201 protein-coding genes, 2 pseudogenes and 2 riboswitches (1 of these 205 running past the window's edge) are annotated in these 227982 nt (G+C 71.1%); of the genes and pseudogenes, 115 read left to right on the forward strand and 88 right to left on the reverse strand.

The features are described 5' to 3' along the window. The first annotated feature begins 177 nt into the window (after positions 1-177). On the forward strand, positions 178-1077 hold the full coding sequence (locus ACLVWQ_RS18610) for a Bax inhibitor-1/YccA family membrane protein (protein WP_414109969.1): 900 nt from the start codon (positions 178-180) through the stop codon (positions 1075-1077). A 122-nt stretch (positions 1078-1199) separates the two neighbouring features. Here ACLVWQ_RS18610 and ACLVWQ_RS18615 read toward each other — a convergent pair whose 3' ends face one another. Continuing rightward, the gene (locus tag ACLVWQ_RS18615; RefSeq protein WP_414109970.1) at positions 1200-1430 is read right to left on the reverse strand and encodes a DUF4287 domain-containing protein; all 231 of its coding nucleotides are present in this window, start codon (positions 1428-1430) and stop codon (positions 1200-1202) included. A gap of 104 nt (positions 1431-1534) precedes the next feature. Here ACLVWQ_RS18615 and ACLVWQ_RS18620 point away from each other — a divergent pair, with 104 nt between their 5' ends. Further along, positions 1535-1846: a hypothetical protein gene (locus ACLVWQ_RS18620; protein ID WP_414109971.1), complete on the forward strand. Its 312-nt coding sequence runs from the start codon at positions 1535-1537 to the stop codon at positions 1844-1846. Between the two features lie 131 nt (positions 1847-1977). Here the strand turns inward: ACLVWQ_RS18620 and ACLVWQ_RS18625 are convergent, their stop codons facing one another. The 3 genes from ACLVWQ_RS18625 to ACLVWQ_RS18635 all read right to left on the reverse strand — a co-directional run bounded on the left by ACLVWQ_RS18625 (position 1978) and on the right by ACLVWQ_RS18635 (position 5536). Next, on the reverse strand, positions 1978-2769 hold the full coding sequence (locus tag ACLVWQ_RS18625; RefSeq protein ID WP_414109972.1) for a hypothetical protein: 792 nt from the start codon (positions 2767-2769) through the stop codon (positions 1978-1980). Between the two features lie 319 nt (positions 2770-3088). Further along, on the reverse strand, positions 3089-4309 hold the full coding sequence (locus tag ACLVWQ_RS18630; protein WP_414109973.1) for an acetyl-CoA C-acetyltransferase: 1221 nt from the start codon (positions 4307-4309) through the stop codon (positions 3089-3091). A 210-nt stretch (positions 4310-4519) separates the two neighbouring features. After that, positions 4520-5536, reverse strand: a complete 1017-nt coding sequence (locus tag ACLVWQ_RS18635; protein ID WP_414109975.1) for an SGNH/GDSL hydrolase family protein — start codon at positions 5534-5536, stop codon at positions 4520-4522. Positions 5537-5682: 146 nt separating this feature from the next. Here ACLVWQ_RS18635 and ACLVWQ_RS18640 point away from each other — a divergent pair, with 146 nt between their 5' ends. Then, positions 5683-7074, forward strand: coding sequence for a cystathionine beta-synthase (locus ACLVWQ_RS18640; protein WP_414109976.1), 1392 nt, complete (start codon positions 5683-5685; stop codon positions 7072-7074). A gap of 452 nt (positions 7075-7526) precedes the next feature. Here the strand turns inward: ACLVWQ_RS18640 and ACLVWQ_RS18645 are convergent, their stop codons facing one another. The 3 genes and pseudogenes from ACLVWQ_RS18645 to ACLVWQ_RS18655 form a co-directional block, all read right to left on the reverse strand. Beyond that, on the reverse strand, positions 7527-7952 hold the full coding sequence (locus ACLVWQ_RS18645) for a hypothetical protein (protein WP_414110382.1): 426 nt from the start codon (positions 7950-7952) through the stop codon (positions 7527-7529). A gap of 116 nt (positions 7953-8068) precedes the next feature. Continuing rightward, on the reverse strand, positions 8069-8269 hold the full coding sequence (locus tag ACLVWQ_RS18650; protein WP_414109977.1) for a ferredoxin: 201 nt from the start codon (positions 8267-8269) through the stop codon (positions 8069-8071). A gap of 94 nt (positions 8270-8363) precedes the next feature. Then, positions 8364-8774, reverse strand: a pseudogene (locus ACLVWQ_RS18655) (cytochrome P450); the annotation flags it as partial. A 24-nt stretch (positions 8775-8798) separates the two neighbouring features. On the opposite strand from ACLVWQ_RS18655, the gene ACLVWQ_RS18660 reads away from it, so the two are divergent. Next, on the forward strand, positions 8799-8987 hold the full coding sequence (locus tag ACLVWQ_RS18660; RefSeq protein ID WP_414109978.1) for a hypothetical protein: 189 nt from the start codon (positions 8799-8801) through the stop codon (positions 8985-8987). A 114-nt stretch (positions 8988-9101) separates the two neighbouring features. Here ACLVWQ_RS18660 and ACLVWQ_RS18665 read toward each other — a convergent pair whose 3' ends face one another. Further along, entirely contained in the window at positions 9102-9953 is an 852-nt protein-coding gene (locus ACLVWQ_RS18665; RefSeq protein ID WP_414109980.1) for an enoyl-CoA hydratase/isomerase family protein, read from the reverse strand. Between the two features lie 42 nt (positions 9954-9995). Between ACLVWQ_RS18665 and ACLVWQ_RS18670 the strand changes: the two genes are divergently transcribed. From ACLVWQ_RS18670 to ACLVWQ_RS18680, 3 genes are all read left to right on the forward strand, one after another. Next, positions 9996-10397, forward strand: a complete 402-nt coding sequence (locus tag ACLVWQ_RS18670; protein WP_414109982.1) for a winged helix-turn-helix transcriptional regulator — start codon at positions 9996-9998, stop codon at positions 10395-10397. Between the two features lie 304 nt (positions 10398-10701). Then, complete coding sequence (locus tag ACLVWQ_RS18675; RefSeq protein ID WP_414109983.1) at positions 10702-12204, forward strand: aromatic amino acid ammonia-lyase; 1503 nt, start codon at positions 10702-10704, stop codon at positions 12202-12204. A 44-nt stretch (positions 12205-12248) separates the two neighbouring features. Next, entirely contained in the window at positions 12249-13208 is a 960-nt protein-coding gene (locus tag ACLVWQ_RS18680; protein WP_414109984.1) for a MurR/RpiR family transcriptional regulator, read from the forward strand. 19 nt (positions 13209-13227) lie between these two features. Here the strand turns inward: ACLVWQ_RS18680 and ACLVWQ_RS18685 are convergent, their stop codons facing one another. Then, positions 13228-14184 (reverse strand): NmrA/HSCARG family protein, encoded by a 957-nt coding sequence (locus ACLVWQ_RS18685; RefSeq protein WP_414109985.1) that lies wholly within the window; start codon positions 14182-14184, stop codon positions 13228-13230. Between the two features lie 185 nt (positions 14185-14369). Here ACLVWQ_RS18685 and ACLVWQ_RS18690 point away from each other — a divergent pair, with 185 nt between their 5' ends. Then, complete coding sequence (locus ACLVWQ_RS18690; RefSeq protein ID WP_414109986.1) at positions 14370-14954, forward strand: hypothetical protein; 585 nt, start codon at positions 14370-14372, stop codon at positions 14952-14954. A 51-nt stretch (positions 14955-15005) separates the two neighbouring features. On the opposite strand, the gene ACLVWQ_RS18695 is transcribed toward ACLVWQ_RS18690, so the two are convergent. From ACLVWQ_RS18695 to ACLVWQ_RS18715, 5 genes are all read right to left on the reverse strand, one after another. Then, positions 15006-15380: a hypothetical protein gene (locus ACLVWQ_RS18695; RefSeq protein ID WP_414109988.1), complete on the reverse strand. Its 375-nt coding sequence runs from the start codon at positions 15378-15380 to the stop codon at positions 15006-15008. 61 nt (positions 15381-15441) lie between these two features. Further along, positions 15442-15915 (reverse strand): roadblock/LC7 domain-containing protein, encoded by a 474-nt coding sequence (locus ACLVWQ_RS18700; RefSeq protein ID WP_414109989.1) that lies wholly within the window; start codon positions 15913-15915, stop codon positions 15442-15444. A gap of 38 nt (positions 15916-15953) precedes the next feature. After that, positions 15954-16721: a transcriptional regulator gene (locus ACLVWQ_RS18705; protein ID WP_414109991.1), complete on the reverse strand. Its 768-nt coding sequence runs from the start codon at positions 16719-16721 to the stop codon at positions 15954-15956. A gap of 173 nt (positions 16722-16894) precedes the next feature. After that, positions 16895-17293 carry a hypothetical protein gene (locus ACLVWQ_RS18710; protein WP_307131876.1) on the reverse strand — a complete coding sequence of 133 codons (399 nt, stop codon included), beginning with the start codon at positions 17291-17293 and terminating at the stop codon, positions 16895-16897. A 191-nt stretch (positions 17294-17484) separates the two neighbouring features. Then, a complete protein-coding gene (locus tag ACLVWQ_RS18715) occupies positions 17485-19041 on the reverse strand; it encodes a diaminopimelate decarboxylase (protein WP_414109993.1) in 1557 nt (518 codons plus the stop codon). A gap of 155 nt (positions 19042-19196) precedes the next feature. On the opposite strand from ACLVWQ_RS18715, the gene hutU reads away from it, so the two are divergent. From hutU to hutI, 4 genes are all read left to right on the forward strand, one after another. Next, positions 19197-20870 carry a urocanate hydratase gene (gene hutU, locus ACLVWQ_RS18720; protein WP_414109994.1) on the forward strand — a complete coding sequence of 558 codons (1674 nt, stop codon included), beginning with the start codon at positions 19197-19199 and terminating at the stop codon, positions 20868-20870. 176 nt (positions 20871-21046) lie between these two features. Further along, positions 21047-22291 carry an allantoate amidohydrolase gene (locus tag ACLVWQ_RS18725; protein WP_414109996.1) on the forward strand — a complete coding sequence of 415 codons (1245 nt, stop codon included), beginning with the start codon at positions 21047-21049 and terminating at the stop codon, positions 22289-22291. Continuing rightward, entirely contained in the window at positions 22288-23649 is a 1362-nt protein-coding gene (locus tag ACLVWQ_RS18730) for a formimidoylglutamate deiminase (RefSeq protein ID WP_414109997.1), read from the forward strand. Before ACLVWQ_RS18725 ends, ACLVWQ_RS18730 begins: the two co-directional genes overlap by 4 nt. Before the next feature lie 101 nt (positions 23650-23750). Then, entirely contained in the window at positions 23751-24926 is a 1176-nt protein-coding gene (hutI, locus tag ACLVWQ_RS18735; RefSeq protein WP_414109998.1) for an imidazolonepropionase, read from the forward strand. Here hutI and ACLVWQ_RS18740 read toward each other — a convergent pair whose 3' ends face one another. Genes ACLVWQ_RS18740 through ACLVWQ_RS18750 form a run of 3 tightly spaced genes read right to left on the reverse strand, consistent with a single transcriptional unit; the run spans position 24927 to position 26209 of the window. Beyond that, positions 24927-25127: a DUF397 domain-containing protein gene (locus tag ACLVWQ_RS18740; protein ID WP_414109999.1), complete on the reverse strand. Its 201-nt coding sequence runs from the start codon at positions 25125-25127 to the stop codon at positions 24927-24929. Positions 25128-25149: 22 nt separating this feature from the next. Further along, positions 25150-25350, reverse strand: coding sequence for a DUF397 domain-containing protein (locus ACLVWQ_RS18745; protein ID WP_414110000.1), 201 nt, complete (start codon positions 25348-25350; stop codon positions 25150-25152). Between the two features lie 7 nt (positions 25351-25357). After that, positions 25358-26209, reverse strand: a complete 852-nt coding sequence (locus ACLVWQ_RS18750) for a helix-turn-helix domain-containing protein (protein ID WP_414110001.1) — start codon at positions 26207-26209, stop codon at positions 25358-25360. A 212-nt stretch (positions 26210-26421) separates the two neighbouring features. Between ACLVWQ_RS18750 and ACLVWQ_RS18755 the strand changes: the two genes are divergently transcribed. After that, a complete protein-coding gene (locus ACLVWQ_RS18755) occupies positions 26422-26835 on the forward strand; it encodes an ATP-binding protein (RefSeq protein WP_414110003.1) in 414 nt (137 codons plus the stop codon). 33 nt (positions 26836-26868) lie between these two features. Further along, a complete protein-coding gene (locus ACLVWQ_RS18760; protein WP_414110005.1) occupies positions 26869-27756 on the forward strand; it encodes a hypothetical protein in 888 nt (295 codons plus the stop codon). Positions 27757-27856: 100 nt separating this feature from the next. On the opposite strand, the gene ACLVWQ_RS18765 is transcribed toward ACLVWQ_RS18760, so the two are convergent. Further along, positions 27857-28771 (reverse strand): RNA polymerase sigma factor SigF, encoded by a 915-nt coding sequence (locus tag ACLVWQ_RS18765; RefSeq protein ID WP_414110006.1) that lies wholly within the window; start codon positions 28769-28771, stop codon positions 27857-27859. A gap of 239 nt (positions 28772-29010) precedes the next feature. Here ACLVWQ_RS18765 and ACLVWQ_RS18770 point away from each other — a divergent pair. From ACLVWQ_RS18770 to ACLVWQ_RS18795, 6 genes and pseudogenes are all read left to right on the forward strand, one after another. Further along, positions 29011-29379, forward strand: a pseudogene (locus ACLVWQ_RS18770) (STAS domain-containing protein); the annotation flags it as partial. Positions 29380-29803: 424 nt separating this feature from the next. Beyond that, positions 29804-30307 carry an ATP-binding protein gene (locus tag ACLVWQ_RS18775; RefSeq protein ID WP_414110007.1) on the forward strand — a complete coding sequence of 168 codons (504 nt, stop codon included), beginning with the start codon at positions 29804-29806 and terminating at the stop codon, positions 30305-30307. 413 nt (positions 30308-30720) lie between these two features. Next, complete coding sequence (locus ACLVWQ_RS18780; RefSeq protein ID WP_414110008.1) at positions 30721-31428, forward strand: LPXTG cell wall anchor domain-containing protein; 708 nt, start codon at positions 30721-30723, stop codon at positions 31426-31428. A 64-nt stretch (positions 31429-31492) separates the two neighbouring features. Further along, the gene (locus tag ACLVWQ_RS18785; protein ID WP_414110009.1) at positions 31493-32461 is read left to right on the forward strand and encodes a hypothetical protein; all 969 of its coding nucleotides are present in this window, start codon (positions 31493-31495) and stop codon (positions 32459-32461) included. 53 nt (positions 32462-32514) lie between these two features. Then, a complete protein-coding gene (locus tag ACLVWQ_RS18790; protein WP_414110383.1) occupies positions 32515-33750 on the forward strand; it encodes a neocarzinostatin apoprotein domain-containing protein in 1236 nt (411 codons plus the stop codon). A gap of 80 nt (positions 33751-33830) precedes the next feature. Further along, positions 33831-35126, forward strand: a complete 1296-nt coding sequence (locus ACLVWQ_RS18795) for a hypothetical protein (RefSeq protein ID WP_414110385.1) — start codon at positions 33831-33833, stop codon at positions 35124-35126. 258 nt (positions 35127-35384) lie between these two features. On the opposite strand, the gene ACLVWQ_RS18800 is transcribed toward ACLVWQ_RS18795, so the two are convergent. Further along, positions 35385-36887: an oligopeptide:H+ symporter gene (locus ACLVWQ_RS18800; protein ID WP_414110011.1), complete on the reverse strand. Its 1503-nt coding sequence runs from the start codon at positions 36885-36887 to the stop codon at positions 35385-35387. Between the two features lie 302 nt (positions 36888-37189). Between ACLVWQ_RS18800 and ACLVWQ_RS18805 the strand changes: the two genes are divergently transcribed. Next, positions 37190-37867: a response regulator transcription factor gene (locus ACLVWQ_RS18805; protein WP_414110012.1), complete on the forward strand. Its 678-nt coding sequence runs from the start codon at positions 37190-37192 to the stop codon at positions 37865-37867. Between the two features lie 145 nt (positions 37868-38012). Continuing rightward, complete coding sequence (locus ACLVWQ_RS18810; protein WP_414110013.1) at positions 38013-39281, forward strand: ATP-binding protein; 1269 nt, start codon at positions 38013-38015, stop codon at positions 39279-39281. A 141-nt stretch (positions 39282-39422) separates the two neighbouring features. Here the strand turns inward: ACLVWQ_RS18810 and ACLVWQ_RS18815 are convergent, their stop codons facing one another. Beyond that, complete coding sequence (locus ACLVWQ_RS18815) at positions 39423-39962, reverse strand: GtrA family protein (RefSeq protein ID WP_414110386.1); 540 nt, start codon at positions 39960-39962, stop codon at positions 39423-39425. A gap of 197 nt (positions 39963-40159) precedes the next feature. On the opposite strand from ACLVWQ_RS18815, the gene ACLVWQ_RS18820 reads away from it, so the two are divergent. The 3 genes from ACLVWQ_RS18820 to ACLVWQ_RS18830 are packed head-to-tail and all read left to right on the forward strand — an operon-like array spanning position 40160 to position 43091. After that, on the forward strand, positions 40160-41335 hold the full coding sequence (locus ACLVWQ_RS18820; RefSeq protein WP_414110014.1) for a 5-(carboxyamino)imidazole ribonucleotide synthase: 1176 nt from the start codon (positions 40160-40162) through the stop codon (positions 41333-41335). Continuing rightward, positions 41332-41859 (forward strand): 5-(carboxyamino)imidazole ribonucleotide mutase, encoded by a 528-nt coding sequence (gene purE, locus ACLVWQ_RS18825; protein WP_414110015.1) that lies wholly within the window; start codon positions 41332-41334, stop codon positions 41857-41859. Before ACLVWQ_RS18820 ends, purE begins: the two co-directional genes overlap by 4 nt. A gap of 5 nt (positions 41860-41864) precedes the next feature. Further along, positions 41865-43091: a dipeptidase gene (locus ACLVWQ_RS18830; protein WP_414110016.1), complete on the forward strand. Its 1227-nt coding sequence runs from the start codon at positions 41865-41867 to the stop codon at positions 43089-43091. A gap of 25 nt (positions 43092-43116) precedes the next feature. Here ACLVWQ_RS18830 and ACLVWQ_RS18835 read toward each other — a convergent pair whose 3' ends face one another. After that, positions 43117-44313 carry a THUMP-like domain-containing protein gene (locus ACLVWQ_RS18835; protein ID WP_414110017.1) on the reverse strand — a complete coding sequence of 399 codons (1197 nt, stop codon included), beginning with the start codon at positions 44311-44313 and terminating at the stop codon, positions 43117-43119. Between the two features lie 90 nt (positions 44314-44403). Here ACLVWQ_RS18835 and ACLVWQ_RS18840 point away from each other — a divergent pair, with 90 nt between their 5' ends. The 4 genes from ACLVWQ_RS18840 to groL all read left to right on the forward strand — a co-directional run bounded on the left by ACLVWQ_RS18840 (position 44404) and on the right by groL (position 48754). Further along, complete coding sequence (locus ACLVWQ_RS18840; RefSeq protein ID WP_414110018.1) at positions 44404-45423, forward strand: polysaccharide deacetylase family protein; 1020 nt, start codon at positions 44404-44406, stop codon at positions 45421-45423. Continuing rightward, positions 45420-46223 carry a polysaccharide deacetylase family protein gene (locus ACLVWQ_RS18845; RefSeq protein WP_414110019.1) on the forward strand — a complete coding sequence of 268 codons (804 nt, stop codon included), beginning with the start codon at positions 45420-45422 and terminating at the stop codon, positions 46221-46223. Before ACLVWQ_RS18840 ends, ACLVWQ_RS18845 begins: the two co-directional genes overlap by 4 nt. A gap of 480 nt (positions 46224-46703) precedes the next feature. After that, complete coding sequence (groES, locus tag ACLVWQ_RS18850) at positions 46704-47012, forward strand: co-chaperone GroES (protein ID WP_003998759.1); 309 nt, start codon at positions 46704-46706, stop codon at positions 47010-47012. Positions 47013-47128: 116 nt separating this feature from the next. After that, positions 47129-48754, forward strand: coding sequence for a chaperonin GroEL (gene groL / locus ACLVWQ_RS18855; RefSeq protein ID WP_414110022.1), 1626 nt, complete (start codon positions 47129-47131; stop codon positions 48752-48754). Between the two features lie 101 nt (positions 48755-48855). On the opposite strand, the gene ACLVWQ_RS18860 is transcribed toward groL, so the two are convergent. Together ACLVWQ_RS18860 and ACLVWQ_RS18865 are read right to left on the reverse strand one after the other, a co-directional pair. After that, positions 48856-49629, reverse strand: coding sequence for an SDR family NAD(P)-dependent oxidoreductase (locus ACLVWQ_RS18860; protein ID WP_414110024.1), 774 nt, complete (start codon positions 49627-49629; stop codon positions 48856-48858). An 87-nt stretch (positions 49630-49716) separates the two neighbouring features. Next, the gene (locus ACLVWQ_RS18865) at positions 49717-50394 is read right to left on the reverse strand and encodes an MOSC domain-containing protein (RefSeq protein ID WP_414110025.1); all 678 of its coding nucleotides are present in this window, start codon (positions 50392-50394) and stop codon (positions 49717-49719) included. 109 nt (positions 50395-50503) lie between these two features. Between ACLVWQ_RS18865 and ACLVWQ_RS18870 the strand changes: the two genes are divergently transcribed. Then, positions 50504-51409 carry a LysR family transcriptional regulator gene (locus ACLVWQ_RS18870; protein WP_414110027.1) on the forward strand — a complete coding sequence of 302 codons (906 nt, stop codon included), beginning with the start codon at positions 50504-50506 and terminating at the stop codon, positions 51407-51409. Between the two features lie 41 nt (positions 51410-51450). Here the strand turns inward: ACLVWQ_RS18870 and ACLVWQ_RS18875 are convergent, their stop codons facing one another. Continuing rightward, on the reverse strand, positions 51451-51774 hold the full coding sequence (locus ACLVWQ_RS18875; RefSeq protein WP_414110028.1) for a WhiB family transcriptional regulator: 324 nt from the start codon (positions 51772-51774) through the stop codon (positions 51451-51453). Between the two features lie 379 nt (positions 51775-52153). Here ACLVWQ_RS18875 and ACLVWQ_RS18880 point away from each other — a divergent pair, with 379 nt between their 5' ends. From ACLVWQ_RS18880 to ACLVWQ_RS18895, 4 genes are all read left to right on the forward strand, one after another. Continuing rightward, positions 52154-52765, forward strand: a complete 612-nt coding sequence (locus tag ACLVWQ_RS18880) for a response regulator transcription factor (protein WP_003948568.1) — start codon at positions 52154-52156, stop codon at positions 52763-52765. Between the two features lie 381 nt (positions 52766-53146). After that, entirely contained in the window at positions 53147-53734 is a 588-nt protein-coding gene (locus tag ACLVWQ_RS18885) for a sigma-70 family RNA polymerase sigma factor (protein WP_414110029.1), read from the forward strand. A 243-nt stretch (positions 53735-53977) separates the two neighbouring features. After that, positions 53978-55483, forward strand: a complete 1506-nt coding sequence (guaB, locus tag ACLVWQ_RS18890; protein WP_414110030.1) for an IMP dehydrogenase — start codon at positions 53978-53980, stop codon at positions 55481-55483. 102 nt (positions 55484-55585) lie between these two features. Then, positions 55586-56710, forward strand: a complete 1125-nt coding sequence (locus ACLVWQ_RS18895) for a GuaB3 family IMP dehydrogenase-related protein (RefSeq protein ID WP_414110031.1) — start codon at positions 55586-55588, stop codon at positions 56708-56710. A gap of 732 nt (positions 56711-57442) precedes the next feature. Here the strand turns inward: ACLVWQ_RS18895 and ACLVWQ_RS18900 are convergent. Next, positions 57443-58648, reverse strand: coding sequence for a nucleotide sugar dehydrogenase (locus ACLVWQ_RS18900; protein ID WP_414110032.1), 1206 nt, complete (start codon positions 58646-58648; stop codon positions 57443-57445). A 272-nt stretch (positions 58649-58920) separates the two neighbouring features. Here ACLVWQ_RS18900 and ACLVWQ_RS18905 point away from each other — a divergent pair, with 272 nt between their 5' ends. From ACLVWQ_RS18905 to ACLVWQ_RS18945, 9 genes are all read left to right on the forward strand, one after another. Next, the gene (locus ACLVWQ_RS18905; protein ID WP_414110034.1) at positions 58921-60627 is read left to right on the forward strand and encodes a glycerol-3-phosphate dehydrogenase/oxidase; all 1707 of its coding nucleotides are present in this window, start codon (positions 58921-58923) and stop codon (positions 60625-60627) included. A 342-nt stretch (positions 60628-60969) separates the two neighbouring features. Further along, positions 60970-63138 (forward strand): serine/threonine-protein kinase, encoded by a 2169-nt coding sequence (locus ACLVWQ_RS18910; RefSeq protein ID WP_414110387.1) that lies wholly within the window; start codon positions 60970-60972, stop codon positions 63136-63138. A gap of 154 nt (positions 63139-63292) precedes the next feature. Then, entirely contained in the window at positions 63293-66034 is a 2742-nt protein-coding gene (locus ACLVWQ_RS18915; protein WP_414110035.1) for a protein kinase, read from the forward strand. 262 nt (positions 66035-66296) lie between these two features. After that, on the forward strand, positions 66297-68096 hold the full coding sequence (locus ACLVWQ_RS18920; RefSeq protein WP_414110037.1) for a serine/threonine-protein kinase: 1800 nt from the start codon (positions 66297-66299) through the stop codon (positions 68094-68096). 216 nt (positions 68097-68312) lie between these two features. Then, positions 68313-69977: a protein kinase domain-containing protein gene (locus tag ACLVWQ_RS18925; RefSeq protein ID WP_414110038.1), complete on the forward strand. Its 1665-nt coding sequence runs from the start codon at positions 68313-68315 to the stop codon at positions 69975-69977. A gap of 207 nt (positions 69978-70184) precedes the next feature. Next, positions 70185-71810, forward strand: a complete 1626-nt coding sequence (locus ACLVWQ_RS18930) for a serine/threonine-protein kinase (protein ID WP_414110039.1) — start codon at positions 70185-70187, stop codon at positions 71808-71810. Positions 71811-71950: 140 nt separating this feature from the next. Then, positions 71951-73375, forward strand: a complete 1425-nt coding sequence (locus ACLVWQ_RS18935) for a diacylglycerol/lipid kinase family protein (RefSeq protein WP_414110040.1) — start codon at positions 71951-71953, stop codon at positions 73373-73375. Positions 73376-73540: 165 nt separating this feature from the next. Then, positions 73541-75178 (forward strand): succinic semialdehyde dehydrogenase, encoded by a 1638-nt coding sequence (locus ACLVWQ_RS18940; RefSeq protein ID WP_414110041.1) that lies wholly within the window; start codon positions 73541-73543, stop codon positions 75176-75178. A gap of 76 nt (positions 75179-75254) precedes the next feature. Continuing rightward, a complete protein-coding gene (locus ACLVWQ_RS18945) occupies positions 75255-77051 on the forward strand; it encodes a GMC oxidoreductase (RefSeq protein ID WP_414110042.1) in 1797 nt (598 codons plus the stop codon). A 96-nt stretch (positions 77052-77147) separates the two neighbouring features. Here ACLVWQ_RS18945 and ACLVWQ_RS18950 read toward each other — a convergent pair whose 3' ends face one another. Then, positions 77148-78167 carry an LAETG motif-containing sortase-dependent surface protein gene (locus tag ACLVWQ_RS18950; RefSeq protein WP_414110044.1) on the reverse strand — a complete coding sequence of 340 codons (1020 nt, stop codon included), beginning with the start codon at positions 78165-78167 and terminating at the stop codon, positions 77148-77150. A gap of 295 nt (positions 78168-78462) precedes the next feature. On the opposite strand from ACLVWQ_RS18950, the gene ACLVWQ_RS18955 reads away from it, so the two are divergent. Then, positions 78463-79659, forward strand: a complete 1197-nt coding sequence (locus ACLVWQ_RS18955) for a hypothetical protein (protein ID WP_414110045.1) — start codon at positions 78463-78465, stop codon at positions 79657-79659. Beyond that, positions 79656-80501 (forward strand): hypothetical protein, encoded by an 846-nt coding sequence (locus ACLVWQ_RS18960; RefSeq protein WP_414110046.1) that lies wholly within the window; start codon positions 79656-79658, stop codon positions 80499-80501. Before ACLVWQ_RS18955 ends, ACLVWQ_RS18960 begins: the two co-directional genes overlap by 4 nt. Before the next feature lie 615 nt (positions 80502-81116). Here the strand turns inward: ACLVWQ_RS18960 and ACLVWQ_RS18965 are convergent. After that, positions 81117-81404 (reverse strand): chorismate mutase, encoded by a 288-nt coding sequence (locus tag ACLVWQ_RS18965; protein WP_414110047.1) that lies wholly within the window; start codon positions 81402-81404, stop codon positions 81117-81119. Positions 81405-82066: 662 nt separating this feature from the next. Between ACLVWQ_RS18965 and guaA the strand changes: the two genes are divergently transcribed. Then, positions 82067-83641, forward strand: coding sequence for a glutamine-hydrolyzing GMP synthase (gene guaA, locus ACLVWQ_RS18970; protein ID WP_414110048.1), 1575 nt, complete (start codon positions 82067-82069; stop codon positions 83639-83641). 23 nt (positions 83642-83664) lie between these two features. On the opposite strand, the gene ACLVWQ_RS18975 is transcribed toward guaA, so the two are convergent. Next, a complete protein-coding gene (locus ACLVWQ_RS18975; RefSeq protein WP_414110050.1) occupies positions 83665-84147 on the reverse strand; it encodes a pyridoxamine 5'-phosphate oxidase family protein in 483 nt (160 codons plus the stop codon). Positions 84148-84176: 29 nt separating this feature from the next. Beyond that, positions 84177-84770 (reverse strand): hypothetical protein, encoded by a 594-nt coding sequence (locus ACLVWQ_RS18980; RefSeq protein WP_414110051.1) that lies wholly within the window; start codon positions 84768-84770, stop codon positions 84177-84179. Between the two features lie 282 nt (positions 84771-85052). Here ACLVWQ_RS18980 and ACLVWQ_RS18985 point away from each other — a divergent pair, with 282 nt between their 5' ends. Further along, entirely contained in the window at positions 85053-85847 is a 795-nt protein-coding gene (locus tag ACLVWQ_RS18985) for a class II aldolase/adducin family protein (protein ID WP_414110052.1), read from the forward strand. Positions 85848-85938: 91 nt separating this feature from the next. Here ACLVWQ_RS18985 and ACLVWQ_RS18990 read toward each other — a convergent pair whose 3' ends face one another. From ACLVWQ_RS18990 to ACLVWQ_RS19005, 4 genes are all read right to left on the reverse strand, one after another. Next, positions 85939-87444 (reverse strand): MmgE/PrpD family protein, encoded by a 1506-nt coding sequence (locus tag ACLVWQ_RS18990; RefSeq protein WP_414110053.1) that lies wholly within the window; start codon positions 87442-87444, stop codon positions 85939-85941. Beyond that, the gene (locus ACLVWQ_RS18995) at positions 87441-88604 is read right to left on the reverse strand and encodes an acyl-CoA dehydrogenase family protein (protein WP_414110054.1); all 1164 of its coding nucleotides are present in this window, start codon (positions 88602-88604) and stop codon (positions 87441-87443) included. Before ACLVWQ_RS18995 ends, ACLVWQ_RS18990 begins: the two co-directional genes overlap by 4 nt. A 129-nt stretch (positions 88605-88733) precedes the next feature. Next, the gene (locus ACLVWQ_RS19000; RefSeq protein WP_414110056.1) at positions 88734-90014 is read right to left on the reverse strand and encodes a CaiB/BaiF CoA transferase family protein; all 1281 of its coding nucleotides are present in this window, start codon (positions 90012-90014) and stop codon (positions 88734-88736) included. After that, positions 90011-90568, reverse strand: a complete 558-nt coding sequence (locus ACLVWQ_RS19005; protein ID WP_414110057.1) for a MaoC family dehydratase — start codon at positions 90566-90568, stop codon at positions 90011-90013. Before ACLVWQ_RS19005 ends, ACLVWQ_RS19000 begins: the two co-directional genes overlap by 4 nt. 190 nt (positions 90569-90758) lie before the next feature. Between ACLVWQ_RS19005 and ACLVWQ_RS19010 the strand changes: the two genes are divergently transcribed. From ACLVWQ_RS19010 to ACLVWQ_RS19020, 3 genes are all read left to right on the forward strand, one after another. Beyond that, entirely contained in the window at positions 90759-91547 is a 789-nt protein-coding gene (locus ACLVWQ_RS19010; RefSeq protein ID WP_414110058.1) for a FadR/GntR family transcriptional regulator, read from the forward strand. Between the two features lie 266 nt (positions 91548-91813). Continuing rightward, positions 91814-93226 carry an MFS transporter gene (locus tag ACLVWQ_RS19015; RefSeq protein WP_414110059.1) on the forward strand — a complete coding sequence of 471 codons (1413 nt, stop codon included), beginning with the start codon at positions 91814-91816 and terminating at the stop codon, positions 93224-93226. After that, positions 93223-94053 carry an HpcH/HpaI aldolase/citrate lyase family protein gene (locus ACLVWQ_RS19020; RefSeq protein ID WP_414110060.1) on the forward strand — a complete coding sequence of 277 codons (831 nt, stop codon included), beginning with the start codon at positions 93223-93225 and terminating at the stop codon, positions 94051-94053. The genes ACLVWQ_RS19015 and ACLVWQ_RS19020 overlap by 4 nt, the downstream gene beginning before the upstream one ends. Positions 94054-94060: 7 nt before the next feature. On the opposite strand, the gene ACLVWQ_RS19025 is transcribed toward ACLVWQ_RS19020, so the two are convergent. Then, on the reverse strand, positions 94061-95035 hold the full coding sequence (locus tag ACLVWQ_RS19025) for a DUF4429 domain-containing protein (protein ID WP_414110061.1): 975 nt from the start codon (positions 95033-95035) through the stop codon (positions 94061-94063). 197 nt (positions 95036-95232) lie between these two features. Between ACLVWQ_RS19025 and ACLVWQ_RS19030 the strand changes: the two genes are divergently transcribed. Then, positions 95233-96546 (forward strand): hypothetical protein, encoded by a 1314-nt coding sequence (locus ACLVWQ_RS19030; protein ID WP_414110063.1) that lies wholly within the window; start codon positions 95233-95235, stop codon positions 96544-96546. A gap of 217 nt (positions 96547-96763) precedes the next feature. After that, positions 96764-97300: a DoxX family protein gene (locus tag ACLVWQ_RS19035; RefSeq protein WP_414110064.1), complete on the forward strand. Its 537-nt coding sequence runs from the start codon at positions 96764-96766 to the stop codon at positions 97298-97300. Positions 97301-97430: 130 nt separating this feature from the next. Here the strand turns inward: ACLVWQ_RS19035 and ACLVWQ_RS19040 are convergent, their stop codons facing one another. After that, positions 97431-97655 carry a hypothetical protein gene (locus ACLVWQ_RS19040; protein WP_414110065.1) on the reverse strand — a complete coding sequence of 75 codons (225 nt, stop codon included), beginning with the start codon at positions 97653-97655 and terminating at the stop codon, positions 97431-97433. After that, positions 97642-99135: a PspC domain-containing protein gene (locus tag ACLVWQ_RS19045; RefSeq protein ID WP_414110067.1), complete on the reverse strand. Its 1494-nt coding sequence runs from the start codon at positions 99133-99135 to the stop codon at positions 97642-97644. Before ACLVWQ_RS19045 ends, ACLVWQ_RS19040 begins: the two co-directional genes overlap by 14 nt. 528 nt (positions 99136-99663) lie before the next feature. Between ACLVWQ_RS19045 and ACLVWQ_RS19050 the strand changes: the two genes are divergently transcribed. Continuing rightward, positions 99664-100947 carry a PspC domain-containing protein gene (locus ACLVWQ_RS19050; protein ID WP_414110068.1) on the forward strand — a complete coding sequence of 428 codons (1284 nt, stop codon included), beginning with the start codon at positions 99664-99666 and terminating at the stop codon, positions 100945-100947. Beyond that, positions 100944-101702, forward strand: coding sequence for a LuxR C-terminal-related transcriptional regulator (locus ACLVWQ_RS19055; protein ID WP_414110069.1), 759 nt, complete (start codon positions 100944-100946; stop codon positions 101700-101702). The genes ACLVWQ_RS19050 and ACLVWQ_RS19055 overlap by 4 nt, the downstream gene beginning before the upstream one ends. Positions 101703-101910: 208 nt before the next feature. On the opposite strand, the gene ACLVWQ_RS19060 is transcribed toward ACLVWQ_RS19055, so the two are convergent. The 3 genes from ACLVWQ_RS19060 to ACLVWQ_RS19070 all read right to left on the reverse strand — a co-directional run bounded on the left by ACLVWQ_RS19060 (position 101911) and on the right by ACLVWQ_RS19070 (position 105585). Beyond that, positions 101911-102726: an alpha/beta fold hydrolase gene (locus ACLVWQ_RS19060; RefSeq protein ID WP_414110070.1), complete on the reverse strand. Its 816-nt coding sequence runs from the start codon at positions 102724-102726 to the stop codon at positions 101911-101913. Positions 102727-102954: 228 nt separating this feature from the next. After that, positions 102955-103608 carry a GOLPH3/VPS74 family protein gene (locus ACLVWQ_RS19065; protein WP_414110071.1) on the reverse strand — a complete coding sequence of 218 codons (654 nt, stop codon included), beginning with the start codon at positions 103606-103608 and terminating at the stop codon, positions 102955-102957. Between the two features lie 81 nt (positions 103609-103689). Continuing rightward, on the reverse strand, positions 103690-105585 hold the full coding sequence (locus tag ACLVWQ_RS19070; protein ID WP_414110073.1) for a S9 family peptidase: 1896 nt from the start codon (positions 105583-105585) through the stop codon (positions 103690-103692). A 256-nt stretch (positions 105586-105841) separates the two neighbouring features. Between ACLVWQ_RS19070 and ACLVWQ_RS19075 the strand changes: the two genes are divergently transcribed. Further along, positions 105842-106522 carry a DUF3159 domain-containing protein gene (locus ACLVWQ_RS19075; protein WP_414110074.1) on the forward strand — a complete coding sequence of 227 codons (681 nt, stop codon included), beginning with the start codon at positions 105842-105844 and terminating at the stop codon, positions 106520-106522. Positions 106523-107029: 507 nt separating this feature from the next. Here the strand turns inward: ACLVWQ_RS19075 and ACLVWQ_RS19080 are convergent. After that, the gene (locus tag ACLVWQ_RS19080; protein ID WP_414110076.1) at positions 107030-108088 is read right to left on the reverse strand and encodes an NlpC/P60 family protein; all 1059 of its coding nucleotides are present in this window, start codon (positions 108086-108088) and stop codon (positions 107030-107032) included. A 425-nt stretch (positions 108089-108513) separates the two neighbouring features. Here ACLVWQ_RS19080 and ACLVWQ_RS19085 point away from each other — a divergent pair, with 425 nt between their 5' ends. Then, positions 108514-108867 carry a hypothetical protein gene (locus ACLVWQ_RS19085; RefSeq protein WP_414110077.1) on the forward strand — a complete coding sequence of 118 codons (354 nt, stop codon included), beginning with the start codon at positions 108514-108516 and terminating at the stop codon, positions 108865-108867. Between the two features lie 325 nt (positions 108868-109192). Here the strand turns inward: ACLVWQ_RS19085 and ACLVWQ_RS19090 are convergent, their stop codons facing one another. Next, entirely contained in the window at positions 109193-110356 is a 1164-nt protein-coding gene (locus tag ACLVWQ_RS19090) for an NlpC/P60 family protein (RefSeq protein ID WP_414110078.1), read from the reverse strand. Between the two features lie 6 nt (positions 110357-110362). Further along, positions 110363-110535, reverse strand: a riboswitch (cyclic di-AMP (ydaO/yuaA leader). Positions 110536-110917: 382 nt separating this feature from the next. Between ACLVWQ_RS19090 and pcrA the strand changes: the two genes are divergently transcribed. After that, the gene (gene pcrA / locus ACLVWQ_RS19095) at positions 110918-113434 is read left to right on the forward strand and encodes a DNA helicase PcrA (protein WP_414110079.1); all 2517 of its coding nucleotides are present in this window, start codon (positions 110918-110920) and stop codon (positions 113432-113434) included. Between the two features lie 41 nt (positions 113435-113475). Here pcrA and ACLVWQ_RS19100 read toward each other — a convergent pair whose 3' ends face one another. Further along, the gene (locus ACLVWQ_RS19100; RefSeq protein ID WP_414110080.1) at positions 113476-115176 is read right to left on the reverse strand and encodes a M23 family metallopeptidase; all 1701 of its coding nucleotides are present in this window, start codon (positions 115174-115176) and stop codon (positions 113476-113478) included. A gap of 388 nt (positions 115177-115564) precedes the next feature. Then, the gene (locus ACLVWQ_RS19105; RefSeq protein ID WP_414110081.1) at positions 115565-116482 is read right to left on the reverse strand and encodes an esterase/lipase family protein; all 918 of its coding nucleotides are present in this window, start codon (positions 116480-116482) and stop codon (positions 115565-115567) included. A 405-nt stretch (positions 116483-116887) separates the two neighbouring features. Between ACLVWQ_RS19105 and ACLVWQ_RS19110 the strand changes: the two genes are divergently transcribed. Then, entirely contained in the window at positions 116888-117322 is a 435-nt protein-coding gene (locus tag ACLVWQ_RS19110; RefSeq protein WP_414110083.1) for a cobalamin B12-binding domain-containing protein, read from the forward strand. Between the two features lie 172 nt (positions 117323-117494). Here ACLVWQ_RS19110 and ACLVWQ_RS19115 read toward each other — a convergent pair whose 3' ends face one another. Together ACLVWQ_RS19115 and ACLVWQ_RS19120 are read right to left on the reverse strand one after the other, a co-directional pair. Beyond that, positions 117495-119141: a DUF5691 domain-containing protein gene (locus tag ACLVWQ_RS19115; RefSeq protein ID WP_414110084.1), complete on the reverse strand. Its 1647-nt coding sequence runs from the start codon at positions 119139-119141 to the stop codon at positions 117495-117497. Positions 119142-119173: 32 nt separating this feature from the next. Beyond that, a complete protein-coding gene (locus ACLVWQ_RS19120; RefSeq protein ID WP_414110085.1) occupies positions 119174-120526 on the reverse strand; it encodes an SWIM zinc finger family protein in 1353 nt (450 codons plus the stop codon). A 134-nt stretch (positions 120527-120660) separates the two neighbouring features. On the opposite strand from ACLVWQ_RS19120, the gene ACLVWQ_RS19125 reads away from it, so the two are divergent. From ACLVWQ_RS19125 to sucD, 6 genes are all read left to right on the forward strand, one after another. After that, positions 120661-121851, forward strand: a complete 1191-nt coding sequence (locus ACLVWQ_RS19125) for an ATP-binding protein (RefSeq protein ID WP_414110086.1) — start codon at positions 120661-120663, stop codon at positions 121849-121851. Further along, positions 121848-124307: a DUF5682 family protein gene (locus ACLVWQ_RS19130; RefSeq protein ID WP_414110087.1), complete on the forward strand. Its 2460-nt coding sequence runs from the start codon at positions 121848-121850 to the stop codon at positions 124305-124307. Before ACLVWQ_RS19125 ends, ACLVWQ_RS19130 begins: the two co-directional genes overlap by 4 nt. Then, positions 124304-125530 (forward strand): VWA domain-containing protein, encoded by a 1227-nt coding sequence (locus ACLVWQ_RS19135; RefSeq protein WP_414110088.1) that lies wholly within the window; start codon positions 124304-124306, stop codon positions 125528-125530. The genes ACLVWQ_RS19130 and ACLVWQ_RS19135 overlap by 4 nt, the downstream gene beginning before the upstream one ends. 211 nt (positions 125531-125741) lie before the next feature. After that, entirely contained in the window at positions 125742-126611 is an 870-nt protein-coding gene (locus ACLVWQ_RS19140) for a hypothetical protein (RefSeq protein WP_414110089.1), read from the forward strand. A 579-nt stretch (positions 126612-127190) separates the two neighbouring features. Continuing rightward, positions 127191-128369, forward strand: coding sequence for an ADP-forming succinate--CoA ligase subunit beta (gene sucC / locus ACLVWQ_RS19145; RefSeq protein ID WP_414110090.1), 1179 nt, complete (start codon positions 127191-127193; stop codon positions 128367-128369). A gap of 21 nt (positions 128370-128390) precedes the next feature. Beyond that, the gene (gene sucD, locus ACLVWQ_RS19150; RefSeq protein ID WP_414110091.1) at positions 128391-129275 is read left to right on the forward strand and encodes a succinate--CoA ligase subunit alpha; all 885 of its coding nucleotides are present in this window, start codon (positions 128391-128393) and stop codon (positions 129273-129275) included. Positions 129276-129381: 106 nt separating this feature from the next. Here the strand turns inward: sucD and ACLVWQ_RS19155 are convergent, their stop codons facing one another. Further along, positions 129382-130206, reverse strand: coding sequence for an RNA polymerase subunit sigma-70 (locus ACLVWQ_RS19155; protein ID WP_414110092.1), 825 nt, complete (start codon positions 130204-130206; stop codon positions 129382-129384). Positions 130207-130303: 97 nt separating this feature from the next. Here ACLVWQ_RS19155 and ACLVWQ_RS19160 point away from each other — a divergent pair, with 97 nt between their 5' ends. Beyond that, on the forward strand, positions 130304-132058 hold the full coding sequence (locus ACLVWQ_RS19160) for a DUF6350 family protein (protein ID WP_414110093.1): 1755 nt from the start codon (positions 130304-130306) through the stop codon (positions 132056-132058). A 36-nt stretch (positions 132059-132094) separates the two neighbouring features. Here the strand turns inward: ACLVWQ_RS19160 and ACLVWQ_RS19165 are convergent, their stop codons facing one another. After that, positions 132095-132889: a hypothetical protein gene (locus ACLVWQ_RS19165; RefSeq protein WP_414110094.1), complete on the reverse strand. Its 795-nt coding sequence runs from the start codon at positions 132887-132889 to the stop codon at positions 132095-132097. A gap of 341 nt (positions 132890-133230) precedes the next feature. Between ACLVWQ_RS19165 and purN the strand changes: the two genes are divergently transcribed. Both purN and purH read left to right on the forward strand, forming a co-directional pair. Next, on the forward strand, positions 133231-133860 hold the full coding sequence (purN, locus tag ACLVWQ_RS19170; RefSeq protein ID WP_414110095.1) for a phosphoribosylglycinamide formyltransferase: 630 nt from the start codon (positions 133231-133233) through the stop codon (positions 133858-133860). An 89-nt stretch (positions 133861-133949) separates the two neighbouring features. Further along, on the forward strand, positions 133950-135494 hold the full coding sequence (gene purH / locus ACLVWQ_RS19175; protein ID WP_414110388.1) for a bifunctional phosphoribosylaminoimidazolecarboxamide formyltransferase/IMP cyclohydrolase: 1545 nt from the start codon (positions 133950-133952) through the stop codon (positions 135492-135494). An 87-nt stretch (positions 135495-135581) separates the two neighbouring features. Here the strand turns inward: purH and ACLVWQ_RS19180 are convergent, their stop codons facing one another. From ACLVWQ_RS19180 to ACLVWQ_RS19195, 4 genes are all read right to left on the reverse strand, one after another. Beyond that, positions 135582-135995: a hypothetical protein gene (locus ACLVWQ_RS19180; RefSeq protein WP_414110096.1), complete on the reverse strand. Its 414-nt coding sequence runs from the start codon at positions 135993-135995 to the stop codon at positions 135582-135584. Between the two features lie 94 nt (positions 135996-136089). Next, the gene (locus tag ACLVWQ_RS19185) at positions 136090-137676 is read right to left on the reverse strand and encodes a serine/threonine protein kinase (RefSeq protein ID WP_414110097.1); all 1587 of its coding nucleotides are present in this window, start codon (positions 137674-137676) and stop codon (positions 136090-136092) included. Further along, a complete protein-coding gene (locus tag ACLVWQ_RS19190) occupies positions 137673-138428 on the reverse strand; it encodes an FHA domain-containing protein (RefSeq protein ID WP_414110098.1) in 756 nt (251 codons plus the stop codon). The genes ACLVWQ_RS19185 and ACLVWQ_RS19190 overlap by 4 nt, the downstream gene beginning before the upstream one ends. Positions 138429-138584: 156 nt before the next feature. Further along, positions 138585-139208, reverse strand: coding sequence for an RDD family protein (locus ACLVWQ_RS19195; protein WP_414110099.1), 624 nt, complete (start codon positions 139206-139208; stop codon positions 138585-138587). A gap of 232 nt (positions 139209-139440) precedes the next feature. On the opposite strand from ACLVWQ_RS19195, the gene ACLVWQ_RS19200 reads away from it, so the two are divergent. From ACLVWQ_RS19200 to ACLVWQ_RS19245, 10 genes are all read left to right on the forward strand, one after another. Next, a complete protein-coding gene (locus tag ACLVWQ_RS19200; protein WP_414110101.1) occupies positions 139441-140295 on the forward strand; it encodes a bifunctional methylenetetrahydrofolate dehydrogenase/methenyltetrahydrofolate cyclohydrolase in 855 nt (284 codons plus the stop codon). Between the two features lie 484 nt (positions 140296-140779). Beyond that, on the forward strand, positions 140780-141436 hold the full coding sequence (locus ACLVWQ_RS19205) for a DUF3017 domain-containing protein (protein ID WP_414110103.1): 657 nt from the start codon (positions 140780-140782) through the stop codon (positions 141434-141436). Positions 141437-141511: 75 nt separating this feature from the next. Further along, positions 141512-142066 (forward strand): helix-turn-helix domain-containing protein, encoded by a 555-nt coding sequence (locus tag ACLVWQ_RS19210; protein WP_414110104.1) that lies wholly within the window; start codon positions 141512-141514, stop codon positions 142064-142066. Positions 142067-142507: 441 nt separating this feature from the next. Next, positions 142508-143797 carry a DUF2690 domain-containing protein gene (locus ACLVWQ_RS19215; protein WP_414110106.1) on the forward strand — a complete coding sequence of 430 codons (1290 nt, stop codon included), beginning with the start codon at positions 142508-142510 and terminating at the stop codon, positions 143795-143797. A gap of 547 nt (positions 143798-144344) precedes the next feature. After that, a complete protein-coding gene (locus tag ACLVWQ_RS19220) occupies positions 144345-145334 on the forward strand; it encodes a malate dehydrogenase (RefSeq protein WP_414110107.1) in 990 nt (329 codons plus the stop codon). Between the two features lie 312 nt (positions 145335-145646). After that, the gene (locus ACLVWQ_RS19225; protein ID WP_414110108.1) at positions 145647-147161 is read left to right on the forward strand and encodes an aldehyde dehydrogenase family protein; all 1515 of its coding nucleotides are present in this window, start codon (positions 145647-145649) and stop codon (positions 147159-147161) included. A 73-nt stretch (positions 147162-147234) separates the two neighbouring features. After that, positions 147235-148794 (forward strand): GMC family oxidoreductase, encoded by a 1560-nt coding sequence (locus ACLVWQ_RS19230; protein ID WP_414110109.1) that lies wholly within the window; start codon positions 147235-147237, stop codon positions 148792-148794. Next, positions 148794-149981 carry a quaternary amine ABC transporter ATP-binding protein gene (locus ACLVWQ_RS19235; RefSeq protein ID WP_414110111.1) on the forward strand — a complete coding sequence of 396 codons (1188 nt, stop codon included), beginning with the start codon at positions 148794-148796 and terminating at the stop codon, positions 149979-149981. The genes ACLVWQ_RS19230 and ACLVWQ_RS19235 overlap by 1 nt, the downstream gene beginning before the upstream one ends. Further along, a complete protein-coding gene (locus ACLVWQ_RS19240) occupies positions 149981-152005 on the forward strand; it encodes an ABC transporter permease (protein WP_414110112.1) in 2025 nt (674 codons plus the stop codon). Before ACLVWQ_RS19235 ends, ACLVWQ_RS19240 begins: the two co-directional genes overlap by 1 nt. Before the next feature lies 1 nt (position 152006). Further along, complete coding sequence (locus ACLVWQ_RS19245; RefSeq protein ID WP_414110113.1) at positions 152007-153002, forward strand: ABC transporter substrate-binding protein; 996 nt, start codon at positions 152007-152009, stop codon at positions 153000-153002. Positions 153003-153546: 544 nt separating this feature from the next. Here the strand turns inward: ACLVWQ_RS19245 and ACLVWQ_RS19250 are convergent. Next, positions 153547-154068, reverse strand: coding sequence for a carboxymuconolactone decarboxylase family protein (locus ACLVWQ_RS19250; protein ID WP_414110114.1), 522 nt, complete (start codon positions 154066-154068; stop codon positions 153547-153549). Positions 154069-154114: 46 nt separating this feature from the next. On the opposite strand from ACLVWQ_RS19250, the gene ACLVWQ_RS19255 reads away from it, so the two are divergent. The 4 genes from ACLVWQ_RS19255 to ACLVWQ_RS19270 all read left to right on the forward strand — a co-directional run bounded on the left by ACLVWQ_RS19255 (position 154115) and on the right by ACLVWQ_RS19270 (position 159171). Then, positions 154115-155602 (forward strand): PLP-dependent aminotransferase family protein, encoded by a 1488-nt coding sequence (locus ACLVWQ_RS19255; protein WP_414110115.1) that lies wholly within the window; start codon positions 154115-154117, stop codon positions 155600-155602. Beyond that, positions 155589-155674, forward strand: a riboswitch (ZMP/ZTP riboswitch). (Overlaps the previous gene by 14 nt.) A 36-nt stretch (positions 155675-155710) precedes the next feature. Then, complete coding sequence (locus tag ACLVWQ_RS19260) at positions 155711-157180, forward strand: glycine hydroxymethyltransferase (protein ID WP_414110116.1); 1470 nt, start codon at positions 155711-155713, stop codon at positions 157178-157180. A gap of 270 nt (positions 157181-157450) precedes the next feature. Continuing rightward, positions 157451-158443: a tryptophan--tRNA ligase gene (gene trpS / locus ACLVWQ_RS19265; protein ID WP_414110117.1), complete on the forward strand. Its 993-nt coding sequence runs from the start codon at positions 157451-157453 to the stop codon at positions 158441-158443. Between the two features lie 149 nt (positions 158444-158592). Continuing rightward, the gene (locus ACLVWQ_RS19270; protein WP_414110118.1) at positions 158593-159171 is read left to right on the forward strand and encodes a 2'-5' RNA ligase family protein; all 579 of its coding nucleotides are present in this window, start codon (positions 158593-158595) and stop codon (positions 159169-159171) included. 159 nt (positions 159172-159330) lie between these two features. Here ACLVWQ_RS19270 and ACLVWQ_RS19275 read toward each other — a convergent pair whose 3' ends face one another. Beyond that, entirely contained in the window at positions 159331-160086 is a 756-nt protein-coding gene (locus tag ACLVWQ_RS19275; RefSeq protein WP_414110119.1) for a decaprenylphospho-beta-D-erythro-pentofuranosid-2-ulose 2-reductase, read from the reverse strand. A 53-nt stretch (positions 160087-160139) separates the two neighbouring features. Beyond that, on the reverse strand, positions 160140-161504 hold the full coding sequence (locus tag ACLVWQ_RS19280; RefSeq protein WP_414110120.1) for an FAD-binding protein: 1365 nt from the start codon (positions 161502-161504) through the stop codon (positions 160140-160142). Positions 161505-161647: 143 nt separating this feature from the next. Between ACLVWQ_RS19280 and ACLVWQ_RS19285 the strand changes: the two genes are divergently transcribed. From ACLVWQ_RS19285 to ACLVWQ_RS19300, 4 genes are read left to right on the forward strand one after another with little or no spacing between them, the layout of a single operon-like run. Then, positions 161648-162169: a phosphatase PAP2 family protein gene (locus ACLVWQ_RS19285; RefSeq protein ID WP_414110121.1), complete on the forward strand. Its 522-nt coding sequence runs from the start codon at positions 161648-161650 to the stop codon at positions 162167-162169. Then, on the forward strand, positions 162162-163109 hold the full coding sequence (locus ACLVWQ_RS19290; protein ID WP_414110122.1) for a decaprenyl-phosphate phosphoribosyltransferase: 948 nt from the start codon (positions 162162-162164) through the stop codon (positions 163107-163109). The genes ACLVWQ_RS19285 and ACLVWQ_RS19290 overlap by 8 nt, the downstream gene beginning before the upstream one ends. Continuing rightward, a complete protein-coding gene (locus tag ACLVWQ_RS19295; protein WP_414110123.1) occupies positions 163106-163546 on the forward strand; it encodes a GtrA family protein in 441 nt (146 codons plus the stop codon). Before ACLVWQ_RS19290 ends, ACLVWQ_RS19295 begins: the two co-directional genes overlap by 4 nt. Next, positions 163534-164538, forward strand: coding sequence for a YihY/virulence factor BrkB family protein (locus ACLVWQ_RS19300; RefSeq protein ID WP_414110124.1), 1005 nt, complete (start codon positions 163534-163536; stop codon positions 164536-164538). The genes ACLVWQ_RS19295 and ACLVWQ_RS19300 overlap by 13 nt, the downstream gene beginning before the upstream one ends. Here ACLVWQ_RS19300 and ACLVWQ_RS19305 read toward each other — a convergent pair. Next, on the reverse strand, positions 164492-165835 hold the full coding sequence (locus tag ACLVWQ_RS19305) for a D-alanyl-D-alanine carboxypeptidase family protein (RefSeq protein ID WP_414110125.1): 1344 nt from the start codon (positions 165833-165835) through the stop codon (positions 164492-164494). The two genes, ACLVWQ_RS19300 and ACLVWQ_RS19305, sit on opposite strands and share 47 nt — an antisense overlap. A 160-nt stretch (positions 165836-165995) precedes the next feature. On the opposite strand from ACLVWQ_RS19305, the gene ACLVWQ_RS19310 reads away from it, so the two are divergent. The 3 genes from ACLVWQ_RS19310 to ACLVWQ_RS19320 all read left to right on the forward strand — a co-directional run bounded on the left by ACLVWQ_RS19310 (position 165996) and on the right by ACLVWQ_RS19320 (position 168307). Then, positions 165996-166250, forward strand: a complete 255-nt coding sequence (locus ACLVWQ_RS19310; RefSeq protein WP_414110126.1) for an SCO4848 family membrane protein — start codon at positions 165996-165998, stop codon at positions 166248-166250. A 15-nt stretch (positions 166251-166265) separates the two neighbouring features. Beyond that, the gene (locus ACLVWQ_RS19315; RefSeq protein WP_414110127.1) at positions 166266-167606 is read left to right on the forward strand and encodes a metallophosphoesterase; all 1341 of its coding nucleotides are present in this window, start codon (positions 166266-166268) and stop codon (positions 167604-167606) included. 281 nt (positions 167607-167887) lie between these two features. Continuing rightward, positions 167888-168307, forward strand: a complete 420-nt coding sequence (locus ACLVWQ_RS19320) for an ATP-binding protein (RefSeq protein WP_414110128.1) — start codon at positions 167888-167890, stop codon at positions 168305-168307. 157 nt (positions 168308-168464) lie between these two features. Here ACLVWQ_RS19320 and ACLVWQ_RS19325 read toward each other — a convergent pair whose 3' ends face one another. After that, complete coding sequence (locus tag ACLVWQ_RS19325) at positions 168465-170618, reverse strand: DUF4157 domain-containing protein (protein WP_414110129.1); 2154 nt, start codon at positions 170616-170618, stop codon at positions 168465-168467. 297 nt (positions 170619-170915) lie between these two features. Between ACLVWQ_RS19325 and ACLVWQ_RS19330 the strand changes: the two genes are divergently transcribed. Further along, positions 170916-171401, forward strand: a complete 486-nt coding sequence (locus ACLVWQ_RS19330; protein ID WP_414110130.1) for a TetR/AcrR family transcriptional regulator — start codon at positions 170916-170918, stop codon at positions 171399-171401. Between the two features lies 1 nt (position 171402). Next, a complete protein-coding gene (locus ACLVWQ_RS19335) occupies positions 171403-171768 on the forward strand; it encodes a hypothetical protein (protein WP_414110131.1) in 366 nt (121 codons plus the stop codon). A gap of 81 nt (positions 171769-171849) precedes the next feature. Here ACLVWQ_RS19335 and ACLVWQ_RS19340 read toward each other — a convergent pair whose 3' ends face one another. Continuing rightward, the gene (locus tag ACLVWQ_RS19340) at positions 171850-173289 is read right to left on the reverse strand and encodes an ATP-binding protein (protein WP_414110132.1); all 1440 of its coding nucleotides are present in this window, start codon (positions 173287-173289) and stop codon (positions 171850-171852) included. Next, entirely contained in the window at positions 173286-173975 is a 690-nt protein-coding gene (locus ACLVWQ_RS19345; RefSeq protein ID WP_414110134.1) for a response regulator transcription factor, read from the reverse strand. The genes ACLVWQ_RS19340 and ACLVWQ_RS19345 overlap by 4 nt, the downstream gene beginning before the upstream one ends. A gap of 184 nt (positions 173976-174159) precedes the next feature. Here ACLVWQ_RS19345 and ACLVWQ_RS19350 point away from each other — a divergent pair, with 184 nt between their 5' ends. Then, positions 174160-176589 (forward strand): MMPL family transporter, encoded by a 2430-nt coding sequence (locus ACLVWQ_RS19350; RefSeq protein ID WP_414110389.1) that lies wholly within the window; start codon positions 174160-174162, stop codon positions 176587-176589. 96 nt (positions 176590-176685) lie between these two features. Here ACLVWQ_RS19350 and ACLVWQ_RS19355 read toward each other — a convergent pair whose 3' ends face one another. The 4 genes from ACLVWQ_RS19355 to ACLVWQ_RS19370 form a co-directional block, all read right to left on the reverse strand. Continuing rightward, positions 176686-177450, reverse strand: a complete 765-nt coding sequence (locus tag ACLVWQ_RS19355; protein ID WP_414110390.1) for a TetR/AcrR family transcriptional regulator — start codon at positions 177448-177450, stop codon at positions 176686-176688. Positions 177451-177541: 91 nt separating this feature from the next. After that, complete coding sequence (locus ACLVWQ_RS19360; protein WP_414110391.1) at positions 177542-178054, reverse strand: thiol-disulfide oxidoreductase DCC family protein; 513 nt, start codon at positions 178052-178054, stop codon at positions 177542-177544. Between the two features lie 5 nt (positions 178055-178059). After that, positions 178060-178467, reverse strand: coding sequence for a hypothetical protein (locus ACLVWQ_RS19365; RefSeq protein WP_414110135.1), 408 nt, complete (start codon positions 178465-178467; stop codon positions 178060-178062). Between the two features lie 158 nt (positions 178468-178625). Further along, positions 178626-179036 (reverse strand): VOC family protein, encoded by a 411-nt coding sequence (locus ACLVWQ_RS19370; RefSeq protein WP_414110137.1) that lies wholly within the window; start codon positions 179034-179036, stop codon positions 178626-178628. Positions 179037-179207: 171 nt separating this feature from the next. Between ACLVWQ_RS19370 and ACLVWQ_RS19375 the strand changes: the two genes are divergently transcribed. From ACLVWQ_RS19375 to ACLVWQ_RS19390, 4 genes are all read left to right on the forward strand, one after another. Beyond that, the gene (locus tag ACLVWQ_RS19375) at positions 179208-179846 is read left to right on the forward strand and encodes a Uma2 family endonuclease (RefSeq protein ID WP_414110393.1); all 639 of its coding nucleotides are present in this window, start codon (positions 179208-179210) and stop codon (positions 179844-179846) included. Positions 179847-180320: 474 nt separating this feature from the next. Then, on the forward strand, positions 180321-182861 hold the full coding sequence (locus ACLVWQ_RS19380) for a carbohydrate-binding protein (protein WP_414110138.1): 2541 nt from the start codon (positions 180321-180323) through the stop codon (positions 182859-182861). A 67-nt stretch (positions 182862-182928) separates the two neighbouring features. Next, on the forward strand, positions 182929-184062 hold the full coding sequence (locus ACLVWQ_RS19385; protein WP_414110139.1) for a ricin-type beta-trefoil lectin domain protein: 1134 nt from the start codon (positions 182929-182931) through the stop codon (positions 184060-184062). Positions 184063-184915: 853 nt separating this feature from the next. After that, complete coding sequence (locus tag ACLVWQ_RS19390; RefSeq protein WP_414110140.1) at positions 184916-185674, forward strand: hypothetical protein; 759 nt, start codon at positions 184916-184918, stop codon at positions 185672-185674. 142 nt (positions 185675-185816) lie between these two features. On the opposite strand, the gene ACLVWQ_RS19395 is transcribed toward ACLVWQ_RS19390, so the two are convergent. From ACLVWQ_RS19395 to ACLVWQ_RS19405, 3 genes are all read right to left on the reverse strand, one after another. Next, entirely contained in the window at positions 185817-187091 is a 1275-nt protein-coding gene (locus ACLVWQ_RS19395; RefSeq protein ID WP_414110141.1) for a tyrosine-type recombinase/integrase, read from the reverse strand. Continuing rightward, positions 187091-187291 carry a DNA-binding protein gene (locus ACLVWQ_RS19400; protein ID WP_414110143.1) on the reverse strand — a complete coding sequence of 67 codons (201 nt, stop codon included), beginning with the start codon at positions 187289-187291 and terminating at the stop codon, positions 187091-187093. The genes ACLVWQ_RS19395 and ACLVWQ_RS19400 overlap by 1 nt, the downstream gene beginning before the upstream one ends. 654 nt (positions 187292-187945) lie before the next feature. Then, positions 187946-189286 carry a tetratricopeptide repeat protein gene (locus ACLVWQ_RS19405; RefSeq protein WP_414110144.1) on the reverse strand — a complete coding sequence of 447 codons (1341 nt, stop codon included), beginning with the start codon at positions 189284-189286 and terminating at the stop codon, positions 187946-187948. A 149-nt stretch (positions 189287-189435) separates the two neighbouring features. Here ACLVWQ_RS19405 and ACLVWQ_RS19410 point away from each other — a divergent pair, with 149 nt between their 5' ends. The 3 genes from ACLVWQ_RS19410 (at position 189436) to ACLVWQ_RS19420 (ending at position 192350) form a co-directional block, all read left to right on the forward strand. Further along, the gene (locus ACLVWQ_RS19410; protein WP_414110145.1) at positions 189436-189663 is read left to right on the forward strand and encodes a hypothetical protein; all 228 of its coding nucleotides are present in this window, start codon (positions 189436-189438) and stop codon (positions 189661-189663) included. 471 nt (positions 189664-190134) lie between these two features. Next, positions 190135-191607 carry an asparagine synthase-related protein gene (locus tag ACLVWQ_RS19415; RefSeq protein ID WP_414110146.1) on the forward strand — a complete coding sequence of 491 codons (1473 nt, stop codon included), beginning with the start codon at positions 190135-190137 and terminating at the stop codon, positions 191605-191607. Then, positions 191604-192350: a class I SAM-dependent methyltransferase gene (locus ACLVWQ_RS19420; RefSeq protein WP_414110147.1), complete on the forward strand. Its 747-nt coding sequence runs from the start codon at positions 191604-191606 to the stop codon at positions 192348-192350. The genes ACLVWQ_RS19415 and ACLVWQ_RS19420 overlap by 4 nt, the downstream gene beginning before the upstream one ends. Positions 192351-192438: 88 nt before the next feature. Here ACLVWQ_RS19420 and ACLVWQ_RS19425 read toward each other — a convergent pair whose 3' ends face one another. The 4 genes from ACLVWQ_RS19425 to ACLVWQ_RS19440 all read right to left on the reverse strand — a co-directional run bounded on the left by ACLVWQ_RS19425 (position 192439) and on the right by ACLVWQ_RS19440 (position 194260). After that, the gene (locus ACLVWQ_RS19425; RefSeq protein ID WP_414110148.1) at positions 192439-192603 is read right to left on the reverse strand and encodes a hypothetical protein; all 165 of its coding nucleotides are present in this window, start codon (positions 192601-192603) and stop codon (positions 192439-192441) included. Positions 192604-192834: 231 nt separating this feature from the next. After that, positions 192835-193044 (reverse strand): DUF397 domain-containing protein, encoded by a 210-nt coding sequence (locus ACLVWQ_RS19430; RefSeq protein WP_414110149.1) that lies wholly within the window; start codon positions 193042-193044, stop codon positions 192835-192837. A 104-nt stretch (positions 193045-193148) separates the two neighbouring features. Then, on the reverse strand, positions 193149-193355 hold the full coding sequence (locus tag ACLVWQ_RS19435; protein ID WP_414110150.1) for a DUF397 domain-containing protein: 207 nt from the start codon (positions 193353-193355) through the stop codon (positions 193149-193151). Positions 193356-193366: 11 nt separating this feature from the next. Beyond that, positions 193367-194260, reverse strand: a complete 894-nt coding sequence (locus ACLVWQ_RS19440) for a Scr1 family TA system antitoxin-like transcriptional regulator (protein WP_414110395.1) — start codon at positions 194258-194260, stop codon at positions 193367-193369. 50 nt (positions 194261-194310) lie between these two features. Here ACLVWQ_RS19440 and ACLVWQ_RS19445 point away from each other — a divergent pair, with 50 nt between their 5' ends. Together ACLVWQ_RS19445 and ACLVWQ_RS19450 are read left to right on the forward strand one after the other, a co-directional pair. Further along, positions 194311-194772 (forward strand): ATP-binding protein, encoded by a 462-nt coding sequence (locus ACLVWQ_RS19445; RefSeq protein WP_414110152.1) that lies wholly within the window; start codon positions 194311-194313, stop codon positions 194770-194772. A gap of 124 nt (positions 194773-194896) precedes the next feature. After that, positions 194897-195343: a helix-turn-helix transcriptional regulator gene (locus tag ACLVWQ_RS19450; protein WP_414110153.1), complete on the forward strand. Its 447-nt coding sequence runs from the start codon at positions 194897-194899 to the stop codon at positions 195341-195343. A gap of 231 nt (positions 195344-195574) precedes the next feature. Here the strand turns inward: ACLVWQ_RS19450 and ACLVWQ_RS19455 are convergent, their stop codons facing one another. The 3 genes from ACLVWQ_RS19455 to ACLVWQ_RS19465 are packed head-to-tail and all read right to left on the reverse strand — an operon-like array spanning position 195575 to position 197167. Then, on the reverse strand, positions 195575-196036 hold the full coding sequence (locus tag ACLVWQ_RS19455; RefSeq protein WP_414110154.1) for a cupin domain-containing protein: 462 nt from the start codon (positions 196034-196036) through the stop codon (positions 195575-195577). After that, positions 196024-197004, reverse strand: coding sequence for a helix-turn-helix domain-containing protein (locus tag ACLVWQ_RS19460; protein WP_414110155.1), 981 nt, complete (start codon positions 197002-197004; stop codon positions 196024-196026). Before ACLVWQ_RS19460 ends, ACLVWQ_RS19455 begins: the two co-directional genes overlap by 13 nt. Continuing rightward, positions 196988-197167 (reverse strand): hypothetical protein, encoded by a 180-nt coding sequence (locus ACLVWQ_RS19465; protein WP_414110156.1) that lies wholly within the window; start codon positions 197165-197167, stop codon positions 196988-196990. Before ACLVWQ_RS19465 ends, ACLVWQ_RS19460 begins: the two co-directional genes overlap by 17 nt. Positions 197168-197824: 657 nt before the next feature. Between ACLVWQ_RS19465 and ACLVWQ_RS19470 the strand changes: the two genes are divergently transcribed. Then, positions 197825-198730 (forward strand): hypothetical protein, encoded by a 906-nt coding sequence (locus ACLVWQ_RS19470; protein WP_414110158.1) that lies wholly within the window; start codon positions 197825-197827, stop codon positions 198728-198730. A 1-nt stretch (position 198731) separates the two neighbouring features. Here ACLVWQ_RS19470 and ACLVWQ_RS19475 read toward each other — a convergent pair whose 3' ends face one another. Next, positions 198732-199067, reverse strand: coding sequence for a hypothetical protein (locus ACLVWQ_RS19475; protein ID WP_414110159.1), 336 nt, complete (start codon positions 199065-199067; stop codon positions 198732-198734). A gap of 29 nt (positions 199068-199096) precedes the next feature. Continuing rightward, the gene (locus tag ACLVWQ_RS19480; RefSeq protein ID WP_414110160.1) at positions 199097-199630 is read right to left on the reverse strand and encodes a hypothetical protein; all 534 of its coding nucleotides are present in this window, start codon (positions 199628-199630) and stop codon (positions 199097-199099) included. Between the two features lie 553 nt (positions 199631-200183). Here ACLVWQ_RS19480 and ACLVWQ_RS19485 point away from each other — a divergent pair. Together ACLVWQ_RS19485 and ACLVWQ_RS19490 are read left to right on the forward strand one after the other, a co-directional pair. Further along, positions 200184-201314, forward strand: a complete 1131-nt coding sequence (locus ACLVWQ_RS19485; RefSeq protein WP_414110161.1) for an NADH:flavin oxidoreductase — start codon at positions 200184-200186, stop codon at positions 201312-201314. A 184-nt stretch (positions 201315-201498) separates the two neighbouring features. Then, positions 201499-201849: a winged helix-turn-helix transcriptional regulator gene (locus tag ACLVWQ_RS19490; protein WP_414110162.1), complete on the forward strand. Its 351-nt coding sequence runs from the start codon at positions 201499-201501 to the stop codon at positions 201847-201849. A gap of 52 nt (positions 201850-201901) precedes the next feature. On the opposite strand, the gene ACLVWQ_RS19495 is transcribed toward ACLVWQ_RS19490, so the two are convergent. The 3 genes from ACLVWQ_RS19495 to ACLVWQ_RS19505 form a co-directional block, all read right to left on the reverse strand. Continuing rightward, positions 201902-203173, reverse strand: coding sequence for an erythromycin esterase family protein (locus ACLVWQ_RS19495; RefSeq protein WP_414110164.1), 1272 nt, complete (start codon positions 203171-203173; stop codon positions 201902-201904). A 284-nt stretch (positions 203174-203457) separates the two neighbouring features. Further along, positions 203458-203826 carry a darcynin family protein gene (locus tag ACLVWQ_RS19500; protein WP_414110397.1) on the reverse strand — a complete coding sequence of 123 codons (369 nt, stop codon included), beginning with the start codon at positions 203824-203826 and terminating at the stop codon, positions 203458-203460. A 113-nt stretch (positions 203827-203939) separates the two neighbouring features. Further along, complete coding sequence (locus tag ACLVWQ_RS19505) at positions 203940-204833, reverse strand: NAD(P)H-binding protein (protein WP_414110165.1); 894 nt, start codon at positions 204831-204833, stop codon at positions 203940-203942. 112 nt (positions 204834-204945) lie between these two features. Here ACLVWQ_RS19505 and ACLVWQ_RS19510 point away from each other — a divergent pair, with 112 nt between their 5' ends. The 4 genes from ACLVWQ_RS19510 to ACLVWQ_RS19525 all read left to right on the forward strand — a co-directional run bounded on the left by ACLVWQ_RS19510 (position 204946) and on the right by ACLVWQ_RS19525 (position 207587). Continuing rightward, positions 204946-205974, forward strand: coding sequence for a LysR family transcriptional regulator (locus ACLVWQ_RS19510; RefSeq protein ID WP_414110166.1), 1029 nt, complete (start codon positions 204946-204948; stop codon positions 205972-205974). A gap of 120 nt (positions 205975-206094) precedes the next feature. After that, positions 206095-206703: a TM2 domain-containing protein gene (locus ACLVWQ_RS19515; RefSeq protein ID WP_414110167.1), complete on the forward strand. Its 609-nt coding sequence runs from the start codon at positions 206095-206097 to the stop codon at positions 206701-206703. 10 nt (positions 206704-206713) lie between these two features. Then, a complete protein-coding gene (locus ACLVWQ_RS19520) occupies positions 206714-207106 on the forward strand; it encodes a DUF2752 domain-containing protein (RefSeq protein ID WP_414110168.1) in 393 nt (130 codons plus the stop codon). Positions 207107-207323: 217 nt separating this feature from the next. Then, positions 207324-207587 (forward strand): TM2 domain-containing protein, encoded by a 264-nt coding sequence (locus ACLVWQ_RS19525; RefSeq protein ID WP_414110169.1) that lies wholly within the window; start codon positions 207324-207326, stop codon positions 207585-207587. 154 nt (positions 207588-207741) lie between these two features. On the opposite strand, the gene ACLVWQ_RS19530 is transcribed toward ACLVWQ_RS19525, so the two are convergent. The 5 genes from ACLVWQ_RS19530 to ACLVWQ_RS19550 form a co-directional block, all read right to left on the reverse strand. Beyond that, a complete protein-coding gene (locus tag ACLVWQ_RS19530; RefSeq protein ID WP_414110170.1) occupies positions 207742-208521 on the reverse strand; it encodes a succinate dehydrogenase iron-sulfur subunit in 780 nt (259 codons plus the stop codon). Beyond that, complete coding sequence (gene sdhA / locus ACLVWQ_RS19535; RefSeq protein WP_414110171.1) at positions 208521-210275, reverse strand: succinate dehydrogenase flavoprotein subunit; 1755 nt, start codon at positions 210273-210275, stop codon at positions 208521-208523. Before sdhA ends, ACLVWQ_RS19530 begins: the two co-directional genes overlap by 1 nt. A gap of 19 nt (positions 210276-210294) precedes the next feature. Further along, positions 210295-210789 (reverse strand): succinate dehydrogenase hydrophobic membrane anchor subunit, encoded by a 495-nt coding sequence (locus ACLVWQ_RS19540; protein ID WP_414110172.1) that lies wholly within the window; start codon positions 210787-210789, stop codon positions 210295-210297. A gap of 9 nt (positions 210790-210798) precedes the next feature. After that, positions 210799-211179 carry a succinate dehydrogenase, cytochrome b556 subunit gene (gene sdhC, locus ACLVWQ_RS19545; protein WP_414110173.1) on the reverse strand — a complete coding sequence of 127 codons (381 nt, stop codon included), beginning with the start codon at positions 211177-211179 and terminating at the stop codon, positions 210799-210801. Between the two features lie 260 nt (positions 211180-211439). Continuing rightward, the gene (locus ACLVWQ_RS19550; RefSeq protein WP_414110174.1) at positions 211440-211892 is read right to left on the reverse strand and encodes a 2-oxo-4-hydroxy-4-carboxy-5-ureidoimidazoline decarboxylase; all 453 of its coding nucleotides are present in this window, start codon (positions 211890-211892) and stop codon (positions 211440-211442) included. A 400-nt stretch (positions 211893-212292) separates the two neighbouring features. Between ACLVWQ_RS19550 and ACLVWQ_RS19555 the strand changes: the two genes are divergently transcribed. The 3 genes from ACLVWQ_RS19555 to ACLVWQ_RS19565 all read left to right on the forward strand — a co-directional run bounded on the left by ACLVWQ_RS19555 (position 212293) and on the right by ACLVWQ_RS19565 (position 215265). Next, positions 212293-213924, forward strand: a complete 1632-nt coding sequence (locus ACLVWQ_RS19555; protein WP_414110175.1) for a beta-N-acetylhexosaminidase — start codon at positions 212293-212295, stop codon at positions 213922-213924. Positions 213925-214009: 85 nt separating this feature from the next. Then, positions 214010-214525: a hypothetical protein gene (locus ACLVWQ_RS19560; RefSeq protein ID WP_414110398.1), complete on the forward strand. Its 516-nt coding sequence runs from the start codon at positions 214010-214012 to the stop codon at positions 214523-214525. A 119-nt stretch (positions 214526-214644) separates the two neighbouring features. Continuing rightward, on the forward strand, positions 214645-215265 hold the full coding sequence (locus tag ACLVWQ_RS19565; RefSeq protein ID WP_414110176.1) for a hypothetical protein: 621 nt from the start codon (positions 214645-214647) through the stop codon (positions 215263-215265). Positions 215266-215382: 117 nt separating this feature from the next. On the opposite strand, the gene ACLVWQ_RS19570 is transcribed toward ACLVWQ_RS19565, so the two are convergent. Then, a complete protein-coding gene (locus ACLVWQ_RS19570; protein ID WP_414110399.1) occupies positions 215383-217956 on the reverse strand; it encodes an FG-GAP-like repeat-containing protein in 2574 nt (857 codons plus the stop codon). A 503-nt stretch (positions 217957-218459) separates the two neighbouring features. Here ACLVWQ_RS19570 and ACLVWQ_RS19575 point away from each other — a divergent pair. The 3 genes from ACLVWQ_RS19575 to ACLVWQ_RS19585 all read left to right on the forward strand — a co-directional run bounded on the left by ACLVWQ_RS19575 (position 218460) and on the right by ACLVWQ_RS19585 (position 220655). Next, on the forward strand, positions 218460-218954 hold the full coding sequence (locus tag ACLVWQ_RS19575; RefSeq protein WP_414110177.1) for a hypothetical protein: 495 nt from the start codon (positions 218460-218462) through the stop codon (positions 218952-218954). A gap of 96 nt (positions 218955-219050) precedes the next feature. Next, positions 219051-219698, forward strand: coding sequence for an RNA polymerase sigma factor (locus ACLVWQ_RS19580; RefSeq protein ID WP_414110401.1), 648 nt, complete (start codon positions 219051-219053; stop codon positions 219696-219698). A 51-nt stretch (positions 219699-219749) separates the two neighbouring features. After that, complete coding sequence (locus tag ACLVWQ_RS19585) at positions 219750-220655, forward strand: hypothetical protein (RefSeq protein ID WP_414110178.1); 906 nt, start codon at positions 219750-219752, stop codon at positions 220653-220655. A 27-nt stretch (positions 220656-220682) separates the two neighbouring features. Here the strand turns inward: ACLVWQ_RS19585 and ACLVWQ_RS19590 are convergent, their stop codons facing one another. After that, on the reverse strand, positions 220683-221333 hold the full coding sequence (locus tag ACLVWQ_RS19590; protein WP_414110179.1) for a TetR/AcrR family transcriptional regulator C-terminal domain-containing protein: 651 nt from the start codon (positions 221331-221333) through the stop codon (positions 220683-220685). Positions 221334-221405: 72 nt separating this feature from the next. Between ACLVWQ_RS19590 and ACLVWQ_RS19595 the strand changes: the two genes are divergently transcribed. Next, on the forward strand, positions 221406-222923 hold the full coding sequence (locus ACLVWQ_RS19595) for an FAD-dependent oxidoreductase (protein ID WP_414110180.1): 1518 nt from the start codon (positions 221406-221408) through the stop codon (positions 222921-222923). Positions 222924-222991: 68 nt separating this feature from the next. Further along, on the forward strand, positions 222992-223906 hold the full coding sequence (locus tag ACLVWQ_RS19600; protein ID WP_414110181.1) for a L,D-transpeptidase family protein: 915 nt from the start codon (positions 222992-222994) through the stop codon (positions 223904-223906). Positions 223907-224145: 239 nt separating this feature from the next. On the opposite strand, the gene ACLVWQ_RS19605 is transcribed toward ACLVWQ_RS19600, so the two are convergent. The 4 genes from ACLVWQ_RS19605 to ACLVWQ_RS19620 all read right to left on the reverse strand — a co-directional run. Then, positions 224146-225354 carry a hypothetical protein gene (locus ACLVWQ_RS19605; protein ID WP_414110182.1) on the reverse strand — a complete coding sequence of 403 codons (1209 nt, stop codon included), beginning with the start codon at positions 225352-225354 and terminating at the stop codon, positions 224146-224148. After that, positions 225354-226028, reverse strand: a complete 675-nt coding sequence (locus tag ACLVWQ_RS19610; RefSeq protein WP_414110183.1) for an RNA polymerase sigma factor — start codon at positions 226026-226028, stop codon at positions 225354-225356. The genes ACLVWQ_RS19605 and ACLVWQ_RS19610 overlap by 1 nt, the downstream gene beginning before the upstream one ends. A gap of 566 nt (positions 226029-226594) precedes the next feature. Next, positions 226595-227506 (reverse strand): class I SAM-dependent methyltransferase, encoded by a 912-nt coding sequence (locus ACLVWQ_RS19615; protein ID WP_414110184.1) that lies wholly within the window; start codon positions 227504-227506, stop codon positions 226595-226597. A 346-nt stretch (positions 227507-227852) separates the two neighbouring features. After that, a protein-coding gene (locus tag ACLVWQ_RS19620; RefSeq protein ID WP_414110185.1) for an acyltransferase family protein crosses the window boundary here: on the reverse strand, positions 227853-227982 show its 3' end. It continues 1043 nt past the right edge of the window; the window shows 130 of its 1173 coding nt (coding positions 1044-1173); the start codon falls outside the window, past its right edge — the gene reads right to left on this strand; it ends in the stop codon at positions 227853-227855.

Genomic DNA, 227982 nt, shown 5'->3' on the forward strand with positions numbered 1-227982 from the left:
ACGGGTGGGGGAACCCGGACGGCGTGGGGCGCGTTGTGACTGTGCGGGGAATGCCGGGGTGAGAGCTGGTGTTCCCGGTCACAAGAGGGGAAAGATCCCTCCAGGTACTAGAGGCTTTCTTTTGCCTACCCATTACTCTAGAGCCAAGGCCGCGCAGGGTGGCCATGGAGGAGTGAAATGAGGAGCAGCAACCCGGTCTTCTCGCGACGGGGGTTCAGCCGCGACAACGGCTACGCGGGCTTCAACGCTGCGCCGCAGGCCGGGGGCCCCGCTGTCGGAACGCAGGGGAACCCGTACGCACAGGGCACCCCCAACGCCCCGCAGGGCGGCAACCCGTACGCGCAGAATCCTTACGCTCAGCAGGGCCTTCAGCACGGCGCACCGCCGCAGGCCCCGCCCGCCGCCGGCCGCATGACGATGGACGACGTCGTCGCGCGTACGGCCTTGACGCTCGGTACCGTCACCGTCGGCGCCGTCCTCGCCTGGGTCCTGCTGCCGGTCACGTCGACCAGCTTCGGCCTGGCCATCGGCTCGGCTCTCATCGCGATGGTCTTCGCGCTGGTCCAGGCGTTCAAGCGCAAGGCCTCGCCCCCGCTGATCCTGGCGTACGCCGCCTTCGAGGGCGTGTTCCTCGGCGTGATCAGCGAGATGTACAACAGCAGGTGGTCCGGCGCGCCCTTCCAGGCCGTGCTCGGCACCCTGGCCGTCTCCGGTGCCACCCTGCTGATCTACAGGGCGGGCTGGATCCGCGTCACCGCGCGGTACGCGCGCATCGGTATGGCCATCGCGATCGCCTTCGTGCTGGTCATGGCGGTCAACCTGCTGCTGGTCGTCTTCGGTGTCGCCGATGACGGCGGCCTGCGCAGCATGGGCCCGCTGGGTGCGATCGTCGGCATCCTGGCGATCGTCCTGGGCGCGTTCTTCCTGACGCTCGACTTCAAGCAGATCGAGGACGGCATCGCCTACGGCGCGCCGCGCGACGAGTCCTGGCTGGCCGCGTTCGGCCTGACCATGAGCCTCGTGTGGATCTACCTGGAGATGCTGCGTCTGGTGGCCATTTTCAGCGGCAACGACTAACCGGCCTGATCGCTGGTTCGGCCGGTCTCACGTCGACCGGCCGGCAGAAGACGAAGGGCCCCGCGAACCTCGGTTCGCGGGGCCCTTCGTCCTTGGTGCCCGAGCGGGGGCGAAGGCGTGGCTCAGCGCAGGTTGCGCGCAGCCCTTCTGAGGTCGTACTCGTGGATGATCGCCTTGGCGTGGCCGTACGCGAGGTCGTGCTCGGCGCGGAGCCAGCTGACCTTCTCCTCGAAGCGGAAGAGCGCGGGGCCTTCTTCGACGGTGCGCAGCCAGTCGGAGATCTCACGACCGGTGCAGTGGGGGATGCGGGCGAGCAGATTGCGATGGGTCTCCGCGGAGAAGACTTGGGACATCGGCGCCTCCGGACGCAAAGGGGATGTAAGCCGGTCCTTCACGCCACCGTGCCTGAGGGTTCGGTCGTTGGCAACAGTCCTGGTACGACGCGTAGTCTCGCGGCGTGCTTGATACGACGCCGTTGACCCGTGCAGTGGATCATTTCGCCGACCGGTTGAGGGCCGCGCCGCAGAGCCGGTTGCAGCGGGGTGCCGCCGCCGAGGCGCTGGGTCTGGCCAGGGAGTTGGCACTGCGTGCCCAGCGGCTGGAGGACCCCGAGCAGGCTCCCCGGGAGATGCCGGACGCGGGCATGTTCGCGTCGGCGGACCAGATCACGGTGGCCGCGCACGACCTGGCGCTCGTACTGACGACCGAGGCGGAGCTGGCGGAGGCGCTGGTGCTCGTGCGGGAGGCGCAGAAGCGGGCGGGTGTCTGAGTGCGCCGGCGACCGGGTGCTCCGATGACCGGGTGCGCCGACGTCCGGGCGCACCGGTGGCTGGGTGAATCAGCGGCGGCTGAGCGGACGTACGGCCCTCGGTCGCGTCCGCGGTGGCGCCGGTGTGCTGGCTACAGCGACGCTATGACCCGGTCCGCCAGGACGTAGACGCTCTCCTGGCCGCACTCGAAGGTGAGGGCGTAGGCGCCCGAGACCCCCGAGCCGCCGAGCAGGACCGGCGGGTGGCCGGTGCGCAGGGACTCGGCGAGGCGTTCGGCGGTCTCGCGGTGGCCCGGGGTCATGCAGAGGGTGGTGCCGTCGGTGAAGACGTAGACGTCGAGCGTGCCGAGCGGTCCCGGGCGGACGTCTGCCAACTCCGTGCGCGTGTCGGCCAGTTCCTCCAGGCAGGCGACCGTGCGTTCGTGGTCGTTCACCATGGGGGACTGGACCGGGACGAAGTCCGGGTGCGAGGGGTGACGGCGGCGGGCCGCGGCGAGTTCGGGGGAGTCCCCGGGGAAGTCGTCGGTGTCGGCGGGCGGTTCGGTCACCGGTTCGAGGTGCTCGATGCCCGCGAAGTCCGACTGGCGCGGCAGGTACAGCTCGCTGTCGGGCAGGCCGAGCAGGGTCGGTGCGTCACCGGCGTCGCGCGCTTCCTGGGCGGCCCAGAACGCGCGGGCCTCGGCGAGTTCGCGCTCGCGCTCCTCGGCGAGGGCCTCGGCCACGGCGGTGCGTATCTCGTCGGTGTCCGTGGCTCCGCGGGCGGCCGGTACGAGGCCGTGCGGGGCCGCGGCGCGGCTCTCGGTGAGTTCGGTGTGCAGGGCCGCCACCTGTCGGCGCAGCGCAAACAGGGTGCGCAGAACGGCGACGCCCACGGCCGTGGTGGTGGCTGTGGCGAGCAGCAGAGCGAGAAACGTGGTGCTCACTGACGTACTCCCGGTTCAAAGTCGACCCCCGACTTCCTACATCAGCTTGAAGGGTGGACTAACCAGCCGGCAGTGCGTAACGTCACGAAACGGACAGGACTTTAGCCCCGAAGTGTCCCTGCGTGGTGGTGCTGACCTGCGCGAATCCCGCTCCGGAGGGACTTAGGTCACATCCTGGGGGAGATTCGATCACAAAACGACCCAGAGCCTCGCCGAGGGGGAGGCTCCGGGTCGTTTCGCTCACGCTGTGTTCAAGTCCGGTTACGGGGGCCGCGCTTCGGGTCGACGGCTCGGGCCGGGCCGGGCCGGACGGAAGGCCCTAGCTCAGGCGCTCGATGACCATGGCCATGCCCTGGCCGCCGCCCACGCACATCGTCTCCAGGCCGAACTGCTTGTCGTGGAACTGGAGCGAGTTGATCAGGGTGCCGGTGATGCGGGCGCCGGTCATGCCGAAGGGGTGGCCGACGGCGATCGCGCCGCCGTTCACGTTCAGCTTGTCCAGCGGGATGTCCAGGTCGCGGTAGGAGGGGATCACCTGGGCGGCGAACGCCTCGTTGATCTCGAACAGGTCGATGTCGCCGACGCCCAGACCGGCGCGGGAGAGGGCCTGCTTCGACGCCTCCACCGGGCCGAGGCCCATGATCTCGGGGGAGAGGCCGGTGACACCGGTCGAGACGATCCGCGCCAGCGGGGTCAGACCCAGCTCGCGGGCCTTCGTGTCGGACGTGATCACGAGGGCGGCGGCGCCGTCGTTGAGCGGGCAGCAGTTGGCCGCCGTGACCATGCCGTCGGGGCGGAAGACGGGCTTGAGGCCCTGGACGCCGTCCAGCGTGACGCCGGCGCGCGGGCCGTCGTCCTTGCTGACGACCGTGCCGTCCGGAGTGGTGACCGGGGTGATCTCGCGCTCCCAGAAGCCGTTCTTGATGGCTTCCTCGGCGAGATTCTGCGAGCGGACGCCGAACTCGTCCATGTCCTGGCGGGTGACGCCCTTGATCCGGGCGAGGTTCTCCGCGGTCTGGCCCATCGCGATGTACGCGTCCGGTACGAGGCCGTCCTCGCGCGGGTCGTGCCAGGACGCGCCCTCGCTCGCGGCGACCTCGGCGGTGCGGGCCTCCGCCTCGGCGAAGAGCGGGTTGCGGGTGTCCGGGAGGCTGTCGGAGTTGCCCTTGGTGAAGCGGGAGACCAGCTCGACGCCGGCCGAGATGAAGACGTCGCCCTCACCGGCCTTGATGGCGTGCAGCGCCATGCGGGTCGTCTGGAGCGAGGAGGAACAGTAGCGGGTGATCGTGCAGCCGGGGAGGTGGTCCATCCCCATCTGTACGGCCACGATGCGGCCGAGGTTGTTGCCCTGCTCGCCGCCGGGGAGGCCGCAGCCGAGCATCAGGTCCTCGATGTCCTTCGGGTCGAGCTCCGGGACCTTGGCGAGGGCCGCCTGGATGATCGTGGCGGTGAGGTCGTCGGGGCGCAGGTCCTTGAGAGAGCCCTTGAACGCGCGGCCGATGGGGGAGCGGGCGGTCGAGACGATCACGGCTTCGGGCATCTTCGGCTCCATTGGCGTCGCGGGCGATGTAGGCGGACCGGGCGGACCTGCTTGGGAAGCTACCCGTAGGTAGGGGCGAGGTCACGGGTGAGGGCGTGTGACGCGGGCCGCACTTTCCAAGCGCTTGCTTTTTTGGGATACCCCGGGGCGCGGGGAATTGCGCAACGGGGGTTCGGGAGCGGAGCCCCCGAGGCGGTGACGGGAGCCGGGTCAGGTGGTCGTCGGGGTCGGGTCCGTCGCCGGGACCCGCTGGCGGCGGCGCCGCTTCAGGAGCGCCCACGGCCCCCGCGGCCCCGTGGGCATCGCCGCGGTGACCTCCGTACCCGGCTCCGACGCCGCCTCCGCCGCGGCCCGCGCCACCGGCAGGAACCCCTCCCGGCGGGAGACGTCCGGCCGCTCCTCGTCGGTGGGCCACAGCGCCAGCGCGGCACAGACCGTGGGCAGTATCGCCATCGCCGCCGTCGCGTACCCCTCCGCCGAGGGGTGGTAGCTGTCGGGGCCGAACAGTTCCCGCGGATTCTGCTCGAACTCGGGCCCCAGCAGGTCGCCCAGCGACACCGTCCGTCCGCCCTGCTCGACCGTGCCGATCGTCTGCGCGGCCGCCAGCTGCCGTGAGGCGCGCCGCGCGATCCACCGCAGCGGCCGGTGGACGGGCTCGATGGTGCCCAGGTCGGGACAGGTGCCGACGACCACCTCCGCACCCGCGGTACGCAGCCGGCGTACCGCTGCCGACAGGTGCCGGACCGACCGGGTCGCCGGCATCCGGTGCGTCACGTCGTTCGCGCCGATCATGATCACGCATACCTCGGGCACCCCGTCCGGGTTCCCGAGCGCCAGGACGACCTGGCGGTCCAGATCGTCCGACTGGGCGCCGGGCAGCGCCACGTTCCGCAACCGCACCGGCCGCTCCGACACCGCCGCGAGCCCGGACGCGAGCAGCGCCCCCGGGGTCTGCCTGGCCCGGTGCACGCCCTGCCCCGCCGCCGTCGAGTCGCCGAGCATCGTCAGGCGCAGCGGTTCCCCCGGACCGGCGTACGCGTAGCCGTACAGTCCGTCCGCGCTCGGTGGATGAGGGCTCTGCCCGTGGCCCACCTGCCGTTTCGCCAGCTGCACCTCGGCCAGCACCACACCGACCGCCGCCGCGCCCAGCAGCCCGATCCCGCCGCCGCCGTACGCCGCGCCCGCCGCGATCCGCCGTGCCACCCTCGCCCTCGACAAGCTCGACATGCGAAGCCGCCACCTCCTTCTAGCCCGTACACCCACTGCATGCCCCGTACAGACCGTCGGTCAATCTCAACGCAGTGTGAACGCCCAGGCGGGGCTTAGGCTGACGGAACCACCCCGACCATTTCTTTTCAGCTCCGGAGACAACGGTGCAATTCCACGACTCGATGATCAGTCTCGTCGGCAACACCCCGCTGGTGAGGCTCAACAGCGTGACCGCCGACATCCAGGCGACCGTCCTCGCGAAGGTCGAGTACTTCAACCCCGGCGGCTCCGTGAAGGACCGCATCGCCCTGCGCATGATCGAGGCCGCCGAGAAGAGCGGCGAGCTCCGGCCGGGCGGCACGATTGTCGAGCCGACCAGCGGCAACACCGGTGTGGGCCTGGCCATCGTGGCCCAGACCAAGGGATACAAGTGCATCTTCGTGTGCCCCGACAAGGTGAGCACCGACAAGATCAACGTGCTGCGCGCGTACGGCGCCGAGGTCGTCGTCTGCCCGACCGCGGTCGACCCCGGGCACCCCGACTCGTACTACAACGTGTCCGACCGGCTGGTCCGCGAGACGCCCGGAGCCTGGAAGCCCGACCAGTACTCCAACCCCGACAATCCCGCCTCGCACTATCACTCCACCGGCCCTGAGCTGTGGGAGCAGACGGAGGGGCGCATCACCCACTTCGTGACGGGGGTGGGGACCGGCGGCACCATCTCCGGGACCGGGCGGTACCTCAAGGACGCCAGCGACGGGAAGGTGCGGGTCGTCGGCGCCGACCCCGAGGGGTCCGTCTACTCGGGCGGCTCCGGGCGCCCGTACCTCGTCGAGGGCGTCGGTGAGGACTTCTGGCCGACCGCGTACGACCGGACCGTCGCCGACGAGATCGTCGCCGTGTCCGACAAGGACTCCTTCCAGATGACGCGGCGGCTGGCCAAGGAGGAGGGCCTGCTCGTCGGCGGTTCCTGCGGCATGGCCGTCGTGGCCGCGCTGCGGGTCGCCGCGCGGCTGGGCCCGGACGACGTGGTCGTCGTCCTGCTGCCGGACAGCGGCCGCGGTTACCTCAGCAAGATCTTCAACGACGAGTGGATGGCGGACTACGGGTTCCTGGAGGACGAGGGGCCCAGCGCCCGGGTCGGCGACGTCCTGAGTGACAAGGTCCACGGGGCCATCCCCTCCCTCGTCCACATGCACCCGGACGAGACGGTCGGCGAGGCGATCGAGGTGCTGCGCGAGTACGGCGTCTCGCAGATGCCCATCGTGAAGCCGGGCGCCGGACACCCGGACGTGATGGCCGCCGAGGTCGTGGGCTCCGTGGCCGAGCGGGAACTGCTCGACGCGCTGTTCACCCAGCGTGCCTCGCTGACCGACCCGCTGGAGAAGCACATGTCGGCGCCGCTGCCGCAGGTCGGCTCCGGTGAGCCGGTGGGCGACCTGATGACGGTGCTCGGTGCCGCCGACGCCGCGATCGTCCTCGTCGAGGGCAAGCCGGTCGGGGTCGTCAGCCGGCAGGACCTGCTGTCCTTCCTCGCCAAGGGCGGACGGCAGTAGGAGGACGGCAGCAGGCGCACGGCTGACAGCGCACGGCTGACAGCGGGCGGCGGACAGTGGGACGTCCGGTGAACCGCTCGCGCCGGAGAGGAACTTGCGGCGGGAGCGCCCGCGGCGGCGGAACTTCGTGGAAGTGGTACGAGCGCGTCACGTCCGCGCAGCACACGCTTAACACGCGTCGGGCACATTGGTGGATGTCGGCAAGGGCGGGAGCGGCTCCCCGCCCCGGCCGGCACCCAAACGGCGCCAAGGACCTCCGGAGCGGCTCCCGGACCTCCATGGACGCCAATGGACGCGCAGCCCGGCCCTGACCCGGCTCGCGTCCCTCGCGGGGACCGCCGTCGTCCCGCCCCCCGGCAACGGGGGTGCGGCGGTCCCCGCGCAAGCTTCACGAAGGGCCCGGTACCGATCAGGCGATCAGGTACCGGGCCCTTCGGTGTTCCTGCTCCCCGTCACCCTTCCCAGTCCGAGTCCCGCTTGCCCCTGCGTCCGCCGAAGAAGTTCGGCGAGAGGCGCGCGGCCTGGACCACGTTGACCCCCACGATGCCCGCCCAGGCGGTCAGCAGGCCGGGCAGGTGGGCGACTCCGCCGCCGATGGCGGACAGCGGGATCGCGAGGACGAGGGAGACGATTCCGAAGCCGAAACGTTCCCCCCAGGAGTCCGGGGACCCCTGCGGGGAGCGCGCGTCCCGGGCCACCACCATCTGCTGTTCCGCGAACTGCCGACGCACCCGGCGGTCGACGGCACCGTCCAGGCGCTGCTCGACCTTCTCCAGGAACGAGTCGATCAGCGCGGACTCGTACTCCTCGCCCAGTTCCTTGCGCGCGTGCAAGGTGGCGTCGAGTTCCTTCTTGAGTTCGGCGTCGCGAGCTTCCATACCCGTCATGGCATCCACGGTAGGGAGCCGGAGGCGGCTTGGCACGGGGGTTAGCCCCCCTGTCCGGGCCGGTCGGTCGGTCGGTGGGTGGGTCGGTGGGCCGGCCGGCCCGCGGGCTACCGGGGAGGCGTGAGCCTGATGGCGGCGGCCGGGCAGACCGCGGCGGCCTCACCGACCGCGGTGTGCTGTTCCTCCGGGGGCGCCGCGTCCAGCAGGACCACGATGCCGTCCTCGTCCCGCTGGTCGAACACCTCCGGGGCGATCAGGACGCACTGGCCCGCGCCGCAGCACTTGTCTTCGTCGACGGTGACGTTCATGCGCGTTCTCCCTCGGTGGGGGCGGGGGTCGGCCGAAGTGACCGATGGGGCCGATGTGGCCGACGGGTGGTCGCGGTGGGGCGCCGGAGCGGGGTCACCACCGGACGGGGACGGTACGCAGACCGCCGACGAGGAGTCCTTCCACCCGGCTCAGCTCCGCCACGGGCACGGCCAGTTCGAGGCCGGGCAGCCTGCGCAGCAGCACCTCCAGCACGACCTGGAGTTCGGTACGGGCCAGGGCCTGGCCGAGGCAGGAGTGGGGTCCGGCGCCGAAGACGAGATGCGGATTGGGGCTGCGGCCCAGATCCATCTCCTCGGCGTCGGCGAAGACGTCCTCGTCGCGGTTGCCCGCGGGCATGCTGCAGATCACGGTGGTGCCGCCCGGCACGGTCCGGCCGCCGATCTCGGCGTCCTCGGTGAGAAAGCGGCGCAGCCCGAACCCGAGGTTGGTGTCGAAGCGGAGCGCCTCTTCGACGGCGGTACGCACCAGGGAGGGGTCGGCGAGCGGACCCTCGACCCCGACGGCGGCGTGGCCAGGAAGTTCCGCATCACCCGGAAGGGCACCGACGCGCTCGGGGCGGATCGCGTGAGGGTCGTCGACGGTCTGGCCGAAGTGGTCACCGACTGGTCGCCGGAGCGCCTGGAGCGCTTCATCGCGGACCTTCAGCAGTTCAACAAGGACATCGAACGACTCACCGGGCGCCCCTGGCCGCGCTGACCACGGGCCAGGCCTGGTCGCGCCCGGCCTTCTCGTGTTCGATCGCCGGATCGACGTACTTCGGTGCGGGCGGTGCAGAGCCGCTTTCTCAGTCCACCCGTGCAGGGTGACTCGTTACGAATGTCGGACGAGGTTCGCGCGCAGCACCTCTTCGAGGTTCAACTCCACCTCGCGCGTCTGGACCCCGGCTGCGAGTGCTGCCCGGGCAAGTTCTCCGGACGCGGGCGTGAACGTTTCGCCGAGCAGGCGGTCTTCCGCGCGCAGTGCGTCCTCGAGCGTGCTGTCGGCCGCGTCGATTGCTTCGGTGGCCGCGGCGCGGACACCGTCGGGCAGCGTCGCGATGGTCCGTGCGACCCACTCGACATATTCGTCCAGTTCCGCGGCGGGCAGAGCTCGGTTCACCCATCCCCACCGCTCGGCGGTCGCCGCGTCGACGAGCCCGCCTGTCAGCACGATCTCGAGAGCGCGAGCGCGACCCACGAGGCGGGGCAGGTGGGCCGTCGCACCGGCTCCGGGCACGATGCCCATCAGCGTCTCGAACTGGCCGAACGCCGCGGTCTCGAGGGCCGCGAAGCGCAGATCCAGGCTGGAGACCAGCTCGGATCCACCGCCGCGGGTGAGTCCCGCGACTTTGGCGATGGTGGTCTGAGGCAGACGCCGCCAGCGTTCATGGAGCCGCATCATCGGGCCCGTCCCGACAAGCGTCCCCTCCGCGATCGGGAGAGCGGCGTAGGTCGCGGGGTCTTCCACGAATGACAGATCGCCGTGTGCCAGGAAGAACTCCGGATTGGCGCTCTGGACCACGATGACGTGCAGATCGGGATCATTCTCGGCCGATGCGGCGACGGCGTCCAGGTCGAGCATGAGCTGCGCCGTCATCAGGTTGACGGGCGGAACGTCGATCGAGACCCAGAGCACTCCGTCCTGGCGCTTGACGTCGAGGCTGGGCAGGGGCTGTTCGGTCATGAGATTCCTTTGGGCTGAAGGTATCTCTGGTATACCTGGTGCGTGAAAGGTACTTCAACGAAACCTGGTATCCGCGAGGATCCGGCCGGTCACGAGACCATCGTCGGCCCGCAGCGTGAGCTCCTGGATCAGCTGCTGGACAAGTGGGGTCAACTGCTGCTGGCCGCGTTGTGCCATCAGCCGCGACGCTTCAACGAGCTCAAGAGAGAGCTCGACGGGGTCACTCAGAAATCGCTGACGCAGGCACTGCGACGGTTGGAGCGCAACGGCCTCGTCGAGCGCCGGGTGCTGACGCAACGCCCCGTTGCTGTGGAGTACCGGATCACGCCGCTGGGTCGCACGCTTGAGGAGCCCTTCTCGATCCTGCGCGACTGGACCGCCGACCATCTCGCCGAAGTCGAACGACACAGGGCTGCATTTGACGAAGGCGCGGACACCCCTTAACCGGCGGCTCGCGTCAGCAGTCGAAGCGATCGGCGTCTTGGCCGCCGCGGCACGCCTCGCGCGGGCGGGCCGCGAACTTCGGTGGGGTCGAGACGATCCTCGCCGGCCGGTCCGGTTCCTGGCCGACCGCACCCGATCACGAGCACCCCTTGCCGTGGCTGCATATTGTCATGCAGAGTTCTCTGTACTTGAATAGCTCACCTACGGCGTGGTGCTGATCGCGGGATTCCGCGCGGCTGTCGGGCGGGTCCCGGTGCCCTGATCGAGGGGAGTTCTGGCTGTGTCACCTCTGTCGTCCTGGGAAGTGGACACGTCGAATGCCGTGACGGGCGGCCTCGTGGTGCTGGACGGTTACAGCACCGGCGTCGCCGACGTCGTACGCCTGGCCGACGGGTCCGCGCGGCCCGTCCCCGGCAGCGAGGCGATGAAGCGGGTCGAGGAGTCCTGGGACGCGGCCCGGCGGATCGCCGCCACCGGCCGGGTGTACGGCCGCTCCACCGGAGTCGGCGCCAACAGGAACGAGGACGTGCCCACCGAGGCGGCCGCCGAACACGGGCTGCGCCTGCTGCGCAGCCACGCCGGGGCCATCGGCGCGGAGCTGCCCGCACGGGAGGTCCGGGCGATGCTCGCCGTGCGCGCCAACCAGCTTCTCGCGGGCGGCGCGGGCCTGCGCCCCACCGTCGTCACGGCGCTGTGCGAGGCGCTGGAGAGCGGCGCGTACCCCGTCGTGAACGAGTTCGGCTCGGTCGGGACCGGCGACATCGCGGCCCTGGCACAGGTGGGCCTGGCGCTGGCGGGGGAGCACCCCTGGCGAGGCGCGGGCACGGAGGGCGCGCCCGAGCCCCAGCCGCTCGACAACAACGACGCCCTCGCGCTCATCAGCAGCAACGCCCTCACCCTCGGCCAGTCGGCCCTCGCGCTGCACGAACTGCGGGGCCTCATCGGGGCCACGCAGGTCGTCGCCGCCCTCTCGCTGGTCGCGGTGGACGGCTCGCACGAGGCGTACGCGGCGCCCGTGCACGCCGCCCGGCCGCACCGCGGATCGACCGAGGTGGCCCGGCGGATGCGGCAGCTCGTCGGCGCCGCCGACCATCCGACACCGCCCCTCGGACGGCTCCAGGACCCGTACGGCTTCCGGTGCCTGCCCCAGATCCACGGCCCCGCCCACGACGCGGCCGACGCGCTGGAGGAGGTCATCGCCGTCGAGATCAACGCGGCCGCCGAGAACCCGCTGATCTGCGCCGCCGACATGGCCGCCTACCACCACGGCGGCTTCTACCAGGCCCAGCTCGCCCTGGCCCTCGACCACTTCAGGCTCGCCCTCACCCAGGTGGCACGCCTGTCGACGTCACGTCTGTCGACCCTCAACGAACCCTCCTACACCCGGCTGCGCCCCTTCCTCGCCGACCACGAGCCCGCCTCGTCCGGCGTGATGATCCTGGAGTACGCCGCCGGTGCCGCCCTCGGTGATCTGCGCGCCTTCTCCGCGCCCGCCTCGCTCGGCCACGCCGTACTCTCCCGGGGAGTCGAGGAGCAGGCGAGCTTCGCCTCGCTCGCCGCACGCCAGACCCTGCGCGCGTGCGACGCGTACCGCCTCGTGATCGGCTGCGAACTTGTCGCCGCCGTACGGGCGTTGCGTCAGCGCGAGCTGCGTCCCGACCCGGAGCTGCCGGTCGGCAGGGCGCTGGAGATCGCCGAGACGGTGCTCGACGCGGACCCGACCGACCGTCCGCTCACCGACGACGTGACGGCGGCGGCCGCACTGCTCGACCGGTTCACGGACATCTGGGGAGAGACCACGGCATGAGCGTGGACGGGCACACGAGCGTGAATATGGGCATGGACAGGGACATGGACGTGAACAGGGGCGTGGGCAGCGGCGTGGACGTGGATGGGAACGGGAACGGGGCCGGGACCGTGGGTGCGGAGGAGGAGGCGGACGCGGTGGACACGGTGGGCACGGTGGGCTCCGGAGTGGGTGAGGCGCCCGCCGGGCGTCTGCAGTCGCTCTTCGAGGGGCACCGGCTGACCCCCACCCAGCGGCGCATCGCCCACTGCATGGTGCGCAGGGCCGCCGACGTGCCGTTCCTGTCGAGCGTGGAGCTCGCCGAACTCGCCGGTGTCAGCCAGCCCTCCGTCACCCGCTTCGCCGTCGCCCTCGGCTTCGACGGCTACCCTGCGCTGCGCAAGCACCTGCGTGAGGTCGCACCGGCCGAACCCACGGCGGACACCGGCTCGTACAACGAGTACCAGCAGGCCGTCGAGGCCGAGATCGAGAACCTGCGCCATCTCGCCTCCGTACTGGCCGACCCGCGTCCCGTCGAGCGGGCGGGCCGGCTCCTCGCCGCCTCGCGCCCCCTGCCGGTGCTCGGGCTGCGCGCGGCCGCGGCCCAGGCGTACGGCTTCGCGTACTTCGCGGCCAAGGTCCATCCGGACGTACGCCTGCTGGACGAGGGCGGCACGATGGCGTACGACCGGATCGACGCGGCGGTACGGGCCGGGGCGAGCACCCTGCTGTGCTTCGCGCTGCCCCGCCACCCGCGGGAGGTCGTGGACACCCTCGCCCACGCGAAGGAGGCCGGGCTGACCGTCGTCACCGTCGCGGACTCCGCGTTCGCGCCGGTCGCCAAGGTGTCCGACCTGCTGCTGCCCGCCGCGGTCGGGACGGGGCTCGCCTTCGACACCGCCTGCGCGCCGATGCTGCTGGGGCGGGTGCTGCTGGAGGCGATGTGCGACGGACTGCCGGACGCCCAGGCGCGCCTGGAGGAGTTCGACGCGCGGGCCGCCGCACGCGGGCTGTTCGTGGACTGACGGTGTGGCCGGGACTCGTTCAGCGCCGAGCGGTGTCCGGGTCCGCGGAACGCAGCGCCTCGGCGAGGGGGTCCGCGCCGGGGCCCGCCAGCCACTGGTCGAGGCGCAGCAGGAAGGGGAACTCCGCGCGCACCGCGTCGAGGTCGGCGTTCTCTCCCATCCTGCCGTCGTCGACGAGTGCCGCCAGCTTGCCGAGGACCTCGTCCTGGCCCGGCAGCGTCGTCGGCAGGCGGCTGTAACCGATCGGCCGGCCGGCGGCCCGGGGCAGCCGCTCGGCCAGGGCCTCGCCGGTCAGCGCGTCACCGGCCACGGCCAAGGTGCGGCCGACGTGACGGTCGGGTGAGCCGAGGACCGCGGCGACGACACGGCCGATGTCGCGTACCGCGATGAACTGCATGGTCTGGTCGGGGCGCATCAGGAAGGACAGGTGCCCCTGGGCGAGGCTCCGGGCGAGGCCCATCTCGGGGGTCACCAGGAGCTCCATGAACGCGGCCGGCCGAACGACGGTGGCGGCGATGTCCAGATTCCGTAGGTGGGCCTCGATATGGCTCTTGGTGTCGAGATGGGCGACGCCCGTCGTCGAGCCCGCGGTGCCCGCCGAGCTGTAGACGAGGTGGGCGACGCCGGACTGCTCGGCGATGTCGGCAACCGCCGTGCCGAAGCGGACCTCGTCCTCATCGGTCACCTCGGCGCCGGCCTGGCCGGAGTTCGGCTGGACGCTGAAGACACCGTGGGCGCCGGAGAAGGCGGCGCGCAGCGACTCGGGATCCCCGAGGTCACCGCGGACGGTCTCGACGCCGGTGGCGGAGAGGGACCGGGCCCGGTGGCCGGACGGATCGCGCACGACCGCCCCCGCCCTCCAGCCGTCGGCCCGCAGCGCGGCGGCGACCGACCCTCCCTGCTGTCCGGTGGCGCCCAGGACGACGACGGTCCTGTCGGCGGTGTCGGTCCTGTCGGTCCTGTCGGTGGTGGTCATGCCGCTCCAGAGTTCGTGAGGGGTGGCTCGCGCCGGTGTCCGCCACGCTAAAACCTCACGCCGACGTCAGGTGCAAGTGCACGGTGGGGTCGGGTCTTTGGAAATTTCTCAGATTTGTCTCACCTTCGGCCGCTAATCTGCCCGCCACAACAGGCGTCTGGACAGGACTGGACAGGAGGCGGATCGTGGCGCGCGGAGGGCAGGGACTGGCTCGGGTGGCCGTCGTCGTACGGGCCGGAGCGGCACCGCTGGGATGGCTCGGGGTCGTCGCGGCGGGCGTGGGCGTACTGGTACCCGGGCTCACGGGACGGCGGATCGGGGTGCTCGCGGGAGCCGCGCTCTTCCTGATCACGGTGGCGGCCGTTCCGCTGGTACGCCGGAAGCGGTACGTGGCGCTCGCCCGGGGCGCCGCCCGCGCGGGCAAGCACGACGTGCTCCAGGACCGGGCCGTGTCCGTACGGAACTGGCGCCGGGGGCACCGGTGGTGGGTGCTGCTCGCCTTCGCCGCGGCACTGGGGTCGGCGTTCGCCGTGCCGGCCGCCGGCGGGATGCTGCTCGTCGGTGCCGGAGTGGGGCTCCGTCTCAAAGCGGCCTGGATCGGACGGCTCGAACGGGCCGCCGAGTCGCTGCTGTGGGTCCGTGTCGACTGGCTCGGCCGTGGCGCGGGCGTTCCGGCGGGCAAGCGCGTCAAGGGCTACCGCGCCACCGGTATCGCCGCGGGCGACGCCGCGCCCGGTGGGGCGCGGCGTCGGGGCGGGGTCCTGGTCTGAGTCCCCCTCGGACCGATGCGGACCGGTGCGGACCGGTGCGGCCGCTGTCTCTCAGACCTCCAGGTCGCCCTCGATCCTCTTCAACTGGTGGCGCGCCATCGCCAGGTTGGCGCGCTTGGAGTCGAGCACGAGGTAGAGGAAGAGCCCGTTGCCGCCGCGGCCCTTGATCAGCCGCAGCAGGTGGTACTGGTCGGACAGCGTGATCAGGATGTCCTCGATCTCCGCCTTCAGGCCCAGGTGCTCCATCGTGCGGATCTTGGCGCGGACGACGTCGGTGTTGCCGGCCGCCGCCACCGTGAGGTCGAAGTTCTTGCTGCCGCCGATGGTGCCCAGCGCCATACCGCTGGTGTAGTCGACGAGAGCGGCTCCGGTCGCACCCTCGATGGCGGCCAGGGCCTCTTTCAGTGCGGTTTCGGTGTTGGCCATGGTGGTGTGCCTGTCCTTTCGGTTCGGTGGATTCGTGCCGGTCCGGGTGAGGTCGGCGTGCTCAACGGGGCTCGCCGGCCGGTCCGGTGGTGGTGCGTGCGGTTCTGGTGCGGGGGGCGGTGGGCTTCGGGGCGGGCCGCGTCGCCGGGGTCGGCTGGGCCTCGGCGGCCGCCTCGACGAGTTCGCCGATCCGGCTGCCGGAACGGCGCCCTTCGAGGTGCAGCCGGCCGACGTTCGTCCGGTCACCGGCCAGCAGCGTCAGCACGACGGAGGGTCCCGCCGCGTAGGTCGCCACATAGCCGTGCTCGCCGCGCATCAGCAGCTCACGGAAGTCGCCCCGGCCGGTCGCGTCCGCCATGCGCAGGGCGACCCCCAGTGCGGCGGCGGTGAGGGCGGCCAGCCCCTCCGGTTCCACGCCCGGCGTGTCCTGGGCCAGCACCAGCCCGTCGACGCTGGCCGCGAGCGCACCCGTCAACTGGGGTATCCGGGCCCGCAACCGGTGCAGTTCGTCGAGGACCTCGGCCTCCGCCGCCATCAGTTGTCTCCTCTCGGCACGCTGTCGGAGCGCGCGGATCACAAGTCCTCCAATGCGTCTCTGAGCCGGCGCAGCAGGGCCACGTCGGGATCCGCCGACGCCCGCGCGGCCTGCGCCGCCTGCGCGGTCACCGTGCGGACGGCTGTCTCCGGTGCCCGGGATCCGGCCGTCCGCGCGTGGGTCGTCACGAAGCCGGCAGCCGCCAGCCTGCGGACGTCGACCAGGGTGTGGAACCCCGGCCGGCCCAGGACCTGCGAGATGTCCGAGGCCGTCCGCTCCCCGTCCACCTGGTCGAGCACGGTGCGCTGCCGTGGGGGAAGAGCCGCGTCGACGGCGTGGCCGACGGTCCGGACGATCTCCGCGGTGTCCGTGTCCTGGTCCGGCCAGATGCGTTGCAGCAGCGCGCGACGCCGCAGCGTCTCGCGCTCCACCGCGTCCACCGTCACCGGCCGTACGGGGCCGATCCAGTGCGCGACCCCGTAGCGGAACCGCGCCGGGCCGCTGCTCGCGCCGAGTGTGAAGAACGCGGCGTCGTACAGCGCCCCCAGATGGCACAGCTCCAGGGCGCCGGCGGTCAGTCGACCGCTGTCGACCAGGAACCGTCCGACGCGGCGCTCGGCCCCCGCCTCCGAGACCGCCTCCCACCAGCCCTCGAAACCCAGGGCGCCACGGCTGGTGAGCAGCACGTCGAGCCCGGGTGTCGCGGGGCTCTCGGCGTGCACCACCTGGCCCTCGACCAGATACAGGACCCCCCGGTCCCGCGTCAGGACGCCGGTGGCGCGCTCCTCCGCGAGCCGGCTGAGCATGGGGCTGAGTACGGGCGCGGAAGGCACCCCGGTCCGCGGGTCACCGGACCCGGACCCGGACCCGGACCCGGCCCCGGCCCCGGCCCCGGGCGAGCCGCGGCCTGGTGGCTCGTGGCCTGGCGGCTCGTGGTCCGGTCTTCCCAGCCCCGGCAGAGGACGCGCCTCCATCGTGGTCACCCCACCACCAGCCGCTCGGCCATCTCGCCCAGGCGGATACGGGCCAGTGCGAGATTGCCCTCCGAACGCCCCAGCCACAGATGCAGGAACACACTGCTGTCGAAGGTCGTCCGGACGAACCGCAGGACGTGATAGCTGTCCCTGTTGCTGACGATGAGGTCTTCCACCGGCGGTTGCCCGCCGGACCAGTCGGCTCCTTCCTCGGGTGCGAACGCCTTGTGTTCCGCGGCGAGCCGGGCGAGTTCCGCCGCCTCGGCCGCGGTGGCCTCGTGATCGCCGTTCGGTGAGTCGCCGACCGTGCCCAGAGCCAGTCCGCTGGTCCAGTCGACCACCGAGGCTCCCCGGGCTCCGGGCAGCCGCATGGCCTCCAGCAGGCACTCGTCGATTCCGGGCACGGTGCTCCCCCTCCCGCCCGTCGGTTCAGCTGAGTGACGCCGAAGCTACGCACCGTGTGCGGTGCGGGTGAGGGATCTGGCATTTTCCTGTGGAACATGCCAGCGGCTGGCTAGTGTGGGTCGATTGTCGTGCCGATAATCAGACCTTCCACTCTAAAGGTGCGGGTGGGTGCGCGTAGGGGCGTATGCGCTCAGAGTGTGTCGGTCAGCGCATCCGCGTGCGCCCCTCCCGACTCCGCCACGATCTCGTCGAGCGTCTGCGCCGTGCGGACCACCGCGAACCGCACGCCGCCCGCCCCGTCCGGCCCGAAGCCGTGCACGGCGGGCCGCGCGAGCGAGTTGTACCCGTAGTGGTGCGCGAAGTAGTACGCCCCGGTGTCCAGCGCGGCCGCGTAGTCGCCCTGTTCCAGCAGCGGCATCGACCGGCCCTCCGCGAGCAGGTCGCCCGCGAAGCAGGCGGGCCCCGCCACGTCCTGCACCACCTCCGGCCCCGCCTTCGGCCGCCCCTCGGCGTCGTACGCGGCCACCCTCAACGGCCAGGACTGCGGCGCGTACACCGTGCGGGCCGCCACCTGCACACCCGCGTGCGTCACCGCGATCGCCCGGCCGCCCGCCGACTTCGCGTACTCGACCCGCGCCAGTACGACCCCGTGCTTGGCGAGCAGCGACCGCCCGAACTCCGTGACGATCCCGTACCGCCCGTCGAGGAGCCCCGGCACGGTCGACGCCAGCAGGCGCGCGTACCGCGCGTACGTGGGGGTGTGGGCGTCCGAGCCGAAGTTCACCGGCAGGCCGCCGCCGATGTCGAGCGTGTCGATCTGGCGCCGCCCGGCCCGCGCGTTGATCTCCTCCGCCAGTTCGTACACCTCGGCCACCCCGCGCGCCATCAGCTCCAGCGGCACCCCCTGCGAACCGGAGTGCGTGTGCAGCCTGGTGAGCCACGGCCGGTCCAGGTACGCCCGCACGACCCACTCGCGCGCCCCCTCGTCCCGCAGCGCGACCCCGAACTTCGAGGTCGCCGTCGCCGTGGACAGCGCGCCGATCGAACCCCCGCCGACCTGTGGGTTCACCCGCAGGCCCAGGGGCGAGCGGGTCGACGCCGACCGGACCAGGGCGTCGACGCGGGCCAGCTCCTGGGGGTTGTCCGCGTTGACCGCGATGCCCAGCGCGAGCGCCTCGCGCAGCTCCGAGGGGGTCTTCGCGGGCGAGTCGAGGACCGTACGGGCCGGCGGCACCCCGGCCGCGCGGGTGAGGGCCAGCTCGCCCGGACTCGCGACCTCCATGCCGATCCCCGCCCGGTGCAGCAGCCGCAGCACCGGTACGAGCGGGGCCGCCTTCACCGCGAACGCGTGCAGCACGGGCGTACCCGGCGCCGTCACCGCGTCGAACGCCGCCCGCAGGGCCGCCGCGGAGGCCCGTATGCCGGTGACGTCGAGGAGTCCGACGATGGGGGTGGCGGGCCCCACGAGCCCCTGCTCCACGGCCGCGCGCACGGCGGCGTCGCGCCGAGCGGCCCCGTCCACGCCCGGGTCCGAGCTCAGGTCCGAACCCGTGTCCGCGTCCGTCCCGGGGCCCGCCCCGCGGTCCGTCGCCGCCGCGAAGACCCTCGTCTCCGCTTCCCCGGCCGCCCGCCGGCCCGGCCCCGTCCCTGTCTCCGTGCCCGGTGTCCCGACGGTGATCCCCTCCGGATCTTCGCCCGGCCGGTCGCCTGTCGCGTCCATGTCCCCTGCGCCTGTGTATGCAGCCATACATCCAGCCAAACACCCGTGCCGCGCGCGCGGTCACCCGAGGGGGTATTGACTAGGTCTATTCAGGAGATCAGGATGTGAATACCCGCTGCATGAACGGCATCGCCCGGAGTACTCACCGCAGTGCTCGCCCGCCAGTCGCCAGGAGGCAGACCATGTCAGGACCCCGCCCCGTCCGAGCACCGCGCGGTACGGAACTGAGCGCCCTGGGATGGCAGCAGGAAGCCGCTCTGCGGATGCTGCAGAACAACCTCGACCCCGAGGTCGCCGAGCACCCCGACCAGCTCGTCGTCTACGGCGGCACCGGCAAGGCCGCCCGCGACTGGCGCTCCTTCGACGCCATGGTCCGTACGCTGCGGACGCTGAAGCAGGACGAGACGATGCTGGTCCAGTCCGGCCGGCCCGTCGGTGTCATGCAGACCCACGAGTGGGCGCCGCGCGTCCTCATCGCCAACTCCAACCTGGTGGGGGACTGGGCGAACTGGGAGGAGTTCCGGCGCCTCGAAGCCCTCGGCCTGACCATGTACGGGCAGATGACGGCCGGTTCGTGGATCTACATCGGCACGCAGGGCATCCTCCAGGGCACCTACGAGACCTTCTCCGCCGTCGCCGCGAAGAAGTTCGGCGGGACGCTCGCCGGGACCATCACCCTGACGGCCGGGCTCGGCGGCATGGGCGGCGCCCAGCCGCTCGCCGTGACGATGAACGACGGCGTCGTGATCTGTATCGACGTCGACCCGCGCGCCATCGAGCGCCGCATCGAACACCGGTACCTGGACGTACGCGCCGCCTCCCTGGAGCACGCCCTCCAGCTCGCCGTCGAGGCCCGTGACGCCCGCCGCCCGCTCTCCATCGGCCTGCTCGGCAACGCCGCCGAGCTGCTGCCCCGGATGCTCGCCGAGGGCGCGCCCATCGACATCGTGACCGACCAGACCTCGGCCCACGACCCGCTGGCCTACCTGCCCGTGGGCGTCGACCTCGACGACATGGCCTCGTACGCCGCCAAGGACCCGGCCGGTTTCACCACCCGGGCCCGTGAGTCCATGGCACGGCACGTGGAGGCCATGGTGGGCTTCATGGACGCCGGCGCCGAGGTCTTCGACTACGGCAACTCCATCCGGGGCGAGGCTCAACTCGCCGGATACGAGCGGGCGTTCGCCTTCCCCGGCTTCGTGCCCGCCTACATCAGGCCGCTGTTCTCCGAGGGCAGGGGGCCCTTCCGCTGGGCCGCGCTGTCCGGTGAGGCGTCCGACATCGCCAAGACCGACAAGGCGATCCTCGACCTCTTCCCCGAAGGCGACTCCGTCCAGAACGCGTCCCTCCACCGCTGGATCAAGCTGGCCGGTGAGCGGGTGCACTTCCAGGGGCTGCCCGCGCGGATCTGCTGGCTCGGCTACGGAGAGCGGGACAAGGCGGGCGAGCGCTTCAACGACATGGTCGCCTCGGGCGAGCTGGCGGCGCCCCTGGCCATCGGCCGTGACCACCTCGACTGCGGCTCCGTCGCCTCCCCGTACCGCGAGACCGAGGCCATGCTCGACGGCTCGGACGCGATCGCCGACTGGCCTTTGCTGAACGCGATGGTGAACGTGGCCTCCGGTGCGTCCTGGGTGTCCATCCACCACGGCGGCGGTGTGGGCATGGGGCGCTCCATCCATGCCGGGCAGGTGACGGTGGCCGACGGTACGGAGCTGGCGGGCGAGAAGATCCGGCGGGTGCTGACGAACGACCCCGGGATGGGCGTCATCCGGCATGTCGACGCCGGGTACGACATCGCGGAGTCCGTCGCCGACGAGCGTGGTGTGCGCATTCCCATGCGGGAGGGCGAGTGAGCCTGCCGGCCGGTGGGCGCCGGGATTCTTCCCCCACCCCGCCCCTTCCCGAAACCGGGGGCGCTGCCCCCGGACCCCGCTGGGGGCTCCGCCCCCAGACCCCCGATCGGCCTGAACGGCCTCGTCCTCAAACGCCGGACGGGCTGAAACCTTCAGAGGCTCCCTCCTTTCTTGAGATGTGGGGGCAGTTGGAGGCCATCGGGCGGCACCCCGGCTCCGGTGGCTACCGGCGGTTCGCCTGGACCGGGGCCGACACCGACTGCCGGGAGTGGTTCCGCGAGCAGGCCGAGGCGCGCGGGCTCGTCCACGAGCTGGACCGGAACGGGAACCAGTGGGCCTGGCTCGGCGACCCCGGTGCGGGGGACGCCGTCGTCACCGGGTCGCACCTCGACTCCGTGCCCGACGGCGGCGCCTTCGACGGACCCCTCGGCGTCGTCTCGTCCTTCGCCGCGCTGGACGAACTGCGCGGCAGGAACGCGCGGTTCACCAAACCCTTCGCCATCGTGAACTTCGGTGACGAGGAGGGTGCCCGCTTCGGGCTGGCCTGTGTGGGCTCACGGCTCACCGCCGGGGAACTCACCGTCGAACAGGCACACCGGCTCACCGACGCCGACGGGATCACCCTCCCGCAGGCCATGGAGGCCGCGGGACACGACCCGGACGCCATCGGGGCCGACCCCGAGCGCCTGGCCCGGATCGGCGCGTTCGTCGAACTGCACGTCGAGCAGGGCCGGGCCCTCGACCTGACCGGTGACCCGGTCGGCGTCGCCAGCGCCATCTGGCCGCACGGGCGGTGGCGGTTCGACTTCCAGGGCGAGGCCAACCACGCCGGCACCACCCGCCTGGTGGACCGCCGCGACCCGATGCTGTCGTACGCGGAGACCGTGCTCGCGGCCCGGCGCGAGGCACAGCTCGCGGGCGCCGTGGCCACCTTCGGCAAGATCTCGGTCGAACCGAACGGCGTCAACGCCATCCCCTCCCTCGTACGCGGCTGGCTCGACTCCCGCGCCGCCGACCAGGCGACCCTCGACACGGTGGTCCTCGGCATCGAGAAGGCCGCCCGTGAGTACGCCGAGGCGCACGGCGTCCACCTCGACGTCGTCCGGGAGTCGTTCACCCCGGTCGTCGAGTTCGAGCACGCGCTGCGGGACGAGATCGTCCGCGTCCTCGGGGAGCGGAACGGCGCCGAGGGGAAGGGCACGGGCACGGAGGGGAAGCGCACGGATCTGCGGGTGCCCGTCCTGGGGACCGGGGCGGGACACGACGCCGGGATCCTCTCCGGTTCGATCCCGACCGCCATGCTGTTCGTACGCAACCCCACGGGCGTCTCGCACTCGCCGGCCGAGGACGCCGCCGAGGACGACTGCGTGGCCGGGGTGACCGCACTCGCCGACGTACTGGAAGGGCTGGCCTGCAAGTGAACGCCCGCGGCACGACGTACTGGCTGGAGCACGCCTGGCTCGACTCCTACGTGGAGCCGGGCGTGGCGCTCGACGTGGGCGCGGACGGACGGATCGCCGCCGTCCGCACGGGCGTCGAGGGCCCGCCGCCCGGAGCGGAGATCCTGCGCGGCCTGACCGTCCCCGGCCTCGCCAACACCCACAGCCACGCCTTCCACCGGGCCCTGCGCGGCACCGTCCAGGTCGGCTCCGGCACCTTCTGGACCTGGCGCGAGATCATGTACTCCGTCGCGGACCGGCTGACCCCGGAGACGTACCACGCGCTGGCCCGCGCGGTGTACGCCGAGATGGCGCTCGCCGGTGTCACGGCCGTCGGGGAGTTCCACTACGTGCACCACGCGCCGGGCGGCGTCCCGTACGCCGACCCGAACGCCATGGGTGAGGCGCTCGTCGAGGCCGCCGCGGCGGCCGGCATCCGCATCACGCTCCTCGACACCGCCTACCTGGCCGCCGGGCTGCTCGACGCGCGCAGGGGGCAGCCCCCGAACCGGCACCAGCTCCGCTTCTCCGACGGCACCGCGGAGGCCTGGGCCACACGCTGTTCAGTTCTCAAGGACCGGGATCACGCGCGGATCGGGGCCGCCGTCCACTCCGTACGGGCCGTGCCCGCGGGGCAGTTGGCGACGGTGGCGCGGTGGGCCGACGAGCGGCGGGCCCCGCTCCATGTGCACCTGTCCGAGCAGCCGGCGGAGAACGACGCCTGCCTGGCGGTCCACGGCCGTACGCCCACGCGGCTGCTCGCCGACCACGGGGTGCTGGGCCCGCGCACCACGGGCGTGCACAACACCCACCTCACCGACGAGGACGTCGCGCTGCTGGGCGGCTCCGGGACCGGCACCTGTATGTGCCCGACCACCGAGCGCGACCTCGCCGACGGCATCGGACCGGCCGTCGCCCTCCAGAAGGCCGGCTCCCCGCTGTCGCTCGGCTCCGACAGCCACGCCGTCGTCGACCTGCTCGGCGAAGCGCGCGCGATGGAGCTGAACGAGCGCCTGCGCAGTCGCACCCGGGGCCACTGGACGGCGGCGGCGCTCCTGCGAGCCGTCTCCACGGACGGCCACGCGGCCCTCGGGTGGGCCGACGCGGGCAGCCTCGAAGCGGGCGCGCTCGCCGACTTCACGACGGTCGCGCTCGACTCGGTCAGAACAGCGGGGACGCTGCCGCGGCTCGGCGCCGAGACGGCGGTATTCGCCGCGACAGCGGCGGACGTGCGCCACACGGTCGTGGGTGGCCGGCACATCGTGCGGGACGGGGCGCACACGCTCGTCCCGGACGTGCCACGGGCCCTCGCGGACGCGATCGAAGCGCTGCGCGCCTGAAACCGGGCCTTGGCGCCGACTCCGGCCCAGCCCCGGCCCCAGGCCCGGTTCCGGGCCAAGCCCCTGTGACCCCCGTCGCCCAGATCCCTCCCGAGGACGCCATGAGCAGTACGACCACCCTCATCACCAACATCGCCAGTCTGGTCACCAACGACCCCTCCCTCGGTGACACGTCGCCTCTCGGTCTGATCCAGGACGCGGCCGTCGTCATCGACGGCGACCGCATCGCGTGGACCGGTGATTCAAGAAAAGCACCCGCCACTGACAATCGGGTCGACGCCGGTGGCCGCGCGGTGATCCCCGGCTTCGTCGACTCCCACTCGCACCTCGTCTTCGCGGGCGACCGCACGCAGGAGTTCAACGCCCGGATGTCCGGCCGGGCCTACAGCGCAGGCGGCATCCGGACGACCGTCGCGGCCACCCGGGCGGCGAGCGACGAGGAGCTGGAACGCAACCTCACCCACTACCTCGCCGAGGCCCTGCGCCAGGGCACGACCACGTTCGAGACCAAGTCGGGCTACGGGTTGACGGTGGAGGACGAGGCACGGGCGCTGCGCATCGCCGCCGCGCACACCGACGAGGTCACCTACCTCGGCGCGCACATCGTCTCGCCGGACCACGCGGACGACCCCGCCGCGTACGTCGCGCTCGTCACCGGCGAGATGCTGGACGCGTGTGCCCCGTACGCCCGTTGGATCGACGTCTTCTGCGAGAAGGGCGCCTTCGACGGGGACCAGGCCCGCGCGATCCTCGCGGCGGGCAAGGCGAAGGGCCTGCACCCGCGCATCCACGCCAACCAGCTCTCCTACGGCCCCGGCGTGCGGCTCGCGGTGGAGCTGGACGCGGCCAGCGCGGACCACTGCACGCACCTGACGGACGCGGACGTGGACGCGCTCGCGAGCGGTGCGACGGTGGCGACGCTGCTGCCGGGGGCGGAGTTCTCCACGCGTGCCGAGTGGCCGGACGCGCGCCGGCTCCTCGACGCGGGCGTCACGGTCGCCCTGTCGACGGACTGCAACCCGGGCTCGTCCTTCACGTCGTCCGTGCCGTTCTGCATCGCGTTGGCGGTACGGGACATGGGGATGACCCCGGACGAGGCGGTGTGGTCGGCCACGGCGGGCGGGGCGGCGGCCCTGCGCCGCGAGGACGTGGGCCGCGTGGCGCCTGGCGCGTACGCCGACCTGGCGTTCCTGGACGCCCCGAGCCACGTGCACCTGGCGTACCGGCCGGGGGTGCCGCTGGTGCGGGAGGTGTGGCGGCGGGGCGTGCGCGTGTGATCAGGCGGTTGAGCGGACCACGCCGGCCTTGACTCCGCGTATGAGGTGGGCCAGCGGGGTGGGGGTGGTGGTGAGTTCGGTGGTGGGGGTGTCGCTCTCGCGGAGGTGGAGGGTGGTGGGGGTGGCGGCGAGTTCGACGCAGGTGTTGCCTTCGCCGCCGTCGGAGAACGTGGACTTCTGCCAGTGCAGGGTGTGGCTCATGGGGTGCCTCACCGCTTCCTTGTCAGACGGTTGCACGGAACAGGCCCGACTTCACCCCGCGTATGAGATGAGCCAACGGGGCGGCAGCCATCGTGAGTTCAGTAGACGGGGCGTCACTCTCGCGGAGGCGGAAGTGGTCTGCGTGGGTGGCGAGTTCGACGCAGGTGTTGCCGTCGCCACCGCCCGAGAACGTGGACTTTTGCCAGCGCAGTGCATGCTTCATGTGCGGCTCACAACTCCTTGGTCATACGGTGGATGAAGTCCCGTGACGCCATGGGTTCCAGCGACATCTCCTCAACTTTACGGAAGAGCGTACGGAGCTGTTTCAGCTGTGCTTCTGCATCAATGAACATGGTGCCGGTGGGGAAATCTCGGAGGGCGGTGTCCAGCTGGGGCAGCGGACCGCCCAGATGCATCATTGAGGCGTCGGCCCCGGCGAAACCGTCCTGGTCGGTCGGGATGACGCGGACGGTGACATGGCCCTGCTCGATCTTGTCGAGGATCTGCTGGAGTTGTGCGCGGGACGCCTGGCGGTCGGCCACACGGATGCGCAGGGCGAACTCGTGTATCAGCGTCTCGTACGGCGTGGGGCTGTCGCCCTCGATGGCGACGCGCCGTCTCATCCGGTGTTCCACCCGGGGGGTCAGCTTGTTTTCGGGCAGACCTGGGACCATGTACGTGTAGACCGCGCGAGCGTAGTCGGCTGTCTGTAGAAGTCCCGGTACATGCGTGATCACCACCTCGCGGAGGAACGTCGCGTGGTGCTCGACCTCGGCGACGTCTGCGAACACCGGAGGCAGCAAGCCTCGGTATTCCTCCCACCAACCTCGTGTGCGGTCGGTCGCCATCGTGGTGAGGGCTTCGATCAACGCCTCGTCCGTACAGGCGTAGTGGGCTGCCAGCCGCCGTACGCGTTCGGCGCTCACGCCTGCGACGCCGGACTCGATCTGGCTCATCTGGACCGCGTCGGCCCCCAGCAGCGCGGCGGCCTCCCGGGCCTTCATGCCCGTCGCCTCGCGTAGTTTGCGCAGTTCAGCGCCCAGTCGCAGCCTGCGGGCCGTGAGATGCCTCTTCGGCGGCAACCGGTACCTCCTCGGTTCAACTTCCCTGCGTACGTACCTCTTTCGAGGGCAGAATACGCCAGCCGCTTGCGAGTTCCTAATGTTAGGAAATACCGTCGGTGACGCAATGAACACGCTGCGGAAGCGCGCCGCTCCGTCCTGCCATGACGGCTCAGTCAATGCCACCGCCAGTTGCTCACCGACCAACCCCCTCACACCGCTGGAGCTGCCGCATGCCCGAAAACGAAGCCGAACCCTGGGAGTACTCCCTCTCCATCCCCAACGACCCCCGCGCCGTCACGGTCTGCCGCCGCACCATCCGGCTGATCCTCACCATGCACGGCCTGATCCACCTCGCGGACACCGCCGAACTCCTCGCCGCCGAGCTGGTCGCCAACGCCGTACTGCACACCAAGGGGCCCGCGACCCTCCGGGTCCGTTGGGCGGCGGGCGTTCTGCAGGTCGGCGCGTGGGACGCGGACCCTGAACCGCCCGAGCCGCCGGGGGAGTTGGACGCCCTCGCCGACGCCGAGGGCGGCAGAGGTCTCGCCCTGGTCCGCGCGTGCTCCGACGCCTGGGGCTGGCAGCCGCTGTTCAGATCCGGCAACCGAGGCAAGTACGTGTGGTGTGACCTGGCCGCCGTCTGACTCGTTGATCACACCGCACAGAAAGGAGAGCCGATGGTCGGCTCGTCACACGAGGCCCTGCACCGGATCTTCCAGAAGGATCCCGCACTACTGACCCGAGCCCTGCAGAGCGTCTTACGCATCCCCTTCCCCGAGCCCCACGACTTCGCCGCGATGAACGTGGACCTCACCGAGATCGAACCGATCGAGCGACGCGTGGACACGCTGCTGCGGGCGGAGACCGACGAGGGGGCCTACCTCCTGGTCGTCGAGTCGCAGGGAAAGCCGGACGAGAGGAAGCGCGGCAGCTGGCCGTACTACCTCAGCTACCTGTACGAGAAGTACCGCTGTGAACCGGTGCTCATCGTCACCACCCAGAGCAGCGCCACGGCTCGCTGGGCGTCGCAGCCGATCCATCTGGGGGTACGGGGCTGCCCTTCGCTGACGGTGCGGCCGTTCGTCCTGGGGCCGGACAACGTGCCGGTGATCACGGACGCGCAGGAGGCCGCAGAGGACGTACCCCTTGCGGTGCTCTCGGCGATGACACATGGCAAGGGGCCCCGGACCGCGCCCATACTGGAGTCGCTGGCTACCGCCCTGCGGACCATCGACGCGGACAGTGCCGCGGTCTTCGTGCAGTTCGTCGACTCGTGCCTGGAAGACCCCCAGGCCCGGCAGATGTGGAGGGACCTGATGACGGCGATCCAGTACTTCTGGCGTCACCCGCTTGCCGAGCAGGTGCGTGAGGAAGGCCGTGAGGAGGGTCGGGCCCAAGAGAGGGCGGAGAGCGTTCTGCGTAATTTGCGGTGGCGGGGCATTGATGTGCCGGATGCCGTTCGCGAGCGCGTTCTTTCCTCGACTGACATGGACGAGCTCGGCGCCTTGCTGGAGCGCTCCTACCAGGTCAGTGACGCGGGGGAGCTGTTCGTCGAGGGGGCTTGAGGCGTGCGGCCCCGCGTGGGGTGGGCAAACGCGTGGGGCCGAACCGGAGTGTCCGGCTCGGCCCCACGTGGGTGATCGCGTACGTCGTGCGGTGGAGGTGTCACTCCTCGACCGTCAGCCCCCTGCGCAGACGCACCAGCGTTCGCGACAGCAGGCGGGACACGTGCATCTGGGAGATGCCCAGCTCGTCGCCGATCTCCGACTGGGTCAGGTTCGCGACGAAGCGCAGCGACAGGATCTGCCGGTCGCGCTGCGGAAGTTCAGCGATCAGCGGCTTCAACGACTCGATGTACTCGATGCCTTCGAGTCCATGGTCCTCGTAGCCGATACGGTCCGCCAGCGCGCCCTCGGAGTCGTCCTCCTCGGGCTGGGCGTCCAGCGAACTGGCCGTGTAGGCGTTGGACGCGGCCATCCCCTCGACGACCTCGTCGTTTGACAGCCCCAGACGCTCCGCCAGCTCTCCCACCGTCGGAGCGCGGTCCAGCTGCTGTGCGAGTTCGTCGCCGGCCTTGGCCAGGTCGAGGCGGAGTTCCTGGAGCCTGCGCGGTACACGCACCGACCATGACGTGTCACGGAAGAAGCGCTTGATCTCGCCGACGATGGTCGGCATCGCGAAGGTCGGGAACTCGACGCCACGGCTGAGCTCGAAGCGGTCGATCGCCTTGATCAGGCCGATCGTGCCGACCTGGATGATGTCCTCCATCGGCTCACTGCGCGAGCGGAACCGGGATGCGGCGAACTTCACCAGGGCGAGGTTGAGCTCGACCAGGGTGTTGCGGACGTACGAGTACTCGGTGGTCCCTTCCTCCAGGGACTCGAGCCGCTCGAAGAGGGTCTTGGACAGCGCCCGTGCGTCCATCGGACCCACCTCGGCGAAGGGCGGGATCTCCGGAAGCCCGGCGAGGCCGGCATTTTCGTCGGCGGACTCGTCTTCTTCCAGTCGCTCCAGAGGGCGTGTCGACGTCGCCCTCTGGGCCTGCGATTCGTCGAGCCGGGGTGACATGATGTCCTCCATCGTTCTCGGCATATGGCTGCCGATGCCAATACGTGCACTGCGGTGTGCGGCGCCTCCAAAGCCGGCCGTGTCGAAAACTGTCCCTACTAGCCCTACCCGCTTTTGTGACTCCCTTGCAAGTGAGCTTTGCGGTGAAATGTCCAATTCTTGGGGGTTGTTCGGGTGTCAGAGTGTGCAGAGAAGGCGTAGGGTTCGAGGGCGTCAATCAGCTATCACAACGGTCGGAAGAGAGAGACTTCATGGACCGCGGGACGGTCGGCAGCGCACAGTCGGGCCGGCTTCTGGTCGAGGTGCGTGAAGAGGGCACCAGTGCCGTCGTCACCCCGGCGGGTGAGTTGGATCACCACACGGCAGATCTGCTGCGCGAACCGGTCGAGGACTGCCTCGACCGCGGGTTCGCGCGTCTCGTCGTGGACTGTTCACAACTGGAGTTCTGCGACTCCACCGGACTGAACGTCCTGCTCGGAGCCCGATTGAGGGCCGAGGCGGCGGGTGGCGGCGTCCATCTGGCGGGAATGCTGCCGGTGGTGGCCAGGGTGTTCGAGATCACCGGCGCGGAGGCCGTCTTCACCGTGCACGAGTCGCTCGAGGCGGCCCTGCGTGACGAGGGCGACCAGGGTGGCAGTGGGAGTGGCGGCACGGGCGGCGGCGCGAGTGCGGCCGACGACTCCGCGGCCGCGGAGGGCGAAGGCGGCGTGCCCGGCGCGGGCCGGTCCGCGGTCGATCCGGGGTGACCGGGTGCCCCGTGAGGCGGTCCTGCGGCAAAGTTATGATCAGGTTGCCTCTGTGTGATCTGTGCGTTACCAGGGTCACAGCATTCGTACCGAACAAGTGAGTGTTCCGACGGTTCGGTCGGGCAGAAGACATCCTGAATATGTCAATCGACCGAGCGGCGGGCACGCGGCGGTACGGACGGCTCCTTGATCCCGAGCGTCCCGGACTTTCCGGTGTGCCGAGGGCGCTGAGCGTGCCGAGTGTGCTGGGAACTGAGTCTTGAATCGTGAACTGGTGAATCGGTGAGGTGAAGCGCTGATGAGCACCACCCGGCCTTACCCGCCGGGCGACCGCGGCCCGGAACCGGGCGACGGCGGCGCTTCCGGGGCGTCTCCAGGCGGTACGCCCGTCGGGCGTCGGGCCCGTCGGCTGAACTTCGACGGGGCGAGCGGCGTCGTCCCCCTCGCCCGTGACTTCGCCCGGCAGGCGCTGTACGAGTGGGGCTGGCTGCCCGCGGACACCGCCGACCGGCGGGCCGCCGCGGAGGATGTCCTGCTCGTCGTCTCCGAGCTCGTCACCAATGCCTGTCTGCATGCCGAGGGCCCGGACGAGCTCTTGATCTCCAGTGACAAGAAGGTGCTCCGGGTCGAGGTCTCCGACCGGGGTACGGGGGAGCCGGCGCCGCGGACTCCGCACCGGGCCGGGCGGCCCGGTGGGCATGGGATGTTCATCGTGCAGCGGTTGTGCCTGGACTGGGGTGTGACGCGTACGGCGGGGGTTGCGGGGAAGACGGTGTGGGCTGAGCTGGGAGCCCCCGCGTAGGCGCTCCGCTGGGTTTGGCGGGGTTTTGGGTGTCCGGTGTCGTCTTGTCGTGCCCCGCCTGGCGCCCTGGGGTGGTGGCGGGTTGTTCGTCGCTGCGGGTGCGTCGTGGCTTGGTGCGCAGTTCCCCGCGCCCCTGGGCGGTTTGGCTCGTGCCTGGTTGTTCCCCTTCGGGGGCGGCTGCGCGAGGTTGTGGTCTGGGCGCGGGTGTGTTGTGGCTTGGCGCGCAGTTCCTCGCGCCCCTGGGCGGTTTGGCTCGTGCCTGGTTGTTCCCCTTTGGGGGTGGGCGGTTTCTTGTCTCCCCGATTGCTTTCCTTTCCGGTTGTCCGAGGTTGGCGTGTGTTTTGTCTTCCCTCGTTGAGGTCCCGGGCGTACCTTGACGGCCGATCTGATGTGCCGTCAGGAATGAGGGGACCGTGTCATACCGGACGTACCAGAAACGAACCGCCGCGCTCGCGTCCGTCGCGGCCCTGGCCGGCTCGGCGGTGCTGATGGCCGCCCCCGCAGCCCGGGCCGATGTGGTGGACGTCAACTACCAGTGCAAGACCCCGATCGGGGACAAGTCGGCCGTCTCGCCCATCGACATCAAGGGCGTCAAGAGCGGCAGTGGCTACAAGCTCACGATGACCTTCGAGAAGGGCGTCTCGTCCAGCCCGGTGGAACTGGGCAAGGGCGCGATGAACCCGAGCGCGGTCATCAAGCTCGGCGGTGCCGACAGCGGCACCGTGTCCGTCAAGGGTCCCTCCAACCCGGAGGCGATCCCCGCCAACACCCCCATCAAAATCACCGACCTGACCGGGACGTACACCCCGAAGAAGACCGGCAAGGTCACCTTCACCGCGGGCGTGCTGACCATCGGTGCCCTCGGTACGACGACCACGTGCACCCCCGGCAACAGCCCGAAGCCCTCGCTGACCCTGGACGTCACGGCGGCGGCCGGCGGCGGTGCCACCGGGTCCGGTGCCGGATCCTCCTCGCAGGACGCTCCGGCGGGCGGTGAGGAGCTGCCGCAGACCGGCCCCGAGGACTCCGCGATCGCGCTCGGGACGCTCGGCGGCACCGTGCTGCTGGCCGGCGCGGCGGGCGTGCTGTGGCTGACCCGGCGGAACCAGGCCCGCGGCTGACCGCCGGTCCGACCGGCCTGTATGCCTGACCGACCCGTCCGTGTTGTTCCCGTCGGAGCCGCCGATGCCGTTCGTCGTACGTGCCCGCTGCCTCGCCCCCGTGACCTCCATGACCTCCATGACCTTCGTGGCCTGCGCGATCGTGCTCGGTGCCGCGCCGGTCTCCGTGGCCGACGGGGACTGGTCCGTCGTGCCGTCGGCCGGCGGGCGCGACGGACGGCCGTACTTCTACGCGGAGGGCGCCCCCGGCACGGTCCTGGAGGACACGGTGTCGGTGCGGAACCCGGGCGGGAAGCCGCTGACGGTACGGCTGCGGGGCGCCGACGCGGACAACGGCGGCGACGGCGCTCTCTCCGTACGGGCTAAGGCGAAGGACACCGGAGCCTGGATCACCTTCGCCGAGCGGACGGTACGCGTGCCGGCGCGCACTCGCGCGGAGGTGCCCTTCACCGTGAGCGTCCCGGCGGGCACCACGCCGGGCGACCACCCCGGCGCGATCCTCGCGAGCTCCGGAGGCCGGACCGCGGCCGTACGGGTCCATCTGCGGGTCGGTGGACCGACGCTCTCGGCGCTCACGGTCGAGCACGTGAAGGTCCACGACGGCCATATCTCCTACGAGTTGGTCAACCGCGGCACCACCGTGCTGACCCCGCGGCTCGCCGTGCACGCCGAGGGTCTGTTCGGCGAGGTGCTCGACCGGGCCCCGCGCACCCTCCCCGTCGAACTGCTCCCCGGCCGTCGCGTCCGGCTCGACGAACCCTGGCCCGACCCGCCCGCCCTCGACGGCGTCGACGTCGGACTGACGGTCACGGCCGAGGGCGGGGCCCGTGCCGAGGCGGGCACGCGCGCGTGGTTCGTGTCGTGGGAGGCCGTCGTGGCGGGTGCGCTGTCCGGGCTCGCGGTGTGCGTGGGCGGCGCCCACCGGTTCGTACGACGTCGGCGGCGGCCGCCCCGGTCGGACCGGGCCGCCGAACAGCCTCGGGCCGCCGAACACCCGCGTACGGAAGTCGAGTCGACGGGAGCGGTGACGTGAGCGGTGACGTGAGCGGTGACGTGGGCCTTGATGTGAGCGGCACAGCCCGCGGGATGCGTCGGAGTCTTCCCGGTCCGGCGGTGGTGGCCGCGGCGGTGGTGCTGGCGCTCGCGTTCGTCCTCTTCCCGCGGGTGGGGGCCGCCACCCCCGCCTCCGCGGCTGGGAAGCCGGTCGTGAAACTGTCCAAGTCCCAGGCCGGGACGGGCGGTTCGATCACCGTGAGCGGTACCGGGTGGCGGGCGAACGCCCTGCTGATGATGCTCGTCTGCGGTCAGTCCTCGACCGACCGCGGTGTGATCGGCGGCACCAACTCCTGCGCCAACGCCGACGGCCGCGCCGTCACCACCGACGCGAAAGGCCGGTTCAGCAAGAAGCTGCCGGTCGCCGAACCGCCCAAGCCGTGCCCCTGCGTGGTGCATGTCGCGACGGTCACCGGGGCGAAGGCCGAGGCCGACGCCCCGTTCCTGGTCGCGGGACACGAGGTCGAGCCGCTGCCGAAGCAGGACAGCGGCGGGCGGCTCTCGGTACTCACCGACACCCGGCTCGACGGGTCCAGCGGTCTGCTCACCTGGTTCGGCGCGCCGCCGTCCCGCAAGCTCGTCTTCACCGTCGGCAACGTCGGAACGGCCGCCGTGAAGAACCCGGTCTTCCAAGTCGGCACCTCGCACGGCGTGTTCGCCCCGCAGTGGGAGGAGCAGCAGTGGCGCGGCACCATCGGCCCCGGCAAGAAGGCACGGATCAGCCTGCCGGTGGAGCTGACGTCCGGAGCGCACGGCGACTACACGGTCTCCCTGAAGTCCGGCGGCAAGGTGCTCGCCGAACAGCCGTGGGGGGTGGGGCGGCCCTGGGGCGTGACGGTCTTCTGGATCCTCGTCTGTGTCGTCGTGCCGGGCGCGCTGTTCCGGATCGGGATGGCCGTGGTGGACCGGATGCGGCCACGTGGCTCCTCGGCCCGTGGCGGGCGGGGTGGCCGGTCCGCGCGTCCCGCACGCCCGGCGCGCCCGGCGCGCCCGGCGCGCCCGGCACGTCCCGCCCGGGGCGCGCACGGTGTGCGGCGCGGCGGTCTGCGGCTGCCCGAAGTCACCCTGCGGATGCCGAAGTTGAGCGTCCTGACGGCGTCCAAGGAGTCCGACACCGGTACTACGCGTACCAGCGCACCCGGCCGTACGAACAACTCGGCCCTGCCCTGGTTCACCCCGGACACCGATCCGGGGGGCACCGAGGCCGACCAGCTCTCCGCACCGCACGAGAACACTTCGACGACCCCCACCAGGAAGGGAAACACGTGAGTACGCAACGGAGAGTCCGGCCCAGGACGGAAGGGCCCGTCGGGGTCCGGCGGAGAGCGAGCGCGGCCGGGGTCGCGATGATGCTCGGCGGTGCGGGAGTCCTGCTGGGGGTGGCGGCGGCGCCGGCCCAGGCCGCCGAGGTGTCCTACGCGACCGACTGCGTACCGCCCGCGGTCTCCGGGCTGCCGACGGTCAAGGGCACCACGAAGGTGGAGGTCACCGCGCCCGCCACCGCGAAGGTCGGTGACGAGGTCGAGGTGGTGTGGAAGTTCGCGCAGGCCGCGTCCAAGAACCCGGACCTCATCGATCTGCCCGCCGACTCCGTCCAGCCGTCCGGCACCCTCAAGGCGGCCGGCGCGCAGGCCGCGTCCGTCGCCGTGCAGGGGGCGCGCGAGAACCCGGCGATCCCCAAGGGCGGGGCGATGGTCCTGTCCGACATGAAGGGCAAGCTGAAACTGACGACGGCGGGCGAGGTGACGCTGACGCCCGACGCGTACGCCATCAACGTCATGTCGACGGACACGAAGTGCGCGCCGTCGGAGACGGTGCAGCCCGCGGCGACCATCAAGGTCACGGCGGGGGACGGGGATCCGCCGCCCGGGTCCCCCGATCCGACCGATCCGACCGATCCGGGCGACCCCGACGATCCTGGTGGTACGCCGACCCCGACCGAGGGCGCGAGCGACACCGGGGGCACCGGTGGCGGTGACGGTCAGACCGACTTCACCGGCAAGGCGGTCGACATCCCGTACGCGTGCAAGACACCGATCGGCGACAAGGACGCGACCTCGCCCGTACAGATCAACGCCAAGAAGGACGGCGGGAGTTACGACCTCACCGTCCAGTTCAAGGGGTCCGTGATGGACAGCCCCGCCGACATTCCGGCGGACTCGGTCAAGCCGTCGATGGAGGTCGTGCTGGGCGGGGCCGACGAGGGCACGGTCGCCGTGGAGGGGCCGACCAACGACGAGGCGATCAAGTCGGGGGATCCCATGGTGATCTCCGACATGACGGGTACGTACAAGCCGGGGGCGGACGGGGAGTCGACGCTGTCGCCGGGGGTGCTGACGGTGAAGGCGCTCGGTACGACGACGACGTGTACGCCGACCAAGTCCGCGGTGTCGTTGACGTTGGACACGTCGGCGCAGCCGGGGGGTGCGGCCGGTGGGAGCGGTTCTGCGGGTGGCTCCGCCGTCGGTGCCGGGGCGGTGGGGGGCGGTGACTCCGGGGGTGGGCTGGCGGCCACCGGGGCCGATGACGGTGGGGGGTTGCGGGCGCTCGGGTTGGTTGCCGGGACGGCGATTCTGTTGGGTGGGGCCGTGTTCACGTTCCTCCCACGGGGTGCTTGGCAGCGGGCCTCGCGGAGGGTGTCGTAGGGGTTTGTGTCGTCGGGTGGGGCTGCGGGGCCGTTGTGGCTGGTCGCGCAGTTCCCCGCGCCCCTAAAGGATTGCGCAGTTCCCCGCGCCCCTGAAAAGCCGAAAGATTGCGCAGTTCCCCGCGCCCCTAAAGCCGTTCCCCGCGCCGCCCAGAAGGAATTGCGCCGTTCCCCGCGCCCTTGAAAAGCCGAAAGATTGCGCCGTTCCCCGCGCCCCCAAAGTCGGTGCCCGCGCCCCCCGACCCGGGCACCGCGAGTGCTAGTTGATGTCTGCCATCAGGGTGTTGACCTTTTTGCGGTACATGTAGATCGCGATGCCCGCGATCAGTGCGAGGGTGGCTTCCAGGGTGACGACGGCCTTGCCGTTCAGGTCCACGCCCGCGATGGAGAGCAGGCCCGTTGTGGCGTCGCCCGCTGTGACCGCGAGGAACCAGACGCCCATCATCTGGGAGGCGTACTTCGCCGGGGCCATCTTCGTCGTGACGGACAGGCCCACCGGGGAGACGGTCAGTTCGCCGACGGTCTGGACGAAGTAGATGGCTACCAGCCACATCGCCGCGGCCTTGTGTCCGCCCTCGGCGATCGACAGCGGGGCCAGGAAGAGGAAGAACGAGGCGCCGACCAGGACCAGACCCGACGAGAACTTCACGATCGTGCTCGGCTCCCGGCCGGCCCGGTTCAGCGCCAGCCACGCCCAGGCGAAGACCGGGGCGAGCGCCATGATCATGACCGGGTTGACCGACTGGTACCAGGAGACCGGGAACTCCCAGCCGAAGACGCTGTTCTCGGCCGACGACTCGGCGAAGATCGACAGCGTGGAGCCGCCCTGGTCGTAGATCATCCAGAAGACGGCCGCGGCGACGAAGAACCAGATGTACGCGGACATCTTCGACTGCTCGACCCGGTCGAGGGTCTTGTCGCGCTTGATGCGGGCGATGACCCAGACCGGGATGACCAGGCCGATGAGCGTGAGCGGGACCAGGATCCAGTTCAGCGTGTAGTGGCCGGAGAAGCCGACGACGCCGTAGAAGACCACGGCGACGGCCAGCCACAGCAGGCCCTTGCGCAGGGTCGCGGCCTTCTCCTTGGCGGACATCGGCGTCGGGACGACGTCGGAGCGCGCGTCGAGGTGACGGCGGCCCATCAGGAACTGCGCCAGCCCCAGCGCCATGCCGAGCGCGGCGAGCGCGAAGCCCAGGTGCCAGTCGACGTTCTCGCCGATGGTGCCGATCACCAGCGGAGCGGCGAACGCGCCCACGTTGATGCCGATGTAGAAGACGGTGAAACCGCCGTCGCGGCGCGGGTCGTCCGTGCCCCGGTACAGGTGGCCGACCATCGTCGAGATGTTGGCCTTCAGCAGGCCCGAGCCGATCGCGACGAGGCCGAGGCCCGCGTAGAAGGTGCCGGCCGAGGGCAGCGCCAGCGTCAGGTGGCCGAGCATGATGACCAGTCCGGCGACCGCGACGGTCTTGCGGGGGCCGAGCACCCGGTCCGCGAACCAGCCGCCGGGCAGGGTCAGCAGGTACACGAGCGACAGGTACACCGAGTAGATCGCGGTCGCCGCGGTGGCGCTCAGGTGCAGACCGCCGGGGGCGACCAGGTAGAGCGGGAGCAGTGCCCGCATGCCGTAGTAGGAGAACCTCTCCCACATCTCGGTCATGAAGAGTGTGGCCAGTCCGCGGGGGTGGCCGAAGAAGCTCTTCCCGGAATCGGAACCAGTGCTTCCAGGGGAGGCCGAGTTCTTCGTCAGGCTGGGCGCCATGGTCGTTCCTTGCTGGTCGGGACGCCCGCACATGAAAAAGACCTTCAGCACGAAGCTCGCCAAAGGTCCCTGTACGGCGCTACAGACGTCTGGACACCATAAGGCCATGTGCCATGTCAATGCCGCATATGACATGACTTGAGATATGGATCACAGGTGTGGATGGATATATGTTTATGAATCCAAGGCTGTTCATGGATTTACGACCTCAACCCCAGGCTCGCACGGGCTGAGCGGTCTCCGGTCCTCGCGTATGTCGATCACCCTCACTGCGCTGGTCCACAGCGGACTACCATCACTTCATGACCCGAGTACTGCTCGCCGAGGACGACGCGTCCATCTCGGAACCCCTGGCTCGCGCCCTGCGCCGCGAGGGGTACGAGGTTGAGGTACGCGAGGACGGACCCACCGCGCTCGACGCCGGCATCCAGGGCGGTATCGACATGGTCGTGCTCGACCTCGGGCTGCCCGGAATGGACGGCCTGGAAGTGGCCCGGCGCTTGCGCGCCGAGGGCCAGACCGTGCCGATCCTCATCCTGACCGCGCGCGCCGACGAGGTGGACACGGTCGTCGGGCTGGACGCGGGCGCCGACGACTACGTCACCAAGCCGTTCCGCCTCGCCGAACTGCTGGCCCGGGTCCGGGCCCTGCTGCGGCGCGGCGCGGCCGAGCCCCAGCAGCCGCCCGCCACGCACGGGGTGCGCATCGACGTCGAGTCGCACCGGGCGTGGATGGGCGACGAGGAGCTCCAGCTGACGGCCAAGGAGTTCGATCTGCTCCGGGTGCTCGTCCGGGACGCCGGCCGGGTCGTCACCCGCGACCAGTTGATGCGCGAGGTCTGGGACACCACCTGGTGGTCGTCCACCAAGACCCTCGACATGCACATCTCGTGGCTGCGGAAGAAGCTGGGCGACGACGCCGCGAACCCGCGGTACATCGCGACGGTACGAGGGGTCGGTTTCCGCTTCGAGAAGAGTTGAGCCCGTTGCTGTCGGGCCGCGCCTCCTCGCCGTGATGGTGTCGGCGGGTGCGCGGCCGCGGGCCGTGTGTGGCTGGTCGCGCAGTTCCCCGCGTCCCTGACGGGGCTCGGGTCCAGCCCTGATCGTCAGTTGCCCGGAGGGTCCTGTGCGTCGCCGACTCATCAATTCCACGCTGGCCGTCGTCCTGGTCGTGATCGCCGTGTTCGGGGTCTCGCTCGTCATCGTCGAGACCCGCACGATCAGCAACAGCGCCCAGGAGCGGGTGGACTCCGAGGCGGTGCGGCTCGTGAGCATCGTCGACAGCCGCATCCTCGGCGACGAGCAGATCAACGCGGGCGTCCTCACCGACCAGGTCACGGGTGAGCGGTTCGCGCGCATCGAGATCCCCGGCCGCGAGGCGATCCACATCGGCAGCGAACCCGTCGGTGACGTCATCACCTCCACCCGCAAGGGCGAGGAGGGCGAGACGGTCACGGTGGAGGAGGCGCGCTCCGCGGTCACCCGTGAGGTCGGCCGTACGCTCCTGATCATCGCCGCGGTGGCCCTGCTCGCGGTGATCGCCGCCGTGCTCCTCGCGGTGCGCCAGGCCAACCGGCTCACCTCCCCGCTGACCGACCTCGCGGAGACCGCGGAGCGGCTCGGCTCGGGGGATCCGCGCCCGCGCCACAAGCGGTACGGGGTTCCGGAGCTGGACCGGGTCGCGGACGTGCTGGACAGCTCGGCCGAGCGGATCGCCCGCATGCTGACGGCCGAGCGGCGCCTCGCGGCCGACGCCTCGCACCAGCTGCGTACACCGCTGACCGCGTTGTCGATGCGGCTGGAGGAGATCACGCTCACCGACGACCCGAGCACGGTGAAGGAGGAGGCGACCATCGCGCTGGGGCAGGTCGAGCGCCTCACCGACGTGGTGGAGCGGCTGCTGACCAACGCCCGCGATCCGCGTACCGGCTCCGCCGTCACCTTCGACCTCGACGAGGTCATCAAGCAGCAGCTCGCGGAGTGGCGCCCCGCCTACCGCAACGCGGGCCGGGCGATCGTCAGCTCGGGCAAGCACGATCTGCAGGCCGTCGGGACGCCCGGGGCGGTGGCCCAGGTCCTTGCCGCGCTGATCGAGAACTCGCTGATGCACGGGGGCGGGACGGTGGCGCTGCGCACGCGGGTCACCGGTAACCAGGCCGTGATCGAGGTCACGGACGAGGGGCCGGGGGTGCCGGCCGATCTGGGGGCGCGGATCTTCGAGCGGGCGATCAGCGGGCGCAACTCGACGGGGATCGGGCTCGCGGTGGCGCGGGATCTGGCCGAGGCGGACGGGGGGCGGCTGGAGATGCTGCAGGCGCAGCCGCCGGTGTTCGGGTTGTTCTTGTCGCGTACGCCGTTGAAGCGGGCGCCGGAGGGCGCGTCCACCGTGCGGTGACCTGGCCGGTGGCTTGGCAGGGGGTGTGGATGCCGGTTGGACGGTGCGGGTCCGTCGGGGCTGGTCGCGCAGTTCCCCGCGCCCCTCAAAGACGAAAGATCGCGCCGTTCCCCGCGCCCCTCAAAGGCGAAAGGGTGAAGGTCAGCGGACTCGTTGGACCTGGCGGAGTGGGGGGTTCTCGTCCAGGTAGGGGGGTGCGGGGGCGTCGGGGGTGTGGTCCGGGGCTACTCGGAAGACCCAGGTGCGGTAGGACCAGAAGCGGAAGAGCGTCGCGATGCCGATGCCGACGAACTTGAAGATGTTCGTCTCCAGCGGGCTGTCGAAGCCCAGGCCGTACGTGGCGGCGTAGAGGAAACCGTTCTCGATGACCAGGCCGACCGCGCTGAAAAGTACGAAAAGCGTCAGTTCCTTGGTCCGGCCACTCTTGTCGCGATCGCGGTACGTGAAGTAGCGGAAACCGATGTAGTTCGAGATGATCGCGACAACCGTGGCGATCACGCTGGCCCGGACGACCTGGAGATCGGTGGTGCTCCGCACCAGGTTGAAGGTGATCAGGTTGACGAGCAGGCCCGCCCCGCCGACCGCCCCGAACTTGGCGATCTCCCTGGTCAGCCGCTCGATCCGGAGACGGACGGCGCCGGCCGGCCTGACGTGAGACCTGCGTGTACCACCTGTGCCCATGGTGTCGGCCGGCCCCCGTCCCGTCGGATACGTCAAGTTCGTCAACCTTCGTCGACCCAGCCATGCTAACCAGCGCTTCCCCCGGGTGCCCGGACCGCACTCGAAGATGTGGCACGGCTGTGACGAGCGGTGTGCCCGAGTCCTCGGTGATCGGGCGCGCGAACGGAGTGGCCGGATACGGCCGATACCCTGGGGGTGTGACGTTCCCGGTAGTCGGCATGGTCGGCGGGGGGCAGCTCGCTCGTATGACACACGAGGCGGGCATCCCGCTCGGCATCAGGTTCAAGCTCCTCAGTGACACCCCCCAGGATTCTGCGGCGCAGGTGGTCAGCGAGGTCGTCGTCGGCGACTATCGCGACCTCGGCACGCTGCGTGCCTTCGCGCGGGGCTGTGACGTGATCACCTTCGATCACGAACACGTTCCCACCGAGCATCTGCGGGCACTGGAGGCGGACGGCATCCCCGTGCGCCCCGGACCCGACGCGCTCGTGCACGCCCAGGACAAGGGCGTGATGCGCGCGAAGCTCACCGAGATCGGTGTGCCGTGTCCCCGGCACCGGATCGTGAGCGGCCCCGCGGACGTGGTGGCCTTCGCGGCGGAGGGGCTTCCCGGGGGAGCCGGCGGCGAGGAGGCCGAGGGGGGCGGGTTTCCCGTCGTCCTCAAGACCGTTCGCGGCGGCTACGACGGCAAGGGCGTGTGGATCGTGCGGTCCGCGGCCGACGCCGAGGAGCCCTTCCGGGCCGGCGTCCCGGTCCTCGCGGAGGAGAAGGTCGACTTCGTGCGCGAGCTGGCCGCCAACGTCGTACGGTCGCCGCACGGCCAGGCCGTGGCCTACCCCGTGGTCGAGTCCCAGCAGGTCGACGGGGTCTGCGACACGGTGATCGCGCCCGCGCCCGGCATCGCCGACGCGCTCGCGCTCCGGGCCGAGGAACTGGCCCTGCGCATCGCGAAGGAACTCGGCGTCGTCGGTCACCTGGCCGTGGAGCTCTTCGAGACGCGCGACGGCCGCATCCTCGTCAACGAACTGGCCATGCGCCCGCACAACTCCGGCCACTGGACCCAGGACGGCGCGATCACCTCCCAGTTCGCCAACCACGTCCGCGCGGTCCTGGACCTCCCGCTGGGCGACCCGCGCCCGCGCGCGCCCTGGACGGTCATGGTGAACGTGCTGGGCGGCGACTACCCCGACATGTACGCCGCGTACCTGCACTGCATGGCGCGCGACCCCCAGCTCAAGATCCACATGTACGGCAAGGACGTGAAGCCCGGCCGCAAGGTCGGCCACGTCAACACCTACGGCGACGACCTCGACGACGTGCTGGAGCGCGCTCGTCACGCAGCCGGCTACCTCAGAGGAACGATCACCGAATGAGCCCTGTCGTAGGCATTGTCATGGGATCGGACTCCGACTGGCCCGTCATGGAGGCGGCCGCGCAGGCCCTCGACGAGTTCGACATCGCGTACGAGGTGGACGTGGTCTCCGCCCACCGGATGCCGCGCGAGATGATCGCGTACGGCGAGGAGGCGGCCGGGCGCGGCCTGAAGGCGATCATCGCCGGGGCGGGCGGCGCGGCCCATCTGCCCGGCATGCTCGCCTCGGTCAGCCCGCTGCCCGTGATCGGCGTGCCGGTCCCGCTGAAGTACCTGGACGGCATGGACTCGCTGCTGTCGATCGTCCAGATGCCCGCGGGTGTCCCGGTCGCCACGGTCTCGGTGGGCGGCGCGCGCAACGCGGGTCTGCTGGCCGCCCGCATCCTGGCCACGCACGACGAGGAACTCCTCGGCCGGATGCGTGACTTCCAGCAGCAGCTGAACGAACAGGCCACCGAGAAGGGCAAACGGCTGCGCGCCAAGGTGGACAGCGGCACCGGCAACGGCTTCGGCTTCGGGAAGTGACGGACATGACCTCTCATGACACTGACGGTTCCGCCGGCTCTCGTGACTCCGCCGGCTCGCTCGGTGCAGCCCGTGCGCTGCTCGCCGAGTTCCCCGTGGTCGACGGTCACAACGACCTCCCCTGGGCGCTGCGCGAGCAGGTCCGCTACGACATCGACGCCCGCGACATCGCCGGCGACCAGAGCGCCCACCTGCACACCGACCTGGCGCGGCTGCGCGCGGGCGGCGTCGGCGCGCAGTACTGGTCGGTGTACGTGCGCTCCGACCTGCCCGGCGCGGTCACGGCGACGCTGGAACAGATCGACTGCGTACGGCAGCTGATCGAGCGCTACCCGGCCGACCTGCGCGGCGCCCTGACCGCCGCGGACATGGAGGCGGCGCGCGCCGAGGGCCGGATCGCCTCGCTGATGGGCGCCGAGGGCGGGCACTCGATCGACAACTCCCTCGCCACCCTGCGGGGCCTCTACGAGCTGGGGGTCCGCTACATGACCCTCACGCACAACGACAACATCGCGTGGGCGGACTCGGCGACGGACGAGCCGGCCGTCGGCGGCCTGTCGCCCTTCGGCCACGAGGTCGTACGCGAGATGAACCGGCTGGGCATGCTGGTGGACCTCTCCCACGTGGCCGCCACGACCATGCGGGACGCGCTGGACACGTCCGTCGCGCCGGTGATCTTCTCCCACTCGTCCTCGCGCGCGGTCTGCGACCATCCGCGCAACATCCCGGACGACGTGCTGGAGCGGCTGCCGGCCAACGGCGGTGTGGCGATGGTGACGTTCGTGCCGAAGTTCGTCCTCCAGGCCGCCGTCGACTGGACGGTCACCGCGGACGAGAACATGCGCGCGCACGGCTTCCACCACCTCGACACGACGGCCGACGGGATGAAGGTCCACCGCGAGTTCGAGGAGTCCCACCCGCGGCCCGTCGCGACCGTCTCGACGGTCGCCGACCACCTCGACCACATGCGCGAGGTCGCGGGCGTCGACCACCTCGGCATCGGCGGCGACTACGACGGCACGCCCTTCACGCCGGAGGGCCTGGGCGACGTCTCCGGTTACCCGAACCTGATCGCGGAGCTCCTGCACCGCGGCTGGTCGAAGCCGGATCTCGCCAAGGTGACCTGGCAGAACTCGGTACGGGTGCTGGCCGCGGCCGAGGACGTGGCACGCGACGAGCAGTCCCGCAGGGGCCCGTCGAACGCGACCCTGGAGCAGCTGGACGGCCAGTGACCAGGCCCAGTGACCAGGCCGGTGACTAGCCGGCGGTCTGTGCGGGGTGCCCCAGGAGCATGGTCGGGGCGCCCTGCACCCGGGTCAGGAACACGGTCGCGGAGTGGGGCCCCTGCGGCTTCACCTTGCGGCGCAGCTCCTCCGGCTCGACCGCCGATCCGCGCTTCTTGACGGTCAGGACGCCCACCTCGCGCTCGCGCAGCAGAGCCTTCAGCTTCTTGACGCCGAACGGGAGCCGGTCGGTGATCTCGTAGGCGGTGGCGTACGGGGTGGCCGTCGCGGAGTCCGCCGTGATGTAGGCGATCGTCTCGTCGACCAGCCCGCCGCCGTCCAGCTGCTCGGCCGCCTCGGCGACGAGATGCGCGCGGATGACGGCGCCGTCGGGCTCGTACAGGAAACGCCCCACGGGCCGCACCTGGGGGTCGGGCAGGCCGCGGCCCACGAGGGAGCGCGGTCCCGGCAGCAGGGTCGCGCGGACGGACCCCGCCTCCCCCGTGCCGAACCACAGCACGGCCTCCTTGACGTCCCCGGAGTCCGAGATCCACTCGGCTCCGGCCTCGGCGGGGACGGACTCGTGCGGGATGCCGGGGGCGATCTTCAGTGCGGCGAGAGGTGCCGTGCGGGCGGCCCGGACGGCCCACGACAGGGGCGGTGAGTAGCCCTCGGGGTCGAAGATCCGCCCGCGTCCGCTCCGGCGCCCGGGGTCCACGAACACGGCGTCGTACCCGGTGGTGTCGACCTCGGTGACATCGGCCTCGCGCACCTCGATCAGCCCGTCGAGCCCGAGCGCCTCGGCGTTGGCCCGTGCCACGGCCGCGGTGAGCGGGTCCCGGTCGACGGCGAGGACCCGGATACCGGCGCGGGCGAGCGCGATCGCGTCACCGCCGATGCCGCAGCACAGGTCGGCCACGGACCGCACGCCGAGCGCGTGGAACCGCGCGGCACGGTACGTGGCCACGCTCGCCCGGGTGGACTGCTCGACCCCGTTCGGCGTGAAGAACATGCCCGCCGCGTCCGCCGCGCCGAACTTCGCCACGGCCCGCTGCCGCAGCCGCGCCTGCCCGAGCGCGGCGGAGACGAGCCCGACGGGGTGCCCGCGCCGCAGCCGCGTCGCCACGGCCAGCTCCTGGGCCGGTTCGGTACCGCGCACCTCGTCGAGGAGGGCACGCCCCTCGGACGTGAGCAGGGCGGCGAAGGAGTCCAGTGGATCGAGGTCGTTCACCGCCCCATTGTGGGCCAGTCGGTGGACGGCACGCGTGCGGTGGATGTGTCGAGCCGGGGAGACGCCCGTGACCTGGGAGTATCCGGCCCCATGCGACTTGTACGACAAGCTGACAGTGCCCTGTCGGGGGCGCGGGGAACCACGCGACCAGCCCCCACCGGCCCGCGGTCCGCGAACCGGCGGACGCGCGCGGCACGGACCGTTCTGATCCTGCTGACCGCCACCGCGCTGGCCACCGGCTGCGCGGACTCGGCATCCGAGACCTCCGACACCTCCGACACCTCCGACGCCGCCACCGCCGGTGCTCCCGGGGCCAGGCCGGCCGCGGGCCGGCAGCTGAAGGACGGGCCCGCACGGGCGCTGGACACCTACGCCACCGAACTGCGCCGGCAGCAGCGGGCCCGCGCCGCCGTGGCGAAGAAGTGGGGTCTGGCCGAGCCACCGCTGCTCGCGCCCCGCGCCCCCGCGAAGAAGCCGCACATCGGCACCCGTAAGGGGTTCGCGGTCGAGAACCACGAGGGCCTGCCGCCCGTGTTCACGACCGTCCCCACCAAGGACAAGGTCGTCTTCCTCACCATCGACGACGGCGCCGAGAAGGACCCGGCGTTCCTGCGCATGATGAGCGAACTGAAGGTCCCGTACACCGCCTTCCTCAGTGACTACCTGGTCAAGGAGGACTACGGATACTTCAAGAAGATGCAGGCCACCGGGGTGGTCCTGAACAACCACACCCTCCACCACCGCTATCTGCCCGGCCTGTCGTACGCCGCGCAGAAGCGGGAGATCTGCGGCATGCAGGACGTGATCGAGAAGCGGTACGGCAAGCGCCCGACGCTCTTCCGTCCGCCCTTCGGCAACTACAACGAGGACACCCTGCGCGCGGCCGGGTCCTGCGGCATCAAGGCGGCCCCGATCTGGAACGAGGAGGTCTTCGTCGACCGCTGGGACTACCGGGAGGAGGACCGCGACCTGCACCCCGGGGACATCGTTCTCAGCCATTTCCGCGGCAAGGAGGACTGGAAGGGCACGATGCCCGACATGATCCGCCGCTTCCTGAAGCTGGTCACCGACAAGGGGTACGCGGTGGCGCGCCTGGAGGACTACCTGTGAGGCGCCGGGGGGTCGCCGCGCTGCTCACCGGCGTGCTCTGCCTCTCCGGCTGCCTCGGCGGCTGTGCGCAGTCCGTCGACCCCATCGAGAGGCTGGGGAAGAAGGCGGCGCAGCGGGTACGTACGCACGAGCCCGCGGCTGCCGCGGACGCGTACCGCCGCTGGGGGCTGGGCGCGCCGCTTCTCCCGGCGCCGGATCCGCCCGCGCGGCGGGCCGCGGTGCGGGCGGCGGGGCCCGGTATGCCGCCGGTCGTGGACCGGGTGCCGACCCGTGACAAGGTCGTCTTCCTGACGTTCGACGACGGGGCGGAGAAGGATCCGCGGTTCGTGGACATGGTGCGTGAACTGCGGCTGCCGGTCAGCCTGTTCCTCACGGACAGTGTGGTGGGGCCCGGGTACGCGCACTTCGGGCGGTTGCGCGCGGTGGGGGCGAGCGTGCAGAACCATACGCTCGACCATCCGTATCTGCGGGGGATGCCGTACGCCGGGCAGCGGGCCGAGATCTGCGGTCAGCAGGAGAAGCTGAAGCAGCGGTTCGGGATCCGGCCTCGGCTCTTCCGGCCGCCGTACGGGGAGTACGACGACGACACGTTGCGGGCGGCGGGGGACTGCGGGATCGCCGCGGTTGTTCTGTGGCGGGATCAGGAGAGGCTGCGGGCGGGGGACATCCTGCATTGCCCGGAGGGCGCGGAGTGGGTGGCGGGCGAGGGTGGGGGGTCGCTGACGGGGGCGACCGCGCGGATGCTGAGCCGGATCCGGGGGCAGGGGTTCGCGGTGGCGCGGCTGGAGGATTACTTGTAGCGGGTCGTCCGGGCGCCGGGCGCCGGGTGCGGGTGCGGTGGGGGCTGGGTGCGCAGTTCCCCGCGCCCCTTGAAGGCTGTTCGTCGGGTGCGGGTCCGCTGTGGCTGGTCGCGCAGTTCCCCGCGCCCCTGAAAAGCGGGGCTGCGCCCCGGCTTTTCAGCGCCGCCCGGCCGGGGGTTGGGTTTTTCAGCCCGTCCGGCGTTTGAGGACGAGGCCGTTCAGGCCGATCGGGGGGTCTGGGGGGCGGAGCCCCCAGGGCGTTCACCCCTGGTTCCGAAGGTCGGATCTTCGGCTGACCGCCGGAGGCAACTGGCACTCCGCTTGACCGAGTGCTAATCGCAGTCATAGTCTCAGGTCTGGCACTCACCGCAGGAGAGTGCCAATAGCGACGGGCAGGTCCGGCACCCGCGACGACGGATCCACCTGGTCGCCACCTCAGACAGTTAACCCCGTGAGATCTCCGAAGGGGGAGGTCGGATCGTGACGACCACCAGCTCCAAGGTTGCCATCAAGCCGCTCGAGGACCGCATTGTGGTCCAGCCGCTCGACGCAGAGCAGACCACCGCCTCTGGCCTGGTCATTCCGGACACGGCGAAGGAGAAGCCCCAGGAGGGCGTCGTCCTGGCCGTTGGTCCGGGCCGCTTCGAGAACGGCGAGCGGCTTCCGCTCGACGTGAAGACCGGCGACATCGTGCTGTACAGCAAGTACGGCGGTACCGAGGTGAAGTACAACGGCGAGGAGTACCTCGTCCTCTCGGCGCGCGACGTGCTCGCGATCATCGAGAAGTAATTCACCCAGGTTTGCTTTGAACTGCGCCCCTGGCCCCCGCGAGTGCTGAACGTGAGCACTGAAAAGCCGGGTGCTGGGGGCGCCGTTCGTTTTTCCGAGAGGACTGAATCAGCTCCATGGCGAAGATCCTGAAGTTCGACGAGGACGCCCGTCGTGCCCTCGAGCGCGGCGTCAACAAGCTTGCCGACACGGTGAAGGTGACGATCGGCCCCAAGGGCCGCAACGTCGTCATCGACAAGAAGTTCGGCGCCCCCACCATCACCAACGACGGCGTCACGATCGCCCGCGAGGTCGAGCTCGACGACCCGTACGAGAACCTCGGCGCCCAGCTGGTGAAGGAGGTGGCGACCAAGACCAACGACATCGCGGGTGACGGTACGACCACCGCCACCGTGCTGGCCCAGGCGCTCGTCCGCGAGGGCCTGAAGAACGTCGCCGCCGGCGCGTCCCCCGCCCTCCTCAAGAAGGGCATCGACGCCGCCGTCGCCGCGGTCTCCGAGGAGCTCCTCGCGACCGCCCGCCCGATCGACGAGAAGTCCGACATCGCGGCCGTCGCCGGTCTGTCCGCGCAGGACAGCCAGGTCGGCGAGCTCATCGCCGAGGCGATGGACAAGGTCGGCAAGGACGGTGTCATCACCGTCGAGGAGTCCAACACCTTCGGTCTGGAGCTGGACTTCACCGAGGGCATGGCCTTCGACAAGGGCTACCTGTCGCCGTACATGGTGTCCGACCAGGAGCGTATGGAGGCCGTCCTCGACGACCCGTACATCCTGATCCACCAGGGCAAGATCTCCTCGATCCAGGACCTGCTCCCCCTGCTCGAGAAGGTCATCCAGGCCAACGCCTCGAAGCCGCTGCTGATCATCGCCGAGGACGTCGAGGGCGAAGCCCTGTCGACCCTGGTCGTGAACAAGATCCGCGGCACCTTCAACGCGGTGGCCGTCAAGGCCCCCGGCTTCGGCGACCGCCGCAAGGCCATGCTCGGTGACATCGCCTCGCTGACCGGCGCCACGGTCATCGCCGAGGAGGTCGGCCTCAAGATCGACCAGGTCGGCCTCGACGTGCTGGGCACCGCCCGCCGCGTGACCGTCACCAAGGACGACACGACCATCGTCGACGGCGGCGGCGACAGCGCCGACGTGACCGGCCGGGTCAACCAGATCAAGGCCGAGATCGAGTCCACGGACTCCGACTGGGACCGCGAGAAGCTCCAGGAGCGCCTCGCGAAGCTGGCCGGCGGCGTGTGCGTGATCAAGGTCGGCGCCGCCACCGAGGTGGAGCTGAAGGAGAAGAAGCACCGCCTGGAGGACGCCATCTCCGCGACCCGCGCCGCGGTCGAGGAGGGCATCGTCTCCGGTGGTGGCTCCGCGCTCGTCCACGCCGTGAAGATCCTCGACGGCAACCTCGGCAAGACCGGCGACGAGGCCACCGGTGTGGCCGTCGTCCGCAGGGCCGCCGTCGAGCCGCTCCGCTGGATCGCCGAGAACGCCGGCCTGGAGGGTTACGTCATCACCTCCAAGGTCGCCGAGCTCGACAAGGGCCAGGGCTTCAACGCCGCGACCGGCGAGTACGGCGACCTGGTCAAGGCCGGCGTCATCGACCCGGTCAAGGTCACCCGCTCCGCCCTGGAGAACGCGGCCTCCATCGCCTCCCTGCTCCTCACGACCGAGACCCTGGTCGTCGAGAAGCCGGCCGAGGAAGAGGCCGAGGCGGGCCACGGCGGCCACGGCCACTCCCACTAGGCACTAGGCACTAGGCACCAGAGCCAGGCGAGAGCCCGGTACCCCGTCTCGGCGGGGTACCGGGCTCTCGTGCCGTACGGCACCACCGGACCCGCTCGGGTTCACTTCGGCCCGTACTTGCGGCCCGCCTTCGAGCTGACCCCGCTGAGCAGCGCCCGCGGCGTCACCTTCGCCACGCCCATCAGGGTCTTGTAGCGCGGGTCCGGGATGGACAGCGACTTGCCCCGCGCCAGGTCGGCCAGCGCGGCCGTCACCACCTTGTCGGCGTCCAGCCACATCCAGCCGGGGATGTTGTCCGTGCCCATCCCGGCCCGCTCGTGGAACTCGGTCCGCACGAACCCGGGGCACAGCGCCATCAGCCGGACGCCGCTGCCCGCCAGGTCCTTCGCCACGCCCTGCGTGAACTGCACGACCCACGCCTTCGACGCCCCGTACGTACCGCGCGGCAGGAACGCGGCCGTCGACGCCACGTTGACGACACCGCCCCGCCCCCGCCCCCGCATGGACTCGGCCGCCGCGGAGGTCAGCCGCAGCACCGCCTCGCAGTGCACCTTGAGCATCCGCAGCTCGTCCTCCATCGGTACGTCCAGATAGAGGCCCTTGTTGCCGAAGCCCGCGTTGTTGACGAGCAGGTCGACCGGGTGCGTGGCGTCCGCGACGCGGGCGGCCACCGCCTCGATGCCCGCGTCCGTCGCCAGGTCCGCCGCCAGCACCTCCGCCTCGATGCCGTGCCGGTCGTGCAGTTCCATCGCCTGCTCGCCGAGCCGCTCGGTGTCGCGCGCCACCAGGACGAGGTTGTGCCCGTCGGCGGCCAGCTGCCGCGCGAAGGCAGCGCCGATGCCCGAGGTCGATCCCGTAATCAGAGCCGTTGTCATGGCCCAAGGTTAGTGACCCGGCCGAGGCCCCCGGTGCGACGCGTCACCCCCCGCCGGAGCGGGGGAGCGGGGCCGGCGGCGGACCGGTCAGACCGCGCCGCCGCCGTACTTCTCGACGTACGCCAGTGCCGTCTCCCGGGCCCGCGGGTGCAGGGCGTCCCCCGCCGCCAACACCCGCGGCAGCAGAGCCCGTTCGAGCGTGACCGCGCGGAACTGGAAGGCGGTGGTCACCTCGTGGTCCGGCCGGTGCACGATCTCGACCGGATCGCCCGCCCGTATCTCACCGGGCTCGATCACCCGCAGATACGCGCCGGTCACCCCCTTCCGCGTGAACCGCCTGACCCACGCCTTCTCCCCCATGTGGCCCTGGAAGGTGAGGCAGGGAACCCGCCCGGACGTGACCTCCAGCACGACGTCGGAGCCGACGCGCCAGCGCTCCCCGATCCGCGCCCCGGACACGTCGACACCCGACGTCGTCAGGTTCTCGCCGAAGGCCCCGCCGGCCAGGTGCCGCCCCAGCTCGCGCCCCCAGTCGTCGAGGTCCTCGCGCGCGAAGGCGTACACGGCCTGGTCGTTCCCGCCGTGGTAGCGCAGCTCGCACACGGCGTCCCCGGCCAGACCGCTGCCGCCGACCCCCGCGGGGCCGGGCGCGGCCACCCGCACCGGTCCGTCCACCGGCCGCTTGTCGATCCCCGTCACACCGTCGGCCTGGTCCGTGTAGTCGACGGCCTTGGGACGGCCCAGGTTCACCGAGAGAAGCTTCATGACGGCACGCTAGGCGATGTGCACCGCGCGGTGCGACGACGTGAGCGATCAAGCCAAAGCATTGACGCGATATTCGTCGTCGTGTCCAAGATTCGCTTATGCTCGAAAGATGATCGAGGCCCGTCACCTGCGCGTCCTGCGTGCCGTCGCCGCCACCGGTTCGTTCTCGGCGGCGGGGCGCGAACTGGGCTGCACCCAGCCGGCCGTCAGTCAGCAGATGAAGGCGCTCGAATCCTCCGTCGGCACCCCGCTGCTGATCCGCACGGGCCGTGAGATGCGGCTGACCCAGGCCGGCGAGGCCCTCGTGCGGCACGCGGCGGGCATCATCGCCGGACTCACCGCCGCGGAGGAGGAGGTCGCCGCGATCGCGGGGCTGCGCGCGGGCCGGGTGCGCCTGGTCTCCTTCCCCAGCGGAAGCTCCACGCTCGTACCGACCGCGCTGGCCGCCCTGCGCGCCGCACATCCCGGTACGCGCGTCTCGCTGGAGGAGGCCGAGCCGCCGCGCTCCGTCGAGATGCTGCGCGAGGGCGACTGCGACGTGACGCTCGCCTTCCGGTACGAGGGCGCGACGGGGGCGGAGAGCGCGGGGGAGTGGGACGACCTGGTGATCAGGCCGCTGCTCACGGACCGGCTCGTCGGCCTGGTCCCCGAGGGGCATCGGCTGGCGAGGGCGGGATCGGTCGCCATCGGGGAACTCGCCGACGAGCCGTGGATCGCCGGCTGCCCCCGCTGCCGGGGCCAGCTGGTCGAGGTCTGTGAGAGCGCGGGCTTCACACCGCGCATCGACTTCGCGACCGACGACTATCCGGCGGTGGTCGGTCTGGTCGGCGCCGGTCTCGGCGTGGCGGTCCTGCCGGAGCTGGCCATCGAGTCCGTACGCCCCAGGGGTGCACGCACAGTGACGGTGGAGCCCGCGCTGCGGCGGGAGATCGTCGCGCTCACGCTGCCGGATCTGGCCCAGGTGCCCGCCGTGGCGGCCACGCTGGACCAGCTGGCCAGGGCCGCGGCCCGCTGACTCGCCGGTCCGCTGAGGGCCGTACCCGGAGAAACGTTCCTTCAGTGGTGTGACGCGTCGCCCCCGCTCGACGCGGAGACCAGGCGGTTGCGCGCCCGGCCCATGAGTTCTTCGCGCTCGTCCTCGGTCAGGCCGCCCCACACGCCGTACGGCTCGCGCACCGCCAGGGCGTGGGCCGCGCACTCCGCTCGCACGGGGCACCTCATGCAGACCTCTTTGGCCGAGTTCTCGCGAGCGCTCCGTGCCGCACCGCGCTCCCCCTCGGGGTGGAAGAAGAGCGAGCTGTCGACGCCGCGGCACGCCGCGAGGAGCTGCCAGTCCCACAGATCCGCGTTCGGTCCGGGGAGGCGGGAGAAATCTGCCATTGCTTGTCCCTTTGTAGCCGTTTTGGTCGGTTACGTGCCCGTCACCGTACATCTACGATCTAAGGAGATGAAAATATGACTCATTGCGAATCTAGCCTCAGACACCAGCAAATAGGAAGAAAAGCCTCCAAATGGGGCATGGGTTGTGATGAAACCTTGCGGGTCTTCCGCGCGTGCCTCCGCCGTGTCCGCGCCCTCACGTAGAGTGCCGAAGATGATTCACGGCCCCGTAACTCTTTCGAGTGACCGTCGTTGAGTGTGCGAGGCGGTTGAGAGAACAAGCGCTCGGGCAGACGTCCGAGGCGGTCGACCGCACAGGTGACGATTTCGTACCAGCCTGGAGGCTCAAGGTGACGCGCATCAGCTGCGGAGGACGGCCATGACATCCGTCCTCGTCTGCGACGACTCCCCGCTTGCCCGAGAGGCGCTCCGCCGTGCGGTGGCGACCGTGCCCGGCGTAGAGCGCGTGACCACGGCGGCCAACGGCGAGGAAGTCCTCCGCCGCTGGGGTGCCGACCGTTCGGACCTGATTCTGATGGACGTACGCATGCCCGGTCTGGGCGGCGTGGAGACGGTCCGGCGGCTGCTGTCCGCCGACCCCGGTGCGCGCATCATCATGCTCACCGTGGCCGAGGACCTGGACGGGGTCGCACTCGCGGTCGCCGCCGGAGCCCGCGGCTATCTCCACAAGGACGCCTCCCGCGCGGAGCTGCGTGCGACCGTCACCCAGGCCCTCGCCGACCCGACCTGGCGGCTCGCCCCGCGCAGACTCAGGTCGGCCGAGATGGGTGCGGCGCCGACGCTCACCGCGCGGGAGATCCAGGTCCTGGAGGGCATGAGCCACGGCCGGTCGAACGCGGAGATCGGCCGTGAGCTGTTCCTCTCCGAGGACACGGTCAAGACGCACGCCCGCCGGCTCTTCAAGAAGCTCGGCGCCTCGGACCGCGCGCACGCGGTGGCGCTCGGGTTCCGGTGGGGCCTGGTCCGCTAGGTCCTGCCGGGCCGGGGCCAGTTCCAGTTCCAGCCGGTTCAGGTCCGGTTCCGGTTCCGGGTTCTGTCGGGCCAGTTGCCCGTCCGGTCCGTCGGCCGGACAAAGCCCAGGTGAACCGCAGTGGGGATACGGGTGTCCCCGCCCGCCGAAGAGCGGGTGGGGCCGTACCCGGCAGCGGGTCGAACGGTGCCGTTCCGGCACCCGATCCCCGTTTCCCGGCGGATGCCGCATCCTTGAGGTGTGGAGTTCCACGGGAACGATTCGGTCGAGCGGGAGGGGAGGGCGCAGGAGATGAGTTCCGGCGCACCTGCTCATAACGCTTCGGTGCACAACTACGGACGCGGTGCCACGGAGCGAACGACGCCAAGGCACCATGGACCGATGCGTGACGACGAGGCGGCTCATGCCCATGGGGTGATTGGTGCGCTCGTCCACCGCGCGGTCGAGGGCGACGAGCAGGCCACGCACGACCTCCTCGCGCATGTCCATCCGCTCGCCATCCGCTACTGCCGCACGCGGCTGTCCCGACTTCCGGGCGACGCGCGGCACTTCGTGGAGGACCTGGCGCAGGAGGTGTGTGTCGCGGTGCTGCTCGCACTGCCGCGCTACAAGGACACCGGGCGCCCCTTCGAAGCCTTCGTCTTCGCCATCGCCGGGCACAAGGTGGCTGACCTGCAGCGGGCCGCGATGCGCCATCCCGGTTCGACGGCGGTGCCGTCGGACGAGATGCCCGAGCGGCCCGACGACTCGCTCGGCCCCGAGGAGCGTGCCCTCCTCAGCAGCGACGCCGAGTGGGCGAAGAAGCTCATGGCCAACCTCCCGCAGAACCAGCGCGAGCTGCTCCTGCTGAGGATCGCGGTGGGTCTCACGGCTGAGGAGACCGGACAGATGTTGGGAATGTCACCCGGCGCGGTCCGGGTGGCCCAGCACCGGGCGCTCAGCCGCCTCCGCGCGCTGGCCGAGCAGTAGGGATCAGTACGGCAGGGAGCGACAGGGCGGGCCTTCCGCCGTCCCGCTCCCCTCGGGTGTCCGCCCGGTGTCGGGTCCGTCGTGCCGTGGCTCGGCCGGGCCGCCGCGCGCGATGAACGGAGCGGCCGCCCGGACCGTACGAATCCACGGAGCCCAGGTGCGCCCGGAACCGTGGAATGAGAGAGCCGTGCTTCCCGTTAGCATGGACATCCGCACCGATCAAGGCCATTTGGGGAAGGTGTCATGACTGCAAACGTCGACGGAGTGCCCGAGAAATTCGCGACGCTCGGGCTGACCTACGACGACGTGCTGCTGCTGCCGGGCGCATCGGACGTGTTGCCCAACGCGGTCGACACCTCGTCCCGCATCTCCCGCAACGTGCGCGTGAACATTCCGCTGCTCTCCGCGGCGATGGACAAGGTCACCGAGTCCCGGATGGCGATCGCCATGGCCCGTCAGGGCGGCGTCGGCGTACTGCACCGGAACCTCTCCATCGAGGACCAGGTCAACCAGGTCGACCTCGTGAAGCGTTCCGAGTCCGGCATGGTCACCGACCCGATCACGGTGCACCCGGACGCGACGCTGGGCGAGGCCGACGCGCTGTGCGCCAAGTTCCGCATCAGCGGCGTCCCCGTCACCGACGGCAACGGCAAGCTGCTCGGCATCGTCACCAACCGCGACATGGCCTTCGAGACCGACCGCTCCCGTCAGGTGCGCGAGGTCATGACGCCGATGCCGCTGGTCACCGGCAAGGTCGGCATCTCCGGGAACGACGCCATGGAGCTGCTGCGCCGCCACAAGATCGAGAAGCTTCCGCTGGTCGACGACGCGGGTGTCCTCAAGGGCCTCATCACGGTCAAGGACTTCGTCAAGGCCGAGAAGTACCCGAACGCGGCGAAGGACGCGGAGGGCCGCCTCCTCGTCGGTGCCGCCGTCGGCGCCAGCCCCGAGGCCCTGGAGCGGGCCCAGGCGCTCGCCGAGGCCGGGGTGGACTTCCTGATCGTCGACACCTCGCACGGGCACAACAGCAACGCCCTCAACTGGATGGCGAAGATCAAGTCGAGCGTCGGCGTCGACGTGATCGGCGGCAACGTGGCCACCCGGGACGGCGCCCAGGCGCTGATCGACGCCGGCGTGGACGGCGTCAAGGTGGGCGTGGGCCCCGGCTCGATCTGTACGACCCGGGTGGTCGCCGGCATCGGCGTCCCGCAGGTCACCGCCATCTACGAAGCGGCCCTCGCGGCCCGCTCCGCGGGGGTCCCGGTGATCGGCGACGGCGGTCTGCAGTACTCCGGGGACATCGGCAAGGCGCTGGTCGCCGGCGCCGACACGGTGATGCTCGGCAGCCTCCTCGCCGGCTGCGAGGAGTCGCCCGGCGAGCTCCTGTTCATCAACGGCAAGCAGTTCAAGTCGTACCGCGGGATGGGCTCCCTCGGCGCGATGCAGTCCCGCGGCCAGGGCAGGTCGTACTCGAAGGACCGCTACTTCCAGGCCGAGGTGGCCTCCGACGACAAGCTCGTACCCGAGGGCATCGAGGGCCAGGTGCCCTACCGCGGCCCGCTGGGGAACGTGCTGCACCAGCTCGTCGGCGGTCTGCGCCAGACCATGGGCTATGTCGGCGCCGCCGCCATCGACGAGATGGAGTCCAAGGGCCGCTTCGTACGGATCACGTCCGCGGGCCTCAAGGAGAGCCACCCGCACGACATCCAGATGACGGTCGAGGCACCGAACTACAGCCGCGGCCAGTAGCCGTCGGACAACCGAGGGCGGTCCCGGAGACTCCGGGACCGCCCTCGCCGTGTGCGTCGGGGATACTGGAAGGCGCAGCAGCGAGAGGGAAAGGCCACACACGTGACTGAGATCGAGATCGGGCGCGGCAAGCGCGGCCGCCGGGCGTATGCCTTCGACGACATCGCCGTCGTCCCGAGCCGCCGTACGCGCGACCCGAAGGAGGTCTCGATCGCCTGGCAGATCGATGCCTACCGCTTCGAGCTGCCGTTCCTGGCGGCCCCCATGGATTCGGTCGTCTCTCCGCAGACCGCCATCCGCATCGGTGAGCTGGGCGGTCTGGGCGTCCTCAACCTCGAAGGCCTGTGGACGCGGCACGAGGACCCGCAGTCCCTCCTCGACGAGATCGTGGAGCTGGACGCGGAGACCGCGACCCGCCGCCTCCAGGAGATCTACGCGGCTCCCATCCAGGAGGAGCTGATCGGGCTGCGCATCAAGGAGGTGCGCGACTCGGGCGTGGTCACCGCGGCGGCGCTCTCCCCGCAGCGCACCGCCCAGTTCTCCAAGGCCGTCGTGGACGCGGGCGTCGACATCTTCGTCATCCGAGGTACGACGGTCTCGGCGGAGCACGTCTCCGGCGCCTCCGAGCCGCTGAACCTGAAGCAGTTCATCTACGAGCTGGACGTCCCGGTCATCGTCGGGGGCTGTGCCACGTACACGGCGGCCCTGCACCTGATGCGTACGGGTGCGGCCGGGGTGCTGGTGGGCTTCGGCGGCGGCGCCGCGCACACCACGCGCAACGTGCTGGGCATCCAGGTCCCGATGGCGACCGCGGTCGCCGACGTGGCCGCCGCGCGCCGTGACTACATGGACGAGTCGGGTGGCCGGTACGTGCACGTGATCGCGGACGGCGGTGTCGGCTGGTCCGGCGACCTGCCCAAGGCCATCGCCTGCGGCGCCGACTCGGTGATGATGGGCTCCCCGCTCGCGCGCGCCACGGACGCGCCGGGACGCGGCCACCACTGGGGCATGGAGGCCGTCAACGAGGAGCTGCCGCGCGGCAAGAAGGTCGACCTCGGCACCGTCGGCACCATCGAGGAGGTCCTCCTGGGCCCCTCGCACACGCCCGACGGCTCCATGAACTTCTTCGGCGCCCTGCGCCGCGCGATGGCCACGACCGGATACAGCGAGCTCAAGGAGTTCCAGCGGGTCGAGGTCACGGTGGCGGACTCGCAGCACAAGCGCTGACACGGCGCCGAGCCCGGCACGGTTCGGCTGAGCTGACGAAGGGGCCCGGTCTCTCACTCACGTGGGTGACCGGGCCCCTTCGCGCGCTCAAGCGGCTCTGGTGGGGCGCGTGTTGCGGCAGGGGGCGCATGGTTGCGTTCGGGGCGAATGCGCGCTTTACGGCCGTGTCGAGGCGATAGCGTCCCTTTTCGGCGCCCCAGTTGTGTGGGGTGCCCCCTTCCAAGGACACGTTCCGGACCCCGGCCCTCGGGGCCCGGCCCGAGTTCCGACGAGCCGCCTACCGGGCCTCTGGGCGGCATCGTGGAAGGGGGCGCCCATGGGCCGCCACCGCAAGCCCACCCGCTGGGACCGAATCCGTCTGCGGACGGTGAAGTGCCGGAGGAGGTGGATTTTGCGGATTCACGGAAAGTGAGCGGCCACCCCCGCCACAACTAGGGGTGGACACTCCGTTCACTTTTCAGGAGCCTGCCGCAGTGCCACCTGCGGTGGGCTCCACCTTTTTGTACGGTACCGGATCCGCCGTTGAGCGGCTCGGCGCCGGAGGGGGCGGATCTTGTGGATCCACGGAAAGTGAGCGGCCGCCCCCAAGCACATTAGGGGCGGACACTCGTGAACCATCAGGAGCCTGCCGCAGTAACCCCTGCGGTAAGCCCCACCTGTTCCTACGCTAGCCGTGGAGCCGGTCCGGACGCCACCGGTGCCAGAGGCTCGGCCGCTCGTGCGCGCCCCCCTTCACAACCTGTGCGCCGCCCCTGTGGGTGTGGCGCCTCGCGTGTCCAGGAGGAGCTGGGCCTTTACCGAGAGGCCCTGGAGGTCGTATGTGCGGTGTTGTTGGAGCAGGATCGTCAGGTCCGCGTCGGCCGCCGCCTCGTACAGGGAGTCCACGCGGGGGACCGGGCGGCCGAGGATGCTCCAGGACGGGACGTGCGGGTCGTGGTAGCTGACGGCGGCGCCCAGCTCCATCAGACGGGTCGCGATCTCGTGGGCGGGTGAGCCCTGCTGGTCGGCGTGGTCGGACTTGTAGGTGACGCCGAGGAGCAGCACGCGCGCGCCGCGGGCCGACTTGCCGTGTTCGTTGAGGAGCGTGGCCGCGCGCTGGATGACGTACTGGGGCATGTGGTCGTTGACCTGCTGGGCCAGTTCGACCATGCGCAGGGAGCGGGTCCTGGGGCCCGCGAGGTCGCGGGGGACGGCGTGGCCGCCCACGCCGGGGCCGGGGCGGAAGGCCTGGAAGCCGAACGGCTTGGTCTCGGCGCAGCGGATGACGTCCCACAGGTCGACGCCCAGGTCGTGGCAGAGGACGGCCATCTCGTTGACCAGGGCGATGTTGACGTGCCGGTAGTTGGTCTCCAGGAGCTGCACGGTCTCCGCCTCGCGGGGTCCACGCGCGCGTACGACCTTGTCCGTGAGGCGGCCGTAGAACGCGGCGGCCGACTCGGTGCAGGCGGGGGTGAGGCCGCCGATGACCTTCGGGGTGTTGGCGGGACCGTAGGCACGGTTGCCGGGGTCGACCCGGCTGGGTGAGTACGCGAGGTGGAAGTCGCGGCCCGCCCGGAGCCCGGAGCCCTCTTCGAGGAGCGGCCGGAGGTATTCCTCTGTGGTCCCCGGGTACACGGGGGACTCCAGGATCACCGTGGTGTGCGGGCGCAGATGCGCGGCCAGGGTACGGGCGGCCGTGGCCACCTGGCCCAGGTCGAGTGTGCCGTCCGCGCCGCGCGGGGTCGGGGCGCAGATGACGGCGGTGCGTACGCGGCCGAGTTCGGCCGGGTCGGTGGCCGGCCGGAATCCGGTGGAGAGCATCCGGCGCAGGTCGGCGGCGGCCAGCGGGACGGGGTCGCCGCACTTGTAACCGAGGGTGGAGATGCCGGTGGAGGCGGCGGCCTGGGCCAGGGGCAGGCCGAGCTGGCCGAGGCCGATGACGGCGAGATCTGCGGGCATGGCGGTGGGCCGTCCTTCCCTGTAGCCGGAGTGGGACGAGGGCGCAAGCCCTGTGGACAGAACGGGCGAGTGCAATGTCAGACTAGGAGTAAATATGACCGATATGCGGGATTGTTCGGCTGTGTTTCTCCGGATGTCGCCGAGAGATATCCACAGGCGGACCGCCGCTGGTGGCCGATGTCGGGCATCACGGTCAGAATTTGGGCATGGGGGATGTGAGCCGGGCCTCGCCCCGCGGGTGAGGCCGGCGCGACAGACAGCGGGAGGCAACTGTGCGGACAGCGACACTGGGACCGGCGGAGCGCGCCGAATCACTCGCGGCGATGGCCGAGCGCGAACTGGATGTGCTGGTCGTGGGAGCGGGTGTGGTCGGCGCGGGCACCGCGCTGGACGCCGTGACCCGTGGCCTGTCCACCGGTCTCGTCGAGGCGCGTGACTGGGCGTCGGGCACGTCGAGCCGGTCGAGCAAGCTGATCCACGGCGGCCTGCGCTACCTGGAGATGCTCGACTTCGGGCTCGTGCGCGAGGCGTTGAAGGAGCGCGGGCTCCTCCTGGAGCGGCTCGCGCCCCACCTCGTGAAGCCCGTCCCCTTCCTGTATCCCTTGCAGCACAAGGGGTGGGAGCGGCTGTACGCCGGTTCGGGCGTCGCGCTCTACGACGCGATGTCGATGGCGCGCGGCCACGGTCGCGGCCTGCCGACCCACCGCCACCTCACACGGCGGCACGCCCTGCGTGTCGCCCCCGCGCTGAAGAAGGACGCCCTCGTCGGGGCGTTGCAGTACTACGACGCGCAGATGGACGACGCCCGCTATGTGGCGACCCTGGTGCGCACCTCGGCGGCGTACGGGGCGAAGGTCGCCAACCGCGCGCGGGTGACCGGCTTCCTGCGCGAGGGCGAGCGGGTCGTCGGCGCCAAGGTGCAGGACGTCGAGGGCGGCGGGGAGTACGAGATCCGCGCCAAGCAGATCGTCAACGCCACCGGGGTGTGGACGGACGACACCCAGGCGATGGTCGGGGAGCGGGGCCAGTTCCACGTCCGGGCCTCCAAGGGCATCCATCTGGTCGTACCGAAGGACCGGATCACCTCGACGACCGGGCTGATCCTGCGCACCGAGAAGTCCGTGCTGTTCGTGATCCCCTGGGGCCGGCACTGGATCGTCGGGACGACGGACACCGAGTGGGACCTCGACAAGGCGCACCCGGCGGCCTCCAGCGCCGACATCGACTACCTGCTGGAGCATGTGAACTCGGTGCTCGCCGTGCCACTGACGCGCGACGACGTCCAGGGGGTGTACGCGGGACTGCGCCCGCTGCTCGCCGGGGAGTCGGAGGCGACCAGCAAGCTGTCGCGCGAGCACACCGTGGCGCATCCGGCGCCGGGGCTCGTGGTCGTGGCGGGCGGCAAGTACACGACGTACCGGGTGATGGCCAAGGACGCGGTGGACGAGGCGGTGCACGGCCTCGACCAGCGGGTCGCCGAGTGCGTCACCGAGGACATCCCGCTGGTCGGCGCCGAGGGCTACCGCGCCCTGTGGAACGCGCGAGCGCGGATCGCCGCGCGGACCGGCCTGCACGTGGTGCGCGTGGAGCACCTGCTGAACCGCTACGGGTCGCTCGCCGAGGAGGTCCTCGACCTCATCGCCGCCGACGCCACCCTCGGCGAGCCGCTGCCCGCGGCCGAGGACTATCTGCGCGCCGAGATCGTCTACGCCGCCTCGCACGAGGGGGCGCGCCATCTGGACGACGTGCTGACGCGGCGGACGCGCATCTCGATCGAGACCTTCGACCGGGGCACGCGCAGCGCCCAGGAGGCCGCCGAGCTGATGGCGTCGGTCCTTGGCTGGGGCAAGGACCAGATCGAGCGCGAGGTCGAGCACTACCGGAAGCGGGTGGAGGCGGAGCGGGAGTCGCAGCGCCAGCCGGACGATCTGACCGCCGACGCGGCCCGGTTGGGGGCGCCGGACATCGTGCCGCTGTAGGCCGCGCAGGGGACGCGCAGGGGACGCACGGAGGGTGTGGGGAGGGGACAGGGAGGATGCGCGGGTTCCGGTGGGCATCCGTGCGGGCGAAGCGGGTACCCGTGTTCCCGGCTGCCGGAAGGCGGCAGCCGGGCCGCCTTCCGGTGACGAACCGCGTCAGGTGGTGTCCACGGCCGAGGAGTACGGGGCACGGAGGGACGAAACGGGCCGATCGGCAGGTGGGGGCCGCCTGCGGGGCCGCTCGGGGAAGTACCGCTTCCACGAGGGGCACCCGGGGCGTCGGACGGTCGCCGGGTGGGGGACAATGGAGGCTCTGTCAGGGCGGGTTGCATGAGGGGACGCATGTCGGAGGCGGAGCGGGCGGGAGCATCCCGTAAGGACGAGAGTGAACGTCTCCTCGCCGGGCGGTACCGGCTGGGAGGAGTCCTGGGCCGCGGCGGCATGGGCACCGTGTGGCGGGCTCAGGACGAGACGTTGGGCCGCACGGTCGCCGTGAAGGAGCTGCGGCTGCCGTCGCGCATCGACGAGGACGAGAAGCGACGGCTGATCACCCGGACCTTCCGCGAGGCCAAGGCGATCGCACGGATCCGGAACAACGGCGCCGTGACGGTCTACGACGTGGTCGACGAGGACAACCGGCCGTGGATCGTGATGGAGCTCATCGAGGGCAAGTCCCTCGCCGAGGTGATCCGTGAGGACGGGCTGCTCACACCGCGGCGCGCGGCCGAGGTGGGACTGGCCATCCTCGACGTGCTGCGCTCGGCGCACCGCGAGGGCATCCTGCACCGCGACGTGAAGCCGTCGAACGTCCTCATCTCCGAGGACGGCCGGGTCGTGCTCACGGACTTCGGCATCGCCCAGGTCGAGGGCGACCCGTCCATCACCTCGACGGGCATGCTCGTCGGCGCGCCCTCGTACATCTCGCCGGAGCGGGCCCGAGGGCACAAGCCCGGTCCCGCGGCCGACCTGTGGTCGCTCGGCGGCCTGCTGTACGCGGCGGTGGAAGGCGTCCCTCCGTACGACAAGGGCTCCGCCATAGCGACGCTCACCGCGGTGATGACGGAGCCGGTGGAGCAGCCGAAGAACGCGGGCCCGCTGGAGCAGGTCATCTACGGCCTCCTCGTCAAGGACCCCGAGCAGCGGCTCGACGACGCCGGGGCACGGGCGTTGCTCACCGAGGTGGTCCACGCGCCCGAGCCGAAGGAAGAGCCGGAGCCGGCGGACGCGACGAAGGTCGTGCCGCTGCCGGACATCCCCTCCCAGAGCCCGCCCAGGAACCCCGCCAAGAGGGGGAGTTCGTCCGGCGGCAAGGGCAAGGGCGAGGAGTCGGTGGACCGGCTGCGCGGGGCGCTGCGCTCCGTGCGGAAGGGCAAGGGCGCGGCGGCCGGGGCTGCCGCGGCGGCAGCCGGTACCGGTGTCGCAGCCGGCCGCCCGACGGACCCGCCAGCAGGCAAGACGTCCGCGGCTTCTGCTTCCGTCTCTTCTACCTCGGCAGCGGCGTCGGAGGCACCCGCGGCGTCCGCGTCGCCTTCCGGTGCCGGTGCCGGTGCCGGCGGTGGCACGGGCGTCAAGCCCGGCTCCGGGGGCACGGCCGCCGCGACGGGGGCCGGCGTGCCCGCGTCCGCCGAGAACCGGAACGCCGCTGCTTCCGCGGCGAACTCCAGTGCGGTGGGCGGACACGCGGGCGGTTCCGGCGGTGCGTCCCCACGGACCACCACGGTCAGGGCGCCCCTCACCGATGTGGTGTCCCGGCAGACGCTGATCGTCATCGCCGTCGTCGTGGTGCTGGCCGTGCTCGGCACGATCCTCGCCGTCACGCTGGGTGGTGACGGCGACTCGGGTTCCAAGGACAACAAGGGCGGCGGCGACAAGTCGACTTCCAGCGGGACGAGCGCGGGAAGCGACACCAAGCAGGACGAGAACAGCGGCACGGATTCGGACGACGACAAGAAGGACGACAAGGGGACGGACCCCTCCGGCGGGGGCGCGTCGAAGGGGAGCTCGCCCAGCGCGAGCGCATCCGAGGGATCGGGCGGATCCGGTGGGTCGGGCGGTGGCTCCGGCAGCGGTTCCGGCAGCGGGGTCGAGTCGACGCACAAGGACGGGCAGGGGTTCTCGATCGGTCTGCCCAAGGGCTGGAAATACGAGTCCACGAGCGCGGCCGGTTCCCGGTTCTCCGGCCCCGACGGGCAGAAGCTGCTGGTCGGCTGGACCACGACGCCCAAGGACGACCCGGTGGCCGACTGGAAGAACCAAGAGAAGTACATGCAGCGGTCGCAGTATCAGCGGGTCCGAATAGAGAAGGTGGACTACCGCGGCTGGAACACGGCCGACTGGGAATTCACCTACTCGGACAGCGGCACCCGATACCGCTCCATAGACCGTGGGTTCGTCGTCGACGACGGGCTCGGATACGGGATCATGTATACCGCGAAGGCCTCGAAATGGGACAGCGAACTTCGTAAAGACACGTGGCGGACGCTCACAAAGTCGTTCGAACCGAAGTCCTGAGGGGCACGGGACCATTGAGATCTCGCATCTCTTCATTGCGGATTGCTTCCGGCACGTATCGTGAGTGGTTGCGGACCGTACGCAGCCACAACTGCAGCCACAACGGGGCGCACGACGAACGGAAGTGACCAACCGGTCGGCCGGGGGAGGCATCGTGGAGGACTACGCGGGACGGGTGCTCGCCGACCGTTACCGCCTGCCGCTCCCGCCGACGGACGAGTACGAGTTCGCCGAGAGCCGGGCCTTCGACACGTACAGCGGACAGGAAGTCCTGGTCCGTCAGGTGCCGTTGCCCGAGGTCGTCGAGGCGGAGGTGCTCGACACGGACGGGCTGCCCGACGGGTTCGTGGCGCGGGACGCCGGTGTGCGCAGGCCGTCCGCGCGGCCCACCCGGCGGCCCACCGAGCCCGCGGTGCGCCGGGCGATCGAGGCGGCCCAGGCCGCCGCGCAGATACCCGACCACCCTCGGCTCGACCAGGTCTTCGACGTGTTCGCCGAGGGCGGGTCGCTGTGGATAGTGAGCGAGTCGGTGCCCTCGCGGCAGCTCGCGGCGCTGCTCGCCGAGGGACCGCTGAGCCCCTACCGGGCCGCCGAGGTGGCCTCCGACGTGCTGACCGCGTTGCGGGTGCTGCACGCGCACGGGTGGGTGCACCGGAACATCACCGCGCGCACGGTGCTCGTCTGCGACGACGGGCGGGTGATGCTCACGGGGCTCGCCTCGGGAGCCGCGGAGGAGGCGCTGTGCGGGTACGACCCGGTGCCGCCCGCCGAAGACGAGGGCGAGGGCGGCGACGACGCTGAAGGCCGGGCCCAGGGCCAGGGCAGGTACGAAGGTACGAAGGGTCGATCCGCAACCGCGGGCGGCCCCGTGGGCCCGACAGGACCGGGCGGCTCGTCGTCCGGGCAGCTCGGCGGGTCCGGTGGCCGTGCCGCGGTCGAGGCCGTGCCCGGAGGCGGGAGCAACCTGCCCGTCACGCAGGCACAGGCGCAGGCCACGGAGGTGGCGCAGCGGGCGCCGGGAGCGGGCGGCGACGTCAGGGCCGCACGGGCCGGAGCCATCGCGGCCTACCGCGCGGGCGCGCGAGCGGCGGCGCGGGTGCAGGAGGAGCAGCGGGGCGGCCAAAACGCGTTGCCCGCCGCGCCGCCCCGGCCCGCCGGTAGCGACACCGACACCGGGACCGGCCAGAGCCGGGGCCAGGGTCAGGGTCAGGGTCAGGGGCAGATACCGGGCCAGGCCCCGGCCCGGATCGCCGGGCAGATCACCGGACAGGGGGTCGAGCACACGTCACCCCCGGGGCAGATCGCCGACCCGTACGGGGTGGGCGGGATGCCGGGCGCCTGGCACGGTGCCGCACCGCGCAGCGGCGCTCCCGCCGTGGCGGCCCCCGGCCCCGGACCGGGCCTGCCTCCCGCGCTCCCCGACGGGCACACCAGCACCAGCACCAGCGCCAGCGCCAGCGGCAATGGCAATGGCAGCGGCAACAGCAATGGCAGTAGCAACGGCAACGGCGACGCGACCGGTGGCTGGGCCGTGGAGACCGCCGCGCACGGCGCTCCCGGCACCGGTGAGGCCCCCACGCAGTGGAGCCGACTCGTCCCCGCCCAGGCCCCCGTCCGGCGAGGTCCGGCCACCGCGCTGGCGGCGGAGCGGGCCCGGCAGGCGCGGATGGCCGTAGTGGGGCCCGTCACCGAGCGCTGGGCGCCCGAGCAGGCCGGACCGGTCCACGAGAACTGGCAGCTGGCGGCGCCCATCGGTCCCGCGACCGACCTGTGGGCATTGGGCGCGCTGCTCTTCCGCGCCGTCCAGGGACATGCGCCCTACCCCGAGGAGAGCACCGCCGAGCTGGTGCAGCTGGTGTGCGCGGAGCCGCCCGCGTTCGCGGAGGAGTGCGGTCCGCTGCGGCCGGTCGTGGAGTCGCTGCTGCGCCAGGACCCCACCGAGCGGCTGGACTTCGAGGAGCTTCGCGGCTGGCTGCGTTCGCTGGTGCGGTCGGCGCCCGAACCCGAGGCGGGTACGTACGTCGTCGCGGCGCCGCCCGTCGACCCCGCCCGGCTCCCCGTCGTACGCCGTCGGGGCGAGCTGGTCCGCAGGCGGCGCGCCGGGCTGCCCGCCACCAGCCCGCACGGCCGCCACAAGCGGGGCAAGCAGGGCGGGGAGGTCAAGCCCCGCCGGCTCGGCCGCACCCTGCTTCTGGTGATCCTGCTCGTCATGGCCGCGGCCGTCGCGTACGCCATGGCGTTCATGCCCAAGACAGGCACCGGCGGTGAGCGCACCGGATCCGCGGGGGACGTCGTCAGCCCCACCCCCGGACACACCGGGGACACCGACGCGGGCGCGGCCGGGAACAAGGACACCGGAGCGCAGGACGACAAGAAGCCGGGCGAGGAGAGCAGCCCGACGCGCTCGTCCAGTTCGACGACCCAGACCACCGGCCCCGAGCTTCCGCAGGGCTTCACCCTGCGCAAGGACTCCGAGGGGTTCCGGGTGGCGGTCGCCAACGGCTGGGAGCGGACCGGGAAGAACAGTCGCGGCCAAGTCGTCTACTCGCACGGCAAGTTCGAGCTGCTGATCGTCCCGGGGCGCGACAAGACCGGGGACTTCGGCAGCGATCCGATGACCTATCAGCGCGAGGACGAGCGTGAACTGCAGCCGTTCCGCGACTCGACGTGGGCCACGTCCAGCGGGATGCGGCGGATCGACGTCGGCGGACGGGCCATGGCCGAGGGGCAGTTCACCTGGCAGGACTCCACGGGCGGCGAGGTCTACGTACGGAACCTCGTGATCATCGCCGGTGGGCGGTACCACGTGGTGCAACTGCGCGGTCCGGAGGCCGAGCGGGACGAGGTGACACGGCTGTACGAGCAGGCGTCGTCGACGTACCAGATCACCGGTTGAGCACCAGGATCACCCGTTGATACGGCGTCATGACCCTGTGCGGTCAGGGACTTTGTGCCGAGGTGGCGTCGGCCCGGCAGACCGCTCGGTTTGCCGGTGAGCCCGGTTCGGGGCTCAGGGCCTGATCACCGGCTTGCGGGTGCTCGTTCACGTACGCCGCGACCGTCACAGTGCTGTCTCCGTAGGACCCCGCCGGTTCCCTGGGCGGGTGTCGGTCCTTAGTCTGACCCTGTCAAGAGCATTGCGGGGAAACGTGAATCAGATGCAGGGCCTGCTTCTCGCGGGGCGCTACCGGCTCGCCGACTCGATCGGCAGCGGCGGTATGGGCCGGGTGTGGCGTGCGCACGATGAGGTGCTGCACCGCGCCGTCGCGATCAAGGAGCTGACGGCCGCGCTGTACGTGTCCGAGAGCGAGCAGTCCGTCCTCCTCGCCCGTACCCGGGCCGAGGCCCGCGCGGCGGCGCGCATCAACCACTCGGCCGTCGTCACGGTGCACGACGTGCTGGAGCACGACGGCCGGCCGTGGATCGTGATGGAGCTGGTCGAGGGCGGCTCGCTCGCCGACGCCGTCAAGGAGTCGGGCCGTATCGAGCCCCGGGAGGCGGCCCGGGTCGGGCTGTGGGTGCTGCGCGCGCTGCGGGCCGCGCACTCCGCAGGCGTCCTGCACCGCGACGTCAAACCCGGGAACGTACTGCTCTCCCACGACCGGCGGGTGCTGCTCACCGACTTCGGGATCGCGCAGGTCGAGGGGGACACGACCATCACGCGGACCGGCGAGATCGTCGGCTCGGTCGACTACCTGGCGCCGGAGCGCATCCGCGGCCAGGACCCGGGGCCCTCCGCCGACCTGTGGGCGCTCGGCGCGACGCTCTACACGGCGGTCGAGGGACGGTCGCCGTTCCGGCGGACGACCCCTCTGACCACCATGCAGGCCGTGGTCGGCGAGGAGCCCGACGCCCCGCGGAACGCGGGTCCGCTCACCCCCGTCATCACCGCCCTCCTGCGCAAGGACCCCGCCGAGCGGCCCGGTCCCGAGGAGGCGGAGCAGATGCTCGCCGAGGCGGCGGAGGGGCGGGCGCCCAGCTCGGCGCAGGCCTATGTGCCGACGCAGCATGTGACCGGCGCCCCGCAGGAGCCGCAAGGCGCTTACGGGCAGGGGCCCCAGGGCACGTACGGACAGGGGCAGGCCGTCGCGCCCGGGTCACCGGACGCCACGCATGTCGCCGCCCAGGGGACGTACGGAGCCTCCGGTTCGCAGAACAACCAGTATCCGCAGGGCGCCTACGGGCCGCCGGGCGGTCATGACACCTACGGCAGCCACGGCAGGCCCGTTTCCGGCGGCGCCGACTCCACCGCGAACCACCCGGCGGTGGCCGGCGAGTCCGGGCGCCGCCGGTTCCGTACCGTCGCCGCGGTCGTGCTGACCGCCGCGCTCGTCGGCGGCGGGGGTGTCGCGGCGTTGCTGCTCTCGGACGGATGGAGGGACAGCGACGGTTCGTCCTCGAACCACTCGGCCCCCAGGGACACGTCCTCGCCGACCGGACAGGACGACGGGAAGCAGACCGGGGAACAGAGCGGGGAGCCCCGGACCGGCGAGGTGCCCGACGGCTGGGAGCGCGTCGACGACCCCGAGGGCTACAGCCTCGTCCTGCCCAAGGGCTGGAAGCGGCAGGTCGACGGCACGCAGATCGACTACACGCCGGACGCCGGCGAGCACTTCGTACGTATCGCGGTCGACGAGTCGCCCGACTTCGACACCTCCTTCCGGCACATGGAGGACCTGGAGGAGCAGATCTCGGTGCGGTTGGTCGACTACCAGCGGGTGAGTCTGGAGGACAACACGTTCCGGGACCGGCCGGGGGCGCTGTGGGACTTCACCTGGACCGCGCTGGCCAAGGACACGGAGTTTCCCGGTCCGCGCCGGGCGATCGAGCAGTCGTATCTCAGCCGTGACGGGGTCGAGTACGTGATCTACATGTCAGCGCCCGCCGCGGACTGGGAGACGGCGCGGGAGCAGTTCGACACGGTCCTCCGGGGCTGGCGGCCGCCGGCCGCACAGTGATGCCCCGCCCGGCTTGCCCGACCGTATGACCGCTTGACTCGGTCGACCCGCTTGCCGTGCACGGCAAGCGGGTCGGACGGGCCGTGTGAGTCGTGCGAGGCGTGAGGACCGGGCGGTGCCCGGCCGCGGACGCGCGCGTGGTCGCCTACGGCGGTTGTCGGCCAGGTCGGTGTCCGGACCCGGAAGGGGTCCGTCCGTTGCGGCATGATGGGGCGCATGGGGACCGAGGGGGAGAGACCGGAGGACAACACCCGGGTCATCGCCGGACGTTACCGCTTGGAGGCCCGTATCGGCCGGGGCGGAATGGGCGTGGTCTGGCGGGCCACGGACCAACTGCTCGCCCGGCAGGTCGCGGTCAAGGAGATCGCCCTCGACTCCTCGCTCTCGGCGGCGGAGTACCGGCTCCAGTGCGAGCGCACCCTGCGCGAGGCGCGCGCCGTCGCGCAACTGAGGCATCCGCACATCGTCGTCGTGCACGACGTCGTCGAGCAGGACGACCGCCCCTACATCGTCATGGACCTGCTCGAAGGAGGCTCGCTCGCCGAGCGGATCTCCCGGCACGGCCCCGTCGACGCCGTCGAGGCGGCCCGGATGGGGATCGACCTGCTCAGCGCGTTGCGCAAGGCGCACGACGCCGGTGTCCTGCACCGCGATCTGAAGCCCGCGAACGTCCTCCTCACCCTGGACGGCATGGTCGTCCTCACCGACTTCGGGGTCGCGCAGGTCTCCGGCGCGACGACGCTCACCGAGGGCGGGTCGTTCGTGGGCTCGCCCGAGTACACCGCGCCCGAGCGGATGTCCGGCCTCAGGACCGGGCCCGAGTCCGACCTGTGGTCGCTCGGCGCGCTGCTCTGTACGGCGCTGAGCGGTGAATCCCCCTTCCGCCGCGACTCGTTGGGCGGCACCCTGCACGCGGTGGTGATGGACGACATCTACCCGCCCGCCGCCGCCGAGCCCCTGCTGCCCGTCGTACTGGGCCTCCTCGAACGTGATCCCGAACGGCGGCTCGACGCGAGCGAGGCGGAGCGGCTGCTGCGGGCGTTCCTGGACACGGGCCACATGCCACCGGTGCCGCCCGGCTACACGCCGGCCCGGCGGGGCATATCGGGTCGGAGCACCGGGGCCCCGGCGCCGACGACCGCCGAGCAGCCCACCGTGCCGCACCCGCCGCGGCCCGCCTTCGCCGTCCCCTCGTCCATGCGCAACGCGCTGATCGCGGCCGCCCTGGTCGCGGCGATGGCCGTGGCGGGCGTGTCCGCGGCCGCGCTGCTGATCGGCGACGACGGCAGCGGTCCGGTACCGCCCACGATCCCGGCCTCCTCGTCCCGTACGAGCGATACAAGTGATACGAGCGGCACGGACGGCGCGACCTCGACCGTGCGTCCCACGCCCACCGTCAGCGGTTCCCGGCCCACCGCCTCCGGCGGCCGCACTGTCCCCACGGGGTACCGCCTGGTCCATGACGCGGCCGGCTTCTCGTTGGCCGTCCCGGTGGGCTTCACCCGTGAGACACAAGGGGAGCGGATCTACTACGTGTCGGCCGGCAAGATCTTCCGTATCGGCGTCCAGGTGTCCGACCCGGTGGCGGACGGCCCGCTCGCGGTGCTGGAACGCGCCGCCGCCGAGGGGTCCGGCACCCATCCCGGGTACCGCGGGGGCCGGGTCACCGAGACCACCAGGGCCGGGCGCACCGCCGCGCTGTGGGAGTTCACCTGGGACGGCTTCAGCGAGGCGGAGGGCGCGCGGCACACCTACGACCTGAGCTGGGCGGAGAGCGGCCGGCTGAACGACGTACTGGTGTCGGCGCCGGTCGGTCAGGCGCGGGAGGCGCGGGAGTACTTCGACGTCGCGGTCGACACGTTCGCCCGTACCGGGTCGTGAGGCACGGGGCGTCATAAAAGGCGCATAAGGAAGATAGGAAACATCCTGCGTCACGGGTCTGTGACCGGAAAGCGCCCAGGGTGGAGCGGAGGCGCCTGCCGCGATAAGGATGGACCCATGAGCAGCAACGGGGGAGCACCTTACGGGCCTGATCACGGGCCTGATCACGGGCCTGGTCACGGGTCCGGTCACCGGTCCGACGAGCCGATGAGTTTCGATCTGCAACCGCCGCGCCCACCGGCGGCCGTGCCGCAGCCCGGCAACCCGTACGCCGCGCCGACCCAGATCGTGCCCGAACAGCAGGCGCCGCAGGACCCCGGCGCCGGCCGGATCATCGCGGGCCGGTACCGACTGCTCGACAAGCTCGGCCACGGTGGCATGGGCACCGTGTGGCGGGCCAAGGACGAGACGGTGGACCGGGAGGTCGCGGTCAAGGAGCCGCGGGTCCCCGACCACCTTCCCGAACGTGAACGAGCCAATGTCTTCGAGCGGATGCGGCGCGAGGCGCGCGCCGCGGCCCGGCTCGACCACCCGGCGGTCGTGAACGTCCACGACGTCGCCGTCGTCGACGGCCAGCCGTGGATCGTGATGGAGCGGGTACGGGGCCGATCGCTGGGCGGCGCGCTCCAGGAAGGCACCCTCGGCGCACGCGAGGCGGCGAGAATCGGCCTCGAGGTGCTCGGCGCCCTGGAGGCCGCGCACGCGGCGGGCATCCTGCACCGCGACGTCAAGCCGGACAACGTACTGCTCGGCACGGGCGACCGGGTCGTCCTCACCGACTTCGGCATCGCCCAGATCGAGGGCGAGACCAATCTGACCGACACCGGCGGCTTCGTCGGCTCGCCCGAGTTCATCGCGCCCGAACGCGTGCTGGGCCAGCGCCCGGGGCCCGCCTCCGACCTCTGGTCGCTCGGCGTGGTCCTGTACGCGGCCACGGAGGGCGTCTCGCCGTTCCGCCGCACCAACACGCCCGCGACGCTCCAGTCCGTCCTCAACGCCACGCCGGCCCCGCCCAACTCGGCCACGGGACCGCTCGCCGAGGCCATCAACGGCCTCCTCGCCAAGGACCCGAACCACCGTCCGGACGCGGCACGGGTACGCGTACTGCTCGAACAGGCCGCGCGGCCGCCCCAGCCGGAGCCCACGCAGATCGTCCAGTTCGCGGGACCGGGCTCAGGATCGGGATCGGGGCCCGCCGGGAGGTCGTTCCGGGTCGGCCGCACGGGATGGGTCGGCCTCGGTGCCGTGGTCGTCGCGGCTGCGGTGGCGGCGTACCTGGTGGTCGCGGACCCGTTCGCCGGGCCGCTGCCGGACAGCTGGCGGAAGACGGACGTCAAGGCGCTGGGCGCCACGGTGGCGGTGCCGGACGGCTACCAGAAGTCGGTGCCCGAGGCGGACGCGCCCAAGGACGAACACTGGGTCCAGTTCACCGACCCGAGCGGGACCCTCTGGATCAGTCTGACGCTGGAGAAGAAGTCCGAGGACACCTCGGGCGAGATCGCGGGGACGGCGGCGGCCGAGATGTACGACGACGACGCCACCTACCGCAAGAGCGGCGCGTACGCCCTCGGTATGGACTCCGACCCCGCACCGAGGAGCGACGCCGTCGAGACGACGTACAAGGACCGCAAGGCCGCCCTCAACACCCTCGTCTATTCGAGCACGGACACCGACAACCCGCGTCCGCGCGAGATCCAGGTCCTCTACTACAAGGCCGGGTCCGGCGACATGTACAAGCTGATGATCGGCTACCCGGGCAAGGGCGACTTCACCGAGCGGGGGCGCGAGGTCGCGAAGACGGCCATCGCGAATCTGGACATAGCCAAGCTGTGAGGCGGCGGCCGGCCGGCCGGCGGTGGGACACGTGATGAGACCTGTGGTGAGACGGGTTGCCGTAGGGCCCTGAAGGAGCGCCAACTCGCTCTCCGGGAAGGCATACTGCTGCCTCTGGACTGGGAGAGAGGCGGCAGGCTGTGGGCCTGGATCTTGACGGGCGGGCGCACGCCCGGCAGCGGTGGGCGGCGCGCAGCGCGCTGGGGGCCGCCGGGGTCGCGGTGCTGCTGCCGCTCGTGTCCGCGAAGGCGGCGAGTCTGCTGCTCGTCGCGGTGGGAGTGCTCGGCACGGCGCTGACCGTGGCCGCGCTGTGGTGGGTGCTGACCCTGCGGGGACCGGCCCGGGGCGCGGCGGGGGCCCTGGCCCTCGCGACACCCGCCGCCGTCATCTGGTTCTTCGCCGCCGAGAACCTGCTGTGGGTCGTCGTCGTGTCCCTGGCCCTGTGGGGATTCGCCGTCTGGGCCGGGAAGCACGCGCTGAGCAGCACCAAGTCGCATGCGGTGAGCGTGCGGGAGCACCGCACCCCCGCCCCCGCCAAGCCCTTCCTCATCATGAACCCGCGGTCCGGGGGCGGGAAGGTCGAGAAGTTCGGGCTGAGGGAGAAGGCCGAGCGGCTCGGGGCGCAGGTCCACCTGCTCGACCCCGAGCAGCGTCAGGACGTGACCGAACTCGCCCGCAAGGCCGTCGCGGACGGCGCCGACCTGCTCGGGGTCGCGGGCGGGGACGGTACGCAGGCACTGGTCGCCGCCGTCGCCGCGGAGCACGACATACCGTTCCTCGTCGTCTGCGCCGGGACCCGGAACCACTTCGCCATGGACCTGGGCCTGGACCGCGACGACCCGGCGGCGAGCCTGGACGCGCTCACCGAGGACGGCGTGGAACTCCACACGGACCTCGGCTTCGCCGACACGTATCCGTTCGTCAACAACGCCTCGTTCGGGGCGTACGCGGTGGTCGTGCAGAGCCCCGAGTACCGGGACGACAAGGTCCGTACGACGCTGGAGCTGCTGCCCGAGCTGCTCACGCACCAGCGCGGGCCGCGGCTGACCGCCCGGCTGGAGGCGGCGGGCGGCGCCGCGGGCGCGGAAGGGACCGTCATCGACGCGCCCCAGGCCCTCCTCGTGAGCAACAACCCCTACCGCATGGACGATCCGGTGGGGCTCGGCTACCGCGAGCGCCTGGAGTCCGGCGTCCTGGGCGTGCTCGGCATCAGGGTCGACAACGCCGCCGAGGCCGCGGGGCTGCTGCTGGGCCCGCACTCCACCGGCCTCACGGTGCTGACCACCCGCGAGGTGGTCGTGGACGCCGACCGGCCCGAGATAGAGGTCGGCATCGACGGCGAGGCGCTGGTGCTTCCCACGCCGGTACGGTGCCGGATCGAGCCCGGTGCCCTGCGCGTGCGCGTCCCCGGGAACCGGCCGGGCGTGCCGGAGACCAAGCCGCCCATGGACTGGCGCCGGCTGCGCAAGCTCGCGGCGGCGGTGGGGCGTACGGCTCTGCCCCAGCACCGGGCGCTGCCGAGGGAGGAGCTCGGGCCGGAGCACCGGACGCCGCCCACGGCCTGAGGTCGTCGACATCACGCCGGCTCCGGTCCTGACTGCCTGATCGGCTGGGACAACCACCTGATCAGGTGGTTTGTTGCCAGTGATCACTGGCGTTGTGTGTGTAGACGGTGAAACCCTGTTACCGACGGGTACCCAAAGTGCGCCGACGGGCATACCCTGCGGCTCATGACGGACTCGCAGGCCCCGGCCCAGGCCCAGGCACAGGCCCCGGAAAAGACCGGCACCAACCCGCTCGCGCCCGCCCCCGAGGGCGCCCGTACGGCTGCCGACGTGGTCACGCCGGAGCTGATCGCCCAGCTCACGCGTGGCGTGGTCGGCTCGGGCCGCACCGCGAACCACACGCCGTTCACCGGCGAGAAGCTGGCCGACCTGCCCGAGTCCACCCCGGAGGACGTGGCGAGGGCCTACGAGCGCGCCCGCGCGGCCCAGTCCCGCTGGGCGCGGACCGCCGTCAAGGAGCGCGCGGCCGTCCTCCTGCGCTTCCACGACCTGGTGCTCGCCCGCCAGGCCGAGGTCCTCGACCTCATCCAGCTGGAGACCGGCAAGGCCCGCCTGCACGCCCACGAGGAGATCCAGGCGGTCGCCGTCGCGGCCCGCCACTACGGCCGCAGGGCCCCCTTCTACCTGCGCCCCAAGCGCCACGCGGGCGCCGTGCCGGCCCTCACGAAGGTCACCGAGCTGCGCCACCCGCGCGGTGTCGTCGGCCAGATCGCCCCCTGGAACTACCCGCTGGAGCTGTCCGTCGGCGACGCGCTGCCCGCCTTCGTCGCGGGCAACGCCGTCGTGATGAAGCCCGACACCGAGACCTGCCTCACCGCCCTGTGGGCCCGTGACCTGCTGATCGAGGCGGGTCTGCCCGCGGACGTCTTCCAGGTCGTCCTCGGCGAGGGACCCGTCATCGGCCCCGAGGTCGTCAAGCACGCCGACTACGTCTCCTTCACCGGCTCCACCCGTACGGGCCGCGAGGTCGCCCAGAGCGCGGCGGCCCGGCTGGTCGGGGTGTCCCTCGAACTCGGCGGCAAGAACGCCATGCTGGTCCTGGCGGACGCCGACCTCGACAAGGCGGCGGCCGGCGCGGTCCGCGCCTGCTTCTCGTCGGCCGGCCAGCTGTGCATCTCCATCGAGCGGCTGTACGTCCACGAGTCGGTCGCGGACGCGTTCCTGGAGCGGTTCGCGGCGCGGACCAGGGCGATGCGGCTCGGCACGTCCCTCGCGTACGGCGCCGAGATGGGCTCGCTGGTCGGCGAACGCCAGCTGGAGACGGTGACCCGGCACGTCGAGGAGGCCGTCGCCAAGGGGGCCACCGTCGTCGCGGGCGGCGTCGCGCGCCCGGACATCGGCCCGTACTTCTTCGAGCCGACCATCCTCGACGGCGTCGAGACGCCGATGGCGGTCTGCGGCGAGGAGACCTTCGGCCCGGTCGTCTCGGTCTACCGGTTCGAGGACGAGGACGAGGTGATCGAGACCGCCAACTCCACCGCGTACGGCCTCAACTCGTCGGTGTGGACGAAGGACGGCCGCCGCGGCGCCCGGGTCGCGGCCCGGCTGCGTACCGGCACGGTCAACATCAACGAGGGCTACGGGCCCGCGTACGGCAGTGTCCAGTCGCCGATGGGCGGCATGAAGGACTCCGGTCTGGGCCGCCGGCACGGCTCCGAGGGCATCCTCAAGTACACGGAGGCCCAGACGGTCGCCCAGCAGCGCCTGCTGCCGATGGCCCCGTCCCTGGGCATGGACGACGAGAAGTACGCCGCCTTCATGAGCCGCAGCCTGCGGCTCATGAAGGCGTTCAGGTTCCGGTAGGGCGCCCCCGGCAGGGGCGCGGGGAACCGCGCGAGCAACCACGAACCACCCGCACGCACACTCAACGAGGAGCATCGTGCCCCAGGACACTTACGACTACGACGTCATCGTCGTGGGCTCCGGCTTCGGCGGATCCGTCACCGCCCTCCGCCTCACGGAGAAGGGCTACCGCGTAGGCGTCCTGGAAGCCGGCCGCCGCTTCACCCCGGCGACGCTCCCCAAGAACTCCTGGGACCTCAAGAACTACCTGTGGGCGCCGAAGCTCGGCATGTACGGCCTCCAGCGCATCCACCTGCTCGGCAACGTCATGGTGCTCGCCGGCGCGGGCGTGGGCGGCGGTTCCCTCAACTACGCCAACACCCTCTACATACCGCCGAAGCCGTTCTTCGAGGACCCGCAGTGGAAGGACATCACCGACTGGCAGGAGGAGTTGAAGCCCTACTACGACCAGGCGCAGCGCATGCTCGGCGTACGGCTCAACCCGACCATGACCCCGTCGGACGTCCACCTCAAGGCCGCCGCCCAGCGGATGGGCGTGGGGGACACCTTCCACATGGCGCCGGTCGGTGTCTTCTTCGGCGACGGCAAGGACGCCGACGGCGCGGTGAAGGCCGCGCCGGGGCAGCGGGCCGACGACCCGTACTTCGGCGGCGCGGGCCCGGCCCGCAGCGCGTGCTCCGAGTGCGGGGAGTGCATGACGGGCTGTAGGCACGGCGCGAAGAACACCCTGAACGAGAACTACCTGTACCTCGCCGAGAAGGCCGGCGCGGTGGTCCACCCCCTGACGACCGTCGTCTCCGTCACGGACGACTCACAGGGCGGGTACGCCGTCGCGACGCTCCCGACGGACCGCGGACGCAAGGGACGCAGGGGGCACAACGACGAGGGGCGCGTCTTCAAGGCCCGCCGGGTCGTCCTGGCGGCCGGTACGTACGGCACGCAGACCCTGCTGCACCGCATGAAGGCCAGTGGCCGGCTTCCGCACCTCTCGGACAAGCTGGGCGAGCTGACCCGTACGAACTCCGAGGCGCTGGTCGGCGCGCAGACCAGCGACCGCCGTTACCGCAAGGTCACCGGCGAGGCGAAGGCCGACTTCACGCGCGGGGTCGCGATCACGTCCTCGATCCACCCGGACGCCGACACCCACATCGAGCCGGTCCGCTACGGCAAGGGCTCGAACTCGATGGGCGGCCTGTCGATCCTCCAGGTCCCCTACACGGAAGGCTCGTCGAGGGTTCTCGCCTGGCTGGTCAACGCGGCGAAGCACCCGACCCTCGTGGTCCGCTCGCTCTCCAACCGCCGCTGGTCGGAGCGGACCATCATCGGCCTGGTGATGCAGTCCCTCGACAACTCCCTGACGACGCACCTGAAGACGAAGGGCGCGGGCAAGGGTCTGCTGACGGCGCGGCAGGGCCACGGGGCCCCCAACCCGAAGCAGATCAGGACCGCTTCGGAGGGCGCCACCGCGATCGCCGCCGAGATCAACGGCTTCGCCGGCTCGAACGTCGGTGAGCTGATGGGGATGCCGCTGACCGCGCACTTCCTGGGCGGCTGCTCGATCGGCGCCTCCGCGGACGAGGGCGTCATAGACCCCTACCACCGGGTGTACGGACACCCCGGCATCTCCGTCGTCGACGGCGCCGCGGTCTCGGCGAACCTGGGCGTGAACCCGTCGCTGACGATCACCGCGCAGGCCGAGCGCGCGATGTCGTACTGGCCCAACAAGGGGGAGATGGACCCGCGTCCGGCGCCGGGCGCCGCGTACGAGCGCCTGAAGCCGGTCGAGCCGCTGTCCCCCGCGGTCCCCGCGGACGCCTTCGGCGCGCTGAAGCTGCCGTTCCTGGGGATGCCGACGGTGCCGCCGAAGAAGTGACCCGAAAGCCGCCGACGAAGTGACCGAAGCACGAAGGACCTGCGCCCCCCTCCGAGCGCAGGTCCTTCGTCAAGCGTCAAGCGTCGTGCGTCGGGGTCAGACGTCGGAGCCGGTCTTGCGGCGGCGGGCGATGACCACGGCCCCCGCGCCGGCGACGAGCGCGACACCGCCGACGAGGCCGATCATCGGCAGCGCCGAGCTGGAACCGGTCTCGGCGAGGTTGCCCGTCGGCAGCTCGGAGACGTTGCCCTGCGGCTTCTTCACCGGGTCCTTGTCGCCGTCGTCGTCCGGCGTGGCGGTACCCGGGTCCTCGTTGGCCGAACCGGCCTTCAGGACCTCGAAGTCGTACTGCGCCCAGCCCTCGGCGATGCAGTCCTGGCCGTCGACGTTGTCGACGTAGGCGCCGGAGCCGAAGGAGTACGAGTCGCCGACCGGGGCGCTCTTGTCGACGCTCAGGCGCAGGTCGACCGTCTGGCTGGCCCTGGCCTTCAGCTGCTCGACGTGGAAGAAGTAGTCACCGGCCCAGTCCTCGTCGCCGATCCGCTCCCACTTGCCGGACTCGGTGTTCTTGAACTCCAGCGTGACGTGGGGGCTCAGGAACTTCGACTCCTCGAGCTCGTAGTTCTCGACCTCGGCGTAGAAGGCGACGTCCTTGAGCGCCTCCTTCGAGTCGTTGGTGACGACGAGCTCGAAGGCGTGGGTACCGTCACCCGCGACGATCTTGCCGGGCAGACCCTTGATGTCGGCGGAGACCTTGGCGTCGCCGTACTCGTCGTCGAGGTCCTCGCAGTACGGAGCGTCCTCGTCCGGGTCGGTCGGCTCCTCGCTCGGCTCGGGCGTCCCGGACGGCGACTCGGGGGGCGTCGTGGTGGTGCTCGGGGGCGGCGTCTCCGCGGGGATCTCGGTGCCCGGCGTCGTCGCGGGCGTCGTACCGGGCTCCGTCGACTCGGGAGCCCCGGTCCCGGGCTCGGTCTCACCGGGCGTCGCGGGCGCGGACGTGGACTCGGAGTCGCTGGGCGCGGGCTCGTCTGCGAACGCGGCCGGGGCCGACAGCAGCGCGAGCGGCGCTATGACGGCTGTGGTGGCCGCTGCGGCCATGACACGGCGAAGCTTCATGAAGACCTCGGAAAGTCCGGTGCGCCGCACTGCCGCGGCGCAAGATGAGGGAGGCCTCCGCGTGGCGGGCACGGGTACGGCCGTTGGTTCCGCAAGTGAGACCTGTGACACCTGTGAAGGGTTGTCCTGATACTCACAGAATTCTTATGTGGTCTGGGTCACACAAGGGGCCGACTTGTGAACTCCTGTGCGCACGCCTTAGAACTGACCCTCGGTCGGCTGTCGGATACATCGACCGGTACGTCGAGCAGCGAGTCGGCCGTGGGGCCGGCGATGGGGGAGAGGCGCGAGCGCGGTGACCGAGAAGCCGTCCGAGGAGTCAGCAGGCAAGTCGGCCGAAGGGCCGGGGGAGTCCGTACCGGACGACGTGTGGGAACGGTTCGTCCAGGACAGCGAGCGGGACATCCGGGCCTCCGAGGCGCCCAAGGAGCCGTCCGCGCGCGCCCGCATGGTGACCGAGCGCCTGCGGCAGCAGGAGGCCCGCGGTGAACTGCCCCAGGGCTGGCGTGCGAGCCCGGACGGGCCTGGGGCGAGCGGGCGAAGGGCCCGGCGCCGCAAGGTGTGGACGGTCGTCGGCATCCCGCTCGCGCTGGCGGTGGCCGTGGTCGCCATGAAGCCGTCGCTGCTGCCGGGAGACCCCTTCGGCACGGGCTCGGACTCGACCGCGGGAGCCGGTGCGGAGGCGGGCGCGGGGCCCGTGTCCGCGCTCCCCGCCGAGACCGCACCCGAGACCGCGGCCCCGGGCTCCGTGCCCGGCGCGCCCACCCTGGACGAGCCCTTCGCGGGCTCCCCGGCGGCGCGGTACGCGGACGGCGCGGCCGGGATCGTACTGCCGGAGGCGAAGGCGGTCGGCGTGTTCTCCGAGGAGCAGGTCGCCCAGGCCCTGGAGCAGACCAAAGCCCTGCTCGTCGACGCGAACCTCGACCGCGGGACGCTGCTGGGCGCCACCCCGGCGACCGTGCTCGACAAGGTGCTCGACCCCAGGCAGCCCGAACTGGTCGACGACCTGAGGTCCCGGCTGCGTGCGCCCGGCAAGGACCATGACCCGCTGCGCTTCTTCAGCCGCTTCGACAAGGACGAGGTACGGCTCGTCGGCGACGTGGTCAAGACCCGTGGGCGTACGACGTTCGAGGAGGGCCCGGACGGGGCGGTGGACATCCACAGCGACTACACCTTCGTCTACGCGCTGGCCCCGGCCGACCCCGGCTCCACCGAGGTGGCCCGCACCATCGTCCGCCGTGTCATCGACCTGCGGATGTCCGATCCGGCGAAGGTCAGGGTCACGCCGGGCCGGCTGGCGGTCGTCCGCCACGACGACGACGTGGCCAACTCCGCCTGCGACGTGTACGACGGCTTCCTGCACCCGAGGCTGAGCTCGACGGACGAGACGGGCGAGCGCCCGAGCGGGCCCGAGGTCGACCCGTACGACCGCAGCCGGGACATCGGCGACGACTCCGAGTCCCCGGACTGTGGGACGGTGTCCCGGACATGATGAGGAACAGGATCTCCCGGCCCGTGGTGGCGCTGTGGGTGGCGGCCGCGCTCGGCTGCACCGCGGCGTGCGGGGGCGGCGGTGGCGGCTCCGCACCGGACGGGAAGGTGTCGCGCTCGACGGCGAGCGAACGGACGGCCGGCGGTTCGGGCGCGAAGGGGACGCCCACCGGCGGGGCGGATCAGGACACGCGGGAGAGCCAGGGCGCCCAGGGCGGACAGGACGGCCGGGACACCCCGGGCGCGCGGGGGACGAACGGGACGAACGGGCCCCTGAGCAAGGCGCAGTTGAAGAAGGCCGCGCTCGTGACGGCCGATGTGAAGGGCTTCGCGGTCGAGGAGTCGCAGGGCGCGGACCTCCTGGGGCAGTCCGTCCCGGCGGCACCCTCGAAGTGCCAGGCGGTCGCCGACATGTTCCTGTTCACCACCGACCCGTCCTCGAAGGCCGGGGTCAGCCGCGGTGTCGTGGCGAAGGACGAGACGGACTCCGCGGTGAACACGTTCGCCCTCCTGTCGTACGCGTCCGGCGAGGCCGACAAGGTGATCGACGGCCTGCGCAAGGCGACGAAGAACTGCACCGCGTACCGGCACGCCGACTACGACTACCGGGACGTGAAGGCGCTGGACGCCCCGGACCTGGGGGGTTCGGCTGACGAGGCGGTCGCGTTCAGGCTGCTCGCCTCGATCGAGGGGGCGGAGGTGCCCGCCGCGTTCACGGTCGTCCGCGACGGTACGACGCTGGTGGCCTTCAGCTCGATGAACCTGCTGGACGCCGACCGGATCGAGGTCCCGGAGAAGCTGGTCGAGGCGCAGCTCACCAAGCTGGCGAAGACGACTGGCTGACCGCCGGGAGACGGAGAGGCCGAGGGACGGAGCGAAGGGCCCCGCGGGACGATCCGCGGGGCCCTTCGTGGTCAGCACCGACGTCAGGGCAGCGCCGGTGCCTCGGGAAGCGGCGCCGGGGGGTAGCGCCGCTTTTTGGCTTCTCCGCCGGTCTGCGCCCCGGCGCACTCGGGGAGTGCGTGTGGTGTGGACCAATGGCGGTGGGGCGGTGCAATGCGGGGATGTGCTTGGGAATGTGGGGTTGTTCTAGGCATCGTGCTGGATGGGCCGTGGCCTCCGCAACCGTTTCGACCGCGCTTGCGCAGATTCCGGCGGTCGGCTCCGGGCGTCCCCGGAGCCGACCTCTCTTGGATGACCGGGCCGCTGTCCCCTGCCGACCGGTCACTTGTCCGGAACGAGGTCCCACGGCGCACGTCCGTACGCCTCCCGCTCCGGTGGAGCCACGCGTGGTTCTTCGGGCCCGCCCCTGGCTGACACGGACATCGGGACCAACGAAGCCCGGCGTGGGGCGGTCACGCGCCGTACGGGTGAGAGGACATGGGTACGTGCGTGCACCGGACGTCCGTCGTACGCGGATGTCGTATACGGATGCCGTACGTGCTGCCGTGCGCGTCCTCAGATGCGGCCCCGGCAGAGTTCGAGCAGTGTCATCGCGAGCGCGGTGCCCGGCTTGCCGAGGGCTTCCCTGTAGTGGCCGAGCACCTCCATCTCGCGCGACAGGTTCACGCGGCGGCCGCCGGAGGTGATCCGGGCGTCCTGGATGACGGCGGAGACGGCCATGCGTTCCTGGACGAGGCCGATGATGCGGTCGTCGAGGCTGTCGATGCGGTCGCGGGCGCCGGCGATCACGTCGGCGGCCTCTTCGGTGCGGGCGCCGGTCCTGTCCGTGGTGACTGGGCTCATCTTGGGCTCCTCTTGGGGTGGTGTGCCCCGGAGCGGCAAGGTCCGGAAAACGCAGGCGCCCCGGGCCTTGTCGGCCCGGGGCGCCTGGGAAGTCGCTTGTCAGTTGCTCAAGCAGCACGACCATGGCAGCCGGTGGGCCGGTTGCCATAGGTAAAGACGGAGGTCTGGTGCGTGAGCATGGGAGCAGTATGCCGTGACGGGGGCGGCAGTCCAACCCGGACCGGATCCTGAGACGGGTTCTCGCCTTCCGGGTGCGTCCGCGGGTGCGGTGGCGGCGGGTCGGTGGGGGCTGGTCGCGCAGTTCCCCGCGCCCCTTGTAGGCGGGGCTTCGCCCTCGCCTCTCGGGTCCGTTCGGTGGGTTCGGGTCGGGGGTGGCTGGTCGCGCAGTTCCTCGCGCCCCTTGAAGGCGGGGCTTCGCCCTCGCCTCCCCGGCCGTTCGGCGGGTGCGGGCCGGTCGTGGCTGGGCGCGCAGTTCCCCGCGCCCCTGAAAAGCGGGCTGCGCCCTGGCTTTTCGTTTTTCAGCCCGTCCGGCGTTTGAGGACGAGCGCGTTCAGCGCGATGCGGGGGTCTGGGGGCGGCAGCCCCCAGGGACGGCGACGCCGGTTCCGGGGGCCCGGTTAGACTCAGGAGCACAGCCCCGCAGACCCGCCGGAAGGCAAACCGTGCCAGAAGTGTCCCCCGTCGCCCCCGACACCGTCCTGGTCGTCGACTTCGGCGCGCAGTACGCCCAGCTCATCGCCCGCCGGGTCCGTGAGGCCCGGGTCTACAGCGAGATCGTGCCGAGCACCATGCCGGTCGCCGAGATGCTCGCCAAGAACCCCGCCGCGATCATCCTCTCCGGCGGCCCCTCGTCGGTGTACGCGGAAGGCGCCCCCCGCCTGGACCGCGCGCTCTTCGAGGCCGGCGTCCCCGTCTTCGGCATGTGCTACGGCTTCCAGCTGATGGCGACCACCCTCGGCGGCACGGTCGACAACACCGGCGCCCGCGAGTACGGCCGTACCCAGCTGCACGTCTCCAAGTCGGGCTCGACCCTCTTCGAGGGCACCCCGGCCGAGCAGTCCGTCTGGATGTCGCACGGCGACGCGTGCAGCGCGGCCCCCGAGGGCTTCTCGGTGACGGCCTCCACGGACGTCGTCCCGGTCGCGGCCTTCGAGAACGACGAGAAGAAGCTGTACGGGGTCCAGCACCACCCCGAGGTCATGCACTCCACCCACGGCCAGCAGGTGCTCGAACACTTCCTGTACCGCGGCGCGGGCCTCACCCCGTCCTGGACCACCGGCAACGTCATCGAGGAGCAGGTGGCGCTGATCCGCGAGCAGGTCGGCGACAAGCGCGCCATCTGCGGCCTCTCCGGAGGCGTGGACTCCGCGGTCGCCGCCGCCCTCGTGCAGAAGGCCATCGGAGCACAGTTGACCTGCGTGTACGTCGACCACGGTCTGATGCGCAAGGGCGAGACCGAGCAGGTCGAGAAGGACTTCGTCGCGGCGACCGGCGTCCAGCTGAAGGTCGTCGACGCGCAGGAGCGCTTCCTCACCGCGCTGAAGGGCGTCAGCGACCCCGAGGACAAGCGGAAGATCATCGGCCGTGAGTTCATCCGGGTCTTCGAGCAGGCCCAGGCGGAGATCATCGCGGACGAGGGCCCGGAGGTGGCCTTCCTGGTCCAGGGCACGCTCTACCCCGACGTGGTCGAGTCCGGTGGCGGCACGGGCACCGCCAACATCAAGTCCCACCACAACGTCGGCGGGCTCCCCGAGGACCTCGAGTTCCAGCTGATCGAGCCGCTGCGCCAGCTCTTCAAGGACGAGGTCCGGATGGTCGGCCAGGAGCTCGGCCTGCCGGACGAGATCGTCCAGCGCCAGCCGTTCCCCGGCCCGGGGCTCGGTATCCGGATCGTCGGCGACATCACCAAGGACCGGCTCGACCTCCTCCGCGAGGCCGACGCCATCGCCCGCGAGGAGCTGACGGCCGCCGGCCTCGACCGGGACATCTGGCAGTGCCCGGTCGTGCTGCTCGCCGACGTCCGCTCCGTCGGGGTCCAGGGCGACGGCCGCACGTACGGCCACCCGATCGTGCTGCGGCCCGTCTCCTCCGAGGACGCCATGACGGCCGACTGGTCGCGGCTGCCGTACGACGTCCTCGCGAAGATCTCGACCCGCATCACGAACGAGGTCGCCGACGTCAACCGCGTCGTCCTCGACGTGACGTCGAAGCCGCCGGGCACCATCGAGTGGGAGTGAACGCACCTGGGCGGTAGCCCCGCTCAGGTCCGTTTGAGGGTGCGCACCGGCACCCCGGGTTTCCAGACCTCGGCGACCAGGTACGTGTCGTCCTCGACGTGGGTCCGTACGACCTCCGTCAGCTCGGTGCGGAAGAGGTGGAACGGCTCCGGCGGTTCCACCTCTTCGGTGTACCGGGCCTTCTCCGCGGGGTCCACGACCTCCACGGCCCGGCCCGCGATCCGTACGTCCCCGCCGGCCATCTCCGTGCCCGGACCCGGATTCGCCTGGAGGGCGAACCGCGGGTCCCGGCGCAGGTCCTGCGCCTTGTGGGAGTCCGGCATCATGCCGAGCCACAACTCCCCGTGCAGGAAACGCACTTCGAGGCCACTGGTGCGGGGCGACCCGTCCTTGCGGAGGGTCGCCACGACGTGGTGGGTGAAGGCCGTGAACCGTTCCTCGACGGTCTTGGCGAGGTCAGCCTCGGCGGCGACGAAGGCCGCCCAGTTCGATGTCGTCCGCGTCATACGACGATTCTGGCGCCCATACCCGACATCTAGTGTCGCCTTTTCGGCAGGGAGGGCCTCAGCGGGGCCCGGCGCGAGACCCGGCCCGCCGAACGCAGCCTCCGGGCCAGCCTGTCCTTGCGCAGCACCTCCATGCGCAGGAAGAGCGCGAACACCACGGCCATCGTGGCGCTCGCGGCGAGCGAGGCCCGCCAGCCAGCGGGGATCAGCAGCAGTGCCATGAGGGCCGTGCTAGCGGTCATGAAGACGGCCTTGCGGGGCCAGTCGAGGTCGCTGTCCAGGGAGTCGAACTCGATCCGCGTCCTGAGCAGCGCCACCGTCGGCGCCACGTCGGGCAGGGGCTTCAGCGTCCCGGGGCGCATTCCGGGCGCGCGGCCCGCCGCCAGCCTGCTGAGGGCCGCCGTGCCGCGCTCGCGTGCCTCGGGGCGGGGGTCGCGGACCAGCCGGACCTGGAGCGTCTGGCCGAGCCGGCTCGCGTCCTCGTACCGGAAGCCGTACTGCACGGCGATGTAGGTGAGCGAGGCGAGGCGGCGCGGGGATCCGCCGGCGTCGGCCAGGAGGACCGTGTCGCGCGTGGCGATCTGTCTGAGCATGTTCGCGATGAGGCGCTCGTTCTTCTTCATGGGCAGGACAGGGGCAGGCACGCGGACGGCGTGGGTCTGTGTCGGGGTGCGGTCGCGGGGCGCGGTCCGCGCAGCTCGTGGGGAAGGCTGTGCACGGGGGGTCCCTCCAAGGGGCGTCGGATCGGGTGTCCGACGGGTTCGTTGGCTCCGCTCAGGCAGACCGGCGATCTCGTACAACGGTTGTGCACTCTCTTCTTCGACATCTCTGTTCTCCTGTGCTGACCGCCGGTAACTTCCCGCCCGTACACCGTACGGACTCCGTTCCTCAGGGCTGGAGGACATATGCACGGGCCCACGCCGCCCCTGCCCCTTCCCACCGACAGACTGCGGTTCTCGATGCCGCCCACGCACGAGTCGCTCGACGACGAGCGCAGGCACCGCAAGGAACGCCTGGCGGGCGCGTTGCGGCTGTTCGGGCGGCTCGGTTTCGAGGACGGGGTCTCCGGCCACATCACCGCACGCGATCCGGAGTACAGCGACTGCTTCTGGGTCAACCCGTTCGGGATGCCCTTCAAGCATGTCACCGTAGGTGACCTGGTGATGGCCAATGGGGACGGGCAGGTGCTCGAAGGCCGGTATCACGTGAACCAGGCGGCGTTCACCGTGCACGCCCAGGTGCACGCGGCCCGGCCCGATGTCGTCGCGGTCGCCCACTGCCACTCGGTGCACGGACGCGCGCTGGCCGCGCTCGGGGATCTGCTCGACCCGATCACGCAGGAGAGCTGCGCGTTCTACGAGGACCACGCGTTGTACGACGCCTACTCGGGGGTCGCGGTGGACGCCGAGGAGGGGCGGCGGATCGCCTCCGCGCTCGGCACGTTCAAGGCGCTGGTGCTGCGCAACCACGGGCTGCTGACGGTCGGCGACTCGGTGGACGCGGCGGCCTGGTGGTTCCTGTCGATGGAGCGGTCCTGCCAGGTACAGCTCACCGCGTGCGCGGCGGGGCGTCCGGTGCTGATCGACCACAAGCAGGCGGTCGCGACACGGGAGCAGCTCGGCGGGGACCTGGTGGCGTGGATCAACTACCAGCCGCTGTGGCAGGACATCAGCCGCAGCGAGCCGGATCTGCTGTCCTGACACCACTGACCGGCTCACCCGCGGGCAAGCCGGTCGACGGAGTCGGACAGCTCAGGGGAGCCGGGCAGTTCAGCGGAGTCGGGCTGAGGTGTCAGCGGGGAGCCGAGGAGCACTCCTGGGCGAAACGGCGTGCCGTCATCGCCCGGTCGCCGCCCTTGCCGAGCCCGAGCACCGCGGCCTCGACGCGCGCGGTGACCGTCTCGTCGGCCTCCGCGCAGGCGGCCATGTTCGCGCGGAACTTGGTGACGACGTCGGCGTTGGTGAGCGGCCGGGTGTCGTGGCCGCGGTTGACCTGCTCGCGGTGGGTGAGCACCCGTCCGTCGTCCAGTTCGATGCTCAGCACCCCCGAGTAGGCGCCGGGGAACGCGCTCCCGGGATCGTCGGTGACCTCGACCAGGCGGGCCAGGGCGAGGATCTCCTCGCTCTCCCGGGCCTCGGTGCTCAACTCGTCGAGGCCGAAGCGGTCCCGCACGAGCGCGGCGGCCACCGTGAAGGGCAGGCTGAACTTCGCGTCGTACTCGCTGCGGGGCGTGCGCTTGGCGTCCAGCGGCTCGGCGATCACCTTGCCCGGCACGGCATGGATGCCCGCGGTGACCCGGGTGATCCGGGCCGGGTCGGCGCCCTGCCGGCGCAGCAGCAGCGCCGCGTCGATGAACGGATGCGTGAAGTGGCAGGAGGCGTACGGCTTGACCGCCGTGCGGGTCAGTTCCCAGACCTCGCCGAGCCCTTCGGCCACCGCCTCGGGCCGTGCCGGGCGGTCCGCGGTCTGGAGGTGGGTGTTGTAGAGACCGAAGCGGCCCTCGTACACCGCGGGCGGACCACTCCAGCCCACCCGGGCGAAGGACGCGGCCGTCAGCCCGCACATCGCGGCCCAGCCGGGGTGCAGCCGCTTGGTCCACGACCCGTCCTCCAGGAACTCCAGCAGCCCCGCCGCCATGGAGCCGACGATGCCCTGCGCGGTGGCGATGCCCTCCGCGTCGAGCCCGGCGAGCTTGGCGGCCACGGTCGCGGCGCCGAAGGCACCCGCCACCGCCGTGGGATGGAAGCCGCTGTCGTGGAAGTGGCCCGCGCCGCCCAGGCCGACCCGGGCGGCGACCTCGACGCCGAGCACGTAGGCGGCGAGCAGTTCGTCGCCGCCCCGGTCGCCCCGTACGGCGGCAGCCAGCGCGGCGGGCAGGGCGCTCGCGGTGACGTGGGTGACCGCGGCGATGTGGGTGTCGTCGAAGTCGAGCCCGTGCACGAGGACGCCGTTGAGCACGGCGGCGTCGCGCGGTTCGAGCCGCTCCGGGCGCCCCAGTACCGGGGAGTCCCCGTTCCCGGCACCCGTACCGGCATCTGTCCCGGGTGCCGACCCGGACGGTGAGTCCGGGCCCAGTGCCGTCGCGGCGGCCTCGGCGAAGTCCCGGTCGGCCGACACGAAGGCGAGGCCGACGGCGTCGAGGATCAGATGCCGGGCCCGCTCGGCGACCTCCTCGGGGATGGCGTCCAGGGTGAGTCCCGCGGCGAACCGGCCCACGCGCAGCGCGAGACCCGCCTCCGCCCCTTCGGGGGTCTCCGGTGCCCTGTGCTCGTGCTCCGTGGGCTCGTGCGCCGTCATGCGACCACCGCCTTTCCGGCCAGCAGGGACTTGGCCACCACCGTGCGCAGCACGTCGTTGGTGCCCTCGCCGATCGCCATGAGCGGCGCGTCCCGGTAGAGGCGCTCGACCTCGAACTCCGTGGAGTACCCGTAACCGCCGTGGATGCGCATCGAGTCCGTGGCGCAGCGCATCGCCGTCTCGGACGCGAAGATCTTCGCCATGCCCGACTCGGTGTCCATGCGGCGGCCCGCGTCCATCTGGGAGGCCGCCCAGTACGTCAGCAGCCGGGCCGCCTGGAGCTGCGTGGCGATCTCGGCGAGCCGGAGCTGGATGGCCTGGAAGTCGCCGATCGGGTGCCCGAACGCCTGCCGGTCACGGGCGTAGGCCAGCGCCTCGTCGTACGCCCGCTGGGCCACTCCGACCGAGCGCGCGGCGATGTTGATCCGGCCGGTCTCCAGCGAGGACAGCGCCTGCTGCATGCCGCGTCCCTCCACCCCGCCCAGCAGCGCGGAGACCGGCACGCGGACGTCGGTCAGGACGACCTCGCAGGACTCCGGGCCCTTGTAGCCGAGCTTGCCGATGTCCTTGGTGACCTCGAACCCGGGTGAGTCGGTGTCCACGAGCAGCACCGACATGCCCTTGTGCGCGGGGGACGCGGTGGGGTCGGTCTTGACGAGGACGGGCAGCGGGTTGGCGTACCGCGCGTTGGTGATCCACATCTTGGTGCCGTTGACGACGTAGTGGTCGCCGTCCCGCCGTGCGGTGGTGCGGATGCCCTGGAGGTCGGTGCCGGCTCCGGGCTCGGTGAGCGCGAAGCCGGTACGGCGCTCGCCCGTGGCCAGCTCCGGCAGCAGGGCGCGCTTCTGCTCCTCCGTACCGTGCCGGTTGATCATCCAGCAGGACACCGAGTGGCTGCCGAGGATGCCGGCCACGCCCATCCAGCCCCGGGAGATCTCCTCGAAGGTGAGCGCGAAGGAGACGGTGTCGGCGCCGAGGCCGCCGTACTCCTCCGGGATCACGAGGCCGAAGAGGCCCAGCTCCTTCATCGTCCCGACGATCTCGGTCGGATAGCGGCCCGCGGCCTCGTACTCCCGGGCGACGGGGAAGATCTCCCGCTCGACGAAGTCGCGCAGGGTCTGGCGGTACATCTTTTGTTCCGGGGTCAGGTCGAGATCCACGGCGCTCTCCGGGGTGGGTGCGGGTGATGGACGGCTGATGAGGGAGGAGGGGAGGAGGGGAGGAGGGGGCGGAGGGAGGAAAGGGGGAGAGAGGGGGCGAAGGGAGAGGGGGGCGAGGGGCGCGGCCAATCAGACCGCGGTGGGACCGGGCCCGGCGGGTTCGCCGGGGGCCTCGGCCGGAGTCTCGGCCGGCGCCTCCGCCTCGGCCGGGGTGTCCCCGAACGCGCCGCGCGCGCGGGCCTCCGCGATGCGGGTGTCGTCGTACCCGAGGCCGTGCAGCACGGACTCGGTGTGCTCGCCGTACAGTGGGGCCCTGCGATGCTCGTCGGCGGAGAGCGGCGTACCGACCCGTACCGGCGAGGCGACCGACGACATCCGCCCGTAGCGCGGGTGATCGGTCCGTACCACCATGCCGCGGGCGAGGGTGTGCGGGTCGGTGAGCGCCTCGTGCACGTCGTTGATCGGGGCGCACGGGACGGCGGCGGCCTCCATCGGCTCCAGCCACTCGGCCACGGTCCGCGTCAGCAGCACCTCCTCCAGCAGCGGTATCAGCTCGTCCTTGTGGATCCCGCGCTCGGTGAAGGTGGTGAAGCGCGGGTCGGAGGCCAGTTCAGGGCGCCCGATGACCTCGGTGAGCCGCTGCCAGAACTTCTCCTTGGCGCAGCCGACGACCAGCCAGCCGTCCTTCGCCTCGAACGCCTGGAACGGCACCAGCGAGGGGTGCGCCGAGTGCGCGGTGCGCTGCGGCTCCCAGCCCTCGTTCATCTGCCAGGTGCCGACGTAGGTGAGCATGCCGATCGCGGTGTCGTACAGGCTCAGGTCGCAGTCCATGCCGAGGCCGTCGCGGCGCGCCGCGTGGACGCCGGCGGTGAGGGCCATGGCCGCGACCAGGCCACCGCTGTAGTCGACCAGCGACAGACCGGACTTCTGCGGTGGGCCGCCCGGCTCCCCGGTGACCGACATCCAGCCGGCCAGCGCCTGCAGTACGTAGTCGTAGCCGGGCTGTTTGCTGCGCGGCCCCTCCATGCCGAAGCCGGTGAGGGAGCAGCAGACGATGGCGGGGTTGATCGAAGCCAGGTCCTGGTAGCGGATGCCCAGCTTGGCGGGGACGTCGCCGCGCAGGTTGGAGTAGACGGCGTCGGCGGAGCGCACCAGGTCCTCGAAGACCTCGCGTCCCGCGGGGCTGCGGATGTCGAGTACGACGGAGGACTTGTTCCGGTTGAAGGACTCGAAGAAGAGCGAGTCCTGGCCCTCGTTGAAGGGTGGCACGTACCGCCCGATGTCGCCGTCCGAGCGCGGGTCCTCGATCTTGATGATCTCGGCGCCCAGGGCTGCCAGATGCAGCGAGCCGAAGGGACCGGCGCCGTACTGCTCCAGCGAGACGACCCGGACGTCCTCCAGCGGCTTCACTCTCCGCTCCCCGCGGAGTCCGCGGCTACGGGGTCCGCCGGTACGGGCAGTGGTTTCCGGGCCGCGGGGAAGCGGGACTCGGCGCCGGCCGCGCCCTGCTTGTGGACGAAGAACGAGCGCTTGAAGCTGAGCACCTCCTCACCGTCCTGGTTCAGCATCCGCGAGTGCACGGTGACGATGCCGGCCGTGGGGCGGGAGCCGGACTCGCGCTTGGACAGCACGACGGACTCCGTCCACAGGGTGTCCCCGGCGAACACGGGGTGGGCGAACTTCACGTCGTCCAGACCGAGGTTGGCGAAGGCGTTCTGGGTGACGTCGATGACGCTCTGGCCGACCGCGATGGCCAGCGTGAGCGTGGACACCACGAGGGGCCTGCCGAACTCCGAACCGGCGCCGACCTGTTCGTTGAAGTGCGCCTGGTTGGTGTTCATGGTCAGCAGCGTGAACCAGGTGTTGTCGGTCTCGTTCACGGTGCGCCCCAGCGGGTGCTGGTAGACGTCCCCGACGGTGAAGTCCTCGTAGTACCGGCCCTGCCATCCGGGCTTGATGCTCATGTGCCAGCTCCTTCTCGACCTCCACCCCGAGGGGGCAGCGCCTCCGGCTCACAGCGGGGGAGGTGTGTCGCCGACGTTAAATGTCAAACATTTAGTCCGTCAAGGGCAGAGGTATCCGAGGAGGATCCACGGTGCGTCCGCCGCCGGTCCGTTCGGCCGTACGGGTGTCGGGCCCGGTAGCGTGACCGGCATGCAGTCAAGTGGACGCCCCCAGCTCGGTTATGAACGCGTCGCCGAGATCCTGCGCAACATGATCCTCAGCGGCGAGATGCTGCCCGGTGAGCGGCTGCCGTCCGAGGGTGAGCTGACCACCCGGATGGAGATCAGCCGCGGCACGCTCAGGGAGGCGCTGCGGGTGCTCTCCTCCCAGAAACTGCTGATCACGACCCGTGGCGTGAACGGCGGGACCTTCGTCGCCGAACCCTCCTTCGAGGACGTCTCCGAGTACCTGAGCGCCTCGCTCGGGCTGCTCAGCCGCGGCCGGGTCTCGGTGTCGCAGCTCCTGGAGGTGCGCGCCATGCTGGAAGTGCCGGCCGCCGGGCTAGCCGCCCGCCGCCGCAACGAGGCCGACCTGGAGCGACTGGCCTCCTCGATCGTGCTGGTGGGCAGCCAGGACGCCCCCGAGGGGGCCCGCTGGAGCGCCAACAGCAACTTCCATGTGCTGCTGCTGCGGGCCGCCGGCAACCCGCTCCTCGACATGATCACGCAGCCGGTCTTCACGGTGCTGCGCGAGCGCTTCCTGCGGGAACGCGCGGACGCGTCCTTCTGGCGCACCGTCGCCGACGAGCACGCGGAGATCTTCGAGCACGTGCGGGCCGGCCGCGCCGACGCGGCGAGCCGCGCGATGCGGCTGCACCTCGCCGCGCTGCGCGAGACGTACACGCGCATCGACGTCACACAGGTCGAGGCGCCGGTCGAGGCACGGGCCGAAGCGCAGGCCGAGGCGCGGGCCGACTCCACGCGCGGCGAGGACGACTAGGCGGTCTCGGCGGGACCCGGGGCGCGCATCCTCGCAATTAAATGTTGCAGGGGTATTGCGTACGAAAATGTAAGACGTTTACTGTTCCCGGCAGTCGTGACCCGCGACATCGAGCTCAACGTGTTCGCGGGATGCAAGCCGTACGCCGCCGGCGCCAGGGCCCCACCCCCCGCCCTCCCTCCGGTCCCGCGACGCGCCGCGCGGAGGTGAGCCGTCCGGTTCTCCCGCCGCCACGAGCCCGCCAACGACAGTGCGAGGCAGACACCATGACAACGACAACCAACGGTGAGGCCCGGCCCCCAGCCGCACACACGCCCTCGGCCACCGCCCGGCTGGACCGCATCCCCGTGGCGACCAGGTCCCACCGCAGATGGGCCGTGCTGCTCGGCTTCCTCTTCAGCTTCGACCTGATCGACCTGAACACCTTCGCCTACGTCGCTCCCCGGCTCCGCGAGCAGTGGGACCTCTCGCTCGACACGGTCGGCTACGTCACCTCCATCGGCTTCGCCGGCATGTTCATCGGCGCCCTGCTGGGCGGCCGGCTCGCCGACCGCTTCGGCCGCCGCCGCGTGCTGCTCGGCGCCGTCGTCTTCTACTCCGTCTTCTCCCTGCTGTCCGCCCTCTCGTTCAACGTCTGGCAGCTGGGCGCCGCCCGCTTCCTCACCGGGATCGGCCTCCAGGCGATGACCGGAGTGCTGCTGGTGTGGGTCAGCGAGATGTACCCGCGGGCGCTGCGCGGCCGGTACCAGTCGTGGATCCTCGTCCTCGGCTTCACCGGCGTACCCGTCGCCGCGTGGGTCTCCCGGTTGGTCATCCCGATCAGCACGGAGAGCTGGCGGTGGGTCTTCGTCGTCGGCGCGCTGGGGATCTTCGGCGTGCTCGTCGCCGCCCGCATCCTCCCCGAGTCCGTCCGCTGGCACGTCGCACACGGCCGGGAGAAGGAGGCGCTCGCCCTCGTCGCCCGCCTGGAGGCCGAGGCCGTCGCACAGACCGGCGCCGAGCTGCCCCCGCCGCAGGAGACCCCGCAGCCGCCCCGCGCCCGCCTGGCCGACCTGCTCACCGGCCGCAACCGGCGCAGGCTGATCGCCACGTCACTCGTCTCCGTGTTCCTCATCCTGTGCTTCTACGGCTTCAACTCCTGGCTCCCCACCCTCCTCGTGGAGAACGGCTACACCCAGTCCGAGAGCCTCACCGTCACGTCGTGGCTCGCGGCGGCCGCCGTACCCGGCGCGCTCCTCGCGATCCCCTTCATCGACCGCTGGGACCGGCGCCTGATGCTCCTGGGCATCGAGTCCTGCGTGGCCGTGCTCCTGCTGGCGTTCGGCGTCGTCGACGGCGGCGCCGCGCTGATCGTCTGCGGGTTCCTCGCCACGATGCTGCTCCAGTGCGGCGTGGCCGTGCAGTACACGTACATCCCCGAGGTCTTCCCCACCCCGTTGCGCGGACTGGGCGCGGGTGTCGCCACCGGGTTCGGCCGGCTCGCGGGCGTGATCGGCGGTGTCAGCGTCGGCTGGATCTACCGCACGTTCGGGTTCACCTCCGTCTTCGTCTACCTGGCCGTGATGGCGCTGCTGATGGGCCTGGTACTCGTCGTCCTCGGGGAGCGGACGACCAATGTGGCGCTCGACGCCATCGGCGCGGACGAGAAGACAGACACACGCAAGAGGAGCACGACATGACGGACGCCCTGCCCGTGGGGACCGCACGCAGCGTCCTGTTCGTGCCCGGCTCCCGCCCCGACCGGTACGCCAAGGCCACCGCCGTCGGCGCCGACCTGGTCGTCGTCGACCTGGAGGACGCCGTCGGTCCGGGCGACAAGGCGACGGCCCGCGCGTCCGCGTTCGGCTGGCCGGGCCTGCCAGGTGTCGCCGTACGGATCAACGCCGTCGGCACCGACTGGTACGAGGCGGACCTCGCCGCGGTCCTGGCCGCCCACGCGGACGGAGCCGGACCCGCCGCCGTCCTGCTGCCCAAGGCCGACGCGGACACGACCGCCACCGCCGCGGGCGCGCTGCCCGCGGGCACCGCCCTGCTCCCGCTGGTCGAATCGGCCCGAGGGGTGCGCGACGTGGACCGGATCGCCGCGTGCGAGGGCGTCGTGCGGCTCGTCTTCGGCAGCGTCGACTACGCCCACGACATCGCGGCCACCCCGCGTCCGCCCGCCGAGGACGAACTGCTGTACGCGCGCAGCGCCCTGGTCAACGCCTCCAGGGCCGCCGGGCTCGCCGCCCCGGTCGACGGGGTGACCCTCGCCCTGGACGACGCGGAACTCACCGAGCGCGAGACGCGGCGCGGCCGTGACCTGGGCTTCGGCGGCAAACTCTGCCTGCACCCGCGCCAGCTCCCCGGCGTGCACCGCGCGTTCCTGCCCACCGAGGCCGAGATCGCCTGGGCCCGCCGCGCCACGGAGGCGGTCCGGCGGTCGGACGGCGGCGCGGTCCGGCTCGACGGCGAGATCATGGACAAGCCCCGCCTGCAGCAGGCGATGCGCATCCTGGCCGGCTGAGCGGGACCTAGAAGTCGCGGAGCACGGCCGCCTTCGTCATCGCGAACTCCTCGTCGGTGAGCACGCCGTCGCGGTGCAGTTCGCCCAGCTCCCGCAGCCGACGCAGGAGTACGTCGTGGATGTCCTGCGGGCTCACTTGGACCACTTGGACCACTTGGCCCGCCTGGGCTGTCTGCGGCGGCTCGGACGCCCGGGACCGCGGCGGTACGGGGTCCGCGTCCCCGGGTCCGTACAGGGCGCGCGGCCGCTCCCTCCGTACCAGCTCGGTGCTCCGGGCGGACGGATGCGGGAGGCGGGCCATGACCGCGGTGGCGACGAGGGCCGTGAGCAGGTCGCGCCGCGCGCTGCCCCACAGGTCGAGCGCGAACGGGTCCTTCTCCGGCGGCAGTTTGGAGAACACCGAGTCCTGGGTCACGAACCGCAGGAAGCCGTCCTCGTAACCGGAGTTGGGCAGCCACTCCACCTGCACGAGATCCGGCAGGCCGATGATGCGTGGGCCCGTCGCGCGCTTCACCCGGTCCGAGGTGTCGCTCCAGTCGATACGGATCCTGGCCCCGTCGAAGGAGACCGTGCCGTCGCTGGAGCGGACCGAGACGGGCACGGGCGGCCCCGGCAGGAGGTACGCCCCGGCCGGTTCCTTGGGGATCTGCTCGATGAGCAGCGCGTGGCGGATCTCCTCGGCGACGTACTCCGCGACACCCGAGCGGTCGATGTCCACCGACAGCCGGTACGGGTCCGCCGTGTCGGGCAGCCTGCCCCCGGTCGCCTGGAGCAGCGGGTCGGCGCCCTCGCGCAGGCGCAGGCGCAGTCGGCCGCGCTTGCGTTCGGGTTCGTAGACGACGCCCGCGACCGCTTCGAGGGGCACGGTGATCTCTCCGTACGTCTGCCGGAACAGCGGCACGGAACGGTGCAGTCCCGGGGTGATCCGGACCGTGCTGCCGTCGAAGGCCCAGGTTCCGTCGCGCTGGATGATCTCGGCCATAACGAAATTCTCGCAGCCGGGTCAACACAGGGGTGGCTGGTTCACCCTCGCTGACCAGACCTGGCGAAACCGGGGGCTGTGGGGTACGGCACAATGCGCTGGCGTCACAAGGCAGATGTGCGGCTGCGCAGATGTGCGGTGGGCGGGTGTACGGCCGATGGATATTCGACGGAGCAGTGCGGAAGGCGGCAACGGGCGTGGCGGTGCAGGAGGCTGGACAGGGCGCGGGGCGTGACGCCGGCCAGGGTGCCGGTCGGGGTACCGGCCGGAGCGGGCACGAGGGCGGCTGCACCTGCGGGAACTGTCCGCACGGGGCACGCGAGGGCCATCGGCGTGCCGTCGCCGCGTTCCTCTCCAAGCGGGACGAACTGGCCTCGGGGCACGGACTGCCGGCCGCGGTCGCGCACTCGGCGGGGGCCTCGCGGCAGTGGGTGTCGGACGCGCTGACGCAGTCCGCGGACCTCGTCGCCGAGCGCGGCCGGGCCGAGGGGGAGGTCTGGCTCGGTCTCGTATGGCGGCGCACCGTCATGACCGTGTGGGGTCTTGTCGTGATTCTGCTGCTGGTGCAGACCTTCACCGCGATCGGGGCGGGCTGGACGTCCGCGCGCACCGCGGGACTGCTCGCGGCGGTCGTCGTGGCCGGGCTGCTGACCGTGGCCTCCTGGTTCCACCGGGCGCGGGGCGGGGTGCTGGCGCCGGTCATCGGCGAGGACAACCGGCTGTCCACCTCCCGTGTGGTGGCGGGCGCGTGGGTGCTGTTCGTCGTCTACGCGGTCCTGGTGCTGGCGGGCCGCCTCGCCGGCGCGTCCTCGCACGCCGAGCGGGACTCCCTCATCGCGGGCCTGGAACTCGCCCGTGGCGCGGGCATCGTGACCGTCCTCGCCGTGGTGTGCGCGATCGCCGTCCTGGTGCGGCGGGTGGTGGGGCTGCGGGTCCTCGGGCAGCGGCTGCAGAAGGTACGGGCCGACCGGCCCCGGGCCGCCGACCTGATGACCGACGACTCGGGCCGCGGGAACTTCGCGGACACGCAGTACGCGGTCCTCGGTGCCGTCGCCCTGGTGTTCGCGGCGGTACGACTGGCCCGGCGGCCCGAGCAGCTGCCGGATCTGCCGTGGGGGCTCGCGGTGGTGGTGCTGGTGTCGGCCGCCACGTATGTCGCCGCGAAGTACGCCGAGGGCGGGCGGCCGGTCATCCTCTCGGTCGTACGGGCACGCGAGGCCGGGGACCTGGACGCGCCGATCCGGACCGGGGACGACATCGAGATCCGGGGGGCCGGTTTCGTGCCGCCCGGGGCGCAGAGTGCGAACCGCCTTTCTCGGATGGTGGTGCGGATCGGCGCCGTGCATGTGCACGTGCCGCTGGTCCCGGTGCCCGGGGGCTTCAGCAACCCGTCGGACGCGGTCCTCACCGTGCCGGTGCCCGCGGACGTGGAACCGGGGCGCGTGGAGGTCCAGGTCGTCACCGCGGCGGGCGTGGAGACGAACCGGGTGGAGATCGACGTGACGGACTGACGGGCCTCCGGGCTGACGGGCTGTGGGGGCTGAGGGGGCTGAGGGCTCGACGGGCTGATGGCCCGTGGGCGCCTTCGGGACCTTGGGGGATCAAAGGGGATGTTCCGGTGGACGTGGTGAAAATTTGTGCGCCCGCTCCTGAGCGGGATCTCGCCGTCGTACGTATTGTCTTGTTGAGGGGTGAACCGTTCGGCGGTTGAGAGGCGGCGTAGGGCTGATGGCTCACGGCATGCGGATGGACACGCACTCCGGATACCTGGACGACGGCGGCGGTGGCGGCGACTGGCGGGACACCGCCATGAGGTACGCGTTGCTTCCGTTGCGGGTCTTCCTCGGCGTCACCTTCATCTATGCGGGGATCGACAAACTCACCGACAGCGCGTTCATGTCCGACTCCGGCGCGGGCTCGATCGGCGACATGATGCGCGCGGTCCGTGACTCGTCGGCCATTCCGGCCCTCCTCGACCTGGGCCTCAAGAGCCCCGTCGGCTTCGGGTACGCCATCGCGCTGGGCGAGCTGGCGGTGGGGATCGGCACCCTGATCGGCCTGCTGGCCCGCCTCGCCGCGGTCGGCGGGGCACTGATCTCCCTCAGTCTCTGGCTGACGATGAGCTGGGCCTCGGACCCGTACTACTACGGCAATGACCTCCCTTACTTGATGGCCTGGCTGCCTCTCGTACTCGCCGGGGCGGGCGTGTTCTCCCTCGACGCCAAACTCCGCGCCCGCCGCAGGCGCCGAGTGGGCGCCTACTAGTCAGGCCTGGCCGGGCTGGGACGTGGGCTCGGGCTGAGACCTGGGCTGGGACGGGGTGGGCCGCGACCCGGGGTTGGCTGAAGGGTCCGGCTGGGTCCCGTCCCATCCCGCTCACCGGGCCCGGTCCGGCTCAGCCCGCCGGCCGTGTGGACGGCTCGCGTCGCCGTCGCCGGCGTATTCCGTGGGCCAGGCTGCCCGCCACGGCCGCCAGGCACAGACCTCCGACGACGATCGGGATCACCGCGAACCACGGGGTGTCCCAGAGGCCGCCCGCGTCGCCGGCGTAGACGACACCCGCCAGGGTGAGGAAGAAGCCCGCGATCAGCCTTCCGGGCTGGAACTCATGACGTGGCACGGGCCACCTCCGCCTGTCCGAGGCCGACTTCGAGCGTGAGGTCGAACGTGCCGCCGTCCTTGCTCCCGTCCGCCGGTGTGAGGGTCACGTTCTTGTGCTTGTCCGGGGCCACGTCCACGTCCTGCTGGTCGTCACCCGGCAACTGGATGTCGCCGATGCCCACTTCGACGCTCAGCCGCACCGTCGCGTCCTTCGGGACGACGACCTTGAGCTGCCCCAGGCCCACCTCGGCGTTCGTCGTCACGGTCTGGCCCTTCTTGAGGTCTATCCGGCTGAGGTCGAGCTTGCCGACCCCCGTGCCCAGGTCGTACCGCTCCTGTACGGCGGCCGCCGTGGCCGGTGTCCAGCCGGTGCGCTCCCAGTGGGTGGTGATGTCGTTCGGCAGAGCCGCCGAGCACGCCAGCAGTCCCGCCGTGACGATCGCGAGGAAGACCGACCCCGCTCCCGTGCGCCCGAGGAACGCGCTGACCGCGATCCCCAGGCCGAGCACGGCCAGCGCGCAGGCCAGACCGGTCTGCAGGCTGGTGCCGAGCGTCTTCTCCTCCCAGGTCAGACCCGTACCGAGCACGCCGGCGACGAGGGCGAGCAGGAACACCGGGCCGCCGATGCGGCGGGGGCCGCGAGGCTTGGTGTCCCGCGTCGGTATGCCCCGGCCGGGGCCGCCGCCGTGCGTGATGGTGATCGCCGCCGCGATGTCCCGGTCCAGGGTGCTCCTGGGGCCCCACAGATAGCCCGTGCCGCCCTCGTACGTCCCGTCTTTGACGATGGGCTCCCGCCACCAGGAGGGGAAGGAGGCGGGAACGGGCGGCGCCTGTGCCTCCGGCGGGGCGTCGGCGACGGCCTGCGCGGCGATGGGACCGCCCCTGCTGGAACGGGGCCGCGCGGTGGGAGAGGGATCGGGGGTGTCGACAGCGCGCTGCCGTGACCAGTAGCCGGCGCCGGCGAGGAGCAGCGCGAGCGTCGCCGCGAAGGTCAGCACGTCGCTGTTGCTCAGCATGGAGAGGAAGACACCGCAGCCGACCAGGGCGAACAGCACCGCGGTCATCGCGTGGCCGTCCACGCGGCCGGTGAGGAGCTTGCGCACCTCGTTCTCCTCTTCGTCCTCGTACGCGACGAAGAGCCAGACGAAGCCGTAGAAGATGAGGCCGATACCGCCGGTCGCGGAGAGCACCGCGAGCACGATCCGGAAGATCACCGGGTCCATGTCGCACTGCCGCCCGAGTCCCGCGCACACTCCGCCCAGCATCTTGTGCCGGCGGTCGCGCCGGAACCTGCGTGGGAGCTCCGGCGCGGGGGACTCGCCCGCGGGGGGTGGGGCGTCGGTCGCGGGGGCGGAGTCCTGTGGCTCGGCGGCCGGGCTCCTTCCCAGGCCGGGCCCCGGCCCGCCCGCGCCCCGTCCCGGGCTCGCGCCCAGGCCGGGGCCCGGTCCGGGGGCTGGGGCGGGTCCCGGGCCCGTTGCGGCGTGCTGCTGATCGCTCATGCGTCCATGGTGACGGCCGCGGGGGGTTGGCGGCAGTCGGGATGACCCTGGCCGAACCCTGAAATCCGGTCCAGGGTCGACCCTCATACCGCTCCCATACCGCTCCCATACCGTTCCCATGCCGCTCCCGTCGCGCCTCCGTCCCGGTCTCGTGCCGGGGGCTCCAGCTGGTTTGTCGGGTGGGGGTCGGGTGTGGCTGGGTGCGCAGTTCCCCGCGCCCCTGAGGGGGTGGGTGGTTGCGGTCGGTTTGTCGGCCCGGGTCGGGTGTGGCTGGGCGCGCCGTTCCCCGCGCCCCTGGGAGGGCGGGGGATTCGGTTGGTTTGCTGGGTGCGGGTTGGTCGTGGCTGAGCGCGCAGTTCCTCGCGTCCCTGAGGGGGTGGGTGGTTGCGGTCGGTTTGTCGGGCCGGGTTGGTCGTGGCTGAGCGCGCCGTTCCCCGCGCCCCTGGGGTGGGTGGGGTTGGGAGATCAGGGGAGTCTTGGGGGTTGACCCTGATGCCTGGCGGGGGTGGGCGTGTGAATATCGATGGCATGCCGGAAGCCGCAGCTCTGACCGTCGAGGACCCGCGGCCTCCGCGCAAGCTCTACCGCAGCAGCGACGGACGCTGGCTCGGTGGCGTTGCGCGGGGGCTCGCAGGGCATCTCGGGCTGCCCGTGATCTGGGTGCGGCTGGTCTTCGTGGGCCTGTTCATGGCGGACGGACTGGGGGCGTTGCTGTACGCGGCGTTCTGGTTCTTCGTCCCGCTCGGTGTCGGTGGCGTGGACGCCGAGAGGCCCCCCGCCCTCGCCACCGAGACCGCCCCCGACGGCCGCCGCAGACTGGTGGCCCGCAAGCCCGACAAGGGCCAGATCGTCGCGCTGCTCGCAATGGTCGTGGTCGCCCTGGTCTTCGTGGGGAACGTGGATCTGAGCGGGGGCGCCAAGGCCTACCTCTGGCCCACCGTCCTCGTCGGCGCCGGCGTCGCCCTGGTCTGGCGCCAGGCGGACAACGCGCGCCGGGCCCGCTGGATGGAGGTCGGCCGCCGCAAACGCACGATCTCGCTGCTCCGCTCCGCCGCCGGGGTCCTGCTCGTCGCCGCGGGAGTCTCCGGGATATTCGTGCTCCAGGGCTCCGCCGCCCACCTCGGTTCGGTCCTGCAGGCCGCGCTCGCCGTCCTCGTCGGGATAGCGCTGCTGGCCGGTCCGTACCTCGTGCGCATGACCCAGGACCTCTCCGAGGAGCGCCTGATGCGCATCCGCGCCCAGGAGCGGGCCGAAGTCGCCGCCCACGTCCACGACTCGGTGCTGCACACCCTCACCCTGATACAGCGCAACGCGGAGAACGCGAGCGAGGTCCGGCGCCTGGCCCGCGCCCAGGAGCGCGACCTGCGCAACTGGCTCTACAAACCGGAAGGCACCGGCAAGGACGAGGCGGAGGAACCCGACACCCTCGCCGAGGCCGTCAAGCGCAGCGCGGCGGAGGTCGAGGACAAGCACGGCGTGCCCATCGAGGTCGTGGTCGTCGGTGACTGCCCGCTCGACGACAGGACCGGCGCCCAGATGCAGGCCGCGAGGGAAGCCATGGTGAACGCGGCCAAGTACGGTGGCGAGGGCGGTGCGGTGCAGGTCTTCGCCGAGGTCGAGGGAAGGACCGTCTTCGTGTCGGTCCGGGACCGCGGTCCCGGGTTCGACCTGGACTCGATACCCGCCGACCGCATGGGTGTCAGAGAATCGATCATCGGTCGCATGGAGCGCAACGGCGGTACGGCCCGGCTGCGCGCGGTGCCGGACGGCGGCACCGAGGTCGAGCTGGAGATGGAGAGGGCGGAGACATGAGCGACGCGAACGAACCGACCGGAGCGGCCGAGCCGGACACCGGCACGACCGGTGTCGGTGCGACCGGCGCTGCCCAGGCGGATTCCGCGCCCGGACGGCGGGTGCGCGTGGTGCTCGTCGACGACCACCGCATGTTCCGTACCGGAGTCCAGGCGGAGATCGGGCAGACCGAGCTGACGGGTGTCGAGGTGGTCGGCGAGGCCGCGGACGTCGACCAGGCGGTCACCGTCATCACGGCGACCCGCCCCGAGGTCGTCCTGCTCGACGTGCACCTTCCCGGCGGCGGAGGCGTCGAAGTGCTGCGCCGCTGCGCGCCGTTGATGAGCGACGCCGAGCAGCCGGTCCGGTTCCTCGCGCTGTCCGTGTCCGACGCCGCGGAGGACGTCATCGGTGTGATCCGGGGCGGCGCCCGCGGTTACGTGACGAAGACGATCACCGGCACCGACCTGGTCGACTCGGTCTTCCGCGTCCAGGACGGCGACGCCGTCTTCTCGCCCCGCCTGGCCGGCTTCGTCCTCGACGCCTTCGCCTCCACCGACGCCCCGCCCGTCGACGAGGACCTGGACCGCCTGACCCAGCGCGAGCGCGAGGTCCTGCGTCTGATCGCCCGCGGCTATGCGTACAAGGAGATCGCCAAGCAGCTCTTCATCTCCGTCAAGACGGTCGAGTCCCACGTGTCGGCGGTCCTGCGCAAACTCCAACTGTCGAACCGCCACGAGCTGACCCGCTGGGCGACGGCACGACGGCTGGTGTGATCCCGGGGGCATGCGTGGGCCCGAACCGGACCGTCTTGCCGATGCCGCCCTCCCGGGGTGCCGCGCCCCGGTTGTCCGCCGGCGCGGTCACCAGCGGGGGCTCCGGGGCGCGGAGCCAGTGGAATGTAGTCCTGCGGTGGGATCGTCGCGTGACGGCGCGCAGGCGCCCGACCACCGCTGGGTCGGGCACCCGGCCAGGTCGGTCCGTTCAGTCCGCGAGCACCTTCCGCAGTGCCTCGGCGAATTCCTCCGTCACCTCCAGGAATCCCGCGTGCCCGCCGGGGAATTCGGCCGGTCGTGAGCCGAGCCGCTCGGTCAGCGCCGTGGCGATGCGGTCGGTGAGCAGTCCGCCCGACGTCCTGCCGACGCCTATGACCACTCGGGCGGGTCCGGACTTCAGCGCGTCGAGGTCGGGCGCGTACGCGGTGGTGCCGCGCAGTTCGTGAGCGAGGTATCGGGCGCTGTCCGCCAGGTCCTGGGCGGAGGGCTCCTGCGGCGGCGGTGCGGGGGCGTCGTCGTCCTCTCCTTCCCTCTGCATACCGGAGACGGCGTGGAACTTGACGAACGCCGCCTCAAGTCCCTGCTGGTGGAAGACCTCGATGACGTCGTCCACGTCCGCGTTCCGGTCCACCGCGTCCGGCAGCACGTTCAGCACGGTCGGCTCGTGCGCGACGAGTGTCCGCACTCGTGCCGGGTGATGCGTGACCAGCGCGAATCCGGTCACACCACCACCGCTGCTGCCGAACACGTCGGCCTGGTCGACACCGAGGTCGTCCAGGATCGCAACGATGTCGTCGGCACGCAGCTCGGGGGTGGAGTCCTGCTCAGGGTCGTCCAGCGTGCTCCGGGAGATGCCCCGGGGGTCGTGCGTGACGACGGTGTAGTGGGCGGCGAGCGCGTCAGCCAGCGGCGAGAAGTGGACAGCGGTCGTCGGCGCGCCCGTGATCACCAGGAAGGGACCGGAGCCCCGTACCTCGTAATAGAGGTGCGCGCCTAAGGTGTCGAGTGTGTGGGTCGTGACCATGTCGGAACCGTCCTTGGATGAGAATCTGAGAACTTGCGATGACCGGTCATGGCCTGCGGTGACGTGAGTGAACTCCGCTGCCCGGTGGGACACATCGCTCGTGGCGTTCATCATCACCTGGCACCGGGACCGCTGGTGGGTGATCGACGGGTTTCGTGCCGATCCACGCGGGCGAGGCGGCGGCCTCGATCCCAGCCGTGATCAACGAGACCTGCGCAGTGCCGGGGCTCAGCTGCTCCAGCCGCCGCCGACCGCCCGGCTCGCCAGGAACGAGTCCCGCAGCGACTTGCGCAGGCCGGGGACGATTCCGTCGAACCGCGCTGCGAGTGTCCTCAACTGCTCCTTGTGCGTACGGCGGTCCGTGCGGCTCCACACGCAGGTCACCTCCAGCTCGACCGTGAACACGGCCATGGCCAGCTCCTCCAGCGGGATCGACGCTGGGTCGGTTCTGTCGAGCACGGTGCCGCGTACCCGTTCCTGGAGGGCGTGCACCGCCTGTGGGTCGGTGACGGTGTAGCTGTCGGCCGGGATGAGGCCCAGTTTCCTGCCGCGGGTGACGGTGATCTCCCCGGCGGCGACGAGCTGGTCGCGGACAGGAGTCTCCGCGAGGTGGCCCTTGTTGTGGATGTAGTTGAGCCAGGCCTTCGGCTTGTTGTCGGGCAGGTCGCTCCACACCCCGGCGGCGAAGGGGTCGTCCGGCGCCTTCCCCGGCTTCCGGATCACCTTTCCTCCCGTGGCGTCGAGGAGTCCGTCCCGAGCCAGCTCGGTCATGGCTCCGGCACGCAGCAACTGGCCGCGGCCCTGCAGGTTGTCGAGCTGGAACTTCCCCTTGTCCACGGTGTAGCAGAGCAGGTAGAGGTGCTGCGGCAGTGTCTGGATCATGTCGTCTCCCCTTGATGCCGATGCCGATGCCGATGCCGATGCCGGAGCTGGCTGATGGCTCGGTTCTTTCTCATGCCCCGCTCATGCCTGGTGGGTCTCGAATCCCAGGTGTTCGGCCAGGAAGCGTTCGGCCGCGGTGTAGAGGACGATCACGTTCTCCGGGTTCTCGATGGCGTGGCCCTCGTCCTCCATGACGATGTACTCGACGGAGACGTCCCGTGCGCGGAGGGCCTCGACGAGCCGGTCGGACTCGGCGAGGACGACGCGGGCGTCGTTGGCGCCGTGCACCACCATCAGCGGCGTACGGATCCGGTCGACGCGGCTGATCGGGGAGCGGGCCAGCATGTCGGCCTCCTGCTCCGGGTCTGCGGGATCGCCGACGTACGTGAACCAGTTGTAGGCGAGCATCGGTTTGACGAAGTCGGGCTGACGGCGCATGAAGTTGGCCAGGTCCGAGATCCCGACGACGTCGACCGCGGCGGCGAAGACGTCCGGCGTGAAGGTGATACCGACCAGTGACGCGTAGCCGCCGTAGGAACCGCCCATGATCGCCACGCGGTCCGGGTCCGCGTACCCCTGGTCCACCGCCCAGCGCACGGCGTCGATGAGGTCGTCGTGCATCTTGCCCGCGAACTCTCCGATTCCGGCCCTGGTGAAGGCCTTGCCGTAGCCGGTGGAGCCGCGGAAGTCGACCTGGAGCACCGCGCAGCCGCGGTTGGCGAAGAGCTGGGCGGCCGGGTGGTAACCCCAGCTGTCCCGGGTCCAGGGACCGCCGTGGACGAACAGGACCAGCGGCAGCCCGGACGGCTCGGCACCGACCGGCAGTGTCAGGTGCAGGGGCAGGGTCAGGCCGTCGCGGGAGGTGATCGACACCGGCCGCATCGGGGCCAGCGACTCGGGGTCGAGGTGCGGCTTGGCCCGGTGGAGCAGGCGGCTCTCGCCGGTGGTGTGGTCGTAGAGGAAGGTGACGCCGGGGTCGCGGTCGTGGGTGAAGCTCGCGATCCACCGCTGTTCGCTCTCGTCGGAGGACAGTCCGGAGAGATCACCCTCGGACAGCTCCTCCAGGTTCTTCAGCACGGCGGCGAAGTGCGGGTCGAGGGCGTGGACGACCTGCCGCTCGCCGAGGTAGCGGACCGCGAGCAGTTCGCCCGTGCGGCGGCTGCGGATCAGGGGGCTGGGCAGGGCGGGGAAGACCCGTGCGCGGGTGTCCAGGTCGTACCGGGGGTGGGAGTCGACCTCGTGCTCCTCGCCGGTGGCCAGGTCGAGGCGGGCCAGGCGGAGGCGGTCGCTCCCGCGGTGCGAGCCCAGCCAGATCCCGGTGCCGTCCGGTGTGACCTCCAGGGGGTAGACACCCAGCGGGGCGTCACCCCCGTCGAACCGCGCCACGGGGTCCGGCGCACCCGTCGCCCCGTCCCACCGGGACAGCTGGACGTCACCGTCGGCCGTCGTGCCCAGCGCGAACAGTTCGCGCTCGCTGTGGAGCCAGCCTTCGACGCCGTTGCCGGGGTTCTGGGCGAGGGTCACGAGGTCGCCGGTGGCGATGTCGAGTTCGACCAGGTCGAACTGGGCCCGGTCGCGCAGGTTCAGGTGGGTGACGACCTTGCCGGGCCGGCTCGCGGGCAGGTCCAGGCCCATGATCCGTACACCGGGGTACGGCGTGAGGTTCACCGCGGGGGCGTCCGGGGCCCGGAGGTCGACGCGGTACAGGTGCAGGTTCTCGTCGCCGCCCTGGTCGCGGGTGTAGAGCAGCCAGCGTGGGTCGCGGGTCCAGTGGTAGTCCGTCACGCCGCGGTCCTCGGTGGTCACGCACCGCGGGTCTCCCGGTGTGTCGACGCTCTCCAGCCAGACGTTCATGCGGTTCTTCCACAGCGCCAGGTACGCCATCTGCTTGCCGTCCGGCGACAGGGTGGTCTTCGCCCGGGGCGGCGGTGCGAAGAAGTCCTCTACGGAGATGGTCTCTCGCTTCTGGTCTGCCATGTCGGTCCTCCTGTAACAGGCGCCCGTAGACGTTCGGTGGTGCGAGAAGGCCAGGCCAACGGGCCTGGATGTCACTTAATGACAGTGTCACTAAATGACATGTGCTGCAAGTGCCCTCTCTGGGGTCGCGTACTCGTTCGAGGGGGATTCGAGGGGGAGGGGGTTGCGGTGAGTGTCACTTAATGCCAAGCTGGCGTTAAGTGACAAGCGGGCAACGCGCCTCGCCCCCCAGACGAACTCGGGAGAACTGACCACCATGAAGGCCAAGAACTTCCTGGAGACAGAGACCGACACGACGGCGGAGCAGACGGCACCGCGACGGCCCTCGGCGCTCGAACAGGCGGGAGGGACCAAGGGGATCGTCTACTCGGCGCTGCCCGCGCTGGCGTTCGTCGTCGCCCACAACTTCAGCGGGATCAAGCTGTCGATCGTCGCCGCGCTCGGCGTCGCGGTGGCCATCGGGGTGGTGCGGCTGCTGAGCAAGGAGTCGGTGCAGCCCGCGGTCGGCGGCGTGTTCGGTGTCGCGGTCGCCGCCGGTGTCGTCTGGTTCACCGGCTCGGCCAAGGACTACTTCCTCATCGGGATCTGGGCAAGCCTGGCCGGTGCGGTTCTGTTCCTGGTCTCCGTGCTGGTGCGGTGGCCGCTGGCCGGCGTGATCTGGAACGTGGCCGCCGGCAAGGGCAATGTCTGGCGTGAGGACAAGCGGTCGCGGTTGTACTACGACGTCGCCACGTTGGTGCTGGCCGCGGTCTTCGGTGCTCGGTTCGGTGTCCAGCAGTACTTCTATGAGACCGACCAGGTCGGCTCGCTGGGTGTTGCCAAGATCGCGATGGGGTTTCCGCTGCTTGCGGTGGCGCTGGTGGTGGTCGCGTGGGCTGCGCGTAGCTCCAACAGGCGGCTGATGGCGGTTGGGCTGCTGCCGGCGAAGCGGGTTTGAGCGCGGCGTCCTACTCGTCCTACTGTCTCGGTGTGCACCGGCTGCCCGATGGGCGGGGTCGGTGCGGCCGTGTGTCCGGGGGTGTTTTCGGGTGCGGGTGGGTGGGGGCTGGGCGCGCAGTTCCCCGCGCCCCTGGGGGGTGGGGGGTTCGGCAGGGTTGTGGGTGCGGGCCGGTGGGGGCTTGTCGCGCAGTTCCCCGCGCCCCTGAGGGGCGCGGGCTGGTGGGGTTGGACGCGCGGTTCCTCGCGCCCTTGAGGGGTGCGGGCTGGTGGGGTTGGACGCGCGGTTCCTCGCGCCCTTGAGGGGTGCGGGCTGGTGGGGTTGGACGCGCGGTTCCTCGCGCCCCTGAGGGGCGCGGGTCGGTGGGGGCTGGTCGCGCAGGTCCCCGTGCCCCTGAGAAGTGCGGGTCGGTGGGGCTGGGCGCGCGGTTCTCCGTGCCCCTGGGTGCGGGGCGACCGGGGGTTGGTCGGCGCTGGTCGGTGTGGGGGCGTGGCGGTCAAGGAGTGCTCACGCTACGCGTGTGGCCCCCGCGAACGGCATCTCGTCGATCGGTGCCAGGCGGACCGGTGCCGATGGATTGGGGGCGTGCACCATCTGGCCGTTGCCCACGTACAGCCCCACATGGCTGATGCCCGAGTAGAAGAACACCAGGTCACCGGGCCGGAGTTCGGACCGTGTGACGCGCCGGCCCGCGTCGATCTGCGCGTACGTCGTCCGGGGCAGCGAGACACCCGCGGAGCGGTACGCGGCCTGCGTCAGCCCCGAGCAGTCGAAGGCGTCGGGACCGGTGGCGCCCCACGCGTACGGGCTGCCGAGCTTCGCGTAGGCGTACGAGACCGCTGCCGCCGCACGGGAGTCGGGGGCCGTGGCGGAGCCCGCTACGACGGCGCGGGAGGCCGAGCCGGAGCGTGAGGCGCGTGCCGTGTCCGGGTCGTCCGCGCCGATGCGGGCCCGGTCCTTCTCCGAGAGGCGCGACAGTAACCGGCGCGCCTCGCCCAGCTTCCCGGTGACCGTCTTCTTGTGCAGTTCCAGGTCGGCCTGCCGCTCCTTGAGCGAGGCGAGTTCGATGTGCGCGGCACCGCGCAGCTGCTCGATCTCGCGCAGCTGTGTGCGTACGCGCGACACCGTCGACGCCTGCCGGTGGCCGGCCCGCTCGGCGAACGCGGCCCCTTCCAGGTACTGGTCGGGTTCCGAGGAGAGCACCAGCCCGAGGGAGGGATCGAGTCCGCCGTCCCGGTACTGGGCGGTCGCCAGCGAACCGAGCGCGTCCCGCTCGGAGTTGAGTCGCTGCGTCCGGCGCGCGGCCTCGTCCTGCAGCGTGTCGTACCGGCCCGCGGCCTTCGTCGACTTCTCCTTCGCCCCGTTGTACTTCTCGGTGGCGACCTCCGCCTCCTGGTACAACTTGTCGACCTTGGCCTTCACCTGGGCCGTCGTCAGCTCGGGTGCGGCAACCCCTGTCCCGTCGAACCCGGTCGCGCTCGCCGCGCCCGCGAGGGCGATGGTGAAGGCGGTGCGGGCCGTACCGCCGCCGAGTGAGCGCCGTCTGGGCTTGCGATGGGCTGCCACGTGCGAATCCACGTTCCTTCGATAGGGCCGCGAGGCGCTGTACGTCCTCAGGGGTTCGGTTGCACGTCCGGCGGCAGCCCGCACAGGGGGAGCAGGCCGCCGCCGGACCCTTCTTCGGCGGTGGTGCCGGCCGCCGCCCTGGCCCGGGCGGCTGTGGTGGGGAGCCGGTCACCTGGGGAAGGACGCTAATCCTGGCGGTGTGCCGGTGGTAACGGCATGTATGGAAATGGTGACAGTCGGGCATGAGTTGATCGGGTACGACCGTGATCCGGACCCGGTGCCACCGCCTTGGCGCGGCGGGCTGACCGATGCGCGGGTTGCGGGGGAGCGGCGGCCCGGACGGTGCTACGGGCGGCCGGAGTGGTGTGCGGCGGTGTCCGGGGCGCTGCGAGGTGGTGTCCGGCGCCCGGTTAGGGTCCGGGCTCATGGACGTACTGATTCATGTCTTCGTCGCCTTGCACATCATCGGCATCGCCGCGCTGCTGGGCGGCTTCCTCAGCCAGCTGAAGGCGATGGGCGACGGCACGGCTCGTTTCACCCCCGCGATGCTCCACGGCGCGCTGACCATGCTGGTCACCGGCGCGGTCCTCGTCGGCCTCAACCAGGCCGACGACCAGACCGTGAACAACATCAAGATCGGCGTGAAACTGGCGCTGCTGGTCGTGATCCTCGGCCTCGTCTATGTGAAGCGCGACGAGGACAAGGTGGAGAAGGGGCTGTTCGCCCTGGTGGGCGGACTCACCGCGGTGAACGTCTTCATCGCGGTGCTCTGGACCTGAGCGTGATCCGGGACCCAGGGGCCGAGGGCCGAACCGTTCCCCGGAGTCTTCTGTGAACTGCCACCGCCCCCGCCGACCCTCTCGCCGCTCCGGCATCGGCGTCGAAAGCGGTCTGGCGGGTGTTCTGGAGTTCACCGAGTCCCGGACCCTGACCGTCAGGCGCGGGTGAGCCCGGGACGACCGCGTGAGAGCGGACCTCTCATCGCCCCGCCCGTCCAGCCCTGTCCGGGTTCTGTCCGAGGACGGAACCCGGACGGAACCCGGAGCGATGAGAAATCGGCGGCTCGCGTGCGTACCTATGAGTGAGGGCGAGTGAGGAGCGGTGTCAGCCGGGCCGCACCACACTGTGGATCGGCATGTAGTAGATCGACTCCTCGCGGACGTACGCGCCCGGCTTGGGCGCGTGGATCATCATGCCGTCGCCGATGTAGATGCCGACATGGCTGATGTCGTCGTAGAAGAAGACGAGGTCACCGGGCTGGGCGTTGTTCACGGAGACCGTGGTGCCGGTCTCGACCTGGTCCCAGGTCGTCCGCGGAAGGGTGACACCGGCGGCCTTCCAGGCGGCCTGGGTCAGCCCGGAGCAGTCGTACGAACCGGGGCCGCTCGCGCCCCAGACGTACGGCTTGCCGATCTGGGCGCGCGCGAAGGCGAGCGCCTTGGCCGCCTTGGAGCCGGCGGTGGAGTCCGAGCCCGACGAGCTCCCCGTACCGCCACCGGTGCCGGTACCCGCACCGGCTCCTGTGTCCTGCTGCGACTGCGCCTCCTGGCGCCGGCGCTCGGCGTCGGCCGCCTGCTGCCGGGCCAGCTCGTCCGCCTTGCGCCGGGCCTCCGCCTGCTTCTCCCGCTCGATCGCGGCGAGCCGGGCCTTCTCCGCGGCGGTCAGCTTCGACAGGAGCCCGCGCGCCTCGGCGAGCTTGCGCTGCACATCCGCCTTGGACGTCTTGAGCGTGTTCTGGGTCGTGGTGAGCGACTCCAGGCCCTCGGACGCCTCCTGCCGCTTCTTCGTCGTGGCGGCCTGGACCGACACGTAGTCGTCGACGGCCTGCTTCTGCCGGGCGGTCAGCCGGTTCATCAGCTGGGTCTGGTCGAAGTAGTCCTGCGGGTTGTCCGCGAGGAGCAGGGAGGCCGTGTCGGGGGCGGCGGCTCCCGTGCGGTACTGCGCGGCGGCGAAGTTGCCGAGCTCCTCGCGCGCGGTGTTGAGCTTCTCCGTGCGCTGCGCCACGTCGTCGAGGAGGGTGTCGACGCGCTTGCGCTGCTTGGTGGTCTTCTCCTTGGCCGCGTTGTACTTCTCGGTGGCCGTGCCCGCCTGCTGGTAGAGGTCGTCGACCTTCTTCTGGACTTCCTCCGTGCTCGGCCTGGGCTCCGCGGCAGGCGAGGCGTTCGCCGTCTGGGAGAGCAGGGCCACCGAGGTCAGGGCCGCGGTGGCGAGGGCCGGCGTCCGCATGCCCATGGCACTGGGGGGCCGCAACTTGCGATGTGGCGCCACGAGGGCGTCTCCTTCCGTCATCCGCCTACCGAGTTAGCTGTCGGGTTCGGGCGAATGCTTCGGAAGGTTTGCCCTACGGCCCTTGTCCCGCGAGGGAGTTCGGACCGATTCACCCCAAGGTCGGTTGGGTCCCCGGTTCCGGCGCCACGAGGGCGTACCGGATTCGGCGGAGTCCGCCCGGCCCGGCGTTGTTCGCCGGTGCGGGTCGAGCGGCCTACCCGAAAGTTAGCCAATTCGTGTGGCACCTGTGAAGTTTGATGTGCGATATGCCCGATACATTTTCGTGACCTGGGCATCGAATTTCGTTCGCTGACGTCAAATGAGTGTGATCTGTCACGAGTTGTCCGGAGCGGTGGATTCCGGGCGGCGGGGCGCGTGTGCGGTGAGGTGGGTGGCGGGGTGCTCGGTGGGGTGTGTGTCTCGGCCGGGTGCCGGCCGGGTGTCGACCGGTCGCATACCGTGATTGCACGGTCATTCAGGGTCACGTATGTCGCTGGTGGGCCGGTGGAGTTCGCGGGGTGGCGGCGGGGTGTCAGTGGGGGCGCCTAGACTCGGAGAGCGATGAGCAGCCTCTTTGATGACAGCTTCCTGGCGGACCTCAAGCCCTCGCGGGCCCATGAGGAAGAACCCCCGCCGCCGCCCGAGGACGAGGCGCCGGATCCGGTTCCGGACGACCTGTTCGGCGGGCGGTTCGACGTGCCGCCGCCGAGCCGGGACGAGTACTACAGGGACGGCGCCCCGCGCCCGCACGTGGACCCGGCGGCGCTCCTGGACGGGCTGAACGAGAACCAGCGCGCGGCGGTCGTCCACCACGGCTCGCCCCTGCTCATCGTGGCGGGCGCCGGTTCCGGCAAGACCCGTGTGCTCACGCACCGCATCGCCCACCTGCTGGGCGAGCGCAAGGTGCACCCCGGCGAGATCCTCGCGATCACCTTCACGAACAAGGCCGCGGGCGAGATGAAGGAGCGCGTCGAGCAGCTCGTCGGCCCCCGGGCCAACGCGATGTGGGTGATGACCTTCCACAGCGCCTGCGTGCGGATCCTGCGCCGCGAGAGCAAGCAGCTCGGCTTCACGTCGTCCTTCTCGATCTACGACGCCGCCGACAGCAAGCGCCTCATGGCCCTGGTCTGCCGCGACCTGGACCTCGACCCCAAGCGCTTCCCGCCGAAGTCCTTCAGCGCCAAGATCTCGAACCTGAAGAACGAGCTGATCGACGAGGAGGACTTCGCCGCGCAGGCCGCTGGGGGCACCTCCCAGACGGAGTCTGGGGGAGGCTTCGAGAAGGCCCTCGCCCAGGCGTACGCGATGTACCAGTCGAGGCTCCGCGAGGCGAACGCGCTGGACTTCGACGACCTGATCATGACCACGGTCAACCTCCTGCGCGCCTTCCCCGACGTCGCCGAGCACTACCGCCGCCGCTTCCGCCACGTCCTCGTGGACGAGTACCAGGACACGAACCACGCGCAGTACTCCCTGGTCAGGGAGCTGGTCGGCACCTCGGACCACCCCGTCGACGTACCGCCGGCGCAGAGCGACCTCCCGCCCGCCGAGCTGTGCGTCGTCGGTGACGCCGACCAGTCGATCTACGCCTTCCGCGGTGCGACGATCCGCAACATCCTCCAGTTCGAGGAGGACTACCCGAACGCGAAGACGATCCTGCTGGAGCAGAACTACCGCTCCACGCAGACGATCCTGACCGCCGCCAACGCGGTCATCGAGCGCAACGAATCCCGCCGCCCCAAGAACCTGTGGACCAACGCCGGCGCGGGCGCCCGCATCACCGGCTACGTCGCCGACACGGAGCACGACGAGGCCCAGTTCATCGCCGAGGAGATCGACCGCCTCACCGACTCCGGCGACGCGAAGGCGGGCGACGTCGCCGTCTTCTACCGTACGAACGCGCAGTCCCGTGTCTTCGAAGAGATCTTCATCCGGGTCGGCCTGCCCTACAAGGTCGTCGGCGGCGTCCGCTTCTACGAGCGCAAGGAGGTCCGCGACGTTCTCGCGTACCTGCGTGTGCTGGCGAACCCCGAGGACTCCGTACCGCTGCGCCGTATTCTGAACGTGCCCAAGCGCGGTATCGGCGACCGCGCCGAGGCGATGATCGACGCGCTCTCCCAGCGCGAGAAGATCAGCTTCCCGCAGGCACTGCGCCGCGTCGACGAGGCCTACGGCATGGCGGCCCGCTCGACGAACGCGGTCAAGCGGTTCAACACCCTCATGGAGGACCTCAGGACCATCGTCGAGTCGGGCGCGGGCCCCGCGACGGTCCTTGAGGCGATCCTCGAACGGACCGGTTACCTCGCGGAACTGCAGGCCTCGACCGACCCGCAGGACGAGACCCGCATCGAGAACCTCCAGGAACTGGCCGCCGTGGCACTGGAGTTCGAGCAGGAGGCCGGTGAGGGCGAGACCCCGGCCGGGCTGCCCGCCTTCCTGGAGCGCGTCGCGCTCGTCGCCGACTCCGACCAGATCCCGGACGAGGAGGAGGACGGGTCGGGCGTCATCACGCTCATGACCCTCCACACGGCCAAGGGCCTCGAATTCCCCGTGGTGTTCCTGACCGGCATGGAGGACGGCGTCTTCCCGCACATGCGGGCGCTCGGCCAGGCCAAGGAGCTGGAGGAGGAGCGGCGGCTCGCGTACGTCGGCATCACCCGCGCGCGTGAGCGGCTGTATCTGACCCGGGCGTCGATGCGCAGTGCGTGGGGGCAGCCCTCGTACAACCCGCCGTCCCGTTTCCTGGAGGAGATCCCGGACACGCATCTGGACTGGAAGCGCACGGGGTCCATGGGTGCGGTGGCCTCAGGGCCCGTCGCCGGTGTGGCGGCCTCGCTGTCCTCCACGCGCTCCCGCTCGGCTGCCTCGGGCGCGTCCGGCTTCGCGACGCGTCGCGGTGCCTCGGACAAGCCGGTGGTGTCGCTCGCGGTCGGGGACCGGGTCACGCACGACCAGTTCGGCCTCGGCACGGTGGTCGGGGTGAAGGGCATGGGGGCGAACTCGGAGGCGACGGTCGACTTCGGCGGAGAGAAGCCGAAGCGCCTGCTGCTGCGGTACGCGCCGGTGGAGAAGCTGTAGCCGTGGGCTAGTGCTGGCACTAGGGCTAGCACTAGGTGGGGCTATGTGGGGTTCACTCCGTGGCTGCGCAGCCACGGGAGCGGGTCGATCGCGGAGCCGCCGCCGGGCCGTACCTCGAAGTGGAGGTGCGGACCGGTGGAGTTGCCGGAGCTGCCGGAGTACGCGATCGGGTCGCCGGCCTTCACGACCGCCCCCGAGGCGACCTTGTACGTGGAGAGGTGGCAGTACCAGGTCTCCGTGCCGTCCTTGGCCGTCACGATGACCATGTTCCCGTAGGCGCTGTTCCACTCCGTACGGACGGTCCCGTCGGTCGCGGCCATCACCGTCGTGCCGTACGAGACCGGGAAGTCGATGCCGGTGTGCACGGACATCCAGTTGACGCCGGCCTGGCCGTAGTAGGCGCTGAGCCCGTGCCGCGAGACCGGCAGCGCGAACTTCGGGCGCAGCCGCTCCTTGCGGGCCGCGTCCGCCGCCGCCTGCTGCTTCTCGGCGACCTGCTGGGCCTTCAAGTCGATACGTTCCTGCGTACGGCTCGCCCGGTCGGCGAAGTCGTCCGCGTCCGCGGAGAGGTTCTCCAGCTGGGTGTCCAGCTTGTTGTTCGCGGCCGACGGTTTCACGGCGCTCGCGTCGGGCGCGGCGGCCGTCGTCTGCACGTCGTCCCCGCCGTCGCCTCCGGTCACGGACGCGGCGGCGATTCCGGCGACACCCATCACGCACGCCGACGGCACGGCGATCGTCAGCAGCGCGGAACGCTTGGGCGGAGGGCGGCGGCGCGACCGTGAACCGGAACGGCCCGCCGCGCGGGACGCGGCACGCGAGGCGGCCGGGACGGCGGGAGCTACTTCCTCGGCCTCGGCGTCGTCGAGCAGCGGGGACTCGTCGTGAGCGTAGGCGTGAGCCTGGGTGTGGGAGCGGGTGTCGGGGTCCGCGTCGGCGCCGTCCTCGGCCTGACCGGAATGGCCGAACTCGTCCTGTGCGGTGGCCTGTTCCTCGTACGCGACCTGCTCGAACGTGGCGGTGGGCTGCTGGTGGAACGACTCCTGCTGGTCGTAGCCGCCCTGTTGGTCGTACGACTCGTGCCCCGCCTGTGTCTGAACCTGTGTCTGTACCTGCGCCTGCACCTGTGTCTGTGCCTGGTGGTCCTGCGGGCGGTGGTGCTCGCCGCCGTCCGAGTTCCAGGCCGTGGCGTCGTACGTGCCCGTCTCGAAGGTCGGCGCGGTCCACTGCTGCGTGGGGTCGACCTGCTCGGCCTGGAGCCAGGCGTTCGCGTCCCACTGGCCGGTGCCGTCGGGGCTCGGGGTCTGCGCCGGGATCTCACCGAGCTGCTGATATCCGGCCTGCGCCCAGACACCGCTCGTGTCGTAGCTGCCGGTCTCGTAGGCGGTCTGGTGCTGGGCCGCGTACGGGTCGTAGTTCAGCGTCTGGTGGCTGCCCGTGGGGTCGCCCCAGTTGCCGCCGGCTTCGGGTGCTGTTCCGTTGCCGCTTCCGTTGCCGGGCAGATCGCCGAAGAGGGGGTCGGCGTCGAACGTGGCCGTCGCGTAGGCGCCCGCCGTGCCGTAACCGTTCGTGGTGTCGTACGAACCGGTGACAGTCGGATCAAAACCGGTGGCGGAGTACGTGTCGTGCGTGGTGAAGTCGCCGTACGGGACTCCCTGCTGGCCATAGGACGCGTAATGCGCCGAGACGGCCTCGGGAGCCGGGGTCGGGGGGTTTACGGTCCCCGACGGGTGACGGTCGTTCACCAACTTCTCTTTCGCCTCGACAACAGGGGCTGGCAGAGCAGTGCGGTGACTGTACCCGGCGGTATGAGGGCGCGACAATCTTCGGCAGGTTTCCTCCTCTCGGGAAACGGGCATTCGGCCGCCTTTCGGCGGAGGATAGGCAGAGCTTTGGCCTTGCGTTCGACGACTGTTCGAAGAAAAGTCGTCTCCAAGGTCGAACGCGGGTTCCGCTTACGGCACTTCCCGCTGCTCCCTGTTGCCCCGGTTCGGGGCGGATCGCTGTCAGACGTCCGCTTCCGGTTGTGCTTCGCCGGCTGCGGCTCGCCTTTTGTGCGCTTCGGCCCACGTTCCTCGGCCCACGTCCCTGGGTTACGTCCCTCGGTTACGTCCCCCGGTTACGTTCCTCTGGTCACGCCACTGTCAGGCCGCCGGTGTGGGCGGCGGCGGTGCGGGCGGTTTCCTCCTCTGCGTCCAGGGCCTGGCGTATGCCGGCCGCGACCGCCGGGTGCACCGGTAGGGCGAGGTGCCCGATTCCGCTCACCCGCACGTTCTGCACGAGCAGGTCCGGGTGCTCGATGCACGCCGTCTCCAGTGGATCCATCAGCTGGTCGAGGTCGCTCCAGAAACCCACGAACCGCGTACGGCAGTGCGGGGCCGGAGCGCGCAACTCCGCCAGCACGCCTGAGCCCGGACGCATCTGCCGCACGATCGGGTGCGCGTTCATCAGCGGGACGACACGCGTGCCCGCGTGCGGTGTGCCCAGGGTGACCAGGGTCCGGACGCGGACGTCACCACCCAGCCGCTGCACGTAGTAGCGCGCGATCAGCCCGCCGAGACTGTGCCCGACGATGTCCACCTCCGGGTGACCGGTGCGCTCGCAGATCTCCTCTATGTGCCGGCCGAGCAGCTCGGCGGCCGTGCGGATGTCGCAGGTCAGCGGCGAGTAGTTGAGCGACTCGATCTGCTGCCGGCCGTGCTGGGCCAGGGAGCGGCGCAGCAGCACGAAGACCGAGCGGTTGTCGATGAAACCGTGCAGCAGGACGACCGGGGCTCTGTGCGGGGTGGGCAGCCGGGTGGCCTCGGCGGTGCTCTCCGCGACGAGGTCCGTGCCGGGCGTGTCGGTCAGGTCGGTCAGAGGCTCGGGCGGGGACGGGGGGGCGTGGCGCTCCGGGGTGATGCCGGAGGGGTAGAGGACGAGGTGGCCGGCGAGGATCGCGATCTCCAGGGCCGTCGCCTTCAGCAGGGTCAGTGAGAGTCCGGCCAGTCTGGTGGGGAGCAGACGCTGGCAGAGTGGAAGAAGGGGCATCAGTGCCCTGGTGACCTTCATGGCCGACCTCCCGTCGGCGCACGGCAGGGACCCTCTGTCCCCCGTGTGCCCTCGTGGGAAGCCTCTGGATGAGGACGGCGACGGTGCACGTGCGGCGTGGGTGACACCGGTGGAGCGACGGGGTGCCCGTCGTCGTGCGATCGCCGATGCGGCGCACCACCACGTCGCGCGGCTGACGGCGTGGAGGTACGGAGGCCTCGTAGCGGTTTCCCTGGCGCTCGTCCCGGGTGCGAACCATGTGTCGCGGTGTGCGGGATCGGTGCGCTGCGAACTTGTCCCACCGTGTGATTTCCCCCTCGCTCTCCTCTGCGAAACTGCCGGTTGCGGGATGCTGGAGATAACGTTCGTTCACTTACGCCCGAGTTGCTGTCGTGGCCGTCGGGTGCCGGCCGGATGGAGGCAGTGATGGGTGTGGCAGCCGCCGGTCCGATCCGTGTGGTGGTGGCCGAACCGGGGCTCGACGGGCACGGGCGTCTGACTGACGGGCGCGGTCGTGGGGCTGAGGTGATCGCACGGGCGCTGCGGGATGCGGGTATGGAGGTCATCTACACCGGGTCCCGTCAGACGCCCGAGCAGGTCGTGGGCACGGCGATCCAGGAGGACGCCGACGCGATCGGTCTCTCTGTGCTGTCCGGTGCGCACCGTGCGGTGTTCGCCGGGGTTCTTGAGCTTTTGAAGGAGCGTGACGCCGAGGACATCACCGTGTTCGGTGGCGGCGGCATCCCCGAGGCGGATGTCGCTCCGCTCAAGGAGGAGGGGGTCGCTGAGGTCTTCACGGCTGGGGCCACGGTGGCTTCCGTCGTGGAGTGGGTGCGGGGGAACGTCCGGCGGTCGGTGTGAGTGCCTGTGCCTGTGCCGGTGTGAGTGCGGGTGCGTTGTGGCTGGTCGCGCAGTTCCCCGCGCCCCTGGGTGGGTGGGGGCTTCGGCTGGTTGTCGGGTGTGGGTGTGGTGTGGCTGGTCGCGCAGTTCCTCGCGCCCCTGATGTGCGCGGGGCCGGGCGTGGTCCTCTCTGTCAGGTCTGTCCGCTCGGGTCGGTCAGTTCTGATTGCATGGTTGCCCTCAGGCGCAGTGTGGTGACCAGGCGTTGGAAGGACTCGGCCCAGTAGCCGCCGGCGCCCGGTGCCGCGTCCTCCTGTTCGTCCGGGACCGCGGTGAGTCCTTCGAGGCGGACGGCCTCCGCCGGGTCCAGACAGCGCTCGGCCAGTCCCATGACCCCGCTGAAACTCCATGGATAACTCCCCGCGTCCCGCGCGATGTTGAGCGCGTCCACCACGGCCCCGCCCAACGGGCCGGCCCAGGGCACCGCGCACACCCCGAGCAGTTGAAACGCCTCCGACAGCCCGTGCACGGCTATGAACCCCGCCACCCACCCGGCCCGCTCCTCGGCTCCCAGCGTGCCGAGCAGCTTCGCCCGCTCGGCGAGTGACACCGCGCCCGGCCCGCCCGCCTCGGGCGCCGCCGGTGTCCCCAGCAACGCTCTGGACCAGGACGGATCACGCTGGCGCACCGCCGCCCGGCACCACGCGGCGTGCAACTCGTCCCGCCAGTCGTCGGCGACGGGCAGCGCCACGATCTCCTCCGGCGTACGCCCCCCGAGCCGCCGCGACCAGGTGGCGAGCGGGGCCGCCTCCACCAACTGGCCCAGCCACCAGGACCGTTCACCCCGTCCGGCCGGAGCCTTGGCCACCACGCCGTCGCGCTCCATGCCGGGATCGCACTCGTGCGGCGCCTCCACCGCTATCGTCGGCGTGCTGTGCGTGTGGTCGACCGCGACGCAGGAGCCCGCCCGCTCCGCCATCCGCCCCGCGAGCGCCGAGGCGGGCAGCGCGGACAGCAGCTCCGCCGCCGTGGACCGCACATTGCGGCTCCGGTCGGCCAACGCCCCCTCCAGGAACGGCTCGTCCGCCGCGCACAGCCCCGTCCGCAACGAGTCGAGGAACATCAACCGGTCCTCGGCCCGCTCCGAAGCCCATGTCGTGGCGAGCAGTTCCCGCGCTGCCGCCGCGTCCCGTGCCCGGACCGCCGCCAGGAGCGCGACCCGCTCGGCGAACAGCCCCTCCTCCCACAGCTCCCGCATCCGCTCCGGCTCCTCGGGTCCCGGCAGGGCCGCACCGCCGCCCGGCGCCGCGCGCAGCGCGAACCGCCACTCGGTGTTCAGCCGGGCCAGCCACAGTGCGCGTGGTCCCGCGAAGGCCAGTACCGCCGGCCGGATGTCCGTACGCCCCCGGGCCGCGTCCAGCAGCGCCGGCAGGGCCTGCGCGGGAGCCGCGAAACCGTGCCGGTTCGCCGTGGCGAGCCACTGCGGGAGCAGCTCCATGAGATCGGGCGTCGTCCCTCTGCGGCCGCCGCTCCCCGCCCCCGGCCGGTCGGCGAGCAGCATGGTCAGCCTGCGCGCCGCCGCGGGTGGCAGCGCGGGACGGGAATCCTCCGCCGCCGGTTCGATGCGGGCCGCCGCCCGCCCCGGCCGCATCCCGGCCCGGCGCCGCACGGTCTCCACGGCCGCCGCGTCCAGCAGTGCCGTCGGCGCGTCGCCCCGGGCCGGTACCCCCGGCGGCGTACGCCGCGCGGTGCCCAGCAAGGCCACGGTCACGAGCTCCTCCCAGTGGCTCCCGCCGGACGCCTCCGTGGGAGAGGGAGAAGGGGAGGGGGGAGTGGGCATGGGCGTTCCTTTCGTCAGAGGGGAGCGGTGGCTCAGCACAGGGACACCGCCTCGCCCCCGCCCTCCGGCCAGGCCGTGAGAGGGGAGAAGCCGCGGTGGCCGCACTCGCCGAACACCGTCACCGGTGCGCCGCCGGAGAGGGCGATCAGGCGCCACAGTCCGGAGCGGGACCGGGCGGCCGCGGTGAGCGGCAGGGCGAACTCTCCGTCGGCGTCCGCCAGCTGCCAGTCGTCGCCGTCCGGAGTCGGTATGACGCGGCTGAGCGTCACCGGCCGGGAGTCCAGCCACGGGTCGTCCCGCAAGGCCTCGCCGTACTGGGCCACGGCCCGCGCCACGTCCACCCCGGGCGGCCGCAGACCCGTGGGAGCCGGAGCGGCGAACCGCTCACCCAGCGCCACCCGCGACTGCCCCGCGCCCGGATACGCCGACACCTCCGCGTCGAGCGTCAGCCCGACGGGCAGTGCCGTCTCCGGCGCCCGCCCCGCGGCCCCGTAGGAAAGGAGCAGGGCCGTGCGCCCGGACTCCGCTCCGTACAGCCAGATACGGCGGGTCGTGAGGCGGTTGTCCGACGTGTCGTACTGGGCCAGGACCAGCCACTGGTCGCGCACCGGCGGACCGTCCGCCGAACCGGGCAGCCCGATCCGCGAGCGGACCGTCGCGGCCAGTCCTTCGGGCAGTCCGGCACGCCGCAGCCACCCCTGGTCGAGGAGATGGAGCAGCGCGCACTCCTCGAGGAGCCGCACCGGCCAGCCGGGCCCCGACGACGGAATCGCCCCCAACTCCCGCACCCGCGCCGCCAGTCCCGGAGCCTGCGCGTCGACCATGCGGGCCGCCGTCTCCTCCCACAGCCCGTACCCCGCCTGTTCCGCCGCGGCCAGGCCGCCCCGGAGCAGGTCGGTCAGCCGCTGCTCCAGCTCCGTCGCTCCCGCGGTGATCCACTCGGCCCGCCGCTCCGCCCTGCGCCGGGCCGCCTCCGGATCACCGGTGGACGCGGAACCGGCCGCGCCCGCGGCCCGCTTGTCGTCCGCCCGCTTCTTCCGGCCCGTGATCCACTCGTCCGCCCAGTCCGGCGCCTGCCCCCGCGGCACCGCGCCGTCCGCGCCGGCCCAGAGCAGCAGCAGCCCCAGCGCGTGCTTGCACGGGAACTTGCGGCTCGGGCAACTGCACTTGTACGCGGGCCCGGTGGAGTCCGCGATGTCGATCACCGTCCGATACGGCTTGCTGCCGCTTCCCCTGCACAGTCCCCACACCGTCCCCTCGTCAGAACTGCCCGCCTCCGACCACGGCCCGGCCGCGCCGAGCTTGCTGCCCGCCTTGCGTGACGCGGTGTCAGGCGCCAGTGCCAGCACCTGATCCGCAGTCCAGCGCACCCCCTGCTGAGTCATGCGATCGAAGGTAGATCCCCCCACTGACAATCGGCTGTGACGAGTGCGTTCGCGCAGGTCAGGGCCGATTGTCAGTGGCGTGGTGCACGGTGGAACCAGATCCGAACCGGCCGAGCCGCAAGGGGGACCGCTCCATGTCCGTGCCCGTCGACCAGACGTCCGTCGACCCGAACCACCACCAGTCCGCGCCCGCGCCCACCTCCCCGGACGCGCCGGACAAGGGCCGGGGCAAGGGCCCGGACAGAGGTGAGGAGCTGCGGCCGCACGCCGAGGACGCGTTCGCCGCCGAACTCGCCGCGCTGGCCGCGCAGGACGACCGCCCGCGGCCCGCCCGCTGGCGGATGTCACCGTGGGCCGTCGCCACGTACCTGCTCGGCGGCACGCTGCCGGACGGCACGCTGATCACCCCGAAGTACGTGGGGCCGCGCCGCATCGTCGAGGTCGCCGTCACCACGCTCGCCACCGACCGGGCACTGCTCCTGCTCGGCGTCCCCGGCACGGCGAAGACCTGGGTGTCCGAGCACCTGGCCGCGGCCGTCAGCGGCGACTCCACCCTCCTCGTACAGGGCACGGCCGGCACACCGGAGGAGGCGATCCGGTACGGCTGGAACTACGCGCAACTGCTCGCCCACGGCCCCAGCCACGACGCCCTGGTGCCCAGCCCGGTCATGCGGGCGATGGCCGAGGGGATGACGGCCCGGGTCGAGGAGCTGACCCGCATCCCAGCCGACGTACAGGACTCGCTCATCACGATCCTGTCGGAGAAGACCCTGCCCATACCGGAGCTGGGCTCGGAGGTACAGGCGGTACGGGGGTTCAACGTGATCGCGACGGCCAACGACCGCGACCGCGGGGTCAACGACCTGTCCAGCGCCCTGCGCCGCCGCTTCAACACGGTGGTCCTGCCCCTGCCCGAGAGCGCCGACGCCGAGGTCGACATCGTCTCGCGCCGGGTCGACCAGATCGGCCGCTCCCTGGACCTGCCCGCCGTACCGGACGGCATCGACGAGATCCGCCGCGTCGTCACCGTCTTCCGCGAGCTGCGCGACGGCATCACCGCCGACGGCCGTACGAAGCTCAAGTCGCCCAGCGGCACCCTGTCCACCGCCGAGGCGATCTCCGTCGTCACCAACGGCCTCGCCCTGGCCGCCCACTTCGGGGACGGCGTCCTGCGCGCGGGCGACGTCGCCGCGGGCATCCTCGGCGCCGTCGTGCGCGACCCGGCGGCCGACCGCGTCATCTGGCAGGAGTACCTGGAGGCGGTCATCCGCGAGCGCGACGGCTGGAAGGACTTCTACCGGGCGTGCCGGGAGGTGAGCGCGTGAGCGAGCACGGGGAGGGGAGCGGGCGGGCGCCCGGACCCCTGTTGCTCGGGGTGCGCCATCACGGTCCCGGCTCGGCGCGGGCCGTACGGGCGGCACTCGACGAGGCGAAGCCGCGCGTGGTGCTCCTCGAAGGACCGCCGGAGGCCGACGCGTTGATCGCGCTCGCCGCCGACGAGGACATGCGGCCGCCCGTCGCGCTCCTCGCGCATGTCGTGGACGAGCCGGGACGGTCGGCGTTCTGGCCGCTCGCCGAGTTCTCACCGGAGTGGGTCGCCGTCCGCTGGGCCCTGGAGCACCAGGTGCCGGCCCGCTTCATCGACCTCCCGGCCGCCCACACACTCGCCTGGGGCCGCGAGGAGGAGAGCGGGGACCAGGGGAAGGAGGAGCAAGGGGAGCAAGGGGAGCAAGGAGAAACAAGGGAAACAGAGGGAGGGGAGAAGGGGGAGGGGGCGTCGGACGGGCCCTCGGTCGAACCTGCTCGGGCCGTGCGGATCGACCCGCTCGCCGTGCTCGCCGAGACCGCCGGGTACGACGACCCCGAGCGGTGGTGGGAGGACGTGATCGAGCACCGCGGGACGCGGGGAGCGGACGCGTTCGCGCCGTTCGACGCGCTCGGCGAGGCCATGGCGGCGCTGCGGGAGGTCTACGAGCCCGGGGAAGAGGACCGTGATCTCGTGCGGGAGGCCCATATGCGCCTCCAGGTCCGGGCGGCCCAGCGGGAGTTCGCGGACGACGTCGCCGTGGTGTGCGGCGCCTGGCACGTCCCCGCGCTGCGCCGGCGGACGACCGTCACCGCCGACCGGGCCCTGCTCAAGGGCCTGCCCAAGGTGAAGGCCGACATGACCTGGGTGCCCTGGACCCACCGCCGGCTCGCCCGCATGAGTGGTTACGGCGCCGGTATCGACTCACCCGGCTGGTACGGGCACCTGTTCGCCGCGGCCGACCGCCCCGTGGAGCGCTGGATGACGAAGGTGGCCAGGCTGCTGCGCGACGAGGACCGGCTCGTCTCCTCCGCGCACGTCATCGAGGCGGTACGGCTCGCCGACACGCTCGCCGCCATGCGGGGCCGCCCCCTGCCCGGCCTCACCGAGACCACCGACGCCGTACGGGCCGTGATGTGCGACGGCTCGGACGTACCGCTCGCACTCGTGCACGACCGGCTCGTCGTCGGCGACGTGCTGGGCGAGGTCCCGGCGTCGGCGCCCGCGGTCCCCCTCCAGCGCGACCTCGCCCGGCTCCAGCGACGGCTGCGGCTCAAGCCGGAGGCACAGGACAGGGAGCTGGAGCTCGACCTGCGCAAGGAGACCGACGGCGGCCGCAGCCGGCTGCTGCACCGGCTGCGCCTCCTCGGCGTCGAGTGGGGAGAACCGGTCGCGTCACGCGGCAGCACGGGTACGTTCCGGGAGACCTGGCGGCTCCGCTGGGAGCCGGAGCTCGTGGTGCGTGTCGCCGAGGCCGGGGTGTGGGGGACGACCGTGATCGCCGCCGCGACCGCGAAGGCCGAGGCGGACGCCGTCGGCGCACGGTCCCTGGCCGAGGTCACCGCCCTCGCCGAGCGCTGCCTCCTCGCCGAACTGCCGGACGCCCTCCCGGTGGTGATGCGGATCCTCGCCGACCGCGCCGCGCTGGACGCCGACGTGGGCCACCTCGCCCAGGCACTGCCCGCCCTCGTCCGCTCGCTGCGCTACGGCGACGTACGGGGCACGGACACCCAGGCCCTGGCCGAGGTCGCCGTGGGCCTCGCGGAGCGCGTCTTCGTCGGGCTGCCCCCGGCGTGCGCCGCTCTGGACGCGGAGGCCGCCGAGGAGATGCGGGGCCATGTCGACGCGGTGCACGGCGCGGTGGGCCTCCTGGCCGAGGGCACGGAGGGCACGGAGCGGGCGGCAGAGGACACTGCGGAAGGCGCAGGCGGCTCCCGTGCCGGCATACGCGGACGGTGGCACTCCGTGCTGGGCACGCTCTCGGCGCGGGACACCGTTCCGGGCATCGTCCGGGGGCGGGCCGTGCGGCTGCTGCTGGACGACGGGAAGCTGGCGCAGGACGACGCCGCCCGGCTCATGGGGCTCGTCCTGTCACCGGGGACCGCACCCGGCGACGCGGCCGCGTGGATCGAGGGGTTCGTCGGCGGCGGGTCCGGCGGCGGCATGCTGCTCGTGCACGACGAGCGGCTGCTCGGACTTGTCGACTCCTGGCTGACCGGTGTGCCGGGGGACGCGTTCACCGACGTACTGCCGTTGCTGCGGCGCACGTTCTCGGCGTACGAGCCAGGGGTGCGCCGCACCTTGGGCGAACTGGTCCGGCGTGGCCCGGGACCGCGGGGGAACGTCGCCGCCACCGTCTCCGGGATGCCCGGCTTCGCGTCCGGCGTCGACACGGACCGCGCCGACGCCGTACTGCCGGTGCTGCGCCTGCTGCTGGGGCTGGAGCACAACGACCTTGTGGGGGTGGGCCGATGAACACGGGAGCTGTCGACCAGGCCGGCGTGGTGGACGACCGGGCCGAGGCGTCCGGACAGTCCGGGGGCGCCGACGAGCGGCTTCGGCGCTGGCGGCTCGTGCTCGGCGGGGACGACGCGGACGGTACCGGCTGCACGCTCGCGGGACAGGACGCCGCGATGGACGGAGCGCTCGGCGCGCTGTACGGGAACGGGAAGGGCGGCAGGGCGCGGCCGGGACAGGAGCGTTCGGCCGGTCTCGGCGCGTCGGCGCCGTCCGTCGCCCGCTGGCTGGGGGACATCCGGACGTACTTCCCGTCCTCCGTCGTCCAGGTCATGCAGCGGGACGCCATCGACCGGCTGGGCCTGTCCGCGCTGCTCCTGGAGCCGGAGATGCTGGAGGCCGTGGAGGCGGACGTCCACCTGGTCGGCACCCTGCTCTCGCTGAACAAGGCGATGCCCGAGACGACCAAGGAAACGGCACGGGCCGTCGTACGCAAGGTGGTCGAGGACCTGGAGAAGCGGCTCGCGACCCGCACCCGGGCGACCCTCACCGGGGCCCTGGACCGCAGCGCGCGCATCAACCGGCCGCGCCACCAGGACATCGACTGGAACCGCACCATCGCGGCCAACCTCAAGCACTACCTGCCCGAGTACCGCACGATCGTGCCCGAGCGGCTCATCGGCTACGGGCGTGCCTCGCAGTCCATGAAGAAGGAAGTCGTCCTCTGCATCGACCAGTCGGGCTCGATGGCGGCGTCGGTCGTGTACGCGTCGGTGTTCGGCGCGGTCCTGGCCTCGATGCGGTCCATCGACACCCGGCTCGTCGTCTTCGACACGGCCGTCGTCGACCTCACCGACCAGCTCGACGACCCGGTCGACGTCCTCTTCGGCACGCAGCTCGGCGGCGGTACGGACATCAACAGGGCGCTCGCGTACTGCCAGTCGCAGATCACCCGCCCCGCCGAGACCGTGGTCGTGCTCATCAGCGACCTCTACGAGGGAGGCATCAGGAACGAGATGCTGAAGCGGGTCGCCGCGATGAAGGCGTCGGGGGTGCAGTTCGTGACGCTGCTGGCGCTGTCCGACGAGGGCGCTCCCGCCTACGACCGTGAACACGCGGCGGCGCTCGCGGGCCTGGGCGCACCGGCGTTCGCCTGTACGCCCGACCTCTTCCCGGAGGTGATGGCGGCGGCGATCGAGAAGCGCCCGCTGCCGATACCGGACACCGGGAGCCCGGGGTGAGGGAGAAAGGGGACATGCGTGTCCATCGGTAACAGGGGGCTTGCGCAACCTCGGGAGTCCCGTGCGAGGATCGGCGCGTCTTCGGGGGCGTGCAGCCGTGTGGCCGCGCCCCGCCCCACCCCGACGCGCCCCGCCCCACTGCACGGAGGCTCTTCCCGCCTTGGCCCTGTCAGCCGTATCGCCCGGTCTCGCTCCGCGTCTGGCGCGTGGAGTGGCGGGGCGGCGTGCGCTGCGGGTGCTGTTGCTGGTGGGCGGGTTGTTCGTGCTGGGTCTCCTCTTCGGGGAGCAAGCGCACGCGGCGGACGGTGCCGGGCAGCGGCAGACCTCGGGGTCCCTCGCCTCGACGACTGTTCCCGCCTCGCTCCCTGGGGTGATCAAGCCCGCGACCGATGAAGTCGAGCGTGCCGTGCGGCCGGTCACCGAGGCCGTGGTGCCACCGGTCGTCGAGGGGGTCGTACGGCCCGTCGGCGATCTGGTGGATCAGATCACCGCGGGGGTCGAGGACGGGATCAACGACGGGATCAACGACGGGATCGGCGGTGGGACCGGCGAGCAGCCGGCGCCGCCGCAGTGGTTGCCGACCCTGCCGGAACTGCCCACGCTGCCGGACGTTCCCGAGCTGCCCGGTCTCCCGGAGTCGCCGGGACTGCTGCCCGCGGTCCCCGGCCAGCCCCTGCCGGCCGATGCCGGTACGGAGGCGCCGCAGGGGCCGGGCGGTGCGCCGGACGGGCACCGGACGGCCCGGAAGCAGTCCGACGACGAGCGCGCGGCGGTGTACGGGCCGCGGTTCGCCAACAGCGCGGCCGAGGTGGCGGCCGGTGACCTGGGCGTGCCTCAGCCCAGGCACCCACAGGACACGGAGCCCGTGCAGGCACCCGTGCACCAGGTTCCCGACGGTCGTCCCACGGGTGCGTTGGGGCGTTGCTCCGCGGTCGACAACGGATCGCCGAAGCACGGCGACGTGCCGGCCGTCACATTGAGCGAGAGGGCCCGGCCGACGCTGGTGCCCGGTGCCACCGCGGACGTCACCGCGGCCGGGTCCCGGGACCGGCACCGGGACATTCCGGCGTTCCCCGGCTAGACCGACAGGGCCCAGTACCGGCCATCCCTCGCCGAGACCTGCCCGCGCGACCGGAGCCGTCGGCTCCGCCGCCGTCCGGGACATGGCCGGGTCCGTCACGCCGAGCTGCCGCCGCCCGTCCGAGGCGGCGCCGCACCCGGCGTCCGACCGTCCGACCCGGTCCGTCCTCCTCATGACCCCGCAGGGCGCAGCCCGTGCGGCCGAAATCCGTTCGGTCGGTACGGCCAGGACTCTGCGGTCGGGGCCGGCCTGTCCTCATTGGGGTGAGGGCCGGCCGGTCCATGTCCCGCAAGCCGGTTCCCACCGGTTTCAGGGGCTGCGAGACGGGCCTCACCAGGCAAACCCCAGCCTGGTGAGGCCCTTGGGGTCTGTCTGGAGTGGCACTCTGTGACTGTAATCACCGCCCAGGTGTGATCTGCGATTTACGACCCCACCGCTGGCGGAGATAACCTGCGAGACGGACATGCCGCGTGCAGGCCTCCGTGCTCACGCCCTCCTTGTGACCGCGCAGTCACGTTGCCCTCGCGGCACGCCCACGCAGACAACGAACCGCGAATTACCTGATAGGGACGGACGCGCGTGGACCTGTTCGAGTACCAGGCGAGGGACCTCTTCGCCAAGCACGGTGTACCGGTGCTGGCCGGTGAAGTCATCGACACGCCTGAAGGGGCGCGCGCGGCGACCGAGCGTCTTGGCGGCAAGTCCGTCGTCAAGGCCCAGGTCAAGGTCGGTGGCCGCGGCAAGGCCGGCGGCGTGAAGCTGGCCGGCACCCCGGACGAGGCCGTCGCTCGCGCGACGGACATTCTCGGCATGGACATCAAGGGCCACACGGTCCACAAGGTGATGATCGCCGAGACGGCTCCGGAGATTCTTGAGGAGTACTACGTCTCCTACCTCCTCGACCGCACGAACCGCACCTTCCTCGCCATGGCGTCCGTACAGGGCGGCATGGACATCGAGGAGGTCGCGGAGAAGACCCCCGAGGCCCTCGCGAAGGTCCCGGTCGACGCCGTCGAGGGCGTTTCGATCGAGAAGGCCCGCGAGATCGTGGCCCTGGCGAAGTTCCCGGCCGAGGTGGCCGAGAAGGTCGCCGAGATCCTCGTGACCCTGTGGGCGACCTTCGTCGCCGAGGACGCGCTCCTCCTGGAGGTCAACCCGCTCGCCAAGGTCGCCTCCGGCGACGTCCTGGCGCTGGACGGCAAGGTCTCCCTGGACGAGAACGCCGAGTTCCGCCAGGCGGACCACGCGGCTCTCGAGGACAAGGACGCGGCCAACCCGCTGGAGGCCGCCGCCAAGGAGAAGAACCTCAACTACGTCAAGCTCGACGGTGAGGTCGGCATCATCGGCAACGGCGCGGGGCTCGTCATGAGCACCCTCGACGTCGTCGCGTACGCCGGTGAGAACCATGGTGGGGTCAAGCCCGCCAACTTCCTCGACATCGGCGGCGGCGCCTCCGCCGCGGTCATGGCGAACGGCCTGGAGATCATCCTCGGCGACCCGGACGTCAAGTCCGTGTTCGTCAACGTCTTCGGTGGCATCACCGCCTGTGACGAGGTCGCCAACGGCATCGTCCAGGCGCTGCAGCTGCTCGCCGACAAGGGCGAGGCGGTCACCAAGCCGCTGGTCGTGCGTCTCGACGGCAACAACGCCGAACTGGGTCGCAAGATCCTGTCGGACGCCAACCACCCGCTGGTGCAGCGCGTGGACACCATGGACGGCGCGGCCGACAAGGCCGCCGAGCTCGCGGCCGCGAAGTAAGGGACGAGGGAAAGAAAAGCCATGGCTATCTTCCTCAACAAGGACAGCAAGGTCATCGTCCAGGGCATGACCGGTGCCACGGGCATGAAGCACACCAAGCTCATGCTCGCCGACGGCACCAACATCGTCGGCGGTGTCAACCCGCGCAAGGCCGGCACCTCGGTCGACGTCGACGGCACCGACATCCCGGTCTTCGGCACGGTCGCCGAGGCCATCGAGAAGACGGGCGCCAACGTGTCCGTCCTCTTCGTGCCGCCGGCCTTCTCCAAGGCCGCCGTCGTCGAGGCCATCGACGCCGAGATCCCCCTCGCGGTCATCATCACCGAGGGCATCGCCGTCCACGACTCCGCCGCCTTCTGGGCGTACGCGAAGTCGAAGGGCAACAAGACCCGCATCATCGGCCCGAACTGCCCCGGACTCATCACCCCGGGCCAGTCCAACGCCGGCATCATCCCGGGCGACATCACGAAGCCGGGCCGTATCGGCCTGGTCTCGAAGTCCGGCACGCTGACGTACCAGATGATGTACGAGCTCCGTGACCTCGGCTTCTCGTCGGCCGTCGGCATCGGTGGCGACCCGGTCATCGGTACGACGCACATCGACGCGCTCGCCGCGTTCGAGGCCGACCCCGACACCGACCTGATCGTCATGATCGGTGAGATCGGCGGCGACGCCGAGGAGCGTGCGGCGGACTACATCGCGAAGAACGTGACCAAGCCGGTCGTCGGCTACGTCGCGGGCTTCACCGCGCCCGAGGGCAAGACCATGGGCCACGCGGGCGCCATCGTCTCCGGTTCCTCCGGCACGGCCGCCGCGAAGAAGGAGGCCCTGGAGGCCGCCGGCGTCAAGGTCGGCAAGACGCCGACCGAGACGGCGAAGCTGGCGCGCGCGATCCTCGCCGGCTGACCGGACCGACCAGACCCACTGGGTCGTACGTCGACGGGCCCGCACCCCTCACCAGGGGTGCGGGCCCGTCCGCGTCGCCGTCGCTCCGCTGAGCGCCGCGCGTCGCTCAGCCGAGCTGCGGCAGGAGCCGCTCCGGGCCCTTCTCGAACAGGGTGCGCAGTTCGGCGCGCAACTCCCTGTCCTCCTCCGACAGCGGGCCGGGACCCGAGCGCGGCGGGACCCCGGGCACGGTCGTGGCCGGGGCCTGCGGTGCCTCGTAGTGATCGGGAGCCGTGTGGAGCGTGAACACGGTGGACGCGATGATCAGGATCGTCAGGGCGACGGCCGCGCGGGTCCACAGGCGGGCCCGGCGCTCGCTGCCCGTGCGGACGACGACGGGCTTCGCGGTGGTCCGCAGCCGTTCCGTGCCGCCGAGCTCCGCGAGCCGCCGCCGCAGCTCCGCCGTCTCGGCCAGCTCCGGGACGCGCGCGGCGACGGCCGAGCGCGCGTAGAGCAGCCGGTTCGCCGCCGCCGGTGTGCTCGCCTCCGTCTCGGCCGCGGTCTCCGGCAGCCCGAGCCCGACACCGTCGTGGAGGAGCAGGGTCCGCCGGTACGCGGGCGGCAGGCTCAGCATCGCGGACAGCAGCCGGCGGTCGTCGAGGGCGACGGGCGGCGCCTCCAGGGCACGGTAGCGGGGCCGCAGCCGGTGCCAGGGTGACATCGCGTACTCGTACGCCGCCGCGCGCACCCAGCCCGCCGGATCCCGGTCGACCGCCACCTCGGGCCAGCGCTGCCAGGCCAGTTGGAAGGCTCGCTCCACGGACTCCCGCGCCAGTTCGCGCCGCCCGGTGAGCAGATAGGTCTGCCGTACGAGGGTGGGCGCGGCGAACGCGTAGAGCGCGTCGAAGGCCTGTGCGGGCGTCAGGGCGGTAGGGGCTGCGGTCTCCGTCACCGGGCGCCCCTTCGTACGTAAAAGTACATAAAACATATATTGAGCGACACATCCGAGGTTCGCCTGTTACAGCCCGAAAGAGCGTGTCGTTGGGAGCATGGCGGGCGTGACCCAGATGACCGATCGAAGCCCGCACCGCAGACCGTCGTTCCCGCCGTCGCTCGCGCGGCTGCGGAGGCGCTCGTCCGGACTGGCCACGGGCCTGGCCGGCGGCGTGCTCGCGGCCGGCCTCGGCCTGGCGGCGGTCGCCGTGCCCGTGACGGTCCTGTGGATCAGTTCGCCCTACCCGGACAGCGGCCCCGACGGGGCGCTGCATGTCGCCGCCGCGCTGTGGCTGCTGGCGCACGGCGCCGAACTCGTCCGCACGGACACGTTGTCCGGCGTGCCCGCGCCCATCGGGGTGACCCCGTTGCTCCTGGTCGTGCTGCCCGGTTGGCTGCTGCACCGCGCGGCGCGCGACGCGGCGGACGGCGACGACGCGTCCCCGCCGCCGCCCGCCCGTCTGGCGTGGACCGGAGTCGTCGTGGGCTACCTGACGGTCGGCGCCGCGGCCGCGGTGTACGCCTCGGGCGCCGAACCGTCTCCCGCGTGGAGGTCCGTGGTGCTGTGGCCGCCGCTGCTCGTGGTGGCCGCGGCGGGGGCGGGCGTCTGGACGGCGTACGGGCGACCGCTGGGGCCGTTGCCGCCGGCCCTGCGCCAGGCCCTCGACGTCCTTCCCCTCGCTTCCGTGCTCGCCGCCGCCTTCGCCCCCGGCTCCCGGTTCCCGGCCGCCGCGCGTGCCGCCGCCGCCGGGGCCGTGACGCTCCTGGGCGGCGGGGTGCTGCTCGTCGGCGTCTCGCTGGTGGGGCACGGGGGACCGGCTCGACTGTCGTTCCTGCAGCTCACCGAGAGCTGGTCGGGCCGGTTCGCGGTGCTGCTGCTGGCGCTGGCCCTCATCCCGAACGCGGCGGTGTGGGGGGCCGCGTACGCGCTCGGCCCCGGTTTCACGCTCGGTGCCGGGCACACGGCGGGGCCGTTGCTGTCGGACCCAGCCTCGCGGCTGCCCCCCTTCCCCCTGCTGGCGGCGGTCCCGGACGCGGGCCCGGGGACACCGCTGACCTGGGCGGCGGGCGCCGTGCCCGTGGTGGCCGCGGTGGTGGTGGCCTGGTTCACGGCCGGCGCGGCGGTGCCGAAGGGCGGGGGCGCGGACAAGGGGAGTGAAGGCGAGGCGAGCGAGGGCAAGGGGAGCGCGAGGAAGGCGAGCGAGGGGGACGGTGCGGCCTGGTCGTGCCGGCGGACCGCCGAGGTACTGGCGCTCGCGGCGGCCCTGTGCGGTCTGGCCCTCGGCGTGCTCGCCGCCCTGGCGGGCGGGCCCCTGGGGGTGGCCGCCCTCGCCGACTTCGGCCCCGTCTGGTGGCAGACCGGACCGGCCGCGGCGGGCTGGATCGCACTGGTGGGACTGCCGACGGGCCTGGCCCTGCGCGCCTGGCGCCTGCGCGGGACCCGGGCACCGGTACCGGGCGCTCGGTCCACGGCCGACTCGGACACGCTTTCGGACGGACCCCCCGTGCTTTCGGACGGACCTTCGGGCGGTCCACCCGGCCGGGCGCCCTGGCGGCGGGCACTGCCGTCGCCGGTACGGGGACTGCGGGCTCGGCGCGCACGGGCCCGCGCGCGGTCCGCCGACGAGGCGCAGGCGCCCCAGGAGGAGTCGGCCTACGACCTCCTGCCCTCTTCCGACACCGCCCCCGACCCCTTCGGGTCCCTCTGGCACGACGACGTCGCACGCGAGACCCGCTGGGAGGCACTGAAGCGGGCGTCCACCCCGGTGGAGACGTCCACTCCGGTGGACCGGACCGACCCCCAGGACTGACGAGCGATCCCCTGCCGGAGGACCCGACCGGGCCGGTCAGTCGCGTGTGCCCAGCAGTCCCTGCAACTGGTCCGGCAGCAGGTCGTCGCAGGACTTCTTCGCGGTGTTGGTGAGGGAGTCGTTCACGCAGGTGTAGTACTCGCGGTAGACGAGCTGCGCCGTGAACGTCATCGCGACCATGGCGAGCGCCAGGGACGCCGTGACGAGGCCGCTGATCGCGGCGGTGGTCTGGGGCCTCGATCCCTGGGTCGCCGGAGCCGGAGTGTCCGGGTCCGGTGAACGCGGCTTGGTGCGCAGGGCGCTGATCGCCCAGTAGAGGGCCAGCGCGCCGAGCAGCAGCGCCACGTACGGCCAGGCGAAGAGGGCGAAGAAGAACGCCCACATACCGGACAGCAGAGCGAACCGGGCGCGCCGCTGTGCCGGGTCGGTCGGGTCCCAGCGCATACCGGAACCCGGGCCGCCGGACTTCTCAGGACCGCCCTGCCCGCCGCCCGGACCGCCCGAGTTGCCCGAACCCGGCTTGTCGCCGAAGCGGCCGCCCTGCGCGGGGCCGGGCTGCCGGTCGCTCCACTGGCTGCCCCAGGCGGAGTTGCCGCCGTCCGGACCGCTCTGGCCGCTCCCGCCGTCCTGGCCCTGGCCGCCCGAGGGCCGCCGGGGCTGCCACGGCCGGTCGGGGGTGCCCTCGGGGGGCGGGGCGAAGGGGTTGTCGTCCGGTTGAGTGCCGGAGCCCTGCCCGCTCCCGGGCACGTCGTCGCTCTCCCGCGGCGGGGTGGGAGAGGGGCGCCGCTCACGCAGCAGGAGCGGAGGGCGTCGGAGACTTCGGTCCGGCATCAGGTGTGCGTCTTCCCCTTGGTGGTATGCGGCGGGCACCGTGTCCATGCTGGTCAAACGTGTCCACAGAGCTGGTCACGTGTCCGGGGCTCGGGCCCCGGACGATTCGTATCCGTCCCTGGTCAACGTCCCGTGCGTGAAAGGCGTTCCCCTGCGGGGGCTGCTTCCCCGGGCGGATCCTCCCCAGACGCTACCTTCTGGCCGAGCCCCCGTCCCGTGGGGGCCGCCCGGTGTGCCGGTATCGTTGCCGGCGGTCGGCCGCTTCGTAGACTTCCCCGTATCCAGGGGCGCGAAGCATTCGTACGACCGTACAAAGGCACTCCCCGAGAAAGGGCCCCGTCGTGGCCAAGGCCAAGCGCCTCGTCGTGCTGGTCTCCGGATCAGGTACGAATCTGCAGGCTCTCCTCGACGCGGTGGCGTCGCAGGGAACGGCCGTCTACGGAGCCGAGATCGTCGCCGTCGGCGCCGACCGCGCGAACATCGCCGGTCTGGAGCGCGCCGAGCGTGCCGGGCTGCCGACCTTCGTCGTCCGGGTGAAGGACCACGCCACCCGTGACGAGTGGGACGCGGCACTGGCCGAGGCCGTCGCCGCGTACGCACCGGACCTCGTCGTGTCGGCCGGGTTCATGAAGATCGTGGGCAAGGCGTTCCTGGCCCGCTTCGGCGGCCGGTTCGTGAACACCCACCCGGCCCTGTTGCCCAGTTTCCCGGGGGCGCACGGCGTCCGTGACGCCCTCGCCTACGGCGCGAAGGTGACCGGGTGCACCGTGCACTTCGTCGACGACGGCGTCGACACCGGCCCGATCATCGCCCAGGGCGTGGTCGAGGTCCGGAACGAGGACTACGAAGACGATGGTTCCGCTCTCCATGAGCGCATCAAGGAAGTCGAGCGAAGGCTGCTCGTCGATGTCGTGGGGCGGCTCGCCCGCAACGGCTATCGCATTGAGGGACGAAAGGTAGTTATCCAGTGACCGCCGAGAGCACAGGCACGGCCGCGAGCCCCCAGGACACGCAGCGCACCCAGGCCGGCGAGAGCGGCGCGGAGGAGACCAAGCGGGTCATCCGGCGCGCGCTCGTCAGTGTCTACGACAAGACCGGACTCGAGGAGCTGGCCCGCGGTCTGCACGCGGCGGGCGTCGAGCTGGTCTCCACCGGCTCCACCGCCGCGCGGATCGCCGCCGCCGGGGTCCCGGTCACCAAGGTCGAGGAGGTCACCGGCTTCCCCGAGTGCCTGGACGGCCGCGTCAAGACGCTGCACCCGCGCGTGCACGCCGGCATCCTCGCCGACCTGCGGCTGGAGTCCCACCGGGAGCAGCTCGCCGAGCTGGGCGTGGAGCCGTTCCAGCTGGTCGTCGTGAACCTCTACCCGTTCCGGGAGACGGTCGCCTCGGGCGCCACCCCGGACGAGTGCGTCGAGCAGATCGACATCGGCGGGCCCTCGATGGTCCGCGCCGCCGCCAAGAACCACCCGTCCGTGTCCGTGGTCACCAGCCCCGAGCGGTACGCCGACGTGCTGTCCGCGGTCCGTGCCGGGGGCTTCGACCTGCACGCCCGCAAGCGGCTCGCCGCCGAGGCGTTCCAGCACACCGCCGCGTACGACGTGGCGGTGGCCTCCTGGTTCGCGAGCGCGTACGCGCCCGCCGACGACTCGGGCTTCCCCGACTTCGCCGGTGCGACCTTCGAGAAGCGCAACACCCTGCGCTACGGCGAGAACCCGCACCAGGGCGCCGCCCTGTACGTGGACACCGCGTCGAGCGGCGGCGGCCTGGCAGACGCCGAGCAGTTGCACGGCAAGGAGATGTCGTACAACAACTACACGGACACGGACGCCGCGCGCCGTGCCGCGTACGACCACGACGACCCGTGCGTCGCGATCATCAAGCACGCCAACCCGTGCGGTATCGCGATCGGCGCGAACGTCGCCGAGGCGCACCGCAAGGCGCACGCGTGCGACCCGCTGTCGGCGTTCGGCGGCGTCATCGCCGTCAACCGCCCGGTCTCCAAGGAGATGGCGGAGCAGGTCGCCGAGATCTTCACCGAGGTCATCGTGGCGCCGGAGTACGAGGACGGCGCGCTGGAGGCTCTCGCCAAGAAGAAGAACATCCGTGTGCTCCGCGCCCACCAGGGTCCGGCGGCGCAGGTGGAGATCAAGCAGATCGACGGCGGCCGGCTCCTCCAGGCCGCCGACCGCCTCCAGGCCGACGGCGACGACCCGTCCTCCTGGACGCTGGCCACCGGCGACGCGCTCTCCGAGGGCGAACTGGCCGAGCTGGCCTTCGCGTGGCGGGCCTGCCGGGCCGTCAAGTCCAACGCGATCCTCCTCGCCAAGGACGGCGCCTCCGTCGGCGTCGGCATGGGCCAGGTCAACCGCGTCGACTCCGCCAAGCTCGCGGTGGAGCGCGCGGGCGCCGAGCGCGCGCGGGGCGCCTTCGCGGCCTCGGACGCGTTCTTCCCCTTCCCCGACGGACTGGAGATCCTGACCGCGGCCGGCATCAAGGCCGTGGTCCAGCCGGGCGGTTCGGTCCGCGACGAACTGGTGGTGGAGGCGGCGAAGAAGGCCGGCGTCACCATGTACTTCACGGGGACGCGGCACTTCTTCCACTGAGTCACGTCTCCACCGAGTCACACACGCGCAGCGGCGGCCTCCGGCCCTCCCCCGAAGGAGCCGGAGACCGCCGCCGGTCCAGGGGCGTCAGCAGGTGGGCAGGCCGGGGACCGGCTCCCAGTTGTTGCCGCCCGAGACCTTGGTCGCCGGGAACCAGCCCCAGGCGTGGTGGGTGCTGCCGGTGTCACCCTGGGTGTAGAGCCACCAGTCGTTGCGGGCGCTGCCGACGGGCGGGTTGGGGAAGCCAGGGTCCTTCGTCTGGCAGACGAACCAGTTGTCGCCCGCGTACAGGTCGCCGATGTCGTTGCGGTACCAGATGATGTCGCCGCTCTGGTAGTTGTGACAGTAACGGGCGGTGTACGAGCGGCCGTCGGGGTCCGTCTTCGTGCCGGCGTTGCCCCAGCAGCCGTTCGGTGCCGCCGACGCGCCGGCCGGAGCCATCATGATCGCTCCGGATGCCAGTACCGCCGCCGCTCCGAGTGAGGCGAGAGTGCGCTTCATGGTGAGTGTCCCTCCTGGCGATGCCACCCCCGTAGGTGGACGACTCCACTCTCGTGCGGACGGGCGGGGGAGCGGTACCTCGGAACTCTCAGGGTCACTTCTTGCCCGGGGGCGTGTATTCCTTGAGTTGGTGAGCGACGCGGTCGGCGTAGGAGCGGTACTTCGGGGGAACACCGGCCGCGCCGTTCACCTTCGCGTAGGACGTCCGGTACGCCGTGGCGATCAGTACCCGGCGGTCGCCCGGCAGGTCGTCGTCCAGGCGGGGGGCGATCCAGCACAGGTAGCGGCCCATCGCCGGGATGGACTCGGCAGGAGGGAAGGGCGGCTTGGGCACCGACTCGGCGGGGGTGCCGTCCGCGTGCATCCACCAGCGCAGCACGCTCGGCGTCCAACGCGCGATGCCGTACTCGTCCTTGGCCGGATCGGAGAGGTCCGGGTCGAAGTCGCTCTCGACCTTCAGCATGGCGGCGATCAGGGGCGGGGTGACATCGCCTTGAGCACAGTCGTGCGCCGTCTCGACGATCAGCAGGCGGTACGCCGAGGGGATACCCCGGTCGGCGCGCAGTTCGGCGGAGCCGTACGAGGCGGCGGTGACGCCCTTCGTCTCGGCGCCCCGGCTGCCGGCGTCGGTGTCCCCGGTGCCGCCCACCCACGTGCTGATGCCGTATCCGAGTGCGGAGGCGGCGAGGGTGGCGGCCGCGGCGGCGAGGGCCACCGCCGTGCGGCGTCCGGGTCCGACCCGCGTCCTCGGCAGGCGGGAGGACAGCCGGGAGGGCAGTCGGGGGGACCGGCCGGTACCGGCCAACGCCGCGACCCGCCGCAGCAGTTCGTCCCCGGAGATCCGTTCCGTGTGCGTCCGGGCCAGACAGGTGCGTACGAGCTCCCGCCAGCCGTCCGGGAGTTCGGGGGAGAGCCGCAGCTCGTCCGTGCCGCGCGCGTAGCGCACCGCGGCGTCCCGGCGGGCCGAGGGGGTGCCGCCCGGCAGGGGGAACGAGTCCGTCAGGACGAGGTGCGCGAGGACCCCGAACGCCCACACGTCGGCCGAGGGTCTCGTCTGCCGCCCGCGCTCGCCGATCTCGGACCAGAGCATCTCGGGCGGTGTGTAGTCGGGCGTGGAGAACGCCGGCGTGTAGGCGTGGGTGCCCTCCAGCTCGGCGGCCATGTTGAAGTCCGCGAGCCGGGCCGAACCGTCGTCCATCAGCAGGACGTTGGCGGGCTTGAGGTCGCCGTGCACCCAGCCCGCGCTGTGCAGCTGGGTCAGCCCCTCGCAGATCTGCGCGAGCAGGGCGGGCCCGTGCGGCGGCCGCGGAGAACGGGTCAGGAGCCCCGCCAGGGAGCCCGCCGCCCGTTCCAGTACGAGGACGGTGGCGCCGTCCAGTTCCGGGCGGTCCGGGTCGTCGACCGTGAGGGTCTCGTACATGCGGATCAGCCGGGGCCGCTTGAGCCTGCGGTGCAACTCCAGCTCGCGCTCGGTCAGTTCGCGCAGGTGGGCCAGTTGTCGCGGCGTACCCGTGCCGGTGGGCAGGAACTTCAGCGCGGCCGACTGCGGCAGTCCGTCGCCCGGCCGGACCCGACGGGCCTCGTACACACTCCCGAACGCGCCCGTGGCGATGGGCTCCCGTACCTCCCAGGACCCGACCCGGTACCCCTTCGGTACCGCCACCGCGTACGCCTCGGTCACCGTGCCTCCCGCCGCACCGGCGTCGCCAGGACGGACAGGTCGTCCTCCCGCACCAGGTCGAAGCGGAGCGCCAGGGACACCAGGGACTCCTTCTTGCCGTTGAGGCGCGGGCCGCTGTCCGCCGTCTCCGGGCCCGGCTTGAGGCGGAGCTTCACGGCGAGATAGTCGATGTTCCACTGCACAGAAGTGCGGGACGCGGCCTGCCAGTTCGGGCGTAATCGGTCGACGACCTGGTCCACCGTGGGCAGCGGGGCGTGCGGTTCACCGCGCAGGCGGGGTTCGCAGAGGGCGGCGAGGACCGCGAAGTAGCGTTTCGTGCGGTCGACGGAGAAGGCGGGCGCGGTCGTCGTACCGTCCAGACCCTGCGGGGACCGCAGATAGTCGTGCCGGGGTGCCCACACCTCGACGGGCAGCAGGTCGCCCGCCGCCGGCAGGACGATCCGCGAGAACTCGAAGGGGATCGGCGCGTCCAGCCGGCCGGGACCCACCTTGATGTGCTCGCCCGCGCCCTCCGGGTTCTCCACGACGTACGTCTGGTGGGACGAGAGATTGCTCAGCGTCCAGAAGGTGCCCTGCGCGGTGATCTCGCCCGCCTTGCGGGACACGCCTTCGTGCGCGATCGCGAGTTCGTTGCCGCTCGCCGAGCGGCCGAACGCCAGCCGCTCGCCGGGGGCCAGCCGGAGCCGGGAGCTGTCGGGTCCGCCGCGCTCGCGCTCCGTGGCCGGTGGAGGTACCACGATGATGCTGTACAAGGTTCGTTCTCCCCGTCCCGTGTTCAGCTGTGGGATCAGGGTAGGCGGACGCGCCAGGGCCGTGTCCCCTCTGGGCGGGTGGAACACGGCCCTTGGCATGAATGGCGTGAACGCGTCGTTCCGGAGCGGGTGTTCCCGGGGATCTCCTGACCGGCGTCAGCCCTTGACGACCACCGAGCTGCACACCTTGTCGGCGAACGTCTGCTTCTTGGCGTCCCACAGCGGCCACAGCCAGCCGATGTAGCAGGCGACGCTGTCGAGGAAGTGCGCGAGGCGGCGGACGAACGCCATGCCGACACCGAGCGGCCTGCCGTCGATCTCCCGCAGCAGCCGGATGCCGAGCGCCTTCTTGCCGATGGTCTGGCCCGTCCTGCCTTCCTGGACCAGCATCCAGATGGCCACGCCGATGATGGCGACGAAGGTGATGAGACCGAAGATCGCCGCTGCGGAGTCGGTGCCGATGGCCGCCCCGATCACCGCGGGGAGGTAGGCGACCAGGAGGACGAGCCCGTCCACCAGCGTCGCCAGGAACCGCTGACCCCAGTGGGCGTACGGGGGCATGCCGCCGTACATCTGCTGGCTGGGGTCGGGGTAGCCGGGGTACTGCTGGCCGGGCTGCTGCGGGTAGCCGTAGCCCTGCTGGGGCGGCACGCCCTGCGGCGCCTGCGGGTAGCCGTAGCCGGGGGGCGGCTGCTGGCCCTGCTGCGGGTAGCCGTAACCCTGCTGGGGGTTCTGCGGCTGTCCGTACGGGTCGTTGGGCTGGGGCGGGCCGAAGCTCATGGCTGATTTCCTCCGTTGCGCATTTGGGGACGGTGCGGATGCGCGCGGAGGAACATCATGATGTGAGCGGTTTGCCCCCCGGTGCCGGCCGCAGTACTGCGTTTTTCATCGTTCTATCGAGGGCGAGTTCTTGTCCAGCCCGCAGAATCATGTGTTGTGCAGCTGCAACCTGCGTGATCTCCGGCCAGGGCCCGATTGGAACCGGGACCCCGTCATCCGCGAGGATGGGCACATGACCGCCCAGATTCTCGATGGCAAGGCCACCGCAGCCGCGATCAAGTCCGATCTGACCGTCCGCGTGGCGGCCCTGAAGGAGAAGGGCCTCACACCAGGACTCGGCACCGTCCTGGTGGGTGACGACCCCGGCAGCCAGAAGTACGTCGCGGGCAAGCACCGCGACTGCGCGCAGGTCGGCATCGCCTCCATCCAGCGCGAACTGCCCGCGACCGCCACGCAGGAGGAGATCGAGGCGGTCGTCCGTGACCTCAACGAGGACCCCTCCTGCACCGGTTACATCGTCCAGCTGCCGCTCCCCAAGGGCATCGACGAGAACCGCATCCTGGAGCTGATGGACCCCGACAAGGACGCGGACGGGCTCCACCCGATGAACCTCGGCCGTCTCGTCCTGAACGAGCCGGCGCCGCTGCCCTGCACCCCGAACGGTGTCCTCACCCTGCTCCGGCAGTACGGAGTGGAGATCAAGGGCGCGGAGGTCGTGGTCGTCGGCCGTGGGGTGACGATCGGCCGGTCGATGCCGCTGCTGCTCACGCGGCGCTCGGAGAACGCGACGGTGACGCAGTGCCACACCGGTACGCGCGACCTCGCCGCGCATCTGCGCCGGGCCGACATCATCGTCGCGGCGGCCGGTTCCGCGCACCTGATCCGCCCGGAGGACGTGAAGCCGGGGGCGGCCGTCCTCGACGTGGGGGTCTCCCGCAACGCCGAGGGCAAGATCGTGGGCGACGTCCACCCCGGTGTGGCCGAGGTCGCCGCGTGGATCTCGCCGAACCCGGGCGGGGTGGGCCCGATGACCCGCGCCCAGCTGCTCGTCAACGTGGTCGAGGCGGCGGAACGCAGTGCCGGCTGAGCGGGAGCGGCCGACAGCCCCGGCCGACGCAGTGTCCCCGACGGAGAGCGGGACGCCGACCGAGCCCGACGTTCCGGCTACGCCTGGCGCCTCGGCTGGATCCGGCCTCCTGGCTGAGCCCGTGACCCCGGCTGGGTCCGGGGCCCCGGCTCGTCCCGGCGTTCCGGCTGGGTCCGGCGCCTCGGCTGAGCTGGAGACTCCGGCTGGCTCTGGGAGCCTGGCTGAGGCGTCGGCTGAGGGCGATCCCGAGGTCTCAGCTTCGGCCTCGGCCTCGGCGGGGACCGGGACGGGGGATGAAACGGAGACCGGGAGCGAGGCTTCGGCCGGGACCGGGGGCCCGGCCAAGACCGGGACGTCGACACCGACCCCGGTGTCGGTTCCGGCCTCGGCCGAGACCGGGGCTGGGGCTGGGGCGGAGACCGGGAGCGAGGCTTCGGCCGAGGGTCCGGTCAGGACCGAAGCGCCGGCCTCGACATCGGCACCGGTGCCGGAACCGGCGTCGGCGCCCGGCTCGGCTTCGGGCTCGGCGTCCGAAGGTGACGACTCCGCCGAGCCGGCTGATCCCGCCGACTCGGCAGACGCCGCCGTTCCCACCGGCCCGGCCGAGCCGGCCGATGCCGCAGGTTCGGCGGAGCCCGTCGAGTCGGCCGACTCGACTGACGCCGCTGATCCCGCAGCCCCGGCGGAGCCCTCGGTGGAGCCCACCGTTCGGGATGCCGTCAGTGCGCCCGGTCCCGACGGGGAGCCCCGGCGGGTCACGCGGCGCTTCCCGCTCTTCACGCGGGACACCGCCCGGCCCGAGGGCGGCGGCAGGGCGGCCCCCCGCGGCGCGCCCGCGCCCGCACGGCAGTGGCCGATTCTCACGGTCACCGGCCTCGTCGGGCTCGGGCTGCTGCTGACCGCGCTCGACGCGTTCAAGGTCGGCACCCTGCTGATCGGCCTCGCGCTGCTCGCGGGCGGCGTCATGCGCTGGATGCTGCCCGACGTCGGCATGCTCGCCGTCCGGTCCCGGTTCACCGACCTCGTCACGTACGGCGTGCTCGGGGTGACCATCGCGCTGCTCGCGATGATGGCGCAGCCGCACCCCTGGCTGGTGCTTCCGTTCCTCGACGACACGTTGCACTTCACGATCAGGACGTGAGCGGCGGCGACGGTTCCGGCGTCTCCCGGGGGCGGGTGCACACTGAATGACGGAGGAGGAGGGCGAGGGGGGAGCATGAGCGACTGGCAGCCGCTGCCGACGGAACTTCCGTCGGAGGTGCGGCACTTCGTGGAGCAGTTACGGGTGCTCAAGGACCGTACGGGGCTCAGCCTGGTCGCCCTGGCCGAGCGCACCGCGTACAGCAAGTCCTCCTGGCACCGCTACCTGAACGCCACCCAGCCCCCGCCCCGGCAGGCGGTCATCGCCCTGTGCCGGGTCGCGGGCGCGAGAGCCGATGCGGAACGGTTCGCCGTGCGCTGGGAACTCGCGGTGCGGGTCTGGCCGCGCACGATGCCCGCCCCGGCCGCGACGGGCGGCGCCCCGACGGGTGACGGCGTGCCGGGTGGCGGCGCCGCGGAGGTCGCGTCCACGGAAGGCGGGTACGAGGACGATCCGACGCTGCCGTGGTGGGACCTGCTCGGCGGCGAGACGTCCGACTCCGGCTCCGACTCCGGTTCCGAGCCCGTCGCCCCCGCCCGTGACTCCTCGCACCGGCTGCTCCTGTACGCCCTGCTCCTCGTCCTCGTCCTGCTGCTGGTCGCGGTGGCGGGAGCCGTCACCCTGTCGTGAGGCGGCCGCGACGGCGGCGGCCGTGGACGGTCGACGATCCGACCTGTCCCCGGTGGGCGAGTGATCCCCCTGAAGGCACAAGTGGCGCGTGATATCGCGCATGTGTTCCCTGTGTGTCGATGTCTTGACAAGTTCAAGGATGTATGTAGATCACCTCCGGGACCATGGATAACGTGGGCAATAGGGACACCCCGGGGCGTCCCCGTGGACCGGACGGGCCATCTCGTCAGCCGAGAGGCAAGTCGATGGGACACTGGACCGCAGACCAGCGGGCATGCGACGGTGCATGCCCACAGGCCCGAATGCTCCCGTGTGCACCCCCCTCCCGGGAACTGAGATCCTCACTGGGCGCATCCCTGTGGGTAGCCGGAACGGGGACTCGGCAGAGGGCTCGACGCGCGGGAAAAGCCAGCACGTACGGGGGGAAAGAGGGGGGTAGCAATGCCTCGTTGGAGGGCCTTGCCGGATGAACTCGATCCGCAGGTCAGGGAGTTCGCCAGCCAGTTGCGCCGACTCGTCGACCGCGGTGGACTGAGCATCGCCGCCGTGGCCGACCGCACCGGATACAGCAAGACGTCCTGGGAGCGGTATCTGAACGGCCGCCTGCTCGCGCCCAAGGGCGCGATCGTGGCGCTGGCCGAGGTGACCGGGACCAATCCCGTCCATCTGACGACCATGTGGGAGCTTGCCGAGCGGGCCTGGAGCCGTTCGGAGGCACGCCACGACATGACCATGGAGGCGATACGGATCTCCCAGGCGCGCGCCGCACTGGGAGAGTTCGGACCGACTCCGGCCAAGGGGGGACGGGACGCGAAGCAGGCGCGCGCAGGGGGGAGCGCGCCGGCCGCGCCCACGCCGGGTATCGCGGGTCCTGCCGGAGTGGTCCCCACGGTGCCGCCGCAGAATCCGGGTCCGGCGCGGGAGGACGAGCACAGAACGCCGTACCGTGCCGGGGCCTCCGGCGGTGAAGGCGGGAGTGCGGGTGCGGGTGCGGGTCCCGGTTCTGGGTCCGGTTCCGGTTCCGGTACGGGTGTCCGTGGTGGCGGTTGGGGAGTCGTCGCCTCGCCTCCGGGAGGGGCCGGGGCCTCGGGTGCAGGTTCCTCCGGGTTCGGTCCGTCGGGAGCCTTCGGGCCCAACGGTTCGGCCGGTTCCGCCGTCCCCAACGGTCCTGCGGTGTCCGCCGGTTCGGCCGGGGGGCCGCCTCAGGACGCCCGGCCCGCGCCGGGCGGTCCGAGCGACGGGCAGCGGCGCAAGCGGCGGCTCACCATGTTCCTCGCGGGGGTCGTCGCCGCGCTCGTGGTGGTGGCCGTGGCCGTGTACGTCACGAACTCCGCCGGTGGCAAGGGCGGCAACGAGGCCAAGCCGACCCCGAGCCCGACCGTGAGCAAGGAACTGCCGGCCGGTGTCGAGTGCAGTGGCGCCGACTGCACGGGCAAGGACCCGGAGAACATGGGCTGCGGCGGGACGCTGGCGCAGACCGTGGAGAAGGCCGTTGTCGGTACCGCCCAGGTCGAGGTGCGCTACAGCGAGACGTGCGGGGCCGCGTGGGCGCGGATCACGGCGGCCGCGGCCGGTGACTCGGTCCGGATAACGGCGGGTTCGGCTGCCGGGCAGACCGCCGAGGTCGACACGGACACCGATGCGTACACGCCGATGGTCGCGGTGAAGAGTGCCACCGGGGCGAAGGCTTGCGCGACGCTTCAGTCGGGCCAGGAAGGGTGCACGAAGTAGGGGCGTAGGGGCGTAGGGGCGTAGGGACGTGAGGAATGGTCGCCGTCGTTCGGGGCAGGCGGTCCATACCCCCCACGGGATTCCGGTGATGGTTCGGCCGGTGCCCCACTTGGCGGTCGTCGGCCCACTCTCCCGGATCGACGGCCGCCTTTGCCCTCCGGGGGGTGGGAGGGGTGGTCGGGCTGTTCCCCGTGCTCCTTGGAGGCGGGGCTGCGCCCCTTGCCCCCTTGTTGCCCCCTTGCCCTTGCGCCTTGCCTCTTGGGGCCGGGTGTCGGGTGCGGGTCGTGTGTGGCTGGTCGCGCAGTTCCCCGCGCCCCTTGAGGGCGGGCTGCGCCCGCGCCCCTTGGGTCGGGTGGGGGGCTGTGGGGCGGGCCACAGTGGCCCGGACGTTCGGGATCGTGGATGCGCGATAGCCTGGCCGCTGGATCTCTCTTGACGCCAAGAGATCGATCATCGGAACCGATGATCGATCATCGAAGCGCCAGGGCCGGGATTCCGTACCCCGGGGCAGGGACGCCCCACCGTCAGCTGTCATACGGAGAACGCCATGACCCGCACTCCCGTGAACGTCACCGTCACCGGCGCGGCCGGCCAGATCGGTTACGCCCTGCTCTTCCGCATCGCCTCCGGCCAGCTGCTCGGCGCGGACGTGCCGGTCAAGTTGCGTCTTCTTGAGATCACGCCGGCGCTGAAGGCCGCCGAGGGCACCGCCATGGAGCTCGACGACTCCGCCTTCCCGCTCCTCCAGGGCATCGAGATCACCGACGACCCGAACGTGGCCTTCGACGGCACGAACGTCGGTCTGCTCGTCGGCGCCCGCCCCCGCAGCAAGGGCATGGAGCGCGGTGACCTCCTGGAGGCCAACGGCGGCATCTTCAAGCCCCAGGGCAAGGCCATCAACGACCACGCCGCGGACGACGTCAAGATCCTCGTCGTCGGCAACCCGGCCAACACCAACGCCCTCATCGCCCAGGCCGCCGCCCCGGACGTACCGGCCGAGCGCTTCACGGCGATGACCCGCCTGGACCACAACCGCGCGCTCACGCAGCTCGCGAAGAAGACGGGCTCCACGGTCGCGGACATCAAGCGACTCACCATCTGGGGCAACCACTCCGCCACCCAGTACCCCGACATCTTCCACGCCACGGTCGCCGGCAAGAACGCCGCCGAGACCGTGAACGACGAGAAGTGGCTGGCCGAGGAGTTCATCCCGACCGTCGCCAAGCGCGGCGCGGCCATCATCGAGGCCCGTGGCGCCTCCTCCGCCGCCTCCGCCGCGAACGCCGCCATCGACCACGTGTACACCTGGGTCAACGGCACCGCGGACGGCGACTGGACCTCCATGGGCATCCCGTCCGACGGTTCGTACGGTGTCGCCGAGGGCCTCATCTCCTCCTTCCCCGTCACCACGAAGGACGGCTCGTACGAGATCGTGCAGGGCCTCGACATCAACGAGTTCTCCCGCGCCCGCATCGACGCGTCGGTGAAGGAGCTGGACGAGGAGCGCGAGGCGGTCCGCGCCCTCGGCCTCATCTGAGCCCCGCGCTCGCCTGAGCCCCGCCGCTCGCCCGAGTTCCGCGTTCGCACCGAGCGCCGTTCTCCACCGAGCACCGTTCTCCACCGATCCCCGGACAGCCGTCCGGGGATCGGTGCGTTCCGCCGCCGACGGCGCTTCCTGAAGCCTTTTCCGTGACTCCGCGCACTTCCGGCGTGGCGCGCGCATGTATCGCGGGCCTCGGGGCAGGTGGACCCGGCCCCCGAGAGTGACACGCGCGTGACGGCAGAGGGGCACGGAACAGGACGGAAGGCAACACCGAAGATGTCGGGACAGCAGCAGGCGGCACACCACGTGGCAGCGGCACACCAGACGCAGCACACGATCCATGTGGGCGGGGAGTGGCGTGCGGCCGCCTCGGGCGACACGCGGGACATCCTCGACCCGGCGGACGCGAAGCCCTTCGCCGAGGTCTCCGAGGGCGGCGTGCCCGACACGGACGCGGCCGTCGAGGCCGCCCGGGAAGCCTTCGACCACGGAGTGTGGCCCCGGACGCCCGTCACGGAGCGGGCCGCACTGCTGCGCCGCGTCGCCGACCTCCTCGTCCGCGACCGCGAGCCGCTCGGGCTCCTGGAGAGCCGGGACGCGGGCAAGACCCTGGAGGAGGGGCGGGTCGACATCGACTGCGTCGCCGACGCCTTCCGGTACTTCGCCGACCTCGTCGTCGGAGAGGGCGGCGGACGGGTCGTCGACGCCGGCTCGGACGACATCCACAGCGTCGTCGTACACGAACCCCTCGGCGTCTGCGCGATGATCACGCCCTGGAACTACCCGCTGCTGCAAGCCAGTTGGAAGATCGCACCCGCCCTCGCCGCGGGGAACACCTTCGTCGTCAAGCCCAGCGAGATCACCCCGCTGACCACCGTCGCCCTCATCGACCTGCTCGTCGAGGCCGGGCTGCCCGCCGGAGTGGCCAACATCGTCACCGGCCCCGGGCACAGCGTCGGTGCCCGTCTCGCCGAGCACCCGGACGTCGACCTCGTCTCCTTCACCGGCGGGCTCGCCAGCGGTACGAAGGTCGCGCAGGCCGCCGCCGTCACCGTCAAGAAGGTCGCCCTCGAACTCGGCGGCAAGAACCCCAACGTCGTCTTCGCCGACGCCTGCGCCACCGCGGAGGGCTTCGACACCGCCGTCGACCAGGCCCTGAACGCCGCGTTCATCCACAGCGGCCAGGTCTGCTCGGCGGGCTCCCGGCTCATCGTCGAGGAGTCGGTGCGCGACCGCTTCGTCGACGAACTGGTGCGCAGGGCCGAACGGATCCGGCTCGGCCGCGGCACCGAGGAGGGCGTCGAGTGCGGCCCGCTCGTCTCCGCCGAGCAGCGCGAGAAGACCGAGGACTACGTGGCCTCCGCGCTCGCGGAGGGCGCGGTGCTGCGGACCGGCGGCGCCCGCCCCGACCCGTCCGCCGAGCGCCCCGCCACCGGCTACTTCTACGAGCCGACCGTCCTCGACCAGTGCCACCGCGAGATGCGCGTCGTACGGGAAGAGGTGTTCGGGCCGGTCCTGACCGTGGAGACCTTCCGCACCGAGGACGAGGCCGTCGCGCTCGCCAACGACACGGAGTACGGGCTCGCGGGCGGCGTCTGGACCACCGACGCGGGGCGTGCCCGGCGCGTGGCCGGACGGCTGCGGCACGGCACCGTCTGGATCAACGACTTCCACCCCTACCTTCCGCAGGCGGAGTGGGGCGGCTTCGGCAAGAGCGGGGTCGGCCGCGAGCTCGGGCCCGCCGGGCTCGCCGAGTACCGCGAGACGAAGCACGTCTACCAGAACCTCGCTCCCAAGCCGGTCCGGTGGTTCGCGGGCTGACGACGCCCCCCGTCCCGGCCCCGTCGCCCCTCCCCACGCACCCACCGCACACGGCACGTTGGAGCGCCCCGCCATGCCCGAAGAAGACACCCCGCCCACGACCACGCCCCCGCCCTCGGCCACGTACGACTACGTCGTCATAGGCGGCGGCACCGCCGGATCCGTCATCGCCTCCCGGCTCACCGAGAACCCCGACGTCACCGTCGCCGTCATCGAGGGCGGCCCCAGCGACGTCGACCGCGAGGACGTCCTGACCCTGCGCCGCTGGATGGGCCTGCTCGGCGGGGAGCTGGACTACGACTACCCGACGACCGAGCAGCCGCGCGGCAACTCGCACATCCGGCACAGCCGCGCCCGGGTCCTGGGCGGATGCTCCTCGCACAACACCCTCATCGCGTTCAAGCCGCTGCCGTCCGACTGGGACGAGTGGGAGGCGGCGGGCGCCGAGGGCTGGGGCTCGGTCCCCATGGAGGCGTACTTCCCGCGCCTGCGCAACAACATCGTGCCGGTCGACGAGAAGGACCGGAACGCCATCGCCCGCGACTTCGTGGACGCGGCGCAGTCGACGCTGGGCGTGCCGCGCGTGGAGGGGTTCAACAAGAAGCCGTTCACCGAGGGGGCCGGCTTCTTCGACCTCGCCTACCACCCGGAGACCAACAAGCGCTCCAGCGCGTCCGTCGCCTATCTGCACCCCGTCATGGACGAGCGGCCCAACCTCCGCCTCTACCTGGAGACCTGGGCCCACAAACTGGAGCTGGACGGGACCCGGGCCCGCGGCGTGCACGTGACGACGAAGGACGGGGACGAACTCCTCGTACGGGCCCGCCGCGAGGTCCTGCTGTGCGCCGGCGCCGTCGACTCGCCCCGGCTGCTCCTGCACTCCGGGGTCGGACCGCGCGAGGACCTGGAGCGGCTCGGCATACCCGTGGCCCACGACCTGCCGGGCGTCGGTGAGAACCTGCTCGACCATCCCGAGTCGGTCATCGTCTGGGAGACGGACGGGCCCATCCCCGAGAACTCCGCGATGGACTCCGACGCGGGCCTGTTCGTCCGGCGGGACCCCGAACGGGCGGGCCCCGACCTGATGTTCCACTTCTACCAGATCCCGTTCACGGACAATCCGGAGCGCCTCGGCTACGAACGCCCCGCGCACGGCGTCTCGATGACCCCGAACATCCCCAAGCCGCGCAGCCGCGGCCGCCTCTACCTGACGAGCGCCGACCCGGCCGACAAACCCGCCCTCGACTTCCGCTACTTCACGGACGAGGAGGACTACGACGGCCGCACCCTCGTCGACGGCATCCGCATCGCCCGCGAGATCGCGAAGGCCGAGCCGCTCGCGCACTGGCTCAAGCGCGAGGTGTGCCCGGGACCCGAGGTGACGGGCGACGAGGAGCTGAGCGAGTACGCGCGGAAGGTCGCCCACACCGTGTACCACCCGGCGGGCACCTGCCGGATGGGCGCGGCCGACGACCGGCTCGCCGTCGTGGACCCCGAGCTGCGCGTCCGAGGTCTCGACGGCATCAGGATCGCCGACGCCTCCGTCTTTCCGACCATGCCCGCCGTGAACCCGATGATCGGGGTCCTCATGGTCGGCGAAAAGTGTGTGGACCTGCTGGGAGGCGGTGCGTGATGAGTACGACGACCACGGTTCAGGAAGCCGCCGCCGAGCGCGGGGGCGCCGAGTCCGCCGAACCCGTCTTCTCCGTCGACGGCCTGTGGAAGGTCTTCGGCCCCAAGGCCGACCGGGTCCCCGCCGACCCCGAGCTGGCCGCCCTGTCCGCCGCCGAACTCCGGTCCCGTACCGGCTGTACGGCCGCCGTCCGGGACGTGAGCTTCGAGGTGCGCAAGGGCGAGGTCTTCGTCGTCATGGGCCTGTCCGGCTCCGGCAAGTCCACCCTCGTACGCTGTCTGACCCGGCTCATCGAGCCGACCGCCGGCTCGATCGTCATCGACGGCGAGGACGTCCGCGCGATGGACCGGGCACGGCTGCGTGAACTGCGCCGCCACCGGGCCGCGATGGTCTTCCAGCACTTCGGCCTGCTGCCGCACCGTTCCGTGCTCGACAACGTCGCGTACGGCCTGGAGGTCCAGGGGGTGCCGCGGCGCGAGCGGCGCGCGAAGGCGCAGGAGGTCGTCGCGAAGGTCGGCCTCGAAGGCCTGGAGCAGCGGCGCCCCGGTCAGCTCTCCGGCGGTCAGCAGCAGCGCGTCGGACTCGCGCGGGCGCTGGCGGTGGACCCCGAGGTCCTGCTGTTCGACGAGCCGTTCAGCGCGCTCGACCCGCTGATCCGGCGCGACATGCAGGAGGAGGTGATCCGGCTGCACGGTGAGGAGGGCCGCACGATGGTCTTCATCACCCACGACCTCAACGAGGCCCTGCGCCTGGGCGACCGGATCGCCCTCATGCGCGACGGCCGGGTCGTCCAGCTGGGCACGCCCGAGGAGATCGTGGGCTCGCCCGCCGACGACTACGTACGCGAGTTCGTCCGGGACGTGCCGCGCGAGCAGGTCCTGACGGTCCGCACGGCCATGCGCGCCGCGTCGGCGCGGGAGGCCGGCGAGGGTCCGGCGCTGTCGCCGCGGTCCACGGTCTCGCAGGCCATCGAGGCGGTCGCGCGCTCGGGACAGCCGGCCCGGGTGATGGACCAGGGCCGCTGCCTCGGGGTCGTGGACTCGGACGCGCTGCTCAAGGTGGTGGCGGGTACGGACACCGGCCCCGCGGGACCGGTCGTCGAGCGGCCCGCGGGCACGACCGCCGAGCTCGGCTCCGCCGATGCCGCCGACACCGCCGACGGCTCGGTCGCCGAGGGGGCGGCCTGATGGCCACCGTCACCACCTCCGCACCCCGGGCCGTACCGCCCGGCTTCCGCACGTTCCTCCAGCGCCCGGCCGTCGGCAAGCTGCTCCTGCTCGCCGTCGTGGCGGCCGTCCTCGTCCCGCTGGCCCACGCCCGCTGGGCGAGCGGCACCTGGCCGGACGCCCTCACCGTCGACCTCTCCGAACCCCTCGGCAGAGCCAGCACCTGGATCATCGACAACCGGGACAGCCACCCGCTGTTCCTCTACTTCTTCGGACACGTCTCCAACGCCGTCGTCCTGTCCGTACGCGCCGTCTACCTCGTCCTGCTCGCCGCCGGCTGGGCGGGCGTCACGGCCGCCGCGGCGCTGGTCGCCTGGCGGGTCGCCGGGGTGCGTCTCGCGCTCGGGACCGCTGTCGCCGTCCTGGCCTGCGGGCTGCTCGGCATGTGGATCCCCACCATGCAGACGCTCGCGCTCATGGTGGTCGCGGTCCTCGCCTCCGTCGTACTGGGCGCGCTGCTCGGCCTCGCCGCCGGGCTCTCCGACCGTACGTACCGCGCGCTGCGCCCCGTCCTGGACACCATGCAGGTGCTCCCGGCCTTCGCCTACCTCCTGCCGGTCGTCCTCGTCTTCGGCATCGGCGTCCCGGCGGCGGTGCTCGCCACCGTCGTGTACGCGGCGCCGCCCATGGCCCGGCTCACCGCGCTCGGTCTGCGCGGCGCGGACCCCGGGGTGATGGAGGCCGTCGAGTCGCTGGGCACCACCGGGCGCCAGCGGCTGCTCACGGCCCGGCTGCCGCTCGCCCGCAAGGAACTCCTGCTCGGCCTCAACCAGACGATCATGATGGCCCTCTCGATGGCCGTCATCGCGTCCGTGATCGGTGCGGGCGGCCTCGGTGACCGCGTCTACCAGGCGCTCGCCTCGGTCGACGTCGGCGCCGCGCTCGCCGCCGGCATCCCGATCGTGCTGCTCGCGGTCGTCCTGGACCGGGTGACGGGAGCGGCGGGGGAGGGGGCCCGGGAGGGCCTCGGGGAGACCGGCGGCCACGGGTCCGGCCGGTCCGGTCGGTCCGGACGGTTCGCCTGGACCGGAACCGCCCGGACCGGCTGGACCGGCTGGGTCGTCGCCGCCGTCGCCGCGTCGGCCGTCGCGGTCGCCGGACGGCTGGCGGGCCGGCTCGACTGGCCCGAGAGCTGGCTCGTGAACATCGCCGAGCCGGTGAACCGCGCCGTCGACTGGATGACCGACCACCTCTACTCCGGCGTCCCCTACGTGGGCGGCACCGCCGACTGGGCGGCCCACTTCACCACCGGCGTCCTGAACCCGGTGCGCGAGGGCCTGCAGTGGCTGCCCTGGTGGTCGGTCCTGCTGATCGTCGCCGCGCTCGCCTGGCTGATCGGCACCTGGCGCACCGCGCTGACCGCCGTCCTCGCGATGGCCGCGATCGGGGTGCTCGGCGTCTGGGGGCCGTCCCTCGACACGTTGTCGCAGGTCCTCGCGGCGGTCGCCGTCACCCTGGTCCTGGGCTTCGGAACCGCTGTCGCGGCGGCCAGGAGCGAGCGCTGCGAACGGCTGCTGCGGCCCGTCCTGGACGTCTTCCAGACGATGCCGCAGTTCGTCTACCTCATCCCCGTCGTGGCGCTCTTCGGCGTCGGCCGGGCCCCCGCGGTCGCCGCCGCGGTCGTCTACGCGCTGCCCGCCGTCGTCCGCATCACCACCCAGGGCCTGCGCCATGTGGACCCGGCGGCGATGGAGGCCTCGCGGTCCATGGGCGCGACCGCCTGGCAGCAACTCCGCCAGGTCCAACTGCCGTTGGCCCGCCCGGCACTGCTGCTCGCCGTGAACCAGGGCGTCGTCCTCGTCCTCGCCGTCGTCATCATCGGCGGCCTGGTCGGCGGTGGCGCGCTCGGCTACGACGTCGTGTTCGGGCTCGCCCAGGGCGACCTGGCGACCGGTCTGGTGGCCGGCGCGGCGATCGTCTGCCTCGGCCTGATGCTCGACCGGGTGACACAGCCGACGCGGCGCCGTACGAAGAAGGGAAGCTGAGATGCGTACGCGTATGACCGGTGCGCTCAGGAGGGGTGCGCTCAGGAGGGGTGCGCCGGCCCTCGGCTGCTCCCTGCTGATGGTGCTGACGGCCGGCTGTGGAGCCGCCGACATGACCAAGCAGGCCTCGCCCTTCGCCAACGCGCAGGGGGCGAAGACCGTGACCCTCTCCGTGCAGTCCTGGGTCGGCGCGCAGGCCAACGTGGCCGTCGCGCGGTATCTGCTGGAGCACGAACTCGGCTATCGCGTCGACACCGTCCAGGTCGACGAGGTCCCCGCGTGGGACGCGCTCAGCCAGGGCCGGGTCGACGCGATCCTGGAGGACTGGGGCCACCCCGACCAGGAGCAGCGGTACGTCGAGGACAAGAAGACGATCGTGAAGGGCGGCGGGCTCGGGGTCACCGGGCACATCGGGTGGTTCGTACCGACGTACTTCGCGAAGCAGCACCCCGATGTGACGGACTGGAAGAACCTCGACAAGTACGCCGACCGGATGCGCACTGCCGAGAGTGGTGGCAAGGGGCAGCTGATCGACGGTTCGCCGTCCTACGTCACGAACGACAAGGCACTGGTGAAGAACCTGGACCTCGACTACCAGGTGGTGTTCGCCGGTTCCGAGGCGGCGCAGATCACCCAGATGAAGCAGTTCGCCAAGGAGAAGAAGCCGTTCCTCTCCTACTGGTACACGCCGCAGTGGCTGTTCGAGAAGGTGCCGATGACGGAGGTGAAGCTGCCCGCGTACGAGGAGGGGTGCGACGCGGATCCGGCGGCGGTCGCCTGCGCGTATCCGCACACTCCGCTGCAGAAGTATCTCAACGCGGACTTCGCCGAGTCGGGGGGTGGGGCGGCCGGGTTCCTGAAGAAGTTCAAGTGGACGACCGAGGACCAGAACGAGGTCTCGCTGCTGATCGCGGACCAGAAACTGTCCCCGGAGGACGCGGCGGCGAAGTGGGTACGGGGGAATGAGCCGACGTGGAGGCAGTGGCTGGCCGAGTAGGGGGTCGGCCGGTTTGGCGGGTGTGGGTGCGGGTTCGGTGGGGGCCGGTCGCGCAGTTCCCCGCGCCCCCCTGCGGGGCTTGGGCGGGGTTTTCGGGTGCGGGTTCGGTGGGGGCTGGTCGCGCAGTTCCCCGCGCCCCTGAGTGGGAGGGGGCTGGCCCCGGATTTCGCCTGCGGGGGCGTCGCGGTTGGTTGCGCAGTTCCCCGCGCCCCTAAAAGGTCGGGAGGGGGCTGGCCTCGGATGTTGGGTGCGGGTCCGCCGTGGCTGGTTGCGCAGTTCCCCGCGCCCCTAAAGGCTCGCCCGCCCGCGCGCCTCAAAGGGCCGCGCGCCATTGAGGGCGTGGGCGAGGCCTGTTTTTTGGGGGCGCGGGGAACTGCGCGTCGGGCCACGGTGGGCCCGCACCTGACGTCCGGGCCGAGTTCCCACTCCCTAGGGGCGCGGGGAACTGCGCATCAGGCGATGGTGGGCCCGTACCTGACGTCTGGGGCGGGCCCTATCCCCTAGGGGCGCGGGGAACTGCGCAACCCGCTCCCGCCGGGCGTCGTCACTTGTGCTGCCCGGCCGTGTAATGGCCGGGTGCCAGGCGGCACGTCACGCCGAAGCGGTTCCACGCGTTGATCACCGTGATCGCGGCGAGCAGCCGGGTCAGTCCGGCCTCGTCGAAGTGCCGCGCCGCGGTCTCGAACACCGCGTCCGGGACGAAGCCGTCCGTCAGCACCGTCACCGCCTCCGTCAGCGCGAGCGCCGCCAGCTCCTTCTCCGTGTAGAAGTGCCGCGACTCCTCCCAGGCACTGAGCTGGATGATCCGCTCGACACTCTCACCCGCCGCGAGCGCGTCCTTCGTGTGCATGTCGAGGCAGAACGCACAGTGGTTCAGCTGCGAGGCCCGGATCTTCACCAGCTCCAGCAGGACCGGGTCGACCCCTTCCCGGGCCGCCGCGTCGAGCCGGACCATGGCCTTGTAGACCTCAGGGGCGAACTTGGCCCACTGCAGCCGGGGCGCCTCCTCGGCGGCGTACGGGGCGGTCTCCGTGGAGCTTGCGGGGGATGTCTGTGTCGTCGTCATGCCTCGACCCTAGGAGCGAAGCAGCCCAGGAGTATGGTCCATTTCCATGGCTGAATCCTGGGCCACTTTCGGAGTGGACCTGCACGTCGACGTCGCGCGTACCGGCTCCGGCCTGCGCAGAGGCCTCACGGACGCGCTGCGGGACGCGGTACGCGGCGGACGCCTCGCGCCGGGCACCCGGCTCCCGTCGTCCCGGTCCCTCGCGGGCGACCTCGGCCTCGCCCGCAACACGGTCGCCGACGCGTACGCCGACCTCGTCGCCGAGGGCTGGCTCACCGCCCGCCAGGGCTCGGGCACGCACGTGGCGGAACGGGTCGCCGTACCGGTCCCGGCCCCCGCCGCACACCGGCCCCGCTCCTCCCGGGGACCCGCCTACGACCTCGTCCCCGGCACCCCGGACCTCGCCTCCTTCCCGCGCGCCGAGTGGCTCAAGGCGTCCCGCCGGGCCCTCACCGCGGCGCCGAACGAGGCCCTCGGTTACGGGGATCCGCGCGGCCGTGTCGAACTGCGCACCGCCCTCGCGGGCTACCTCGCCCGTGCCCGTGGCGTACGCGCCGACCCCGAACACATCCTCGTCTGCTCCGGGTTCGTCCACGGGCTGATGCTGCTCGGGGCGGTGCTGCGCGAGCGGGGCGCGCGGACCCTCGCCGTGGAGTCGTACGGGCTCGATGTGCACCTGGGGCTCATCGAGCGGGCAGGACTGGGCTCGGTGCCGCTCCCGTTCGACGAACTGGGCACACGGACGGACGAGTTGACCGAGCGTGGAACGGGCGGGGCCGGCGCCGCGGGAGCCGTGCTGCTGACGCCCGCGCACCAGTTCCCCATGGGGGTGCCGCTGCGTCCCGACCGGCGGGCCGCCGCCGTCGACTGGGCGCGGCGCACCGGCGGGCTGATCCTGGAGGACGACTACGACGGGGAGTTCCGCTACGACCGGCAGCCCGTGGGCGCCCTCCAGGGCCTCGACCCGGACCACGTGGTGTACTTCGGCACCGCCAGCAAGGCCCTCGCCCCCGGCCTGCGCCTGGGCTGGCTGGTCCTGCCGCCGGACCTGGTCTCCGAGGCCGTCGCGGAGAAGGGCGCCGCGGACTGGTCGTGCGGAGTCCTGGACCAGCTGACCCTTGCGGAGTTCATCACCTCGGGCGCGTACGACCGTCACGTACGCGCCTCCCGGCTCCGGTACCGGCGCCGCCGCGACCAGCTCGTCTCGGCCCTCGCCGCCCGCGCCCCGTCGGTCACGGCCACCGGCATCGCGGCCGGGTTCCACGCGGTGCTGCGGCTCCCGCCGGGCACCGAGCAGTCGGTGGTCCGCGCGGCGGCCTGGCACGGTCTCGCCCTGCACGGTCTGGCCGGCTACCGGCATCCCGCCGCCACGCCCCCACCGGTGGACGCCCTGGTCGTCGGCTACGGCACGCCGTCGGACAGCGGCTGGCCGGGAGCGCTGGAGACCCTGTGTGAGGCGCTCGCGGTGTCGCTCGCATCGTGGACGGGTGCCCCTGCCCCGCGTGCGCCCGGTAGGCTCGCTCCCGGGCCGTGACTGGCGCGCTGGGATGGGATCGACCATCGGGGAGCGGCCCGGAACCGTGTGCCGTGCGCCTGGGCCGAACCGTGAACGCCGAACGCAACGCCACGTCCGGAGGCCGTCATGTCGCAGCCCGTTCCCACGCCCGTCCCCACCTCCCTCTCCGCCGAGTCCACCGCCTTCCGCAGCGCCCTCGAAGTGATCCGTGCCGTCGAGCCCCGGGTCGCCGACGCCATCGGGCAGGAGGTCGCCGACCAGCGCGAGATGCTCAAGCTGATCGCCTCCGAGAACTACGCCTCCCCGGCGACGCTCCTCGCGATGGGCAACTGGTTCAGCGACAAGTACGCCGAGGGCACCGTCGGCCGCCGCTTCTACGCCGGCTGTCGCAACGTGGACACCGTCGAGGCCCTCGCCGCCGAGCACGCCCGTGAGCTCTTCGGCGCCGAGCACGCCTACGCCCAGCCGCACTCCGGCATCGACGCCAACCTCGTCGCCTTCTGGGCCGTACTCGGCCGGCGCGTCGAGGCCCCCGCCCTCCAGAAGGCCGGCGTCCGCAACGTCAACGACCTCTCCGACGCCGACTGGGCCGAGCTGCGCCAGGCCTTCGGCAACCAGCGCATGCTCGGCATGTCCCTGGACGCGGGCGGCCACCTCACCCACGGCTTCCGTCCGAACATCTCCGGCAAGATGTTCGACCAGCGCTCCTACGGCACCGACCCCGCCACCGGCCTCATCGACTACGAGGCCCTGCGGGTGTCCGCCCGCGAGTTCAAGCCGCTGATCATCGTCGCCGGCTACTCCGCGTATCCCCGCCTCGTGAACTTCCGGATCATGCGGGAGATCGCGGACGAGGTCGGCGCCACGCTCATGGTCGACATGGCGCACTTCGCGGGCCTCGTCGCGGGCAAGGTCCTCACCGGGGACTTCGACCCGGTCCCGCACGCCCAGATCGTCACCACGACCACCCACAAGTCGCTGCGCGGCCCGCGCGGCGGCATGGTCCTGTGCGACGAGTCGCTCGCCGAGCAGGTCGACCGGGGCTGCCCGATGGTCCTCGGCGGTCCCCTTCCGCACGTCATGGCCGCCAAGGCAGTCGCGCTCGCCGAGGCCCGCCGCCCCGAGTTCCGCGACTACGCCCAGGCCGTCGTCGACAACGCCCGCGCCCTCGCCGAGGGCCTGATGCGGCGCGGTGCCACGCTGGTCACCGGCGGCACGGACAACCACCTCAACCTCATCGACGTCGCCTCCTCCTACGGCCTCACCGGCCGGCAGGCCGAGTTCGCGCTGCTCGACTCGGGCATCGTCACCAACCGCAACGCGATCCCCGCCGACCCCAACGGCGCCTGGTACACCTCGGGCATCCGGATCGGCACGCCCGCGCTGACCACCCGCGGCCTCGGTGCCACCGAGATGGACGAGATCGCCGGCCTGATCGACCGCGTCCTGGGCGCCACGGAGGCGGGCACCACCAAGAAGGGCGCCCCCTCCAAGGCCCAGCACGTCCTCGACCCGAAGATCGCGGACGAGATCGCCCACCGCGCGACCGACCTGCTGACCGGCTTCCCGCTGTACCCGGAGATCGACCTCGGCTGACCCGGCCTCGGCCGGCCTCAAGGGCGGGGCCTCGCACCGAGGCCCCGCACCGAGGCCCCGCTGTGTTCCTCGTCTCATCGGCGGCGCGGACCCTCTCGTGTCCCACAGCCCTGTTACACCGTCGGAGACAGATCGGTTCCCGGCTGTTTCCGACCAGTTCCGGAGTGGGCCCCGACACCTGAGAGAATGGTGAGCATGGCTTCTGATCGCCCACCCGTCTCCCACCCCCGCCCTCAAACGGGGCACTCCGTGCCGCTGCCTGATTTGCGCGTGCTCTCCGGAATCCAGCCCACCGCAGGCTCGTTCCACCTCGGCAACTACCTCGGCGCCGTCCGCCAGTGGGTGGCCCTGCAGGAGTCCCACGACGCGTTCTACATGGTCGTGGACCTGCACGCGATCACCCTTCCGCAGGATCCCGCGGACCTGCGCGCCAACACCCGGCTCGCCGCGGCCCAGCTGCTGGCCGCCGGGCTCGACCCCGAGCGCTGCACCCTGTTCGTCCAGAGCCATGTCCCCGAGCACGCCCAGCTCGCGTGGGTCATGAACTGCCTCACCGGTTTCGGCGAGGCCTCCCGCATGACCCAGTTCAAGGACAAGTCCGCCAGGCAGGGCGCGGACCGTGCCTCCGTCGGCCTCTTCACGTACCCGATCCTCCAGGTCGCGGACATCCTGCTGTACCAGGCCAACGAGGTCCCCGTGGGGGAGGACCAGCGCCAGCACATCGAGCTGACACGTGACCTCGCCGAGCGGTTCAACGGCCGCTTCGGGGAGACCTTCACAGTGCCGAGGCCGTACATCCTCAAGGAGACGGCGAAGATCTTCGATCTTCAGGACCCGTCGATCAAGATGAGCAAGTCCGCGTCGACGCCCAAGGGCCTCATCAACCTCCTCGACGAGCCGAAGGTCACCGCCAAGAAGGTCAGGAGCGCGGTCACCGACACGGACACCGTCGTCAGGTTCGACGCCGAGAACAAGCCCGGCGTCAGCAACCTGCTGGGCATCTACTCCACCCTCACGGGCACCGGTATCGCGGAACTGGAGCAGAAGTACGCCGGCAAGGGCTACGGTGCGCTGAAGACGGACCTGGCGGAGGTCATGGTCGACTTCGTGACGCCCTTCCGGGAGCGCACCCAGGGGTATCTGGACGACCCGGAGACGCTCGACTCGATCCTGGCCAAGGGGGCGGAGAAGGCTCGCGCGGTCGCCGCGGAGACGCTCTCCCAGACGTACGACAGGGTGGGTTTCCTGCCGGCCAAGCACTGACGGCCGGGACGAGACCAGGACAACACCGGCACGACATCCCCTACGGGCCCGCATCGCCGTACAGTCGACAGCCGAACCGGCAGCAACCCCTGCCCGACGAGAACACCAACACGACGGAACGAAACACCGGCACGACGACAGGAGACGACGTGGGGACCGTAACGATCGGTGTGTCGATCGCGGTCCCGGAGCCACATGGCAGCCTGCTCCAGGAGCGGCGCGTGGGCTTCGGTGACCCCGCGGGGTCCGGCATTCCCACGCACGTCACGCTGCTGCCGCCGACCGAGGTCGAGAAGGCGGCGCTGCCGGCGATCGAGGCGCATCTCGTCGAGGTCGCGGCCGCCGGCCGCGCCTTCTCGATGCGGCTCGGCGGCACGGGTACGTTCCGTCCGCTGTCCCCTGTCGTGTTCGTACAGGTGGTCGAGGGCGCCGAGGCCTGCACCTGGCTGCAGAAGCAGGTCAGGGACGCCTCCGGGCCCGTGGCGCGCGAACTGCAGTTCCCGTACCACCCGCATGTGACGGTGGCGCACGGCATCGACGAAGAGGCGATGGACCGTGCGTTCGAGGAGCTGGCGGAGTACGAGGCGCACTGGCCGTGCACCGGGTTCGCGCTCTACGAGCAGGGGCCCGACGGTGTGTGGCGCAGGCTGCGGGACTATGTCTTCGGCGGTGCGGTCGTGCCGCCGCAGGCCACGCATGTGGAGCGGGGCCCGCTGCCGGCCTGCTGAGCCGCCCGTCCCGCCGTCCGGCGGGGCGTCCGGCCGAAAGGTCGGGAGCGTGGAGGCCGTGGGGCGCGTGCGGGTCGATCGTGGTTGGGCGCGCAGTTCCCCGCGCCCCTGACGGGGCGGCGGCCCCTCAAGCCCCTGCCCAGTCGGCGGAGCGGAGCGCTAAAGCGGCAGGCGGCGGAACACCGCTCGTGGTGCGTGGCGCAGGGCCGCCATGACCAGCCGCAGCGCACCCGGCACCCACACCGTCTCCGAGCGTCGGCGCAGGCCCGTCTCGATGGCCGTGGCCACCGCCTCGGGCGTCGTGGCGAGCGGTGCCTCCTCCAGCCCCTCCGTCATCTTCGAGCGGACGAACCCGGGGCGTACGACCATCACATGCACGCCCGTGCCGTACAGCGCGTCCCCCAGGCCCTGCGCGAACGCGTCGAGGCCCGCCTTGCTCGACCCGTAGATGAAGTTCGCGCGCCGGGCCCGCTCGCCCGCCACCGAGGAGAGCACCACCAGGGAGCCGTGGCCCTGCGCCTGGAGCGCCCGCGCGCACACCAGCCCCGACGACACGGCGCCCGTGTAGTTGGTCTGCGCCACCCGGACCGCCGCGCCCGGCTCGTTCTCGTCGCGCGACTGGTCACCGAGGACCCCGAACGCCAGCAGCACCATGTCGATGTCGCCCTCGGCGAAGACCTTGCCGAGCGCCGCCTCGTGGGCGTCGGGGTCGAGCGCGTCGAAGTCGACGGTACGGACGTCCGCGCCGAGCTCGCGCAGCCCCGAGGCGGCCGACTCCAGGCCGGGCGAGGGGCGGCCCGCGAGCCACACCGTGCGGGTACGGCGGGTGATCAGCCGCCGTGCGGTGGCGAGCGCGATCTCGGAGGTGCCGCCGAGGACGAGCAGGGACTGGGGGATACCGAAGGCGTCCTTCATGGAACCGAACTCCTATGGAGAGGGCGACGGGGGGACGACGGACAGGGAGGGCGTCAGAGCCCGAGGCGACGGGACAGGTCGGAGGTGAAGACGGACCGCGGGTCCAGCTCCGCGCGCAGCGCCCGGAACTCGCCGAGCCGCGGATACATCGCCGCGAGCAGTTCGGGCCGCAGCCGGGAGTCCTTGGCGAGGTAGACCCGCCCGTCGGCCGCGGCCACCTCCTCGTCCAGCTCGTCGAGGAAACCGCCGAGCCCCGGCAGGTTCGCCGGGATGTCCAGGGCGAGGGTCCAGCCGGGCATCGGGAAGGACAGCCAGCCCGGGTCGCCCTCGCCGAACCGCTTCAGGACGGCGAGGAAGGAAGGGCAGCGCCGCTGCGAGATGCGGTGCACGATCCGGCGCAGGGTCTCCTCCCGGCCGTGTCCGACGGCGAACTGGTACTGCACGAAGCCGCCGCGCCCGTAGACGCGGTTCCAGTGCGGCACGCCGTCCAGCGGGTGGAAGAAGGTGGACATCCGCTGGAGCTCGCCCACGCGCGCGTGGGGCGCCTTGCGGTACCACAGCTCGTTGAAGAGGCCCACCGTCGTCCGGCCGAGCAGCCCCTCGGGGACGAAGGAGGGCGCGGCGGGCAACCGCCCGGGGCGGAACTCCAGCGGGGCCCTGCGCGCGCGTGTGCCCTCGCCCAGCGCCTCCAGCGGAGCGTGGTCGCCGCGGGTCAGCACCGAGCGGCCCATGGACGTACCGCGGGCCAGCAGGTCGATCCAGGCGACCGAGTAGCGGTAGCGGTGGTCGGTGGCCGTGAGGCGGGCCAGCAGGTCGTCCAGGTCCGCGGCGCGCTCCGTGTCGACGGACATCAGCGACGTCGCGACGGGCTGCAGCCGGACGGTGGCCGTCAGGATGACGCCGGTCAGGCCCATCCCGCCGGCCGTCGCGTCGAACAGGGGCGTCCCCTGGCTCACCATGCGGATCCCGCCGTCGGCGGTCAGCAGTTCGAACGACAGGACGTGCCGGGCGAACGAGCCCGACACATGGTGGTTCTTGCCGTGGATGTCCGCGCCGATCGCCCCGCCGACCGTCACGTAGCGGGTCCCCGGTGTCACCGGCACGAACCAGCCCAGCGGCAGCAGGACCTCCATGAGGCGGTGCAGCGAGACCCCGGCGCCGCACAGCACGGTCCCGCCGTCCGCGTCGATGGCGTGGACGCGGTCGAGGGCCGTCATGTCGAACACGGCCCCGCCCGCGTTCTGCGCCGCGTCCCCGTACGCCCGTCCGAGGCCCCGTGCGATGCCCCCGCGGGCCCCGCCGTCACGGACGGCCGTCACCGCCGCGACGGCCTCCTCGTACGAACGGGGACGCACCAGGCGGGCGGCGGTGGGAGCGGTGCGGCCCCACCCCGTGACGGAAACCGTGTCGGTAGGCATGCCGGTGACCGTATCGACCGAAAAGGTCACTCAGTTCCCCAACATCCCTACACCATCCTTTTCCTCCCCGAAATGGGTGATTAATGGGATGTCGCTCTATATGTTCAGCGTTCCGGTGGTGTCGGCGGGAACAGTGGGCCGACATGGACCACCACGACGAGCGCCCTGACCTGGACCACCGGATCCTCTCGGCCCTGCACGCCCGCGGCACCGCCCCGCGGGTCGCCACCGCCGCACGGGCCCTGTCCCTGGCCGGCGAGCACGGAGCGCTGTGGCTCGCGGCGGGCCTCGCGGGAGCCGCCGTCGACCGGGAGCGGCGCGGCGCCTGGCTGCGCGGCACCGCACTGACCGCGGGCGCGCACCTCGCCAGCATGGGCGTGAAACGGCTCGTACGCCGTCCGCGTCCCGGCCATGTCGTGCCGCTGGTGCGCACCGCGGGCCGGCACTCCTTCCCCAGCTCGCACGCCACCTCCGCGGCGGCCGCCGCCGTGGCCTTCGGAGTGCTCGGCGCACCCGTCGTACCCCCGCTCGCCGTCGCGATGTGCCTGTCGCGGCTGGTCGTCGGCGTCCACTACCCCTCGGACGTCGCGGCGGGCGCCGCCCTCGGCGCGGTGACGGCCGGGCTCGGGGCCCGCTGGATGACAGGAGGCCGCGACCATGGCTGACACGGCCCTCCTGGAGAAGACGCCGAGGACACCGGGAAAACCGGTCACCCCGTCGAGAAGTGGCCTCCTGAAGGGGCTCGTCAGGACCGCCCGGCCCAAACAGTGGGTCAAGAACGTCCTCGTCGTCGCGGCCCCGGCCGCCGCGGGCGAACTCTTCACCCGCCACGCCCTCACTCAGCTCGCCCTCGTCTTCGTGCTGTTCACGGCCTGCGCCGCGAGCGTCTACCTGGTCAACGACGCCCGGGACGCCGACGCCGACCGCGCCCACCCCGTCAAGCGCCACCGGCCGGTCGCCGCCGGACAGGTGCCCGTACCGGTCGCCTACGCCGTGGGGATCGTGCTCGCCGTCGTCGCCCCGGCCGCGGCCGCCCTCCTGTGCTCGCCGCTCACCTCGGCGCTGCTCACCGCCTATCTGGGCATGCAGTTCGCCTACTGCCTCAGCCTCAAGCACGTCCTGGTCGTCGATCTCGCCGTGGTGACCACCGGGTTCCTGATGCGGGCCATGGTCGGCGGGCTCGCGCTCGGGATCCCGCTGTCCCGCTGGTTCCTGATCACGACCGGCTTCGGCGCGCTGTTCATGGTGTCCGCGAAGCGGTACTCCGAGGCCGTCCAGATGGCCGGGAAAGCGGGCGCAACGCGCGCGTTGCTCAGCGAGTACACCACCGGCTATCTGCGCTTCGTGTGGCAGCTCGCCGCCTCGGTCGCCGTCCTCGGCTACTGCCTGTGGGCCCTGGAGGAGGGCGGCGTACCGCACACCAGCGTGCTGCCCTGGCGGCAGCTGTCCATGGTCGCCTTCATCCTCGCCGTCCTGCGGTACGCGGTCTTCGCCGACCGGGGCACCGCCGGCGAACCCGAGGACGTGGTCCTGCGCGACCGCGCGCTCGCCCTGATCGGCGTGGCGTGGCTCGCGATGTACGGCCTGGCGGTGGCCAACTGGTGAGCCGGGCGCGGACCACGAGCCAGGAACTGCTGGGTTTCGCCACCGCGGGGCTCCTCGCGTACGCCGCCGACCTCGCCCTCTTCCTCTGGCTGCGCGGCCCCGTCGGCCTGGACCCGCTGACCGCCAAGGCCCTGTCGTTCGTGGCGGGCTGCTCGGTCGCGTACGCGGGCAACGCGCTGGGTACGTACCGGCACACGGCCGGCCGGCTGCGCAGCCCGCGCCAGTACGGGATCTTCCTCGGGGTGAACCTCGCCGGCGCCCTGGTCCAGCTGCTGTGCATCCTCGTCAGCCACTACGGACTCGGGCTCACCTCCCCGCGCGCGGACGTCGTCTCCGGCGCGGGAATCGGCATGGTGCTGGCCACGATCCTGCGTTTTTGGGGTACCCGGACATTGGTCTTCCGAGGTGGGGGCAGAGTCGGATCATGGACTGGCTGAAAAAGCTCCCCGGCGTGGGGCCGCTCGTCACGCGGCTGATGACCACGCACGCCTGGCGCTCGTACGAACGACTCGACCGGGTGAAGTGGACGAGGCTCGCCGCGGCGATGACCTTCATCAGCTTCGTCGCGGTCTTCCCGCTGATCACCGTGGCCGCCGCGATCGCCGCCGCGACCCTCTCCAAGGGCGGCCAGCGGACCCTGGAGAACAAGATCGCCGAGCAGGTGCCCGGCATCTCCGACCAGCTCGACATCGGCGCCCTCGTCGACAACGCCGGCACCGTCGGACTCATCGCGGGCGCCCTGCTGCTGTTCACCGGCATCGGCTGGGTCGGCTCGATGCGCGAATGCCTGCGCGCGGTCTGGGAGCTGCCGGACCCGGAGGAGAACCCCCTCCTGAGCAAGCTCAAGGACGGCGGCGTACTCGTCGGCCTCGGCGGCGCCGTCCTCGTCACGATCGCCGCCTCCACCCTCGCGTCGACCGCGGTGGGCTGGACGACCCGGCTCCTGGGCATCGACGAGGGCGGCTGGGGCGGGGTGCTGCTGCGCACGGCCGCCTTCGCCGTGGCCGTCCTCGCCGGCTTCCTGCTCCTCCTGTACGTCCTGACGCTGCTCCCCGGCGTCCAGCCCGAGCGGCGCCGGCTGCTGGTCGCCGCACTGCTCGGCGCCGTCGGCTTCGAACTGCTGAAGCTGCTGCTCAGCGGCTATATGCAGGGCGTCGCGTCGAAGAGCATGTACGGGGCGTTCGGTGTGCCCATCGCCCTGCTGCTGTGGATCAACTTCACCTGCAAGCTGCTGCTCTTCTGCGCCTCCTGGACGGCGACGGAACACAAGGGGCAGAGGCCCGAGGAACAGGAGCAGGAGCCGGAGCCGGGGCACGAGGAGCCCGAGCCCGGTCCCGAGCGGCCGTCCGAGCGGGCCGACGGACCCGACGGCCCCCCGCGCCTCAGCGGCGGCGGCGCATCAGCTCCGGCAGCGGCCAGCGGCGGTTGATCACGAAGACACCGGCGGCGAGCAGGACGAGGACGCCGCCGGCGATCGCCAGCGCGATCCCGACACCGCTCGAACCGTCCGACGCCGCCGAGGCCGCCACGGGCTTCGACGAGTCCGAGCCGTCGCCCGAACCGCCCGCCTCGCCTGAGGCGTTCGCACCCGGCTGCGCGCTCTGCTCCGCGCTCTTCGGCGGCACCAGCTCACCCACCGGGGAGACCTTGCCGGACGCCTGGAAGCCCCAGTCGAGGAGCTTGGCGGTCTCCTTGTAGACCTGGTCGTGCTCTTCCTTCTCCGGGTTCATGACCGTGACGAGCAGGACCTTGCCGTCGCGCTCGGCGACCCCGGTGAACGTCGCTCCCGCGTTCGTGGTGTTGCCGTTCTTCACACCTGCGATGCCCTGGTACGGGTCGAGGCCGTAGTCGCCGGACAGCAGCCGGTTGGTGTTCTGGATCTCGAAGGACTTGCGGGTCGTCTTGCCCTTCTTGTTCTTCGTGGTCTCGCCGGGGAAGTTCGCGCGGACCGTCGAGCAGTACTCCCGGAAGTCCTCGTCCTGCAGGCCGGAGCGGGCGAACAGGGTCAGGTCGTACGCCGACGACACCTGGTGGTTCTCGTCGTAGCCGTCCGGGCTGACCACGTTCGTGTCGAGGGCCTGGAGCTCCTCGGCGCGCGCGTTCATGTCCTCGACCGTCCGGTCGACGCCGCCGTTCATCGCGGACAGCACGTGGACGGCGTCGTTGCCGGAGCGAAGGAAGACGCCGAGCCACAGATCGTGGACCGAGTACGTCTCGTCCTCCTTGATGCCCACCATGCTGGAGCCCGCGCCGATACCGGCCAGGTCGGTGGGGACGACCTTGTGCTTCTGCGTCTTGGGGAACTTGGGCAGCAGCGTGTCGGCGAACAGCATCTTCAGGGTGCTCGCCGGGGGCAGCTTCCAGTGCGCGTTGTGCGCGGCCAGGACATCGCCCGACTCGGCGTCCGCGACGATCCAGGAGCGGGCGCTCAGATCCTTCGGCAGGACCGGCGCGCCGCTGCCGAGATTGGCCTGGGACCCGGACTTGCCGAGCTGCGCGCCGCCCACCGTCGACATGTCCGCGGGCGGCTCGGCCGACGTGCCGGCCGACGCGCCCTTGGACGGCGAGGCCGATTCCGACGCGGTCGCCGAGGTCGTGGCCGACGAGGTCGGCGTCGGCTTGTCGTCCGCCGCTGCGGGCGCGGTGGCGGTCACCGAGAGCGCGAGCGAGAACGACAACAGGGTGGCGGAGGTGACCAGCAAGGAGGACTTGGCGGTCTTTTTCATGGCAGGCACGGTCGAGAACGTACAGGGCGTCGCGTGGGAAGTCGCGGGGGCCTCCTCGCCAGGCCCCTTTCCGCCAGGCGCTTTTGCGCCACCCCGGCGCACGCCCTCGTCCTCCCCACCCCGGGCGCCGGTGCCGTCCGAGGGCGGCGATACTGAACCCATGAAGCTCAGCCGTCCCGTCTCCTGGTTCCTGCTCGCCTTCGGGGTGTGGAGCTGGGTCATTTGGGTCACTTTCATCAAGAACCTGTGGAAAGACGGCAGCGGGCTCGCCTTCGACGACGGCGATCCGACCGCCTACTTCTGGGTGCACCTGACGCTCGCCGTCGTCTCCTTTGTCTTGGGGACGGTCGTCGGGGGCATCGGGTTGCGCGGTGTTCGAGCATTGCGTCACACATCGCCACAACGATCGTCATAACGGGAGAGTCGCCGCGTGGGCATCGTGTTCCTGGTTCTGGTCCTGGTTCTGGTCCTGGCCGTGTTCGGGGGACTGCACTGGTACCTGTGGCGCCGGCTGGTGCGCGACACGACGGCCCGGCCCGGGATCCCCAGGCGCGTGGGCACGGTCGCGCTCGTGGCCGGTCCCGTGCTCATGTTCGCGGCGATCGCCTCCGAGCGCACGGGCGCGCCGTTCTGGCTGCAGCGGGTGCTGGCCTGGCCCGGCTTCCTGTGGATGGCGCTGATGATCTATCTGCTGCTGGCACTGCTGGTCGGTGAGGCCGTACGACCGCTGCTGCGCCGGGTCCTGGAACGCCGTCCGGCGCCCGCGGCCGAGCCGGCGGACGTACGCGAGCCGGCGTCCGTCCCCGCGGGCGCGCCCGCGGCCGGTGAGACCGAGCCGCCGCCGTCCGCGTCCGACGCCGGGTCCGACGCCGGGTCCGGGTCCGGGCAAGGCGACCGGCCGGTGTCCACGGCCGCCGCGCCGGGCCAGGCAGCCGCGCCGACGGGTCCCTCCCGTCGGCTCTTCGTCTCGCGTGTCGTGGGCGGGGCCGCCACGGCCGCCGCCGTGGGCACCGTGGGGTACGGGACGTACGGGGTCCTGAACGGGCCCAAGGTGAAGCGGGTCACCGTGCCGCTGGCCAAGCTCCCGAGGTCCGCCCACGGATACCGCATCGCCGTCGTCAGCGACATCCACCTCGGACCCGTACTGGGCCGCGGCTTCGCCCAGAAGGTCGTCGACACGATCAACTCGACGCAGCCCGACCTGATCGCGGTCGTGGGCGACCTCGTCGACGGCAGCGTGAAGGACCTCGGGCCCGCCGCCGCGCCCCTCGCGCAGCTGACGGCACGGCACGGGTCGTTCTTCGTGACCGGCAACCACGAGTACTTCTCCGGCGCCGAGGAGTGGGTCGCGCGCGTACGGGAACTGGGGCTGCACCCGCTGGAGAACGCCCGGACCGAGCTGCCCCACTTCGATCTCGCCGGTGTCAACGACGTGGCAGGTGAGGACGAGGGACAGGGCCCCGACTTCGCGAAGGCCCTCGGGGACCGGGACCGGAACCGCACGGCTGTCCTGCTCGCCCACCAGCCGGTGCAGATCCACGACGCGGTGGACCACGGGGTCGACCTCCAGCTCTCCGGACACACCCACGGAGGGCAGCTGTGGCCCGGCAACTTCATCGCGGACCTGGCCAACCCGACCCTCGCGGGCCTGGAGCGCTACGGGGACACACAGCTGTACGTGTCGCGGGGCGCCGGAGCCTGGGGGCCGCCCACCAGGGTGGGGGCGCCGTCCGACATCACCGTCGTGGAACTCGCCTCCAAGCAGGCCTGAGGAATCGCGGGGACCGGCAGACCGACCGGCCGGTTCCGGACAGTCGGCGGGGCCGTGCGCAGGGGCCGTACGACGGCGGGACCTTCACACGCGCCGGGAGACCGCCGTCGGCGGCCAGCGGTTGTCCACGGCATCGGCTCCTCCGGTTGTGGAGCCCCGGCAGGATCCGGCCGCCCACGGCCTGACGCGTTCGCGCGGGGTGGACGATTGCGCGAGTGACGTGCGGGGCCCGCTCCACGCAGCATCATGTGACGAGGGTGTGCGCGGGGTGAGGAGCAAACGTGCTGAGACGCAACTCCTTCCGGTTGCCCCGGCACCCGGCCTCCGTGGGGCTCGCGCGGCGCCGGGTCCGTGACCATCTGTCGAACTGGGGGCACAGCGCGGGGGAGCCGGCGTACGAGGACGCGGTGCTGCTCGTGTCCGAGCTGGCGACGAACGCCGTACGGCACGCACCGTTGCTGGAGCGGGAGTTCGAGGTCGCGGTGACCACGCTGGCGGACGGTTCCTGCCTCATCGAGGTCTCCGACGAGAGCCCCGTACAGCCCCGGCTGCGCCCGGCCGGAGAGGGCGAGGACCGTGACGAGGAGTCCGAGTACGGACGCGGTCTGCGTCTGGTGGACGGCCTCACGGCCACCTGGGGTGTGTGGAGCCGGGGGCGGCACGGGAAGACGGTGTGGGCGCTGCTCCCGGCCGCCCGGTGACCTGTACACCGTCGACCTGTATGCCGTCGTGTACGGGGTCGACCTGTACGTGATCGGCGTGAGCCGGGGACTCGGGCGCCGCGCCGGAGTCCGGCAGGGGCGTGCGGGCCGCAGGGATGCGCGGGCCCGCACGCCGGTCTGCCGGGTCAGGTGCGGCTCACGAACCGATGTTGCCGCGCTTGCCGATCAGGTCCCGGTACAGGGCCGCTCGTTCCTCAGGTGACTTCGCCGCGTCCAGCGCGGTCTTCCACTCCTTCTCCAGGTCCTTCAGCTTCTGGACCCAGTCGCCGAACTCCCCCATGTCCACCTTGCGCTGACTCACGGCGAGGGGGGCACCGGCACCGGGCTTGTCGTCCTTGTGGCCGCCGACCTGGCTGACGGGGTTGCTGTTCTTCTCGCTGCTCGTCAGGCCGTGTTTGTAGCCGTCGGGGGTCCTGCCGCCCGGCCCTGCGGTCTCGATGCCGACCTGCAACGCGCCGTCCCGTTTGTGGGTCGGGGGCTTGTACCCCATGAACGCGTGCCCGTACGACTCGTTGGGGAGGATGGTGTCGCCGTGGTAGTCCTTGTTCCCCAGGCCGCCGATGGCCATGGGCAGGCCGTAGAGGTGGCTGTGGGGGTCCACCCAGTTCTTCACGGTGGCCCCGATCTCGCCCTTCTCCACGAAGCTGCCCGGCGTCCCGTCCGGCTGGTTGTCGCCGATCTCCATGTGATGGGTGCCGAACGCACGCCGGTACACGGGCTTCTCGGGGGTCGACCTGGGCTCCCAGAACTTCCGGTCCTCCTTGGTGATGTGGAGCCACTGGGGCAGCTCGTACCCGTGCTGGCCGTCGGCCAGTTGCGGAATGCGGATGTTGACGCGTCCGCCGTACGCCAGGGCGTGGGCGACGTCGTCCTTGAAGTCCTCGTGGACGCCGGCCTCCGGGTTGAAGACCCGCAGCCCCTCCTTGAGGATCAGGAAGATCTTGGTCAGCAGCTCGGTGCCGCGCGCGACCCGCTCCCGGTGCTTGGCGGCGTCCGGTACGTCGTCGCTGATGCCGGGCGGGAGGAGGGTCTTGACGAAGGTCTGGAAGATCTGGTCGTTCCGCTCCCCGGTGAGCCGGTCCTTCTCGTCCTGCGGGGTGTCCTCGGCGTGCATGGCCATGTGGCGGCCGAGCTGGTAGTCCGATCGGCCGGGTTCGAGGGTCGGCTTGTTCTGGGCGCGGGCCTCGCCCTCCTGGCGCCAGCGCAGGGTGGCCACGAGGAGGCGCTTGCCCTCCGGCTGCTGGAGCCAGTCGTGGAAATCGCCCGTCTTGACGTACGCCTCGGCCTCGGTACGGGTGCACAGGCCCACGGTCTTCAGCCACTTGGGATCCTCGGACCCCACTGCCTCGATCGCCCGGAGTTCGTCGTCCGTGAAGCTCGGGCCGCCTCGTACGCGCCGGTGCAGGACGTCCCGTACCTGCTTGTTCCTGATCTCCTGGTCGCCGCCGACCAGCAGCCGTGCCAGCCGGACGACGGCCGGGGGTTCGGCCGGCGTCGAGGGTTCGGCCACCGTCGGTGGCCCGGCTGTCGCCTCCGTCGGGCCGGGCCGCTCCATCCGCTGGACGGGGACGTCCCCGTCCACGCTGCGCTGGACCGCCCGGCCGGGTAATGAGGCCCCGGGTAATGCGAGATCGGGGGCGGCGCCCCGGGCCAGCTTCCGCCCGTTGGCGCCGGCGCTCCTCTCGAACGGATCGTCCGGGCGGGAGACCTTCTCCCCCCTGCCGTTGGGGGTGCCGGGCACGGGCCCCAGGGCCTGCTGGCGCACGTGGTCGACCTCTTCGTACATCACTTCGTCGCTGACCCGGTCCTCACCGAGCACGATGTGGGAGCCGGTGGTGTAGGCCACGGCTCCGAGTTCCTCGGCCGAGCGCTGGGCGACCGGGTCGTTGTGGACGCGTACATGACCGAAGTCCATGTCGTAGGCCCGCTCGGCCCGTTGGATCACGCGGGGCTCCAGCGGGCTGCCGGGGGAGCCGACCGCGTCGGGGACCGACGACCGCGGCTGGACCGGTGGGGCCTTCTCGGCGTCGCGCTGTGCGGGCTCCTGCTGTTGCCCTTCAGTGCTCTGCTCGTGCTGCCGCCCCTCGGCGCTCCGCTCGTCCTGCTGCTTTTCGGGCCGTCGTCCCTCGGCGCTCTGCGCGGCCCGTGCGCGCTGGATGGCGCGGGTCACCGCGGCGTTGCCCGCGGCCTGCTGGAGTGCGATGAGCGGGTGCAGCGCGGCAGGTGGCCGGGGTGCGGGCCGGCCTTTTCCGCGTTCGGCGCCCGAGTTGTTCTCTTTCCGGATGCGCATATGTTCCTCTTTGTTGGGTGAATACCCTTCCCTCCTTAGCGGCCCGAAGTCCGGAACGAACAGGTGAACAGGGGCAGAACCAGGGGCAAATGTGAGGGGCGACGAGGGCATGAGATACCCGGCAACATCCCGACATGGGTGACCCTCACGCCCCTTGTGGTCATGAGCAGGTCATGAGTAGGCCATGGGCGGTCATGGGTGCGCCGGGTCGGCCGCCGGGCTCCCGTGCGACTGCCGACCAGATTCAAGAACGTTCGTTCTTGACTGATCGTTCTTTAAACGCGTACGGTCGTGGCCATGGGACGACCACGCGCCTTCGACACCGATCAGGCCGTCACCACCGCGGCCGCCGTCTTCGCCACCCACGGCTACGAGGGCACTTCGGTGGACGACCTGGTCACCGCCACCGGCATCCACCGGGGAAGTCTGTACAAGGTCTTCGGCTCCAAGCGGAGCCTGCACCTGACCGTCCTCCGCAGCCACCTCGACCACGAGATCCACCCCACCGCCGCCGCCATCCGCACCCTCACCGACCCCGAGCAGGCACTCGCGGCGGCCATCGCCTCGTACGACAACGGCCCGGCCGCCGGTCTCCTCCTGCTCGCCGCCGCCGAACGCGCCCCCCACGACGCGGAGGTCGCCGCGCTGGTCGCGGAAGGCTTCACCGCGCTGGAGGAAGCCCTGCGCCCCGCCCACGGCGACGCCGCCCCCCGGCTCGCCTCCACCGTCCTCGGCACCCGGCTGCGCCTGCGCGCCCAGCCGGACACCTCGAAGGAGCACTGACATGGCCCGCATCACCGTCGACCGCGAACGCGCGACACTGACCGCCGAGTTCCAGGGCCTCGACAGGCTCTGGACCCTCAGGGGCAGCCTGGAGATACCCCTCGCCCATGTGCGGGGCGCCACGCACGACCCCGGTATGGCCCGCGAGTGGAAAGGCATCCGCGTCGCCGGCACCCACCTGCCCGGTGTGATCACCGCCGGCCACTTCCGTCACGACGGCGAGCACCTCTTCTGGCACGTGAAGAACCCGAACAAGGCGGTCGTCATCGAACTCGCCGATGCCAAGACCTACGACCGCCTCGTCATCGAGGTCGACGACCCGCGGGCCACCGTCGCCCTCATCGAGGAGTCCATCACCCGCCGCTGAGGCCCGACTCCGACGTACGGCCCGGACGCGCGGCGCACCGGGCGGCCCCGCGAGACGGCACCCGCGCGACGCCGCGAGACGTCACCCGCACAACCCCGCGGGCAACGTCACCGTCACCGCCAGCCCCGCCCCCGGCGAGGTCCGCACCGCCACCTCACCCCCGTGGGCCACGGCCACCCCCTGGACGATGGCCATCCCCAGCCCGCTGCCCGCGCCCCCGCCCGCCCGGAAGAACCGGTCGAAGATGCGCGCGGCGTCCTCCTCGGCCAGCCCCGGCCCCTCGTCGGAGACACACACCCGCACGAGCCCGTCGGCCCGCTCCAGACCGAGGGCCACCGGTATGTCCGCGGGCGTGTGGGTGCGTACGTTCGCCACGAGGTTGCCCAGGACCTGGCGCAGGCCCGACTCGTCCGCGCGCACCAGAAGGACACCCTCGGCGCTCACCGACACCGGGCGGCCGGGCTGCTGGGCCTGCAGATCCTCGGCCGCGTCGCGCACCAGACGGCTCAGGTCGACGTTCTTGAAGCGCAGTTCGGGGCGCTGGTCGAGACGGGCCAAGGTGAGCAGTTCGTCGACCAGGCGGCCCATCCGGTCGGCCTCGCCGGTCATCCGGTCCCAGGCGCGCTTGCGCTCGGCGGGCTCGCGCAGCATGCCCTTGTCGTACAGCTGGAGGTACCCGCGGATCGCCGACAGCGGCGTACGCAGCTCGTGCGAGGCGTCCGCGACGAACCGGCGCAGCTGGGCCGCGCTGCGCTCGCGCGTGCGGTACGCCGACTCGACCTGGTGGAGCATCGCGTTGAGGGCGAGCCGCAGCTGTTCGACCTCCTGGGTGGGGTGGTGGCTGGAGGGCACGCGGCGGGCCAGATCTCCTTCGGCGATGGCCGACGAGGTCTCCACCATGTCCTCCAGGGGCCGCAGCCGCCGGCTCACACTGAGCATGGTCAGCAGGGCGAGCAGCCCCAGCAGCAGCACCCCGAAGAACAGATCGAGCTTGAGGGCCTTGCCCATCCCCTTGTGCAGCGCGTCGGTCGAGCCGGCGACCAGGATGACACTCCTGTCGGGCAGGGAGACCCCGACGACCCGGAACGGCGTGCCCTCCACCGTCACGTCGCGCGGGTCCGCGTCGCCGGTGACCAGCCGCGGGTCGCCCACGGCGGAGGCGAGGGCCCGCTGGGTCGGGGTCGGTGCGAGGGTGTTGAGCTTGAGGGGCTCGCCCTTCGAGTCGACGATCGCGAAGAGGGAGTCCGCGGTCGGCGGGTCGTCCGCCTCCGGCACCTTCCCGTCGCGGAGGAAGGCCAGCGCGCTCAGCGAGTCGATCTGCCGCGCGGTCAGCTGCGTGCTCTCCAGCGAGTCCCGCATGCCGAGCAGCTTCGAATCGACCTGGTCGAGCAGGTAGTACCGCATGCCCATCAGGCTCACCGCCGTTGCCATGACGATGCCGAGCGCCAGCAGCACCACGTTGGCCAGGGTCAACTGGCCGCGCAGCGAGTGGATGCCGTGTCCGCGGCGGCGGAGGATCATGCGAGCCCGTATCCGACGCCCCGCCGGGTCGTGATCACCGGGGCGCCGAGGGCGTCGAGCTTGCGCCGCAGATAGCTGATGTACGTCTCCACGACGGTCGACTCCGCCGAGTGCTCGTACTGCCAGACGTGCCGCAGGAGCTGCTCCTTGGGGACGATCCGGCCGCCGTTGCGCACGAGGAAACGCAGCAGGGCGTACTCGGTGGGGGTGAGCTCGACCGTGCGGCCCGCGCGGTGCACCGAGTACGTCGTCTCGTCCAGCTCCAGGTCTCCGTAGCGCAGCGGCGGGCGCTCGGGGAGGACGTCGGCCGGGCGGGTGCGGCGCAGGACGGCGGTGATGCGGGCGATCACCTCGTCGATGTTGAACGGCTTGGTGATGTAGTCGTCGCCGAAGGAGAGCGCGCCGACGATCTCCGTGGGCGCGTCGCGAGCGGTGAGGAACACCAGCGCCAGGTCGGGCTGTCTCTCGCGCAGTTCGCGGCCCAGCGCCCGGCCGTCGCCGTCCGGGAGCATCACGTCGAGGAGCGCGGCGTCCGGCCGGGTGCGCTCGGCCAGTGTCAGTGCCTGACGGACGGTCCCGGCCGTCATCACCTCGAAGCGGTGGTAGCGCAGGGCGATGGTCAGGACGTCCGCGATGCTCGGTTCGTCCTCGACGACCAGCACGGTCGCACCCTCGTGAGCGGTCATGCCCCCAGTATCGGCGCGAGCACCGACAACGGAGCGGGCCCGCGCTTTGGAGTTCCTTGTGAGTCATGGCCGGGTCGTGTCCAGGGGACCGCGCCGCCCCGATGCTGAGCCGCAGGACCTGGGGGACCGACCGACTGACCGATTGACCGACCGACGGACAAAGGGGTGTTGAGGCGTGACGACATTGGCACGGTGGTGCTATCGGCACCGGCTGGTGGTCCTGATGCTGTGGGTGGGGGCGCTGCTGGGTCTCGGCTTCTCGGGCTCCGCCGCGGGTACGAACTACGCGGACACCTTCACTCTTCCGAACACGGACTCCACGCGCGCGTACGACCTGATGGAGAAGGCCTTCCCGGAGCGGTCGGGCGACGTCGACACGGTGGTGTGGAAGGTCGACGACGGGACGGTGCGTGACACGTCCGTACGCTCCCGGATCGAGCCCGCGCTCCAGGAGATCGGGCGGATGAAGGGCGTCGGCGAGGTCAGCAGCCCGTACGCCGCCCAGGGGGCCGCGCAGATCAGCGGGAACGGGCGGATCGCCTACGCCCAGATCACCTTCACCGAGCAGGCCAACGCGGTGCCGAAGGCGCTCGTGGAGGACGTCGTCGACACGGCGCGGGACGCCGAACGCGCCGGTCTCCGGGTGGAACTCGGCGGCCAGGCGATCACCCGGATCCAGGAACCGCCCACCGGTATCGCCGAGATGGTCGGCATCGCCGCCGCCGCGGTCGTCCTCTTCCTCGCCTTCGGCTCGTTCTACGCGATGCTGCTGCCCCTCGTCGTCGCGGTCGCGGCCCTCGGCACAGGGCTGATGGGCACCTCGCTGCTCAGCCATGTCACCGACGTACCCGAAGTGGCCCCGCTGCTCGGCTCGTTGATCGGCCTCGGCGTCGGAATCGACTACGCCCTGTTCATCGTGACGCGGCATCGCCGGGGCATCCTGCGTGGCCTGGAGCCCGAGGAGTCCGCCGTCACGGCCCTCAACACCTCGGGCCGCGCGGTGCTGTTCGCCGGCGGCACCGTGTGCATCGCGCTCGCCGGGATGCTGGTGATGAACATGCGCTTCCTGGACGGTGTGGTCGTCGCGACCTCGCTGACGGTCGTGCTGAGCGTGCTCGCCGCGACCACCCTGCTGCCCGCGCTCCTCGGGCTGCTCGGCATGCGCGTGCTCAGCCGCAGGCAGCGCCGCAAGCTGGCCGCCGCGGGACCGGAGCCGGAGGAGGCGAGCGGACCGGCCGCCCGCTGGTCAGGTTACGTGCAGCGGCGTCCGCGGACCATCGCCGCCGGCGCCCTGGTCGTGATGACGGTCCTGGCGCTGCCCGTTCTGTCGATCCGCCTCGGCGCCACCGACCAGGGCAACCACCAGGACTCCACGACCACACGGCAGGCGTACGACCTGCTGGCCGAGGGCTTCGGGCCCGGCTTCAACGGCCCGCTCCAGGTGGTCGTGGACGGCGGTGACGCGGCCGGGCTCGTCGCCACGATCCGCTCGACCGACGGGGTCGCCCAGGCCGCCGCCGCGCCGCCCGCCCAGGGCATCACGGTGATCCAGGTGGTGCCCACCACGTCACCGCAGTCCGAGAGGACGGACCAGCTGATCGACCGGCTGCGGGACGGAGTGATTCCGGCGTCCGGGGCCGAGGCCCATGTGGGCGGAGTGACCGCGGTCTTCAAGGACTTCGCGGCCGTCACGGGGGACCGGCTGCCCTACTTCGTCGGGGCGATCATCTCGCTCGGCTTCCTGCTCCTGATGGTGGCCTTCCGCTCCCTGGTGGTGCCGCTGACGGCCGCCCTGATGAACCTGATCGCGGCCGCCGCCTCGTTCGGAGTGCTCGTCGCGATCTTCCAGTGGGGCTGGGGCACGGAACTCCTCGGCATCGGCAAGGAGGGGCCGATCACCGCCTTCCTGCCGGTCATCATGCTGTCGCTGCTCTTCGGTCTCTCGATGGACTACCAGGTGTTCCTGGTGAGCCGCATGCACGAGGAGTGGGTCCACACCAAGGACAACGCGCGTGCGGTGCGGGTCGGCCTCGCCGAGACCAGCCGGGTCATCAACTGCGCGGCCCTGATCATGATCTGCGTGTTCTCCGCGTTCGTGCTCAGCGGTGACATGGAGGGCGCGATGGCGGGCATCGGGCTCGCCGCGGCGGTCGCCCTGGACGCGTTCATCCTGCGTACGGCCCTGGTGCCGGCCGCGATGCACCTCCTGGGGAACTCCAACTGGTGGCTGCCCGCCAGGATGGAGAAGCGCCTGCCGCACCTGGCGGTGGAGCCGCGTGAAGAGGCGGTCGCCGCCGAGGTCCCCGCGCGCGTGCCCGACGCCGACACCGGCGCCGGCGGTGCCACCGTGATCCACGGCTTCGTCCGCACCCCGGACGGCGCGCCCGTCGAGGGCGCCACGCTGACCCTGCTCTCCAAGGGCGGCCGTCAGCTCGACCGGGTGACGTCGCTGGCCGACGGCTCGTACATCGTCTCGGTGCCGTCCGCGGGGTCGTACCTGCTGGCCGTCACGGCTGAGGACCGCCCGTCCGCGGCCCGCCATGTGATGGTCGGCGCGGAACCGCTGGTGTACGACGTGGAGCTGGCGGAGGACGAGGTGGACGCGGTGAACTGACCGCGCCCCACTGGAGGAAGAGACCCGGGAGGAAGAGACCCGGGAGGAAGAGACCCCGGTGGCGGCCCGCGAAAGCGGCGCGGACCGCCACCGGCCTCAGCCGTCGCTCGTCGCGGGTTTCGTGCGCTTCGTCGGCTTCCTCGCGGGGTCCGGCAGCGAACTCGTCATCCCCGGCAGGAAGTCCGTGAACAGCTCGTGCACCTCACGGACCAGGGGACGCAGCACGCGGAACCGGGCCAGCGAGACGCCGAGCGAGGTGAGACGGGCGCCGCGTTCGGCGAGGCGGTAGCTGCGCTCACGGTCCTCGGTGCGGTCGAAGACCCAGTACAGCACCAGGCCCATCTGGGAGAGCCACAACAACTCGGGCAGCAGCTCCCGCAGTTCCTCCGGCACCTTCGCCTTGGACCCGGTGAGCACCTCGCGGCAGACCCCGATGGCCTCCACGCGCGCGTGCTCCGACTCGGGCGAGAACGGGCTGAGAGGGCTGTCCGGATCGGCGGCGTTCTTGAAGAACTGCACCGCGAACTCGTGGTACGGCGTGGCGACGTCCAGCCAGGCCTTCAGGACCCCGGCGATCCGGGCCTCCAGATCCCGCTCCTGGTCCAGGACCTCGCGGACCGCCACCCGGTGCTCGGCGGCCAGCCGGTCGTAGAAACCCTGGATCAGGTGCTCCTTGCCGGCGAAGTAGTAGTACGCGTTGCCGACGGAGACCCCGGCCTCCTTGGCGATGGCCCGCATCGTCGTCTTCTCGTAACCCCGCTCCTGGAACAGGCGCATCGCCGTCTCCAGGATCAGGGCCCGGGTCTGCTCGCTCTTGGCGGGCGTACGCGCGGGGACCGACGGGCCAGGGCCCTCGGACACCGCTGGACCGGTCGCTGGACCGGCCGGTGGATCGTCCGGCGGGCCGTACGGCCTCGGGGCGCTGTCATTCGCTGCTGGCACGGGACAGAGCCTAACGAGGCGGACAGGCGGCGCCGTCGCAGGCGGGCGGGTGGTAGGTCCAGCCCACCGCCCGGTCGTACGTCCATCCGTCGGCCCCGGTGTACGTACTTCCGCCCCACGTACCCTCCCGGCGGGCCCACCGTTCCTCGCGCCACTTGGCGGCGGCGAGCACCGCGCCCCGTGCCAGACGGGCCCCGGCCGGGGTGCTGAGGCGGTGGGCCAGCGGGCGGTGGTCGGCGAGCGCCCACAGGGTGACGATCCAGGCGGCGGCGCCCCGGTAGACCTGGCCCGCGTCGCCGATCACGGTGATCTCCTCCAGCGTGGCGGTGTGGTCGAGCCCCGGGAAGCGGCGCCCGGCCTCCGCGGACCCGGCGGGCACCAGCTCCAGGGGCACCAACTGGCGCTGCCGTACGAGCCAGTCGCGCAGGAAGGTGCAGAGCGAGCACCGGGCGTCGTACAGGACGGTGAGCCCGAGGACCGGGACGCGCGAGGCGTCCCGGTCGGGGCCGGCGACGGCGGCCATCGAGGTCACCGGGCCGCCGTCGGCGCGACCCAGCCCTGCGGCGGCACGGGCGGCTGCTGCTCGCGCTCCATCATGCCGCGGCGCCGGATCTTGTTGAGCACGTACACGTTCCCCAGATGCATGGCGCCGAGGACGAGCAGCACCACGCCGAGCTTGGTCGACAGGGCCTCGAACACCCCGCGGGCGTCGGCGATCTCGTCGTCCTGGTTCAGATAGAGCGCCACGAAACCGAGGTTCACGAGGTAGAAGCCCACCACCAGGAGGTGGTTGACGGCGTCCGCGAGCTTCTCGTTCCCGTGCAGCACGTCGGCCAGGAAGATGCGCCCGTTGTGACTGAGGGTCCGCGCCACCCAGACCGTCAGCGCCACGCTGATCAGCAGATATATGACATAAGCAACGACTGTGAGGTCCATGTCCCCGCCCCTTCTCAACTTCTGATCTTCTGATCCGAAGTTCTGAACGCGTTCAAAAACGCTGTCGAGAGAGAATGTAGACCTGTTTTTGAACACGTTCAAGTGAGGTGAGGTGTGCGTGGGTGTGACGTGCGGCTCAGGGGGGGGCGGGCCGGGGCTCAGTCGGTCCGCGCCAGCTCCGGTCGCTTGGAGTAGTCCGTGAAGCCGATGACGTTGCCCCACGGGTCGGCGACCTCGACGGTCCAGCCGGTGGCCACGGACAGGGGTGCGTCGAGGGGCTCCACGCCGGCGGCGGCGAGGGTGTCGGCCATTTCCCTGGCGTCCCGCACCTCGATCCACACCCGGGGCGTGGCCCAGGCCGGCGGCCGCTGCCCGAGCGCTTCCTCCAGGCGCAGCAGTACGCCGGGCGTCTCCTTGCCGACCTTCAGTCCCGCGATCCCGGCCTCGTCGAGCCGGAACCCGACGGCGAAACCGGCCCGCCGGTAGAAGTCCACGGCCTGGTCGAGGTCGCCCACGGGGAGGAGGACGTTGTCGAAACCGAGCAGCTCATGCGACTCATCATCTGACATTCCGTCAGATTAGATCGCCGAAAGGAGCGGGCGGGGGAGGCGGTGGGGGAGAGGGGGGGACGGTCACTCGTGTGGCGCCGCGGGGGCCGGTCACTCGTTCGGCTGAGCCGGTTGTCATTGCCCCTGGGTACGCTGAACCCACAGGCGAGACTCTGTCCCATGGGAGCAATGATGAGCGCCGCATTCGAGAACGGGCTCGACGACGAGTCGGCGTACCGCTGGCCGATCCCGCCGCCGGAGGGTTGGACAGCGGACGACCTCGACCGGATTCCTGGCCTCCCGCCGCATACAGAGCTGATCGACGGGAGTCTCGTCTTCGTGAGTCCACAAACCGCATTTCATATGTTCTGTATGCGTTTGCTGGAGTACAGCTTCCTGAGTCAGGCGCCGGATCATCTGAACGTCTTTCGGGAGTTCACCGTCAAGCTGGACCAGCGGAACAGGCCGGAACCAGACCTGCTGGTGGTCTCGGCGGATGCGTACACGGATCTCGACCAGACCTGGCACAGGCCTGAAGATGTCCTGCTCGCGGTCGAAGTGGTCTCGCCTGACTCCCGCGAAAGGGACCGCGAGGTCAAGCCCCGCAAGTACGCGGCAGCAGGGGTGCCGCACTTCTGGCGGGTTGAGAAAGGTGAGGGTAAGGGCCTCCCTGTCGTCTACGTCTATGAACTCGACCCCGCCACGAAGTCGTACGGCCTCACCGGCATCTTTCACGACCGTCTCAAAGTCACGGCGCCCTTCGACGTGGAGATCGACCTGACGGCCGTCGACCGACGGCCGGGTGCTTCGGGGGACGCGATGCAGGGCTGATCGGATCCCACCGCTCCCATGACCCCTCCGGTCGACGGCCGTCGACCGGAGGGGTCATGGCTGTCCCGTGTCAGCGGTGCGCATTCCCGGATCGCCTCGCGAGATCTCATATATGAACCCTGGTCTCCAACGTAAAGTTTTGGTGAGGCAGGGTTCCTATTTCGACGCGTTTCGACGCCTTATTGCCTAATGGCATTCACCTACCTGAACTGCTGTCCGAGTACCTTCGGCACTGGTGTTGACCTCAAAAGAGAGACGCCAGCACACTGAACGTCGCCCCCCTCATTGGGTGAACGGCCTCTCCACGTACCCAATGGGCGCAGTTACCGCACTGGCGTACTGGCGCATTTGGCGTACCACTTTCACGGCGCACCCTGAATCCGCGTGCGCCGTTCACCGCACCTCAGCGAAGCACCACCGCTCTGCCGCCGCCGCGCGCCTTCCGCTGCCCCGCAACGAGACGAGGAGCACTCCATGACCGGATTCAACCGTCGTGATTTCATCAGGGCCGCCGGTGCCGGATCCGCCGCCCTGGCGCTGCCGCTGACAGGCGTGGCGGGCCGGGCGAGCGCGGCGGTGGCGGCGCCGACGGCTCTGCGGGCCGTCGTGAACGCCTCGGGCGCCTGGCAGGTGACCGCGACCGTGCTCGGCTGGACCTTCGCCGGCTCGGTCGGCTCGGCCGCGACCGGCATCACCACCCGTTCGGGTTCGGACGCGGTGGGCGCGTACACCGAGACGACGTTCACGTTCCAGTCGGGCGCGAGACAGGGCGGCATCCGTGTGTACGACGCCGCGTCGGCCATCGTCTTCACCGACACCCGTGTCGACGCCGGCGCCAACACCAGGCCGTTCCCGACGATCACCGAATACCCGGACCTGCCACACCGGTTGAGCCACCGGGAGTGCTTCGGAAGGCCCCAGTTCAACAGCTTCGAGAGTGCGGCGGACAGCCCGTGGGTGTTCTTCGACGACTCGGCCAACACCTTCCTCCTGTCGGCAGCGAGCCAGTTCCAGAACACCCGGACCACCCAGGCCGCGGACGGCTCGATAGCGGTCGGCGTGATCAGTTCGATCACCACCCTGCCGGCCGGCCACACCCGCCGGACGATCCTGTCGGTCAAGGCCGGGATCGGCGCCGCGCACCGCGCGTGGGGCACCGCGCTGACCCGTCTTGCGGGCAAGACCCCACCGCCCAACGACCGGGGCGTCATCCTCGACAAGCTGGGCTACTGGACCGACAACGGCGCGGACTACTACTACAAGTTCGACGAGTCGAAGGGCTACACGGGCACCCTGCTGGCGGTCCGTGACGAGTGGGCGGCCCAGAAGATCCCCATGGGATACATGCAGCTCGACAGCTGGTGGTACCCCAAGGGCCCGGACCAGAAGTGGAACGTCGTCGAGGACGGCACCTACCTGTACGAGGCGGACAAGGAGCTGTTCCCGGACGGACTGGCCGCGTTCCGCGAGGAGCTGGGCATGCCGCTGGTCACCCACGCCCGGTGGATGGACGCGTCGAGCCCGTACCACGACGACTACGCGTTCTCGAACAACGTTGTCATCGACCCGGAGTTCTGGCAGAGCGTCATGAACTACCTGCGCGAGGGCGGAGTCGAGGTCTTCGAGCAGGACTGGCTCTGCACCCATGCCAAACCCTCCGACACGAGCCTCACCGAGGCCGACGCGTTCTTCGACAACATGGCCCGGTACTCCGCGGCCGAGGGCATCGACCTCCAGTACTGCATGGCACTGCCCCGCGACTACCTCCAGAGCACGCGCTACCCGCACCTGACGACGATACGAGTGAGCGACGACCGCTTCGACCGCCCGAAGTGGGACGACTTCCTCTACGACTCGCAGTTCGCGGGCTCCCTCGGCGTGTGGCCCTGGGTCGACGTGTTCCTGAGCGGCGAGCGGAACAACGTACTGCTGGCGAACCTGTCGGCAGGACCGGTCGGCGTCGGGGACGCGCTCGGCAAGGTGAACGCCGCCAACCTGTCGAAGGTGGCACGCCCCGACGGGGTCCTGGTCAAGCCCGACGTGCCGATCGTCCCCACCGACGCGACCTACGTCGGGCAGGCGGCCGGGAACCTGCCGGCCATGGTCGCCGCCACCCACGTCGTGCACGCGACGGGACTGACGTACCGCTACGTCTTCGCGTACGCCAGGCAGCTCCGCGCACCGCAGCGGATCTACCAGGCGGAGGACGCGACGACCCGCTCGGGGGTGACCGTCAGCACGGCCGAGTCCGGCTACACCGGCAGCGGGTTCGCCGACTACCAGCACGCCGACGGCGACTACGTGGAGTGGACGGTCCAGGCGCCCGCGGCGGGCACGTACACGCTCCAGTTCCGCTACGCGAACGCCGCCTTCACCGACCGCCCGCTCGCCGTGACGGTGAACGACGGCACCGCCCGCACCCTGTCGTTCCCCTCGACCGGCTGGTGGTCGTCGTGGAGCGCGGTGGGGCTGACCGCGACGCTCACCGCGGGCGCGAACACCGTACGGGCCACCGCCACCGGGTCGAGCGGCGCGAACATCGACTGGCTCGGCGTCACCCAGGGCACCGTGCCGACGGGCCTGTCCCAGAGCGTCTCGTTCAGCCTGGCCTCACTGGGCGTGGGCGGAGCGGCGTACGTCTACGACTACTACGCCGGCACCGGGACCCTGGTCGCCGCGGGCGGCAGTGTGAGCACCACCGTCACCAGCGGTACGTACTGGGTCGTCGCGCCGGTCGGGCCCTCGGGCATCGCGTTCCTGGGCGACGCGGGGAAGTTCGTGTCGCACGGCGGCAAACGCGTCGTGAACCTGGCCGACGACGGAACGGTGAAGGCCACCGTCGCCTTCGCGGCGGGCGAGGGCCCGGTGACCCTGCACGGCTACGCCCCACGCAAGCCGACGGCGACCGCCACCACGGGGAGTGTCGGCGCGGTCGCCTACGACACGTCGACCAAGCTCTTCACGGTCGAGGTGACGGCAACGGACAACAAGGCGGTCATAGCGATCGCTCCCTGAGTCCCCTGCCTTTCTTGAACTCGACCCACCGGCCGAGAACCCATTGATCAGGAAGGTGAGTACTGACGTGAGAAGACTTCGCGCGGTCGCCGTGGCGGCGGCCGCGACCATTCTCGGACTGATCGGCGCCCCGACAGTGGCAGCCGCAGCCTCGACAGCCGGCCCCGCCTCGGCGGCGGCGCCGGCCGCGACCTCCGACCTCCGGGTGATGCCGATGGGCGACTCGATCACCTGGGGCGCGGGCAGCAGCACCGGCAACGGCTACCGGCTCCCGCTGCGCGACGGACTCACCGCCGCGGGATACACCGTGGACTTCGTCGGCAGCCTGCAGAACGGCAGCATGGCGGACCCCGACAACGAGGGGCACAGCGGCTGGCGCATCGACCAGGTCGCCGGCGTCACCGACTCGGTCCTGGCCACGTACCGGCCCAACGTGGTCACCCTGATGATCGGCACCAACGACCTGAACCAGAACTACCAGGTGGCGACCGCCCCGGACCGGCTGCGCGCCCTGGTCGACCGGATCACCGCCGACCTGCCGGATGTCACCGTGCTGCTGGCCTCGCTGATCGTGTCGACGCACTCGGTCGAGGAGCCCCTGCGTCCTGCGTTCAACCGGCAGGTGCCCGAGATCGTCGAGGCCGCGCAGGCGCAGGGCAAGCACGTCGGTTACGTCGACATGGGCGGGCTGACCACCGCCGACCTCGCGGACTCGCTGCACCCCAACGACAGCGGCCACCAGAAGATGGCGGACGCCTTCGACGCCGGTATCCGGGCCGCCGACGCGGCGGGCTGGATTGCGGCGCCGGGGCCCAGCGGAGTGGTGCGCTCCGGCATCGCGGGCAAGTGCCTGAACGACGACCACGCCAGGACCGCCAACGGCACGCCCATCCAGTCGCGCGGCTGCAACAACACCAACGCCCAGTGGTGGACCCTGCGCACCGACGGCACCCTGCGCATCTACGGCAAGTGCATGGACGCGGCGGACGGCGGCACGACCGACGGCACCCTGATCCAGCTCTACGACTGCAACGGCACGGGCGCCCAGGTGTGGGAACCGCACAACGGCGGCTACCGCAACCCGCAGTCGGGCCGCTGCCTTGACGTCCCCGCCTCGTCGACAGCGGACAACACGCAACTACAACTGTGGACGTGCAACGGCACGAACGCCCAGAAGTGGACACAGCTGCAACCGGTGTGACCCGACGCGCCTGACGCGAACGGAGCCCCGCTCCCCGGCAGAGAACCGGGAAGCGGGGTGCTGCCCCTGGTGACTGCGACCTTGCCGTAGCCGCGCCAAGTCCAGCTCCCAGCAGGGCGATCCGGCGACATGGGTGTCTGCGGCGAAACCCTCCTCGACATCGCCGGAAGCTTCGCCGGCGGTATCGCCGGAAAGATGCTCGCGAAATACGGGGCCCCTGGGACCGGGTCAAGGGAGCCCGACTGGCCAAACGGGTCGTCGGCCTCGTCGGGGACATCGTCGGTGGCGCGATGGACATGATCAGCGCCACCAAGCGGGTCAGCAAGGCCAACGCCGCACTCGCGCGAGCTCGGGACAAACTCGCCAAGGCCAAGAAGGCGGCAGCAGAAGCAGCCCCGGAGGTCGGCGACTCCTGCAAAGCCGGGCAAGAAGCACAGCTTCCTGCCCGGCACACGTACTATGTGCTGGCGGGGGCCACGCCGGTCTTGGTTCACAATTGCAACGTTTCGCTGAGTCAGAGGGAGGCGAATACGCTGCGCGTCGGCCCTCATGCCGATGGGTCGGTGCCTGCGACCGGGCCGGTAGTTACCTCGGAGCAGAGTGCGGCCATGCAGGGAAGGCCATGCCACTCCTGCGGTGGGAGCAGTCCGACTATGACGGGTGACCACCAGCCGTCTACTGGAATTGGACCGACTAGCCTTCCGCGCAGCCTGTTTCCTCACTGTGAAACGTGCAGTGATACTCAGGCGGTTGCTGTATCGAAAGCCCAGCAGATGCTGCGCAATCACGGCTCGGTTGGCGATGGCGCTGACCGGGCGCACCATCAAACTCAGATTGAGTAGTTGGCGGAGAAATGCTCATTGGTAGTGCCGAGCTTTACTTGAACCATCGCGTGATCCGTATTGGATCGACAGCCCCGCCGGAGGAGGTCCTGGCGTTGGCCGGTGCGCCACTGGTGGCGTCTAGGAGTCACGTCCAGATCGCCGCACGTGCGCAGGTGGGGCTGGTCCGGGTCAGGCTGTGGAACAGGGCTGGCCCGGCCGAGGGCAGCGTCCTGTTCGACGGAGACCTGGTGCTCGACGACGGGGCCATCGGAGTCGGCGACATCCTCGGCGTGTCACGTTTCGTGCAGAACGTCGGGGATCCTGGCGTGCATCACATCCGAGTCGCTGTCGATGACCCCGGGATTGCTTCCCGTGTCGACGTAGTTATCGATTCCGGACGCGACGGGCAAGCACTGACAAGCGTGGACGGTTACCCGCTGCCCCAGTTTGTAGTAGCCGATAATTTCAATCTCGGTAAGTCTGATGAACTCGGACTGATTCTTTCAGCTCACGATATGCCGCACAATCGCCTTGCCGCCTCGTTCAAGGTGATCAAGCTGGCCTCGGAGTCAGATCCTTTGGACCGCGTAGAAATTCTCAGGGAATTTCAAATGCGCATGGTCTGCGAGTGGCTTAGGTGGCTCGCCCCCGTGGCCTCTGCGGATGCAGTGTCTGCGATGGCCGGTTACATGTCCGAACGTTTGGATGGAACGGCGGCGGTAGGTCTCGACCACGCTTCAGCAGAGCTCGCTGCGGATGTACTTGCCCGGCTGTCCGGTGACCGCTAGTAGATGTTGCGCTGCTAAGAAGCGTGACCAGTAGCAAATTTTAGCCCCGCCGAGCTGTCTGCGGCGGGGCTAATTTACCGCCTGACGGCAGTAGTTGACGGCAACGGTGGCGGACGCAGTGGTGTCCGCCGCCGTCTGGCTGTCAGGGGCGGCCGAGCGCGTGGCCGAGCAGGTCGATGGCGTCGCGCTGAAGGCGGATGCGTACGTGGGCGTAGACGGTGGCGGTGACGCCGATGTGGGCGTGTCCGAGGAGTTCCTTGATCACGACAAGTTCGACTCCCTGTTCCAGAAGCAGGGTGGCGGTGGAGTGCCTGAGGTCGTGGAAGCGGATGCGGCGGAGGCCGGCCTTGCGGAGGAGCATGGTGAAGGTGCGGGTGAGGTTGGTCGGGTCGATCGGTCTGCCCTGCACCGTGGTGAACACGTGCCCGTCGTGCTGCCGGGTGGTACCTGCGGCCTCGCGTTCGCTCTTCTGCTGTTCGTGCTGGAGCTTCAGTGACTGGACGCAGCGGGTGGGGAGGGCGATGCGGCGCTCGGAGGCCCACGTCTTGGTGGGCAGCGTGGTGAGCCCGCCTGCGGCCTTGCGCTGCAAGGTTCGGCGGATCGCGGCGGTGCCCGCGTCAAGGTCGAGGTCTTCCCAGTGCAGGCCGAGGAGTTCGCCCTTGCGGAGTCCGGTGTGGAGGGCGAGTTCGAACAGGGCATGCAGCCGGTGGCCTTGGGCGGCGGTGAGGAACTGGCGGGCTTCCTCGGCGGTGAGGGGTTCGACGCGTCGGGGCAGTGGGGTGCCGGTGCGGACGTTGCGGGCGACGTTGCGCGGGATCTCCTCTTCGCGGACGGCGTGTTCCAGGGCGGACTTGAGTACGGAGTGGATGTAGGTGAGCGTCAGCGGGGAGAGCAGCTTGTGGCAGCACTGGTCGGCTGCGCAGCAGCGGGGCTGGTCGCGTCGGGCGTCGAGGCCGCGCGTGCAGCACTGGCAGGTGGCGCGGAGCTGGTTGAGCCAGGTGCGGACGTCCTTGGCAGTGAGCTTGGCCAGCTTCTTCTTGCCGAGGCCGGGGATGAGGTACCGGTGGACGCAGGTGGTGTAGCGGGTGTGGGTGTTCTCGCGGAGGTGGTGGACGGCGACGTTCTCCAGCCAGTACGTCAGGTACGCGGCCACGCTGCTCTGAGCGGAGGGGACGAGGAGGCCGCGGTTGCTGGTGGCGATCTTCTCGGTGAGCTTGGCCAGAGCGTCTTTGCGGGTGGTGCCGTAGACGCGGACGCGGCGACGGGTGTTGCCGGGGGCGAGGACGTAGCCGGCGGCCTCCCAGCGGCCGTCCTTGCGCTGGTAGACAGTCCCGTCGCCGTCGCCGTCGCCGTCGCCGTCGCCGTCGCCGTTGGCTCGGACGCGGCGGGAGGCGGAGGTGTCGCGGGGCGTGGTCATCAGGCGGCGGCTTCCTGGTCGAGGCGGGTGCGGATGAAGCCGTTGAGCGCGTGGGTGGGGATGCGGCGGGCGCGGCCGAGGGTGATGGAGGCGAGCTGGCGGGTGCGGATGAGGTCGTAGACGGCGGAGCGGCCGAGCTGGAGGCCGCCGAGGAACGCTTCGCGAAGGCCAGCGTCGAATTCGAAGCCGCCACAGCCCACAGGGACGCGATGCGAGCCGTCATGGAGCAACGCAAACGCCTCAGCGGCAACTACACACCCGAGGAGAAGGCCGCCAAGGCCCAACTCCTGCGCGACAGACTTGCCGAGGCCCGACGCCGACGCTGACCCTGAACCGCGCCATGGCGCAGCAGCAGGCGACGACCTGTGGAGAGCTGTTCAGAATTTCTTTACTTGATCAAGAAGGGCGTCCCGCTTGCGCGGGCCGCCGCGCGCCGGCGGCCGGTGACCGCCGCCCGCTCCTGTCTGCCGCCCCGCTGGCGACGCCCACCGGCCACTCGGCGCGCAGTGGCAGGCAAGCGAGCCGAACCCGATCCCGGAAGCAGCCGCATCGGCCTGCAGCGGCGCCGCCAGGCCGACTCAGTGACTCCGCCGAACGCCGCACAGCACCTCGTCAGGTCGCGGCCGCCGGAAGCCGCGATCGTCGAGGGGTGCGGTCACAGGCCAGGCCATAGTTCGAGCAGCCGAGCCCGCTGCCGAGCGGCCAGGCCGGAGCAGGGCGGATGCCGTGACGGAAGGAAGAGGCGTGGTTGAGGCCGGCGCGGGGTTGCTGGAAGCACACGTGGCGCGTGATCTCTCGGCGAGCCCGCCGTCGTGGCTGACTTTCTGTGGCTGAGCTTGAAGGTCCGACGGGGATCAGGCGACCAGCGACGGTGGCGCGATCGTCCGTACTCGGTCGTACAGATCGCGGACCGTTGCGTTCTTCAGATGAGGGCGCAGGAGACCGAACATCGCCTTCACGCGGTCGTCGGCGCGGCCGGACTGCACCTTGGGGTAGTCGTCGAGGGCCTGGTGCCAGGTGGCACACGCCGCTTCCAGGTGGCCGAGTTCCAACTGCCGCTCTGCCAACAGTCCGCGACGGTGTACTCGTGTGCGCTGGTACGCGCTGGGGCGGAGCAGGTCCGCTTGTTGCATGGCTTCGACGGCTCCGGCTTTGTCGCCGAGTTCGTAACGCACCTGGCTGACGTGGTAGTTGAGCGAAGAGGGGTCATACGAGCCGAACGCCTTGCCGCGTGACTCGGCACGGTCCATGGCCGCCTCGGCCGCCCGGATGTAGCGCAGCGCACCCGTACGGTCACCGGTCTGCGCGGCGGCGTGTGCCTGCTGGCCGACGAGGAAGGCCAGCATCCGGGGGCCGGCTTTCGGGGAGGCGGCGGCAGCGGCGTCGGCCAGTTCCATGGCCTTCGCCCCGTGGTCGAGGTCGACTGCTTGGACGCTCATGCCCCGCAGGGTGGTGCAGTACGTCAGGTGGTCTTCGGCAGCGCCTGCCAGCTCCAGGGCTTTGACGTAGTAGCGCTGCGCGAGTCCGTGCAGCCCTTCGTCCACGGCCATGTAGCCGGTCAGGTAGAGCAGGTCCGAGGCGGCGGAAAGCATCGCTTTGCGTACGCCCTCGGGTGCGTCGGCGCGCAGATAGGAGGCCACGGTGTTGACCATGAACGAGGCCGCCATGGGACGTGCATGCCGGCCGCCGAACTCGTCGTCCAGTTCCGAGACCCGCTCGGTCATGGCGACGACCATGTCCACTTCGTTCATGCCGATGCGACTCGTGCGGCCAGACTGAATGACATCGGCACGCCCGACTACATCAGGCCAGCCGGGAATGGTGACGGCCACGGAGAACAGGCCGGCACCCAGGACACTGCGGCGGGACGGGTCCATATCCAGCCTCCCCAGGTCGATCACTCCTTCCACGGTATCCGCAGCCGCGGAGGAGCGATCGTGTGGAATGGGCAGTCCGGCCTCGGCATGGGTGACGGGGCGGCTGAGGCGGCGGGAGAGAGCTTCGAGGATGCATCCGCGCACCGCGCCGCGAGGGACGGTGCCGCCGAGCCAGTGGCTCACCGCCGATTCGTCATAACGCAGGGGGATTCCGGTCTCCGTACCGACGCGGTTCACCGCCCGTGCGAACTGGCGGTGAGTCCAGCGGCTCTCGGCGAGCAGGCGTCCGAGCGCCACGTTTGGTTCACGCTTGGCCATGCCCTCAACTCCCCGTGAACTTGCGAACTTTCAAGGCTTTCAAGTCCTGGTGCTGCGGCAACGGTACCGCTGAGCGTGGTCGTGCGGTTGCGTAGAGGCAGCAGGCAACGGCGAGTCCTCGCCGCAGCCGTCGTCTGAAGGGCTGAGGGATGAGAAGCGAAGCACGGGCCCGTCTGGCCCGGATGGCCGAGGAGCGGGGCATGGACGGGGTGTTGAGGATCGACACCTACGAGGGCGCGGACCTGCCGCCGGGGTCGAACCGGTTCTCGCCGTGCCTCTGCTCGCAGTACGGCAGTGCCACGCCCGAGCACGGAGCGGAGAAGCTGAGCGTCGCAGTACGCGAGGCCAACCAGCGCAGCCGCGGAGAGCGGCTGTGAACCGGTTAGCCGCAGCCGTCGGCCGCTACGCCGGACCACTCCTGATCATCACCATCTCGGGATTGGTCGGCTTCGTCCTGGGCGTCGCCGCCGCATCCACACCCACCTGACTCCTCCCCGTCACGCATCCAGGCTCCCCACCTGTGACGAGGAGGGCCCGCGCCGGAAGCGGCGGGCACCCCGCCCGGCTGCCTTCTTCGCAAGGGTCCGGCAGCCGGACGGGTCCAACTCCGCAGCATCCGCTGCGGAGTCCACTGAAAACCGTAAGGGAGAAAACGATGAACGTGGACGAGCTGTTCACCGGAGACCTGACCACCGGCGTCCCGGCCATCGAGGCCGCGCTGCTCGACAAGATGCCGGGCGGCGGCGACAACAACGGCGACCACTGCAGCAAGTGATCCAGGGCTGACGCCGGGCGGGGCGGGGCCGTTCGCGGCCCCGCCCCGCCGCACGACATCGGAAGGGGACTACATGTTGTCGATGCGTCTGCGCCTGGCCGATCTCCAGGAGCCCAAGTGGAGATCGCAGGGCGGCCGTTGGATCAACGGCGAGAGCTGGATCGAGCCCGCGAACGTGTCCACTCTGGTCATGGAGGTCGACGACGACCAAGCGCCGCGCGTACGGGTCCGGGTGAAGGAGTGCAAGCGGGACGAGGCCGACTTCGTCGAACTCACCATGGAGCCCGGACAAGCCCGCCTGGCGGCGGGTGTCTTCGGTACAGCCCCGCTCTATCTGACAGAGAAGGCCGGCGAACTGCACGCTTCGTGGGACCTGACACTGCTGCGACCGTATCTGCGGGCCGACCGTCTGGTGGCGCGGGTCGTCGCCCGCACGCTGACGAGGCAGCACCGCTACACGTCCGAGACGCTCTTCCAAGGCGTCTACCGCCTCACCGAACGGGCAGCGGCCACGTTCACCCCTTCGGGACTCAGCATCCGCTATCCCGACCCCGCCGAACACGTACTCGAGCCACGTACGCTGCGGCCCGGCGTTGATCCACTCGTGGCTCTGGATGAATTGCTGACCGACGTGATCCGCCAGGCGCCGACGGCCATTGGATGTGTGGGTGTTGAGCTGTCCGGCGGCGCGGACTCCGGGAACGTCGCCCTGGCCGTGAAAGCAGCCCGCTTCCCCGAGGTGTACAGCTTCGGCCTGCTGGTGGGAGGAAGCACCGGCAGGCAACAGAGCGAGCGGCGTCGGGCCCTTGTCGAGCACTGCGGCTTCCGGGACACGGCCACCCCCGCCATGCAGCACCCACCCTTCTGCGCTGGAGGCGTGCGCGATCTGTGCAAGCCGCACGACCCGGCGGGAGCCTTCTATCAGGAGGCGTTCGATGTTGTGCGCGAGCAGGCAGCCGTACGGCGGTGCGAGGTCATGTTCACCGGCAGCGGCGGCGACGAGATCAACGCCCACCACTCCAGGACACAGGCCGAACTGCCGACACCCGAACCCGTACCGTGGCTCGGAGTCAAGGCAGCCCGAGCACTCGCCGAGGTGAACGAGTATCTGGCACCCATCCCGGTACTGCCCGTACCGACCCTGATGGCGTTCGGGATGCACAACCCCGGATTCCTCCGGGCCGGAATCTGGCCGGTGAGCCCGCTCGTGCACCCACGGATCGTGCGGTTCATGGAGCAGCTGCCGCACGAGCACAAGCGAGGCAAGGCGCTGTTCCGCGACCGGATCAGACGGGCCGGGGTACCCGAGTGGGTGGCCGCGCCGGCCGAACCGGAGAACTTCCTGGCTGTTCTGGAAAGGGGCCTGCGTTCCTACGGTTTGCCCGTACTGGATGACATGCTGAAAGAGTCCATCCTGGTGGACCTCGGCTACGTTGATGGGAAGGCTCTCGCCAAGGCGCGGAGGGACGCCCACGCTGCGTCGGTCGTCCCCAACCTGCTGTGCGATGTGCTCGCCCTGGAGGTCGGACTGCGAAGCCTCATGTGACCAGCCCCGACACGGAAGCCGAGCACGTGGAAGCCACCAACCTCCTGTACCGCGATCCGGCACTCTACGACGTGGTCCAGTCCGACAGCACGAGCGCCGAAATGTGCCAGACCCTGATCGAGCTGCACAGGCCGGACGCCCGGACCCTGGTCGATTTCGGATGCGGTACCGGCCGCGACCTGGAGATCCTCGCCAAACGCTTCAAGTGCATCGGCGTGGACCTCCAGCCCGGCATGGTCGACTACGCCCATCAAGCCCGGCCCGGGCTGGAGATCCGCACCGGCGACATGCGCACCGTACGACTCGGCAGCCGCATGGACGTGGTGACCTGCATGGGCAATAGCCTCGCCTACGTGCACGACAACGAGGCGATCAGCCAGGTCTTCGCCACTTTCGCGTCCCACGCCCGGCCGGGAGCGCTGCTCGTGCTGTGTTCCCCCGTCGCCCCGATCACCAGGACCGAGCCGACCACCGCCACGGTCGACACCTCGACGGGATCCGCGACCGTCACCATTCGCCACACGTGGGATCTGCGGACCCAGATCAACACCATGCACCGGCACTGGATGCTCCCCTCGGGCGACGAGGCCCGAGACGAGATCCGCAGACGCGTCCTGTTCCCCCAGGAGCTCGAACGCTACGCGGAGGCCGCCGGCTTCGAGGTCCTGGACATGCTCGACGGCACAGGGACAGGGCTCACTGGCCCCACCGCATACACGGTGGCCCGACAAAATCCGCGGTGACCGGCGGAGCGAGAAATGGCACCAGCGCCAGCCGCCCGACTCCTGACGGCAGTAGCGACGCCGAGGTTGAAAGGGTGGGGTGACAGAGTCATGAGGGCTCCAGCACGAGTCCGGTCTCGGTGATGAAGCCGTCGAGTACTTCGGGTCGGTGTTGGATGTCGCGCGGGCGGTTCTTGACGAGCGGGAGGCGGAGTCGGACGCGGGGATGGACGGTGGTGGTGACGTCGATGTGGGTGTGGCCGAGAAGTTCCATGATCGCGACGAGTTCGACGCCCTGATCCAGGAGCAGGGATGGCGCTCGAGTACTGGAAGGCGTCGAAGCGGACCCGTCGAGTTCGGCCCGGTCGAGAAGTCCGCGAAGGCGGCGGACGAAATTACGAGGGTTTCTTCAGGCGCCCTTGACCTCGTGCCGGAGGCTGCCGCCGGAGTCGCGCTGGATGTGAAGTGCGCCGGTCGGGTTTGCCGTCGCTGGTGACTGCGACGCTCAGGTGTCCCGGGCCTTGCGGCCAGCCGCGGATATGTCTTGGCGCGCGGCTGCGAGGAGGGAGGTCAGGTCGGAGGTGCGCAGTGTGAGGGTCGTGGTGGGGTCGGCGGATTCGCGGAGGCGGAGGGTGCCGTCGGGGGCGGTGGCTAGTTCGAGGCAGTTGTTTCCCTCGCTGCTGTAGGACGACTTCTGCCAGTGGAGGGTGGGCACTTGAAGCCTTTCGTAGATCGTTGATGATCGCGCGGATCAGGTCTCGGGAGGCAGCTTCAACGGGCTGAGTCGGTCGAGTCTGTCTTCACCCGGTGCCCCGACGCTCAGATGTCCTGGACCGTGCGTGCCGCGGATATGCCTCGCCGCGCGGCCGCCAGTAGGGACGCCAGATCAGGGGTGTGCAGGGTGAGGGTCGTGGTGGGGTTGTCGGATTCGCGTAGGCGGTGTGTGCCGTCGGGGGCGGTGGCGAGTTCGAGGCAGTTGCTGGCCTCGCTGCTGAAGGTGGATTTCTGCCAACGGAGTTCGGTCATGACGGGGCCTTTCACAAATCGGCGATGATTCCGTGGATGAAGTCGCGGGAGTCTGCGGCGTTCAGTGAGAGTTGCTCCATGCGGCCCATGATCGTTCGGTATTTGTCCAACTGGGCTTCCGCGTGCAGGAACTCGGATCCGTGTTCCGTGTCCAGTTGCACGGTGTCCAGCTGCGGGTGTGGACCGTGGGCGATGACCACGGTCTGGCCGGCGCCGGGGAAGATGCCTGCCGAGAAGGGGAGTACGAGGACGGTCACCCCCTTACGCTCACTCATCTGCGCGATGTGCGCCAACTGTTCCCGCATGACCTCGGGCCCGCCGAACCGCATACGCAGCGCGGCTTCGTGGATGATCCCGGCGTACTGCGTCGGGGTGTCGCTGTAGAGAATCCCCTGACGCTTGATGCGGTGGGACAGGCGGTGCTCGATGGTCGGAGGCGGCAAGGTGGGCACGTTCTGCTGGAAGACCAGACGCGCGTAGCCCACAGTCTGGAGCAGGCCGGGCAGGTGGGTGAACTGAACCGTACGTAGTGCTGTGGCGTGCTCCTCCATCTCCGACAGGTCCAGCAGGACCGGTGGGAGGAGATCTCGGTAGTCGTCCCACCAGTTACGGGAGCGTCCGCCCGTCATGGCCGCGAGTGCGTCGATGTAGGGCTCATCACAGCATTCGTACCCATGGGCGAATGCTCGAACGCGATCCGCGCTGACGCCGAACCTTCCCGACTCGATATTGCTGATCCGGGCCGGGTCAATACCCAATTTCTGCCCCGCCACGCGGGAGTTGAGGCCGGCGCGCTCACGCAGTTTGCGCAGTTCAGCGCCCAGGCGCTGCTGCCTTACCTTGTGTGTGCAGTCGATTACCCCGGGTGCCTCCGAGGATGTAGGAGCGCTTCGCAGCGGCGACAGAGCCACCCGACTTCCTATCAACCCCTGCATCACACAGAGGAGTTACGGCCATGACCGAGCTCGTCCTGAAGCACGTCGCCGCGTCCCCGCTCGACGGTGACTGGGAGTACGCCCTTCGGATCGCCAACTCGCCTTTCGGGCCCGGCATCGTCAGAGCCCATGTGCGGGCCGTGCTCACCCGGCACCGGACGGACTCCGCCGTGCTCGACAACGCGCAGCTCGTCGCCTCGGAGCTGGTCACCAACTCCCTTGCCTGCACTCGGGATTCGGTCTCCGTGAGGCTCGTACGTACCGACGGGCGGTTGCGGCTCAGTGTGTGGGACAGCAACCCGTACCCACCACCGCGTCGGCCGGGGCACGCGACGGGGCCGGAGCCGGACGCCGAAAGCGGACGCGGGCTGTGGCTGACGCAGGCGTGTGCCGACGAGTGGGGCCACTACCTCCTGGTCAACGGCCGCCGAAACGGCGGCGGCAAGGAGGTCTGGGCGGAGTGGCGCACCCCGGGCACATAGATTCCCTGTCCAGGGCGCGTGAATGCCACCATGAACGCCGCCTTCCGTACGCGGCGGAACACGCCCTGTCCGCACCGGCCCCGGTGCGGACGCGGCCCGCTCGGCCCTGGCGGACCTGCTGCTGGTGCACGTGGTGCGCCAGTGGCTGCGGGACAACGGCACCGCCGACGTCCCGTACGTCGACGACCCGGTGATCGCGTCCGCGTTGCGGCACATTCACAGCGCCTCGTACGAGTCCTGGCGGGTCTCCGAACTGAGTGCCGCCGTAGGCATGTCGCGCACCGCCTTCACCCGCCACTTCACCAGGATGCTCGGGAAGCCGCCCCGGGATTACCTGACCGGGGTGCGGCTGTCCCCGGCGGCGAGGCTGCTCCGTGAGAGCGACGCACCGTTGGCAGCCGTCGCGCGCGAGCTCGGGTACTCCACCGAGTTCGACTTCGGTGCCGCCTTTCGTCGGGAGCACGGTATTTCTCCGGGCCGCTTCCGTGACGCCCCGGACACCGGTCCGCCGGCCGGTGGGGGCGTGAACGGTGACGTGCTTGCCACGACGGACTCCGCCCGGAGCAGCTGACGGATGACTCACCGTTCCCTCGCCGGAGCGTGTCCGGCGGTGGACGAAGGGCTCCGTCGCGGATCTCACCGCCCGGCTCGACGGCCACCGTCCAGACGGCCACCGTCCAGACGGCGGCCGTTCAGACGGTGGCCGTCGAGCCGGTGGCCGGGATGCGGAGCACCGCGGCGTGGATGGCGTCGGTGATGGTCACGCCGACCGAGTACGACGGTCACCGGCCGCGCTTGCGCTTCACGAGGCGTATTCGTCCGAGATCTCGGTGGCGTAGTTCTTCCAGAGCGGTTGCATGGTCTCGGCGTTGACCGGCTGCCCGGAATCGATCATGGCCTTGAAGTCGCGGAAGTACTGCACGTACAGGTCCGGTGTGAAGGTGTTCAGCATGACGGCGTTCTCGTCGCCGATGTTGGCGAACGTGTGCGGTGCCCCGGTCGGCACGATGACCCAGGTGCCCGGCCCGGCGTCGTAATGGTCCTCGCCGACGGTGAACCGGAAGGTTCCTGCCAGCACGTAGAAGCCCTCGTCGTGCTGGGCGTGGCGATGCTGCAACGGGCTCGGGGTGCCCGGCGGAATGGTGACCTCGGCGAACCCCAGCCGGTGGTCGGTGTGTTCGCCGTTCTCCAGGATGCGGATCTGCTGCGCCCCGCTGCCGAGGATCTCGCCCTCACCGGGGCGGACGATGTTTACCTTCGCCATGACTTCTCCTGTTGCTCTTGGCTGCCTTGGTCACCACCATCCTTGTCCGGGCCGGCGGTGCGCGTCTTGGTCGTCCGCGCACGGTTGCTGGTCACCAGCGCGCGGGCGTTGTAGCCGTATGTCGCCTTGAAGAGCTTGCTGAAATGGGTGGGATCGGAGAATCCCCACCGGGCGGCCACGGCGGTGACCGTACGTCCGCTTCCGGTCAGCTCGGTCCGGCAGCGCTCCAGACGGCGACGGCGGATCAGGGCCGCGACGGTGAGCGGCTGGTCCTCGAACAGCTTGTGCAGCCGGCGTACGGACATGTGGTGGGCGGCGGCGATGCCGGGCGGGGACAGCTCGGGATCGGCCAGCCGGGCCTCGATGTAGCCGGTGATCCGGCTCCGCAGCCACTCGTCCGGGGCCGGCTGTTCGTCGCCGAGCCGGGCTTCCAGTGCGACCGCGATCAGCTCGACGACGGCCGCCGCCGACCGCAGCGCCTCCGCCTCGCGGAACTCGGTCGCCGACCGTGCCGACTGCCGGGCCAGCACGGAGACGAGAGCCCCCGGGCCGTGGCTGCCGTCGATGCGTACGCCGATGAGCCGGTCGAGCTGCGCGGGCCGGATCCGAAGCTCCCGGCGCGGAACCAGGATGGTGACGTGCGTCGCTGCGGTGCTCTCGAACCGGAGCGTACGTGTGGGATCGAGCAGTACCAGGTCGGTCGGCCCGAGTTCGGCGTCGCCGCGGCCTTGCTCGATCCGCGTCCGGCCCCGGGTCATCACCTTGACCGCCAGGTGCTCGCCGTCGGAGGCGTCGCGCTCCCGCCCGATGCAGGCGCTCTCGGGTGTGTCGAGGGAGACCAGCCGCAGCGGGCCGAGGTCACAGGTGGCGATCCGACCTCGGAAGCCGGCCCCGGCCAGCTTGTTGACCAGCGGCGGAAACCCGCTGGCCGCCAACTCGTCCTGGAACGACTCAAGGTTGCCGATCACCGGCCGATGATAACGGCGGGCGCACGCGGTGGACGGCTCGGTCGTCGGCCGACGGCCGACGGTCGTCGGCCGACGACCGAACGGTGAGCGCAGCACCGATATCCGAATCGGTGGTGACCGCCGCGATGGATTTCGAGATGTGTTCACGCTCGTTGGCGATCAAAGGGCTCCCTGCCGACCTACAGGACACGCCCTAGTCGCCCGGGGGCACAGGGAGCACCGGGAGAACGGGGAGAACGGTCTGACCGGCCACTGGCTGGTCCGGCCAGGTGAAGGCGTATGTCGCGTCAGCCCCTCGGCTCATACGTATGTGGCGCAGCAGCTCGCGCACGATGCCTGCGTTGCCCATCGCCCACCCTGTGTGGGGTTCGAGGGTGTTCGGGGTGGCCCGGTGCTCGACGTTCGACCATCGCGCGCCGTCGGCGTCCCGGGTCGCGCGGGACACGATGTCTGCGACAAGGATCCGTGCGAAGTGCCCATGTGCGGGCCGTGCTCACCCGGCAGCGGACGGGCCTCCGCCGTGCTCGGCGACGCGCAGCTTGTCGCCTCGGAGCTGGTCACCAACTCCCACGCCTGCACACGGGATTCCGTCTCCGTACGGCTCGTACGGCTCGACGGGCGGTTGCGGCTCAGCGTGTGGGACAGCAACCCGTATCCGCCGCCACGTCGGCAGCGACAGCTGATGACTGCCGCCGCTGGACGGGATACCTGACTCAGTCGGTTCTCCGGCTGGTGGGGAGCGGCGTGAAACCTGTCCTGGACTGGACTGTTCGATTCATACTTGTGATTCTTCGAGGTGACTTGGGGGAAGGCGGGGCTGGTGCGACGGTTGTTGACGGTCGGCTTCGTGCCGAGCGCGCTGTTCGTCACCTGCGTATGGGTGCTGGCGCGCGCCGGGAGCTACGACGGTCGCAGCGACTGGAGCTCGGCCCTCCCCTCGTCGGCCGGCGACTGGACCGGCAACCTTCTCGGGATCACCGCCTGCGTCTGTCTGCTCGCCCTGCTGCTGCATCCGTTCCAGGTCAGGGCGGTGCGGGTGTTGGAGGGGTACTGGGACAGGTGGCCCGCCACCGCGGGGCTCGCGGGTGTTCTGGTGGAGATCCAGCGCCGCCGTCACCGTGCGCTCCGAGCCAAGGCCGCCCGTCCGGGCCCGGTCGCCGCCGATGCCCGGCGCCGCCTGGCCGCCCGGCCGCCGGTGGATGTCCTGTTGCCGACCGCCCTCGGCAACGCCCTGCGCGCGGGGGAGTTGAGCGCCGGTGAACGCTACGGCCTGACGACGCTCTCCTCCTGGCCGCGCATCTACATGCAGGTCTCGGATCGGATGGCGCAGGCCCTGCGCTCGACGCGGGACGCGTTGGACACCGCCGTCAACCTCTGCTGGAGCTTCCTCGCGTCGGCGGTGGTCCTGGGCGTCGGACTGTCCGACGAGCCGGGGGTGCGGTGGCTCTGTGTTCCGGTACTCGTCCTCGCGGCCGTCGCGTACAAGGGCGCCGTGACCGCGGCGCAGGCGTACTCCGGGCTGATGCACGTCGTCTTCGACCTGCATCGCTTCGACCTGCTGGACGCGCTGCACCACCGCTTGCCGGCGGAGAGGGAAGAGGAGCAGGAGGTTTTCACACGGGTCTCGCGGCTGTTCGCGGGGCAGGGGGTGCCGGATCAGCCGTACGAGCACGGGGTGCCGCGTGGCTCGTACACGGATGATGCTGACGGTGCCACAGAAGCGTAGGTCATGGTTCGAAAGGGGGCGTCGGCTGTGGAGGGTTCAGGATTGCCTGGATCTTGTCGTGCCACTCGATTGCCTCGTCCGTTGTGATGTGGTGGACGAGGACGCTGGTCGGCAGGTTCCGAATCCTGCAATCGTCATCGTGCATGACCACCGCCGCATCGTATTTCGCGAGGTGCTTTCGAAGAGCGGTGGTGTTGCCGGCGACTGCCTTGGCGTAGAGCTTTTCGAGTTCGTTCGGCAGCACCTCATCATGCCCGATGATCTTCGCACCGCATCCCCGGCATTTAGCTGGCCATATAGGAGGTGGCAGTCCTGGGAGTATGACATCGTGCAGCATCTGGATTCTCCCTTCGGTCGGTCCGTGCTCTATTCCTTGTAGATACGGACGATCCACACTCCTTCCGCGAGTGTGCAGGCTGCGACCAACCCCGCGGCGGTCCACCGCCACAGTGCTTGTTTTCCGTCACCGGGCGGAGCGAGCGACGCGGCGATACCCAAGCCGAGCAGAAGAGTTCCCGCGTTGTAGGTGTGCACCGCGCGACTTGCGAACTTCTTGTACCTGACTTGAGCTTTGTTGTGTTTGGGGAGCAGGACCTTTCGCAACTCTGGATCGCCCGCCCTGTTGTGCCACTTGTCGACGTGGTCGATCCAGTTCTGCTCCAGTTCCCGGTAGGTGAACAGGAACTGGCGGGCGTAGTAGTTCAGTTGCATGCTCGCGAGCAGAGTCATGGCGGTGGCCACGAGCAGCAGGAGCGTGGGGCCGGGCCAGAGAAACCGTTTGTCCGCTCCGCCGACGACTCCCGCGAGGGACAGCGCGGCAGCGGTCAGCAGTGGAGCAGCGATGAAGTGGGCCTCCTTCATGGCCGCGTCATAGCCCAGACGTTCCTCGTCGATGCTCATGCCGGCCCTCCACCTCAAGTAGCAGCGCCGGTTCGGAGTGTGGAGGTGGAACGGGGGGTTCAGTAGGGCGTGGACAGGACGCCTCGATGAACCTCGACTCCGTTCGGCAGGTTCAGGCCGTTAATTTCCGTATCCGAGGGGGACAGGAGAAACAGGGAACCGGGCGTGGCGCGTGATGGTGGACAGGTCGGTGTGTCGACGGCGTACAGCATGGGTCGGAAAGTGTCCGGTGGGACTGCTGGTGGCAGCGCTGATGTTGAATGAGGCCGATTTCAGATTCGAGTTCCTTGAACACGCCTATAGGGGCCTTCTCGGTCACGCTGTTTGTGGGGTGTCGGAATTTCTCGAACCGGAATTTTTTCCGCCGGCCCCCCAACCATCGGTAGTGCTGCGTCCTGCCTGGAGACACTTACAAAAAAGTAGGTACTTGCCAGTGGGAAGGAATGGCATGTTTCCTCGGCTTCAACGTAGGTAACCGGCCCAGCCCTCAAGCTCCGGCCTCTCCGAAAGCCGGTCCTCCGTGGAACGTCGTCCTGCTTCGAGGAGTATTCACGTGCCTGCCAGCAGCGCTGCCGCCGCCGACCGCGCGGCTCAGACCCTGTCTCGCCCGTTCACCCTGCGCGGGCTCACCGTCCCGAACCGGATCGTCATGGCGCCGATGACGCGCGACTTCTCGCCGGGCGGCGTCCCCGGTGCCGATGTGGCGCGGTACTACGCGCGCCGGGCGGCCGGTGGGGTCGGGTTGATCGTCACCGAGGGGACCTACGTCCGTCACGATGCGGCGGGAGACAGCGTCACGGCGCCGCTGTTCCATGGTGAGGACGCCCTGGCGGGCTGGAAGAACGTGGTGGCGGAGGTGCACCGGGCCGGCGGCCGGATCCTGGCACAGATCTGCCACGTCGGGGTGCAGCGTCCCGAAGGCGCGGGCCCGTTCCCTGACGCCCCGACGGTCAGCCCGTCGGGGATAGGGCTGGACGGGGCCCCGGCTGGTGAGCCGATGCTCCAGGACGACGTGGACGCGGTGATCGCCGCCTTCGCGGAGGCCGCCGCGGCGGCCGAGCGCACCGGGTTCGACGGCGTCGAAGTGCACGGCGCCCATGGCCTTCTGATCGACCAGTTCCTGTGGGAGGGCACCAACCGCCGCACCGACCGCTACGGCGGTGACCTGGTCTCCCGCACCCGCTTCGCCGCCGAGATCGTGGCCGCCTGCCGGGAGGCCGTCTCCGCCGACTTCCCGATCGTCTTCCGCACCTCGCAGTGGAAGCTGAACAACTACGACGCGCGCCTGGCCACCACTCCGCAGGAGCTGGAGGCGGTCCTCACGCCGCTCGCGGAGGCCGGGGTGGACGCCTTCCACTCCTCCACCCGCCGGTACTGGCTGCCGGAGTTCGAGGACTCGGACCTCAATCTCGCGGGCTGGACCAAGAAGCTCACCGGCAGGCCCACCATCAGCGTCGGCTCCGTCGGCCTGGACAAGGCGTTCAAGCCGGGGTTCGAGAGCGGGGGCCGGACCGGGGTGGCGGGCATCGAGAACCTGCTGGACCGGCTGGAGCGGGACGAGTTCGACCTGATCGCGATCGGCCGGGCCCTGATCGCCGACCCGGAGTGGGCTCGCAAGGTCCTCGCCGGCGACACGGAGACGCTGATCCCGTTCACCGTCGACCAGGTCGCCACCCTGCGCTGACGCCGCCGAAGCGTAGTCATGTACGGATGAGTCCTCGGCTCCGGTCCGATGGCTCACCCCGATTATCGGCCGACGACGACGTAGCAGCAGCCGACGCCGACAACGACAAGTCCTCTTCCGCCGGAAAAGTACCTACTCTGGAGTAGGTGCCTTCAGGCGGTGGCGGACGGAAGGGTATTTCCAGATGACTGAGCGTGGGTTCTACTGCGGATTGGACGCCGCACTGTCCGTCATCGGGGGAAGGTGGAAGTTCCTGGTGCTTTGGCAGCTCGCCGTGCACGGCCCCCAGCGGTTCGGCCAGCTGCGCCGCCTCGTCGAAGGCATTACCGAGAAGGTGCTGATCGGTGCGCTGAAAGACCTTGAGGCGGACGGCATCGTCGTCCGCAAGGACTTCCAGTCGCTTCCCCCTCACGTCGAATACTCCCTGACACCGTTCGGTTCGAGTCTGGCTGACGCGCTGAGGCCGCTGTGCGAATGGGGATACGCCCACATGGACCGGAACGGGGCGCTGACGAGCCAACCCGTCAGCTCCTGATGGACGTTGGACGATGGACGACGGATGACGGTGCTTCGAGCTCGAAACAGGGTCAGGGTGTGCCCAAGTACGTCGTCGCCTCGACGTCGTTCAGGTGGATGAGGATGTCGTGGGCCTTGGCGGGGGCCGACTTGTACTCCGTGGGGTCCGGCCAGCCTGCGCCGATGTTCCATGTGGGGCGTGACGTGGCCAGCCACGCGCGGGCGGAGTCGGGGGCCGTACGCATGTCCAGGATGTAGTCGGTCTGGCGGGCCTTGTCGAGGGTGTACTCGTTCGAGTCCGGCCTCGCGGCGCCCACGCTGTAAGTGCGCATCACGTTGTCGTCGGTGCCGAAGGCTTTGAAGGAGCCCTGGTAGAAGCTGGAGCCGACGCTGACGTAGTCCTTGCCCAGCGTGTCCCGCAGGAACGCCCCCTGTGTCTTGGGGTACCGCTCGTCGAACGAGTCGTAGGACACGTGCGTGTTGTGCGCGGACAGCAGGACGCGGTCCCCGGTGCGGCGGTGCCACCACGCCACGTTCGCGGCCATCACCTGGTCCCGGTACTTCATCATCGCCACCACCTGGGACTCGTCGGCGATGTCGAAGGAGAACCCCTCGGCCATCTGATGGATGGCCCTGGCGTGCTGTACGGCCCAGATGTACTCCTGCCGGTCGCTTCCGCCGCCGCCGGCACCGACGCCGGCTCCGGCCTTCGCGCCCTGTTCGCGCAGCAGCTCGTACACCTTTCCCGTCCGCTCCGCCCGCTCCTTGCGTTCGGCCAGCGGCAGTTGGAGGTACGCGTCGTAGTAGGTGGCGGCGTCGGTGGTCGGCGGCAGGCCGCGGTACAGCTCGGCCACGCGTGCCTTCAGCCTTGGGTGGCTGCGGGCCACGTAGTCGCTCACCCGGTCGTACAGCTCCGGCCCCGCGTATCCCATGTCGTCACCCATGAACTGCACCGGGTCGGTGGGGTGTCGGCGGTTGTACTCCCGCATCCACTCGATGAGGTCCCGGTAGTCCTGGTTGTTCCAGATCCGGTACGTCCCCTGGAACTCGTCCCGCGCTATGTCGTCGAGGTCGCCCTCGCCGTTCAGTACGTAGTCGTTGACCCGTAGCCCGCTGCTCCAGGGCAGCTCCAGGGAGAAGGACCGGAACCCCTTCTCCTCGACCAGGTAACGGAACACCCGGTGCTTCATACGGAAGAAGTCCCGCGAGCCGTGCGTGGCCTCGCCCAGGCCCACCACCTGGGCGTCCTCGACCATGCGGCCCAGCGCGTCCAGGTCCCGGAGGCTGCCTTCGGGGTTCGTGCCGCGCAGTGGGTGGGCGCTGCGCTCGATGGCCTCGACCACACTGGCTGTCGGTATCGATGTCGAAGTCGCGGGCCTCTTACCCGTGTTCCCCGTGTTCCCCGTGTTCTCAGTGTTCCCCGTGTTCCCCGTGTTTCCGGTGGCCGGAGTAGCCACCGCCACTCCGGCCACCGCGGCACTGAGAGCGAGCAGGACCGTGGGAATGGCTACTGCCGTGCGTCGTCGCGTCATGGCTTCAGATTCCCGTGCGCGCCATGGGTCCCACCAACCCACGCACTGCCCACCCCCAGGTACCGCAGGCACTACCTCCGGCCGCTCCGCCTGCTCTAACTGGTGGTCACGGTGGCGACCGGGTCGAAGCCGTACGTCCGGGCGTAGCCGTTCTCGGTGCCGACCAGGAGGTCGACGACCTCGAAGTAGTGGTCCCAGAACGGGGTTTCGCGCAGTGCGTCGATGAGGCGCTGGTAGGCGTCGTGGTCGTCGGCCTCCCAGACCCATACGTCGGTGACGCGCGTCGAGTAGAACTCCGTGTCGTAGAAGCGCGACCGGACACCGGACGTCCTGGCCTCGATGGCGGGGAGGACCTGGCCGGTGAAGGCGTCCAGTCGTTCTCGCGGTGTCATGGCGAGCCACTCGGGCCTGGTCTTGATGAGCATGAACGCGGTGACCGGCGGTGCGGTCTCTTCGGTGGGCACGACGGGTTCCTCCGGATCGGGAGCGGCGGACGGTTCTGGTGTGTCAGGCATCGTCGGTACCGTCGGCACCGTCGGTATGGTCGGAGTCGTCGATTTCCTGGCGGGACGGCGCGTCATCCGGCCAGGACAGCCGGCTTCAGGGTTCCGGCGCACCACTCCTCGAACGTGGTCGGCGACGCGGTGTCCGGCGTACGGCGCACCCCCGCGTCCAGGCCCTCGTCCTTGGCCCGCTTCATGTCGACGACGCCCCGCGCGAACGCCTCGTCGAGGCCGTAGCCGACGAGGGCGGTGTGCAACTCGTCGAGCGGTTGACGCTCGTAGCGCACGGGGCGGCCGAACTGCTCGGTCATGACGCGGGCCAGGTCGTCGGGCGACAGGTCCCGCGGGCCGAGTACCGGAACGCTGCCGCTGCCGGACCACGGGCGGTCCAGGAGCAGGCCGGCGGCAGCGGCCGCGATGTCGGCGACCGCCACGAGCGGGGCCCTGCGGTCGGCGGCCACGGTGTCGGTGAAGACGCCCCGCTCGCGGATCGAGCCGGCCTCCTCCAGCAGGTTCTCGAAGAAGGACGGGTTGGCCAGCGCCCGGTAGGCCACGCCGGTGCCGGCGATGAGGTCGTCCAGGGCGAGCGTGGCGGTGACGAGTCCCGCGCGGCCGGCGAGCGGCGTGCCGCGGCCGAGTGCGGAGACGCCGACCACATGGCCGACGGAGTGGGTGGCGAGGGCCTTGGCGGCCGGGGCGGAGAAACCGGAGTAGGCGTCCTGCGGGGCCCGCGAGGAGTCCGGCGGGACGAGCCAGAACACGGCGTCCGCGCCCTCGAAGGCCCGGTCGACCACATCGGCGTCGCCGTGCGAGCCGGTGACCACCTCGACCCGCTCGCGCACGCTGTCGGGAAGCCGGGCGGGGTCGCGCACGATCACGCGCAGCCCCTCGTCGTGGTCGGGGGAGTCGAGGAGCAGTGGCAGCAGATGGCGGCCGATGTTCCCCGTGGGAGCAGTGATGACGATCATGGAAACCTCGTGGGTCGTGCCGGATCGGGACGTACCCATCCTGTGGACGCCACCAGTGTTGCCACAATGGGAACTTCAGCACGGGATCATTGCCTGAAATGGAATCACGCCCATGAGCAGCAACACTTCAGAGCCCGTCATCGACGCCAATCTCGCCGTCGCGCTGGACGCCCTGCTGACCGAGCAGAGCGTCACCCGCGCCGCCGCCCGTCTGCACACGTCCCCCGCCGCGATGAGCCGGACCCTCGCCCGCCTCCGCCGCGTCCTCCAGGATCCGCTCCTGGTCCGGGCCGGGCAGCGCATGGTGCCGACGCCCCGCGCCCAGGCCCTGCGTGACGAGGCCGCCGCCGTGGTCCACCGCGTCGGCGCGCTGCTCTCGCCGGGTACCGGTGTCGATCTCGCCGCACTGCGCGGCACCTTCACCCTCCAGGCGGCCGATCTGGTCGGCGCGGCCCTGGCTCCCGGCCTGCTGCGGCTGGCCCGGCAGGAGGCGCCCGGGGTGTCCCTGCGGTTCCGGACCGAGGAGCTGGAAGCCGGTCCGGCGCTCCGTGACGGGCGGATCGACCTGGAGGTCGGCTCCATCGACCACGTCGACCCCGAGACCCGGGTCGAAGTGCTGGCCACCCTGCGGATGGCGGCGGCCGTGCGACCGGAACACCCGCTTGCCGAGGGCCCCCTGACGCCGGAAGGGCTCGCCGCGGCCGACCATGTGGTGGTGAGCCGCCGGGGCCGGTTCACCGGTCCGCTGGACGGCGCGCTGGCCGAGCTGGGCCTTCGCAGGAGGGTCGCCGTCGTGCTGCCCGGTCATCTGACCGCGATGACGCTCGCCGCCCGCAGCGACGTGGTGTGCCTCGTCCCCGTCGCCCTGGCGGGCGAGCTGCCGTCCCCGCTGTCGGACGCCGCCGACACGCTCGGCCTGCGGCTCCTGGACATCCCGCTGGCGCTGCCGCCGGTGACCATCGGCATGGCGTGGCATCCGCGCCACGCGGCCGACGGCGGCCATCGCTGGCTCCGCGACGCCGTCCGCCGGACGGCGCGGGCTCCGCGGGAGCCGCGGGACCCGACCACGCGGGACCGAATCACGCGGGACCGAATGACGCAGGACCCGACCACGCAGGCCCCGGAGAGCCCGACCGTCTGACATCAGGGCTCCCAGCTCCCCCGGAGCCCGCCGGACCGGCTTCTCTGTTCCAGGGTTCCTGCTGCAAGATGAACCGACTGAATCTGTGCTTTCGTCCTTCCGTCCCCAGGAGTACCGACCGTGACCGAGCAGCCGCAACAGCCGCAGCAGCCCCCGAACCAGCCGCCCGGCTACGGTTATCCGAACTCCGGGGCCACCCCGCCCGGTTACGGCTACCCCAACCCCGGTGCCACCCCGCCCCCGGCCGGCGGCACTCCGCCCCCGGCCGGCGCGAACCCGTACGCGACCGGGCAGCCCAACTCCGGCCCGTACCAGCAGCCCGGTCCGGGTCAGCCGGGTCAGCCCGGGTCGGGGCCGCAGTACGGATACCCGCAGTCCGGCGCGTACCCGCCGCCCGGTACCGGGGGTTACCCGCCGCCCGGCGCAGGCGGTTACCCGCCGCCCGGCGCGTTCCCGCCCGGAGGGGCCTACACCGGAGACCCCGACGCCCCGTACGGCTACGACGCCTACGGGCGCCCGTACTCGGACAAGTCGAAGGTCGTCGCGGGTGTCCTCCAGATCGTCCTGGGGAGCCTGGGCATCGGGCGGTTCTACATGGGCAGCGTCGGTATCGGCATAGCTCAGCTCTTCACCTGCGGCGGCTTCGGCATCTGGTCCCTGATCGACGGGATCCTGCTGCTGACGGGCAACGACGCCACGGACTCCCGGGGCAGGCCCCTGCGTGGCTGAGGCGGTTTCCGTGCGCGGCGGCATACTGCGGCATCCGGCGGCGGCACCCCTCGCGGTGCTCGTCGCCGGAGTCGTCGGCTCGGGCTACCTGTACGTCACGGACCCGCACGAGCCGGGGCACCTGCTGCCCCAGTGCCCGTTCCGGTTCGTCACCGGCTGGCTCTGCCCGGCCTGCGGCGGCACGCGTATGGCGTACGACCTGATGCACGGTCACTTCAGCGCCGCGTGGTACGACAACAGGCTGCTGCTGCTCGCCTCCCCGTTCGCCCTCGCGTTGTTGACACGCTGGATGGTGGAAGGGCTGCGCGGACGCCGCTGGCGGCCCGAACTGAGCACGCGTGCCCAGGTCGTGGTGCTTCTGGTGGCGGTGGCGTGGACCGTGCTCCGTAATGTCCAGCGCTGACAGCTAGCTGTACGGACCATCTTTACCGGGATTTTGTCACGGGACGGGAACGAACGGGCGTTCCCCCTCCCTTATGCCCCACAGGTCTCCGTAAGCTCACACGGCACAGGGGGATGACGTGTACGCGCTCTTTTGGCGATCTCTGCCGTAGGTCCCCCTGGAGCCTCGCCGGAACAAGTCCGTTCCGGTCTCGTACATTCATTCAGGAGCACGTCTCATGACCGTCCCCACTCCCCAGGCCCCGTACGGCGTCGACCCGCAGGGCCGTCCCTACTCCGACAAGTCGAAGATTGTCGCGGGCATCCTCCAGATCTTCCTGGGAGGGCTCGGCATCGGCCGCTTCTACGTCGGCTCCGTCGGCGTCGGTGTCGCACAGCTCCTCACCTGCGGTGGGCTGGGCATCTGGGCGCTGATCGACGGCATCCTGTTCCTCACCAGCAACGAGCGCACCGACAAGCAGGGCCGCCCGCTGCGCGGCTGAGGCTGAGGCCGCGGCGTCGAGCGTGACCGGCGTCAGGCATGACCGGCGTCAGGCATGACGTGCGAGGGCCCCGCTCCGACCGGAGCGGGGCCCTCGCACGTCGTACGCGACCGCGGTGACCGCGGCGACAACCGCCGCGGGAACGGCCGTCAGATCAGAAGCGGCGGGTGATCAGCGCCCGCTTCACTTCCTGGATCGCCTTCGTGACCTCGATACCGCGCGGGCACGCGTCCGTGCAGTTGAACGTCGTGCGGCAACGCCACACGCCGTCCTTGTCGTTGAGGATCTCCAGCCGCTGCTCCCCGGCGTCGTCGCGCGAGTCGAAGATGAAGCGGTGGGCGTTCACGATGGCGGCCGGGCCGAAGTACTGGCCGTCGTTCCAGAACACCGGGCAGGACGACGTGCAGGCGGCGCAGAGGATGCACTTCGTCGTGTCGTCGAAGCGCTCCCGGTCCTCCGCCGTCTGCAGTCGCTCGCGCGTCGGCTCGTTCGTCTCCTTCGTGACGAGGAACGGCATGACGTCGCGGTACGCCTGGAAGAACGGCTCCATGTCCACGACCAGGTCCTTGAGCACGGTGAGGCCCTTGATGGGCTCGACCGTGATGGGCTTGGTGGGATCGAGGTCCTTGATCAGCGTCTTGCAGGCCAGCCGGTTCTTGCCGTTGATCCGCATGGCGTCCGAGCCGCAGATGCCGTGTGCGCAGGACCGGCGGAAGGTCAGCGAACCGTCCTGGTCCCACTTGATCTTGTGCAGCGCGTCGAGGACACGCTCCTTGGGGTCGATCTCCAGCTGGAAGTCTTCCCAGAGCGCGTCCGCCGAGACCTCGGGGTTGAAGCGCCGGATCCGGAAGGTGGCCGTGATGTACGGGGAGTCGCCGAAGCCGGGCTCGGGAGTGCCGGCCGCTTCCGGCTTGTCCAGGGTCGGGGTTGCCATCAGTACTTACGCTCCATCGGCTGGTAGCGGGTCTGGACGACGGGCTTGTAGTCGAGACGAATGGACTCGGTGCCGTCGTCGCCGACCTCGCGGTACGCCATGGTGTGGCGCATGAAGTTGACGTCGTCGCGGTTGGGGTAGTCCTCGCGGTAGTGACCGCCGCGGGATTCCTTGCGGGCGAGCGCGGAGACGGCCATGACCTCGGCGAGGTCGAGCAGGTTGCCCAGCTCGACGGCCTCCAGGAGGTCGGTGTTGAACCGCTTGCCCTTGTCCTGGACGGACACGTTCAGGTAGCGCTCGCGCAGCTCGCCGATCTTCTCGACGGCCGTCTTGATCGTCTGCTCGGTGCGGAACACCATGACGTTGGCGTCCATGCACTCCTGCAGCTCACGGCGGATGTCCGCCACGCGCTCGCTGCCCGTGGAGTTCCGCAGCCGCTCGATCTGCGCGACGACCAGCGAGGAGGGGTCCTCGGGCAGTTCGACGTGCGGGGCCGTGGCGGAGTACTCCGCCGCCGCGATGCCCGCGCGCTTGCCGAACACGTTGATGTCGAGCAGCGAGTTGGTGCCCAGGCGGTTGGCGCCGTGCACGGAGACGCACGCGACCTCGCCGGCCGCGTACAGGCCGGGGACGACGGTGGTGTTGTCGCTCAGCACCTCGCCCTGGACGTTCGTCGGGATGCCGCCCATGGCGTAGTGCGCGGTGGGCTGGATCGGGATCGGGTCCGTGTACGGCTCGATGCCGAGGTACGTACGGGCGAACTCCGTGATGTCGGGCAGCTTGGCGTCCAGCTGCTCCGGCGGGAGGTGCGTGAGGTCGAGGTAGACGTGGTCGCCCTCGGGACCGCAGCCGCGGCCCTCACGGATCTCCGTGTAGATCGACCGCGACACCACGTCGCGCGAGGCGAGGTCCTTCATGACCGGCGCGTACTTCTCCATGAAGCGCTCGCCGTCCTTGTTGCGGAGGATGCCGCCCTCACCGCGGGCGCCCTCCGTCAGCAGGATGCCCATGCGCCAGATGCCGGTCGGGTGGAACTGGAAGAACTCCATGTCCTCCAGCGGCAGCCCGCGACGGTAGACCGCCGCCTGGCCGTCACCGGTCAGCGTGTGCGCGTTGGACGTCACCTTGAAGAACTTGCCGGTGCCGCCGGACGCGTAGATCACGGCCTTCGCCTGGAAGACGTGGATCTCACCGGTCGCCAGCTCGTAGGCGACGACGCCGGCCGACGTCTTGACGCCGTCGACCTCCGCGATCAGCTGGTCGAGGACGTAGAACTCGTTGTAGAACTCCACGCCCTCCTTGACGCAGTTCTGATAGAGCGTCTGGAGGATCATGTGACCGGTGCGGTCCGCCGCGTAGCAGGACCGGCGGACCGGGGCCTCGCCGTGGTTGCGGGAGTGCCCGCCGAACCGGCGCTGGTCGATGGTGCCGTCCGGGGTCCGGTTGAAGGGCAGGCCCATCTTCTCCAGGTCGAGGACCGCGTCGATGGCCTCCTTCGCGAGGATCTCGGCGGCGTCCTGGTCGACCAGGTAGTCACCGCCCTTGATCGTGTCGAAGGTGTGCCACTCCCAGTTGTCCTCCTCCACGTTGGCGAGCGCGGCGGCCATACCGCCCTGCGCGGCGCCCGTGTGGGAGCGGGTGGGGTAGAGCTTCGTCAGCACGGCGGTCCGGCTGCGCTTCGTCGCCTCGATGGCGGCACGCATGCCGGCGCCGCCGGCGCCGACGATGACGGTGTCGTACTTGTGGATCTTCATGTTTCTCGCAGCCCCGTGCCTAGCGGATGTTCGGGTCGAAGGTGAAGATCACCAGCGTGCCCAGCAGAATGGTGAACACCGTGGCGGTGTAGAGCAGGCCCTTGAGCCACAGCCGGGTGTTCGCGCACTCCGCATAGTCGTTGATGACCGTGCGCAGACCGTTGGCGCCGTGCAGCATCGCGAGCCACAGCATCAGCAGATCCCAGACCTGCCAGAACGGGGAGGCCCAGCGGCCCGCCACGAAGGCGAAGCCGATCTTGGAGACGCCGCCGTCGAGGACGAGCTGGATGAGCAGGTGTCCGAGGACCAGGACGACGAGGACGACGCCGGACAGCCGCATGAACAGCCAGCCGTACATCTCGAAGTTGCCACGGGTGGACTTCGGGGTCTTGGCGGTCCGCTTGCGCGGGGCTTCGATCAGGGGCGCCGGGTGGTCGGCGTCGTAGAGGGATGCTCCCTCGACGGGGCCGATGCCGGACGCGGTCGTGTCGGTGGTGACTGTGTTGTTCGACATGCTTGCGCGTCAGCTCCCGAAGACTTCACGAGCGGCGTGGCCGAGTACGGGGTAGAGGGCCCCGATCATCAGTACGACCCAGATGCCGACGACGGTCCAGAGCAGCTGCTTCTGGTAGCGCGGCCCCTTCGACCAGAAGTCGACGGCGATCACACGCAGGCCGTTGAGCGCGTGGAAGAGGATGGCGGCCACGAGGCCGTACTCCAGCAGCGCGACGATCGGCGTCTTGTAGGTGGCTACGACGTTGTCGTAGTCCTCGGGGGAGACACGGACGAGAGCGGTGTCCAGGACGTGTACGAACAGGAAGAAGAAGATGAGGACGCCGGTGACTCGATGAGCCACCCAGGACCACATTCCTTCCCGGCCGCGGTACAGCGTTCCAGCCGGCACGGAAGAACCCTCCGGGAGCGGGGATTGGGGCCTGCCGGCTTCGATGTCGGTCGGGCCCGGCCGGGTACGGTCCACCGGCCCCGGCCATCGTAGCGACGTGTTGTCGGAACGTTCACAGCGGGCCTGCCGATGTGATCGAAGTGGCAGTCAAACAGGCTCGTACGGGCTATTAACGGGCGCTTTTCCGGCGGTTTTCGGGCAGAGGTCCCGCACGGGGGCGGGGTTTGCACGGAGGGCGGGGTTTGCACGAGGGACAGGGGCTACGGGGCCGCCGTGGCGCAGGTCTCGCTCACCAGACGGGACAGCCGGCCCCTGGCCAGGCGGCGCAGTTCCTCCGCGGTGAGGACCCGCTCCTCGTCCGGGTCGTTGGCCAGCCGGTCGCGGATCGCGGCCAGGACCTGGTCGGGGGAGTCCTCCGGGGCCGTGTCGTCCAGGCAGATCACGAAGACATGGCCGAAACGGCTCTCGTACGCCGCGTGGGCGGCGCTCAGGGCGGTGTGCGCGGCCGAGTAGGCGCCGTCCGGGAGCAGTGTGAGAGATTCGCAGGCCAGCGCCTCGGTGACGTCGCCGCGCGTCAGGTCGTACGCCGCCTCGTCGGACGCGGCCAGCAGGGAGCCCAGGTCGGGGTAGGGGCGGTGGGCGGCGATGCGGCGGGCCCAGCGCTTGCTGCCGCAGCAGGCCAGGAGGGCCGGCTCGGCCTCGTCGGCGGGCATGGCGTTGAACCGGTCAAGGCCGGTGGGGCCGGTGGGGTGGGATCCGGTCGACTGCGGCGGGGCGGTGGCCTGGCCGGGGAGGCGGCGGGACGGGCGGTGCGCGGACAGCGTGGGTTCCTCGGCGGGTCGGTGGGGCGGAGGGCCGGCGGGGGGTTCTGCGGCGCCCGAACGGGCGCCCCGCGTGGTTCGGCAGGGAATCAAGCGACAGAAGGGAAATCAAGTGAGAGGTGTGGCATCACGCTATCGAGGCTTGACGGAAGCTGTCCGACAGATGCCCGAACTTCACCCGTAAGGGAGAGTTTCAGGACAGGAGGTGGACGGCGGCCCCGGGCGGCGGGGCTTAGGTTCACAAGGGAGGCACAGCGCACGGGGACGGTATCGGGAAAGTGAGTGGACTGTGGTGAACGGGCGTAGGCGCAAGGAACGGTCGTCGGCGGGCAGGAAGCCCCTGCTGGTCGGCGCGGGCGTCGTGGCGGTCGTCGCGGGTGCCGCGCTGACCGTCGGGCTCTGGCCGAGCGGCGACTCGGACACCCCTTCGTCCCGGCGGCCCTCCGGCGGGAGAGGTGCCCTGGAGCCGGGGGCCTCCTCGACTCCGTCACCCACTCGGACGTATCCGCTGTCGAAGAGTCCGCAGACGATCCCGGCCGTGCGCGACCACACGCCCGCCCGCGGTCCCGGCTGGCGTCCGGCGAAGGGCGGGCGCGTGGTCGTGGGCGACAAGAAGCTCGCGGACGAGGGACGGCTGCTCGCCGGTGAACTGGGGCTGACCTACGCGGGCAGCGGCGAGCCCCGCGCCGGGGACGTCGGGCTGGGCCTCACCGACGAGGACGCCGACGCGGAGTCGTACACGCTGACCGTGAAGGACGGGCGGGTGCGGATCACCGGCAGCGCCGAGGCGGGCGTCTTCTACGGCACCCGCACGCTCAAACAGGAGGTCCACGGGGACGCCACGGCGCCCGAGGGGGTCGTACGGGACTCGCCGGCCAAGCCGCAGCGCGGGTTCATGCTGGACATCGCGCGCAAGCATTTCACCGCCTCGTGGATCGAGGACCGCGTCCGCGAGCTGGGCGACCTGAAGTACAACCAGCTCGGACTGCACTTCTCCGACGACCAGGGCTTCCGGATAGCCTCCGACTCGCACCCCGAGATCGTGTCGAAGGAACACCTGACGAAGGCGCAGGTGCGGAGCATCGTCAAGCTCGCGGCCGGCCGGCACATCACGGTGGTGCCCGAGATCGACTCGCCCGGACACCTCGGAGCGGTGATCGCCGCGCACCCGGACCTCCAGCTGCGCAACACGCAGGGCGTCGCCTCCCGGGGCGCGATGGACATCTCGAAGCCGGCCGCCGGGAAGATCGTGGACGAGCTCCTCGACGAGTACGCCGACCTGTTCCCCGGGAAGCACTGGCACCTCGGCGCCGACGAGTACCAGGCCCTGACGGTGGCGAACCCGGCGGCCTCCTACCCGCAGCTGGCCACCGCGGCGAAGAAGGCGTACGGATCCGGCGCCGGCATCGCGGACCTGGCGACGGGCTGGCTCAACGACCGCGCGGACACGATGCGGGGGCACGACCGGGTGCTGCGCGCGTGGAACGACGGGTTCTTCTCCGGGGGCGCCGTCCAGGCCGACGACGACCTGCGGGTCGCGTACTGGACCGGCAAGGAGATCGGCGCGCGTGAGCCGGACGAGTACCTGCGGGCCGGCCGCGAGCTGCTCAACTACAACGACGAGTACCTCTACTACGTCCTCGGGCAGCCCAACACCTTCGTCTACCCGGACGGGCGGCGCATCTACGAGCAGTGGACCCCCCTCGTCGTACGGGGCACGAAGCCGGTTTCCAAGGAGTACGACGACCAGATCCTCGGCGCGTCCTTCGCCGTCTGGTGCGACCTCTCGGGCTCCCAGACCCAGGACCAGGTGGCGGCGGGCATCCGGATGCCGTTGCGGGCGCTGACCCAGAAGCTGTGGGACCCGCGCACCCCCGAGCCGTCGTGGGCCGACTTCAAGGGGCTCGCGGGCAAACTGGGCTGAGGGTGCCTGGCGTGTTCCAGTGGCGAACTGTCGTACGTGTGTGGTGTATTCGGCGCTGGTCGAACCGGCACACGGGGGGAGCGGCATGGGCTACTGGGGATATTTCGTGGTGGGCAGGAGCGAGCGGCCGCTCGCGGAGCTCGGCGCGCTGTCCGGCGTGTCGGGCATGACCCTGCACGAGACGACGGAGGACGGCTGGCAGGTGTGGGAGTACCCGAACGCTCCCGACGGCGGCGCCTCGGACGTGGGGAACATGAACGACCTGGCCGAGGAGACGGGCGCGCCCGCGCTCTTCGGCTACGTCATGGACAGCGACTGCGTGGTCGTCGAGGCGGCCGCGCCGGACAGCGGGGCCTGGACGACCTGTCTGGACCGGGACGCGATGGCCGGGTACCTGGGCGGGAACGAGGACGGCCTGGCCGTCGACGACTTCTTCCTCGAACCGCGCGACGCCGTCACGCGGGCCCTCGCCTGGGCGGCCGAGTCGGGCCGTGACGCGTCCGAGGACCGGCTCCTGGACGTGCTCACCTCCGCCGCTGACCCGTCGGCCGAGATGCTCTTCTTCCGGTTCCTGGACCGGCTCGGGGTCGTCCCGATGTAGACGCGTGTAGAGGCGGCGTGCAGGTCGCCTGGTGGATGTGTGACGTTCCGGCCGCCGCGCACGCAGTAAGGGGGAGTGCGGGCTCAGCGATCAGCTGCGGCCCCATCGAGGGAGGCGTGATGAGCCTGGTGGAACTGATCGCCGCGGCCGACGAGCGAGGTCTCGCGGCGGGCGGTCTGGCGTGCCTGGACAGGTGCGTGCCCCTGTTGGGCGGCGACGACGAGATCCTGCGGCCCCTGTGGGCGAGCCTCGCGGAGTCCCCTGCCGGGGCCGGGTCCGAGGAGGGCGACCGGGACTGGGGCGCGTGCGTCGAGCAGGCGCGCGCCAAGCTCCAGGTCACCGGCGCCCCGGGAAGCGACGCGTCCGCCGAGGGCGAGGCCGTCGCGCTGGCGCACGGCATGCTCGGCGCCGTCCCCGCCGAGCGCACTCCGGAGAACCTCCGGGAGTGGGCCGACGCCTGCTCGGTCGCCGCGCTGCGGATCCACCGGCTCCTCGACGCCACGGCCGCCGCGGGGCCCGACGGCGCGTCCTTCGACGCGGCCTCGGTGACGGCCCTGCGCGAGGGCCGTACGCAGGACATGTCGCCCCTCGTCGCCGCCGAACTGCGCCGCCAGATCGGCATCCTCGAACTGCTGTCGGCCCACGGCGCGGCCGGTCTGCGCCCGGCGTGGGAACTCTCCACCGAGGGCCGGCGCGTCCTGCGTGCGGTGGTGTCCCGGCGCGCCCGCGGCCGGAACTGACAAGCCCTCACGCACCGACGCTACGCGGGTAGCGGGTACGCGGAAGGCCGGGGCCCTGTACGGAACAGGGCCCCGGCCTTCACCTGCGCGCGTACCCGCGCCGTGGTGGTCGCGTCGCTACGGGGTCAGGACCTGGCCGAGGCGCGCGGCCGTCGCCGTACCCAGCTGGGTGACGCCGTAGTACACCGACTTGGCGACGGAGACGCCCGAGGCCGTGCTCGGCAGGTAGAGCAGTGTGCCGTTGCCCGCGTCCTCGCCCTCGGCGCCGACGAGCAGGTGGGCGCGGCCGTGGCCGGAGAAGTCCGTCAGCGAGACCGAGGAACCCAGCTTGTCGTCCTTCTCCGTGGCGCCGGGGACGCCGTCCGTGTCCTGGGAGTAGGAGAGCGAGCCGGTGCCGGTGAGTCCCGCCGAGGTGCCCTTGAAGAGCCAGACCGAACCGGCGTTGGAGCGGTTGGTGGTCCGGGTGATGTCCTCGTTCGGGGCTCCGGCGAGGGCGTCCGCGTACCCGTCCGCGTCGAAGTCGCCGACGGAGACCGACCAGCCCAGCGCGTCGCCGGACTCGGCGGCGCCCGGGACACCCGCGGTGGCCTGGTGGACGGTCGTCATCCCGGTGGTGGTGAAGCCGGTGGAGCTGCCCGGGACCATGGTGACCTGACCGCCGGCCTTGGCGCCCGACTCGGCGGTGTACGGCTGGCCGATGACGATGTCGTCGTAGCCGTTGCCGTTCACGTCGCCCGCGGCGATGGACCTGCCGCCCTTCACGGAGAGCGTGGACACCTTCGCCAGGCCGAGGGACCTGGAGCCCTTGAACCAGGTGACCTTGCCCACGCCGGACTGGTCGAGGTACGTGAGCGCCACGTCCGCGTAGCCGTCCCGGTTGAAGTCGCCGGAGGTGGCGTCCGCGTACGAGAGGGCGCCGTCGGCGGCGGTGAGGTCACCGGCGACCTCGTGACCGTCGTCGAACCGGGCCGCCCAGTTGCCGCCCGTGCCGGTGCCTGCCGTGAAGACGTCCGCCTTGCCGTCGGCGTTGAAGTCGCCGACCGCCACCGTCGCGCCGAACCGCGCGCCGGACGGCTCGTAGTCGTCGCCCAGCGCCATGGTGTCGGCGCCGAGGTCGAACTTCGGTCCGTACAGGATCGTCACCGCGCCGCGGTCCTTGTGGCCGGTCGTGTCGTCCTCGCCGGGCGCGCCGATCGCGAGGTCCGCGTACCCGTCCGCGTTGATGTCGCCGACGGCGGTGGCCGCGCCCCACTGGTCGCCCGACTCGGCGGCGCCCGGCACGTTGGCGGTGCCCTGGTTGAGCTTCACCTTCGCGGCGGACACCGGGCCGGTCGGGCCGCCGGGCACGAGGGTGAGCCAGCCGCTGCCCTGCTTGGGCGTGGCGGCGACGAGGTCGCTGACGCCGTCACCGTTGAAGTCGGCGGTCGGGACCGCGGAGTTCTTGCCGGGGCTCGACGCGTACCGGCGGATCTCGCCCAGCTTGGCGTACAGGTTCTTGCCGGGGCACAGGGTGGCGAAGCCGTCGCGGTGGCCGGAGACCGTGTTCAGCGTGGCCTGCTCGCCCGCCTTCCACACGCCCGTGTCGGCCGCGGCGGTCAGGGTGACCTTGCCGCTCGGGTCGACGCCGTACTGGCCCAGCTTCCACGCGGCGACCCGCGCGACGGACTCCAGAGCGGCCCGGGTCGGCTTGCCCGCGGTCTGCGCCGGGGTGGTGGAGGTGGCGGCGGCGCCCTCGAAGTCACCGAGGACGGCGATGCCCGCCGAGTCGCCGTTGAAGCCGTACGTGTGGGCGCCGCGCACCGGCAGGTCGACGCCGCCCGCGCGGCCCTCGAAGATCCGGCCGCACTTGTCGACCAGGAAGTTGTAGCCGAGGTCGTTCCAGCCCTCGGTCTGCACGTGGTACGCCATGATGCCGCGCACCAGCGCCGGGGACTCGGCGCAGCTGTAGTCGTTCGTGCCGACCGTGTGGTGGACGAAGACCGCGCTGACCTTGTCGATGTACTCCTGTGGGTCCTTGACCGTCGACTCGTCGGCGCCCCACTGGGCGCGGGGGACGATCGGCGGCCGGGTCACGGTGGACGGCGGCGGGGACGGCACCGGAGCGGGCGTCGGGTCGGCCGTCGCGGAGGCCGGGGCGCTCTCCGAGGAACTGTCGGTGGGTGACGCCGGAGCACCGGAGGCGGACTCCGTGCTCGTGGGCGCCGTGCTGGCGGGCTCCGCCGTGGAGGGGGAGGCGGACGGCGAGCCCGTCGGATCCTCCGCGACGAAGGCGGCGTTGTCCATGGAGGTACCCGAGGCCGTGCCCGGAGCCGCGCCCAGGGCCTTGTTCTTCGCCTCCGCCGAGGTCACGCCCGGGTCCACGAGACTGACCTCAAGTCCCTTGGGCAGACCGGAGGTCGCCGAGTCGTCGGCCGCCACCACCCGTGCCTCGACACCGTCGCTCGGGCCGACCCAGAGCGGATCGGACGCGCCGCGTGCGTCCTCGGCACCCGGCTCGGCCTTGTCGACCGGGTGCGGTTCCAGATCCAGGTTCCGCCAGCCGGTCCACTCGTCCGTGCCCAGGGCCCGGGTGCGGACCTGCGCGGTGCCGTCGAGTTCGGTCTTCGCGCCGGTCCAGGAGAGGCCGAGCAGCGAGAACTGCGCGGTGCCCGTCCGCTCCACCTCGCGCCGGCCCGTGCCGTCGCTGCTCATCGTGAGCTCGTGCACCTTCACCGGCCGCTTGCTGCGCGCCGCGTCCACCGCCGGCTCGGCGCTCGGGTTCGCGACGGCGTAGGTGACGGCACCCGCCCCGCTCAGCACGACGGCTCCCACCGTCAGCCACGTTCTTCGCTTCAGACTCAGCGGTCTGTACGCATGGGTCGTCCCGCGTCTCAAATGTCCCACCCCTAGGAAAGCATCACAAAAACCCACCCGGCACAGGAGTGGTTTCTTAATTCAGCGCCAACTCCAGGCCAAGCATCACCCAACACAGGTATGCGGTACGTCACTTCAGGCCGGTCCTGACAGCTGGGTGAGGTGGATGGTTGTGCGGGTTGCGGTGAATTTCTCAGTGACCTTTGTCACTGCGGTGGCGTGTGATGTTCCAGCCGCCCCGTCCGCTTGGTGTTGCGGACCGGCCGTGGCTCTCGCGGCCCGGACGCGATCGAACAGACCGAACAACGCGACCGAACCAACCGAACAAGGGGGCGCACGCGGTGGAAACGACGAGCGTGAAGTCGGGGAAGCGCACGCGCGCGCCCCGGGATCTCTCCGCCGACCTGCGGATGCGACAGCACGCGGCGCAGTTCGTACGGGACGTCACGGCACGCAACCGGCTGCCGTTGGACTACTCCGTCACGAGCCTGCGCGTCGTCGACTTCATCGTCGACGGGCTGCGCAAGAGCGGCCGGAACCGTACGGCCGTGGGGCGTGTGCTGTTCGGACTCGGGGCGTACGCGGGCGAGGTGCTGGTGCGGCGGGCCGGCGCCGCGTGGATCGAGTTCGACCAGGAACAGCGGGAGTTGTTCGGCCAGCCGGTGGGCGTACGGATGCCGGACGGGCGGGTGTGGAATCCGCTGGGCAAGGTCGTGAAGCGGTTCGAGGTGGGGGAGCGGGAGTCCTTGCGCACGTTGTATCTGCAGTTGCACGGGCGGGCACGGGCCGGGCTCCCCGGGATCGTGGGTCAGGGCGGCATGTCTGACGGGCTGTGACATTTCCGCGCCGTCCGGCGCAGATGACCTTGAGGGTGTGAGGTGCGTACGGTGGCGCGTACGGCGATGCGTGCTCCGGTGCGTACGAAGGAAGTGCTGGGCCAGGGAGGGGAGTTCCGCCGCGTGCGGTCGTCCGACGGGGACCTGGGTGTGGCGGTCGCGCGGGCGCAGCAGGGGGACGAGGAGGCCTTCGCGGTCGCGTACCGGATCGTGCAGCCCGGACTGCTCGGGTATCTGCGGGGGCTGGTCGGCGGCGAGGCGGAGGACGTGGCGTCGGACGCGTGGCTGGAGATAGCCCGTGACCTGGGGCGGTTCCGCGGGGACGGGGCGGGGTTCCGCGGCTGGACCGCGACCATCGCCCGGCACCGGGCCCTCGACCATCTGCGGCGGCTGAAGGTGCGGCCGCGGGCCTCCGAGGTCGAACAGTCGCTGTTCGACCTCCCTGCCGCGCAGCGCACGGACGACCAGGCCCTGGAGTCGCTCGGCACGCAGTACGCCCTCGACCTGCTCTCCACGCTGCCGCGCGACCAGGCCGAGGCCGTGCTGCTGCGGGTCGTCGTCGGCCTCGACGGTCCGGCGTCCGCGCGGGTCCTCGGCAAGCGCCCCGGCGCCGTACGCACCGCCGCGTACCGGGGCCTGAAGCGGCTGGCCCACCGGTTCGACGCGGAGGGCGCGGCGGCCGAGGGTGTGACGGCCGAGGGTGTGACGGAAGACGGGCCCGGGACGCTGGGGGAGTCGGGATGAACGACAGGCGGTCCTTGGGCGGCGAGGGTGGATGCGGACGTGGGTGCGGACATGGGTGAACGAGAGGGCGACGCCGCCCGCCCGAACCACCGGACCGCACCTTCCGCACCCTCCGCGGACTCCGCAGCCTCCGGGCACTCCGGGCCGGCCGGCCAGGCCGACCAGGGTGACCCGGGCGATCAGGGCGGTGATCCCCTGTTCGAGGTCCCGCCCGCCCTCGGCGCGCTGCTCGCCGCCACCGGCCGGGGCGCGGCGGTGGACCCCGGCGGCGAGAAGCGGGCCCTGGCCGCGTTCCGGGAGGCACGGGACGCGGGGGCGCACGGTGCGGCGGCCCGTTCCCGGCGGGGGGACGACTGGCGGCCCGAGGCCCAACGGCGACGCGGCCGGCCGGTGCGGGCGACGCTGATCGCGCTGGCGGCGAGCGTGACGCTCGGCGGGGTCGCGTTGGCGGCCATCGGTTCGGGACCGGGCTCCGGACCGGACGACGACAGGCACGAGCGGGATCGGCCCCGGCCGTCCAGCAGCGCCCCGGCCGACACCGGGCCCGGTGCGCCCGGTCCGTCCGGCCCCTTTGGACCGGGGCGGCCCGACGGTTCCGCCACCGCCTCCGGCGGTCCGCCCGGCCGCCCCTCCACCGCTCAGGACACCGTGGCCCACTGCCGTGCGTACGACTCCGTCAAGGGACGGGGCAAGGCCCTGAATTCGACCGCCTGGCAGCGGCTGATCCGGGCGGCGGGCGGCGAGGACGGAGTGGAGGCGTACTGCGCGGGTGTGCTGGCGCGGGCCGCGGAGGCGAAGGAGAAGAAGAACGCGGACAAGGCCGAGCCGGCGACATCGGCGAAGCCGTCCAAGACCCAGGGCAACGGCTCCACGAAGAACCCGAAGAGCGCGAAGAACCCGAAGAGCACGGCCGGCGCGAAGAACCCGAAGAACACGAAGGTCCCGAAGTCCCGGTGAGTGGGCCAGGGCCGCTCCGGCTCCGGCTCACCCGGTGCGGTACGCCGTCTCGATCCCGGCGATCACCAGCGCCAGCCCCTCCTCGAAGTGCCGGTCGTAGTCCGCGAAGAGCTCCGCACCCGCCTGGACCGACAAGGGGAAGTCGGCCATCAGACGGGCGCGTTCGGCCATGTCGTACCCCTCGCGGCGGTCGCCCGGCAGCGGCTCGACGCCCTGTTCCTCGGTGACGAACCCGAGCGTGTAGAGGTACGCCGTCGAGGCGGCGCGGACCGCCTGGGCGAGGGTGAAGCCGGCGGCCGTGAACAGGCGCAGCGTCTCCTCCATCTGTTCGCCGTGCTCGACCCCGGTGAAGCGGGAGCCGCTGTAGACCTTCGCGCCGTCGCGGTAGCGGCGCAGCGTCGCGCGCAGACCGCGGTTCGACCTGAGCAGTCGCTCCTGCCAGGTGTCGTGTGCGTCGAGCGGGACCGCGGCGACCATCCGGCGGTACATCTCCGTCGCCATCTCGTCGAGCAGCGCCTGCTTGTCCTTGAAGTGCCAGTACAGAGCGGGCGCCTTGACGTCCAGCTCCTTGGCGATGGCCCGCAGGCTCAGGCCGTCGAGGCCGACCTCGTTCAGCAGGTCCAGGGCGGTGTCCGCGACGCGCTTGCGGTCGAGGGGGGCTCGGCGTTCGGTGTTCACGCTTGACAGCTTAACGGCGTTAAGGCCACTCTGGGGGCACCCGAGAACTTAACGACGTTAAGGAGACTTGCCATGGCCACTCACCCGGACGTGCTGATCGTCGGCGCGGGCCCCACCGGACTCGCGCTCGCCGTCGACCTCGCCCGGCGGGGCACCCGCGCGCTCGTCGTGGAACGGTCCGACGGCCTCTTCCCCGGCTCGCGGGGCAAGGGGATCCAGCCCCGCACCCAGGAGGTCTTCGACGACCTGGGCGTGCTGGACGCGCTCCTGGCGGGCGGCGGCACGTACCCCGTCGGAATGATCTGGAAGGACGGACAGCGGCAGGGCGAGCACCGGATGTTCGACGAGGTGGCGGCGACGGAGGCCGAACCGTACGCGGGCTTCGCGCTGATGGTGCCGCAGTGGCGGACGCAGGAGATCCTGTACGCCCGCCTGAAGGAGCTGGGCGGGGACGTCGCCTTCGGCCGGGAGCTGGTGGGCCTCGACCAGGACGCCGACGGTGTGACGGCGAGCTTCGCCTCCGGCGCCCCCGTACGGGCCCGTCATGTCGTCGCCGCGGACGGCGGCCGCTCGGCGGTGCGGCGCTCCCTGGGCATCGGCATGACCGGCGAGACGGTGGACCCGGCTCCGGCGCTGGTCGCGGACATCCGCGTCACCGGCCTCGACCGCGACAACTGGCACTTCTTCCCGCCCGTCGAGGACGCGGCCGAGGGCACCGGCGAACAGGGCGGCCGGGGCAGCCGGGGCCTGCGGGGCGGCTTCCTGGGGATCTGCCCCCTCCCGCACACCGAGGACTTCCAGCTGGCGGCCGGCTTCGCCGACCCGTCCGCCGAGCCGGACCTGTCCCTGGAGGGCATCCGCAAACTGGTCGCCACGCGGACGCATCTCGCCCCGGACGACGTGACCGAGGTCCGCTGGGCCTCCGAGTTCCGGCCGCGGGCCGCGATGGCGGACCGTTTCCGGCAGGGCCGGGTCTTCCTGGCGGGCGACGCGGCCCACGTCCACTCGCCGGCCGGCGGCCAGGGCCTCAACACCAGCGTCCAGGACGCGTACAACCTGGGCTGGAAGCTCACGGCCGTCCTCCGGGGGGAGGCCCCGGCCGCCCTGCTCGACTCGTACGAGGAGGAGCGGCTGCCCGTCGCCGCGCAGATGCTGGGCCTGTCCACGGGCATCCACCGCGGCGAACTCCGGCGCGGCGCGGCCACCCAGCAACTGGGCCTCGGCTACCGGGGTTCCTCGCTGGCGGTCGAGACCCGGGACGGCCTGCCCGAGGAGGCCCTCCACGCGGGCGACCGCGCACCGGACGGCACCCGGGGCGGGGTGCGGCTCTTCGACACCTTCCGGGGCCCGCACTGGACACTGCTCACGGTCGGCACGGACGCGCAGGTACCGGACCTCCCCGGCATCCGCACGGTCCGGTACCCCGCGTACGAGGCGTACGGCACCGGGGTGTTCCTCGTCCGCCCCGACGGGTACGTGGGCTGGGCGGGTACGACGGCCGAGGGCCTGAGCGAGTACGCGACCCGCACGGGCGCCGTCACCGGGTCGGGCCGGGCCGTCGGGAGCCCGCCGGTGCCGTCTGGTTCGTGAGCGGGCGCACGGGGGAACCATCTCTGGCGGGGGCGGCGGAGGTGGGGGTTCAAATGCGTGGATCAGGCATGCGGAGATCAGCCGCGGCGGCCACGGCGGCGACGGCGATGGTGGTCACGGCGGCGCTCGCCGTGGTGAGCGGATGCACCGTCCAGACCGTCGACCCGGCCACGGGCAAGCCACGGGCCGCCGGGACGTCACCGTCGGGCGGTCCGTCGTCGGCAGCCGGTGCGTCGTCGTCGGCCGGCCGCTCCGCCGACGACGCGAAGCCGTCGCGGCCATCGCGGCCGTCACAGCCGTCGCGGCCTCCGCAGCCCGCGAAGTCCGCGAAGTCCGTCCCGCAGCCCCCGCCCGAGGTCCTCTGGTCGCCGGGCGACCGGGGCGGCGAGGTAAGGGAGTTGCAGGCCAGGCTGCGCCAGGTGCTGTGGCTCTACGAGGGCCCGACGGGGACGTACGACACCTCGACGGTCGACGCGGTCAGGGGTTTCCAGGGCAAACGGGGCCTGCCGGAGACCGGCACGACGGACTCGGTCACCTGGCAGCGGCTGCTGCGGATGACCCACGAGCCGGGCAAGTGGGAGCTGTACGCGTCCGGCGGCCAGCCGGCCGCGAAGCCGGACCCGCGCTGTCTGACGGGCCGGGTGCTGTGCGTCAGCAAGACCAGCAGGACCCTGCGCTGGATGGTCGACGGGCGGACGGTCTCGACGATGGAGGTGCGCTTCGGCGCGCAGTACACACCCACCCGCGAGGGCGTCTTCAACGTCTACTTCAAGTCGCGCCACCATGTGTCGACGCTCTACGACTCGCCCATGCCGTACGCGATGTTCTTCAGCGGCGGGCAGGCCGTCCACTACTCCGCGGACTTCGCGGCGACGGGCTACTACGGAGCCTCGCACGGCTGTGTGAACGTCCGGGACGAGGCGAAGATCTCGGCACTGTTCGCGCAGGTCAGGAATGGGGACAAGGTCGTCGTCTACTGGTGAGGCGCAGGCGCGGGAAGAAGTGTGCGAGTGCGGGCGGGACCGGGGGAACGTGTCCCGCCCGCACTCTGTGCGCCGAGCCGTGGGTACGGGGGGAACCCCGGCTCGTGCGACAGCCGATGACCAGTCGGCTGCTTACTACTGCGTCCGGGCGGCTGAAAATGTCACACCGGTACGGCAGAAGCGTGTAGACGGAACGGAGCCGGTCCGAAGTCGGCCCGAAGCCGGCCCGAAGTCGCAGGTCAGACGCGGGGAGTCGCCGATGACGGCACGGCGGGCAGGGACTCCTGCACGGTCAGGGCGCTGATCCGCGGGGTCGGGGTCACCGCGTCCGTGTCGCCGCGGAACGTGCCCGTGCCTATGTCGCCGGGGCCGTCTCCGTCGCCACCGCTGTCACCACCGCTGCCGTCGTCGCCGCTCTCACCGTCACCGCGGCCGTCACCACCGCGGTCGTCCCCGTCCCGGCCGTCGCCGCCGCTGTCGCCGTGCCCGGACCTGGGGTCGCCCCACTCCTCGTCCGAGTCGCGGACGTTCGAGTCCTTCAGGATGACCTTGCAGTACTTCTGTACCTGCTCGGCGCCCCTGGCGGCATCCTCCAGGGTGTGTCTGCTCCCCGGGTCGAGGTGGCCGTCGCGGTAGTCGCGGCAGGCCGAGGCGAGCCTGGCCCAGCGCTGACCGGACCGGCCCTCGTGCCCGGTGCCCTCCGGGTCGGGCTGTGCGCCCGTGCCCGTACCGGTGTCCTCGCGTGCCTCGCCGCGCGGCGCGGGGCTCTCGCCCGCCGAAGCGCCGGCGCTGCCTTCGGGGCGTGGCGCGTCGTCGTCGCCGTGGCTCTCGCGGGGTGACGGTGTGAGGAGCGGGCGGTCCGGGGTGACGGCGGCCGTCGCGGAGGCGCCCGGTTCCGGTTCGTGGTCGCCGCCGAAGGCCAGCACACCGGCGGTCGCGGCCACGGCGACCCCGCCGATCATCCCCGCGGCCAGCGCGGCGGCGAGTCCGTAACGGACCGGCCGGCCCCAGAGGGAGGCGACGCGGCGGTCCGTGGCGGAGCGGCCGATACGGACGAGCCCCGCGTCCAAGGGGCCGTTCGAGGTCTTCGAGGTCCTTGCGTCCTTCGGGGCCATGGCTGCCGCGGAGGGCCGTGTACCGGCGGACGGGACGACGCCCGCCGTCTCGCCGCTGCGGATCCGCTGGGCGCTCCGGCCGGTGTGCGCCGTGCGGAAAGCGGCCAACGCGGCGGCCTCACCGGGGAGTTCGGCATCGGCCGGCGCGCTGTGCGTGACCTGCGCGCCCAGGGAGCCGAGCGCCTCGGCGAGCCGGTCGGCCCGGTCCCGGATGTCTGCGTCGACGGCTTCGAGCGGCTCTCCGCGCAGCAGTCGTTCCGCCGCGTCGCGGTCCAGCCACCGGTCGGAGATCCAGGGGTCGCCCCCCGGGGAGACACAGTGTTTGTCGGCCATCACATGTCCTTCTGCGTCCGCGAAGGCGTATGCGTCACACCTGCGGACGTCACCGCGCGGGTACGCGGTTCCGCGTGCGGGGGTCTCTGTGGGGGGACCGAGGTCAGGGAACTCGTGGATTCCGCATCCGGGCCGAGCAGCTCCGCGAGGCGTTTCAGACCGCGGTGCGCCGCCGTGCGGACGGCGCCCGGCCGTTTGCCGAGGGTGTCCGCCGCGGTCTTCGCGTCGAGGCCGACGACGACGCGCAGCACGACGGCTTCCGCCTGGTCCTGCGGGAGCTGGGCGATGAGGGAGAGGGTGCTGTCCGTGGCGAGGGCCTCGATGGCCTCGCCCGCGGTGTCGGACTCGGCGGCCCTGCCGGTGAGTTCGCCCTCGTCGCCGACCGTCGCGGGGCGCCGGCCGCGCATGCGTATGTGGTCGAGCGCGCGGTTGCGGGCTATCCGGGCGGCCCAGCCGCGGAACCGGTCGGCGTCTCCGCTGAACCGCTCCAGGTCCCGGGCGATCTGCAGCCAGGCCTCGGACGTCACGTCCTCCGCGTCCGGGTCACCGACCAGCGTCCGTACGTATCCCAGGAGCCGTGGGTGCACAGCTCGGTAGACAGTCCGGAACGCGGTCTCGTCCCCGTACTGTGCGGCCAGCACCGCGGCGGTCAGCTCCGCGTCGTCCCCCAGCACCGCGCCCCTTATTGCGCCCGGCCGGCACCGCTCTCGCGGACCGGGTTCTCTCCGTCGTGGTCTCTCGGTCGATGGTTGCGGTCCTGCCCCGCATCCGGCGCGAAATGCACGTTACGGCTTGAAACCGGGGCGCGTCCATGTCCGTACAACTTGCAACTAACTCGTTGCGGCAGGGGGTGTGACACAAAACGCACCGTCGGCGCTGAGCAGAGTACGGGCCGCCGCGCGGCCCGTGCCGCGCGACGGCCGGGGCCTCTCCTGTGGGGGGTGGCGGCCTCGGCCGTTGCCTCGGTTCCCCCGCCGACTCGACACGTGACGCGACCAGCGACCCGGCGGCCCCGATGGGCCTGCCTCGGCGAACCGGAATGGCTTCGTCGCTCCCGATGACCCTGGTGGCCGGCGGCTCGGTAGTCCGGCGATCCGGCAGTCCAGCAATTCGGCGGTGCGTCGGCGCGGCAGCTTGATGGCCGGGCAGCCTGGTGGTCTGCCAGCCCGAAGGCCCGGTGGCCTGGTGGTCCCGTCGGGCCACCAGGCCACCGGATACCTGCTTGCCCGCCCGGCAGGGTTCACGTCGCGCGCAAGTAGCCCGAGTTCGCCACCTGGCCGAGGAACTTCAGGCGGGTGTCGGTGGCCATGTGCTTCTCGTAGGCCTCCTTGATGCCCGGCCACTTGGGGTGGCCGAAGTCGTCGAGGACCACGATGCCGCCGGGGGCGGCGATCTGCTCGGCCCACTCCAGGTCCGCGCCGACCCCCGCGGCGGAGTGGTCGCCGTCGACGATGATCACGCCGTAACTGCGGTCGGCGACCAGGGCGCGTACCTCGGGGTCCTCGGAGAAGCCCTGCTGGACCCGGGCCGCGGCACCCGCCGCGCCCACCAGGCTCAGATTGGTGCGCACCGCCGCCCCGCGCACCGGCACGCCCGTCGGATCGGCGCCCTCGGTCGTGCCGGGCTGCAGCTGCAGCCCCGCCAGCGGGTCGACGATCGTCAGGTGCGGGTCGCGCCCCGAGCGCTCCATCATCCGGATCAGGGCCGCGCCGAACATCCCGTACAGGGTGCCGATCTCCAGGATCTCGTCGTTCGGCGGATCGAGCAGCGGCACGGCGGAGAGCTTGCCGCAGATGTTCATGGTGCCGCCGGCGATACGGCCGACCCCGAGCGACTCCAGCGCGATCAGCAGGCGGAACGACTGGGCGATGTTGCGCTCGGCGCCGGTCCTGTCCCCGGTCACCGAGGCCAACTCGGCGATCGCGCGGTCCAGGTGGACCTGCGCGGGGAGCCGTGACACACCGCGCCCGGTTCCGTCCAGCAGCAGTTCGAGCGGGCGCTGGCGGTTCCGCAGCGAGGCCAGCTCGCGCGACCCCTTCTCGGTGTCACCCGCGAGGGAGTGCCGGATCCGCCGGTCGATGCGCTGATCGATGAGATCGGCGATCGGGCGCAGCGTGCGCCGGGCGACTTTGGTGGTGAGCAGTGTGCGCATGGCTCTGTGACCCCCACAGATATCGGGTGCGTCGGGTGCGGTGCATGACTCGTCGCATCGCCCGTTGGCCGGGCACATCCGATACGCAAGGGGGAGTACCGACGCCCCGTACGCCGCGTCTGCGCCTCGGTTCCCCCCTCCGGGTGATGGCAGTACCACTGAGACCGCACACGTACGGTCAACTCCGTACGCATTCGGCCACATCAGCACACAGCACACTAGGTTCGATTTACAGCTGGACCTTGGGTGTCGGAAACACTGTTCGCACGACCGTCGCCGCGAGTTCACCGGGAGGCCGATACCGCCGTCCGGCCACCCGGTCGGCCCACCGGCGCCCCGCGGTCGGTCAGTGCCGTTTCAGGAGCGCCGAGCGCAGCCGTGGTGCCAGCAGGTTCTCGACGAACCGGTTGAGCAGCCAGGCCAGGGTGAGCATCGACAGGACCGTCAGGGGCAGAGTCCCGTACGACGGGATGTCC

The organism is Streptomyces sp. CWNU-52B, from assembly GCF_047444975.1.
GTDB lineage: Bacteria > Actinomycetota > Actinomycetes > Streptomycetales > Streptomycetaceae > Streptomyces.

Coding starts and splice junctions, on each gene's coding strand:
- ACLVWQ_RS18610 (WP_414109969.1), top strand. CDS start 178: ATGAGGAGCAGCAACCCGGTCTTCTCGCGACGGGGGTTCAGCCGCGAC.
- ACLVWQ_RS18615 (WP_414109970.1), bottom strand. CDS start 1,430: ATGTCCCAAGTCTTCTCCGCGGAGACCCATCGCAATCTGCTCGCCCGC.
- ACLVWQ_RS18630 (WP_414109973.1), bottom strand. CDS start 4,309: ATGCCCGAAGCCGTGATCGTCTCGACCGCCCGCTCCCCCATCGGCCGC.
- ACLVWQ_RS18635 (WP_414109975.1), bottom strand. CDS start 5,536: ATGTCGAGCTTGTCGAGGGCGAGGGTGGCACGGCGGATCGCGGCGGGC.
- ACLVWQ_RS18645 (WP_414110382.1), bottom strand. CDS start 7,952: ATGGAAGCTCGCGACGCCGAACTCAAGAAGGAACTCGACGCCACCTTG.
- ACLVWQ_RS18650 (WP_414109977.1), bottom strand. CDS start 8,269: ATGAACGTCACCGTCGACGAAGACAAGTGCTGCGGCGCGGGCCAGTGC.
- ACLVWQ_RS18665 (WP_414109980.1), bottom strand. CDS start 9,953: ATGACCGAACAGCCCCTGCCCAGCCTCGACGTCAAGCGCCAGGACGGA.
- ACLVWQ_RS18680 (WP_414109984.1), top strand. CDS start 12,249: ATGGACGTGAACAGGGGCGTGGGCAGCGGCGTGGACGTGGATGGGAAC.
- ACLVWQ_RS18685 (WP_414109985.1), bottom strand. CDS start 14,184: ATGACCACCACCGACAGGACCGACAGGACCGACACCGCCGACAGGACC.
- ACLVWQ_RS18695 (WP_414109988.1), bottom strand. CDS start 15,380: ATGGCCAACACCGAAACCGCACTGAAAGAGGCCCTGGCCGCCATCGAG.
- ACLVWQ_RS18700 (WP_414109989.1), bottom strand. CDS start 15,915: ATGGCGGCGGAGGCCGAGGTCCTCGACGAACTGCACCGGTTGCGGGCC.
- ACLVWQ_RS18705 (WP_414109991.1), bottom strand. CDS start 16,721: ATGCTCAGCCGGCTCGCGGAGGAGCGCGCCACCGGCGTCCTGACGCGG.
- ACLVWQ_RS18715 (WP_414109993.1), bottom strand. CDS start 19,041: ATGGCTGCATACACAGGCGCAGGGGACATGGACGCGACAGGCGACCGG.
- hutU (WP_414109994.1), top strand. CDS start 19,197: ATGTCAGGACCCCGCCCCGTCCGAGCACCGCGCGGTACGGAACTGAGC.
- ACLVWQ_RS18725 (WP_414109996.1), top strand. CDS start 21,047: ATGTGGGGGCAGTTGGAGGCCATCGGGCGGCACCCCGGCTCCGGTGGC.
- hutI (WP_414109998.1), top strand. CDS start 23,751: ATGAGCAGTACGACCACCCTCATCACCAACATCGCCAGTCTGGTCACC.
- ACLVWQ_RS18740 (WP_414109999.1), bottom strand. CDS start 25,127: ATGAGCCACACCCTGCACTGGCAGAAGTCCACGTTCTCCGACGGCGGC.
- ACLVWQ_RS18745 (WP_414110000.1), bottom strand. CDS start 25,350: ATGAAGCATGCACTGCGCTGGCAAAAGTCCACGTTCTCGGGCGGTGGC.
- ACLVWQ_RS18755 (WP_414110003.1), top strand. CDS start 26,422: ATGCCCGAAAACGAAGCCGAACCCTGGGAGTACTCCCTCTCCATCCCC.
- ACLVWQ_RS18760 (WP_414110005.1), top strand. CDS start 26,869: ATGGTCGGCTCGTCACACGAGGCCCTGCACCGGATCTTCCAGAAGGAT.
- ACLVWQ_RS18765 (WP_414110006.1), bottom strand. CDS start 28,771: ATGGAGGACATCATGTCACCCCGGCTCGACGAATCGCAGGCCCAGAGG.
- ACLVWQ_RS18775 (WP_414110007.1), top strand. CDS start 29,804: ATGAGCACCACCCGGCCTTACCCGCCGGGCGACCGCGGCCCGGAACCG.
- ACLVWQ_RS18785 (WP_414110009.1), top strand. CDS start 31,493: ATGCCGTTCGTCGTACGTGCCCGCTGCCTCGCCCCCGTGACCTCCATG.
- ACLVWQ_RS18790 (WP_414110383.1), top strand. CDS start 32,515: ATGCGTCGGAGTCTTCCCGGTCCGGCGGTGGTGGCCGCGGCGGTGGTG.
- ACLVWQ_RS18795 (WP_414110385.1), top strand. CDS start 33,831: ATGCTCGGCGGTGCGGGAGTCCTGCTGGGGGTGGCGGCGGCGCCGGCC.
- ACLVWQ_RS18800 (WP_414110011.1), bottom strand. CDS start 36,887: ATGGCGCCCAGCCTGACGAAGAACTCGGCCTCCCCTGGAAGCACTGGT.
- ACLVWQ_RS18805 (WP_414110012.1), top strand. CDS start 37,190: ATGACCCGAGTACTGCTCGCCGAGGACGACGCGTCCATCTCGGAACCC.
- ACLVWQ_RS18815 (WP_414110386.1), bottom strand. CDS start 39,962: ATGGGCACAGGTGGTACACGCAGGTCTCACGTCAGGCCGGCCGGCGCC.
- purE (WP_414110015.1), top strand. CDS start 41,332: ATGAGCCCTGTCGTAGGCATTGTCATGGGATCGGACTCCGACTGGCCC.
- ACLVWQ_RS18830 (WP_414110016.1), top strand. CDS start 41,865: ATGACCTCTCATGACACTGACGGTTCCGCCGGCTCTCGTGACTCCGCC.
- ACLVWQ_RS18840 (WP_414110018.1), top strand. CDS start 44,404: ATGCGACTTGTACGACAAGCTGACAGTGCCCTGTCGGGGGCGCGGGGA.
- groL (WP_414110022.1), top strand. CDS start 47,129: ATGGCGAAGATCCTGAAGTTCGACGAGGACGCCCGTCGTGCCCTCGAG.
- ACLVWQ_RS18860 (WP_414110024.1), bottom strand. CDS start 49,629: ATGACAACGGCTCTGATTACGGGATCGACCTCGGGCATCGGCGCTGCC.
- ACLVWQ_RS18865 (WP_414110025.1), bottom strand. CDS start 50,394: ATGAAGCTTCTCTCGGTGAACCTGGGCCGTCCCAAGGCCGTCGACTAC.
- ACLVWQ_RS18870 (WP_414110027.1), top strand. CDS start 50,504: ATGATCGAGGCCCGTCACCTGCGCGTCCTGCGTGCCGTCGCCGCCACC.
- ACLVWQ_RS18875 (WP_414110028.1), bottom strand. CDS start 51,774: ATGGCAGATTTCTCCCGCCTCCCCGGACCGAACGCGGATCTGTGGGAC.
- ACLVWQ_RS18880 (WP_003948568.1), top strand. CDS start 52,154: ATGACATCCGTCCTCGTCTGCGACGACTCCCCGCTTGCCCGAGAGGCG.
- ACLVWQ_RS18885 (WP_414110029.1), top strand. CDS start 53,147: ATGCGTGACGACGAGGCGGCTCATGCCCATGGGGTGATTGGTGCGCTC.
- guaB (WP_414110030.1), top strand. CDS start 53,978: ATGACTGCAAACGTCGACGGAGTGCCCGAGAAATTCGCGACGCTCGGG.
- ACLVWQ_RS18900 (WP_414110032.1), bottom strand. CDS start 58,648: ATGCCCGCAGATCTCGCCGTCATCGGCCTCGGCCAGCTCGGCCTGCCC.
- ACLVWQ_RS18910 (WP_414110387.1), top strand. CDS start 60,970: ATGTCGGAGGCGGAGCGGGCGGGAGCATCCCGTAAGGACGAGAGTGAA.
- ACLVWQ_RS18920 (WP_414110037.1), top strand. CDS start 66,297: ATGCAGGGCCTGCTTCTCGCGGGGCGCTACCGGCTCGCCGACTCGATC.
- ACLVWQ_RS18925 (WP_414110038.1), top strand. CDS start 68,313: ATGGGGACCGAGGGGGAGAGACCGGAGGACAACACCCGGGTCATCGCC.
- ACLVWQ_RS18930 (WP_414110039.1), top strand. CDS start 70,185: ATGAGTTTCGATCTGCAACCGCCGCGCCCACCGGCGGCCGTGCCGCAG.
- ACLVWQ_RS18940 (WP_414110041.1), top strand. CDS start 73,541: ATGACGGACTCGCAGGCCCCGGCCCAGGCCCAGGCACAGGCCCCGGAA.
- ACLVWQ_RS18950 (WP_414110044.1), bottom strand. CDS start 78,167: ATGAAGCTTCGCCGTGTCATGGCCGCAGCGGCCACCACAGCCGTCATA.
- ACLVWQ_RS18960 (WP_414110046.1), top strand. CDS start 79,656: ATGATGAGGAACAGGATCTCCCGGCCCGTGGTGGCGCTGTGGGTGGCG.
- ACLVWQ_RS18965 (WP_414110047.1), bottom strand. CDS start 81,404: ATGAGCCCAGTCACCACGGACAGGACCGGCGCCCGCACCGAAGAGGCC.
- ACLVWQ_RS18975 (WP_414110050.1), bottom strand. CDS start 84,147: ATGACGCGGACGACATCGAACTGGGCGGCCTTCGTCGCCGCCGAGGCT.
- ACLVWQ_RS18980 (WP_414110051.1), bottom strand. CDS start 84,770: ATGAAGAAGAACGAGCGCCTCATCGCGAACATGCTCAGACAGATCGCC.
- ACLVWQ_RS18985 (WP_414110052.1), top strand. CDS start 85,053: ATGCACGGGCCCACGCCGCCCCTGCCCCTTCCCACCGACAGACTGCGG.
- ACLVWQ_RS18990 (WP_414110053.1), bottom strand. CDS start 87,444: ATGACGGCGCACGAGCCCACGGAGCACGAGCACAGGGCACCGGAGACC.
- ACLVWQ_RS19005 (WP_414110057.1), bottom strand. CDS start 90,568: ATGAGCATCAAGCCCGGATGGCAGGGCCGGTACTACGAGGACTTCACC.
- ACLVWQ_RS19010 (WP_414110058.1), top strand. CDS start 90,759: ATGCAGTCAAGTGGACGCCCCCAGCTCGGTTATGAACGCGTCGCCGAG.
- ACLVWQ_RS19015 (WP_414110059.1), top strand. CDS start 91,814: ATGACAACGACAACCAACGGTGAGGCCCGGCCCCCAGCCGCACACACG.
- ACLVWQ_RS19020 (WP_414110060.1), top strand. CDS start 93,223: ATGACGGACGCCCTGCCCGTGGGGACCGCACGCAGCGTCCTGTTCGTG.
- ACLVWQ_RS19025 (WP_414110061.1), bottom strand. CDS start 95,035: ATGGCCGAGATCATCCAGCGCGACGGAACCTGGGCCTTCGACGGCAGC.
- ACLVWQ_RS19035 (WP_414110064.1), top strand. CDS start 96,764: ATGGCTCACGGCATGCGGATGGACACGCACTCCGGATACCTGGACGAC.
- ACLVWQ_RS19045 (WP_414110067.1), bottom strand. CDS start 99,135: ATGAGCGATCAGCAGCACGCCGCAACGGGCCCGGGACCCGCCCCAGCC.
- ACLVWQ_RS19050 (WP_414110068.1), top strand. CDS start 99,664: ATGCCGGAAGCCGCAGCTCTGACCGTCGAGGACCCGCGGCCTCCGCGC.
- ACLVWQ_RS19055 (WP_414110069.1), top strand. CDS start 100,944: ATGAGCGACGCGAACGAACCGACCGGAGCGGCCGAGCCGGACACCGGC.
- ACLVWQ_RS19060 (WP_414110070.1), bottom strand. CDS start 102,726: ATGGTCACGACCCACACACTCGACACCTTAGGCGCGCACCTCTATTAC.
- ACLVWQ_RS19065 (WP_414110071.1), bottom strand. CDS start 103,608: ATGATCCAGACACTGCCGCAGCACCTCTACCTGCTCTGCTACACCGTG.
- ACLVWQ_RS19070 (WP_414110073.1), bottom strand. CDS start 105,585: ATGGCAGACCAGAAGCGAGAGACCATCTCCGTAGAGGACTTCTTCGCA.
- ACLVWQ_RS19075 (WP_414110074.1), top strand. CDS start 105,842: ATGAAGGCCAAGAACTTCCTGGAGACAGAGACCGACACGACGGCGGAG.
- ACLVWQ_RS19085 (WP_414110077.1), top strand. CDS start 108,514: ATGGACGTACTGATTCATGTCTTCGTCGCCTTGCACATCATCGGCATC.
- pcrA (WP_414110079.1), top strand. CDS start 110,918: ATGAGCAGCCTCTTTGATGACAGCTTCCTGGCGGACCTCAAGCCCTCG.
- ACLVWQ_RS19105 (WP_414110081.1), bottom strand. CDS start 116,482: ATGAAGGTCACCAGGGCACTGATGCCCCTTCTTCCACTCTGCCAGCGT.
- ACLVWQ_RS19110 (WP_414110083.1), top strand. CDS start 116,888: ATGGGTGTGGCAGCCGCCGGTCCGATCCGTGTGGTGGTGGCCGAACCG.
- ACLVWQ_RS19115 (WP_414110084.1), bottom strand. CDS start 119,141: ATGCCCACTCCCCCCTCCCCTTCTCCCTCTCCCACGGAGGCGTCCGGC.
- ACLVWQ_RS19120 (WP_414110085.1), bottom strand. CDS start 120,526: ATGACTCAGCAGGGGGTGCGCTGGACTGCGGATCAGGTGCTGGCACTG.
- ACLVWQ_RS19125 (WP_414110086.1), top strand. CDS start 120,661: ATGTCCGTGCCCGTCGACCAGACGTCCGTCGACCCGAACCACCACCAG.
- ACLVWQ_RS19135 (WP_414110088.1), top strand. CDS start 124,304: ATGAACACGGGAGCTGTCGACCAGGCCGGCGTGGTGGACGACCGGGCC.
- sucD (WP_414110091.1), top strand. CDS start 128,391: ATGGCTATCTTCCTCAACAAGGACAGCAAGGTCATCGTCCAGGGCATG.
- ACLVWQ_RS19160 (WP_414110093.1), top strand. CDS start 130,304: ATGGCGGGCGTGACCCAGATGACCGATCGAAGCCCGCACCGCAGACCG.
- ACLVWQ_RS19165 (WP_414110094.1), bottom strand. CDS start 132,889: ATGCCGGACCGAAGTCTCCGACGCCCTCCGCTCCTGCTGCGTGAGCGG.
- ACLVWQ_RS19180 (WP_414110096.1), bottom strand. CDS start 135,995: ATGAAGCGCACTCTCGCCTCACTCGGAGCGGCGGCGGTACTGGCATCC.
- ACLVWQ_RS19195 (WP_414110099.1), bottom strand. CDS start 139,208: ATGAGCTTCGGCCCGCCCCAGCCCAACGACCCGTACGGACAGCCGCAG.
- ACLVWQ_RS19200 (WP_414110101.1), top strand. CDS start 139,441: ATGACCGCCCAGATTCTCGATGGCAAGGCCACCGCAGCCGCGATCAAG.
- ACLVWQ_RS19210 (WP_414110104.1), top strand. CDS start 141,512: ATGAGCGACTGGCAGCCGCTGCCGACGGAACTTCCGTCGGAGGTGCGG.
- ACLVWQ_RS19215 (WP_414110106.1), top strand. CDS start 142,508: ATGCCTCGTTGGAGGGCCTTGCCGGATGAACTCGATCCGCAGGTCAGG.
- ACLVWQ_RS19220 (WP_414110107.1), top strand. CDS start 144,345: ATGACCCGCACTCCCGTGAACGTCACCGTCACCGGCGCGGCCGGCCAG.
- ACLVWQ_RS19230 (WP_414110109.1), top strand. CDS start 147,235: ATGCCCGAAGAAGACACCCCGCCCACGACCACGCCCCCGCCCTCGGCC.
- ACLVWQ_RS19235 (WP_414110111.1), top strand. CDS start 148,794: ATGAGTACGACGACCACGGTTCAGGAAGCCGCCGCCGAGCGCGGGGGC.
- ACLVWQ_RS19240 (WP_414110112.1), top strand. CDS start 149,981: ATGGCCACCGTCACCACCTCCGCACCCCGGGCCGTACCGCCCGGCTTC.
- ACLVWQ_RS19245 (WP_414110113.1), top strand. CDS start 152,007: ATGCGTACGCGTATGACCGGTGCGCTCAGGAGGGGTGCGCTCAGGAGG.
- ACLVWQ_RS19250 (WP_414110114.1), bottom strand. CDS start 154,068: ATGACGACGACACAGACATCCCCCGCAAGCTCCACGGAGACCGCCCCG.
- ACLVWQ_RS19255 (WP_414110115.1), top strand. CDS start 154,115: ATGGCTGAATCCTGGGCCACTTTCGGAGTGGACCTGCACGTCGACGTC.
- ACLVWQ_RS19260 (WP_414110116.1), top strand. CDS start 155,711: ATGTCGCAGCCCGTTCCCACGCCCGTCCCCACCTCCCTCTCCGCCGAG.
- ACLVWQ_RS19275 (WP_414110119.1), bottom strand. CDS start 160,086: ATGAAGGACGCCTTCGGTATCCCCCAGTCCCTGCTCGTCCTCGGCGGC.
- ACLVWQ_RS19280 (WP_414110120.1), bottom strand. CDS start 161,504: ATGCCTACCGACACGGTTTCCGTCACGGGGTGGGGCCGCACCGCTCCC.
- ACLVWQ_RS19285 (WP_414110121.1), top strand. CDS start 161,648: ATGGACCACCACGACGAGCGCCCTGACCTGGACCACCGGATCCTCTCG.
- ACLVWQ_RS19290 (WP_414110122.1), top strand. CDS start 162,162: ATGGCTGACACGGCCCTCCTGGAGAAGACGCCGAGGACACCGGGAAAA.
- ACLVWQ_RS19300 (WP_414110124.1), top strand. CDS start 163,534: ATGGACTGGCTGAAAAAGCTCCCCGGCGTGGGGCCGCTCGTCACGCGG.
- ACLVWQ_RS19305 (WP_414110125.1), bottom strand. CDS start 165,835: ATGAAAAAGACCGCCAAGTCCTCCTTGCTGGTCACCTCCGCCACCCTG.
- ACLVWQ_RS19310 (WP_414110126.1), top strand. CDS start 165,996: ATGAAGCTCAGCCGTCCCGTCTCCTGGTTCCTGCTCGCCTTCGGGGTG.
- ACLVWQ_RS19325 (WP_414110129.1), bottom strand. CDS start 170,618: ATGCGCATCCGGAAAGAGAACAACTCGGGCGCCGAACGCGGAAAAGGC.
- ACLVWQ_RS19330 (WP_414110130.1), top strand. CDS start 170,916: ATGGGACGACCACGCGCCTTCGACACCGATCAGGCCGTCACCACCGCG.
- ACLVWQ_RS19335 (WP_414110131.1), top strand. CDS start 171,403: ATGGCCCGCATCACCGTCGACCGCGAACGCGCGACACTGACCGCCGAG.
- ACLVWQ_RS19340 (WP_414110132.1), bottom strand. CDS start 173,289: ATGATCCTCCGCCGCCGCGGACACGGCATCCACTCGCTGCGCGGCCAG.
- ACLVWQ_RS19345 (WP_414110134.1), bottom strand. CDS start 173,975: ATGACCGCTCACGAGGGTGCGACCGTGCTGGTCGTCGAGGACGAACCG.
- ACLVWQ_RS19360 (WP_414110391.1), bottom strand. CDS start 178,054: ATGGCCGCCGTCGCCGGCCCCGACCGGGACGCCTCGCGCGTCCCGGTC.
- ACLVWQ_RS19365 (WP_414110135.1), bottom strand. CDS start 178,467: ATGGACCTCACAGTCGTTGCTTATGTCATATATCTGCTGATCAGCGTG.
- ACLVWQ_RS19370 (WP_414110137.1), bottom strand. CDS start 179,036: ATGTCAGATGATGAGTCGCATGAGCTGCTCGGTTTCGACAACGTCCTC.
- ACLVWQ_RS19375 (WP_414110393.1), top strand. CDS start 179,208: ATGAGCGCCGCATTCGAGAACGGGCTCGACGACGAGTCGGCGTACCGC.
- ACLVWQ_RS19380 (WP_414110138.1), top strand. CDS start 180,321: ATGACCGGATTCAACCGTCGTGATTTCATCAGGGCCGCCGGTGCCGGA.
- ACLVWQ_RS19390 (WP_414110140.1), top strand. CDS start 184,916: ATGCTCATTGGTAGTGCCGAGCTTTACTTGAACCATCGCGTGATCCGT.
- ACLVWQ_RS19395 (WP_414110141.1), bottom strand. CDS start 187,091: ATGACCACGCCCCGCGACACCTCCGCCTCCCGCCGCGTCCGAGCCAAC.
- ACLVWQ_RS19405 (WP_414110144.1), bottom strand. CDS start 189,286: ATGGCCAAGCGTGAACCAAACGTGGCGCTCGGACGCCTGCTCGCCGAG.
- ACLVWQ_RS19410 (WP_414110145.1), top strand. CDS start 189,436: ATGAGAAGCGAAGCACGGGCCCGTCTGGCCCGGATGGCCGAGGAGCGG.
- ACLVWQ_RS19415 (WP_414110146.1), top strand. CDS start 190,135: ATGTTGTCGATGCGTCTGCGCCTGGCCGATCTCCAGGAGCCCAAGTGG.
- ACLVWQ_RS19425 (WP_414110148.1), bottom strand. CDS start 192,603: ATGGAACTTCTCGGCCACACCCACATCGACGTCACCACCACCGTCCAT.
- ACLVWQ_RS19435 (WP_414110150.1), bottom strand. CDS start 193,355: ATGACCGAACTCCGTTGGCAGAAATCCACCTTCAGCAGCGAGGCCAGC.
- ACLVWQ_RS19445 (WP_414110152.1), top strand. CDS start 194,311: ATGACCGAGCTCGTCCTGAAGCACGTCGCCGCGTCCCCGCTCGACGGT.
- ACLVWQ_RS19455 (WP_414110154.1), bottom strand. CDS start 196,036: ATGGCGAAGGTAAACATCGTCCGCCCCGGTGAGGGCGAGATCCTCGGC.
- ACLVWQ_RS19475 (WP_414110159.1), bottom strand. CDS start 199,067: ATGCTGCACGATGTCATACTCCCAGGACTGCCACCTCCTATATGGCCA.
- ACLVWQ_RS19480 (WP_414110160.1), bottom strand. CDS start 199,630: ATGAGCATCGACGAGGAACGTCTGGGCTATGACGCGGCCATGAAGGAG.
- ACLVWQ_RS19490 (WP_414110162.1), top strand. CDS start 201,499: ATGACTGAGCGTGGGTTCTACTGCGGATTGGACGCCGCACTGTCCGTC.
- ACLVWQ_RS19505 (WP_414110165.1), bottom strand. CDS start 204,833: ATGATCGTCATCACTGCTCCCACGGGGAACATCGGCCGCCATCTGCTG.
- ACLVWQ_RS19510 (WP_414110166.1), top strand. CDS start 204,946: ATGAGCAGCAACACTTCAGAGCCCGTCATCGACGCCAATCTCGCCGTC.
- ACLVWQ_RS19525 (WP_414110169.1), top strand. CDS start 207,324: ATGACCGTCCCCACTCCCCAGGCCCCGTACGGCGTCGACCCGCAGGGC.
- ACLVWQ_RS19530 (WP_414110170.1), bottom strand. CDS start 208,521: ATGGCAACCCCGACCCTGGACAAGCCGGAAGCGGCCGGCACTCCCGAG.
- sdhA (WP_414110171.1), bottom strand. CDS start 210,275: ATGAAGATCCACAAGTACGACACCGTCATCGTCGGCGCCGGCGGCGCC.
- ACLVWQ_RS19540 (WP_414110172.1), bottom strand. CDS start 210,789: ATGTCGAACAACACAGTCACCACCGACACGACCGCGTCCGGCATCGGC.
- ACLVWQ_RS19550 (WP_414110174.1), bottom strand. CDS start 211,892: ATGCCCGCCGACGAGGCCGAGCCGGCCCTCCTGGCCTGCTGCGGCAGC.
- ACLVWQ_RS19560 (WP_414110398.1), top strand. CDS start 214,010: ATGGGCTACTGGGGATATTTCGTGGTGGGCAGGAGCGAGCGGCCGCTC.
- ACLVWQ_RS19565 (WP_414110176.1), top strand. CDS start 214,645: ATGAGCCTGGTGGAACTGATCGCCGCGGCCGACGAGCGAGGTCTCGCG.
- ACLVWQ_RS19570 (WP_414110399.1), bottom strand. CDS start 217,956: ATGAGCAGCGACGGCACGGGCCGGCGCGAGGTGGAGCGGACGGGCACC.
- ACLVWQ_RS19585 (WP_414110178.1), top strand. CDS start 219,750: ATGGGTGAACGAGAGGGCGACGCCGCCCGCCCGAACCACCGGACCGCA.
- ACLVWQ_RS19595 (WP_414110180.1), top strand. CDS start 221,406: ATGGCCACTCACCCGGACGTGCTGATCGTCGGCGCGGGCCCCACCGGA.
- ACLVWQ_RS19600 (WP_414110181.1), top strand. CDS start 222,992: ATGCGGAGATCAGCCGCGGCGGCCACGGCGGCGACGGCGATGGTGGTC.
- ACLVWQ_RS19605 (WP_414110182.1), bottom strand. CDS start 225,354: ATGGCCGACAAACACTGTGTCTCCCCGGGGGGCGACCCCTGGATCTCC.
- ACLVWQ_RS19615 (WP_414110184.1), bottom strand. CDS start 227,506: ATGCGCACACTGCTCACCACCAAAGTCGCCCGGCGCACGCTGCGCCCG.